Origin of the sequence: Sinobacterium norvegicum (genome assembly GCF_923077115.1) — a bacterium.
Taxonomy (GTDB): domain Bacteria; phylum Pseudomonadota; class Gammaproteobacteria; order Pseudomonadales; family Sinobacteriaceae; genus Sinobacterium; species Sinobacterium norvegicum.
On sequence record NZ_CAKLPX010000001.1, the window covers coordinates 230,069 to 460,754 of the forward strand.

Genomic DNA, 230,686 nt, shown 5'->3' on the forward strand with positions numbered 1-230,686 from the left:
GTTAAGCGAGGAAGGGGTAGGCTACTTTTATATTCATACAGACAGTAAGTTAGAAATAGTGTTTTACGATGCCTCCAACAGCTATCAAAAATGCGCACCTTACACGGTTGAGTACGCCCCCGCCGGCACAGCTCCCTTTAGCAATACCGTTAGTCGCTGGCATAGAGAGCTAAATTATCGTCCAAAGAAATACCATATCAGTGATTACAATAGCTTTAGTTCAACAGCCGAAACGCTGAAGAAGTCGAATGTCTCGTCATCATCCATGGGGGGGGTGACCGCTGTTGAGCCGACAGTTGATGCTAGATTGCCCTCCAAGGCCAAGGAGGCATTACGCACTGAAACACCAGCCAAAGAGTTATCGAGCTATCTTGATCGTTGGTTAGAGAGCGAAGAGGCCCGCTTTGAGGTTGCCTACGGAGAGAGTGATTGTAGTTTTTTGAAACCTGGTTTTAAATTCAAGCTAAATCACCCGGTCGAATCAGAGGCCAAGGAATACCTGGTTATTGAGGTTGTCCACTCACTGCAGGATTCAAATAATACTGATACCACTTACAGCAACCGATTCAAGTGTATCTGTGCCGATCAAACATACCGGCCCAATCCTCGTCACAGCGAGCGGACACAGGTTAATTCACATATAGCCTTTGTTACACAGGTGGCAACCGAAAAACATAAAGACCCTTACAAACAGGTCAAAGTAACCTTCGCCTGGGACAATAATGCCGAAAGTGTCTGGTTGAGAAGTGTTCAACCCTTTGCCGGTAATGATTGGGGGGCAGTTTTCGTGCCTCGGGTGGGGCAGGAGGTTGTTATCAATTACATTGGCGGCAATGTTGAGCGTCCTGTTGTTTCCGGTGCAGTCTACAACCCCAGTAACCAGTTCCCAGCTTACACTCAGACCCAGAGTGGCTTTAAAACAAAAGACGAGGGGATGCATAACGAGTTGCGATTTGATGATAAAAAAGATGCAGAAGAAGTTTATTTTGAAGCAGGTAAAGACCATAACTTCTTAATCAATAATGATCAGAAAGGTGATATTAAGGGCCTGCAAACAGTGGCCATTGAAAAGGACCGAAACTATACCATCAAAGGTAATGACACATTATCCATTGAGGGTAATCAGGGTGAGTCGGTTAAGGGTAATCAACAGCTGACGATTAAAGGTAATCACGCCGTCAAGGTGTCTGGTAATGACAGCACAGACGTGACGGGCAGTATTAAAACCAGCAGTAAATCAACAATTAGCATACAGGCAGCCACCAGCATCGAACTGAAAGTGGGTGGCAGCAGTATTAAGCTCTCCAATGCCGGTATCGACATTAAGGCCATCAAGATCAGTGCCGCCGCCAATGCGATGGCTGAAATTAAGTCCAGCGGTATCTTAACGCTGAAAGGCTCTCTAACACAGATCAATTAGTAGGTAATCGTAATATGCAAGCGTCGATAAAAATCAAGGCAAAGCAGACTGCCGATATCATAGCTAATTGTGAGGTTGGCGAGGAGGCAGAGAAAATCATTCGCCCCGAGATGCCTCCTGCTGAGACTATAGGCCTGTTAAGTGATAACTGTTGTTTTTATGATGCGGTGAAGATTTTGGCCCATGGCCTGCCCAAAAGAGAGGCCGTTTGGTGGGCGTGTTTAGCGACACGGCAAGCGCATACACCGGAGACAAATGAAGACAATATTAATGCATTAACAGCAGCGGAAACCTGGGTGCAGAAGCCGACAGAAGAGCATCGGTTAGAGGCGTTTGATCGCGCTAATATGACCAAGTTTGAGACGCCGGCAAGCTGGGCTGCAACAGCAGCATATTGGAGTGCCGGCAGCATAGCGCCCCAGGGGCAGCCAGATGTAGCCCCACCAGAATTTTTATATGCACATGCCGTTGCCGGTTGTATCGCGTTGGCTGCGGTGGCCAAGGATGAGCAAGACCCCGACGCGTATTATAAGCAGTTTATTGCACAGGGGATGGATTTAGCCGCCGGTGGTCGCGGTAATATTTAGGAGTCATTATGGGTAAGCCTGCGTCAAGAATAACAGACATGCATGTCTGTCCAATGGTAACAGGTGTGGTGCCACATGTGGGAGGGCCTATTGTGGTACCGGGTGCTCCAACCGTGCTGATTGGTGGTTTGCCGGCAGCAGCGGTAGGCAGTATGTGTACCTGTGTGGGGCCGCCGGATTCGATTGCCATGGGTAGTGCCACGGTTTTAGTGGGTGGCAAGCCTGCGGCGAGAATGGGCGATTCCACATCCCATGGCGGCACCATTGTATTGGGCTTACCAACGGTATTGATTGGTGGCTGAGAATTGAATAAGCCACTGGCGCATTTTACGTCAGCGGCTTATTGACGGTTCTAGCTGATTACATAACCAAACTCACCATCCTCTGTGGTACTGATGTGAATGTTACTGATTGGCTCTTCCTGAGCGAGTTTTTGTAGGCATTCGCTGGCCAGTTGCGGCAGTATGGTTTTATTCAGAATATTTTCTATATTCCTCGCCCCGGTATCGGCCTCCTGACAACGGGCGACTATTTGTAGCAGGCTATCCTCGTCATAGCTAAACTCTGCGCCGTAATGACTTTTGACCCTGTTTTCAATCTTGCCCATATTGATCTTGGCAATCTCGATAAGATTTTCATCGTCCAGCGGGTAATAGGCGATGACATTGGCGCGACCTAGGAATGCTGGCTTGAAGCATTGCAGTAGGTACGGCCGAATATTGTCGACCAAGACATCGGGTTCTGGTTTCTCTTCTACCTGGTTAAAAATGGCCTTGATAGCGTCTTCGCCAGCGTTTGAGGTCATAATAATCAGGGTGTTTTTAAAGTCTATATCGCGCCCTTCGCCGTCTTTTATGGTGCCCTTATCGAATAAGTTATAGAAAATATCCTGTACACCTGGATGGGCCTTTTCCATTTCATCTAACAAAATCACAGAATAAGGCTTACGCCTGGCCGCTTCAGTCAGCACGCCGCCTTCTCCAAATCCGACATAGCCTGGTGGAGAACCGAGTAGCATCGATATTTTGTGCTCCTCTTTGAATTCAGACATATTGATGGTGGTAATATTATTTTCACCGCCGTAAAGCGTATCGGCTAATGCCAGTGCTGTCTCGGTTTTACCGACGCCACTGGTGCCGGCAAATAGAAACACGCCGACGGGCTTGCGGGGATCGGTGAGGCCGGCTCGGTTTGTTCTTACAGCCTGGGCCACGGCTTCTAACGCATGGGGCTGACCAATCACTCTATGGCCTAGTGTGTCTGCCAGTGTCTCAATAGCGGTAATCTCGTCACCAACCATCTTGCCGATGGGGATGCCGGTCCAGTTAGCAATAACATCGGCAATGGCCTGTTTATCTACATTGGCGTTGCTTAACGGGCGCTGCTGCTGAATGTCCTCTAGCTCGCTGTTCAGTTGTTGTAGTTGCTGCTGTAACTCAGGCATGGCATTGCCGAGGTCAAATTGTTGTTCTATCTCAGTCCGTAAACCATCAATTGAGTCAATGATGGCTCGCTCGCGGGATAATTGATCGGTTAATTCTGTGAATAATTGCTGGGCCGCTGAGATCTCGTCATCAAGCTCTGTCAGCTGTTCTTGATGCTCTGATGTCGCTGCATTTTCTCTGGCTAACCGTTGTTGTGTTCGCTCGGCGGTTTCTATCCGTCTTGTGGCGTCTTCAATCAATGCGGGGGTAGAATTTTGACTCAACGCAACTCGGGCGCAGGCGGTATCCAGTAGGCTGACAGATTTATCCGGTAACTGGCGAGCAGGGATGTAACGATGGGATAGCTGTACAGAGGCGACAATCGCTTCGTCGAGTATTCTAACGTTATGGTGTTGCTGCAAAGTCTCGGCTATACCACGCATCATATTGATTGCTTTTTCTTCATCGGGCTCTTCGACTTTTACCACCTGAAAGCGGCGTGTCAGCGCTGGGTCCCGTTCAAAGTATTTCTTATATTCAGCCCAGGTAGTCGCAGCAATCGTTCGCAGCTCACCCCTGGCAAGAGCGGGTTTTAATAAATTGGCGGCATCACCTTGTCCCTCTTTGCCGCCCGCTCCAATCATTGTGTGGGCTTCGTCGATGAATAAAATAATTGGTGTAGGTGAAGCCTTAACCTCATCAATAACGGATTTTAATCGGTTCTCGAACTCACCTTTAACCGAGGCCCCAGCCTGTAACAACCCTAAGTCCAGCGTTCTGAGCGCAACATTGCGCAGCGGAGGAGGCACATCACCCTGGCTGATTTTTAGAGCAAAACCCTCAACCACCGCCGTTTTACCAACACCTGCTTCACCGGTCATTATCGGGTTGTTCTGACGTCGCCGGGTGAGAATATCGATGCATTGACGGATTTCTTCATCGCGCCCTAATACCGGGTCGATTTCACCGTTGACTGCTTTTTCAGTCAGGTTGACAGTGTATTTATCCAGTGAGGGAGACTTGCTTGCCTTAGCCGTTTGCTTAGCCGGGTCGGTATCCGCTGACAGGGCAGGGCTTAGGTTTGCAGTCTCTGCTGTTTGGCCAAAAATAGCTCCGGCAGTGTTACGCAGGGACTCTGCTGCTAACTCTCGCAAGGCTGGACAGTTTTCACACAGCTGTCGGCGCTGTTGCTCGTCAAGTAATACGGCGGCGAGTAAATGGCCGCTGGTAATAATGTGTTGTTGGTACTCAACAGAGGTGAGCAGCCAGGCATTCTTGCTGGCGGTGACGACATCGGGAGAGAGTGCTGCAGGCCGAGATGAACCGGATTTAAAGCGACTGATCGCGGTGATCAGTTGCTTGTTAAGACGCTCAAGATTGATCTCATGTTTCTCGAGCAGTAAATATAGGTCAGAGTCTTGCTGCTCCAAAAGCTTAGCAACCCAGTGTTCAAGCTCGACGTTATATTGGGTTTGTGAGAGGCAAAGCCCGGCGGCGCCCTCGAGGCTTTGCCTAAGCGTTGGTGTCATTTTATCAACCAGCGACTTTAAATTTACACTCATCATATGATGCTAATCCTTTAGATATTGATTTATTGAGGGGAGATCAGAACGTTGGTAACTTTTTTGTTGCCGTCATCATGCTGGCTGAGGTGGGTGTTCCAGCCGAGAATAGGGCGGTATTTTTTGTCGATCAGCTGGGCAGACTGGATGGTTGTTTGATCAACAGTAATAGAGATGTCGAAATCTAAATCAACACCGGCTGCAAGTTTGATCATTGCGGTGAGTTGCTTCATCTCTGCGCTGCCCGGTGTCAGTTGCATTTGACGTTGATAATCTAATGGCTCGACATGTACTCTGAATCGATTCTGTAGCTGCCAGCTGTTTGAGCCAATGACGACATTCTTACCGAGTTGATTATTTAACCCGTTGACACAGTCAGCGGATGGCAGCCTTGTTTGAACGCGGGGGTCTATCGATTGCCACTGCCCAATAAACTGCTCAACGGAGACCGTCAGACCGAATTGATGTTTGATCATGGCTGCCAGGCTGTCGGCGGTCATTGTTGTTCTGGCAAGCAAACCGGAAACACCGGCAACACTGTCTGCTGACAACGGCCACAGGTGTTGTTGATTCTGATTAAAACCCGCCAGTGAGCACAAAATGTCACTATAAATATCAAGGCCTTTTTGATTGGCCAGGTGATGTCGCTCTACCGCAGCAGGAAGGCGGTGCTTCTGCCAGGACTTATATAACAGTGAGACATTTCTATGGTTGAAAATATCAAGATAATCCTTGAATGCACTGTCTTTCTCGCGCTGGCGAAGTTGGATGATTTCACTTAAATAATGTGGAAGAACGCCTTGGCTGCCAGCCAAACCGGTAAAATTAACCTCCATTGAGTACTGTTCTGGCCGAGACTTTGATGGCCCAATCTTTTGTATATCCGCAGCGTTAAAGGTCAACTGACTCCGGCTGCTAAAGCGAACAACCTCTTTAGACGGTGGCGCACCTTCGGCGACCAAACTAGTACCATTGTTAGCTGACATCCCCGCTCTTTCAAGTAGCCGAACCGCTTGGAAGAATTCAAATTTAAAGGGTTCTCTTGCAAGCCTCGCCATCAAAGCAGGGCTTTTTCTCCTGCGCGAGGTGGCCATTGTTTAAACTCCTTATTAGTATCGCTGAATTTCACAACGAGCTTAGAAAATGAATTAATCGAACAATATAGTGCTAAGAAGCGCTCTAGCACGGATGTAAAGATTAAAATACTGGTGCCCTGCAGCATTTGCTTATTGAGTGTCAGTGTTACCTCTGTGCCGCGGCACATGGCTGTTGTACCGTCGATGGTAATAGGTGCGGTATAGGGGCGCGTATACAGTGACACGATTGATTTAATAATATTGCGGGTGCTGGCACTGTCACTGAAATTGTAAAGGCTGAGTATTTCGCGCAGTGCCTCACCGGTCTTATCATTGAGAGACAGATGATTTAAATTTAAGTGTGAAAATAAGCGCCAATATCCGCGCTCTTGACGAGCGGGTCTATAAGTCGGTGTGAAGGTGGTGATGCACTGTATTGATTCAGCGGCGGCATCGATATCGACAAACTTGAAATGAGGCTGACCGGATGAGTTAGGCAGTTTTTTAACGGTATTACGATTAAAACAGGTGATTGTACTGCTCACTAGCTGATCGTTGCTGTGATGAGGGTTGAATGAAAGGTCAACAAAATTTAGCTCAATATCGGTGGCTTCCTCGTTGCCATGCTGGCCTTCAAATACATCGACTCGATTGGCATGCCAATAGGTTCGCTGCTCGCTTTGGAAATGCTTGGCGCTATAAAAGGGTAGATATTGTGTCGAATCACCAAGATGGTTGCTGGCGTGAACACTGTCAATGCTGAAAATCTCTAAGTGACTACGCTGACGGTTGTCTGCCGATAACGGGTAGTTAAAGCTCTGATGTTTTAAGCTGATAGGCTCTGCGCGTTGCTCAAACAGGTTAATGACAGGAGTACAATTGAGTGCCAGATTTTGATCAGAGAACTGATGCTCTAACTCAATGTCTGACTCTGTTAAATAAATATAGAGATTGATCGTATTGCGATAGTTCTTGGTCAATTTATCGGCAATGCCGTTCATCTCAAAGAACAAGAATCGATCCGGGAAGCAAAAATATTCTGTCAGTAGCCGATAACCGCTAAAGACATTATCGGGGTAGGGCAGGATATTATCAGCAATGTCGAGTCCGGCCTGTTGTAATATCTCGGCCTCTAAAATGATTGGCTCGTCATCGGTATTACTGTGTGCTATCACGACCTTAACGGCTTTGGTTAAGATTAAATCGTAGAGTTGATGACTTTGCTGGCTCTGCCCCTTGAGAAAAAATCTGAGCTGGTTATCCATTGCTTCGTAGAGATTACAATCACTGTTCAGAGTTTCTAACGAGATAGATAATACGCTGGAAGCACCGTAGATTTGGTCGCTGGCGGGCGCATGAAACGGACGTGATTGCAGGCTGGCATGACTGACTTTGTAGGGTGCAATAGTGCTGTTATAACCTGTTCTGAAGCGACAGCTGTTGCCATCGAACTCATGTGTTTCAACCTCGCTGCCCGCTGGCACGGTTTGTATTTCTTGTAAATCCTGTGGCGGCTGGTGCTGGATAATGGCCGAGGGGGGGATCGGGCGCTGATAATGAGGGTAAAGACTGCCCATTAAGGCATCGGCAACCTGGGGGAAATCATCACTGAGCTGCTGCTGTACTCTGGCATTCAAGTAGGCAACTCCGGAGAGCATTTTGGCCACTAACGGATCGTCTACAGTGTCGCTGTCCAGGGTCAGGCTGCTGGCAACTGTGGGGTGTCGTTTGGAGAAATCACCAGCGGTTTGCTGTATAAAAGCAAGTTCGCGTTCGTAGAATGGTAGTAGTTTGTCGCTCACTAAAACACCTCGTTAACAGCAACTAATTGAGTAACTGGATTTAGGCTCGAATCAAAGACAATGGTTTCCGGCGCGGGATTGGCAAAAAGCTTTGCCTCAACACGAAAGCGGATGGTTGGGTCGTCAGTGTCAATATTGCTTTCGGTGGTGACTTTGACGCGTCTAATCCGCGGGTCAAATTTCGTTATTGTTTGTTCTATTTGGCGACAAAAAGCATTGCGACCAAGATGATTGCTGAGGTTGATGGTGGAGAGATCCGGTAGGCCATAATTGATCAGAGATGACTGCAGATTGGTATGTTGTTGCCCGGCGGAGACACAGCGATAACGAGTGTTTAATAGACACTCGAGATCATAGCGAACACTTTCTCTCAATGTTTGCAGCAGCATATTAGATGATGGCATGCCATTATTTTCACCGGTTAGACGGCTTAATATTGGGCTGGTGATTTTCTTGTTTTGATGATTCATGATTAGCTACTTGTCGTCATGCCGAGGCTGTTAATCTCTGTGGTGAGTGTTAACTCTGAAACCAATTGGTCGACAATATAATGGGGCTTTAGATGGATGGCACATTGATAAACACCACTGCTGCCTGCTTTATCACTGACTCGGACACGGGCTTCGTTTAGCGGATATTTCGCCATTGTTTCCCATTTCAGGTTGTCGCCACCGGTGGCGTATTGGTTGAGCCAGGCTTGCAGTTGCCTCTCGCAATCATTGGCCGAGAAAAATGAGCCGACCTTGTCGCGTATCATGACCTTTATATAGTGAGCGAAGCGGCTGGCGCAGAGCAGTTGTTGTAGCATGGCACTGATTCGTTCATTAGCACTGGCCGATTTACTGCTGTATACCTTGGCCTTGTGTACGGTGGAGGCGCTATAAAACGCTGCAAAAGGTGTGTCATAGCAGCTGCAAAGTGGCAGGAAGCCAAGATTTGACAACTCTCTGTCCATGGCATCTGTTATCAGAGTCGATGTTAGAATCTTATTGGTTTTTATCGCCTCACTCTGATTGGCGGCAAATGCTGTTACCAACCCGCCGCCATACTGGTCACGGGGTACTCCCCTAATATGAGAAAACCAACCAACATCTTTGAACTCACGGATTAACACGGTCGCCAAGGCGAAGGCGCTGTTGCCCCAAAGATAATGCTCACTGTGGCTGGCCGAGACTGATTCCGAGAAATTAAGGCTGCTATTGGCTGTTTGATGAGCTGGCTGGCGGAGTAAAATATTTGGCAGTGTAATGGCCAAAAATTTTGAGTCAGCCTTATTCCTGAGTGATTGCCAACGTATATATTCTTTGCCCTGAAATACGCGCTCAAAATCAATCGATATATTGAGTTGTTCAAAATGATCGACACCGAACAGCGATGGATGGGCAGCACAGATAAAGGGGGCAAAAGATGCCGCCGCTACTTGAGCGATGCCGTTTAACGTGTGGACATCATCATAGGGATGGTCGGTACTACTGATATGGCTGACTTGGTAGTCGCCGATCAGTACACTGAACGGTTCGCCGCCAGCAATGCCAAATTCTGCACTATAAACAAGGGCGAATAGTGCGCTCAATTCTGCCTCAGAGGCTCGCTGTTGGTCTTTTGTGATGGTGCGCCAGCATGCGTCTAGAAAACGGATTTTAATTGATGGGTGCTTGCCGCTGCAGTCGGTCAAATACCAAAGGGACAGCCAACTGGCCTCCAGTTTTTGGAATTTTTTGTGGTGAATAATCGCATTGAGTTGGTCCTCAATGAGCTCATCGATAATGCTTATTTGTTGGCTAAGCCAGATGAATATATTGGTATCCTCAATGTATGCCTGACAAAACTGGTTATCAAGCCAAACACTGAGCGTCCTCTCTAAATCGGCAGTAAGCTCTGCGCGAGAGAAGAATAGGTTGTCGATACAATATTGGTCGTTATCTGTGCTGGCCTGAATGCAGCTCTGCTCAATCGTTTGTTCGTCGGTAGTGGCAAGCTTGGACATGCAATAATATTCTCATGGCAGGCAGGCTTATTACTGCTAATAAGCCCGCGCGACTAATTATCCCTGAGAAGGAATGTTAGCAACCATACGTAATGATGTTGTTAACTCTTCCATTTGTAACCACGGGCGCAAGTAGGCAATTGCACTGTATGAACCGGGGGCACCAGGGTTCTCTCTGACTTCTACGCGTGCTTCGGCAAGAGGATACTTGGCCTTCATCTCGGCGCTGGCTTCAGGGTTGGAGTTGGTGTAGTTCGATATCCACTTATTCAACCAACGTTCGGCGTCCTTTGCCTCCATGAACGAACCAATCTTGTCGCGCGCCATCACCTTGAGATAGTGGGCAATACGAGCAGTTGCCATGATATACGGTAGGCGTGCTGAAATACTGGCATTGGCTGTCGCATCTGGGTCGTCATAGATTGAGGGTGATTGCGAGGTTTGAGCACCAAAGAAAACGGAGTAATCAGTATTCTTATAGTGGCACAGAGGCAGAAAGCCTTCATTGCTTAATTCAGCCTCGCGACGGTCAGTAATGCCTATCTCGGTAGGGCATTTCTGATCGGTATCACCATCATCACTTTTAAAGATGTGGCTGGGCAGGCCTTCTACTTTACCGCCGCCTTCAGCACCACGTATGGCGGTACACCAGGAGTTTTCAGCGAAGGCCTTGGTCAGCGTGGTTCCCATAACATAGGCAGCATTCATCCAGCAGTAGTCATCATGTTCGACTGCCACAGACATGCCAGAGCCATCGAGGGGGAACTCTTCGTAATTAAATGCTTCAACCGGCTTGGTTTGCTCGCCGTAGGGTAGACGCGATAACACTCTCGGCATAGTCAGTGTGACAAAGCGTGAGTCATCGCTGTCTCTGAAGCTGCGCCATTTAATATACTCTTGTGATTCAAAAATCTGGCCTAGATCACGGGGTTTTGATAGCTCGGTGAATTCATCGAAACCGAAGAACTCGGGGCCAGCTGAGGAGATAAACGGACAAAAACCAGCGGCGGCAACATTGGACATATTGCTCAGCAGATCGATGTCTTCAGGGTGGTTGGTGAACTCGAAATCACCAATCATAGCGCCAAACGGTTCGCCACCAGCGATACCAAATTCTTCTTCGTAGACTTTCTTAAAGGTTTGGCTCTGGTCGAACTCAACCGCCTTATCCATATCTTTGAACAGCTCTTTCTTGCTGAGATTAAGCATACGAATCTTCAGCGTGGCACTGGTTTCACTGTTCATTACCAGGTGGTTGAGGCCGCGCCATGAGCCTTCTAACTTTTGGAATTTATCATTGTGCATGACAGCCGCAAGTTGCTTAGAAATAGCCTCGTCAATGGCATCAACTGCACTGCTAATAGTTTTGGTCAGGTTTCTATCCCAAGTGACTGTCCCTTTGAGAACCTGCTCGGTCAGGTTGTTGAGAAGATCTTGAGCATCTTCTCTTTTCGTTTGGCGGGTGGCGCCAATCGCTTGCTCAAGTAAGTTGACTGATTCTTCGGTCGCCGGTGCCGCTTCTGCTGCGACTTGATTTTCAAGTTCTGCACTCATTTTACTCGTCCCCACTTTCGCCATCGAGGCCTAGTTGTTGAGAAATCTCTGTCACTTTGTCAGTGTTCTTCAGGATGTCTTCAAGAAGTTCTTCAAGCTCTTCAGAGCGGTCTGCCTTACTCATCAAGTCGCGAAGTTTGTTGCGCGCATCCAACAGTTGCTTGAGAGGCTCTACCTGCTGCACGACGTTTTCAGGGGTGAAATCGTTCATGTTCTGAAAATCTAGGTCGACAGCCATCTCACTATTATCATCGGCCAGCGTATTCTCGACTTTCATTTCAAGCTTTGGGTTAACCTTGGCCATCGCATCATTGAAATTGTCGCGATCAATTTGAACGAACTTGCGGTCTTTCAATGATTTTTTGTTCGCCGTATTATCGCCGGAATAATCGCCCATGACGCCGACAACAAAAGGCAGTTCTTTTTTCACTTCCGCGCCATTGGTTTCTACGTCATAGGTAATGTGAACACGTGGCTTACGAACGCGCTTTAACTTGTCATGAATGCTTTCAGACATTTTAGTCTCCTTGTGGTTATTCCACGTTATTTAATGATAATCCTGATGCGGCTATTACCAGCCGCCACTGCTTTCGGTATCTGCTGCGGGTTCACCCCATGCAGTGTCGGCAGGCTCTGCTGGTGCGGGTTCGTCGGCAGCCGCTACGGCCTCCGGCGTTTCTTGCGGTGCTGCTGTAATATCTTTGTTGTAGGTAACATATTTGTCGGTTGCAGTACCATCGAGTTTTACGCCTGTCAACTGTGAGTACATAGCCCTGGCATTATCATCGGGCATGAGTTCCATCATCAACTGAGCTACAGGTAGGCGGCCCCACTTAATCGCTCTGTCTATGGTCGAGGCGATGGGTGTGTGTGGCTCATAAAGACGGAAAAAATCGGCGGCTTTCTTTAGCACAATTAATGCTTGCTCACGGGTTACGATGTCATCTGTCACAGATGGGTGTTTGGTAGAGCTGCTGGCTATTGTTGTTGCCTGCGAACTATCAGCCTCGGGGCTTGAGGGTTCTTCAGCGTCATCCTTGTTTTCATCTAGATGCGATAGTTTTTCTTTGGTGGCAAAACGTAGTGTACGTAACACCTCTTCGACAAGGTTTTTGATGTTGCTGCTGGGAGGTGTCTCGTGTTTGCAGTGCACTTTAAGTGTGGCATTGAGTTCGTTGAACTGGCTGAGGGCATTCTCAATGGCAGAGAGAAGCTTGACATAGAAGTCGTCCGGGCCGGCTTGAATCGCTTGTTCTATATCGTCCAGATGGTAGCCGAGGCTGTCGTAACGCTTTTGTTTGTCTTCCTCGTCAGTGATACGTGAGGCTTCTTTTGCTTGATGATATTGCCAAAAGGTATAGACAATATCGCTGTCATTGGGAACGATGGGGCAGTTTCTAATAGGCGTCAGGAGAGTGCCTTCGCCTCCGTCACCGTTGAGCCCTGTAATAGGAGCGACGGTGGTTTCAATGCCGTCTTCATCCGGCAGGGGATATATTCCGGCCCAAAATTGTTCGACAAGCTTGTTCAGTAATTGAAAGCCTTCGCTGAGACCATGATAACCATGGAAGCGTATCAGTGATTCTATATACCAGCAGCACACTTCAATATCTTTGCCTGCTGACGTCAGAATACTATTGGCTGTTGTTGATACGGGTTTCCACAGCTCAAGAATTTCAGCATTATCGCTGCTGTCGAAACGATTGGCTCTTTCTGCTGCTCGCGCGTTATTGCGTGCATCTTTGACGGAGTAATAAAAAGATGCGGGATCTCGGTCATCTCGAATGTCGATGCCGCAGGGTAATTCGCCATCAAATGGCTGTAATAAAGCATCAAAATCTAAAGCGGGCTCGCTCATTTATACCGTCGTCCATGTTGTTGTTTGCTTGGTGTCGATTATTCTAGCGCAGTTGATTGCTGTTTTAATTAATTTTTTTTTTATTGTTTTTGGCATATTTAAATAATCATTTTAGAAAACGTTGATCCACATGGTAGTCCATCATAAATGAATGATTTTTCTGGCTTTTCTTTATTGTGCCAAATGGATTGAGAGGATTTTATATTTGACGACCGATATAATAAAGAGGTGGTTAAATCCGAAATATTATTGTCTTGGTTTAGTCTGTGTTCTTTGTTGTCTGAAACTAAATCAAATCTTTTGTTTAGCGATTGTGATTGGCTGATCAATTTTTGCTCTATTTGCTGAATAGAACTTTTTGGATCCAGTGCCGATATAGCGATGGCTTCAATGGCATCGAACCAGCCCGATTGATTGATTGCGCTATATATATTGTTGCTGACCAGCTGTTGAGCAATGGCGAAGGGGAAATAACGACCCACAGAATCGACACTGGGAATGATGACGCCAGCCCAGGCATTTTGGTCAAGCACACCCTCTGATAGCGCAAAGCGCCAGCTATGACTGTTGAGATAATGGTTCAGCCATTGCTCTTGTAGCTCTTCACGGCTTACGGTTAACACATGTTGCAGCCATTGACACCAATTGTTGCGAAACTCAACGGGCAGGTTTCTATCAACAAAATCCCCGTGTGATGGCAGCTTGCCAAAAATACCTGCATTCATAACGGTTACAACCTTTCCGGGCAACGATAGCGGTTGAAAGTTGATCTGTTAAATGGGTTTTTTGCGCTGATGGCGGTGAGTTTGAAGTCGGCCTTTCGTCCGTCCTTGTTAAAGGTGATCGCAAAGTAATTACGTGTCGCACCAGGGCGGATGTTCGCCGCATCCAGCATTCTAAATAGAGCCCAATCACCTTGGTATTGTTCGTTTCTGCCCGTATTGTTGAGGTCTTCAAAGTGAATGCGTGCACCCATATCGATACCACCTTGCCAGTCAAATCGAGTGGCGATTCGAGGGCCATGAGAATACTGCAAAGAGCTGTTGCCAATCGAGACCTCAAATTGGCGAACCGATGAATCGAGCTTTGTCGGCTCTAACTTAAACCCTACACTGGCTTCATCACCTTTTTGGTATAGCGAATTTCGTATTTCTGTGGCATTTTTGAACTGTTTCAAACTGGCGGTTGCGATATTAAGGCTGCGCCCATCAATCACCTTGTTTTGCCATTTTTGTGTGTTAATAAAGGCGGATAGGTTTTCTGTTACAAATGTCTTCTCGATGCCGCTGGGTGAGAAATAGCTATTGAAATCATCAATGGGGATTTCATTACTGGAATTGGACAGCGGGTAGCGATTGCTTAAATAGCGTTGGTAGTTAGTAAAAACCTGCCGTTTCCAGAGTTGATTAATATGGCTTTTTGCATCCGCTAGAATAATCTTCCAACTGTCATCTGCAATTTGTTTTAACCATGATTTAACCGGCTGTGGAGCTGTTCTCGCTTCGATCATCAGTTTGTTGAGCGGCGTCTTCTGGCCGCTATATCGCGCCTTTGCCGCCTCAAAAGAGGCGAGCTGTCTATCGGGTGCGCTGTCTATCTCTGCCAGATACATCTGTACATTGCCGATGACTGTTAAGTAGTGTGAAATCTTGGCCGGTTGATTACGCTGGCTGACAGTCAGTTGTTGTAACTTACTAAAGTTATTGTCGACCGGTGTTGGCTGAATTTTACTATTGACTAACTCTGTCAGTTTATCCGCGGCCTTCATCTTACCCTCAAGCGGGTTGTTAACGGCCGGCTGAAGCTGTGTGTTGGCGGTCGCTGTTTCGAGGCTGGTGAGCAGTGGTGAATATATGGGGTCGGCAAGCACATTCAGCGCTTCAACAGCCTGTGACATATTGCGCAATCGCTGAAGTTGAAGAGCGTCCAGATATTGGCCCCATGTATTATTGTAATCGGAGAAATAGAGCTTCTTGAGTTCATCCGATAGCCGCTGTTTATCTGCATCGGTAAAGTCATCGATATTTTCGTCGCCGTATATCCATCTATCCGCCGACATATTGTTGATGAGGTCTGAGTCGGCGGAAAGATCCAGTTCTTTATAACCCTGCTTGGTGAACAGGTAAGAGGGGTTTAGGGGCTTGCTCTGTTGATTAAGGCTGAAGGCAAGCTGGGTATCAGGGCCAATCTTTGAATACAGCTCGGTATTAATATCACGATATTGGCTTTTTAAATTGCTATACAGCCGTTGTGAGGCAGGGGTGGTCTTAAGTTTACGGCGGGCGCTGGCAATGACACGCGGGTTGCCGCCATATCTCAGGCTAGGCTGAGCTAATAAGTTGCTCAAGTGTCCTTGTAGCTGGTCTATCTCGCTGGCTTTTCCACTGAGGGTCGACTGCCAGTGGTTAACCAGCCATTGCTGAACACTGTCATTGGCGCCAGGCTTGTTTTCAACAAAGCCAAGATAGGTTTTAAACAGATCTAAAAGTTCATCTTCTTTAGCCGTTAAACTGAGTAGTTGCGCCTCCATCGCATGATTAATGCGGGGCAGCAGCAGTTGCCTCAGTTGTTGTTGGTAGAGTCGATTGGTTGACTCCTTTAGGCTGTTGTCATAGAGGCCAAAGTTGGCAATGATAGGGTGGTTCTGTTGGTTGTAAATATCGGCTGCTGCGCGATAACTATTGAGGGCATTGAGTGTTGATAGGGCTGTTTTATCGCCAGTCTGCGGTAAGTGGTTCTGTGCCGTGGCGATGTGTTCGTCGACAGTAATAATTTGTGATTTGTTTAAGCCAATGCTGCCAAACCAGATGACTACTGCGGCGGTAAAAACAACCGCTATTGAGGCAAAGCTCAGATACCTTAGGCTGCTGATCGTACGCTCGACCTTTTTGTCGGCGCCAACTATCTCGGCCTCATGAAATACAACCCGTTGTAACAGCGTTGATAGAAAAAAGCTTTTTCCGGCGGCAGCCAGTTGCCTGGGGGCTTCTCGATCGAGACCAAAACTGGCGCTGACAGAGGACATCATGCGGTCAATAGGGTGTCCCTGCTGTGTCGCGCTGGTGAAATATACCCCGCGAAGCCGTGTTGTCTGGCTATAGTTGTTGGTTGCAACTATTTGCGCAAGAAACTCATTTAAAACCCCGGATAAGTCTTCCATTCTGGCGGGAAAGTTGAGTAAAAGGCTGCGTTTTTCGATGTCGCGCTCTGCATGTGTCTTATTAATCAGCTGGCTGTTAAGCCGGGTGAGAATTTCACTGTATTGCTGTTCAAACTGCTGCTCAATAGCTGTGTTTTGTTGGTCGTCAAAGGTGACGCCAAGTACCTGCTCGCGCTGCTGCTGATTAAGATCGCTAAAATACTCACTGAAGCCGGCAATGAGGTCACATTTTGTAAAGCAGAGGTAACAGGGGTAGTCGATACCCAGTTTTGTCTGTAACTCTTCCAGCCGAGCTTTGATTGCTTGGGCTGTTTGGGCTCTCTGGCTGGCTGTTTGTACCATCAAGTCTTGGATACTGATTGCGATAATAGCGCCATTAATAGGGCGTCTTCGGCGATATTTTTTCAGCAGGGCTAAGAAACTATGCCAACCTGTGTTGTCGATGGCTCGATGGCTGTCCTGAGTGGTAAACCGCCCAGCAGTATCAATCAGCACGGCCTCATTGCTAAACCACCAATCACAGTCTTTTGTGCCACCCACACCGGATAATGGCTTAATGCCGCCGTCGGCCATGGGGAACTGTAAGCCTGAATTAATCAGTGCCGTTGTTTTGCCTGCCCCTGGCGGTCCAATAATGATATACCAGGGTAGTTGGTAGATGCTTTTACCCTTGGCATTACTGCTTAATTTTCTCTTTTTAAGGGTGTTGAGGGCGTCAGAGAAACGTTGGTTAATATTATTTCGCTCTTCAGTTGAGCGGTTATCATCATTTGATGTATTGTCGGCCTGAATCTCTTCGGTAAATGCTTTGTTAGATTTTCTTTCGAGCAGATAGGTAGAGAGCTGCCAGACAAACCAAGTCAGTGTGACAACACCGATAATGAGCAAGCGAGTGCTGGACGCAAGAGTTGTATTGTTCTCACCAAATTTAATGAAATCACTGCCAAACCCTATGACGCAAGCAAAGGCCATCAGCCCGATGATGCCCAGGGTCCATTTATGTGTGAAAAAGTTGATTATCTTTTGACGCATAGATTGTCTTAATGCTCGCTGTTATCAGTAGGCGTGATGAGAAAGGATTCAATATGTTGTTTCGATTGTGCAGTGTCTTGGTGTAGCCAATATTGGAAGCCGGAAAAGCTGAGCACTAAGAGGGCGCCGGCAATGCAGCCGATCACCCAGATTGGTGTTCGGGTGAGCAGACTATTTTTGCTCTTATAGCTCGATTGCCATTGCCCCGATAATTCCTCGGCCGATGGTGGGCGTTGGTTGTCTATGGTTTGTCGTAGGTTGTCTCGAATCAGTTGCAGTTGTTCTGCGCCCCGTTGTTCGATTCGATATTTACCTTCAAAGCCCAGGCTGAGGGTGTAGTAAAACAGCTCCAGTAGGTCGACGTTTTGACTCGGGGTAACAATCACTTGTTTAAGAATGGAGAAATACTTTTCTCCACCAAAGGTTTCGTTATGAAATATGCTCAGTAAGGAATGGTTTGCCCAGCCACAAGTTGCCCCCCAGGGTGTTTTGAGTACAGCTTCATCGAGGGTTGAGCACAGTATGTATTGGGCGCTTAATACTTGCCGCTGCTCAATGCCTTGTTGGTTGGCCTTGTTGGAAAAGGCCTTGATTTCATCACATAGGCTACGGTGTAACGATTTGAAATCGTTGTGATTGACTGTTGTGCGAAGTTTTATGATCACTGTCAGCAGGTTTGACGCGGTGTTTACCAGCGGGCTAAGACCCCCGTGGACCGATACCGGTTGAAAATTATGATCAGCCACCTTGTTACTCTGTGCTGCCTGTGCGCCATGACTTTGCGCACCGCCTGGTGTGGGTATAATCAGTGTTTTATCACTGTCTCCACCGGGGAAGTTGTTATTCATGGTTAATCCCTGATTGCCCAAAGTTCAATGGATAGCTCGGGGTATTCACCACTTAAGTGAACGGCAACGCCTCCTGAGTTATGGAGGGACTTAAAATGCTCGTTGCTGCGGTCTAGCTCAAAGTAATTAAATCCTGCGTGATATGGGACTTGTCGAGGTGCAACAGGCAGTGGCCTGATGTTGATGCCCGGTAATTGAGTGGTGATTAACTCTCTTATTCGTTCTACCGCAGCAATTTTACACTGTGCAGGCAATGTATTTCTGATTGCCTCTGTGGGCAGTGCCGTTTTTATCGCAAGTACAAAACTGGCCGTCTTGACCAGGCTTGGATCAGTGATTGGGGCGACATAAATACCGTATTTCCTCTCGGCGAGGTTGAGGGATATTGCCGATTGCTCAAGTACCATTGACAGCTGTTGGCGCAGGTGGCTAAAGCATTGATGAAAGGTCTGTTGCAGCGAGTCATGGTGGTAGGTTTGTAAGACAGGGCTTCTTTTAGAGGGTGTGGTAAACGTGGCTAGTTCACCGGTCATCTGTACTAATTCGGTATAAAAATCGATCGGGTGGAGGGAGTCCAGTGAGTGTAAATGACTAACCAGTGGCTCAAGCCTGTTGATCAATTGCAGTAGCATATAGTCAGCCACTTCCGCAGAGCCGGCTCTACCGCTATCGCTAAGTCGGTGGCCAAGTGCTTCACCGCGTTGATTAAACATGCCTTTTAGTTCTTCAAAATAAGCAGAGAAGATAGCTGATGCCTTGCAGTTGATCAGGGGTGGAATAAAGCTCTTGTCCAGTTTTACAGGGTTATCGACGGTTTTCTCTATGATGCGGGTAATCGCAATAGAGGCATAACCACTGCGGTCTTGTGAGCCAAGTTTGAGGGCTAGACGTAGCTGTCCAATTTGTATTTCAGTCTTGTCTGCTGTTTCTGATGTCGAATTTCTGGCGTCAAACTGCTTGGAGCGATACCGCGCCAGGCCATTGTCGTCATTAATGCTGGTGTCAACAGCTCCGTTTCTTCGCAGCGGAATACACAGGTAAATTGTCTCTTCGCCAAGTCCATCTGGGATGTCGAGAACCGGCGGGAGGGTTTCATAGTCCGGAGCGCTAAAGGGCGTGCCGTCGGGGAATATACCTGAGATTTCAGTAATGGAAACCTTGCCAAGTTTGAGCGGTTCTTTATCGATGACGAGTTGAGATATGCCCCAGTAATAGTTACCCAGCCCCTCGAGTCGCCCCGCAACATAGCGCTCCATATAGCGGTCTTGTTGCTGAAAATGCTGCGGGCGAAGAAACATTCCCTCGCTCCATATGACTTTGTTACCAACAGACATTGATAATACCTTTAACTTTTAAGTGGAGTTATCGCTCTGCTGTGACAGCAAACTCATTGAGAGTGATATGCAGCGAATTCTTCTTGTGCGGGATGATGGGCAATATCAACATGGTGTCTGCTTTCTGATACTGCGAGTACTCAGCCAGAATGCCGATATAATTGACGTCAGCGGTTAGCTCCAGTGTTTCTTCACGACTCTCACCAGGAATAAATTCTTTAAGTAATGTTGTATCGATGAGATCTTTCCCCAAGTTTTGCTCAGCATGTTGGTATAGGCTGATGAATTCTTCACGCGAGAATTGGCGGTTATCCGCCAGTTGGTATACCCGAACAATAATCGGTGAGGGGCGATTATCCTGGTCAGGATTGACCTCATTGCTGGCACTTATATTTAATATCGCGGATGTATCGAGATTGAGTATTTCTCGGGTACTGCTGCAGCCGGCGACTAAAATGAGGGCAGCGATGAAAATGGTTGAGAGCAATGATTTCACAATTTAATTCCTAATGTGTTGGTGTTGGGTGATTGAGCGTGTGGCTTTCAAGTCTGCCAATTGTTGTTCGTAAGCATTGGCAAAGGTTTCACCAAAGATAGTGTTATAGGTTTGTTCTTTGTCTTGCTGTAGTTGCCGGTAGTGATGTTCAAACCCCTGCCAGTTTTGGGCGTCTTTACTGGATAAAATACCGCCACGTTTTTGTCTGTGTAAATTTTTAATGCGTTCTGGTGAAAACTGCTCGAGCATAAACTCATAGGCCGCTTTCATCCCACTCATGACGGCGACTTGATGATCGGAGATATCATTGAAACCATCGGCCACGGCAAGGTGAGGGGGCATAAATGATTGGGCCTGTGCGCTGAACATGACGGCAAGGGCATCCTCAGCTGCGACAGAGAACTTGAGGGGGTTGTTGTTGTTGTTTTCTATCATCGTGCGATCGACACGAAGCTCATTTTTGATGCTGCTTCTGGCGCGTAACAAGTCAATGAGCCGATTCAATGTTTCTTTAACAATCAGGGCAAGTTCCGGCGATAACTGTTCAAGCTGTTCGTCTGATAAGGACTGCAATCCCAGGTCTCGTGCGATGTCTGTATTGTTGGAACTGGCAGTAGGTGGTGATGAAAACTGGCCAGGGGTATGTGTCGCATCGTTAGTGATTGAAGCCGGTGCCGGCGAGAACAGATCGGGAGTCTGCGTTGGTTGGGGGGTTACTGTGAGGGCCTGTACCGGTGCCTGTTGTTGAATTGCTTGCACTGGTATTTGTGGTTGAATTGTTGGCGGTGCTTGAAATTCGGGGGTGGTATTTTGAGCGGGCCAATCGGCAGTGCTCGGGGCATTTAATTGCGTGTCTGGCACTTCTATCGCCTGTGCCAGTGGGTCAGAGTTATCGGGCTCAGATGTCCACCAATCGTCATTGCCAGTACTGGCTGGCTGGTCAAAAGCTGAGGGTGACGAGGCCAGAATGTCGTTTGTGGCTATCGGCGCCATCGGGTCGCTGGAACCCACTGGCATTTGAAATAGAGCATCATCTACCATGGCGCCACTGGAACCCCAGTCGTTAGAACTCGCTGAGCTGCTATTGCTGATCGGTTGTTGTGGTATGTCAGCGGCGCTTGCCTGTTGCGGTGATAGCCAGTCGTCAAAGGCGTCGCTGTCTGATTCTTGAGCCAATGCGCCTGGGTTAAATTGCGTTTTATCAGACTGATCCAGGAAATCAACGCTTTCTAGCCCGTTAGCCAGTGCCGGCGAATTTTCAGCAAACGCCACGCTGAGTTCGAAATCGCCAGCACAGATGGTGTCGCCATGGCTTAGGGTGTGTTTGTTGTTGGCACCTAATGCTTGTTCACTGCCATTGATGAAGGTGCCGTTGGTGCTTAAATCTACCAGCAGGAATTTGTCGCCCTGCTGTTGAATTTTTGCATGTGTCGATGAAACCACTCTATCGATATCGGGTAGCATCCAATCATTATCAGGCGAGCGGCCAAAGCTGCCGCCGGCCTGGCTGAATGTTTTGGTATGGTCTTCCATGTTGGCGGCGCTAGGCCCACTAATCACTGTTAGTACTAAGTCCATTTTATTCAACTTGCATAATGTGTTTTAAATAGTCGCTAGTCATATAAAAAGTATTTTTTAAAACTACAATAATTTTTTTATAAAAAATATTTATTTATGTGAGATGTCGCCAATCCTATATTGTTTGATTTTGATTTACCATTTAAAATTAAGCACTATTTTCATCTTAAGGAAAAAGATGTGATGTTAATTTTAATGGATTTTGTTTATGCCGGATGACCTAAATAAAAGTGAAGATAGAACGATTGTTGTTGGAGGTTTTGATTCCGACAATGTAGCGGGTGTGTCGCATGTTGGTGATGCGACGGTGCTTGTCTCGTCGCTGGCCAGTGACCCCGCGCCTGTTGCAGCTTCATCGGTTGCCGCCGTGGACGAGGAGCCTACGCTGGCATTGTTGCAGAATCGCTTTGAGTTAAAGCAATTGCTCGGTGCTGGCGGCATGGGTGCGGTGTACCGAGCGCTGGATAGGCGCAAGGTTGAGGCGAGTGATAGAGAGCCCATGGTGGCGATCAAGGTATTAAACAGCGACTTTAAAGACCATCCCCAGGCCATTGTTTCGCTGCAGCGGGAGGCGCGAAAATCACAGCAGCTGGCACACCCCAATATTGTTAACGTCTATGACTTCGACCGGGACGATGATGTTGTCTATATGACCATGGAGTATATGGACGGTGCGCCCTTGGATGAGTTGATTCGCGAAAAGTCGGGCATCGGCTTTGAGCTTGAGGCGGCCAAGACGATACTGAGTAATATCAGTAGTGCATTAGACTATGCGCATAAGAAGAATATCATCCACTCTGATTTTAAACCGGGTAATATTTTTGTATTAAAAGACGGCTCGGCCAAGGTCTTTGATTTTGGCATAGCGCGAGCGGTATCGAGTCAAAATGTGGTTCAGGGTACGGGTGTTACCACCTTATTTGATGCGGCTTCGCTAGGTGCGCTGACGCCAGCCTACGCTAGTTATGAGATGCTCTCAGGTGGTGAGCCTTCTCCCTCTGATGATATTTATGCTCTGGCCTGTGTTGCCTATGAATTATTTTCTGGGCGTCATCCCTTTAATAAGGTAGCAGCGGATAAGGCGAAAGAGCAGGGGTTAAAGCCTGACCGGTTGAAGAACCTCAGTCGTCGTGAGTGGAAGGTGTTGGCGAAAGGGCTGAGTTTTCAGCACGGTGATCGCTATCACTCGGTGGCGGACTTTTCGGATAGTTTTTATGGGCGGGGGCGATGGCAGGTGGTGGCCGTTGTTTCTGCGATTGTTTTGTCGTTGTCGTTGTCGGCGTCGGGGTATTATCAATATGTGAATACAGTCGATGAGGAGGTGTTGCGTGAAGATATAGCGGCGGATATGAGCCTTAAATTTGAGCGGGATCGGGTCAGTAAGGAGTTGCGAGACCTGATTAAAAGTAATCTTTTAACGGATGCCTGGGACAGTGAGATAAAGCAATTGCTGGCCGAGTATGGAGAGTTGGCGCCATTAGATACAGCGCTGGCACTGGAAATCCAGTCTGCTTTGGCCGCCGCATATCTGGTCGAGGCCAATGGGTTAATTGATCGCGGTAGTTTAATGACAGCCGAGCGTTATATCTCCAAGGCAGAATCCTGGGGGGATACTGTGAATGCCCATGCGATCAGAAACCAGCTCGACGAATTACAATCAGCAGAGGTCATCAGAGTTGCAGAGCAACAAAGGATTGCCCAACAAAATATGCTGGAGGCCGAGTTGATTAAACAGAAAAAAGAGGAGCAGGCGAGGGTCAGGGCGGCTCGCGATCAGCAGATTGCGCAACAGAAAGCAGCGGCAATGGAGCGAAAGAAAACGATTGCTGCCGCTGGTCAATCATTGACCTGCAATGGTCTCGATATCCAGAATAATGCCTCCACTAAAATTACGTTACTTAAGCAGCGGTACCCTGATGCTTACAAGTCGGCTGAGGCTGGCTTTATCGAAAAAATACTCGACTGTGTCGACAAGCAACAAGTCACCAGGCCCAGCGAGGCCGAGATGGTCAAGCGTCAGGCTATGGCGCTGTTCCCAATGTCGACAGCATTGGCGAAGCAGACCATCGATTACTGCCTTCGTTTAAAGCCGGGCAGTGGTGGTCGTAGTAATCGTAATATCTGCAAGGATCGTATTACATCGTCGCTTTACTCTCCTGTTATGGTCAGTGTTGCTGAAAACGATCGACGATTTGCTATTGGTAAGTATGAGGTCTCAGAGAGAGAGTTCAGCATTTACTGTCGGGATACCGGTTGTGGTCATTCGGCGAGTAGTAACAAGCCTGTTACTAATATATCGATCGAAGAGGCTCGCGGGTATCTGGGCTGGTTATCGCGTAAAACAGGCTTTAGCTATCGCCTGCCAAATTATGCCGATTGGTATTTATCTGCGTCAGCTGCAAACAGTAAGATCGATGCAGATAGAAACTGTTATTTAAGGTATGCCGGTATTGAAAAAGGTAATGTTTTAGTCGACGTGAGCACTGGCAAAAAGAACCGCTTTGGTTTGGTGAATGCTGTTGGTAATGCTCAGGAGTGGGTGATGGATGGTGACTCAGTGGTGGCGGCAGGCGGCAATAGGCGGGATGCAATGAGTGAGTGTTTGGTGACTACTATGCGCCCGCACAGCGGCCAGGCTGATTCGCTGACGGGGTTTCGCTTTATTCGTGATATTTAATATAGTTCGCTGGTCAGGGCTTGCGGGGCATGGCTGATTTCGGCAATGCCCACGCTGATGTTGTCCTTGCCGCCTGCATTATTGGCATCATTGATGAATCGATAGCAGCATTCAAGCGCAGGCCTATAATTGGCAAGCAATTGTTCTATGCTGGCGTCGGTGACATATTCTGTTAGGCCGTCAGAGCACAGCATTAAAATGCAGTCATGGTTGATGCTGAAAAGGTTGAGTGTGGGAGTGACGCTGTGGTCGACACCCAGTGCCTTGGTCAGTTGATTTCTCACCTTGCAAGTGCGTGCGGTCTCTTCTGTTAAGCTGCCGCTGTCGATCATTTGTTGCACGACTGAGTCGTCACGAGTGAGGCGCCGTAGACCGGTTTTATCCCACAAATACGCTCTTGAATCACCAATGTGGCCAATCAGTAAGTGTTGTTGCCAAATTACCGCGCAGACAACGGTGGTGCCCATATGTTGGAATTCAGGGTTGATTTTTTTCTTTTCTAGGATGGCACTATTGGCGGCAACAATGGCTTGATTAAGTTTGGTTTGTAAAATCATTGCCTGCTGATCTGGAGAACAATGAAAGAAGGTGGTCGATACCAGGTTGATCAGTTCTGCTTCTATTACTGAAATCGCCGTTTGGCTGGCGAGTGCCCCGCCATTGTAACCGCCCATACCGTCGGCAATAACTAAAAATGAAAAGGGTAGACTAGGGTGTTTATACCAATTGATGCTGTCTTCGTTTTCATTTCTGACCTGGCCGATGTCAGAGCGGCCATTGATGGCGGTATGCGTACGATGCAGCATTAGCAATAAATTCCATTTTATTATTCATTTGTTTTTTGATTTTATAATAAACTAGGGAAATTCTAAACCATTGTGATGTATTTGGTTCATCTTCTACTTCACGTATTCTTTCTTTACTGTGAATATTTATGTCTCTCCCTATTAAAGCAATACTTCCAGAGGTATTCGAAAGCCTTCTGGTGAGTAATAAACTGGTCGTTATCGCTGAGCCGGGCGCGGGTAAAACAACGGGTCTGCCGTTGGCACTGTTGACGCAGCCGTGGCTAGGCGATAAAAAAATATTGGTGATACAGCCCCGGAGGTTGTCCGCTCAAACTGCAGCAGAAAGAATGGCGCAATCACTTGGTGAGAGCGTTGGGCATACGGTGGGTTATCGCACAGGTACCAAAAGTCAGTGTCGCTCATCCACTGTTATTGAAGTTGTCACCGAAGGTGTCTACATCAGAATGTTGCAATCGGACCCATCGATGGAGGGTTGGGGCGCGGTATTATTTGATGAGTTCCACGAGCGCAATGCCAATTCAGATTTATCATTGGCCTTGACTTTAGAAGCTGTCTCGCTCTTTTATGAAGATAAAACTTCACCAAAATTAATCGTCATGTCGGCAACGATGGAGGCGGAGCCTATCACTGAGCTCGTGGGCGGCTGCGAGGTGATTAGAAGCAAGGGTCGACAGTTTCCTGTATCGGTTCGCTACATGCCGTCGCCTTCAAGGGCGAGCTATTTCCAGCGCATGGAATTTATGGCTGAGGTGGTTGTTCAGGCATTGGCAGATTACAGCGGCGATGTTTTGGTCTTCGTGGCCGGGGTTGGCGAGATAAGTTGGCTGCTGAATGCGTTGTCCTCTGTAGATGCCGATGTCTATCCGCTGCATGCCAGCCTAGCAATAGAACAGCAACGGCGAGCTATCGATCCCTCGGCAAGACGTAAAGTTATTATCGCCACCAATATTGCCGAGACCGGCGTCACCATCGATGGTGTTGAAGTTGTCGTGGACAGTGGTTTTGAAAAAGTGGCAGAGTTCGATCTCAATACGTCGATGACCCGGTTAGAGCAAGTGGCAATATCGCGGGCTTCTGCTGATCAGCGCAAGGGTCGCGCAGGGCGGACAGCCGCGGGCTATTGTATTCGCTGCTGGTCGCAAGAAAAAACCTTGTTGGCTGCAAGGCCGGCAGAACTGATGCGTATCGATTGTTCTTCCACGATGCTTGAATTGGCAGCCTGGGGAGACAGTGATTTCAGCGCCTATCGATGGTTACAGCAGCCCAGTTCGGCCGCGGTTGCGGTTGCCGAGCATTCATTGCTCTCTATAGGTGCCATTGACGGCGAGACTGCGGTGACGGCATTGGGGGAGCGTATTACCCGTTATGGTGTTGAACCGAGAATTGCGGTCATGTTGGATTACGCTCAGCGTCAAGATGGTGGAGAGGTTGTACAGCAGGCGCTGACGCTTTGCGCAATATTGAGCGAGGCTGATATTATCGATCAGCAGCAGGCTGGGTCGGGTAGTCTGTTGGCTCGACTTGAGGTTGTTGCCTTCGGAGCGGGGCCGTTGAAAATACATCACAATCGCCTGGCTCGGGTGAAGCACCTGGCTAAGCAGTTGGCCAGAAAAGTGGGCGTGACGTGGCAGTACACTCATGTTGAGCCAGCTATTATTGCAGAGCTGTTGTTGCAAGCTTGGCCGGGACGCTTGGCTCGCCAGCGCTCTAAAGGGGAGGGCGAGTATTTGCTGGCCAGTGGTCAAGGCGCGATGTTGTCGGATAATGAAAAAGCACAATGGCTGTTTGCCCCTGTCATCATCAGTAGTCGCGGCATCAATCGTATAGGGCAGTTCTTGACGCTTTCAGATGATTTTATTAGCGAGCATATAAGGCCGCGAGCGACGGTAGCAACACGCTTCGAATTTGATCGCCAGTCAGAGTCTGTACGGGCCCGCCGAGTCACGCATTTTAATGCCATTGAACTGAGCTCAAGCTCTGAGGTTGATGTCGATAAAGATGCGCTGAGTCAGTGGTGGCAAAATTATATCGAGCAGGTGGGGGTCGAGTGTTTGCAGTTGTCACGACTGCAGGATTATCAGCAGCTAGTGGCAAAATTGGCAATATATCGCCAATATCATGACGATTTACCGTTGTTAGACTCGTCTTGGTTGATTGCACATTTAGACGATTGGTTTGTGCCGTATATCTCGGGGGTGAAGTCTCTGGCGCAGCTGCGAGCTGTACCCTGGTCTAGGCATATTCAGTCGTCATTAAGCTGGCAACAAATGAACATCTTGGAGAACCTGATGCCGGCCTCTTTTTTATTGCCCAGTGGGGAGCCGGCAAAAATTGACTATATTAATGAGGCTGGGCCCATTGTGCGGGGGCGAATACAACAGTTTTTTGGTCTCGACCGCTCCCCTTCATTGTTCAATGGCAGGCTGGCATTGATTGTCGATTTGTTGTCGCCGGCTAGGCGCTCACTTCAGATTACCTCCGACCTTAAGGGTTTTTGGCAGGGTAGTTATGAGTCGATAAAAAAGGAAATGAAGGGGCGTTATCCTCGGCATTATTGGCCAGACAACCCTCTAGAGGCGGAGCCAACCAATAGAACAAAGAAATCTGATGATCAACGGCGAAAGAAGCGATGATGGCCTTTCATTTGATTTCATGATCTAAATCGCTTCGCTCAATTAATTAAAGCTGGTATAACCTGTTCGTTTACAAAAACTTGTCTTGGAAAATGACTATGAGCGATGAATGTTTGAATACTCCGTTGTCACAACTGCATATTGAGCTCGGTGCCAAAATGGTGCCATTTGCCGGTTACAACATGCCGGTGCAATACCCTCTGGGTGTAAAGAAAGAGCATTTGCATACTCGCCAACAGGCGGGTTTGTTCGACGTATCGCACATGGGTCAGATCAAATTAACCGGCAGTGGCGCCGCCGCCGCTTTGGAAACCATTGTCCCGGTCGATATTATCGGCCTTAAACCGGGGCAGCAGCGTTATGCCTTTTTTACCAATGAGCAGGGCGGCATATTGGATGATTTGATGGTTTGCGCCGTCAATGATGGCTTGCTGGTCGTTGTTAATGCGGCTTGTAAGCATCAGGATTTAGCATTGATTACGGCAGCCATGCCAGACAGTGTCAAAGTCGATGTGGTAGATCGGGCTCTGATCGCCCTGCAGGGCCCCAAGGCTGTTGAGGTTTTGAGTCGATTCAATCCGGCCATCAGCGATATGGTCTTTATGGATGGCGGCTACTTCGAGTTGATGGGGGAGCAGTGCTTTGTTACTCGCTCTGGCTATACCGGGGAAGATGGCTGCGAAATCTCTGTCTCCAATGAGTTGATCGTAGCCTTTGCCAAGGCGCTGTTAGCTGAGGAGGAGGTTGAGGCAATTGGCCTCGGTGCGCGAGACTCGCTGCGTTTAGAGGCGGGCCTGTGTCTCTATGGGCACGACCTAAATGCCGAGACGACTCCGGTTGAAGGCGCTCTGTTGTGGGGTATCTCTAAAAATCGCCGTAAAGATGGCGAGCGCGCTGGCGGTTTCCCCGGTGCTAATGTTATATTTTCACAAATAGAACAGGGTGTTACCCGCAAGCGGGTTGGTCTTTTGCCAACGGGTAAGGCGCCAATTCGTGAAGGTGTTGAGCTGTATGATGGCCATGATGTGTTGATTGGTAAAGTCACCTCTGGCGGATTTGGTGCCAGCCTTGGTAAGGCTGTCGCGATGGGGTTTGTCACCTTTGATAATGCAGCCATAGGAACTGAAGTGTTTGCCCTCCTGCGCGGTAAGAAAGTCCCTGTTATCGTCAGCAAAACGCCCTTTGTGCCTCAGCGTTATTATCGAGGCTAATGAAAAAGCTTCACGGAGCCCCAGTAATGGAAGGAAAGCTAACCGGGATTATTGAGGGCTTCTATGGCAGGGAATGGCCATGGCACTGGCGAAGCCAGTATGCCGAATTTTTAAAACAGCAGGGTTTCAATAGCTATATCTATGCGCCAAAGAGTGATATTTGGCTGCGAAAATCATGGCGGCAACCGTGGCCAGCGGAGCGCTTTGATGCGCTGCTGATGCTGCGTAATGAATACCGACGACAGGGGGTCAATTTCGGCTTGGGGTTCTCCCCGTTTGAGCTGTATCTCGACTTCAATGCTGAGTCGAGGTTACAACTCGACAAAAAAATTAAGCAAATCAATTTATTATCTCCCGATATTTTTTGTGTCTTGTTTGATGATATGCGGGGTGATCTGCCTAATCTAGCGACCACGCAATTAGCTATTATCGATTACATCGCCAGTCGAATAACGGCGACTCGGTTGGTTGTTTGCCCCACTTACTATTCATTTGACCCGGTGTTGATCGACGTGTTTGGGGCAATGCCCGACGGTTATTTGCAGCAACTGTCTGCCGGACTTGGTGACAATGTTGATATTTTTTGGACGGGAGAGCGCGTCTGCTCGGTGAGCTATACCGTTGAACACCTCAACGAGGTTGCTTCACTATTGGGTCGCAAGCCACTGATCTGGGATAATTATCCCGTCAATGATGGGCGCAAGACGAGTCGATTTCTTCACCTTGCCAGTCCTCAGCGCGGTCAAGTGTTGGCCCGCTCAAGTGGCTTGTTCGCTAATCCAATGAATCAGCCTGCTTTATCATCGCTGCCGCTGGCAGGATTATCGCTCAGTTTAAATGCTGCCATTTCTGTCAGTTATAATGACAATAGTTTTGTTAGTCATGACTTTAAGCGGTGGTTGTTAGACCATAAAGAAAGATTTGAGGAAGTTGGTCTTGATGGCTTGGATAAAGGGCTGTCGGCATCTATGCTAAAAAATCTTGAGGGATTTGATGAGCCCGCAGCGACTGAGGTATCTGAGTGGCTGAGGGAGAAGTATCGATTTGATCCCAGCTGTTTGACAGAATAAGTGCTTGTAATATGTGTTGTCGCTGTTAACATTCTGTTCAGCTTGCGATCTCAGGTCTGCAAGAATAAATATATTAAGTACGTGTGCCGCTAAAATAGTTGGGATGTTGAACTATTTTGTGGTGAAAAATCCAGCGCCCCTGCGAGAGGTGTTTTTTATGAGTTATCAGGGTAAGGCCATCACGCTTTCTGCGTTAGAAAATGGCATTTATGAGTTATGTTTCGACCTACAGGGAGAGAGCGTTAATAAGTTCAATGCGCTCACTCTTAATGAATTTGGCGACGTTGTTGAGCAGTTGCAAGCAACCGCCGATGCAAAAGGCCTTATTGTAACCAGTGGCAAGGGCTTGTTTATTGCCGGTGCCGACATCACTGAATTCGCCGTTATGTTTGCCGGTTCAGAAGATGATTTGAAGGCTGGCAATTTAAAGATTAACAGTATCTTCAATGCATTCGAAGATCTGCCTTTCCCCACCGTTTGTGCAATCAATGGTATTGCCTTGGGTGGCGGTCTAGAAATGGCTCTGGCCTGTGACTACCGCGTGATGAGTGCATCAGCCAAGGTCGGTCTGCCGGAAGTTAAGTTAGGTATCAACCCGGGTTTTGGTGGTACTGTCCGTCTGCCGCGTGTTATCGGTGCCGATAACGCCATCGAATGGGTGTGCACCGGTAGCGAATACCGTGCAGACAGAGCGCTAAAAGATGGCGCTGTCGATGCTGTTGTTGCTCACGAAAGTGTCCGCGAAGCTGCGCTGGATCTACTTGCTGATGTCCTTGCGGGTGATTTCGATTATGTTGCCAAGCGCCAAGAAAAACTTGAGCCGCTTAAACTCAACGATATCGAGCGTATGATGGTATTTACCTCGGCCAAGGGTGTTGTTATCCCGCAGGCGGGTAAGTTCCCAGCGCCAAAGCTGGCGTTAAAATCGATGGAGCGTAGTGCTAACCTCGATCGTGCCGGAGCTCTTGATGTTGAGGCTGATTTCTTTGTGCAGTTGGCGAAATCTGAAATTTCCAGCGCATTAATCCAGTTATTTCTTAATAATCAGGTTGTCGACAAAGTTGCTAAGGGTTTTGTTGGTGATTCTAAGTCTGTCGAGCAAGCGGCTGTTTTGGGTGCTGGCATCATGGGTGGTGGCATTGCTTATCAGTCCGCTGTTAAAGGCACGCCGGTATTGATGAAAGATATCAACGAAGCTGGTATTAAGCTTGGCCTCGATGAGGCGAAGAACTTGCTGGCCAAGCGTGTTAACCGCGGCCGCATGAAGGCTGAGAAAATGGCCGATGTGCTCAATGCTATTCGCCCAACGCTGAACTACGAAGATTTTGGCGGTGTCGATGTTGTTGTCGAGGCTGTAGTTGAAAACGAAAAAGTTAAGAAGGCAGTTTTGGCCGAGTGTGAGACACACCTTGCCGAAGATGCAGTTTTAACCTCAAACACCTCAACCATTTCTATCACGCGTCTTGCTGAAGACTTGAAACGTCCAGAAAACTTCTGTGGCATGCACTTCTTCAACCCTGTACACGCAATGCCTTTGGTTGAAGTAATTCGTGGTGAGAAGAGCTCGGAAGAAACCATCGCACGCACGGTTGCCTTTGCTCTGAAGATGGGTAAAACACCGATTGTTGTTAACGATTGCCCAGGTTTCTTTGTTAACCGCGTGTTGTTCCCATATTTTGCAGGCTTTAACATCTTGGTTGCTCAAGGTGCAGATTTCCATAAAGTCGATAAGGTAATGGAAAACTTCGGCTGGCCAATGGGTCCTGCTTACTTGCTGGATGTTGTCGGTATTGATACGGCAGATCACGCTGGTAGCGTCATGGCGAATGCCTTCCCTGATCGTTTGAAGTTCGATCTGGATCAGCAAAGTGCTGTGGATGTGATGTATCAGGCCAAGCGTTTCGGGCAGAAGAACGACAAGGGTTTCTATGCCTATGAGCTAGATCGCCGTGGTCGCAGCAAGAAAGTAGTTTGTGAAGAGGCAAACGCTCTGGTTAAGAGTGTCGGCGGTTTCACTGCTGAGTTCTCTGATGAAGAGATTATTGCTCGCACTATGGTGCCAATGGTTAATGAGGTCATGCGTTGTATGGATGAGGGCATTGTGGCCTCGGCAGCAGAAGCAGATATGGCTTTGATCATGGGTATTGGTTTCCCAATGTTCCGCGGCGGTGCACTGAAGTACGTCGATGCTATGGGTGCTAAAGCGTTTGTAGAAATGGCCGATAAATATGCTCACCTAGGCGCGTTGTATCAGCCTACCGATTCGCTGCGTAACATGGCGGCAAACGGTGAGACTTTCTATCAGGCAGGCGAGTAATAGAGCGGGGATATTAAAGTGACTATTTTAGATAATGATGTTGTCATCGTTGACGGCGTACGTACACCGATGGGTCGTTCTAAGAACGGTGTTTTTAGAAATGTTCGAGCGGAAAATCTGTCGGCTGATTTGGTAAACGCGTTGATGGCTCGTAACCCGGGCGTCGATCCTGCGTTAGTAGAAGATGTAATTTGGGGCTGTGTTAACCAGACCGAAGAGCAGGGGTGGAACATCGCCCGTATGATGTCGGTGATGACGGTTATCCCTCATACCTCGGCAGCTCAAACTGTCAGCCGTCTGTGTGGTTCTTCTATGTCTGCGCTGCATATTGCTGCTCAGTCTATCGCTGCTGGCTATGGCGATGTATTTGTCATCGGTGGTGTTGAGCACATGGGCCACCTGCCGATGAATAAAGGTGTCAGTCCTAACCCGGCTGCTAGTAAGTCTGTGGCCAAGGCTGCGGGTATGATGGGTTTGACTGCCGAAGCCCTTGCTATGTTGCATGGCATCGGTCGTGAGCAGCAGGACGAGCTTGCAGCGCGTTCGCACCGTCTTGCCCATGCGGCGACCCTCGGTGGTGGTTTTGCTAATGAAATCGTGCCTATTGAAGGTCACGACGAGAGCGGTCTGCGCAAGTTGATTAAAGTCGATACAACGATTCGTCCAGAAACCACGGTGGAAAGCTTGTCGCAGTTGCGCCCAGTTTTCGACCCGCGTAATGGTACCGTGACTGCCGGTAGTTCTTCACAGATTGCCGATGGAGCCAGCGCCATGCTGATCGTTTCAGGTAAACGCTGTAAAGAGCTTGGCTTGAAGCCACGTGCTCGAATCAAAGGTATGGCTGTTGCCGGTGTTGATCCATCAATCATGGGTTATGGTCCTGTACCATCGACGCACAAGGCTTTGGCTCGTGCCGGTTTGACCATGGCTGATATGGATTTTGTTGAGCTTAACGAGGCGTTTGCAGCGCAGGCAATCCCTGTTCTGAAGGACCTCGAGTTGCTTGATAAAGTTGATGATAAGGTCAACTTGCATGGCGGTGCTATCGCACTAGGTCATCCGTTCGGCTGTTCAGGTGCTCGTATCACTACGACACTCATGAATGTGATGGAGCAAAACGATGGCCAATTTGGCCTGTCGACGATGTGTATTGGTCTCGGTCAGGGTATCAGTACAGTGATTGAGCGCCTATAGCGCTCAAGCTGATGAAAAGGCGGCGTAAGCCGCCTTTTTTGTGCCAAAATTTCAGTGCTATAGCACGGCATTTTGCTATCATAGCGGCGAAGAAGATTTTGGATTAGGTAATGACTGTTAAACCGCAGCTGATAGATGTTGATAATGTAGAAGTATTTATTGCTGAGCATAGAAACCGTCATGGTCTCTATTGTCTCGAGCAAAAGATTGTCTGCGAATGGTTGACCGAAACCCCTGAGGTTCGTGTTGTCGCAATTGTGGCGATTGCTCAAGACCAGGTTAGAGTGGCTGTGGTTGAAAAGAGCGTCGAATTTATTTTGCCCGCTGAGGGTGATTTTGTCAGTCTTGTTGCGGCAGTTGGTGCTGTCTGTATTGATTTGTCGAAGCCGCTACAATTATCGCCGTTGTTTATTCCCAAGCCTTGGGGGCAGGAGATTTGGTATACCGGTGTTGAGCAGCGCGGTGTTTGTGCCTTTACTCAGCGAGGCGGTAGTGTCGCAATCCCCTATCTGCTGGCGTTGTTTCCGTCCGCCTTCAATGAATGTAGGCAATTGGTTTTGTTGAAAATCCTTGATCCGCTAGCGGAAGAGGTGTTTGGCGACTTGTATTTTGAATTGCATACGAAAAAGCAAGAGGTTTATGTCGTTACTCATATTGATAAAGAGAGCTGGCCAGCCGGCCAGGGCGCCATTCGCTTCGGCTTTAATCAGCAAAAACTGGCCCAGTATGCCTCCGAGGACGCCTTTAGATCTGGCTATGCTGATGCGGTAAAACAGTACCGTCAGGTCAGGGTTGAGGTCGATCGCCATATTGATAGCATGCGTGATGCTGATGGCATTGCTCTAGATGAGCCGGTGAGTGCTGAACAGTTGAAGGTGTGGATGCGCTCTATACCGGCCGAATTGATGGCTAAAGAGCTATCAGAGCGCCGTCAAATGGATGCCTTTACGCAGTTAAAGCCTCTGGCGGTTGGGGATGTGGTGAAAGTCCCTTGTTACACCCCCCATGCATTGCAGCATGGCGTCCGAACGATTGAATTTCAAACGCCGGTCTACGAGCGGTTAATCCTCTCTTTTGCACAGAAAGTGCTTACTCAGCAGCATTGGGATAGCGAGCGTGCTATCGAGATGATGGATATTGCTGTGACCAATACAGAGCGGTTTGAAGGTTATGACTTCGTCAGTGATCACTGTGGTGAGGTGATTGTCGATTACGATGATTTCTATGTCGTCAGAGTGGTTCTTGGTGCAGAACAGACGCTGCGAATTGATAATCTTGGTGATTACATTATTGTGATGTCAGTCGATCAAAAAGTCTGTGTTAATCAGGCAGAGTTGGCGTCTGAGCAAGCCGTCTTGTTGTCGGCTTTGGTCGATGCGGTACAGGTGGACGCAGGCCACAATGACGCCACAATGCTTATTTGCTTCCCTAAGTAGTGCTTGTAGTAGAGACAGCGGTTGAACCGCTGCCTTTGTTGTGGCACTATGCCGACCGATTTTATTGATCCTGCGGCTGTTGTAAATTGTCAGTATGCAGGATTTATTTATTTGCCGCCTCGTTTGACGATGGCGCGCAATTGCTGAATTACAGCAAGGTTCTGTCTTCCACGATGAAAGCGCAGAAGTAATTAATACTATAGATATTCAGCCGATAGTGAATGATTATTGGCCGATGAGGAATTTTCATGCAAGTTTCTATTGAGACGACTTCTGGACTTGAGCGCCGTATGACTGTTGGCGTACCTGCTGAGCGCGTAGAAGTTGAAATCGAAAACCGTCTTAAAAAAGTTGCCAAGCAAGTTAAGATCGACGGCTTCCGCCCTGGCAAAGTCCCGTTTAAGGTTGTTAAGCAGCGTTACGGTGCCGGTGTTCGTCAGGAAGTTGTCGGTGAGGTAATGAGCCAGACTTTCTATGAAGCTGTCACTCAGGAAAAAGTTCAGCCAGCTGGTCAGCCAAGTGTTGAGCCCAAGCAGCTAGAAGCCGGTAAGGATCTTGAGTACATCGCGACCTTCGAGGTTTATCCTGCCGTTGAACTAGCGGATTTTTCTTCCATTGAAATCAGCAAGCCGGTTGCGGAAGTGACTGAGGCTGACGTTGTTAAGATGATCGATATCTTCCGTAAGCAACAGGGCACTTGGGATGCTGTTGAGCGTGCTGCCGCTGAAGGTGATCAGGTTAACATTAACTATGCTGGCACCAAAGATGGCGAAGCCTTCGACGGTGGTACCGCTGAGAACTCTGACCTTGAACTTGGTTCTAAGAGTATGATCCCTGGCTTTGAAGACGGTATTGTAGGTCTCAGCGCCGGTGACGAGAAGACGCTTGAATTGAGCTTCCCTGAAGATTATCACAACGAAGACTTGAAAGGCGCTGCGGTTCAATTCGCCGTTAAGGTTAACGCGGTTAATGAGCGTACAGAAGCTGAATTGAACGAAGAGTTCTTCGCTAAGTACGGCGTGAGCGACAATGGTGAAGAAGGCTTCCGTGAAGAAGTTAAGGCCAATATGGAGCGTGAGCTTGCTAACGCCACCAGCAACAAAGTTAAGACTCAGGTAATGGATGCTGTTCTTGCTGCCAACGAAGTTGATGTTCCTAAGTCGCTGGTCGCCGGTGAGATTGAAACGTTGCGCAACCAGATGTTCCAGCAATTCGGTGCCGGTGCTGAAGGTCTTGATAAGTCAATCCTTCCGGATGATATGTTTACTGAGCAAGCTGAACGTCGCGTACGTTTAGGCCTGTTGTTGGGTGAAGTTATCAAGGCTGAGAAAATTTCTCCAGATGCTGACAAGGTTCGCGCTAAGGTTGAAGAAATTGCTTCAACTTATCAGGAGCCAGAACAGGTTGTTGAATACTACTACGGTAACCAAGAGCAGCTTCAGGCAGTTGAGTCAGCAGTTCTTGAAGACCAAGTTGTCGAGACCATCCTAGCGAAGGCGACGGTAACCGACAGCGAAGAGAGCTATGAAGACGTGATCGCACAGCAGCAACCAGCCGCTTAATCACCCTTTTATATCTCAACAAAATTAAAGCAAGCGGCTACACTGCAAGGGGTAGTCGCTTGCTTTTTTTGTGGCTGTAGAATACTTTACTTATAACTTCTTGTGTTAGATAGGAATAACAAATAGTCATGTCTAGTTATAAAACCGGTACACCTTTTGATCACACTGTAAATAGCGTCGGTTTAGTCCCCATGGTTGTTGAGCAAACAGCCCGTGGAGAGCGCTCTTTTGATATATACTCACGACTGTTAAAAGAACGCGTTATTTTCTGTGTAGGCCCTGTCGATGATTATATGGCTAATTTGATCGTTGCTCAGTTGCTGTTCTTAGAGTCAGAAAACCCTGACAAAGATATTCATTTGTACATTAACTCGCCCGGCGGCTCCGTCACTGCGGGTTTGTCGATTTACGACACCATGCAGTTCATTAAGCCAGATGTTAGCACGATGTGCCTTGGTCAGGCCTGTAGCATGGGAGCGTTTTTGCTCTCCGGTGGTGCAAAGGGTAAGCGCCATGCCTTGCCTAACTCTCGGGTTATGATTCATCAGCCTAGCGGTGGTGCTCAGGGACAGGCGACGGATATCAACATCCAAGCTCAGGAAATCCTGATTATCCGTGAAAAGCTTAATGCCTTGATGGCTGAACATACGGGGCAGACCATCGAAACTATTGAGCGTGACACCGAGCGTGATAATTTTATGAGTGCTGAGGCCTCTGTCGAATACGGATTGATTGATTCGGTGGTCGGTCAGCGCGATTTAGCGAAATAACATCGTGTAGACCCTTGTATTATGAGCTTAGTGGCCTTATCTCTAAGTTCATAAACGTTTATAAAGAATTTATGAGGTATTAGATGACCGACGAGACTAACGGCAAAGGCGAAGATGGCGGCAAGCTACTTTACTGTTCCTTTTGTGGTAAAAGTCAGCATGAGGTGAGGAAATTAATCGCCGGACCGTCTGTCTTCATCTGTGATGAGTGTGTCGATCTGTGTAACGACATCATCCGTGAAGAAGTACAGGAGACTGCGCCGTCTGATGATCAAGAAAAACTGCCTTCTCCCCGTGAAATCAGCGAAACCCTTGATGACTATGTGATAGGTCAAACCCGTGCCAAGAAAGTATTGGCCGTTGCTGTTTACAATCACTATAAACGCCTCCGCTACAGTGGTTTAACCAAGAAAGATGAGGTTGAGCTAGGCAAGAGTAATATCCTGTTGGTTGGCCCGACAGGTAGTGGTAAAACACTATTGGCCGAGACATTGGCTCGTCTGTTGAATGTACCGTTTACCATTGCTGATGCCACAACGCTGACGGAAGCTGGTTATGTCGGCGAAGATGTCGAAAACATCATTCAGAAGTTGTTGCAGAAATGTGATTACGATGTCGATCGTGCCCAGCGGGGCATCGTGTATATCGATGAAATCGATAAAATTTCACGCAAGTCTGATAACCCCAGCATCACCCGCGACGTTTCGGGTGAGGGTGTACAACAGGCACTGTTGAAACTGATTGAGGGTACCGTAGCTTCTGTGCCTCCTCAGGGTGGTCGTAAACACCCGCAGCAGGAGTTTTTGCAGGTTGATACCTCCAATATTCTGTTTATCTGTGGCGGTGCGTTTGCCGGCCTAGATAAGGTTATTCGCGACCGTTCTGAAAAGGGTGGTATTGGTTTCGGCGCTGAGGTCAAGAGTAAGGATGAAACCAGTAATGTTGGTGAATTGCTGAAAGATCTCGAACCCGAAGACCTAATTCGCTTTGGCTTGATTCCAGAGTTTGTTGGTCGTCTTCCGATGATTGCAACACTAGAGGAACTCGACGAAGATGCCTTGATTCGCATACTTACTGAGCCGAAGAACTCGTTGACCAAGCAGTATGACAAGTTGTTTGAGATGGAAGGTGTTGAGGTTGATTTTAGAGAAGATGCCTTGCTTGAAATAGCCAATAAGGCTGTGGAGCGTAAGACGGGGGCGCGAGGCCTGCGATCTATTCTCGAAGCGGTATTGCTGGATACGATGTACAAGGTTCCCTCTGAGGGGGCTGTCAGTAAGGTTGTTATTGATGGCAGTGTGATCAAAGGCGAGTCAGAGCCATTGATTGTTTATGAAGCCAGCGAGCAGCAAAGCAAAGCACTACCTAAAGAGTAAAGCTCTCTTAAGCGCCCTTGCCATGCAAGGGCGTTGTCATTTTAAGCCCTGCTGGGCGATGCTCAAATTAATGACAATTATCAAAATAATGATGCGGTCGACTTCTGTTGCGCCGCAAATGAGGTAATGACAATGTCAGAAATTAACAATATTCCTCTCTTGCCGTTGCGTGATGTTGTTGTTTATCCGCAGATGGTTATCCCTCTTTTTGTCGGCCGTGAAAAATCTATTGCAGCGCTAGAGCAGGCAATGGAAGGTGATAAGGAAGTGTTGCTGGTCGCACAGAAAAACGCCTCTGAAGATGATCCCGGAGCCGCAGATATTTTTGAAATCGGTACCGTATCGACCATTGTACAGCTGTTAAAATTGCCAGATGGCACTGTCAAAGTGTTGGTTGAAGGCGGTCAGCGTGCTGCTGTCAGCAATGTTGTCGAGGCCGATGGTTTCTATAGTGCGACTGCGAATGTTATTGCGTTACCGGACTTGGCTGAGAAAGAGGCTGAGTTACTGGTTAAAACAACGATGAGTCAGTTTGATCAGTATGTTAATACCAGTAAGAAAGTGCCCTCTGAAGTGATGAGTTCGCTCAATGGCATCGATGAGCCGGGTAAGTTGGCCGATACAATCGCTGCGCATTTGTCGTTAGATGTGGCGCAGAAGCAAGAAATACTAGAGCTGGCTGATGTGCATTCGAGGATTGAATTCATCATGGGGCTGATGAGCTCTGAGATTGATTTGTTCAATGTCGAAAAGCGTATCCGTGGGCGCGTTAAAAAGCAGATGGAAAAAAGTCAGCGTGAGTATTATTTGAATGAGCAGATGAAGGCCATTCAAAAAGAGTTGGGCGATCTTGATGATGTACCTAATGAAACTGAAGATCTCAAGGCCAAAATCGATGCCGCGGGCATGCCCAAAGAGGTGAAGGATAAGACATTAGCTGAGCTCAATAAGCTTAAGATGATGTCGCCTATGTCGGCTGAGGCTTCTGTCGTACGCGGCTATATTGACTGGATGGTGGGCGTGCCGTGGAAGAAACGTTCAAAGGTTCGTCATGATATCGCCAAGGCCGACAAAGTACTTAATGATGATCACTACGGCTTGGAAGAGGTTAAAGATCGTATTTTAGAGTATTTGGCGGTCCAACAGCGTGTTAAAAAGTTGAATGGCCCAGTACTTTGTTTGGTTGGCCCCCCGGGCGTCGGTAAAACCTCACTGGGAGAGTCGATTGCCAAGGCAACCAACCGAAAATTTGTTCGCATGGCCCTAGGCGGTGTGCGTGACGAGTCTGAGATCAGAGGTCATCGACGAACCTATATCGGTTCAATGCCGGGTAAGATCGTCCAAAAAATGTCTAAGGTAGGGGTTAAAAATCCGCTGTTTTTGCTCGATGAAATCGATAAAATGGGCATGGATAATCGTGGTGATCCGGCCTCTGCTTTGCTGGAAGTGTTAGATCCAGAACAGAACAGTACCTTCAATGATCATTATCTCGAGGTTGATTATGACCTGTCCGAGGTCATGTTCGTGTGTACGTCGAACTCGATGAATATCCCGGGTCCATTATTGGATCGCATGGAAGTGATTCGGATTCCCGGTTACACCGAAGACGAGAAAGTGAATATTGCCGATCGATATTTACTGCCTAAGCAGATTAAGAAAAACGGCTTGGCAAATGCCGAGTTGGATTTAGGTGAGAGCGTCATCCGTGATGTTATTCGTCATTATACCCGCGAAGCCGGTGTTCGAGGCCTTGAGCGTGAGATCGCCAAGGTTTGTCGCAAGGTTGTTAAGAAGGCGCTGATTGATAAGGCTGAGTCAACTGAGGTCGTTTCCGAAAATCTTGAAGACTTCTTAGGCGTACAAAAGTTTAACTATGGTAAGGCGGAGGCAGAAAACCAAATTGGTCAGGTTGTCGGTTTGGCGTGGACCTCTGTCGGAGGCGAAATTTTAACCATTGAGTCGGCGGCGGTCGTCGGTCGCGGTAGACAGGTTAAAACGGGTAAGTTGGGCGATGTCATGCAGGAATCCATCCAAGCGGCGACCACCGTCGTGAGGGGGCGTTCACAATCGCTGGGTATTCCAGCCAACTTCCATGAAAAATATGATATCCATATTCACGTGCCTGAGGGAGCGACGCCTAAAGACGGCCCAAGCGCTGGTGTCGGCATGTGTACTGCACTGGTCTCGGTTTTAACTAAGATACCGGTTAAATCAAATGTGGCGATGACTGGAGAGATCACTCTGAGAGGGGAGGTCCTCGCTATCGGAGGCTTGAAAGAGAAGCTTCTAGCAGCCCATCGCGGCGGTATAGATACCGTGGTCATTCCCCATGAGAATGAGCGAGATCTAAAGGAAATTCCTGACAACATCAAAGCGGCGTTAGATATTCGTCCAGTAAAATGGATAGATGAGGTGTTGGAAATTGCTTTGGAGAGGGTTCCTGAGCCGATTTCTGATGAAGAATATATGGCTGGTTGGGATAAACCGGTCAGTGAAAACACCAAATCGACTACAGACGGCAGAATTAGTACGCATTGAGGGTGCTCTGTGGCTTGACCGCTATTCTAGCACTTGGTATAAAGTGTTCTGTGCAAGTGATTCAAGTCCGGTGCTGTTGTTTGTAGCCTGGAATTTTTAATTATATTTGTAAGTAAAGTAAATAGTCTTTTTTAAGGGGAATAATGTGAATAAATCTGAGCTAATTGATGCAATTGCTGCTCAAGCAGACCTACCTAAAGCTGCCGCTGGTCGTGCACTAGACGCTATGATCGACAGCGTATCTGAAGAATTAACAAAAGGTGAGCAGGTTGTTCTAGTTGGTTTCGGTACCTTCAGTGTTAAAGAACGTGCTGCACGTACTGGCCGTAACCCACGCACGGGTGAGCCAATTGAGATCGCAGCAGCGACTATCCCAAGCTTTAAGCCTGGTAAAGCTCTTAAGGACGCTGTAAACAGCTAATCGCCTTAATATCTTTTATGAAAAGCGTATCTAACGGGTGCGCTTTTTTTTTATCTGTATAGTTCCATACCCTAGGTGTAGGAGGGGTTTCATGATTCAGAATATCCGGGATAATTCCCAAGGATTGATCGCCAAAATTATAATAGGCATTATGATTGTCCCTTTGGCTTTTTTTGGTGTTGATGCACTGTTTAACTCAGCGCCAAGCTCAGATGTTGCCACTGTCAATGGCGAGGCGATTTCAGAAAATGAGTTGAGTCGTGAAGTTAACCAACAGATGCAGCGACTAGCCTCTCAAATGGGCGAAGGCTTCGATATTAACAGTATCGATAGCGCTATTGTGCGAAAGCCTGCGCTTGACCAGCTGGTAGAAAACAAGCTGCTGTTACAAAAGGCATCGGAAGAAAAGTTCCGAGTATCTGACAATTTCATCGACCAAATTATTCTGCAAGATAGCACTTTCCATGAAGAGGGAGTATTTTCGCGTACTCGCTTCGATGCTATTTTGCGTCAGGCCGGCCTAACCACCGGCGGCTACAAGGCGTTATTGTTTAAGCAAGTGTTGATGTCTCAGTACGCCAGCGGTGTTGCCTACAGTGATTTTGCCACCAGTGCAGAGTTGGCTGCTGCTGCGCAATTGTTAAAGCAAAAGCGTGGTGGTGAATATGTAGTGCTGTCGGCTGAGCAGGTAAGGCAGCAAGTAAATGTTAGCGAAGAAGAGGCGCAAACTTACTACCAGGAAAATGCTGCGCAGTTTATGACCGATGAAGCTGTATCGGTGAATTACATTCAGCTATCTGTCGAGGACCTCTTTAAGCCTATTGACGAAAAGGTACTACGCGACAGTTATAGCGAACAGGTTGCTTTGTTTAATGCGGGTACTGAGCGTCATGTTGCCCACATTCTTATCGAGGTGAACGATACGCTGAACCAGCAGCAAGCCATCGACAAAGTTGGCCAAATCAAGGCCCGCATTGAGGCCGGCGAGGACTTTGCAGTTGTTGCTGAAGAGTTATCTGAGGATATTGGCTCTGCTAGCATGGGCGGCGACCTCGGTGTCACCGATGGAACAGCCTTCCCCGAGGCCTTTGAGCAGGCTGCTGCTGAGCTCGATGTTGATCAGCTGTCAGATGCTGTCGTCACAGATGCCGGTGTTCACTTGATTAAGTTATTGGCCGTCGACAAGATTGAACCACCAACATTTGAGCAAAGCCGCGCGGAAATAGAACTGACCATTCAGCAGCAGAACTCTCAAACAGAATACATTCAGCTGTTAGAAAGCCTGAAAGATTACACCTTTAATGCAGAGGATCTTGCCGGTCCTGCGAAAGATTTAGACTTGACCGTAGCGACCAGTGAAGCTTTTACTCGCCAGGGTGGTAATGGCATTTTTAGCAATGCAGCAGTCATTAAGGCGGCGTTTAGTGCTGATGTTCTCACCGGAGGTAATAACTCTGATGTTGTCGAGTTGGATGACTCGACAGCCGTAGTCATGCATTTGTCCAAGCATGACAAGGCTGAGCAGATTGCCTTTGCAGAGATCCGCGCAGATATCGTCCAAATACTCACTGATCAGAAAGTTGCCGAAGAACTCGATACACTGTCACAACAATTGTTGTCTGGTAACGCCGACAATCTACAGCAGGTAGCAGATGATAACGCCCTAGCACTGACTGTTATTGAGCCTGTTTCTCGCGAGGCCTCTGCCTCGTTATTGCCTGCTATTGCTCAGGCTTTGTTTACCCTGCCTCCTGCTGATGGTTTATCGGCTCAGAAGGTCAATTTACCCGGTGGCGATGTTGCTATAGTGGCAGTGACGTCAATTGCCGAGGGTAGTGTTGGCGATGTCAGTGAGCAGGAGAAGGCCTATTTCGCCGAGTATGTTGCACGTAATAGCGGTGAGTCTGCTTTTGCCTTGGTGCAATCTGCACTGAAGGCATCGGCAGAGATAGAGATTAAATAGCGCTACTGTTAGCGTTTAAAGCAACCCGCTTCGGCGGGTTTTTTTATGCCTAAAAATTTTCATTGGATGCTATTTCAGCGAAAGGCTGGTTAAATAGAGGCAATAATAAAAATGAAATAATGGACTAGAAATACAATGAAAACTATACGCACCTATAATCAAATCTCAGTCAAAGGGTTAGACCGCTTACTCGCTGCCGGCTATGAGGTGGCAGAGAAGACGGAGCAGCCAGATGCTTTGATGCTGCGCTCGTACAAGATGCAGGTCGAGGATATCTTGCCAACGGTAAAGGCCATCGGTAGAGCTGGCGCTGGGGTGAATAATATTCCGCTTGAGGCCTGTACTGGTCGAGGTATTCCCGTTTTTAATGCACCTGGAGCCAATGCCAATGCGGTGAAAGAATTAGTTTTAGCCGGAATGCTGCTGTCTTCCAGAGGCATTTTACAGGGTATAGACTATGTCTCTACCCTTGATAGATCGTTAGATGAAAAAGCAATGAATGTTTTGCTTGAGGCTGAAAAAAAGCGCTTCAAGGGCAATGAGTTGGCAGGTAAGACAATTGGTATTATTGGTTTGGGGGCGATCGGTTCTAAGATTGCGGACATGGCATTATCGTTAGGAATGAGTGTGCTTGGTTACGACCCGGCTATTTCAGTCGAGGCGGCTTGGCGTTTGCCCAGCGAGGTTGAGCGTATTGAATCTATTTCGTCGGTGCTTGCCCGCGCCGATTTTGTCACGCTGCACCTACCTGTTTTGGATGCCACCAGAAATTTAATTAATCGTGATACCTTGGCCGCCTGCCGCCCAGAGACAGTTTTACTTAACTTCTCACGCAAGGAAATAGTCGATTCCGCAGCGGTCGCCGAGGCGCTGAATAATAAGGTTTTTGCTCAATACGTCGCCGACTTTCCCGTCCCCGAATTAATCGGGTTGCCCGGTTGTTTATTAATGCCGCACATTGGCGCCAGCACCGATGAGGCCGAGGATAACTGTGCCATCATGGTGGCTGAGCAGCTGAAGGATTTTCTGGAGCACGGCAATGTTGTTAATGCTGTTAACTTTCCGGCCTTAAAAATGCCCCGTGACAACGGTGCCTTTCGAATGACGATTACTAACCATAACGTCCCTACGATGTTAGGTAGTATTACCACCGTACTGGCGCAGGCGAATCTGAACGTGATTGATTTGCTCAATAAAAGTCGGGGCGAGATTGCCTATAACATTATCGATTTAGCTGACAAGCCATCGGCTCAGGTAGTGGCAGATTTACAGGCCATCGACGGCGTTATCAATATTCGCTTGTTATAATAGCTATTTCCCAGCCCGCTCATCGCGGGCTGGGACTCTATTGTGTTATTGGTACTGTGCTTTTACCGCCGGCTTCAGGATTTTATTGAGGGTGTTTCGAGGCAGCGCTTGCTCGCTGAAATACACCTTGGTGGGCACCTTGTAGTTTGCCAGATGCTGTTTGATATACATCTGAACACCTTCTGCCGAGAGATCACTGCCTGGTTTGGCAACGACTACCATGGCTAATTCTTCGCCCCAGGTGTCGTGTGGCAGGCCGAATGAGCAGCATTCTAGAATCTCGTCATGGGCTAGCAATACGGCCTCAACCTCGGCGCAGTAGATGTTTTCACCGCCTCGAATAATCATATCTTTCTTGCGATCGACAATGTGCAGTAAGCCTTTATCGCAGAACTGACCGATATCACCACTGGCATACCAGCCGTCAACAAGCACCTTTTGGGTGGCTTCAGGGCGACCATAATATTCAGTCATCAACATTGGGCCGCGGACAAAAATTTCGCCGCGTTCACCGTCGCCAACGACTTCACCATTGTCATCCCGTAATTCGAGATCGACAATCGGCAGACTGTAGCCACAGCTGGTTGGATTGCAGAGGTAGGTGTTACCGGCAACAGAACAAATAGTCGAATTGGCCTCTGTCATGCCATAGCCCGCACCGATCATGCCGTTGGGTACGCGATCTTTAACCTTCTGCGTTAGATGGGCAGGCTGAGCCTGACCACCACTGGCGAGAGAGAATAGGTGGTCAAGGCTTTTGTTTTGTGCCTCGGCTTCATCGAGGAAGTTTTCCACCACCATGGGCGCGCCGCTGACCGACTGCAGATTGTGCTCATCGATTAGTTTCAGTGCCTCTTTTGCATCCCATTTGTACATCATGACCACTTTACTGCCACGGCGAAGAGCGGGCAGGGTGCAGGCATGAAGGCCGCTGACATGAAACAACGGTACGGTCAATAAAGCGCCGCTTTGATGGGGGTTGTTCATAATTTTCTCAAGTACTTCCGGATGTTGCATGGCGACAATAGCACCGGACATCTCGACGTTCATCAAGCCGCTGAGTACGGCTTTATTGGAGGATACAGCTCCCTTAGGTTGGCCGGTGGTGCCCGAGGTATACATTATTAAAGCGGGGGCGGAATCGTCGGCAATGGTCTGAGCAGGAAACTCTGTTTCGTTACGCTGTTGCATAATATCCTGCCATTGAACATAGCTTGCGTTCACCTCTGATCGGCAGCAGATGGCGAGGATATCGGTAAGCGCCTCAAGCTCAGTCAGGCGGTCAAGTCTATCGCTGTCACCGATAATGGCCTTGGATTGAGAGTCTTTGACGCCGTAATTCAATTCTTCACCGCTGCCCCAGCTATTCAGTGCCACGGCAACACCACCAATGGCCGTAATGGCGATGAAACTGGTCATCCACTCAGGGTAGTTACGCATGGCAATGGCGACGCGGTCACCTTGGCCTATACCATTGTCAGCGAGATAGTGACCCAGTTTGGCAGCTCGCTCCAGGGTTTGACTAAAGGTCCACTGCTCATCGTCATAGGCCATATAGCAGGCGTCGCCATGGTCCTTGGCCGCTTCATATATAGCTCGCAGTGATTCGGGTTGAGCGAGGTAGGTTTTTTCTCCAGTCTTTTCACAGGTGTCGATGGCAAAGGGCATGCCTTCGAGGGTGAGGGTGTCAATCGCCTGGCGCAGTTGTTCAGTCATGGAGAATACCGTGTTTGTTATTGGTCAAATTATGGATTGTGTGTGAGTCTATCGTGACGCTAAAGATGACGAAATGCAGCAATTGGAAACGCTGCAATGACAATAGCGCACAGGCGGATGAGTATGGGGCAAGAACGAAGGCTGCCGGTGAGTTTCGTTGTATTTATACTCAGCGTTGTCACGTTTTACTTACCTTACCGTAATGCTGGCAGGAGCTACTTCACGGAATAGATGAGGGCTCAACAATGGTGCTTACTGAGAAGAGAGGTCGTTGAGCTTGATGGCTGCGTCGATGGTAATCAAGCTATCTATGGGCATGCTAAATGCGTTGTACATTTGCATCTGAAAACTGACAGATTGGTTGTTGCTATTAACGACGTGGGTAGATATTTCGTCAGGGTCCTCGGCGTTGGAGAAGTAGTTTCCCTCTGGGGAGGCGAGGGTGTTGGAAAGATTGTTCAGAGAGGGCTCCAACGGGCTGGTGCTGTTGAATGTGCGGACTTGATATTCTGTGTTGCCAATATAATAAGCAGCTATGGCTAGGGTTAGCTCGCTGCTGTCGAGTTCTCTGACATTGACCTGTAGCTCTTGGAAGCAGCGCCCGTTGAAAGCGGTGTTTGTGCCGTTGCCGTCCGCCCCACGAAAATCAATATCAGCGGTGGCGAAAGAGACCTGCTGGTCTTGGCTTAACTTGTGCAACTCAGCGTTGCCGAGAAAAGTACCCTCAGCATTATAAATAGTGCCCTGTAAATTACCGGTGGTATTGATGTTAAAGGTATAGGTGTTTAGCTGGCTGTCACTGAGGGTGATGTTATTGCCGGTGACATCAATCGGTGTACTAGCATTTTGCAAGGCAATAAAGTCAGAATAACAAAATGCATGGTCGTCAGTCAGCGAGATGGTTTGAGCGTCGTGGTGACTGATCGTAATAGCATAGCGGAGCCCGACGGTGAGTATTTCATTGTTGTCGAAGTCCTCGCTGATGAGGTTTGCCGTCAGCAACCAAAAGCCGGCAAGATCCGTACTATCAATCAATTTTAAATCGAAGGTATTGCCAGGTAACTCAGCCTGGCCGGCATCGTCGCTACCGCTGCCACCACCACAGGCTGTTAAAAACAAGGACGAGGCAATAAGCGCCAGTGCTATGGTGCGAAAAAAAGACATAATCAACCTAACTATTCTTATTATTGTTGGGTCGCATTGCTCGTCCGCCAAGTATTGTCGACGAGCTCAAGCGTTAGCTGATTAAATCATATTTAAGAAAATATAGGCTGTAATAATGTTCGACGCTACAGTGGCTGTTTGATCAACTTGGCCAATTCATCTCTGTTCTCATCGAGGGTTAAATACCACAGTGATTTATCCCAATCACCGAGTACGATACGTTGTTTGTCGTCAGCCTGTTTGTGGGTGTTGGGGCGGTGGGTGTGACCGTGAATCATCAGGTCAGCTTGGTGTTTGGCCAACAGACGATCAACCTCGCTTACCGTGACATCCATAATGTCGGCGGATTTAGTGCTCATTGCATCCTGACTGTCGTTGCGCATTTGCTCTGCAATAGCGATACGTTCGGGGATGCTCTTGGATAATATTTGTTGCTGCCAGGCCGGGTTTCGAGCCATCTTGCGGAATTCGAGGTAATCAACGTCTTCTAGGCAGAGGTTGTCACCGTGCATCAATAGGATTCGCTGACCGCCATATTCGAGCATGGTTGGGTCGTCGAGTAGAGTGGCGCCGATATCGTTGCAGAAATCCTGACCGACTAAAAAATCGCGGTTGCCATGCATAAAATACACCGCAACGCCGCTATCGCTAACGGCGCGCAGAGCCGATTTAATTTGATCGACGAAGGGCATACTAAAGTCATCACCTATCCAAGCCTCAAAAATGTCGCCTAATAAGTACAGCGATTCGCACTCGCGTGCCGTGGTGGCGAGAAAGTGATCGAAGGCTTTGGCAATATCAAGGCGCTTCGGGTCGAGGTGGATATCGGAGGTAAGAAGTATGCTCATTGTCAAATCGGCCTTTAATTACTCAGCAACAGTGGTGCTGTTGATGGTAATGGGCTCAAGAGGAACATCGCCGTGATGGCCTTTGTTGCCGGTGGCCACGTCTTCGATCTGATGAACAATGTCCATACCCTCAACAACCTTGCCGAAAACTGCATAGCCCCAGCCTTGAGGTGTTGGGCTGCTGTGGTTAAGAAAGCTGTTGTTAGTGACGTTGATGAAGAACTGGGCAGAAGCCGAGTGAGGGTCGTTGGTACGAGCCATGGCCAGGGTGCCAAGGTCATTGGTCAGGCCGTTGTCTGCCTCGTTTTTGATGCTGGCATTGGTCGCCTTCTCAGACATGTCGGCATTCATGCCGCCGCCCTGAACCATAAAGCCTTTGATCACACGGTGGAAGATTATACCGTCGTAAAAGCCAGACTTGGCATACTCAAGGAAGTTGGCCGCGGTAACAGGGGCTTTTTCTGTGTTTAGTTCAATGACGATATCGCCCTTGCTGGTGTGTAGCGTAACTTGTGACATGCGATTTGCCTTCTTTAGCGGTGTGGCCGGTATATTTCTACCGGTACGAGTATTGTGTTGGCGATTATACGGATGCATTCGGGCATGAGTAAAGGGCTGAATCTTATCCGATAGCTGCAGATGTATTGACCAAATGCTGTGTTTTCTTCATTATTCGGCCAATAATTGTAGTGGGTAAGAACGGAGCAAAATAATGGATACTGAGGCGGTGCTTAGACAGCGGAAAATCATGCAGGGTTTGGCAGGCAATGAATCGATGCTATTGGCTGACCTGATTCGTGCCTCGGGGTTGGGGCGGGTGCAATTTACTCCGGCGCTGCGCCAGTTGCTCAACCAGAAGAGGTTGTCGGTAAGAGTGGTGTCAGGTCAGGGCAGTTCCATCTCGCAGCGGGTCGATGGCCACATCGGCAAAAAACTGTTTATCGTCCCCTTTAATGGAGCGCCTGTTGTTGCCACAGAAGATGCTGTTGATGATGGCGGCGAAGAGATGCAGCAACTGAAAGCAGAGAATAGTGCGCTGAATCAACAGATAAAGGAACTGGAGCAGCGTTGCGAAAGCTTTGGTCGGCTATACAGTGAGGCTGAACTACGTCAGATAGTGGCATATTTACAGCAGTAAATTATTTCCCCACTGATTTACTCTGCCGATGGCGAATCAGAACTGATAATTCGCTGATTGAGGGCGACAAAGCCCTGTTGGGCGGTTTAATCATCGGCGCTGTGCCGTTATACTAGCCGTTTGTTTGGCTCTTGAGACGCCACTTTGTCGAAGAGCCGCGGCACCCTGCTTTTTAGCCTAATTTGAGAACGCATCAATGAGCGACAGTACTGTAAGCGCGAATAATTTTTTACACGCGATTATCGAGCAAGATCTTGCCTCGGGTAAGCACAGCGAAATCGTGACCCGTTTCCCGCCAGAGCCCAATGGCTTTCTGCATCTGGGGCATGCCCACTCGATGTGTATCAACTTCGGCTTGGCGCAAAAATATAACGGCCGCTGTCATCTGCGTTTCGATGACACCAACCCGGAAAAAGAAAGCCAAGAGTATATCGACGCTATACAGCAAGACGTCAAATGGCTGGGCTTTGACTGGGATGGTGAAATCAAGTTTTCCTCAGACTACTTCGACACGCTGTATGACTACGCCATCAATCTGATTGAGTCTGGCGATGCCTATGTCTGCGATTTGAACGCAGAACAGGCCCGTGAGTATCGTGGCAACCTGAAGCAGCCAGGTAAGAACAGCCCGTTCCGCGACCGCAGTGTCGAGGAAAACCTGGCCCTGTTTGAGCAGATGCGTAATGGCGAGTTCGATGAGGGCGCCTGTGCCTTGCGTGCCAAGATCGACATGGCCTCGCCGAATATGAATATGCGTGACCCAATCATCTACCGCATTCGCAAAATACCGCACCACCAGACCGGTGAAAAATGGTGTATTTATCCCATTTATGATTTCACCCACGGTCAGTCTGATGCCCTAGAGAGCGTGACGCACTCGATCTGTACCCTCGAGTTTGAAGATCATCGTCCGCTGTATGAGTGGTTTATTAATCACCTGCCGGTGCCCAGCAAGCCACAGCAATACGAGTTCTCACGGTTGAACATCAACTACACCGTGACCAGCAAGCGCAAGCTCAAGGCACTGGTCGATGACGGTGTCGTCGGTGGCTGGGATGACCCAAGAATGCCAACGATCTCAGGTATGCGTCGCCGTGGCTACAGCGCTCAGGCGATTCGTAACTTCTCTGACATGGTTGGCGTCAATCGCTCCAGCGGTATTGTCGACATGTCGATGTTGGAGCATGCTATCCGCACCGACCTCAACGATAATGCCCCACGTGCGATGTGCGTGATGAACGCGGTCAAGGTCAGCTTTACTAACTTTGAGGCCGCTAATGCCGAGGGTGGTATTGCCTGGATGACTCAGCCGGTACACCCGAACAAGCCGGAGATGGGCGAGCGTAAACTGCCGTTTACCGACAGTGTCTATATCGACCGCGCCGACTTCACCGAGGACACCACGTTGTCCCGCAAGAAGTTCAAGCGTCTGGTGCTGGGTGAATATGTTCGCCTGCGTGGCTCGTTTGTCATCAAGGCCGAAGAGGCGATCAAAGATGCCGACGGCAATATTACAGAGATCAAGGCCTCGATTGTGCCGGATACCGTGGGTAACAACCCACCAGAGGGGATGAAGCCCCGGGGTGTTATTCACTGGGTGTCTTGCAGTGAGGGTGTGCAGGCCGAGGTGCGAGTTTATGAGCGTCTGTTTGATCACGAGGCGCCAGACTTCGGTGGCCGCGATCACATGGAGCACATCAACCAGGACTCGCTGCAGGTGATTGAGAGCTGTTGGTGTGAGCCGTCGCTGGCCGAGACCACGCCAGAGCAGGGTTTCCAGTTTGAGCGTGAGGGCTACTATGTTGCCGACCGCTATGATTACACGGCAGACAAGCCGGTGTTCAACAAGACCATCAGCCTGTCTGAATCAAAGGGCAAGTAACAACCACAGCGGCCATTTGCGGTCGCTGGATTATTCCCAATACACAATAAGGTTTTGTCATGGCGTTAACGATTTACAGCACGCTGACTAATAGCAAACAAGAATTCATCCCCCAGGAAGCCGGCAAGATCAGCATGTATGTCTGCGGCATGACGGTTTACGATTATTGTCACCTCGGTCATGCCCGTGTGCTGGTGGCCTTCGATGTGATTACCAAATACCTACGCAGCAGTGGTTTCGACGTTAACTACGTGCGCAATATCACCGATATTGACGATAAGATCATCAATCGTGCCAATGAAAATGGTGAGAAGTTCAATGCATTGACCGAGCGTTTTATCGGTCATATGCACGAGGATGAAAAAGCCCTCGGTGTCGCCCGCCCTGATATGGAGCCCCGTGCCACCAATCATATTGGCGATATCATTGCGATGACTGAGGTGCTGATTGAAAAAGGCTATGCCTATGCCTGTGACAACGGTGATGTTTACTATCGCGTGGCGAAGTTTGAAGGCTATGGCAAGTTATCGAACAAGAATCCCGATGAGTTACTGGCCGGTGCCCGCATCGAAACCGGTGACATCAAAGAAGACCCCCGTGACTTCGCGCTGTGGAAGTCGGCCAAGGCCGATGATGTCAGCTGGCCGTCGCCCTGGGGCCCTGGCCGCCCGGGCTGGCATATCGAATGCTCGGCGATGACCAAGTGCTGTGTCGGCGATACCTTCGATATTCACGGCGGTGGCCCCGACTTACCGTTTCCTCACCATGAGAACGAAATTGCCCAATCCGAGGCGGCCAACGACAAAGAGTTTGCCCGCTATTGGATGCATGCTGGTGCGGTTCGCGTCGATGGCGAGAAGATGTCCAAGTCACTGGGCAACTTCTTTACCATCCGCGAGATTCTCGACAAGTATCACCGCGAGGTGGTGCGCTATGTGTTGGTACGGAGCCATTATCGCAGTGCCATCAATTACTCGGAGGAAAACCTCAAGACCGCCAAGGTGGAACTGGACCGTCTCTACACCGGCCTACGGGGCTACGATGACGTCGAAGTGTTAGCGCTGGATCAGCTGCCGCAGGGCAACCGTTATGTCAAAGCCTTTACCGAGGCGATGGACGATGACTTCAACACCGCGCTGGCAATCTCGGTATTATTCGAATCGGTGCGTGAACTTAATAGCGCCACGGCGAACAAGGCGGCTGATGCCTCTGAGCAGGCGCAGATTCTCAAGAGTCTGGGCAGTGTATTGGGTCTGTTAGCTGAAAATGTCGAGGACTATATGCAGGCAGGTTTGAGTGATGCAGGACTATCAGCCGATGCGATCGAGGCGTTGATTGCCGAGCGTATTCAATCTAAGAAGGATAAAAACTTCCAACGTGCCGATGAGATCCGCGATGAGCTCAAAGAGCAGGGCGTGGTACTCGAAGACGGTGCTGGTGGCACCACCTGGCGCCGTGATTAAAGCGAAGCCTGATTGAAAAATACCCGCTATTGCCGGTTGCATAGCGGGTATTTTTTTGGGCTGAATTTACTGTTGACGCAGTTGTTGTACCATCCAGTCAATAAACAGCGCCTCGGTCAGGGCCGAGAGTTTAATCTTTTCGAAGGCAAAGCGCGGGTCTTCAGAGCCGCGGCCAAATTCAACGTCGACGGTGTCGGGTTGGTCATCGTGTAGCACCAACAGGATTCGTCTGTCGGTTGCCTTGTTTTCGATGGTCAGCATGTCGGCGTCAAAACCAGCTTCTCGCAGTCGGTGACTGATGCCGATGACGGGGTCGATACCGATGTTTTGCTGCTGAACCGCAGCCTGGGCGAGGGCGGCAATATCGCTGAGCGGGTAGACTCTGGCGTCTTTAATTTTCATAGCTTGAGCTTCGTTGGACAAAATAATGGCTTGAATAATAAACCATTAAAAGTGGCTTGGACATCGACTAAATCGATACTGTAGTATGGTGGGTTATTGTTTCCGTTGTCGCAGGCTTTTGTCGAGGTCTGCGGCCAATATCATCAGCAAAGGTTTATTCAATGTCCAAGAGTTTTGAAGTTCAGGGTGAAGTCCATTCCATCGGTCAGACCACCGAATACGGTAACAACGGTTTTACCAAACGTGAGTTTGTCATCAAGCTGACGGGCGAGGGCGAAAATGCAGCCTACCCCAATTACGTTGCCCTCGAATTAATCAAAGACAAGTGCGCGTTGATGGATCAATACAAGATTGGTGATGAGCTGGTTGCCCATTTCAATCTGTCCGGCCGCCTATGGGCCGGTAATGGCAATGGTGAAAGGTGCTTTACCAGCTTGCAGGCATGGCGTATCGAGTCGGCCAATAACAACGCTGCGGCCGATGCCGGTTACGGCGGTCAAGCAATGCCGGATTACGATAGCTTCGATCAGACCCCGCCAAGCGCACCGCAGCCACAGGTTCAGCAAACTAATGCCAGCACCGCCGCCTACGATGATGATATTCCATTTTAATCATCGATTGATGTCAGCGTTGTCATTGCGCGTACAAAGCCTAGGTATACCCTAGGCTTTTTGGTTTTACAGCGACACAAAGGCAGCAACGATGGCGGGCAGGGGGCGATATTCTATTTAACGTAGACCTTACCAATAATTAAATGGCGTAGATTTTTCTGCATGTTAGCGTAACACCCACTCAAACATAAAAATAAACAGAGGGAAGTTATGCAGGATTTTACCGGCAAGATTGCCGTCGTCACCGGTGGTGCCAGCGGCATCGGTCGTTCCATTGTCTTGGCCTTGTTGGCCGAGGGTGCCAAGGTGGTGGTTGCGGATGTCGAGCAAAAAGCACTCGATAAGGCCATTGCAGAATTTGCCGCCCACGGCGAAGTCTCTGGTATTGCCACCGATGTTTCCTCGCAGGACTCTGTCGAGGCCTTGTCAGCTGCCGTGTTTGAAAAATACGGTGCCTGTCATCTACTGTTTAACAATGCCGGTGTTGCCGCGCCCTCATGTAATGTATGGGAAACCACACCCAACGATTGGGCCTGGGTCCACGGGGTTAACGTCATGGGCGTGGTCCACGGCATTCAGTCCTTCGTCCCCAAAATGATAGCCTCCGGTGAAGAGGGTCATGTGATCAACACCTCATCGGGCGATGGCGGCATCTCACCGCTGCCGTATCAGTCGGTTTACGCCTCCAGTAAGGCGGCGGTGTCGACCATTACTGAGTGTCTGGGTGCACAGTTGCAGAGCGAGGGCACCAAGCTCAATGCCTCAATCTTCTACCCATCGGGTGGCCTGCTCGATACCGGTATCTGGACCACAGACAGAAACCGCCCAGAGGAACTCACCCGGGAAGTCGACTACGAGCCCATTCCATCAATCGAAGACTTTAAGGATGCCGCCAGTGCCGCCGGCATGGAGCTTAACTTCCAGGACCTCGATGAGCTTGCCCGTTACTGTCTCGATGGCATCAAGGCAAACCGCTTCATCATTATGATCAACGTCGAAGAAGCCGAGGCGACGCTGAACGAACGCGCCAAACGTTACGGCGGTGCAGAACTGCCAATCAATCTGGCGGAGATTCCGCAGTTGTAGTCATCGGTTAGTTTAAGATATTGAAAAAAGCCGAAGCTGTTTGATCAGCCTCGGCTTTTTTATGTCTGCTTGGTTTTACAGGCCGGCTTTCTTCTCGCCAGCTTGTAAGGTTTGCAGGATCAGCGTGTTGATGGTCATCGGGCCGACGCCGCCGGGTACCGGGGTGTAGGCGCTGGCCTTGTCGGTGATGGCTGACAGCTCGATATCGCCGACGCCACCCTTGTCGGTGTTGTGGTAGCCGGCATCGACGACGACGGCACCTTCTTTAATCCACTCGCCCTTGATCAGCTCGGGAACACCGACGGCACCGACGACGATGTCGGCCAGGCGGATGTGGCTTTCCAAGTCCTGGGTGCGAGAGTGGCAGACAGAAACAGTGCAGTTGGCGTTGAGTAGCATCAGTGCCATCGGCTTGCCGAGGATGGGGCTGCGACCGACGACGACGGCGTGCTTGCCAGAGAGCTCGATATCGTAGCCCTCGAGGATGCGCATAATACCGGCGGGGGTGGCTGAGCCGTAGGCGGCTTCGCCCATGGCCATGCGGCCAAAGCCTAGGCAGGTAACGCCGTCGACGTCTTTGGTCAGCTCAATGGCGTCGAAGCAGGCGCGCTCGTCGATCTGCTCGGGTACTGGGTGCTGTAGCAGAATGCCGTGAACATTTTCGTCCTTATTGAGCTCATCGATCTTGGCCAGCAACTGCTCGGTGGTCGTCTCGGTGGGCAGTTCGATCTTCAGTGACTCCATGCCGACACGACGACAGGCGTTGCCCTTCATTTTTACGTAGGTGGCAGAGGAGGGGTCGTCACCGACTAAAATAGTGGCGAGTACCGGCGTCTGATTGCCGTTTTTGGCCTTCAGCGCTTCTACGCGCAATTTTAGTTGTTCTTCAGTCTGTTGAGAGAGGGTTTTTCCGTCGAGGACAAGCGCTGGCATGGTAAATCCTGTAAGTAGAAGAGTGGCTGTTTGGTTGGCCTGATGGCCAAACTTGAAGCGGGCGCAATTATCGCACTGCCTTTATCACTATGCAAAACCTGATCATTCGGTTTGCATTTGTCAGGCGCTGTTTTAACGGTTGTTTATTTGTTGTGCAACGAGTTGAAAACTAATCACATAGGCTAGGGGGAAAGGCAAAATAAATGCAGATAGAGATTGACGCAGCAGGGGTGAATCATTAATATTCACGCCGCTATCACTGGTCAACGATCAGGAAGTAGCTCACTGAATAAAATCAGTACGGGATATAGCGCAGTCTGGTAGCGCGCCTGCTTTGGGAGCAGGATGTCGGGAGTTCGAATCTCTCTATCCCGACCACTTTTTTTAGGTGTAGGGCGCCTATAGCTCAGCTGGATAGAGCAACGGCCTTCTAAGCCGTAGGTCGCAGGTTCGAATCCTGCTGGGCGCGCCATTAAAGAAAGTAATACCTACCGTGGTGGATGTAGCTCAGTCGGTAGAGCCCCGGATTGTGATTCCGGTGGTCGCGGGTTCGATCCCCGTCATCCACCCCATTTATTCAGTTGTCAGTCATACAGTATCGGGATATAGCGCAGTCTGGTAGCGCGCCTGCTTTGGGAGCAGGATGTCGGGAGTTCGAATCTCTCTATCCCGACCATTTTACGTATGACATTTATCGGGATATAGCGCAGTCTGGTAGCGCGCCTGCTTTGGGAGCAGGATGTCGGGAGTTCGAATCTCTCTATCCCGACCATTTTTCCTCTGTTGCCACCTTCACTCGCTCCATTTCTTGCCGAATACCTTCGTCCTTTTGCTAGCACTGCCTTATTAGCGGTTAATACTTGTCGTCTGCACAAAGTCGGCTGGCGCTGCCTGGGGGCGCAATGATGGCTCTTTTTACCGGTAAAGCTGACTATTAAGTGAGCGATTTAAGCTCTATCTCAGAGAAGCGAAATAAAGTGTTGACCTGCGGTGAGAAATCATTAATATGCACGCCGCTAGCCCAGCTTCATCAGCAAGCTGTTTTAGCAATCGTACGGGATATAGCGCAGTCTGGTAGCGCGCCTGCTTTGGGAGCAGGATGTCGGGAGTTCGAATCTCTCTATCCCGACCACTTTTTACAGTATTAACTGTCAACAGTGGTTCGATGACAGGGTCGGTAGTGCAACACTACATTGCGACCAGTCAATCGTTATGGTGGATGTAGCTCAGTCGGTAGAGCCCCGGATTGTGATTCCGGTGGTCGCGGGTTCGATCCCCGTCATCCACCCCATTTTTATCTCCTGTCATTTATCTCCTTGTTTAGCATCATTATTGCCATTGTTTTTGATTAAATTAGTTTAATGCACTTTCGCTTTGCCACTACTTTTGCGACACTCAGTCGGGCTGCTAATGTTGCTAGGGATTACTTGGTGACATTCTAATAAAATGTATAAAACGACAGGACGATATTATGGTTGAGTTTACTCTGAACGGTGAGCATCAATCTCTCGATATAGAGGCTGACACACCATTACTGTGGGTGTTGCGTGATGAATTGAGAATGACAGGGACTAAATTTGGCTGTGGTATGGGGCTCTGTGGCGCCTGTACAGTGCATATCGACGGTGTCGCCTCCCGTAGCTGCATTATGCCGGTCAGCTTTATTGCCGGTAAAAACATTACCACCATCGAAGGTCTCAGCAGCGATAATAATCACCCTTTACAGCAGGCCTGGGTAGCGCATAACGTACCGCAGTGTGGTTATTGTCAGTCCGGCCAGATTATGTCGGCGGCGGCGTTGCTGGCCAGCAATGGCAGCCCCGACGATGAGGCCATCGACAGTGCTATGTCGGGCAACATCTGCCGCTGTGGTACCTACCCCAGAATCAAGGCCGCCATTAAGCAGGCAGCGACCTTTTATAATGCAGCTGATGATGTGGAGGTGGCACAATGAAACTTTCTCGCCGTGGACTGCTCAAACTATCTGCCACCGCCACCGGTGGCCTAGCGCTGGGTTTCAGCCTATCCGGCTGTAAAGAGGGGGAGTATCAACACGGCAGCGCCGAAGATTTCCGTCCCAATGCCTTCCTAGCAATCAGCGAAGATAATACCGTCACCCTGCAAATACACCGGGCCGAGATGGGCCAGGGCGTGATGACCGGTATTACCCAAATAGTTGCCGAAGAATTTGATCTGGCTCCCAGTGAGTTTGTCACCGAACTCAGCGGTCTGGTCAACAGCGAATTAGCCAGCCCGGATACCTTTTTACAGATTACCGGAGGCAGCCAAACGATTGCCTCCTCATACCAATCATTGCGAGAGGTTGGTGCCGCTGCCAGAGCCATGTTGCTGAATGCCGCGGCAGAGGTGCTGCAAGTTCCTGTCGGCGGTTTAACCACCGATAATGGCCATATTGTCAGCGACGGTAAAAAACATCCCTATGGTCGTTTTGTTAAGGTTGCCAGCAAATTACCGGTTCCCGAGCAGTTGACGTTAAAAGACGCCGCTGACTTTCAGTATATTGGCCAGTCAGAACAGCGCCTTGACAGCCAGGCCAAGGTGTCGGGGCAGGCCGAGTTCGGCATCGATATCTATCCTGAAGACTTCGTGACTGCGGTGATGCTACGCAGCCCATCGTTTGGTGGTCAGTTGATTGATTTTGATGCCGCAGAGGCGCTCAAGGTCAAAGGCGTTATCGATGTCATCGCGGTGAACAATGCGGTTACCGTGGTGGCCAAGAGTTATTGGCCGGCCCGCAAGGCGGCGGGATTAATCACTGTTAATTGGGACAGCAGCGCCACTGCAAATCTATCGTCGGCGTCTATTTTGGCCGAGCAGCAGCGTTTGGCCGCCAGTGAACAGGGTGAGAATATCACCGCAGCGGGCTCGTTTACCGCCGCCGATGGCGATAAGACCCTCAGTGTCAGCTATGAGGCGCCGTATTTGGCCCATGCGACGATGGAGCCAATGAATGCCGTGGCGGATTACCACGACGGCAAGGTAAGCCTGTGGGGCGGCCATCAAGGCGCCGATATCACCGCCGATATGGTGGCCAGGGCGCTGGGTATTTCCCGTCATGATGTCACCGTACACAGCTGCTTTCTTGGTGGTGGCTTTGGTCGACGTATCGTGCCGGATTATATGGCTGAGGCGGCCATGGTATCGCGTCAAGTCGGTCAGCCGGTAAAGCTTATTTGGAGCCGTGAAGATGATATGGCCCACGATTATTATCGCCCCAGTCACTACAGCGAGCTGTCGGCGTCCATCTCTGCCGACAACAAGGTCAGTTGGCATCATAAGCTGGTCGGCCCCAGCCTGCTGCGGGATTTTATGCCAGACTCGCTGAAGACGATATTCCCTGAGTGGGTGCCAGGTAGTGTGGCCACCACCGTGGGTAAGTTTGTCGCCTCGACCGATGGCAGTTCGGTGGAGGGCGCGGCAGAGCTACCCTATGGCTTTGCTGAGGTGAATGTCGACTATGTCGAGTACACACCGCCAGTCCCGATCGGTTTTTGGCGATCGGTGGGGCATTCGCAGAATGCCTTTGTGGTCGAGGCCTTTGTTGACGAGGTGGCCGAGCAAGTTGGCAGCGACCCGCTGGCCTTTAGATTAGCCAATCTGTCGGCGGACAGTGCCGAGGCCAAGGTACTGCAACAGGTTAAGGTGCTATCCAACTGGGGAGCGCAGGTCGAGGGCCGCTTCCAGGGTGTTGCCGTTCATCACAGTTTCGGCAGTACAGTGGCGGAGGTGGTTGAGATTTCGATGGTCGACGGCAAGCCTAAGGTTGAAACCGTCTACTGTGTCGCCGACTGCGGCCAGGTGATCAACCCTGATTTGGTGGTGACCCAGATGCAGAGCGCGATCATCTTCGCTTTAACCGCGGCCCTTTACGGCGAGATCACCATCGAGGCGGGTGCGGTGGTGCAGTCTAATTTCCATAATTATCCGATGTTGAGAATCAACGAGACGCCGGATATCGTCGTCGAACTGATTGAATCGTCGCTGCCGCCCACCGGTGTCGGTGAGCCTGGGGTGCCGCCGTTGGCGCCAGCGCTTGCTAATGCGCTCTATGCGGCCAGCGCAGTTCGTCATCGCTCCCTTCCAATTAAAGTATAGTTAAAACAATTGCATATAAGACTTTGTTGTAGTGACGTATAAGGTTGTTGCCGACACTGAGGCGTTTATTCTGGTGGATAAGCAAGCCGGTGTCTCGGTCCATAAGGATGAGCAGCTGGGTCAGCCCGGCCTGTTCAACCAGCTCAAGCAAGACTTTGCTCAACCGCTGTATCCAGCTCATCGCCTCGATGTGATGACCTCGGGGCTGTTGTTGCTGGCAAAGACGTCGGAGGTGGCTGCTGAATTGGGTAGGTTGTTCGAGGCGAGGGCGGTGGAGAAGTACTATTTGGCCATCGCCAGCGGTAAGCCTCGCAAGAAGCAGGGCCTGATTGTCGGTGATATGACCAAGTCCCGAGGTGGTAGTTATAAGCTGTTGCGCAGTACTAATAACCCGGCCAAGACTCGCTTCGTCTCCCAGCAGCATGCGCTGGGTTTACGTGCCTATTTGCTCAAGCCGTACAGCGGTAAGACTCATCAGCTGCGAGTGATGATGAAGAGTATCGGTGTTGCCATTCTCGGTGACGAGCGTTACGGCGGTGCTATAGGCGGTGACCAAGCCGCTGACCGCGGTTATCTGCACGCCTATGCGTTGCGCTTTACTCTCAACGGTGTCGAATACCGGTATCGCTGCCCGCCCAGCAGCGGCCAGTGGTTCGAGCCGCCTTATACCGACTCATTGATCGAGCACTGGCAAGAACCTTGGGCGTTACCCTGGGGTAAGTAAGCGGCGATCAATTGACTGTTGCCAGCTAAAACGTGCGATTAACTGATTAAACGTGGCATCCAAGGGTGCCAGGCATTCTATCGTCTCAGCGCTGTAGGGATGTTTAAAGGTCAGTGACACGGCGGCCAACAGTAATCTGTCAGCCTTTAAATGCTCAGCAAAAAAGTGGTTATGGCTGCTCTTGCCATGTTTCGCATCGCCGATAATCGGGCAGTTAATATGCTTGCTGTGGCGTCGCAGTTGGTGTTTCCTACCGGTTTTGGGTTTGAACTCGACCAGTGAATACCGACTCTGCGGGTAACGGTCGACACAGACTGGTAGCTCGATAGTGGCGAGCCGGCGAAAGTGTGTGACAGCCTCTTGTGCAGGCTTGTCTGGCCGGGCCTGTCTGTCGCTGAGTTTGTCGAGTTTCTCCCGCAGCGGGTGATCAATAATACCTGCTTCTGGGCTATAGCCTCTGACGATGGAGACATAGGTTTTTTCAATGTCATGACGCTCAAACAGCGCAGCCGCCCTACGTGCGGCCTCAGGCGACAGCGCAAACATCAGTACGCCGGAGGTGGGACGATCCAGACGATGTACCGGGTAGACATATTGGCCAAGCTGATCCCGAACCAGCTGTAGGGCAAATTCAGTGGCATGGGGGTCTATCCAGCTGCGGTGTACCAGCAAGCCGCTGGGTTTGTTGACGATGCAGTAATACGCATCCAGATAGAGGATGTCGAGATGAGTTTTTGCCGGGGCAGGGTTGGAATCACTGTCGCACATAACACTATTCAGAATCATAAAACGGCTATATTAACGTAAAAGCCTTAACTTGCTGTATTCAATATGGCCAATTTGTGTAAAAGTGGCTGGCATAATAACAGATTGATGATATGAGTAGTTCTATGAGAGAGATAACCGCGCCATTTCAGACCCCGCCTGTACCGGGTCACGTAATTGAAGTGGCTGAGGGGGTATTGTGGTGTCGTATGCCACTACCGCTGGCATTAGACCATATCAACGTCTATCTGATTGATATCGGTACCGGTTGGCTGATTGTCGACACCGGCATGAAGGGGGATAAAACACAGACGCTGTGGCTGCAAATAATCGAACAGCATCTTGGCGGTCGGCCTGTGGTGGCGGTGCTATGTACCCATATGCACCCGGATCATATCGGACAGGCTGGCTGGCTGGTCAATCAATTCAAAGTGCCTTTTTATATGTCGCAGGGCGAATACCTCCATGCCAGAACATTTACTGCGACGGAGCGGGGCAAGCCGACCAGTTGGCGCACCCAGGATTATTTTAGCCAAGCTGGCTTGTCCGAGCAGCAGGTTACCGCGATTACGGCTGGCTTTGGTGGTTTCAGCAAGTTGGTTGAACCTATTCCAAGCAATTATATTCGCCTGCGCGATGGCCAAACCTTCGACTGGGGTAAGCACCAGTGGCAGGTTGTCGTCGGCCGCGGTCATTCGCCAGAGCATGCCTGTCTGTATTGCCCAGCGTTGAATATACTGCTGGCCGGTGATCAGGTGATTGAGGGAATCTCGTCCAATGTCAGCGTGCTGGCTATTGAGCCGGATGCAGAGCCGTTGGCGGATTGGTTGGCCTCTATCGAACGATTTAAGCTGTTGCCGGATGATTTGCTGATTTTACCCGCTCATCGTCTACCATTTTATGGTTTGCATCGTCGTCTTGAGCAATTAGCCGAGCACCACGAAGAACATTTGCAGGCGCTGTTGGTGGCCTGTCAGCAGCCGCATACGGCGGTTGAGTTGCTGCCGGTGCTGTTCAAACGTGATATTACCAGCGCAGTCATGACGCTGGCTCTTGGCGAATGTCTGGCACATTTGCACGAATTGCTGTCCCGTGGTCAATTGCGGCGGGATTTGGTCGCCGGTGTGCATCAATTTACAGCCACTGTTGTGGCTGAGGCCGATAAAGGTTATCAACCCGGTGAGCAACTTACGGTATAATTTGACGATCGACCGCCAGCGTGCGGTCAATTGTTGCCGTTAACCAATACAACGAGGATTAGGATTTTGCAGTTAACCCATATAGACGCCGCCGGCGATGCTCAGATGGTCGATGTCACCGCCAAACAAGTGACTCACCGCATTGCCGTGGCAGAATCTTATATCGAGATGAAGCCTGAGACCTTGCAGTTGATTGTTGAAGGCGGTCATAAGAAGGGGGATGTGTTGGCAGTGGCCCGTATCGCCGGTATTCAGGCGGCCAAGCGCTGTTCTGATTTGATCCCCCTGTGTCATCCGTTGATGCTAACCTCGGTCAAGGTACACCTGCAGCCCCAGCTAGAGTTCAATCGGGTGCTGGTGACGGCGACCTGCAAGCTTGGCGGCCAAACCGGTGTAGAGATGGAGGCGTTAACAGCGGCCTCAGTCGCAGCACTGACAATTTACGATATGTGTAAAGCTGTCGATAAGGATATGGTCATCGGTGGTGTTCGCGTGTTGGAAAAGTCGGGTGGAAAATCGGGTCATTACATTGCTGATCAACAAGCTTGATGGGCTTCTGATTCGCGCACAAAAGGAGGTTATGTGGTTACCGTATTATTCTTTGCCAAGGTAAGAGAGGATCTCGATTGCCGTCAACTGCAGTGGCCGCTGGCCGAAAGTTGCAGTGTTGCACAGTTAAAGCAGCAACTGGTCGACCAGCATGGCGGGCGCTGGTCGGCGGTTTTAGGCGCGGATAATATTATCTGTGCCGTCAATCAGCAGGTGGTTGATCACCATCATCCCGTGCTACAGGGTGATGAAGTGGCTTTCTACCCACCGGTAACAGGCGGTTAACAATGACGATGATTCCGATAAACGTGGTTGTTGAGGAAGATGATTTTGATGTGCAGCAGCAGCAAAACTGGTTAACAGCAGTGGGTCCCCATGTTGGTGCCGTGGTGAGTTTTGTCGGTTTGGTCCGTGACATCAATAATAATCAGGGTGTCTCAGCCATGACGTTAGAGCATTACCCGGGCATGACTGAACAGACCATTACCGCCATTTGTCAGCAGGCTGCTGAGCGCTGGACGCTGCACAGCATCAGCGTTATTCACCGGGTGGGCGATTTGCTGCCCAGCGATCAAATTGTCTATGTCGGCGTCAGTTCTCGGCATCGCGGCATGGCGTTTGAGGCCTGTGAATTTATCATGGATTTCTTGAAAACGGATGCGCCGTTTTGGAAAAAAGAGCAGACCAGCGATGGCGCCAGTTGGGTCGATGCCCGGGAATCAGATCGCAGTGCCAGCGAACGGTGGGCATCGGATAAATAGCCGGTGTTATGACCTTACGTAGTCTATTTGAGTGACAGCCATGTCAATGGTGTCTTGTTAAAATATCGCTAACTTGCATCGGCGCGGAGAGCTAGCTAACTTGCCCGCTGATAAATTTTACGAAGAGAGAAACTCTTCGCCATACCAATAATGAAAGGTTGTTTCTATGCGTCTTGATAGCCGTGAATTCCGTAACGCACTGGGTCGTTTCCCCACCGGTGTCTGTGTTATTACAACAACCCCTGAAGGCGGTAAGCCAATGGGTATGACGGTTAACTCGTTTGCAGCCTTGTCGTTAGACCCCGCCTTGATTCTTTGGAGCATTCAAAAGAACTCTGAGTGTTGGTCTGTTTTTGAGAACGCCAAGGGCTTTACCGTCAACGTACTGGCCAGCGACCAAATTGATGTCTCTAACGCCTACGCTAAGAAGGGTGAGCACGATTTGCCCGAGGGTAGTTTCCGTATCGGTAAATCGGGCAACCCCGTATTGAAAGGTTGTATTACCACCTTTGAGTGCAATATGAATGCCCAGCACGATGGCGGTGATCATATTATTCTAGTGGGCGAAGTGACCGAGATGGATAACAGTCCTACGGGCGAGCCGCTGGTATTCCACGGTGGTCAATACGCTGAGCTTCGCTAATCGATTTCGAGTACACAAAAAAAGGCGTGTAGACGTCTTTTTTTTCGCCTTTTAAAAAGCCATGACTGCACTGCAGTGCAAGTTACTGCAATAATAGCTATGGTTACTCTCTTCTGATTTGATGGCTTCGACAATGTTTAAGATTAATTATTGCAACCAGTGTGGCGGCAAGACAGCGTTTAGAATCGCCGAGGGTGAAGACCGAAAGCGTGATGTTTGTCATGACTGCGGCTTTATTCAATACCTCAATCCTCGGATTATTGTTGGCACACTGCCGACATATCAGGGCAAAGTGTTGCTGTGTCGGCGTGCCATCGAGCCGAGAAAAGGCTATTGGACTCTGCCGGCTGGTTTTATGGAGTGCGGTGAAACCGCGGCCGACGGCGCGCGGCGAGAAACGATGGAAGAGGCGGGAGCTCAGCTGACCGATCTTCACCTTTATGCGCTCTATGATGTGCCGATGATCGATCAGTTTTATATGTTTTACCGCGCCGAAATGCTGAGCGGGGACTTCAGTGCAGGGGTTGAAAGTTTGGAGGTAGAGCTGTTTGCCCTGACAGACATTCCCTGGGGCGAGATGGCGTTCCCGACAATTACCAAGGTTTTGCGGCAGTATATTGATGATTTGCCCAGCGGCCATTTTAATCTGGTTGAGGCGAGAATAGGCTAGGGTAAAAAAACGACGGCGGGAGCCGTCATTTTTTTTATCGACGCTTAACCGGCAACCGTCATTTGACGAATGATTTCGCGAATCTTGGCGTATTCGGCGGCGGCATCGGGGAAGAAAACCAACTTGTAAAAATAGCGCTCGTTGACGGTGTGTTCAGAGGGTAGGCCAATGTTCTCTCGGTGAGTGGAGTGGGTATAGCTCATCTCGAGGTGTATAACAGTGCTGTCCTGGGGTACCAATAAGTCTTTGCCGTCCAGTGTCAGACGCTGTTTGCTGTCTTTGAGGGTGTACATCGATACTTCGGCAACAAGGTCGAGGTTGATGCGCAGGGTACTGCTGATCGGCGCCAGGTATTTAGGCCCCATTGCCTTGTGTTGAATATAGACTTGAGGTGCTTTGCGAACTTCTAAAAACATAGGACGGTTCTCGTGGTTATGATTAAAGGGCTATGACAAAAGGGTGATAAACCTAGGGTGTCAATTATCGGTATATCAGCAGAGGCGTAATAGCATTATAGGTACCCATGGTATTGGCGTGGTAGCTGATTTAAAATTTTAGAGCCTCCAGACTTGATGGCATTCGATATATGCTCTTTCGCCTGTGGCTGCTGATCAAGCTCGAAATAACACTGAGCCAACATCAAGTGAATAATAGGGTTGTCAGTGGCCAGGTGACAGCATATTGCTGACCGTAATGCCTCTGCGGCAGAATTATACTCTTCTTTGGCAATATAGGTATCGCCAATTGCCGTCAATACCCAGCCACTTTCCTGGTAGAGGTTTTGCGGTTTGGGGATTAAGCGCCAGGCCTGAAAAAACTGTTGTAGGGCCGATTGATACTGTTGTTGGTCAAACTGAGCGTAGGCTGACTGGCACAGTGTTTTAATCTGCTGATGGAGGGCAGAGTCGAGCATGTTTTTTTCCATAACCTTATCTTTACCGGCTGTGATGGTACGGCAATGGTGTATCCATTGGCCTCGATCACTATATAATGGTTTTGTGACAAAGAATATCTACTAATACGCGTAAATACTACGATGCTAATTATTGTTATTATTAGCTTTAAATCAATCTTTTAAGAGATAGTAACCGATGAGTTTTCCGAAAATTGGCAGCAAGCCACCGGGTTTTACCCTGCAAGACCAAAGCGGTAACAATGTATCGTTGAGTGATTTTAGCGGTAAGAATGTGGTGTTGTATTTTTACCCGCGGGCCAATACGCCAGGCTGTACCATCCAGGCCGAGGGGATACGTGATCATCAGGCAGAATTCGACGCCTTGAATACCGTCGTCCTCGGTGTCAGCCCCGATACAGTGAAAAAAGTGTCTAACTTTGTCGATAAGAAGTCGCTTAACTTTACCCTGTTGGCTGATACTGATCACGCCGTGGCTGAGTCCTATGGGGTCTGGCAGTTAAAGAAGTTTATGGGCAATGAGTCGATGGGGGTGGTGAGAACCACGTTTATCCTTGATGGCGCCGGCGTCTTGCAGGGCATTATAGAAGTTAATGGCCGCAAGACCGGGAGTAAGACCAAGACCCATCACGCCGATGTGCTGGCCTGGTTGGCTGACAACCTCTGATAGCTGAGGGTGAACGCTGCCTATTGATGGGTGGCTTTGACCCAATCTGCTGTTCTATCTCGCTATTATCCACTGCCTATTGAACGAGTTATTCTCTTGCGTAAAGATACAACCGCCACTCGAAAACGCATTATTGATACCGCCGAAATATTGTTCGCTGAAAAAGGTGTCGAAGCGACCAGCCTGCTCGATATTACTCGCGCCGCGAAGCAAAAAAACCGCAGCGCCTTGCAGTATCATTTTAAGAACAAAGAAGGGCTGTTGCATGCGGTGCTGGATAAACACGCCCTGCCTATTGCCAAACTTCGCACCGCCAAACTCGATGCGCTCGAGGCAGCGGCTGATTACAGCCTTTACCAGTTGGTTGAGGCGTTAGTGGAACCGATGGCCTCGTTGTTGGACAATAATAATGGGGGCAGTGAGTTTATTAAAATCCACAGCGAGTTGATGAGCTCGGAGCAATTTAGGCAATTTCGTCAGGCGCGGGATAAGGATCACGCTGATGTTCAACGCATGCAGGCGATGGCATTACCGTTTGTCGACGCCAGTAATGCCGATGCTTTACGGTCGCGCGGTTTGTTGATTGGTTGTTTGTTAATTCATGGCTTGGCAGCTTACCTGCCGCAGCAGGATTCACTACCACGGGCGGTTTTCTTACACAGCCTGATTCAGGGCATTACCGATCTGTTTCAACAGTCTGGCGCGCCATAATATATTAGTTATAGAGCCGCTGTGGAAGTCTAAGTCAGCCCCATCCGTTTATCAGTGACTGCATGTTTAACCTGCTGAAGTCCATCAGCAGGTTGTCGCTGTGGCAGATAACGTGAGTGTTTTACTGTTGTCTGTGTCGTGGTGGTTTAGGCATATTGTGCCTGTGGTGGTGACTGGCTTTGTTGCGGCTTAATGCCATCGTGGATGGTATCTAAGATGTCGCCAATATTGTCCCAGTCAATTCGGTCCGAACCCTCAAGACCAAAGATATTGCGATCGCTGAGTTCTGAGATGGCGAGATAATGTATGGCAGAACCGAGTACGAGATAGAATGAACGTGCATCGATCTTGTTTTCTGCATCCTGCTCGAACGGGATCATGCTATATATTTCTAAACTTTGCTTAGCCCTCATCTCGGCCAAAATCTTAGTCAGCGCATTGGCTTCGACTAATTCCCAAGCTAACAACGCCAAGGTATGGGGTCGCTTACGCATCGCCAACAATGAGTTCTTGGTAACAGCCTTGCGCATTGCCAGTGGGTCAAGCTTGGAAAATTCCTGCTTTTCCATGCCCAGCATCTCTTCCAGCGGTGGCCAGCATTGCTCGGTTTCGGCATAGCACTTAAGAGCGCCTTCAAAGCCACCGAAATAGCGGTAGATTAATACCTTGTCGACGCCTGCCTCCTTGGCAATACGATTGATGCCCAGGCCGGCATAACCTTTACTGACTAATAATTGATGGATGGCGGTCAGAATACGTTGTTTGGTTAACGTCTTGTCCTTTATTTTGCTCATCGATAGTCTCTTCTTATCATTATTGATGGGGCAGTATTGCGTCTGTTTTTTTCAATATATCGGAGTCAGCAAGCATCGACTACCACAGCTGGTGACAAGATTTCCGACAGGGAAAGTGCTGTCTATTTTCTTTACAAATCGCTGTAATCACGATTGCAGTAAAAGGTCCTGGCTTTGGTTTAGATCTCTAACGAAATCGGCGTGCTCTAAAGCCAGAGCCTGTATTACTCTACAGGTATATTTGATTGCCAGTGGCGGCTCTAATTAAAGGCGGGATCAATCGAAGTTACTCGGTCATTAGAGATAGGAGTGAAACAAACTATTAATCCGTAGGTATTAAATTGTCGGAAGTTTTTACAGTTGGCTAGTGCCTGGATATGCCATCAGTGGTCACGCGCAAATATGACAAAACCGTTAGTCTGGCTACAACCGAGCTGTAAATAAACAACCCGGTATTGTTTGGTGATAGCATGTTGGCATTGAAAATCAGCGCAGGAAAATAATAATGACGATGCCAAAAGATATAAAAATTGTGGATTTGATGTTGAGTGTCCCCGGTGAGGATAACAGCCAGTGGTACGATTATATGAAGCCGTTGCTGCTGGATGAGCAGAGTCGACAGATGTTTAAAATGCCTGCGCAGTATATGTTTAAAGACATTCCGGAGGCCGGTGAACAAACAGACTATATTGCCTATACCATCAAAAAAATGGATAAGCACAACATTGAAATCGCGATGCTGGGTATCGATGACAATAACCTGGTGGCGCAAGAAGCGGTCAGGCGGTATCCCGATCGTTTTATTTGTTCCTACGAAGCCAATCCTAACTTCGGTATGGATGAGGTGCGCAAAATCCGGCGGTTAAAGCAGCAATATGATATTAAGGCGGTGACAGGCTTTCCCTCGGGACTGTGCCCACAGGTGCCACTGGATGATAAAAAGTGGTATCCAATCTATGCCTGCCTGGTTGACTTGGATATACCGTTTTGCCCCTGTGTCGGGGTGCCGGGGCCGCGTTTACCGATGGCACCGCAAAAAGTAGAGTTATTAGATGAGGTCTGTTGGTTCTTTCCCGAGTTAAAGGTGGTGATGCGCCATGGCGCCGAGCCATGGACAGAGCTTGCGTGGAAGTTGATGCTGAAATACCCCAATCTGTATTACATGACCAGCGCCTTTGCGCCTAAGTATTACCCCGAGGATATTGTCGAATACGCCAATACCCGTGGCAGCGACAAAATTATGTATGCCGGTTACTTCCCCATGGCACTGACGTTAGAGCGAATATTTGAAGAGATGCCGACGGTGCCTTTTAAAGACCATGTGTGGCCGAAGTTTCTGCGTGAGAATGCCGCCCGTGTGTTCAAGCTCGATTTAGAATCATCAGGAGAATAAGCATGCTATCGCTACAAGAGATGAGTGACCGGTTAGAGCTACAGGCCCTGGTTGTCGATTATGCCACGGCGATTGATGAGCAGGACTTCGATGCTCTCGATGAAATTTTTACCGAGGATGCTTCGATAGATTACACAGCGATGGGCGGCATTGCAGGCAATTTGACCGAGATTAAGCAATTTCTAACCCAGGCAATGCCATTTTTTACCGCCTTTCAGCATCTTAATGGCAACCACAAACTGGAGGTCACAGGGGATACCGCCACCGGTAAGGTGATGTGCTTAAACCCCATGGTCGTGCCGGTAGAGGAGGGGGAGCAGGTGATGTTTCTCGGCCTTTGGTATATCGATAAATATCGCCGTACCAAGGATGGCTGGCGGATCAGTGAACGCCGAGAAGAGAAGAGCTTTGCCCACAACACCCCAGCCTTTATGCTGCCGAAATAAATCGAGACAACGAGATGGATAAAATGAAGCAGTTTAACAACAAGATTGCCCTTGTCAGCGGAGCTGCCAGTGGAATTGGTTTGGCGGTGGCGAAGAAATTTGCTGAGCAGGGCGCTGACCTGTTTATCATCGACATTAATGCTGAGGCCCTGGCAAAAGCGGCGGCGGGATTGAATGACGCAGGTACCCGAGTTGAGTATCAGGTTGTCGATGTCAGCGATGGTTTGCAGTGTCAGCAGGTGATTGAGGACTGTATTGCCAGCCTCGGCGGCATTGATATTCTGTGTAATATCGCCGGTTACGCCAAAAGTGAAAACTTTACCATGTTGACGCAGCAGGATTGGCTGGCCATGGTGGGTGTTAATCTTAACAGTGTGTTTTTTCTCTGCCATGCAGCGATGCCCAGCTTGTTAGAGCGCGGCGGGAATATAGTGAACATGTCGTCAACAGCCGGCCTGGAGGGACAGGCATATAACAGCATGTACAGTGCCACAAAAGGTGCGGTTATCAGCTTAACCAAGTCTCTGGCGATGGAGTTTGCTGGCAAAGGCGTGCGGGTGAATGCGATTTGCCCCGGTGCGGTGAACACCCCCTTGGCCAGTAAGTTCACCTTTCCTGAGGGCGCCGATATGGCCTTGTTTGCTCGCATGTTTCCGCTGATGGATGCGGCTGAGGCAGAAGAGATCGCCGAGGCGGTGAGTTTTGTCGCCAGTGATAAGGCTCGTTATATGACCGGCGTGGCACTGCCCCTCGACGGCGGTTCCTCTGTCGGTTAACCGTCGCTGACTGTGACGGTGCGCCTTTATAGTTGTTGGCAACCGCTTTATAGTAGGGCCAACAAGCTAACACAGAGGTTGCTATGGACGCCTATTCACAATTAATTGCCACGCTGGCGCTGACCATGGGGGTTTCCTGGGCCAGCGGTATTAACTTATACGCAGCGCTGTTAGTGCTCGGCATTGGCGGTAGTACCGGTAATATCGACCTGCCGGCTGAGCTGAATGTATTACAAGACCCGATGGTGATTGCCGCGGCCGGGTTGATGTATTTTGTCGAATTTTTCGCCGACAAAACTCCTGGGGTCGATACGGTTTGGGACACTCTTCATACCTTTATTCGTATTCCCGCCGGAGCGATGCTGGCCGCCCATGCAGTCGGTGATGTCACCCCCGCTCTGGAGGTGACCGCGGGTATTCTCGGAGGGACTGTTGCCGCTGCGGCGCACGCGACAAAGGCGGGCACCCGGTTGTTGGTCAATACCTCCCCAGAACCCTTTTCTAACTGGGGGCTGTCGATATTAGAAGATTTTGCCGTTATTGGGGGTCTTTTTGCGGCGCTTTATCACCCGGGGCTGTTTCTTGTTCTGTTTATTATTTTTATCGTGTTACTGATTTGGCTGTTGCCGAAGCTTTGGCGGGCTATTCGTCTGTTACTGGGCAAGATAAAATCATGGTTTAGCGGTTCGACTTCCCCGCCAGCATCGGGTCCATCGCCATTCTCCTCACTGCAGCTGGCTGAAGCGTCTATCGATACCATGAGCGACCAGCAGTTGGCGGCAGAGCTCGATGATATCGAACGTCAATATCAACAAGGGCGTTTGACGAAAGAGCAATATATTGCGGCTAAACGACGACTATTAGGTTTATAACTTGATCAATGTGATCAACATATATAAAGGACAAAGCGTGCGAATAATTTCAGCAAATACCAATGGCATCAGGGCTGCGGCCAAGAAGGGTTTTTTCGAGTGGATGGTGGCGCAGGCCCCCGATGTGGTCTGTATACAGGAAACCAAGGCTCAGGAGGAGCAACTCGGTGACGCAGTGTTTAACCCTGAGGGCTTTCATCGCACGGTTTTTGACGCGCAAAAGAAAGGTTATAGCGGCACGGCGATTTACAGTAAACAGCCGCCGATATCGGTGCAGAAAGGTTTGGGTTGGTCGTTGTGTGACGACGAGGGGCGCTATATCTTGGCGGAATACAGCAATACCTATGTGGCCTCACTCTATTTACCCTCGGGCACTACTGGTACCGTCAGACAGGACGCTAAGTATGATTTTATGGACCAATTCTTGGCGCATATGCGCGAACTCAAGGCCAAGGGTAAAGAGGTTATCATCTGCGGCGATTGGAATATTGCCCATACGGTAAACGACATTAAAAACGCCACAGGCAACAAGAAGAACTCTGGCTTCCTGCCCGAGGAGCGGGCCTGGATGGATCGGTTGTTCGGTGAAGAGGGCTGGGTAGACGCCTTCCGCTGCCTGGAGCAAGAGCCCCATACCTATACCTTTTGGTCGAACCGTGGCCAGGCCTGGGCCAATAATACCGGCTGGCGTATCGACTACCAGGTGGTCACCCCAGGCTTGGCTGAGCGGGTCGGGGCCAGTGATGTTTATAAAGAGGTTCGGTTCAGTGATCATTCACCGCTGACCATCGATTATCAGGGTGAACTGTAGTTAATTTCCCCTTATTGATAACGTCGCTTAAAAACGGTATGTTACAGGGCTAAATTTGCCGATCGGCAGTGGTTTAATTGTAAAGGCTAGGATTTATGAGTTTTTTTATTGCTTCGGCTCACGCCCAAGATGCAGCGGCTCCCGCGGCAGGTTTTGACCCCATTCAGCTAGTATTTATGCTGGGTTTGTTCGTGGTTTTTTATTTTATTGCTATTCGTCCGCAGCGTAAGCGTCAGAAAGAGCATACCTCGATGATGAACGAGTTGGCCAAGGGTGATGAGGTCATGACAACGGGCGGTATGCTGGGCAAGGTTGTCAGCTTGGATGAGGGCTATGTGGTATTGAAGGTCAGCGACAACGTTGAACTTAAATTCCAAAAGGCGTCGGTTCACGCCGTATTGCCAAAGGGTACACTTAAAAAGATCTAACGCTTTTTAAGTTGAAGAAAACCTGTTGTTATAGGCTATTAATTAAGTCTGGCAACAGGTTTTTTTTGCCTGTCGAAAAGAGGTGAAGGTTTATGGATACGATAAATTATCCCGCGCGCTTGCCACTGGCTCAGGAGTCGACCCCGTTACAGTATTTAAAACACTGCTCAGAGCAGAGTGATGGCCCGCGAATTTGGGTTAAACGTGATGATTTAACCGGTTCGGTATTATCGGGTAATAAGGTGCGCAAGCTGTCCTTTAGCCTGGCCGAGGCATTGGCCCAGGGCTGTGACACGGTGATTACCTGCGGCGGTGTTCAGTCCAACCACTGCCGGGCGACGGCAATTGCCTGCGCCCAGTTAGGGCTGCGTTGTCACTTAATTCTGCGTGGCGAGGAGTCGGGGGTGGCTGATGGCAATGTGCTGCTCGGTCAACTGGCGGGCGCAAGTATCAGTTACTACCCCGCAAAAGTATATTTCTCGCAACTCGAGCAGCTGTTTGCCGACTGGCAGCATCACTATGCAGAGCAGGGTGGCAAGGCCTTTGCCATTCCCACCGGTGCCAGCGATGGTATCGGTATTTGGGGTTATATTCAGTGTGCCGAGGAACTGGCGTCCGATTTCGCCGCGCACCAGATTGAGCCGGGGCACATTCTCTGCGCCTCGGGCTCCGGCGGTACGCAGGCTGGGCTGACTGTCGGGGCAGAGTTGTTTAATCTCAACGCCCTAGTACACGGCGTTAATGTCTGTGATGATGCCGCTTGGTTTAATCGTAAGGTGGCCGATGATATCGCCGAATGGCTGAGCCACTATCCGCAGGCGTCGGCCTATCAAGGCCCGCCTCAAGTCAGCACCATTGATGGCTATGTTGGCCCCGGCTATGCCAAGGCCACATCGGCGGTGTATGCCACTATTCAATCGGCTGCACGGCTCGACGGTCTGATTCTCGACCCTGTTTACACCGGCAAAGCCTTTATGGGCATGTTGGCAGAGCGTAATCAGGGGCGATTTAACGACAGTGAGGATATTGTTTTTATTCATACTGGCGGTGTATTTGGTCTGTATCCGTATAAAGAACAGCTGTTTGACGACAAATAAGTACAACTCTCGACAAGACACAGGCAGGTTTTGGCGTTAAAATCCGCCGATTGTTCTGCCCGTGTTACCAAGAGGATGTTGATTGTGTTTAAACCAGAGCTGCTTTCCCCCGCCGGATCGTTAAAGAATATGCGCTATGCCTATGGCTATGGTGCCGATGCGGTCTACGCCGGTCAGCCACGTTACAGCCTGCGGGTGCGCAACAACGAATTTAACCTCGCTAATTTAGAGGTGGGCATTAACGAGGCCCATGCGCAAAACAAACAGTTTTACGTGGTCAGCAATATCGCACCGCATAATGCCAAGCTGAAGACCTTTCTCAAAGATATTGAGCCGGTGATTGAATTACAGCCAGATGCCTTAATCATGTCAGACCCTGGCTTGATTATGATGGTGCGAGAGAAGTGGCCGGAGGTAAATATCCACCTGTCGGTACAGGCCAATGCGGTCAACTGGGCCAGTGTGAAGTTCTGGCAGCAGATGGGGCTGACCCGTACCATCTTATCCCGTGAGCTATCCCTCGATGAAATTGGCCAGATGCGCCAAGAAGTGCCAGAAATGGAACTCGAAGTGTTTGTTCACGGTGCCTTGTGCATGGCTTATTCGGGTCGCTGCCTGCTATCGGGTTATATGAATAAGCGCGACCCTAACCAGGGCAGCTGTACCAATGCCTGTCGCTGGAAATACGACGCCCATGAGGCGGTAGAAACCGCCAGTGGTAATGTTATTCCTGCCACCGCCGTTGATACCTGGACGCCGGAGCAGGGTATTGAGCCGACTCTCGGTGAGGGTGGGCCGACCGATCAGATGTATTTATTGCAGGAGTCGGGTCGCCCCAACGATTATATGCCGGCCTTCGAAGATGAACACGGCACCTACATTATGAACTCCAAAGATCTTCGTGCACTGCATCATGTGCCCAGGCTGACCGAAATGGGTGTGCACTCGCTGAAAATAGAGGGTCGTACCAAGTCGCATTACTATGTGGCGAGAACGGCACAAGCCTACCGCAAGGCCATCGACGACGCGGTTGCAGGCAAGGACTTCGATAAGTCGGGCATGGACGTGCTCGAGGGCTTGGCCAACCGAGGTTATACCGAGGGGTTTTATCGTCGCCATGTACACGATGAGTATCAAAATTATGACCGGGGCAATTCGTTGCCCACCTCCCAGCAGTTTGTCGGTGAGGTGATTGATCAGGACGACCAGCGCAATACCCTGACTATCGAAGTTAAAAATCGCTTTGAGGTCGGTGACAGTGTTGAACTGATGACCTCGACCGGTAATGTGCGCTATCAGCTCGACAGCATTGAGAACAAGAAAGGCGAGTCGATCGACGTTGCCCCGGGCAGTGGTCACTTTGTCACCATACCCAAGCCTGTGGAAGGTGATGTTAAGTTGGGTCTGCTGGTCAGGGATTTGTAAGCGGACTAACAAGATAGTTTTTCTATATTTATCAATAAAAAAGCGACGTTTAAGTCGCTTTTTTTTGATCTGTATTAAGTGAATCCGCAGGCGGTAAAAAAATGTGCTCAATTATTTAAAAGTTACTTTCTCGCGTCTAATGTTTACGTCACTATATCGCCAGTGAGGTCGAGTTATCGGCCTTAAGACTATAAAAAATGGTAGTTTTCAGTTTTAGCGTTACCCTTAATAACACTAATAATGAAGCTTAACAGTCGAGGTTGTTATGGAAATGATTGAATCATTAGTCGGAACGATTAATGGCATAGTATGGGGAGTGCCCATGCTGGCACTGATTCTGGGTGTCGGCTTATTCTTGTCCTTCGGCATTCGCTTTATGACGCTGACCAAATTGGGCATGGGTTTTAAGCTGTTATTTGGTGGTCGCAAAGGCGACGATAAAGAGGGGGAAATCAGCCCTTTTAACGCCTTGATGACCTCGCTTTCGGCGACCATCGGTACCGGTAATATTGCTGGTGTGGCAACGGCTATCGCTCTCGGTGGCCCCGGTGCGTTATTTTGGATGTGGTGTACCGCCTTGGTCGGTATGGCAACCAAGTACGCAGAGGCAGTCTGTGCCGTTAACTTTCGTGAGGTCGACGAGCAGGGCAACTATCGCGGCGGCCCGATGTATTATATCAAAAATGGCCTAGGCAGCAAATGGGCCTGGTTGGCGACGGCCTTTGCCATCTTCGGCATGTTGGCCGGCTTCGGTATCGGAAACTCGGTACAGTCGAATTCTGTAGCGTCTGCATTAACCGCCAACTTTGGTGTCGATCCCTGGGTTACCGGTATCATATTAATGGTGTTGACGGCGGCGGTTATTCTCGGTGGTGTTAAGCGTATTGCCAATGTCGCCGGTGTCTTGGTGCCCTTTATGGCGGTGGCTTATCTGGCGCTGGGTATCTTTGTCCTTGTGTTGAATATTGATCAAATCCCCAGCGCTTTCGCATTAATCTTAAACTCTGCCTTTACTGGTCATGCCGCCGAGGGTGGTTTTGCCGGTGCTGCGGTGTGGATGGCGATTCGTTTCGGTGTGGCGCGCGGTGTGTTCTCTAATGAGGCCGGCCTGGGTAGCGCCCCTATTGCCCATGCGGCGGCACAGACCAACAGCCCTGTTCGTCAGGGTATGATTGCCATGTTGGGCACGTTTATCGATACCATTATCGTCTGTTCGATTACCGGCTTGGCCATTATTGTTACCGGCGTCTGGACCAGCGGTGAGACCGGTGCTGCGCTGTCATCGATGGCCTTCCAGTCGACCATGCCGATCGGCGGTGTGGTGATTGCGGTGGCCTTGAGTGTCTTCGCCTTTACCACAATCTTGGGCTGGTCGTTCTACTGTGAGCGCTGTGTGCAATATCTGTTCGGCAATAAGGCGGTCAAGCCGTTTCGTGTGCTGTGGGTGTTGGTGGTGCCGTTAGGCGCTGTGGCTAATCTTGAGTTTGTCTGGTTACTGGCCGATACGCTCAATGGCTTGATGGCCGTACCTAACTTAATTGCACTGGCGCTGTTAAGCCCGGTGGTCTTTAAGTTGACCAAAGAGTACTGGGCCAAGCAGCAGGCTGCTGAGTCTGCCTAGCTGTAATTGTTAGAAAAAAAGGCCGCGCTATTGTTACGATAGCGCGGTTTTTTTTTGTTTGTCGTGACGCATAATCTAGCTCGCCGCTATTCCTTATCGAGAGAGGATATCAGTGGCTGTCGGAACAATGGTCTCGCTATCCTGACAAGGTACGAGGTTATGTTGCTCTGTGCCAGCGACAGGTGAAGGGAGTGATGTGCAGTAACAGGCGCTGAGGCCGTATATTGCGGGCACAAAAAAGCCGAGGGGTTAACCTCGGCCTAAAGGGGTAAATCTAATTTACTATCGCTTAGTAGCGGTATGTCACATCCATGCCGAAGCTACGCGGATCACCGAAGATAACTGCGTTACCACCGCCACCAACTGCGGGGTCACCGAAGTTGATGCCGTGAACGTAGTATTCTTCGTTGGTTAAGTTCTTACCCCAGGCGGCCACCTGAAGTTCTCCTTCGCTGATGCCAGCAATTTCCGACAGTATGACGCGGCCATTAACTAGAGCGTAAGAACCCTGTGTCAAACCACTCGTGGTCGGTGCGGCAATGTTAGCGTTGAAGTAGGTTTCATCCTGCCAGCTAACATCAGCGAAGGCGCGAAGCTGACCGATACCAAGATCGGCGATATAGTAATCGGCACTAGCACTGGCGGTGTGTTTCGGGTTGGTTGTCATACCAGCGGTGCTGGAAATATCGACGCCGTTAACAATATATTCCTTGTAGTCGATATCGGTAAAGCCGTAGGTAGCGTTAACTGTCAAATCTTGAGTGACAGCTGCACTAAGCTCGATTTCACCACCGTAGAGAACGGCTTCGCCGGCGTTGGTGATAACACCTCCCATGACACCGATAGCGGCATTGTACTCACTGTTGACAACCTGCATATTGGTGTAGTCGTTATAGAAGATGGCGGCGTTCATGCGAATACGTCTGTCCATCCAGTCAGACTTCATACCCAACTCATAGGATGTCATTTCTTCCGGCTCAAATGAGGTCTGGAATTCTTCGACAGTCGATGAGCGAGTATTAAAACCACCGCTGCGGAAACCTTGAGCGATCTTGGCATAGGTGTTCAGCGTATCAGTCCAAGCGTAATCAACAGTGATAGTTGGTGTGGTCTTGGTGAAGGTTTCGGTCGCATTGGTCATTGGCATGATGGCATCTTGGATAAAGACATTGTCCATGTCGATGCCGAGATACTGGTCTTTCTCATCACGGGTATAGCGTAACCCCAATGTTACACGCATGCGGTCTTCAAGAAAATCCGGTGTGTAGGTTGCCTGACCATAGGCTGCATAAGAGGTGTTATCCATGCCATACAACGATGTTGTGCTGCTCCATGATGGCGACGGGTAGCCAATATTCGCACTGATGTCGCGGGTTTGTGGGTTCCAAACATCGCCCTGTTCATTGAAATAGTACAGGCCTACGGCATAATCTAGACGATCATCCATAGTGGTACCGACAGCCTGTAGTTCTTGGCTGAGTTGTTTAACATCGGTAGTCGAATCGGAGTAGAAAGTACCGTCACTTGAGTAATCTCCACCCTCGGCCTGGCTCTGTTCGCGGTAGCCGGTGATGGCCTTGAAGGTAACATCGCCAAGAATACCCATATCATAGAAATCGCTGGCGATATCCATAGAGTAGCCATTGACTTTAAGCGTGCTTTCTTTGGTGTGGAAACCTGTTACTTCATCGGGACGTTCAATTTTCTTGTCGCCATTGGTATCAAAAATTAACGGGTTACCGATGTTTTTACGATCGTTGTAGTCGGCGCTGAAATTAACACGGGTGTCGTCGGTCAATTCCCACAATAGTGCGGCACGAACAGCCTGTGAATCGAGGTTGTCGAATTCGCTGACGTTAGATTCTGGCGTGCCATCCATATAGCCATCGCGCGTCTGGTAGTTATAGGAAACTTTAGCGCTAAGCTTGCCTAAACCTTCACCAGTCTCGCCAACAGAGGGCAGGTCGACACTGGTGCGTGATTCAAATAAACCGTAGTCACCGGCAGTAAAGGTCTGCTTAAGGCCGAATTCGCCCGTCGGTTTGGCCGTTACAAAGTTAACCGCACCACCGATGGTGTTCTTACCGTATAGGGTGCCCTGTGGACCACGTAATACTTCGACACGCTCTAAGTCGACAATGTCGAAGGCGGCGCCGGCTGAACGGCCGATGAAGACGCCGTCAAGGTACATACCAACGGTTAAATCACGGGTAATTGCAGGATCAACCTCAGAAACACCACGGATGTTTAATAGAACATTACCACCGCTACCACCGCCAGATTTACTGAAGCGCACGTTAGGCGTCGTGTTAGAGATGTCTTGAACTTCTTTGATATCGTAGTTTTCGAGATCAGATTCGGTGAAAGCAGAAATCGAAATCGGTGTATCTTGTAGTGACTCGGCACGTTTCTGCGCGGTGACGACTACTTCTTCAAGAGTAATGGACTCTGCCTGAGCAAAGCTGCTGGTGCCGATCAGTGTTGCAGTTGCTAACTTGATCGCTGTCGCCAATTGGCTTCTATTGTTTTTCATCTGTCGTGCTCCCCATCCGGCTCTTTATGAGCGGGTAATTATAATTTTACGGGGTCAGACTAATTGAGATAATACCGTTGTCATATAGCTGTAACTATCGCTCGCTATTGGCGATATCTATCACTAGTGACTTAGTGGTGAGCGAGAATGACATGTGTCACGGTACTGAGCAGGGCTAACCCCTGACCACTTCTTGAATGCACGGTGAAAGGTGCTGACATCGGAGTAATTTAATTGACTGGCAATTTCTTTAATCGCGGTATTACCACCTTGTAACATTGTGATGGCGGCGTCATATCGGCACTGATCTTTGATGTTTTGATAGCTTGTATTTTCTTTTTGCAGGCGACGGTGGAGAGTGGCGACGGCAATATTGCATCGTTTTGCAACGGTTTCGGCGTCGGGCATGGCACGGCTCAGATCACTACCAATCAGTGATTTAATTTGTTCCGCCAGTGTTTTTGGCTGTTCTTCGATCAACATCAGCTCGAGGGGGAATTTGCTTAACAGTGTGTCTGTGGTCTGCTGATTTTGTACGATCTCATGTTTTAGAAAACGTTTTTCAAATTCTATGCTGCAATAATCTTGGTCAAATAATAATGTGCCGTTAAACATTTTATTGAGCTCGGCATGTTGCTTATCGCTGGCGCTGAGGTTGACACGTGCTTGTTGTAGCGGGATGTATTCGCCAATTAACCAGCAGCACAATCGGTGCCATATCCATAGGCTGATAGAAATGCCGCGAGTGCCTGGCAGCCAATTGAGTCGGTCCATCGAGAACATCTCTGGCGACCACACGTTTTCCTTCAGCAAATCATCGCTGTACGTAATGCGCAAAATAGCAGTGTTATTCGATAGGATTAATTTGGCAGCACTGCCTTCGGGGCCTAATCGACGAAAGAAGGCAGTGAAATTATTGAGCGCCTCCTTCAGTGTTGTTGCTTGAACCATCGACATGAGTAGCAACCGATAATTACTGACCCTGGACAAATCGTCTGCATCTTCCCCGTGTAAGTAATGCTGCAGCCGTTTCACGATGCCGATAAAAATATCGCAATAGATTTCTGCGCTGACAGTTTCTTCACTATCAAGCATGGCAAAGCTGCAATTGGCGTCTGCTAACACGGTTGCTTTCTCAGTGTCGTCGGGTAACAGACGAAGAAGAGAGACGGCATATCTGCTGGGTACAATGCTCGGCAAGGGAGCCTCCGGTGCAAAAAATCTATGCTTTATTAAGACTGTCTATTTTATTCACTTTTGCGCTGCGATTAAACCAATATGCGTTCAATGATTGATCTATATAGTGAAAAATAGTGTTTCTATATCAGTCCATAGAGAAGGTTAATTAATTGTTTTTAATTAGGAACTATGTAGTTTCTGTGTCCTTGTTATCGTTCAATTATTGTTTTATTGGTTAGTCAAAGACGCCGTCATGATGGTGTCTTTGCTGTCGATAAAAACACGGAGTGCGAACAGGTCCTGTTTTTATAGCTTTAGTTACAAAAAAACCTGTGTTTAATTGCCTTTATTACGAAATATGGTCTATTTTTTGTTGTGTTGATTCATTAAGTTATTAAAGTGACGTATTTTCAGTCGATATAATTATATAAACCGCCCGTTGGAGAGTTTATGAAACTGCAGCAACTTCGTTATATTTGGGAGGTCGCCCACCATGACCTCAATGTGTCCGCAACTGCGCAGAGCCTTTATACTTCCCAGCCCGGAATCAGCAAACAAATCAGACTGTTAGAAGACGAGCTTGGGGTTGAGGTTTTTGCTCGTAGTGGCAAACATTTAACCCGTGTGACACCTGCAGGGGAGACTATTCTAAAAACTGCCGGCGAAATACTGCGAAAAGTTGAGAGTATTAAACAGGTGGCCCAGGAGTTCAGTAACGAACAGAAAGGCAGTTTGTCAGTTGCGACGACCCATACTCAAGCGCGTTATGTCTTACCCAATACCATTGCTGGCTTTATCGATAAATTCCCCGATGTGTCGCTGCATATGCATCAGGGCACACCAATGCAAATTGCTGAGTTGGCGGCCGATGGCACTGTTGACTTTGCCATTGCAACTGAGGCGTTAGAATTATTTGCTGACCTGGTGATGATGCCCTGCTACCGCTGGAACCGTTGTGTTTTAGTGCCCAAGGATCACCCACTGGCGAAAATTGAAAAAATCAGTTTAGAAGATATAGCTGCGCATCCCATTGTTACCTACGTTTTCGGCTTTACCGGACGATCAAAGCTTGATGAGGCCTTTCTTGACAAGGGGTTGTCACCAAAGGTGGTGTTTACCGCTGCCGATGCCGATGTGATCAAAACCTATGTACGCCTTGGTCTCGGTATTGGTATTGTCGCCACCATGGCCTTTGATGAGGTGCAGGATGATGACCTGGTGGCGCTGGATGCCAGTCATTTATTTACTCCCAGTGTGACGAAAATTGGTTTTCGCCGCGGTACTTTTTTACGAGGGTTTATGTACGAGTTTATTGAGCGATTTGCTCCGCATCTCGGACGTGAATTAGTCGAAGAGGCGTATCAATGTCACACCAAGCAAGAGCTTGATGAGTTGTTTAAGGATATCGAGCTGCCGGTATTTTAATATAAGCACCATAAAAACTATGGCTACGAGCAATCCAAGCGTATAATTATCGCTTATGACAACGGCAGGATGATATCCTGCCGTTTTTGGTTGTCTGCACTTTTTTCTATAGGTTTTTCCCCGTGACTGAATCATTTAAAACACTGCCTCTTCCCCCGTCGATGATCGAGACGTTAGACAACCTTGGTTATCACTCTATGACAGAGATTCAGTCAAAGAGCTTGCCGTTTGTATTGCAGGGTCGAGATGTTGTCGCCAAGGCAAAAACAGGCAGCGGTAAAACGGCTGCCTTTGCCCTGGGTATGCTGGAGCGTATTCAGGCCTCTAGCTTTGCCGTTCAGGGGTTAGTGTTGTGTCCAACTCGTGAGCTGTGTACACAGGTGGCGACCGAGATTCGCAAGCTGGCGCGGTACAAAGGCAACATCAAGGTGTTGCTACTTTGTGGCGGTCAGTCTATTGGCCCGCAAATAGGTTCGTTAGAGCACGGTGCACATATTGTGGTGGGAACGCCAGGCCGGATTCAAGACCATTTGCGTAAACAGACGTTAACACTGAGTAAGGTGGCAACGGTTGTGCTCGATGAGGCCGATAGAATGTTGGATATGGGGTTTAGCGATGCTGTTCAGCAAATTGTCAATCAAACCCCTTCAACGCGACAGACTTTGCTGTTCTCTGCCACGTACCCCAGCGGTATCGAAAAGCTGACAAAAAGCATTATGAAAGACCCTGAGGTCATCAGTGTTGAAGCCGTACACAGCGAGAGTAATATTGAACAATTGTTTGTTCAGGCCAGCCGTAACAAAAAGGATGATTTACTACTCAAGCTCTTTCAGCACTATCAGCCGGCTTCTACTGTTGTTTTTTGTAACACCAAACAACAATGCAAAGAGGTATGCCGGATGATAAAAGAGCATGGCGGCAGTGCCGATGCCTTACACGGTGACTTGGAACAACGCGATCGTGACAAGGTGTTGGTGCGGTTTTCACAGTCGAGCTGCTCGGTATTAGTGGCGACAGATGTGGCCGCCCGTGGAATTGATATTGCCGATTTAGCCATGGTGGTCAACTACGATGTGCCGCGAGACCCTGAGATTTATATTCACCGTGTCGGTCGCACCGGCCGCGCTGGTAAGTCTGGCTTGGCTTTAAGTATCTACAGCGAAAGTGAGACTTATAAAGTCGAACTCATCGAGGACTACCGTAAGCAGCCGACTGTTTATTTAGACCCTGATACCTTAAACGGCGACAAGCCGCTGCCGTTACCTGAATGGGTCAGTATTGAGGTCGCCGGTGGACGAAAAGATAAGATTCGCCCGGGTGATTTGCTGGGTGCGCTAACGGCCAATCAGCTGTTAACCGGCAAGGCCGTTGGTAATATTACCATCTTCGATCGTGTCAGTTACGTGGCGGTGGCTGAAGCCGATGCTAAGTTGGCGTTAAAGCAATTGACGGCGGGTAAGGTAAAGGGGCGCAAGGTCTTGGCTAGAATTGCCAAGTAATCACCCCGCGGGTAAGTAGTTTGTTGCTATTGAATTTCTAACAAGGTAGATTTGGCGCAACATAATTAGCTATAACAATTGTTGGGAGTTTGCCGTGGAAATCGCATGTTTAGACCTTGAAGGTGTTTTGGTCCCTGAGATCTGGATTAAGTTTGCTGAAAAGACAGGTATTGAGGAGTTGAAGGCGACGACTCGTGATATTCCTGATTATGATGTGTTGATGAAGCAGCGCCTCGATATATTGGCGAAACACGGTCTGGGCTTAAACGAAATTCAAGAAGTTATTGCCACGCTTGCACCGTTAGAGGGCGCACGCGAGTTTATCGACTGGTTGCGAGAGCGTTTCCAGGTAGTGATTCTATCGGATACATTCTATGAGTTTTCTCAGCCCTTAATGGCACAGCTTGGTTTCCCGACATTGTTGTGTCATCGGCTAGAAACTGACGAATCAGGTAAGGTGGTTAACTATCACTTGCGTCAAAAAGACCCCAAACGTCAGTCCGTTATAGCTTTTCACAGCCTATATTATCGTGTTATTGCCGCTGGCGATTCTTACAATGACACCACGATGTTGGCAGAGGCTGATGCGGGTATTCTGTTCCACTCGCCGCAGAACGTGATCGATGAATTCCCACAGTTTCCGGCTGTGCAGACCTTCGAGGATTTAAAGAAAGAGTTTATTAAGGCCAGTAACCGCGACTTGGCTTTATAATATTCGCCTAGGCGAGAGAGAAAACCCGCTGATAGCGGGTTTTTTTATGTCTTATTGTTGCGGATTTACAAATTTTCTAGGGTGGTCATTAACAACTGCACCTTGGTCAGTGACTCTTGGTACTCCTCGTCGAGATCGGAGTCCATGACGATGCCGCCGCCGCCCCAGCAGTGAATGTGTTGGCCGTCGGCCACCATGGTTCTGATAGCAATATTGCTGTCGGCGTATCCGTTAAAGCTAACATAACCGATTGAGCCACAGTAGGCTGAGCGACCAATCTGTTCCAGCTCTGCGATGATTTCCATTGAACGTTTTTTCGGGGCGCCAGTGATGGAGCCGCCAGGAAATGCACGACTGAGTAGTTCGATTTGACTGCAGTCTTCGGCTAGCTCAGCGGTGATGGTGCTGACCAGGTGATGAACGTTGGCAAAACTTTCGACCTCAAACAGTTTGGGAACGCGGACGGATCCATGCTTGGCACTCTTGCTGATGTCGTTGCGAAGCAGGTCGACAATCATCAAGTTCTCAGCTCGATCTTTGCCGGATTGTTGTAACTCTTTTACCAGTTGTTGATCTTCGCTGCTGCTGTGGCCTCGTCGACGCGTGCCTTTAATCGGCTTGGTTTCGATCTTACCGTTTTCGACCTGAATAAAGCGTTCGGGTGACAGGCTCAAGATTTGGTGGTCACCGGTATTGAAGTAAGCAGAATAAGGTGAGGGCAGTGCCGACTTGAGTGCCTTATATGCCTGCCAGCTATTGCCTTGGTAGCCCGCCTGAAAGTGCTGGCTAAAATTGACCTGATAACAATCGCCTGCGACGATGTAGCGCTTTATTTGCTCGAACCTGTGCTGGTACTGTTGCCTGCTCATCGATGGCGAAAAAGCCTCGGTGATAGTAAACGATGACAGCGGTGTTGCCCGTTGTTGATAATAGGTTTGTTTATATTGTTCGAGCTGTTCGCGTCCCTGGTCAGAAACACTGATTAGGGTGGTGGTTTTTTGGTGATGGTCGTTGCAGATGCACCAGTGATAAATGCCGGCATTGAGCATGGCAAGGTCGTCGGCACTGGCGTTGCTATCGATGCCCAGCATCTTGGCACCGAGTTCATAGCTGCTTTGAAAAATTAGCCCACCGATAAAATTAAACGAGCTGTTTTTATTCGTCGTTTTGAATACGTTGAGCAGTGGTTTAATACGGGCGATGGCCTGTTCTAATGTAGCAGCCGATGAAGAGTTGTTAATCTTCAGTGTATGGCCATCGTAACGAATGCGTTGTTGCGGGAAGGCCGTTATTATATCAGTCGCCCCGTGTGCAGAGTGGTAGTTACCACTGTCGAGAAAGACTGCGCCAGGCTGTTGGTGGATGGGCTCAAACAGCAAATTGCTATCGGCTTGGTACTCGATGGCCTCGCTGTAGAGGTTGATGCTGATAGTCACTGGCTGTCGCTCATTGTTAACGCAGGGGAGGGGATGCAGTGGTTTGCCCCCAATCGGCGTGGATTTTAACGCTTTGAATGGGTTCAATACTAGCCTCAATGAGCTTAATTGTCTGTATCGATGAGCGTTTAATACATTGACATTGCGTACTTAAAATCATATTTTAATGCTGATTTTTATGGCAACAGGGCTAAAACGCAGCAGTATGCGTAGCAAAACAGTCAATAATAATGATAAATTTAGCTAATTAAGGCTATGTGTTAGTCGCCGATTTTATTAAAATGGGCAATAAATAAATATGCCGTAAGTGGCAGTAAGTACCTAATAAGGTGCAGTGCGCGGGCAGTTGTCGCACATTGCATCGATAGTATCGAGATTTGCCCACAAGGCCAAGACGCTATTTTCTTAGGTTTCAATACGTTGAGTTGAGAATAACTTATGACAAAAACAACAAAGCAGACTCCATCTTTGGCAAATCCATTTGCAGAGGAAAAAGAAGTTGAGTTTACCATTCCTGGTCAGATCTCCTACGAGCCCGGCCTTTATGAAGAAAGCTTAAAGTCTGGCTATGATCTTATTCAGCGTCCTAAGAAGGCCGCCGGTGTTGCCAGTGTGACCAAGCAACACCAGAAAAAACGTATGACCATCTGGGAGCGTATTCAAGTTCTCACCGATAAAGAACCAACCATCCTCTACCAAAACTGGGGTAAAAACCTCGATGGCGCTTCGCTTGTCACCGCTATTGTCAATATCAATGGCCGTGACGTTGCTCTTTATGGTCATGATTTCACCGTTCGCGCCGGTTCAATGGATGCGACTAACGGTAAGAAACTGGCCAAACTTTTTGAGCTGGCCGGTAAGCGTAAGATTCCATTGATAGGCTTAAATGACTCTGCGGGTGCTTTTATACCTGCCGGTGTTGGTGGTCTTGATGGTTATGCAGAAGCCTTTACCGCACTGCGTAAAATCAACGGTGTCGTTCCTTCGGTTATGTGTATGTTTGGTTTTAACGCAGGTGGCGGCTCCTATCTACCGCGTCAGGGCTCGTTCCTGATACAACCGAATGAAACCTTCTTCGGTTTAACCGGCCCTGGTGTTGTTAAGTCTGTCCTCGGTGAAGACGTAACCCCTGATGAGTTGGGCGGCCCTGGCGTTCACTCGCAAAGCGGTGTGACTGATTTTGTTGTTGAAGATGAGGTGGCGGCACTTCAAAAGGTGAAAGAGTTACTCAACTACCTGCCTTCAAGTAATGCAGAGCTGGCACCATTTCAGCCAACCTCAGACCCTGTCGATCGTAAGACCTGGGATATCGATATCCTATTGAAGAAGGCTTTCAACTCGCCTACAGGCTTCAATACACCGCTTGATATTTCTATTATTATCCAGCAGATCTGTGATCACGGCGATTATACCGAAATCCAGCCCGAACGTGCTCGTAACACCATTACGGCACTGGGCCGTCTCGGCGGTAATGTGGTTGGTTTTGTCGCCAATAACTCGGCGGTGTCATCGGGACAAATCGATATTGCTGCAGCCTATAAGAATGCGCGTTTTATCCGCTTCTGTAACGTCTATAACATTCCCGTTATTTTCCTTGAAGATACCACTGGCTTCCTGCCGGGTTCTGAGCAAGAAGCCGGTGGTATTGTACAGGCTGGCCGTGCCATGCTGGATGCGATTATCGATCTTCGTACGCCAAGATTCTTGATGATTATTCGCAACGCCTTTGGTGGTGCCTACGCGTCATACAACAACTACCCAACAGGTGCTGACTTTGTTTGTGCTCTGCCGACTACCCGAGCTGCGGTAATGGGGCCTGCCGGTGTTGAGTATGTCTATAAGAAAGAGTTGCGTGATATTCGCGGCAGTGTTGCTCAGCGTGTGGCGGCAGCGACCGCAGAGCAGGTAGCTAACGGTCTTACTCAGGAAGAAGGGAAGGCGGCGGCAGAAGCCGATGTTCAAGCCTGGGTTGCTGCCGAAGAGGCACTGCTTGTTACACGTTATGAAAAAGAGCTGATGAACCCGAACGAAGCATTGAGCTTAGGTTCTATCTCGCAAATCGTTATGCCTTCTGACCTTCGTAAACTGATGGCAGAACAGCTGGCATTCCACATGCGCCATTACAAGCCAGAACCGATGGCTGATGTGCAGCGTGAATTCCACTAATAGGCAAGATTGAGAAAGATTAAGAGGTTTATCCAATGACAAGTAATAACCATTATTTGAACAACCCTAAAATCCACGCTGATCGTAGCCTGGCTAACAGCAGCAGTGAGTGGGTTAAAAGCTTTGCCTGTAACGACTTAAAGCCGTTAATTATTTGCCGTGGTCCTATCCGCAAGGAAGCGATGGATGTTTTCGACGAAATGGGCATTAATAACTACGGCATTTTGCTTTCCGAAAAAGATTCCATTACCTATGCCAATGCTTTGGCGCCAGAATTACGTAAGCTGACGGACCCCAGCCGTGTACACCGTGTACCTGATTACACCGGTGCAGATAAGGAAGAGCGTCAGCAGCGTATTCGTCAAATCATTGCCATTGCTCACGATAACGGCTACAACTCTATCTTTACTGGCTACGGTTTTATGGCCGAAGATGAAGAGATGGTTCGCTCGATGGAAAACGCGGGCCTAAACTTTATTGGCCCCTGCGCTAATACCGTGCGTGATGCTGGCTTGAAGGATGAAGCCAAACGTACCGCATTGAGTAACGGTGTATCGGTGACGCCGGGTATCGATAATGCCAGTACCCTAACGGTATTGAAAAAGCATAAAGATTTAGACGGCCTTAAAAAGCTGGTGGCAGATCAAGACCTGGCTGTTGATGCGACAGTGCTCGACAGCGATGTGTTGTCACTGGAAGAGAAAACCAATGCGATTTTGACCGCCTCGTTCGAAAAAGGCATTGATCTTTTCACCGTCGAAGAACTGGGTGAGCAGTTAATTGTTGCTGTGACCAAGATGTTTGAACAGTATCCTGAAAACCGTGTTCGCATGAAGGCTATTTCTGGCGGCGGCGGCAAGGGACAGCGTATTCTACCTGCGCCAAACAGCTATCAGGGTACACTGGAAGAGCGCATTGTTTTGGCCTCAGCCCGGGCACCAGAGCTTGCACTGGAAATCCTCAACGAGGTGAAATGTAACGGCGTCGGCGATAACAAGAATATTCTTGCAGAACTGAATATTGAAACCACACGTCACCAAGAGATTCAAGTTGTCGGTAACGGCGACTGGTGTATTACCATGGGTGGTCGTGATTGTTCGTTGCAGATGCATGAACAAAAGCTATTAGAAGTTAGCGTGACGGTTGAAGAGCTTAAATTAACCATCAGCGATGCAGAGCAACGCAAGGCGCCAGCGGCTGAAATAGCAACGCTGAAGCAAGACCTGGTTGTGTTGGAGAAAATGGAAAACGAAGCCGCCAAGTTTGGTGGTGCCGTTGGTCTGGATAGTGTCTCAACCTTCGAATGTATCGTCGATGGCTCCAGTCACTTCTTTATGGAAATGAACACCCGTATTCAGGTAGAGCACCGCGTTACTGAGCTTTGCTATGGATTAAAGTTCACCAACCCTGACAACAGCGCTGAAAGCTTTGTCGTTAACTCGCTGGTTGAGGCGATGGTATTAATCGCACGTCACAGCACCCGCTTACCAAAACCTGTGCGTATTGCTCGTGATAACAGCTCTGTCGAGGCACGATTAAATGCCACCAACCAGGCGTTACAGCCACATGCTGGTGGTATTATCGACAATTGGTCTAATGCCGTTGAAGGCGAGATCCGTGATGATCAGGGCATTAGCATGCACAACCCTGATACTGACGTTTTCATGAAGTATCACTTGGCTGGCGCCTATGATTCAAACATCGCCCTGCTGTTGACCACAGGTAGTACTCGTCGTGACACCTATGAAGCGATGAGCGAAGTGATACGCCAGACGACCATATCGGGTAAGAATCTGTGTACCAACCTTGAGTTTCACTACGGCTTGGTTAATTGGTTTATTGGTCAGGGCATCAATGCTAGGCCAACGACCCGCTTTATCGTTCCTTACCTGACAGCTGTTGGCCAACTTAAAGAACAGGCTAACAATATTGATGTGGCTTATGCATTCCAGCAATTCAAAAAGGCCTATGTGAAGTCAGCGGCTAATGACGATATCGCCAAGGCTATTTCTGTTGCTGTTGATCGTAAGTCGACACTACTGACGCGTCCGGTTGAATTCCTGTTGGCCGAACCACATATTTTGTCCGGTTGGTTAAGCCTCAACCACAGCAATTACACTGTTAACAACGGCGAAGTGACCTGGTCTAAGAACCCGATTGAGGTATTGTCTGAGCTCTATCACTTCCTCAATATGGATTATGTTGAAGGCGCCGCTGCACTTTACCAAATCTGGGATCATGACCATGCATTGCTGTCAGAGGCATTGTCTTTCTACCGCGACTTAGAACAGCGCTTAGATATCAGCGATTGGGATAGCCTTTGTCAGTTATTGACTGGCGATGCGCCAGCCGGTTTTGATGCTGAGCTTTGGGATGCGGTATTGAATGCACATGTTGGTTTCCAGGCCGGTGTCGATTTATTGTCACTCTTGCCTTACCTTGCCGCTCAAACGGATTTCTTCTCGTTAAAGATTAACGATGATCTCAGCATTGATATCCCCGATGTTTTGACGGATGAAGATCTGCAAGAACGTATGGCCAAGGTACTCGTGCCGCCACCGGTAGCAAAGTCTGATGAGATTGTGGCTGAGTCCGGCGGTATGTTTTACCCCCGCGAAGCACCAGGCATGGATGAGTTTGTTGTTGAGGGCAGTCACTTCAATGCCGGTGATCCGCTGTATATTGTTGAAGTCATGAAGATGTTCAACAAGGTCTACGCACCTTTCTCAGGCACCATTGAGAAAGTGTTGGTGGAAGGCGATGCTGTCATTATCTCTAAGGGGCAACCACTGTTTAAGATAACGCCGGATGAAGTCGCGGTGTTCGAAAGCGATGAAGATATTCTTGCGCGTAAGCGTAAAGCAACGGGATTATTCTTGGCCGCGAATGCTTAGATGTAAATAAGAAGGCACTTCGGTGCCTTTTTTATTGATTGAATACTGTATACGTTTGTTTTTTGTTCGGTTGTTTTCCGAGCAATGCGAGGAGTAAAAATGATTACATCGCTAGACCACATTGCCATTGCGGTACCCGATCTCGACCGTGCTATTAAGCGTTTTATGGACGATTTTGGCATTGAGTTTAAGGGAACTGAAGACGTTGAACGCGCCAAGACAACAACGGCTTTTTTCCCCATCGCCGGCACCCAAATTGAGCTGGTTCATCCCATTCGCGAAGGCGAGGGGCCGGTGGCTAAGTATCTGGAAAAGAAGGGTGGAGGTTTGCACCACATCTGTTTCAGTACCGATGACATCCTCGGCGACGTGGCTATGTTGAAAGAGAAGGGCTATGTGTTCTTGTCCGACGAGCCCAGTATTGGCGCCCATGACTGCCAGGTGATTTTCATTCACCCAAAGAGCAGTGATGGGGTGTTGATTGAGTTGAGCCAGCCTCCTGCTGGTCATTGAGAACTCGTTAGAAAGAAACGACAGTAATTTGGGGTGGCGAGCCACCCTTACAGAAATAGATGAAGTAAAAGGTTGGTTGATATGTCAGATAACAAATACAATCCAGAGCAAATGACAGTAGAGCAGTGGCAGGACCTTGCCAATAAGCAGCTATCTCGTAGTGGCAAAACGTTAGACGATTTGGTTTGGAAAACACCAGAAGGCATTGACGTAAAACCACTTTACACTGCAGAAGATATTGCTGATTTAGAATATACCAATACCATGCCCGGCATGGAGCCGTTTATTCGCGGCCCACAACCGACTATGTATGCAGGCCGTCCTTGGACAATCCGTCAGTATGCAGGTTTCTCTACGGCGGAAGAATCTAACGCTTTTTATCGAAAGGCGCTGGCGGCAGGTGGTCAGGGCGTTTCAGTTGCCTTTGATTTAGCTACTCACCGTGGCTATGATTCTGATCACCCTCGTGTAACAGGTGATGTTGGTAAAGCGGGTGTTGCCATCGATTCGGTTGAAGACATGAAGGTTTTATTCGACGGTATTCCGCTCGATAAAGTCTCAGTGTCGATGACAATGAACGGTGCAGTACTGCCTATTCTGGCAGGCTATGTTGTCGCCGCTGAAGAGCAGGGTGTCAGCCAAGAGAAGTTGGCAGGTACTATCCAGAATGACATCTTAAAAGAGTTCATGGTACGTAATACTTATATCTATCCGCCTGAACCATCGATGCGCGTGATCGGCGATATTATCTCATACGCCACAGATAATATGCCCAAGTTTAATACCATTTCAATTTCTGGCTACCATATTCAAGAAGCTGGTGCGGATGCAGCACTCGAATTGGCCTATACCTTGGCCGATGGTAAACAGTACATTCGTGCTGCCCTCGATGCAGGCTTGGATATCGATCAGTTTGCAGGCCGTCTATCGTTCTTCTGGGGCATTGGCATGAATTTCTATATGGAAATTGCCAAGATGCGTGCCGCACGTCTGTTATGGGCAAAAATTGTTGAAGAGTTTAAGCCGAAGAATGCTCGCTCTAAGATGCTGCGTACGCACTCTCAGACATCAGGCTGGTCATTAACCGAGCAGGACCCGTATAACAATATCGTTCGTACCACGATTGAAGCGATGGCGTCGGTCTTCGGTGGAACTCAGTCACTGCATACTAACGCGTTGGATGAGGCTATTGCCTTACCGACTGAATTTTCTTCACGCATTGCCCGCAATACCCAGTTGATTATTCAGGAAGAGACCGGCATTACCAATGTGGTTGATCCTTGGGGTGGTTCTTACATGATGGAGAGCCTGACCAAGGACATCATGGACAAGGCATGGGCACTGATTGAAGAAGTGGAAGAGAAGGGTGGCATGGCCAAGGCCATCGAAACCGGTTTACCGAAGCTGAAAATTGAAGAGTCGGCGGCTAAGAAGCAAGCTCGTATTGACCGCGGTGATGATGTTATCGTCGGCGTTAATAAGTACAAGTTGGACAAAGAGGATGACGTTGAAATTCTCGACGTCGACAACGTTGCAGTCCGTGAATCACAGATTAAACGCCTGGAAGAGTTGCGTGCCAACCGTGATGAAGAAGCGGTAGAGGCAGCATTAGAAGCCTTGTATCAAGCGGCTGAAACCGGTGAGGGTAATGTCTTCGACCTGGCTATTAAGGCGACTCGTCTTCGTGCCAGCCTCGGTGAAGTATCCTTTGCACTGGAGCGTTCATGGGGCCGTTTTAATGCCCAGGCGCAGACTGTTTCGGGTGTGTACGGCAGTGCTTACCAAGGTGATAGTGAGTGGGAAGGTATTCAATCCGATATCGATGGCTTTGTTGCACAGCACGGCCGTCGTCCACGTATGCTGGTGTGTAAAATGGGACAGGACGGCCATGACCGTGGAGCAAAAGTTATTGCTACGGCCTTTGCCGATGTTGGTTTCGATATCGACCTCTCGCCGATGTTCTCAACGCCGGAAGAGGTTGCCAAGCAGGCAGTTGAAAACGACGTTCACGTTGTTGGCGTGAGCTCACAGGCTGCGGGCCATAAAACGTTGGTACCTGCGTTAATTGGTGAACTCAAAAAGCTTGGTGCAGATGATATTATCGTGGTTGCCGGTGGTGTTATTCCTCGCCAAGACTACGACACGTTATATGCATCCGGCGTGAAGGGTATTTTTGGTCCAGGTACTCAAATCCCTCTGGCAGCACGTGATGTATTGACGGCCATTAACGAGGCGTCAGCCGGTTAATGTTAAGCGAGAGCTGGTGCAGTGACTGACGATTAATCACTTCACCGGCACATAAAAAGCCAGCCTAGCCTATGCTATGCTGGTTTTTTTATCGCCAGTGTTTCATTTTATATCTGTCAAATTGTGTTTATTTTTTGTTGGTGAATTATGTCTGTAATCAATATTGATCTGCTCTGTAGCGGTAATCGTCGTGCCTTAGCCAAGGCCATTACCCTGGTTGAGAGCAAATTGGATTCACATCGTCAACAGGCGCAGGAAGTGCTACAGCAGGTGTTGCCGAAGACGGGCAAGAGTATTCGTATAGGTATCAGTGGTATTCCTGGGGTTGGTAAGTCGACCTTTATCGAGGCTTTTGGGCTTCACCTGATTGAGCAAGGCTATAAAACAGCTGTGTTGGCCGTCGACCCGAGTTCACCGGTTCATGGCGGTTCGATTCTTGGTGATAAAACCAGAATGGAGATGTTGTCTCGCAAGGATGATGCCTTTATTCGACCGTCACCTTCTGATGGTGCACTTGGCGGTGTGGCACAGAAAACACGGGAAACCATGCTGTTATGTGAGGCGGCAGGTTATGAGGTGGTGATTGTTGAAACTGTTGGTGTTGGGCAATCAGAGTACGAAGTGGCCGCCATGGTTGATTTCTTTTTGGTATTAATGATCCCTAACGCAGGAGACGAGCTGCAAGGGATTAAGAAGGGCATTATCGAACTGGCCGATGCTTTGGTGATTAATAAGGCCGATGGCGAGAGTATTAACCTTGCTAAGCAAACGCAGCGGCACTATCAAAATGCCTTCCACTTATTAGGCAGTAATACGTTTTGGACGCCTCAGGTGCTTACTTGCTCGGCATTAAGGCACGATAACATTGATGCGGTTTGGGGCATGATTTCTAACTATAAGATTGATGCCATTAATAATGACGTGTTTTATCAGCAACGTAATAAGCAAAATATTGATTGGATGCAAAAGCTGATTGCCGAGATGTTGGAATTAAAACTGAAGCAAAACCCCGAGGTTGTCAGTGCCTTGCCGCAACAAAAACAGCAGGTAGCCAGTGGTCAAACCACGCCCTATGCGGCGGCAAAACACATTATATCGATGCTATAGCTGTGGCGGTGTACCGCTGCCGCGATAAAATTTTATGGCGGCGTCAATGGCCATAATAGACAGTGCACAGCCGATAAGCAGATAGCTGAACAGGTTTTCTGACGGTATTTGTTCGCCCACTATTATGATGCCGACCAGCAATATTAGCGGGGGTTCGAGATAGCTCAGCAAGCCAAATAATGCCAGTGGTAACCTGCGGTTGGCGGACAAATAGCACAGCATTCCCGCCGCACCTAACAGGCCGAGCCCGGCGAACAACAAGAGCTTATCCACGGTGTAGTCAAAGGGATGATTGACCCCTTCAAAGTGTCCGCAGGCCCACCATGCCACTGGTAGTAGAAGTATATTTTCGATCAGAAAGGCGCTGACGATGGGCAGCGACTGTTTTCTGCGCAGCATAAAATAGAGCGGATAGCCCAATGCCACAATCATGGCTGTCAGTGACAGACTGCCATTGATAATAATCATGTAGATGACACTGCTCACCGCCACTGCGGTGGCTAACCACTGGGCAGTGCTGAGGTTTTCGTGATAGTAAAAGCGGCCAATAAGTACCAGCGATATTGGCAATAAAGAGTAACCTAGAGCAAGACCAACGGTGTCTCCCATCATGGGCGCCCAGACAAATACGCCCCATTGTACGCCGACTAATAGCGCGCCGGTTAGCAACCCCGGCCAAGCCTGCACGGATAGTAGTGGCTTCAGTGCCTGACGCAGGCGACCGGCGGCAGCCAGTGCGGTGGCAATCAGTAGAGTGGTCCAAATGATACGTTGACCGATGGCAGCGTAGCCGTTGGTGTTTTGCAATAGCATCAAGTAGGCGGGAATGGCCGCGAAGATAATCGCCGAACATATAGAGAAGATGACACCCTGACTGGTCGTCGATATCTTGGCAGTGTTAGTGGTCATATTCACGTTTATTCGATACCGGTTGAATTATATGTAGGCGATTTATGGTTAGTATGTGGTGATATTTCACGTAAACATGTTAGGAACCAGATTTAATCTCCACAGCATACTGTAATTTTATCGAGCCCATGATAATGTTTTTATTACGAAACTAATAAAAACAATCAATATCATGGAATGTGTTGTTAAGTATCTGATTATAATTTGTTTCTCTGTTTTTTTTCAGGCCGCCTTTGGCACTGAAAAAACCCTGTATATCGATCATAGTGGCCAACAGTTAATCCTGCCTTATGTTGATTATGCCATTGAGCCTGATCAGCCTGTCACGGCTGCAGCATTATTTGATAACGATGCCGTACTCGACTTTCAGCCGGCCCGTCATTTTCAACTTCAGGATCATCAAGCCACATGGTTTCGGTTAATAGTCAATAACCCCAGTGATCAGCCGGCAGAATTAGTGCTTAATATGAACGATGTTTTGTTCGATAGTATTGAGTTGAGCTATTTTCGAGATGCCGAGTTAATCACGCTCAAGGCAGGTCTTGATATTGCACACAGTCAATGGCCGGTGGATTATCGCTTGATTGTATTACCGTTAAGCATTGACGCGCACAGTGAGCAGCGTATTTATTTTAGAGTGTATTCTTCTCAGGTAGGGCTGTTTCAGCCAAGACTTAGCACTCTGCTGCATTTTTCTTCTACCAGTAGTATGTCAAATACAATCAATCTGTTATTTATTGGTATCGGCTTGGGTATCTGCCTCTTTATGGCGTTCTTTATGCCGATGGTGATGCCGGGTCGAATAGCATTAGGATTTGTCCTGTATTTGACGCTATCGATCATGGTACTGGCCTCTGTCTCAGGCCTGTTTATTTATCTGATGCCAGATCATCCTGATTTACACAAGTTTGTCCTCGTGGCGCTGTTGGTGATTAACTGCATCTCTGTATTGGCGCTGTTCAATTTGTTTTACGAGGTGCACCGCTGCAATCCCCGCCTGCATAAACTGTATGTTGCTGAGGGTGTACTAATTCTGCTTATGCTGGCGGTATACCCTGTGCTTGGTGGTTATGAGGGGCTGATTCAACCCGTGATTGTCTGTGTGTTTTTAATGTATATTCTGCTGTTTTATACTGCAGCGATTAAATTTCATGAGGGGTTTACCGGCTCCGGGCTGTTTCTAATTGGGCTTGGGGTGTATTTAGCCACGTGTTTCTATGCCGTCTTTGCCGCCAGAGGCTACCTACCTTTCAATGCCTTTATCCGTCACAGTGTGGGTTTTGGTATAATTTTTCAGGCGGCTATCGTCTGCTGGGCCATAGCGCAAAAGGGCAAGGCGGCCCAGCGAGCCAGCGATTTACTCAGTAAGGATGTCGCCATTGCGCAGTCGGCTAATCGCCATAAGAGTGAATTTTTAGCCACAATGAGCCACGAGATACGGACGCCGGTTCATGGCGTATTGGGCATGGCCCAAATGTTACAGGCCTCAGAGCAAACCGAACAACAGGCCGAGCACACGCATGTCATTATACATTCGGCCAACATGCTGTTAGCAGTCATTAATGACATCTTAGATTTTTCAAAAATCGAGGCCGGAAAAATGGAGCTCGATCATACACCCTTTAATTTGGCTGAGTTAGCGCAGTACTCTCGTGCATTATTTGCCCCGCAGGCAGCGGAAAAAAATCTAACCTTCACGATAAACGTCGATGAGGCTTGCCCGCTGTGGTTCAAAGGTGATGCGATTCGCCTGCAGCAGATTATTAATAATCTGTTGAGTAATGCGTTTAAGTTTACCGAGCAGGGTGTGGTTGCCATGTCTATTTGTAGTGAGAGGATAAACGACAGAGCAGCGGTTTTGTTGTTTTCAATAGTCGACAGCGGTATAGGCATTGCCCGTAATAAGCGCCAGCAATTGTTTAGCGCCTTTACCCAGGTCGATAAATCTACCACGCGCAATTATGGTGGCACGGGGCTAGGCCTTTCGATCAGCCAGCAATTAGTGCATCTGATGGGCGGCGAAATTGATGTTAATAGTATAGAGGGCCGGGGTGCAGAATTTTGGTTTAGCATTGAATTAGAGCGATGTACTGATCAACCCTGTACTAAAGAAATAGACTCGACACAGCACAGTGCGAGTTTGCACACTGAACCTTCGGTCAGGTTTTTGGTGGCGGAAGACAATATCGTCAATCAGCAAGTGGTCACAGCCATGCTGCTCAAGTGTGATATCGAAGCGGTTATTGCCAACAATGGCAGTGAGGTTATTGACATTTATCGCCGTCAGAGCAGTCGTTACAGTGCCGTTTTAATGGACTTAGAAATGCCGAGAACCGATGGTTACACGGCGACGAAGGCGATCAGAGAGTTTGAACAACGACACTCCTTGGCAGCCATCCCTATTATTGCGCTCACTGCACATGCCCTGGAGGATAATATCGACTGTTGTTATAGCGTCGGCATGGATGCCGTACTAACAAAACCACTACACTTTGACGCTCTGGTTAAAATGCTGGAAAACCATCAGCTTATGCCCCAATTGCAGTAGTTGAAACCTCTCTGTCGCCCTAAGGGCTTAATTATTGTGTTAGCAGTGGTGATTATAACCGGTCGTTAATGTTATGGTGGCCGTCATATCTGCTGTTTGGATCAGCAATCAAAATAACAATGTGTTGAGGTTGTAATGGATAGTCAAAAATTACATAACACCGGCAAGGGGCTGGTTAAGTTTGCCTGGGGCGTTGAAATACTGGCGGTATTGATCGGGTTGTTAATTTCATTAATGGTGTCGATATCTGTTTATCGTGAAATCAGTGTCTCTGACCGTGGTTTTGAATTTGCTGATTTATCGGCCATTCTTGTTGCCGGTTTACCGTTTATGTTGGTGGCCGTGGTGGAGTTATGCAAGATTCCGTTGGCCACTGCCATGATGTTTGCCAAACACTTTGTCTGGCGCATAGGTTTCTTAGTCGCCGTGCTTCTGCTGTCGTTGATTACTTTCGAGACGATGTTGAATGGTTTCGAGCGTAATTTTTCTAATCTAACGCTTTCTATCGACGAACAGAAAGACAAGGGCAAGCGGGTCAATCGTACAATTGATAATATCAATGGTAAAAAAGACGAACTGCTTTATTTTACTCGCGATGATGTCGACTCTGAGTTTGAACAGCTGTTAGGTGTGAATAATGCCAATTACAATCGAGAGCTTGAACATCAGCGTGGGTTTATTACCAAACAATTAAGCCGTATCGATACCAGCCATATTGCAGAAACCGAAGCTAAAATTTCACAGCTACACACCCGTCAGCAGCAAGTGTATGATCAGTGGGATGTGGAGCGCAACGAGATCCAACAGCGTATACGTGGATTGCTCAATAATAACATCGGTAATGTGCTGGGCGATAAGCAAAAGCTCAGTGACGAACTCGATGAGTTAAAACTTGAGATGAAACAGGCGATGGCCGATGCGACCTTTTTGACTCGAGACAGTGTAGAGCGAAAATATCGCGCGCTGGTCAAGGCTAAAGAACAGCGTTTATATCAGGTGACAGACTACTCGGCAGGCCAACAGGCGCTAAGCCAGCAGACCGGTAGCGAAGATATGCTGCAGCAACAGTTATCTGCGGTGTCGGCAAAGTATCAAGGCCGTATTGATGATCTTGAGGCTCGAATAGAGCGCTTGCGTAGCCGTATGAATCAGCAAATAGCGGAGGATCAAGGCCTACGTAAACGCTATCAAACGCAGTACGCTAACTTTGCCAATAAGGCACGTTCTGTGCGAGATACTAATAACGGCAAGGCTGAGGGTGAGCGTGATGTTAAGATGGTTGAGTTGGATCAAATCATGTTAAAGGTGAAGGTTCTGGACGATGAACTGTATCAGCTCAATGAACAGTTGATTGATATTCACTTTCAGATCAACCGTCTAGTGAGCCGTAATCAGATATATCGTATTGCAGCCTATATTACTAACAATGAAAACGCTGTCGATGTGCCTAAGTCGATTGTAGGTCTGGTGGCATTGGTCTGGTTTGCCTCGTTATCATTTATCTGTGCAGTCACCGGTGTTTTCCTCGCCATAGCCGGTATGTATCTGATGAAGGTATACCCTGAAAGGGACGAGGCTATGCCGAATGAGTTTATATTCAACGCTAAAGAGACTGAATTTGAACCTTCGTCAGCAGAGCTAGAGCGACAGACAGATCGGCCGAAACAGCGTGATTTAGAGCCGGCTTGATAACGGTGGTCATCAGAAAAAAAGCGCTTATGGCGCTTTTTTATTGTCGGTTAGTTGTGAGGTGAGGGCGGTGATGAGCAAGGGTAGGGTGATTTCTAACTGATCAGGTAGGCCGGATAATCGCTGCTGGCTTGGATTGTTGTTCATTGCGGCCTGTAAGCAGGCGGCGCCGATAGCGGTTTGAATCACACTGAAATAACCGTTCAGTGCTTGTTGCCGCGTAAAGCCTGCAGCGGCGAGTTTTTCGACGAAGGCGTTGGTGACGAGGGTGGCCTGGCTGCCTAGGCGAAGTGACCCCAGCAGTGGTATCCAACTGCTTTGCTCGACCAGTGAACAATACATGCCCCGTGCCACTTGGTCGACCCACTCCTGCCAAGATAACTCAGCAGCGGGAAATACGTCGGCACGCCGGATCACTTCATCAAGAGTTGCAGCTAACAATTGCTCTTTGTTGGGAAAGTGTTTATACATGGCCATCGCACTGACACCAAGCTCAGACGCTACTTTTCGCATTGTCAATTTATCGATGCCAACCTGGGCAATCACACTGAAGGTGGCATCGATAAATAATTGGCGGCTGAGGGCGGGTTTAGTCACAATGTTATCCTAGGTTGATATGCCGAGCAGTATACTGTGCCTATATGAGTTTTTCACCCGCCGGGGTTGTATTGGCCGGCTCGAATACTACCGGTAGCGTGATTAAAGTACGGGCAAACATGGAGGCTAAAAACGGTGCCTCGCCATCGATACGCATATGACGCGTGCGAAGTAAAAACTCTTTCAATACGATACGGATTTCAGTTCGGGCAAGTTCTCTGCCGATGCAGGCGTGAATACCGTGACCGAAGGTCAGATGTTTCTTACCATTGTGGCGTTGTAGATCTATTTTTTCGGGGTTGTCGAAGACCCGCTCGTCCCGATTGCCTGAGGCCCACATTAAGAAGATACGACTATTTTTGGGCAGCTTCACCCCGTGTAGTTCGCAGTCGTTTTTTGTCCAGCGAAAATGCCCTTGAAACGCCGCCTCTAAGCGAAAGACCTCCTCAATAAACGGCGGTAAGTTACCGTCGATATCGCTGCGTATTTCTTCGGCAATATTGGGGTTGTCTATGAGCATTTTCAGGGCATTGCCCATGCTGGTGGCTGATGAGTCACTGCCGGCTAATAGCAATTGCATAATGCCACTGACGGCAACGGCATCGGTCATTGGGTTTTGTGGGTCGGTGGCAGCATCGACGAAGATACGGCTGAGATCACTGCGGGGTTTTTTCTTGGCCAGTAGGTACTGCTGCCAACAGTAACGCATAAATACCATCATCTGTGAGCGACTGTACATCAGTTCCGAGGTTGTCGAAATGCCGCTCTGTGTTGAGATGCCGTGAACACACCAGCCCTTGATATCTTCAAAGTCCTCTTCTGGAAAGCCGAGTAGCTTAATGATTAATACCATCGGCAGCTTCCAACCAAACTGCTGCATGAATTCAACACGGCCACTATCGATAAACTCATCCATCATGGTCTTGCAAAGCGTCTCGACTTCGCTTTCTAGGCCTTTGACGAATCGGGCGTTCAGGCCCTTGTGTCCAACCTTGCGTTCGCTGGTATGCTTCGGAGGATCTGACAGCGCCAATACATCGCTGGGAATGACACCCATCTCGGCAATCTTTTCCATTTTGGCGCCGGCCTTTTCGACACTGGCGCCACTGCGTAAACCGGCGATAATACCCTGATGGGAGGAAGAGTAGTTATCAGTATCGCGGCTAACGGATACGATGTCTTCGAAGCGGGAGATACAGAAGATACCGTTGGGTAGCTGATAGACTGGGTGCTCGTCGCGAATCACCCGATAAAAATCAAATGGATTTTGAAAACACTCGGCCTGCAGTGGGCGAAAGTCCTCTGGTGTTTGGGGGTTGGCAACGGCAGGCAGCTGTATCTTGGGCGGAGATTTTGACTGCCTGCGAGCTATCTGCCAAGCGCTATAGCGCAACAGAGCCTGCAAACTGTAAGACAGTGCCTTGCGACGGCTGTGATAAAGAAAATCCTGCATGGTAATCCTTTAGTTGTTTTCTTCAACTATAAGGCTGTAGGTTTACAATGTAAACCTGCAATGAAAAAACATACAGATACAAAAAAGGCACCCGAAGATGCCTTTGCTGATATGGAAAAAGCGATACTGTTTATTTGTTTTTCTTGCAGTAGGCGGCAATGATGACCATGCCGACACCATCGGCCTTGCCCTGGATGTTCAGTGGGTCCTCTGTGAGGCCGATATTGCGTACGGCGGTGCCGCGTTTGATAATCATACTCGACCCCTTGACCGGCAGGTCTTTGATAATGGTGACGTTGTCGCCGGCTTGTAATTCGGTGCCGTTGCTGTCTAAACAGGGAGGGCGTTCTGGTTCTGGCAGCCCTGATTTAGCCCACTCGAGATGGTCGTCTTCAAGATACATCATGTCGAGTAGGTCGGTTGCCCAAGATTGCTGTTGTGCCATTAAGGTCAGCGCGCGCCAAGACATGACTTGCACCGGTAGCTCTGGGTTCCACATACTGTCATTGAGACCCCGCCAATGATTAGAATCCATGGTTTTAGGGTTGGCCAGCTGTGTATCACAAGTAGGGCACATGAGAATACAGCTGCCAGCACTGGGGCTGACTACCGGTGGCATTTCATAGACAAACAAGTCGTCGCTACTACCACACAGCTCACACTTGTTACCGCTGCGCTGTTCTAGGGCTTTTTCCGTACTCATGACAATCTCCTAAAATTTGCGACATCTTAAGTGAAGCGTGCAAGGGCTACAATAGAGACAGACCAAAAAGCATTATAGTTTATTTAATCATCCTACATTTTCCAAAATATACCCCAGGCACCGGTGGCGGTATAAGTATGGCTGGACTGCTCGAATTCTTTACTGGTAATGGAGAGGCTGATATTCGTGCCCCAGCGTTGACGGTAGTAGACTAAGCCGGCAACGGCGGTAGCCTGCAAGACTTCGGCGTTGGTGCTGACCTCGCCCGGTCGGTCGCCATCAACCGTAATATCGTAGGGACGGTATCTGCCCTCGGCGCCAGCGTAGGCAAAGTAGCCTGTGGAACCATCTGCAGCATACTGGGGGGTTTCATTAAACTTACCGGGAGTGAAACCAATACCGCCGAAACTCTGATCGAGGTTTTTCCCAAACCGCGTGATCAAGCCTGTCGCCATTTCCGTCTGATAATTACCAAGGCTGGCTCTGCCCTTGGCGGATATATCGTACTGCCAGCGGGAGAAAAAACTGTCACGATGGATCAGTCTATCGGTTTCAAACCCTGCATTGAGTACCCATTGATCGTCAATTTGATAGGCCCAGCCCATCGGCTCATTGACATCAATACTGCGGTGAATATATTTCTGAAAATGATCCCCCTGAGCCTGCTCACCAACAGCGCCAATCATCAGCCGATAGTTGTCGACTCTGCTGGCACTGAACTGTTTAACCGAGGTTTCGACAAACATCAGGGCGGCATAGGGGCGTTGATCCGGTTCGGGTTCAGTCAGGGCGATGTCTTCTGGCGTCCATAATTGATGTCCGAATCGATAGCCAACCTTATTGAGCATCTCTTGGCGATCAGACAGCCAAGGTAATTTTGACAATGAAAACCAAGGCAGGTCATCGGTGTGTTGTTTAGCCGCCGAGTTATAGTCAAGAAACAGACCATTGGTATAGTTTTGGTCGGTATGCACCATGGTGTCGTTTTCAAAGGTAAAGGCATAGGTAGCCATACTGGCATGGGCGCCAGCAGGGATTGCGAAAGCGGTAAATGAAGAGACACAAAAAGCGGGTAAACATCGGGCAGTAAGCATAGTGGTTTCTACCTATCAGTGACTAGCTGAGTTTATATCATGCTGATGATGACTTTCCGCTTTAACTATTGGTAAGTTGGCGATCGATGTCGAGTAGATCAATAATTGCACTGCGCGGTTCGGATTGAACAGGGAAGTAATGTAGAGATCATCGTCGAATTGACTGCCGTCATAGCCCTGTTCTTTGTTGAGTAGGCACTTTCAGCTCGCTATCCAGAATCCCTGATGATGACAGAGGCATTAAATGACGCTGGTATTGCGGTGTTGTTAGGGCAGAATTCGTTGAAGCAGTGGGATTTTTGCTAGCAGCATAGTGATGAATAAGGCGGCCACCAGTGTGAAGATGCTAATCAAGCCAATGGCCAGCCAATCACTGCCAAACCAGCTGTAGACACCGTTGTCGAGCTGGCGAACAGGGATTAATAGAATCGGATGAATCAAATAAATGCCCAGGCTGTACTTGCCGATGGTGTTGACTGTGGTTGCGTAGCGTTGTTCAAGCCTGGGGGCAAAGTGTTGGCCCAGCACAAAAATCATACCGCCAATAATCACGGTGTTAATCGTCTTATAATCCATGAAAAAACCACTGTATTGACCGGTTTGCAGAGCAATGCCCCAAGTACCTAGAATATTGATTGTCATGCAGGCCAAGCCAGCGGCGACCCAGTATTGGAGTTGCTGGCTGTTGTCGCGGTTATGAAGATACCAGCCGAGTATCAGATAGCCGGTGTAGAGCACGACATCTTGGGTAATCGCTGTCTGTACCTCTAATAAAAAAATCGAGGTCATAAACAGCCAGGTGGCGATCAGCAGTTTGATCTGTTCTGCAGTCATCACTTTTAGAATAGGGATCAGCAGCGGAATGACAAAATAGAGTGGAATGAAATCATAGAAAAACCACAGATGGTACCAGGCCGGTGTGTTGTTAGCGGCGGCCAGGGTGCTGACGGCGCTGGTGCTGCTCCAGCCATCGGGGCCGAAGCCGACGATCAAACTATAAATAATTGTCCAAGCGGCGAACGGGATGAGTACCTTCATCAGTCGTCGCGAGAGATAATGGTCGCATTCAAATGGCCGCTTATCCGACAGCAATAACGCACCGGTTATCATCATAAAAACCGGTACAGCCCAGCGGGTAACACTGTTATAGCTGACGGTGGCCAGCCACTCGCCAACGGGTATCTGGCCATAGAGCTCCCGCATTGGGCCGAGCACATGAATAATAATAACAGCGATGGTAGCGACACAGCGCAGTAAATTAAGATAGAAATAAGAGGGTTTGGCTTGTGTCATATCAACTACTTAGGTGACTTTTCGTTAATGTATAGGACTGATTGTAGAACAATAAGTTCGAATGCTTTTTACTAGAGTGACTGCGATGGATCAAAAAAACAATACGTCACCGCTGCGTCAGTGGCGAGAATAATAATCAAGATTAACCATTTGTTAAGTTGTTGTGTTAAAACATTAGGGTTATTTTACAGGTGTAAAGCAAAATAAATGACAGCACAGGCTATGAAAATAACAACAAAACGAACCAGCACATTGCTAGCACTATTGCCGCTATTGGTGTTGGGGTGTGGCCAGACTAGTGAGGACAAGGTTGCAGCATATCAGCCGCTACTGGCAAAGCAGGTATACAGCGACAAACCCATGGATACCTCGCCATACTGTGATCGTTACAGCGCTGAACGCATCCCCCTGTTTGGCGATCTGCATGTGCACACCAAGTATTCTCTCGATGCCAGCACCCAGGATACTCGCACCTCGCCGTCACAGGCATACCAGTTTGCCAAGGGTGAAGAGCTGGGCATCGCGCCGTGGCGTGAAGATGGTACGGCGATGCGCAGTGTGCGTTTAGAGCGTCCCCTCGATTTTGCCGCAGTGACTGATCATGCCGAGTTATTTGGTGAGGTTGAAATCTGTAACAGCCCTGAATTAGAGGGTTATGACAGCTGGCAGTGTGGTATGTATCGCCGTGTGCCCAAGGCGGCGTATTTTGTCTTTAATTACTTTTCCGCGGTGAATGCTGAGCGAATGGGTTTTTGCGACCGTGACGACGTCGATTGTAAGGCGGCGGGTCTCAAGCCTTGGCAGGATATGTTGGCAGCAGCGGAACAGCATTACGACCGCAGCCGCAACTGTGATTTCACTACCTTTGTTGCCTACGAATGGACCGGGGTTTCTCCTGAAACCGGCAACCTGCATCGCAATGTTATTTTTCATGATGAACATGTACCAGCGCTGCCACAAAGCTATGTTGACTCCCCTAGCATCGAGGGGCTGATGGATAGCCTCGATGCCACCTGTGACCCGGTCAACGATCATTGCGATGTGGTTGTCATCCCTCATAACTCTAATCTCAGTGCCGGTATGATGTTCAAACCTTTGCAGATGGAAGACAAGGCGTTAAAGGCCCAGCTATATCAGCGACGAGCACACTATGAACGCTTGGTTGAGATTATGCAGCACAAGGGCGCCTCGGAGTGTTACTTTGACCCGCTGACCACCAGTGATGAATTATGCGCCTTCGAGCCGCTGCCCTATGACCGTTTCTCTGGTCAACAGTACGGCGGTGACGAGGTCAAACAAAAAGCCGATACCGGCTTTGTACGCGACAGTCTAAAAGATGGCATTGTCGAGCAGATTGCCAGCGGTGAAAACCCATACAAGTGGGGGTTTATCGGCAGTACCGATACTCACTTAGGGGCGCCGGGTTTGGTCGATGAAAAGGCTTATCCTGGCCACGGCGGCGCCGGGGGTGGGGCGACAGAGGCAGGCCTGACCGATACTGTGGAGTATAACCCCGGTGGTTTGGCCGTCGTCTGGGCGGAACAGAATAATCGCGATGCAATTTTTGCCGCGATGAAGCGCCGTGAAGCCTATGCCACCAGTGGCCCGCGCATGACAGTGCGCTTCTTCGGCGGCGACCTGCCTGAAGATATCTGCCAATCGACAGAGTTGGCAAAGCAGGGATACAGCAACGGCGTGCCCATGGGCGGCGATATCACCGCCTTGGCCGAGGGTCAGGCCCCACGCTTCGTGGTCAGCGCCAGTCAGGATGTCGGCACCTTGACGACACCGGCCAACCCGCTGCAGAAGATTCAAATCATCAAGGGTTGGGTTGATGCAGAGGGCAATAAACAGGAACAGATAGTGCACTTAGTCGGAGATGAACAGAGCCGGGGCACTGTTGATACCAATAGCTGTGCAGTCGGTGGCGGCGGCCATGCGGCACTGTGTGGTAGTTGGCAGGACCCCAGCTTCGATGCCCAGCAACATGCTTATTATTATGCTCGAGTCATTGAAAACCCCAGCTGTCGCTGGAGTCAATACAGCTGTGTTGAGGCTCAGGTCAGCTGTGATGACACCTCATCTGTCGGTGAAGGCCTTGAACACTGCTGCGATACTAGCATCCCCAAAACACAACATGAGCGCGCGTGGACTTCGCCGATTTGGTTCAGCCCCACCGCTACAACCCCTGTCGATCAACAGTTGAGTGTGACGCTGTAGTCGATGTTTGAAACAGGAAAAATTATGTCTAGCAAGTTGCAATCACCGGTACAGTTTGGCCGTTTATCGCTGAAAAACCGTATCATCATGGCCCCGATGACGCGATCACGTGGTGGTGCCGATGGCACTGCCACGCCGTTGATGGCACAGTATTATGGCCAGCGCGCCAGTGCCGGCATGATTATTAGCGAGGGCGTTCAACCGAGTGCCGACGGCAAGGGCTATATGGCAACACCGGGTATCTATACCGAGGCGCAGATTGCCAGTTGGCAGCCGGTTACCGAGGCTGTGCACGCCAAGGGCGGCACCATGGTGATGCAAATCATGCACTGCGGCCGTGTCGGTCACCCGGATAACAAAGACCCCGGTGCTGAGACTGTGGCACCGTCGGCAATCAAGGCTGAGGGTGAGATTTTCACCCCGAATGGCATGAAGGATTTTATCGAGCCGAGAGCACTGACACTAAGCGAGATCGACGTCGTTATAGCGCAATATCGTCAGGCCACCGAAAATGCCTATGCCGCCGGTTTTGACGGCGTTGAATTGCACTGTACCAGTGGCTATTTACCGGCACAGTTTCTCGCCACCGGCAGCAACCAGCGCCAGGACCAATACGGTGGCAGTGTCGAAAATCGCAGTCGTTTCGTGGTCGAGGTATTAGCGGCCATGGCCAGTGTCGATGGTGCCGACCGCGTCGGTCTACGCATCTGTCCAGGCCATCCGTTTAATGGTCTGTTCGATGCCAAGCCGCTCGAGACTTTTCAGTATTTCCTCAGCGCCATCAGTAACATGGGATTGGCCTATTTACACGCCATCAAGTCTCCTATTGAAGAGATTGACGTGATCGAGTTGGCCACCAACTATTTCAAGGGGCCGTTGATTATTAATGATGGATTTGATCAGGATTCGGCTGAAAATATAATTACAGAACAGCAAGTTGATGCGGTTTCTTTTGGTCGTTTCTATATTAGCAATCCAGACCTGGTCAAGCGTTTTGAATGCGACCTGCCACTGGCGGAGATGGATTTTGACACTATTTATGGTGGCGAGGCCAAGGGCTACAGCGATTATCCGGAAGCAGTCTAATGAGCAACATGGGGTTATCGACCCTACTAAATAGTCATCTTTTCGGCGCTGGCTTTTTGCTAGCATGTCAGGATAACAAACATGAGGAGTTAGGATGTTAGATTTAGAAGCCATCGAATTGATCAGGCAGCTTAAGGCACGTTATTTTCGATTTTTAGACACCGGTGATCTGGCCGGTATGAAGACAGTCTTCGCCGACGATGGCGGTATTCATTATCGCAGCCCAAGCTACGAGTATAAGAAACAAGGCTGGGATGAACTCGAAGCGTTCTTTGTTGCCTCGTTCAGTAAGACCAAGTTTGGCATGCACACCGGCCATCACCCTGAAATTACCGTCGATGGCGATACCGCCACCGGTATCTGGTATCTGCGCGACACCTTTGTCAGCCTCGATGACAACATTACCTTCGAGGGCAGTGCCATCTATAAGGATCAGTACATTAAAGTCGATGGCGAGTGGAAGATACTGCAATCGGAGTACGATCGACTGTTTGAACAGATTACCAAGCGTAACGACGATATGTTTATCACCTCCTGCCCGATTAAATAATCATCAGCAGGTAGCTAAAACGGCGTTTACGCCGTTTTTTTTCGTCTCGGCTTTGAGAATAGGGTGATTATCGGTTGTCTCCCTTACTCGCTGTGTTATATATTTGACGGCGTCAATTATATTAATAAAAGGGTTTCCTATGAGCACGCAATCCATCGTCGATATTAATGAGCAGGCGGTCACATCAATCAGCTACCATGCAGATGAACACAAGCGAGTAGAGGGCAACCCAAAGCAGACCCTGTGGGATATCTACAACGACCCATCTGAACAGTTTGGTACTGGCATTTGGCAGGCCGAGAAGGGTTGCTGGAAAGTCAGCTACAGTGAATTTGAATACTGTCATATTCTCGAGGGGCACTCGGTGATCATCGATGGCGACGGCAGCGAAAAACACATCAAGGCTGGCGATCACTTTGTTATTCCCGCCGGCTTTGAGGGCCAGTGGCAGGTGATTGAGCCAACCAAGAAGATTTACGTGATTTATGATCAAAAATAAAAGCGCTTGAGAGCCTAGCCTCTGTGGTGATTTGAGGTACAATGCGCCGTCAAATTGAAGGGGTTGTTATGTTTTTGTTCTCAGCAAGTGCCAAGGTAAAGAAAGCGCAGGATGGTTATCACGTCGGCGATGATGTTGAATTTATTGCCTACATCGATTTCAAAGACCAACTCGGTGCCGTGCAGTTGTGTAAGTTTTACATGGCCAATGCCGGTTTTGGCACCGTTGTCATCGATAAGATGAAAGAGGCCAATGCCGATTTTATCAAGAACAGCGTCAACAGTACCCACCGTGGCCGCATTGAAGAGGCACAAAAACAGGGTTATTCGATTCAATTGTTCGAGAAATAGTCTCGCCCCAGACTTCACGCCGTCTACTCGGACGGCGGATGTCTAGTTTTACCCGCCATACTCAGTCGATGGCCAAATCTGTTGCTGATTTCTCAGCCCAATCTTGACTCAACCCTAGCAATCATTCGATAGTATTGAAAAAGCCTGTGCTGTTCTCAGACGAGAGCGCTGGCTGATCAATTTTCAGGATGAAACATTTGATGACAAACTCCCGTGCCAGGCTGTGGCTGCTGATCTGTACGCTGATGATTGTATTATCCGGTTGTACGACGAAGTTTACCTACCGCTTTCTCGACTGGATGGTGGCCTGGTCTGTCGATGACTATATTGACTGGGATAAGTCTCAGCAGCGGCAGTTCGATGCCATGGTTGACCGGCAGCTGCTCTGGCATCAGCGCACACAACTACCTCGCTATGGTCAGTTGTTGCGTCAGTTGCAGCAGGATAACCAGCAGCCATTGAACAGAGAGGATGCCGAGCAGCGCCTGCTGCAAATGGGCGTCATGGTAAAGGACTTATTGCTGCACATTTCCCCCGATGCCGCCATTCTGCTGGCCAGTCTCAGCGATCAACAAGTGACCGAGTTGTTGGCCAATATCGATGCTAAAACAGCAGAATCGGAGGCGAAATACAGTCACTCCACAAAAAAACAACTGGACCAGGAACGTGTCAAGGAGGCTAATAAGGCGGCAAAGCGGCTAATGGGCCGTTTGAGTGAGCCACAGCGTGCGTTAATTGATCGTTGGAATCAGCAGTTACAGCCAACTTGGAGTGAATGGATTGCCTCGAGAACATATTGGCGCGATCAATTTGCTGTGGTGTTGAAGCAGCGGCAGCAACCGGGCTTTGAGCAAAAAATTCTGCGGCTGTTTACCCAGTCACAAGATGACTGGAGTGCCGAGTACGCGGCGATAATAGAGGCTAATACCAACGCCGGCATCGACCTAATTATTGCCCTGCAAGCCAGTGCCTCAGACAAACAGCTTAAGCATATCGATCGTCAACTAGGGGCCTGGGCCAAGGCCTTCGAAGAGCTGGCAGCCAGTGCCGCCGATGACGGGTAAGCAACGATTAGGCCCGGTCATCCTTGCACGATTCCATGACGATATAGGTGGTAATAGACCGTACCCTTGGCAGTGAGCCAATAACATCACTGTGCAGTGTTTTGTAGGTGGCCAAATCCTGCGTTTCAACCCGCAATAAATATTCGAAGGCGCCGCTGACGTTGTGACACTCACGTATCTGGTCGATGGCTTTAATCCCCTGTTCAAATTCCAACTGGGCCACCTTGGTGTGATCCGATAAACCGACGGCAATATAGGCGGTGCAGCCAATATTCATCTTGGCCGGGTTTAGCACAGCGCGGTAGCCGGTGATAACACCGCTGCGTTCGAGTTCCTGCACTCTTCTTAAGCAGGCTGAGGCCGATAAGCCGACTCTGTCGGCGAGGTCGACATTGCTGATGCGGGCATCAGATTTAAGTTCGCGCAATATTCTTTCGTTAATTTTATCCATAGGTTGATTTTATTGTGTAAAAATATTTTTACAAGCATTAATAGCACGATAATTCGACCGCATCTTCCCTATAATTTCAGCCACATAATCAATAGGCAAAAGGCCGGCACCATGAATACCTCCGCATTATTAGCACTGACAGGTTTTGCCCTGATCTCTATTGCCACCCCGGGCCCGAACAATTTGATGTTAATGGCCTCCGGTGCCAACTTTGGTTATAAACGCACGGTGGCACATATTTTTGGTATCAGCACCGGCTTGATGGTGATGTTGCTGCTGACCGGCATGGGTATCGCGCAATTATTTGATAAGTTTCCAGAGAGTTATCAAGTGCTTAAGGTTTTGAGTGTGTCGTACATGCTATATCTGGCCTATAAAATTGTCATTATTGCTGATTTGTCAGCTGGTGAAACAGCAACTAAGCCAATGAGTTTCTTACAGGCTGCGGCTTTCCAATGGGTCAACCCCAAGACTTGGGCAATGGGATTGACGGCAATCAGCGTCTACATACCCAATACCAATTTTTCATCAATTGTCATCCTGGCGGTGGTGTTTGGCCTGGTCTGTATCCCGTCTAATTTGGTGTGGGCGCTGTTGGGGCAAAATATTAAAAGGCTGCTAACGAACATCAACCGTCTACGGATTTTTAACTATTCAATGGCGTCGCTGTTATTGGCATCACTGTATCCAACGCTACAGTTATGAGTAAGCTAGTGCTTGAACATGCTGGCAAAATGCCATTATGCTGATCTATTCCGCACTGTGCAGGGAGGCGTTGTTGGCCGTCTGTTCAACTGTGTTGAATTATAGTGGTGCTGCCATGATCACAGTATGGGCTGAATGTAGAATAACACTTTAAACGGACTGATTGATTATGACGATTATGCGATTCATCCCCTGGCTCATGTTAAGTACCCTGGTAAATGCGCAGAATGCTGATCAATTCTTGCAGCAGGCTATTCAGAATCCGGCGCGCACAGAGGCTGAGATGGTCCGTGATAAAAATCGACAACCGATTAAAACCCTGGTTTTCTTTGGCTTGCAACCGACGATGACTGTGGTCGAAATCATGCCCGGTGGTGGCTGGTACAGTAAGATACTCAATGCTGCCGTGGTGAAGCAAGGCCATTACTATGCCGCCGTCAGCACAGAGAGACTACCAGACTATCTGTCGTCCAAGGCCATAGGCAAGCACGGTGAATTTGTTCGTCAAGATCAGGCCGGCTATGTCTTTGAGGTCGACCAGTTTGACCTAGGCGTTAGTAATGTCGATATGGTACTGACTTTTCGCAATGCCCATAACCTCACTCCAGCGACACGGCAACGGTTAAATGAGGCCATATTTGAGGCCTTAAAACCCGGTGGTGTCTATGGTGTTGTCGATCACAGCAAGCGGCATATGGAGGCTCCGACCGATTGGACGTGGCGCCGCTTAGACCCGGTCATGGTGATTCAAGAGGTGGTGCAGGCGGGCTTTATTTTTGAGGGTTTCAGCGATATCCATGCCCGCGCCGAGGATGAGCTTAAATACGACACTAAGCACGACTCGTTGGTGCGTGAGACCGACCGATTTACGTTGAAGTTTCGCAAGCCGGAATGATTGATCTGTCTTCGAAGGTGCTCGGTGGCTTTACTGCCTGCTCAGTCACAGCGCTGTAACCGGTGTTCTGACGTTAAGGGCTGACCACCAGTGGCTGCAGATACTGCCAAACGTTGATCAACATCTGTTTCTGACCCTCGGCATTGGGGTGGAGACCGTCGGGTAGCAGCAGGTCTTGGTTGGTGGCAATGTCTTCGAGTATAAAAGGGATTAGTACGGTGTCGTAATCATCGCTGAGGCTGATATAACTCTGATGAAAACCTTGAGTGTAGCGCTTACCGTAGTTAGAGGGGATATGCATGCCGGCCAACACCACCTGCGCGTCGATGGCCTGTGATTTCTCAATCATTTGTTGCAAATTGTTGCGCATGTTTTTTAAGGATTGCCCTCTGAGCCCATCATTAGCACCGAGTTCTAGGATGACGATATCAGGCTGGTATTGGCTCAGGGCATCGTCGATGCGCAGCATGCCACCGTCGGTGGTTTCACCGCTGATGCTGACATTGGTGATCTGCCAGGGCAGGTCTTGCGTATCAATCTTCTGCTGTAGTAGGTGTGGCCAGCCTAATTCTACCTGCAGGCCGTAGGCGGCGCTGAGACTGTCACCGAATACCAAAATAGTTTTATTGGCCGCTGAACTGAGAGCAGGAGCAAGGAATAAGACAATGAATAAGAACGAGATTTTTTTCATAAATTATGATTAAGTCGCTTAACGTTGGGCAGCGGTTACACTGAGTTAACTCTACCAATAATAAACATTTTTGCACAGATCAATAACAGGGATTGCATGATAAAGCTCAATGGCGTCAGTCATCATATCGCCACTGCCGATGACCACCTGACCATACTACACGATATAAATCTCAGCATTGAGGCGGGGGAGTCGGTGGCGATCACCGGCAGCTCCGGTTCGGGAAAAACCACGCTACTGGGCATGTTGGCCGGCTTGGACACGCCGACCGGCGGCGAGATTATTGTCGATGAGGCGGTCTTAACCTCGATGAATGAGGACCAGCGCGCCTTGTTTCGCGCCAAAAATGTCGGCTTTATCTTTCAATCGTTTCATTTGCTCGACGGCTTAACGGCGTTGGAGAACGTGCTACTACCGCTGGAACTCGCCGGTGCCGAAGCGTCAGAGGCCGAGGCCGCTCAGTATCTTGATCAGGTAGGGCTGTCTCACCGACTGACCCATTATCCGTCGCAGCTGTCGGGGGGTGAACAGCAGCGGGTGGCTATTGCCCGTGCCTTTGCCGCCAAGCCCCGCTATCTATTTGCCGACGAGCCGACCGGCAATTTGGATCAAAACACGGGTGCCACTATTATCGAGCTGTTGTTTGAGATGAACCGTCAGCTCAATACCACGCTGATACTGGTCACTCACGAGGCCCGTTTGGCAGGCTTCTGCCAGCGTCATTGTCAGATAGAGAACGGTTGTTTGACCGAGATTACCAGCGGTATCGATGCGGGTGTGGTTGCCGATGCCTAATACCTTGAAAATGGCTTGGCGATTTCTGCGCATCGATTGGCGCAGTGGCGAGTTGCAGCTACTGTTTTTATCGCTGTTGCTGGCCGTGACCATCGTCGCTGGTTTAACCGGCTTTGTTGGTCGGTTGGAGTTAATGCTGGCCGGTGAGAGCAGCCAGTTTCTGGCCGCCGACAGACAGTTACAATCCCCCCGTGTGGTGTCGGATAACTGGTTACAACAGGCCGATAATTTAGGGTTAGAGCAGGCTCGATTGGTTAATTTCCAATCGATGCTATACGCCGATGATGAGCCATTGTTAGTCAGCGTAAAGGCGGCCTCCAATGGCTACCCGCTGATTGGCAAGGTCAATATTCGCGATCAACTGTACAGCCAAGATTATCCGGTCGCTGGTGGGCCACCACCGGGTGAAATATGGGCCGAGCGGCGGTTGTTACAGCAGCTCGATATCAGCCCGGGCAGCGAGGTGTATATCGGTGAAGCGGCGCTGACCCTGACCAAGGTGTTGGTGTCAGAGCCCGACCGCGGCGCCGGCTTCATCAGCATGGGGCCACGCGTATTGATGCACTATAAGGATGTGGCGGCCACCGAGGTGATTACCGAGGGCAGCCGTATTACCTATGCCTGGTTGTTTGCCGGAGAGGCGGGGGCTATTCAGCAATATGAGCAATGGCTGGAGCCACAACTGGCCGACAGCGATCGCTGGCTTAATCTTGAAGATAACCAGCCATCGGTGGCGATAGCATTAGAGCGCGCCAAGACGTTTTTCTTACTGGCCAGTAGTATTGTCATCGTATTAGCGGTGATTGCCGTTGCCATGACCAGTCAGCGTTATTGCCAGCGCCATGTTAAACACATCGCCGTGTTGAAAACGCTGGGGGCAACCTCGGGTTATATTCGAAACCTGTACACGGGCTTGTTGTTGTTATTGTTTGTCGCGGTATCGCTGCTTGGCTGTCTGTTAGCCTATGGCTTACAGCAGGGTCTACTGACCCAGGTGGCGACGGAGCTGGAGGTGGCGCTGCCGCCAACGACGACGCAGCCTTTTATTCTGGGCATGGTGACCGCTTTAATTAGCTTGCTGGCCTTTACGCTGCCAGCCCTGGCACGGCTTAAAGCGATTCCAGCGGTGGCAATATTTCGCCAGTCGATGCGGGCGGATCTGGGCTTTGGCCGGGGCAGTGTGATTGCAGGCTTTGTCGGCTTACTACTGCTGCTTTTACTGTATACACAGCAATTGTTACTCAGTGCGGTGTTAATGACGGCATTGTTGTTGGTGCTGGTCATCATCGCCTTGCCGGCACGATTGATGTTAAAAAACCTGCCCAGTACCGGTGCCAGGGCGAATAGCTGGTGGGCTATGGCGCTGGCCAATCTGCGTCGCCGCTTGGCGGCCAATGCGCTGCAGCTTGGTCTGTTTGCGATCAGTTTGATGTTACTGCTGGTATTGCTGGGCGTCCGTGACAGCTTATTTAATCAATGGCAGTCTCAATTGCCCGCCGATACCCCCAATTTCTTTTTGGTCAATATCCAGCCCCATGAAGTGACGACTGTGGCGCGGTGGTTGAGTGATGTCGGCGTGAAAACCGAAGCCATTTACCCGATGATTCGTGGCCGCCTGGTCGAGATTAACAACGTACCGGTGCGAGAGCGAGTCAGTAAGGAGGGCTTCAAACGATCCGGTGCTGACCGTGAATTGAACTTATCCTGGGCGGAGCAGCTGCCACCGGATAACAAAATTCTAGCCGGTGAGTGGAACGCCGGTGATGCGACGAGCGGGCAGGGTGCCGATACGGTGTCGGTCGAGTCGGAGTTGGCCGAAAAATTAAACATTGGGCTCGGTGATCAGCTGACCTTCCGCATTGCGGCGGTAGAAGTTGAGGCAGTGGTTGGCAGTATTCGTGAGGTCGATTGGGAGCGGATGCGGCCCAATTTTTATATGTTGCTGCCCAAGGCCAGTCTGCAAAACCTACCGCAGACTTCGATGACCAGCTTTTACCTGCCCGATGAGCTGCACCCACAAATTGCCGAGTTATTAAAGGCGATACCGACGGCGATAGTGATTGAAGTCGATACCATCATCAAACAGATACGCAGTATTATTCACCATGTGTCGTTGGCCCTGCAGTTAGTGCTGGTGTTCGTGATGCTGGGTTCTGTCTTGGTGATGGTGGCGACGGTGCAGCATTCACTCGACAGTCGCAAAAAAGAAAACACGGTAATCCGCGCCCTTGGCGGCAGCAAACGCTTAATCGTCGGTAGCCTGATCGGTGAATTCGTCATTATTGGCTTTATCGCAGGCGTATTGGCCACCGTCGGTGCCGAGTTAATCCTACTAGCGTTACAGCAGTGGCTGATGAAATTGCCGTTGGAGCTACACCCAGAACTGTGGTATCTGGCGCCACTATTGGGTACGGCCATCGTAGGTTTTGCCGGATATATCGCGGCAAGACGAGTTACGCGTGTCGCGCCAATGCAGCTACTGAGGGAGAACTAATGCTGTGGCGGCGGTTAAAAGCATTATCATAATGCCTATTTTGCAGTGGTCATCTGTTTAACGAATAGCCTTGCCTGCCATTTCCTGCTGTAAAAGATACAGCCGGGTATCAAATTCGAGCTGATGGTAGTCGGGCAGCATATGTTGGCACAGCCGGTAAAACGCCTTGTTGTGGTCTTGCTCACGCAGGTGGGCCAGTTCATGCACACAGATCATCTGCAGCAGTGGTTCAGGGCACTGTTTAAACAGGGTGCTGATGCGTATCTCACGCTTATTCTTTAACTTGCCTCCCTGCACCCGGGAGACTGAGCTGTGCATGCCAAGGGCGTTGTCGACTACGTGCATTCTGCGATCAAAGACAACCTTGCTCAACGGTGGCGACTTCTTCAGATACTGATCTTTTAGCTGCTGGACGTAATCACGAAGCAGACTGTCGTTATTGATGCCGTGCTCAGTCGGGTAACGCTGGCGAAGATGATGGCCGAGTTGATGGCTGTCAATTAACTGCTGTACCTGAGCCTGAAGTTCAGCGGGGTAGTGACCGATTAATGGGTGGATTGCCATGAATCTCTAATGCCGTATCTGTGGGGATGATTTAATGCCGCCATGCTAGCGCCTTTGGTAGCTAACTACTATTACTATCGCGTTCTGGCAAAGCAACTCAGGCTGGCTGTCACCGCTATTTTAATACTTGCTATTGCTTATTAGATTGCTAACTATCTACTTATCTTACTAATAGTATTGATTTATTTAACAGCTACTCTAAAGTGGTGTATATATTTAACGGGCGTTAATTTATATTGACGCTCTGCCTGTTACGACTGCCAATTATGTCTTGCTGCGGCAACTACTTATTCAAATACGGCACAATGCTGGTATAAGGCATAGTATTAATTGATGTATGACCTAGATAATGAGAATCGACGATGACTTTGCCTGATAATGCGAAAATAATGTCTCCGCAACAACTCCGACAACGGATTAGAACTGGCCAGCACACCGGTAATACCTCAGGTTATTCAGAGGGCTACGTACAGTGCAACATGGTGATATTGCCGAAGGACTGGGCCAACGATTTTTTGCAGTTCTGTCAGGCCAATCCTAAGCCTTGCCCATTAATCGCTATGGGTCAGCCCGGTGAGTTTAATTTAGCTGACCTCGGCATCGATATTGATGTGCGTAGCGATATTCCCAGTTACAGAATTTTTCGTGATGGTGAATTCAGCGAAGAGGTGACGGATATCAGCGACCACTGGCAGGACGATTTGGTGGTGTTTATGCTGGGCTGTTCGTTCTCCTTCGAAGAGGCGTTGCAGGCCGATGGCTTGGAGGTGAGAAATGTCACCGAGGGCTGTAATGTGCCGATGTACCGTACCAATATAGATTGTAAGCCTGCTGGCCGTTTCAGTGGCACCACGGTCGTCAGCATGCGTCCCTTTAAGGCGGCCGACGCCATCCGTGCGGTGCAAATTTGTACTCGTTTCCCGTCGGTACACGGCGCCCCGATTCACCTGGGTGATCCCAGCCAAATTGGCATCAGTGATATCAATACAACCGACTTTGGCGATGCAGTGACTATTAACGAGGGTGAGTTACCCGTCTTTTGGGCCTGTGGTGTGACGCCTCAGGTAGCGCTTGAACAAGCTAAACCGCCGTTTTGTATCACTCATAGCCCTGGTTGCATGTTGGTGACTGATTTGCCCAATAGCCGTTTGGCGGTAATGTAGAGATGAAACCAATGAAATTGAATTGTGATTTAGGTGAAAGCTTCGGTTCCTGGACCATGGGCCTCGATGCCCAGGCCATGCCACAAATTGACATGGCCAATATAGCCTGCGGCTTTCACGCTGGAGACCCGTTGGTGATGGCAAAAACGGTGGCTATGGCAAAGCAATTTAATGTTGCTGTTGGTGCGCACCCAGGTTATCCGGATCTGGTCGGCTTTGGCCGCCGCTCGCTCAATTGTAGCCGCGATGAAATTATTGCCCTGGTGATTTATCAAATAGCCGCTCTTGACGGTGTCGCCAAGAGCCAGGGGGTTAAGGTGTCCTACGTCAAACCCCATGGTGCGCTCTATAATGACATGATGGCTAAGCTAGATGTTCGCTCGGCAATTATGCAGGCAGTGTCTGACTTTCACGGCGACATAAAATTGATGCTGCAGGCAACGCCTGACTGGCAACAACACCAGCAAGAAGCGGATACATTTGGCCTATCCTTATTGTTTGAAGCCTTTGCTGACCGTTGTTACGACGATAACGGCAGTCTGTTATCACGTAATAAACCTGGCGCGGTTCATGATCACGACAAGATGCTGGCCCAGGTGGTTGAACTTGCCGAGCAGGGTACGATTACTACGGTTAATGGCAAGGTGCTTAAATTGCGTGTCGACAGTCTCTGTGTACACGGTGATAACCTTACCGCAGTCAATGCCATCGGTGATATTCGTCGAGTGATAGGACAGTAGTTAATGGCTGAATTTAGCATTGAAATTGCTGGCGACAGCGCCTTAATTCTCTATTTTTCAGATCAGCCCAGTGCGGCGGTATCGAAAACAATACAACAGACCCAACAGCGGTTATTGGCGGCAATGGGCGGTGAGATCGTCGATACCGTCGCCTCTTATGGTTCGCTGCTGGTGGTATTTGACCCACTGAAGACCGATTACTGGCTGCTTAAACAACAGTTGGCGAATATCTCCAGTAGTCAGACTGATGCCGCCAGCGATGATGGCCGTATTGTCACTTTGCCGGTCTATTATGGTGAAGAGGTCGGTCTCGATCTTGCCGATATGGCAGTCTCGACTGGTTTGACCACCGAGCAGATTATCGACATCCATCAGCAGCAGACTTACCGCGTCTATGCCATTGGCTTTGCGCCAGGCTTTGCCTATCTTGGTGAAGTCGATGAGCGAATTGCCGCTCCCCGTTTAGCCACTCCGCGCTTGAAGGTTCCCCGCGGAGCTGTCGCCATTGCCGACCGTCAAACAGCTGTTTACCCAGCCCAGTCCCCCGGCGGCTGGAATATTATTGGGCGCTGCCCACAGCGTATGTTTGATCCCAGCGCCGAGCCCTCGATGCCCGTTACGGCTGGTGATAGTGTGCAATTCAAAGCCATCAGCCGTGATGAGTTTATTCAATTAGGCGGTGAGTTATGAGTATTGTGATTGAATCTCCAGGCATGTTGAGCCTGATTCAAGACTCTGGCCGTTTTGGTCAACACAGTGTCGGCCTTACCACCGGTGGTCCGATGGATGACGAGGCCTACTATTGGGCTAATCGGATTCTTAATAATGACGCCAATGCGGCGATGATCGAGACCACGGTAGGTGGTTTGGTGGTCGAAATAGATGTCGATACGATTATTGCCATCACCGGTGCCACCGTTGATGCCACCCTGGACGGCGACGCTGTGCCTCAGTGGCAGGGCATCCGTGTTAATAAAGGGCAGAAGCTCAGTCTTGGCTTTGCTACGGCCGGCTGTAGAATTTACCTGGCCTTTGCCGGCGGCTTCGATATTGCGCCACAATTTGGTAGCTGCTCCACAGTAATGCGCGAATCAATGGGCGGTATCGATGGTGATAAGCTTGCTGCCGGCCAGCGTCTGCAGCTTAATAACGTAACGCCGCCAAGCTTACAGCAGTTAGCTGAGAGTGAGCGTCCAGCCTATACTGATGAAGTGGAACTGGACGTGGTATTGGGTTATCAGCAGCAACATTTCAGCGAGGTGCAAAAGGCGTTGTTCTTCAGTAGTGACTATCGTGTCACTGACAGTTGTGACCGCATGGGCTACCGCTTGGATGGCGCGTCGATACCGTCGGCTATCGAGGGCATGCTGTCCGAGGGCATTTGTCTCGGCGCTATTCAGGTGCCAGCCGACGGACAGCCTATTGTGCTGATTAATGACCGACAAACCATTGGCGGCTACCCCAAAATTGGCGCCGTGGTCAGGACCGATTTGGCCAAGCTGACGCAGTTGATGGCGGGGGCAACTATCCGCTTCAACCCTGTTTCTATTGAACAGGCCCACAATAAGATCCATTTACAGCAAAGCCGCCGTCAACGTACGCAGCTAATAAACCTTAGGTCGTAGAAATGACAAATATATCGCCAGCACTTTCTGACACCGATATGGCCTTGAGCCGGCAGGTCGAAGACTTACTTGTCGCCCGAAATCTGCGCGGCATGAAAGATGTTCAGCCCGCATTATTGCCGGGCTATTATGCCCGCGCCAGTCGGTTAATCGACCAGGCACGCGGTACCGTATTGATAGGTACCGGCTTTCCCGTCTTGGATACCTTTGAAACCGATGGCCCGGTTGGCGCTATTGCTCTCTATAACGTGATTAAGCACCTGGGTGCCAAGCCAGTATTAGTCTGTGGTGCGCCGTTGTCACAGGCCTTGGCTGAGGACTACGAGGTGTTTGAAATCGCTGTTGATGCTTTGGCTAATCGCCAGTCTGAAGCCGCTGCTGCGCTGCAAACATTGCAACCTGAGTTGATCATCTCTATCGAGCGCCCTGGTTTGTCAGAGCAGGGCGGTTACTTCAACATGCGCGGTGAAGATATCAGCCCGCGCTGTGCCAGCTTCGACGAGTTTTTGTCCCAGGCCAGCTGCCCCACCATTGCCATCGGTGATGGCGGTAATGAAATTGGCATGGGCAATATCAAGCAGGCCATAGAGCAGCTCGATATTACACCGGCAGCGACCACCTGTGATGAGCTGTTAATTGCCGACGTATCAAATTGGGCAGCCCATGGTGTTATTGCGCTGTTGTCCCACTGGCATCAGCAAGACTTATTTGCCCTGACAGATCCACTATCGGTGTTGAAATACATTTCTGCCCGCGGCAGCGTCGATGGTGTCACCCGTGAAAATACCCTAACAGAAGACAGCTTGCCGTCGACGGCGGGCGATCAATTGGTTGAACAGTTAAAAGCCGTCATCCAACTAAATTAAACAACAATGCCTGAGGCCAGGCTTTTTGAGAGTAATCAATATGAGCACAGTATATTTAAACGGCGAATACATGCCGATGTCTGAAGCGAAAATTTCACCCATGGACCGTGGTTTTCTGTTCGGTGACGGTATTTATGAAGTTGTCCCCAGCTATAATGGCCGCCTGGTCGGTTTTGCCCCGCATTTCGATCGCATGAACGATGGCATGAAGTCTATCGGCATCGAATTGGACATGAGTCATGACGAGTGGCGTGAAATCTCTGAGAAGCTCAGTGAGGCCAATGGCGCCGGTAACCTCGGTATTTATTATCATGTCAGTCGTGGTACCGATACCAAGCGAACTCATAATTATCCCGCCGGCGTCAAGCCGACTGTTTTTGCCTTTGCCTTTGAAATTCCAGCCGAGCCTGTCGCCGACAAGACCAAGGCGAAGAGTTATAGCGTCTCTACCAGTGACGACTTACGCTGGAAGCGTTGTAATATTAAATCGACGGCATTGTTGGGTAATGTACTGCACTACCAGCAGGGTATCGATGACGGCAACCAGGAATGTATTTTGTTCAATGCCGAGGGCTTTATGACAGAGGGCAGCTCTACCAATGCCTACATTGTGAAAGATGGCGTGGTTATCACCCCTGCCTTGAGTACTCAATTGTTGCCGGGTATTACCCGTCTGATGTTATTGGACATTCTGCGTAAGGACGGCTCAATTCAGGTTGAAGAGCGGCCAGTCAGCCGTGCTGAATTTGATGCCGCGGATGAAGTATGGCTGAGTAGCTCCTCGAAAGAGGTCGCCGCAGTGGTCAGTGTTGATGGTAAGCCTGTTGGTAATGGTCAGATTGGCGATGTGTGGGAAAAAGCCCAGGCTTTATTCAGTGCCGGAAAATACAACTACTAATATAAACCGTTAGAGCCATGACCGATATCGAAGGGTCATGGTGATTACGATAATCAATGACAAAACAATAATCACTTTGACGAGAATGCAGTAATGGCTCGCCCAACAAAAGCACTGATAAATATTAGCGCCTTACAACATAATTACCGCTTAGCGCAGACGCTGTCGGGCGCTGGCCAGGCCATGCCTATCATCAAGGCTAATGCCTACGGTCATGGTGCCGTATTGGTTGCCCGGGCTTTGTCAAAGCTTGCACCGGCTTTTGGCGTTGCCTGTATCGAAGAGGCACTGGAGCTGCGTCAGGCGGGGATTAAACAGCCTATTCTTCTGTTAGAAGGTTGTTTTACCGCCGATGAGATCGCTGTCGCTGTCGAACACAACTTCTGGTTGATGATTGATAATCAGCTACAACTTGACAGCATTTTAACCTGCAATATTGCTACACCGGTGACTGTTTGGTTAAAAGTTGATACTGGCATGCACCGTTTGGGCTTTGACGCCGATGAGGTTGAGTCGGTCTACCGACAGGCTTGCTCCAGCAATAATGTTGCAGAAGATATTATTGTTGCGACACATTTTGCCTGTGCAGACGACTTATCCAGTGAAGCAACCGTTGAGCAAATTGCTGTGTTTAATAGCGCAACGGCAAACATTACTGCTGCTAAAAGTTTGGCAAACTCACCGGGGTTGTTAGGCTGGCCAGAGGCCAGGGCAGAGTGGAATCGTAGCGGTTTTATGCTGTACGGTAATTCACCCTTTAGCCAGCCCCAGGTTAATGGCGACCAGCTCAAGCCTGTGATGTCGCTGCAGTCTGCAATCATTTCTTTACGTACAGTCGATAGCGGCGAGAGTGTGGGTTATGCGGCCAGTTGGACAGCACAACGCCAGAGCAGGGTGGCAACGATTGCTATCGGTTACGGTGACGGTTATCCACGTAAGGCCCCCAGCGGTACGCCGGTTTATATCAACGGTCAGCGCGTGCCACTGATTGGCCGGGTGTCGATGGATATGATTACCGTAGATGTTACCGATTTGGCAGAGGTCGCCATTGGCGATACGGTTGAGCTATGGGGTGAGCACATCAGTGCTAATGAGGTGGCTGGCTTTGCCGACACCATCGGCTATGAGGTGATGACCAGAATGCCTTTGAGAGTCCCTCGAATCGGTGTAGAATAATCGCCGAAAACATCAAAAGCACTGTTAGACAGTGCTTTTTTTTGACTAAAATTTATCATTAAAGTTATTGTTAGTTGGAAATTACTGTGGAAAATATTGGACAGCGCTTAACAAACTTCCTCGCCCAAAGCGTGCCACTCGCTTCGAATCTAGGTCTGGAACTGACTCATTTTGATGGTGAAAACCTTCATTTAACCGCGCCGTTAGCCCCAAACATCAACGATAAAATGACTGCCTTTGGCGGCAGTTTATACTGCGTCGCTGTGATGAGTTGCTGGGGTATGGTGTATCTGCAGACCGAGCTTGCCGAACTTAATTGTAACCTGGTGGTCAGTCACGCTGAGATCGATTATCTCAGGCCGGTAGGCAGTGAGAGTTTTACCGCGATTTGTCATGCGGATAAGCAACACTTCGAACAGTTCATCACCGACTTTAAAAGCAAAGGAAAGGCTAAGATCACACTGACTTCAACCATTACTGTCGACGGTAAGGTCGCTGTCAGTTTTACTGGCCAATATGCCATTTTGCCGCCGATCAGTGCTTAAACAAAGATCTTAAGGTCCTTCTCATTCGCTGGAAAGTTCTTCAGGTTTGGAAATATTTTGTTAAGGGCGTCAGCATTAACACCCAGCCAACTAGTTAGAGTTGCGCCATAACTATCAATAGATGTCGTTGGTATAATTCGTCCATCTGAATAATCATCGTCTCCGCCGATGGTTAAATCCGGCATCTTGCCAACAATTTTACCGCCGTCAACTGCGCCACCCATGACTAAATGATGGTTCCCCCAGCCATGGTCAGTGCCGTCACCATTGGTAGTCAGCGTTCTACCGAATTCAGAGGCGGTAAACGTAGTCACTGAGTCCTGAAGTCCCATTGCCGTGGTCGCATCATAAAAAGCCTGTAATGACTGACTGAGCTCAGTCAATAGTTGTTGATGACTTTCAAGTTGGTTGCCGTGGGTGTCCCAGCCTCCAAAAGTTATGTAAAAAATCTGTCTGTTTTGCTCAGCAAGTGATGTTTTGGCTTCTATTAATTGAGCCACAGTCTTCAGTGCAGCAGATACCTTATTATCTGGCCAATTGATATTAATGTTGTTGTTAAGGGCCAATGCAGTATCAACCTTCTCACTGAGTACATTAGAAATTTTCTGAGTGTCAGCGTAATGTTGCATCAGTGGGTCAGTATATTCTTTGGATAATAGTGAGTTAAACACAGCTGAGCGCTGTTGAATTGTCGGGTCACTGGATTCCGCATCTATGTCATCGAGGGTGATGGCGCCTGCGCTAGACATAGTATATGGCACTGAATTGCTACCCGATTGCCACAAATTATTGCCGGACAGAGAAAAATTAATGGGTAGGCTGTCATCAACCGCGGCGTAATTTTTTTCCTCTAATCTACCAGCCCAGCCCGTTTGATATTGGCCTGTAGGGTCAAGACTATGCCAGAATTGCTCCTGGTCTCTATGGGAAAACAATTGAATCGGCGTTACAACTGTCTTGCTATTTATATCATCTAATGTTGTTGGCTCAATCAGGGCGCCAGTGTTGGCAACAATAACAAGGTTGTTATTATTAAACAGAGACTGCACCTCTGGCATGCCTGGGTGGAAGCCATATTCAACATTGTTGACTGGTAGAATGTTGGCTAAGGGGATGGCCATGGTTTGTCGAGAAGAGCTATAAGTATTGTATTCAGCCTCGCTGGTTGGCATAAACATATTAAAACCGTCGTTGCCGCCAGCGAGAAAAATACAAACTAAAGCCTTGTAATCAGATACTCCAGCAGCATTAACATTGGCAATATTGAGCTGTAAGCCGAGGCTTGATAGAGCAACTGATGAAACAGCGGTCGCTTTTAGAAACTCTCTACGACTCTTATTTATTGATGACATGATATTACCTTTGCACTGCAAACTCAGGTGAAGAAATTACTAAAAAGACCAGCTCTTTAGCTCGTGTTTCGCCATTGTCGATATTGGATAGTTGGTCGATGTACGTTATTAAGATATCGTTCATTTCTTGACTCATTAGCCCAGCCATCAATGTCGAGTTGGCATATTTGACCATTGCCTGTGGGTCTTCGGACAGTGCCTCAAGCGGATCTAACGTTAATGAAATATTCTCTCTGTAGCGTTTATCATTATCAAAAACATCCTCAGCCTGTGCGTATTCAAATAGTGTGTTTGTAGTTTTGATAATCGAGCTGTAGTTGATGATTTGAGAGACTGGCTCTTCGATTCCGGAAGCTTTGAGTGCTCCAGGTGGTAGATAGTTTGGCGAGTAGAAATTAAAAACTGAATTAGCACCGAGTGGTTTTTGCTCAAAATATTGATCAGTATTGACGAAGCGAAGTCGATCATATTCACCAGTTGCATTGTATAAACGCCATAATGCTGAAAGTTTGAGGATAGGCTCCTTTAATTTGCCAAAGGTGATGGCATTGTCTAAATGTCCGTATATTGCTTCCTCATCTAACAATATAGCCTTGATAACGCTTTTCATATCGCCGCGAACGTTATCTTTATTGGCATTGAATACTGAGCTCACGCGGTCAACATAAGCAGAAGAGGGGTTACTTGTGACCAGTTGTTTGATGATGAGTGTGCTGATAAATGGAGCTGTATTTTGATGCTGGAATAGGTTGGATATAGCAGCTTCCAAATCCATATTCCCGGTTGCAAACTCCTCTGTCTCTACACTGTTAAGTAATGTTTTGGCAGCGTTATCATGATGGGCATTGTAGGCAATCATGGGTAAGATTTCTGAGTCTATGGTGCGAACATGTGACCTGAAGAGAACTGAATCACCGAAATTCCAGCCTGTGTAGATGCGTGCAAAATTACTGATGTCTTGCTGGTTGTATGTTGATACCTTGGCACCATCACCATTCTTTTTATAGGAACCGTCACTGTTAAGCTCGAATAAGCCAATCGAAAACAGCTGCATCGCCTCTCTTGCAAAATTTTCATCTGGGCGGATATTAAGTTCTGGAATAGCCTTGCTATTGCGAATGCTGGACAGGTACTCGCCCATTACCGGGTGCTTCGAGACGTTAAGCATAACATTCTCGTAATTATCAAAGCCATCATCAAGTAAGCCGTCGTAATAGCTGGCAAGACCACGTGGAAGACAGATCAACGCGGAGTTCTTCTCGGACGCAACCAGTATTTGACTCAGTGCATAAGCAATTCGTTGGCGAAGTTGGTCTTTGCCGTAAATACTATGTTGCCACCAGACATCCATTCGATGCTTGTTTCGCTCTTGATAATTTGTACATTCATGGCCACTGATAAGCCCAAGACTCTCGAGCGTCTCTGTTAGCATAGGTGCATGATAACTTGCAGGTCTTTGAAATTGATCGTCAATCCATGCTTCATAACCCTGTTGCACTAAGAAATCCACATCTTCTTGAACAGGGCCGAAGGTGGCTCGTGTTAAGAATTGCCTGGCCTGATTTTCATTGGGTAGGGGATAGTCATAGACGACCCCTTGATCCGTAATGTCAGGTGGTGGTGTTGTAGGCGGTGTGTTGGGTTGGGTGATCGGTGTGCTATCTGCCGTAGGATTATTTCCGCCACCGCCACCGCAAGCTGAGATAGTCAGGGCGCAGAAAACAGCAATAAGAGAATGTTTCAATAAGGGACGAGACACGACTGTTACCTTTTATTTATTATTTTTTTAGCGGTATAAAAGACGCTTTTATCCGTTATAGCATAATAAATATCAATCGATGCAGTGGTGTCGAAACATTTAACGGTGACATTGATAGGGTGCTAATAAAATGCACTGTTCTGTCTATCTGTTCAACTTTTACAAGTTAGCCAGCTCTTTAATATGACTGGTTACACAGCGCGAAAGTGAGGATAGGTCGTATCCACCCTCCAGCAGTGACACCACTTTTCCATTGCAGAATAATTTGGCCGCGGCGTTAATTTTTTCTATCAGCCAGAGATAGTCATTGTCGGTTAAGCGCATCTGAGACATCTCGTCTTCAACATGTCCATCAAAACCTGCCGAGATAATGATCAGTTGCGGTCGATATTTGTACAGCCAGGGCATCAGGCTTTGCATAATAATTTCCCGATATTCTTCTCCACTGCAGCCAGCCGCTATTGGTTCTAGACGGATGTTGCGACGACTGCGCTTACGGGTGTCGGTATGGGGAAATAAATCACTTTGAAAACTAGACCAGTAGCGCATGCGAAAGCTGCCAGAGACGATATCCTGGGTGCCATTACCGTGATGGACATCGAAATCAATAATGGCGACTTTTTTGACGCGGTGCTGTTTCACCGCATGGCAGGCGGCAATGGCTGCATTGTTGAAAAAACAAAACCCCATGGCCTGATTTTTTTCCGCATGGTGGCCGGGTGGGCGGGTGGCACAGAACGCGTTATTGAATTCGCCGCTGACCACGCCGTCGACAGCACGGATGGCGGCGCCGGCACTATACAGTGCAGCCTCTAGCGTGTGCGGGTTCATTGCGGTGTCATCGTCAACTTGAAACAAGCCTGTTTGCGGCGATTGATCAAACAATTGCTGTATATACTGCCTGCCGTGAGCTAGTTGCAGCTGGTGCATCTCGGCCTTGGGAGCATCGATATGGCGCAGATAATCATAGATACCTGAGGCGATGAGTCGGTCATTGATGGCACTGAGCCTGCGAGGGCTCTCTGGGTGCTCATCGCCCATATTATGCTGGGCACAAACTGGATGGGTGATGTAAGCTGTAGTCATTGTGATGGCTCTTTATCGCAGGTATTTCAATATCATAATCTATTCGCTGCGGATTCTACATTAATTATGAAACGTACCACGCTAGATCACTTGTTAAACCCCCAGTCAGTTGCCTTGTTTGGCGCCAGTAATAGGCCAAATACTATCGGCACCGTCGTACTCAGCAGTATTATGCAGGCGCAACCTAATTTTCCGGTTTACCCCATTAATCCCCGTCATGAATTTCTACACGGACTACCGTGTTATTACGACTTAAAGTCGGTTAAAGGCTCGGTAGAGCTTGCCATTGTGGCGACCAGTATCAAGAATGTGCCCGATATTTTGAAGGTCTGTGGTAAGGCCGGTATTAAAGCCGTAATGGTGCTGTCACCCACGGCGTACAAGCACCGTTCCGATAAATCATCTACCTTCGATAAAATCCGAAGGTTGGTTAAGCAGTACGATATCAAGTTATTGGGGCCGGGCTGTTTTGGTGTACAGCGTCCACAGAATAATTTCAGCGCCTGGCTGGGTGTCGATCAGGCAAAACCCGGCAAGTTGGCTCTGGTTAGTGAGTCAGGTGGCGTCTGCTCTTCTCTCATCGATTGGGCAACGCAGCAGGACATTGGCTTCTCCCAGGTGATAGCACTGGGGCATGCAGCCGACCTAGACATTGGTGATATTCTCGATTACCTGATTAACGACCCCAGTACCCATAGCATTTTACTTTATTTAGAGCATATGACACCGGCGCGCAAACTATTAAGCAGTTTGCGCGCGGCGGCGAGTATCAAGCCCGTTATCTTGCTGACCGCCCAGACCGAGGTAGAGTATTTACACGATGCGACGCTGACCGCCGCCTTACAACGTGCTGGTGTTATTCGTGCCTATCGACTCAATGATCTGATTGCAGCGGCACAGGTTTTGATGATGGGGAAAAAATTACGCAGCGATGGCCTGGGCATTATCGGTAATGGTAGAGGCATTAATTCATTGGCAGTGCAACGCGCGCGGCGATTAAAAATTGAACTATACCAACCTGCAGAGCCCTGTTTGAAAGCGCTGGCGGCGACACTGCCAAAGACTTCTAAGATTGGTAACCCGGTTAATATATATAATGATGTCGACGAGGCTCATATCATTGCTGCCGCAGAAACACTGTTGGCGGACAAAACCTGTTCGGCGGTATTGATCTTGATCGCACCGACCTCGGTGAATAATGCGACAAAGCTGGCGCATGCGCTGATCGACCTGTATCGGCGACAGCGTAAACCGGTACTGGTGTGTTTACTTGGCGGCGATTCGGTGGAGAAGGCGCGGAGGATGATTGATGATGTGGGTATGGCCTGCTTTAAGACGCCGGAAAGCGCTATTGAAGGCTATAGTTTTCTACTCAGTTTCTATCGAAACCAGCAATTGCTGTTGCAAACTCCGGGCAGCTCCGCTTTTGAGACCAGCACTGATCTGCAGCAGGCCAGTCAACAGCTAGACCACAAGATTAAGCAGGGGGGTAGTTTAACCAACCCACAATTTAAAACCCTGTTGGCGAATTTCCATATCGATATTGATACTATTGCCTCGTCGCTGGTATTTAGAGGGCTGCCGTTGCAGCTTGAAATGCGGCCTGATTCAGAGTTTGGCCCCGCCATTCATGTATTTATTGCCGGTACCCAAATCCGTGCCGCGACAATGCTGCCGCCACTGAACCCAAGGTTGCTACAAAGTTTCTTCGCCAAGTTACAGTTACCTATTAACAGTAGTAACGATCATCTGCCGCTGCAGCAGTTGCTGCTACAAATCAGCGATATGGTTTGTGAGTTACCGCAGATAGAGCGACTGTTGCTGTCTCATCAAACCGATGCCAACAGCGCCAGCGAGGCAGTGGTTTTAAAACGCTCTGCTACCAGTGCCGAGCGCTATCAACATCTAGCCATTCATCCTTATCCGAATCAGTTGCGTTCTCATTTTACCACTCGCTCGGGTGATGAAATTTACGTTCGGCCGATGCGTGCTGAAGATGCCGATATGGAGCAATCCTTTGTTGCGCAATTATCAGAGGAGACACGTTACCTGCGGTTTATGCAAAACTTGAAGGTGCTGCCGCCACTGTGGCTGGCACGCTTTACTCAAATTGATTACCAGCGAGAAATGGCCCTGATTGCGTTGTTGCGCGATGGTGACGAGGTGACAGAAGTTGGGGTGGTTCGCTATACCAATAGCAGTGATGGTTACAGCTGTGAATTTGCCATTGTGGTGGCGGATAAGTGGCAGGGGCAGGGTGTTGCACGTTATTTAATGAATCAAATCATCGCCATTGCTCGTGACAGAGGCTTCAAAGAAATGGTGGGGGTTGTGCTGAGAGAAAACCATAAAATGAAGAAATTTTGTAAGAGTTTCGGGTTTGTCATCGGGCCGGACCCCGATGATGAAACCTTGGTCATGGCCAGGCTGCAGCTTTCAGGCTAAACCGATTCATGGAGTGCTGGCGTTAGGCGGCAGTTTACTGCTGTTCGAATGCCGTCTTAGCTCCTCAATCTGCCTCGTAAGTTGTCGATTTTCGTTATTTAATAGGCTGTTCTGTTGTTTAAAATCTGCCACTCTGTCGCTCAGGCTGGCGGCATGGGCAAGATGATTGTCCTTCAGGTCGTCCAGCCTCTGTCGATGATCATTCTTTAGCTCTGATACTAATTTTGTTTGATCTTCATTGAGGCCATCGATGACTATTTGATGTTGACTAGCATTTTGATGCAGTTCATCCGTCGTGTGTTTGAGCTTGGTATGGCACTCGGTCAGTGCGCTATTGAGGCTGCCAATTTCGCTGCTCAGCGTGACAGTACGCTCAGCCAATAACAGGCTTTTATTCAGCTCATCGCTGATGCGCTGTTCTTTGGCATGGCATTGGCGTTGTAGTTCATCGGCTTTCATTTGCTCAGATTGCAGCGAATCACGGTGTTGCTTGTTGAGCTGTTCAAGTTGTTGGCGTTGATCGTCTCTGCTGTCTTTTAATCGTCGCTCGGCTTCGTTGATGCGCTGTAAGAGTTGTCGCTGTTCGGCTGCCAGCACCTCTGCGCGTTGATGACTTTGCTGTTGTTGTTCTTCGGTTGTTTGTTGCCGCTGTGTTGCCGCTGCAAGCTGTTCGCTCAATGTTTCAATTTGGCATTGCTGCTGAGCATTACAGCTACTGAGTTCAGTATTCTGAACGCTCAACTGACGATTTTTATCCTGTTCTATATTTAGTTGCTCGCGGTGTTGCTGGCTGAGCGAGGTCAGCCTGTCCTTATTTTGTCGCGTCAGCTCCTGTGCCAATGGGCGAACCATCTCGGCCAAAGATTTGCTCAGCCTATCCTCTGACTGCTGTTCGTTGTCGGTTGTTAGCGACAGTGCTCTCAGGTATTTCTCAATAGTATCGTACGAACCGCGACCAATCAGCTGTCTTATCTGATAAGGATTTACCGTCACACCTTGAGAGAGTAGTGCATGCTTGGCTTTTTCGACGTCGGCAATGCCGATAGCAGGGGCGCGGGCCATATTTCTTACCTAACAATAGTAGAATTGAATTTGTATTACTTATGAAACGTTATTCTAATTCAATTCTATGATTTTTACTATTATGGCTGTTAAAACTAAGAGCGAATAATGTATGATTATCACTTCTTAGAATGGGTTTTGATGCGAAATGAGATATTCTTCCGATAACTTGGTGGCTGAGCTTCTGCTGGCGGCAGTTAATGACAATACCGAGCAGGCAATTGAGCAGGCACGTTTTCATTATGAGGTCGTCTATGGTGGTAAGCTGCCCTGCAGTGCCGATCAGCTTCATGCCTATCTTGCTTTTTATGGTGGGAAGTTATCAGTGGCAACGCTTGAGCAGCGTAAGGCTTTGCTGGCTAAGTGGCATCGCCGGCATCATCACATAGACCCGACAAAGACAGATGCGGAAACAACCCGTGAGTTGATGCGGGGGATTCGCAAGCGCTATAACAAGCCACCAAAGCAGGCTAAGTCATTAAGTATTAATACCTTGTCATTGGTGGTTGATCATTTAGAGGGCATAGTGGCACTGCCTGTAGAGTCTGTTTCTGAACGGGCTATGCAGCTTCAAGCCCTGCGCAATAGGGCGCTGTTGTTGATTGGCTTTTGGTTTGGTTTGCGGGCGTCTTCACTGGTCAGGCTTAAGGCTGAACAACTACAGATTGATTTCGACCGACAGCCACCAACGCTGACAATATACCTGGCTGACAGTAAGACCGATCGAGAGGCGCGCGGTGAACAGAAAAGTCTCAAGATGCTGCAGCGACTTTGCCCGGTAGCGGCGTTGATTGATTGGTTGGCCGCCAGTCAAATCGAGCAAGGCTATGTCTTTAGTAAAGTCACGCGATGGGGTTGTGTTGAGTCAGCGGCGCTGCTGCCCAACTCTCTTAATAAGCTAATCCGTACCGTATTTCGCGCTGCTGGCATAGATGGGGTTGGTGAGTATAGCTCCCACTCATTGCGCCGAGGGGCGGCTAATTGGATTGCTGAAAATGGCGGGGACTTGCATGCCATGATGGATTGGATTGGCTGGAAGGATGTGAAGTCGGCGATGCGTTATCGGGATCAGGTAAGCAGCCTGCCGAACAAACTGATCGAGACGAGAATGGCCTTGGCCAAAGATGAGGTTCAGGGAATTAGTGGTTAGCTGGCTGCTCATTAAGGGGGGTAAAGTAGCCGTATTGTAAGTAGTTAATAGTCTGTTTGATGACGGTTTTATTGCTCATCATAAAGGTGTGGGTCGTCGGTAATTGTATGTGGTCATTCATGCCTTGCAGCTTGGTGCTGCTGACCGACACTTTGCCGTCGTCGGCTCCTGGAATAAGTCCTGACAGTATAAAGTTGATGGTTTTGTCGCCGGCGATAATGCCGACATCGAAGTTTGCCGGCCCCAGCGTATTGGGTGGGCTGGCTGCATCGGTGCCAAGCTGCAGGCCGGCACAACCGTTTAACCATTTAAAGCCGGGCACGCCTGCCAGTTTGTCGACAGTCTCGCTGCCCTGATTGGGCGGGCCAAGCATTACCACGCGTTTGAGTTGGGGCAGTGTGTTAGCGGAGAGGTATTGCCTCACAAGAATACCGCCCAGGGAGTGGGTGACAAAGTAAATGTCGCTATTCGATGGGCATTTTTTCAGTGCAGGCTCTATCGCCAACGGTGCTAAAATTTCAATCGGGTAATCACGGGACGGGTAGCCAATATTGACGGTGTCATAGCCTGTCTGCTGCAACGCCTGCTCAAGTGTAGACATCGAGTCCTCGGTGCGTGCCAAGCCATGCAGCAATATGACACAGGAGGCATGGGCACTAAACGATGTCAGCGTTAGTAAGGCCAGTACTGTTGCTGTTGGCCAGCGTGGCTGCGCTCTATTGATGGCGGCGCTCGATGCCGGTGGCGGCCAGAATCCGGGTGGATATCTCTTCGACAGATTGGCTGGAGGTATCAATGACTGGTATTTTGAAGCGACTGTATATGGATTTGGCCTGGCGCAGCTCGTCCTCGCACTGTGTGATTGAGGCGTAGCGGCTGTTCGCCTTGCGTTCATGCCTTATTGCCGACAGTCTCTCGGCATCGATGGTCAGGGCATAGAGTTTATGACGGTATTGCTGCAGTGCAGGCGGTATTTTGTTGCTTTCTAGGTCTTCTTCGGTAATGGGGTAGTTGGCAGCAAAGACGCCAAACTGCATCGCCATGTATAAGCTGGTCGGAGTCTTACCGGTGCGTGAGACACCGATCAAAATGATATCGGCCCTATCATAGTGGTGTAATTTGGCGCCGTCATCGGCATCGAGGGCGTAGTGAACGGCTTCAATCCGGTTGATATAAGCGGGGTTGTCTGTTGCCGGTTGTGAGCGGCCAACGCTATAGGAGGAGTGGCTTTCTAGGGTTTCCTCCAAGGGTTGTAGAAAGGTTGAAAAGATATCGGTAATAATGCCATTGCTTTTAGCGATGACGGCGCGCACCTCTTGCTTAATAATGGTGTCGAAGACTAGGGCGGGGTGGCCGTCTCGCTCGCTGGCGGAGTTTATCCTTTCAGCCACTTGCTCGGCTTTTTCTATCGTGTCGATATAGGGCAGGGTCAGGCGTTCAAACTCTGTGTCAGGAAATTGTGCTAATAAGCTGTGGCCTAATGCCTCAGCCGTTAAGCCGGTGCCATCTGAAATGCAAAAAACTGTTCTCTTCACGAGTAACCCCACCCTGTTGAATCTCAATATAAGCTTGTTGTTTTACTAGCTAAATAACTGTTGTTTGGTAACCAAATTACAGTTGATTCACGTATTATCTTTCGAACTTATTACAGATACAACATTCTTTATCCGATATGGGAGAGATAGTTTTGAACGATTACGTAGTGTGGTTTGACCAGTGTGGCATGGATGATGTTGATCGAGTTGGCGGTAAAAACGCCTCTCTCGGTGAGATGATCAGCAACCTTTCCGGTGCTGGAGTCAGTGTGCCTAATGGCTTTGCCACAACGGCTCAAGCCTTTCGTGACTTTATCGATCAAAACAAGCTTGAGCAAAAAATCAATGACGAGCTCAATTCGCTGGATGTCGACGATGTTAATGCGCTAGCAGTGGTTGGCGCCAAGATACGTCAATGGGTTATTGATGCCCCATTTACAGGCGAGCTCAAAGAGAGTATTGAACAGGCCTACATTAGCTTACAGGCGGGTAACGATAACCTGGCTGTGGCCGTTCGCTCATCTGCCACCGCTGAGGATTTGCCCGATGCCTCGTTTGCAGGTCAGCAGGAAACCTTTCTCAATATCATTGGCCTTGATAATATATTTATCGCCATCAAAGAGGTGTTTGCCTCGCTGTATAATGACCGTGCTATCTCTTATCGCGTGCATCAGGGCTTTGAGCATTCCGAGGTTGCCTTGTCGGCAGGTATTCAGCGTATGGTGCGCAGTGAGACCGGTGTGGCCGGCGTCATGTTTACCCTCGATACTGAAACAGGCTTTAATGATGTGGTCTTTGTTACCTCGTCTTATGGTCTGGGTGAGACGGTTGTTCAAGGCTCGGTTAATCCCGATGAATTTTATGTCCATAAAGAGATTCTGAAACAGAAGCGTCCTGCCGTCGTCCGCCGCAATTTAGGCAGTAAAGCGATTAAAATGATCTATGGAGAGGCCGCCGAGGCTGGTCGTAGCGTCAAAACTGTCGATGTCGATGTCGCCGAGCGTAACCAATTCTCATTAACCAATGGTGAGGTTGAAGCCCTGGCTCAGCAGGCAATGATTATTGAGCAGCACTACGGTCGCCCGATGGATATCGAATGGGCAAAGGACGGCGATGATCAACAGCTTTACATAGTCCAGGCTCGCCCTGAAACCGTTAAGAGTCGAGACAGCGCCACCAAGATGGAGCGCTACTTGATGAAGGGCAAAAGTAAGGTTGTCTGTGAGGGGCGCTCCATTGGCCATCGTATTGGTAGCGGTGTCGTCAAGGTAATAAACGATATCTCTCAGATGGATCGTGTTGAGGCTGGCGATGTACTGGTTACCGATATGACCGACCCCGATTGGGAGCCTGTAATGAAGCGTGCGTCGGCAATCGTCACCAATCGTGGTGGTCGTACCTGTCATGCGGCCATTATTGCCCGTGAGCTGGGTATCCCAGCTGTTGTCGGTTGCGGTAATGCGACTGAATTGATTGGTGAAGGGCAGCAGGTTACGGTCTCCTGCGCAGAGGGTGATACGGGTTTTGTTTATAATGGCTTGATCGACTTCGATATTAATACTTCTGATATTGAAGAGATGCCAGAGCTACCGTTTAAGTTGATGATGAACGTTGGTAACCCCGATCGCGCCTTTGATTTTCAGGCCTATCCTAATGATGGTGTTGGTTTGGCCCGTCTCGAATTTATCATTAACCGGATGATAGGTGTTCACCCGAAGGCTTTGCTCAACTACGACACGCTGACCAGCGATGTAAAGGCCTCTGTCGATCGTCGAATGGCTGGTTACGAATCGCCCCGTGAGTTCTATATTCAGAAGATTGTAGAGGGTGTGGCGACCATTGCCGGTGCCTTTTACGGCAAAAAAGTCATCGTAAGAATGTCCGACTTCAAATCAAATGAATATGCTCACCTGGTCGGTGGCGAAGTCTATGAGCCGGCAGAAGAAAACCCCATGCTGGGTTTCCGAGGTGCTGGACGATATATCTCAGATTCATTCCGCGAGTGTTTTGAGCTTGAGTGCGAGGCCATTAAGCGTGTCCGCAATGTCATGGGCTTGACCAATGTTGAAGTAATGATCCCATTTGTGCGCACGGTGTCTGAGGCCAAGCAGGTCAGTGAGATTCTTACGGCTAACGGTCTCAGCCGTGGCGAAAATGGTCTGCGTGTGATTATGATGTGTGAGCTGCCTGCCAACGCTCTATTGGCGGATCAGTTCCTGCAGTACTTTGACGGTTTCTCTATCGGCTCCAACGACCTTACCCAGTTGACTCTAGGTCTTGATCGGGATTCAGGCCTGGTAGCACATTTATTTGACGAGCGTAACGATGCGGTTAAGGCGCTGCTGTCGATGGCTATCAAGGCCTGTCGTGATGCTGGTAAGTATGTTGGTATTTGTGGGCAGGGGCCGTCAGATCATCCTGATTTGGCGCTGTGGTTGATGGAGCAGGGTATTGAGAGCGTCTCTCTCAACCCGGATTCTGTACTTGATACGTGGATGTATCTGGGTAGTGAGTTGGCGCAATAATGGGTTGATGATCGCCGGCCTATTCAGAGATAGGCTGGTGACTTAATAAATCAGAGCACAAAAAAGCCCCGCAATATGCGGGGCTTTTTTGTGGCACTTTTACTAACTATTACATGTTTGGATAGTTAGGGCCGCCGCCGCCTTCAGGTGCAACCCAGGTGATGTTTTGCGACGGATCTTTGATGTCGCAGGTCTTGCAGTGGACGCAGTTTTGGCTGTTGATTTGGAAGCGCTGGCTGCCATCGGCATCGTCAACAATCTCATAAACCCCAGCAGGGCAATAACGCTGTGCGGGTTCATTCCACTCGCTGAGGTTGCGGCCAAGGGGTAGGCTGCTGTCGGCAAGTTGAAGGTGAACGACCTGATCTTCTTCGTGGTTGGTAAACGAGAAGGAGACTGAGGTCAGGCGATCAAAGGTAATGACGCCATCGGGCTTGGGGTAGTCAATCTTTTTGCACTCTGCAGCTGGCTTCATTGTGGCGTAATCAGGTGTGGTATCACGCAGTGTCCACGGTAGGCCGCCATTAAAAATGTTGATATCAACAAAGGCATAAGCTGAACCAAGTAGATTGCCCCACTTATGCTGTGCAGGGCCAAAGTTACGTTGAGCATGTAGCTCTTTGTAGGCCCAGCTCGCCTCGAATGCTGGCGTGTATTCGGTCAGCTCATCGTTACCGCGCTCAGCAATAACGGCATTGAAGGCGGTTTCAGCAGCAACCATGCCTGATTTCATGGCGGTGTGGCTGCCCTTAATCTTGGCGAAGTTGAGGGTGCCGGCGTCGCAACCAATGAGCAGGCCGCCAGGAAAGGTCATCTTAGGCAGCGATTGAATACCACCCTTGGTGATGGCGCGGGCGCCATAGCTAATGCGTTCGCCACCTTCGAGGTATTGTTTGATCTGTGGATGGGTCTTGTAGCGCTGGAATTCTTCAAATGGGCTGACGTGTGGGTTGTCATAACCCAGGTCGGTGATCAGTCCAATAGCCACGTGGTTGTCTTCGAGATGGTATAAAAAGGAGCCACCAGCAGATCCGGATTCGCTAAGCGGCCAGCCGGCAGTATGAATAACAAGACCTTGCTGGTGTTTGGCGGGGTCAATTTTCCACAATTCTTTGATGCCGATACCGTAATGCTGAGGGTCTTTGCCCGCATCAAGCTCAAACTTACTGATCAGCTCTTTGCCGAGCTGGCCGCGACAACCTTCGGCGAAAAAGGTGTACTTAGCGTGTAGCTCCATGCCCTGCATGTAGCCGTCTTTGTGTGAGCCATCTTCAGCAACACCCATGTCGCCAGTGGCGATGCCTTTGACGCTGCCGTCGTCGTTGTAAAGTATTTCTGCAGCGGCGAACATCGGGTAGATTTCTGCGCCAAGTTCTTCTGCTCGCTCACCAAGCCAGCGACAAACATTGCCCAGGCTGACGATATAGTTGCCCTCATTGTGCATGGTCTTGGGTGAGAACATGTTAGGTACTTTGATGGCTTTCTCGGCGCTGGGCATAAAGTAAATATCATCACCGGATACCGCGGTGTTGAGTGGTGCGCCTTTTTCTTTCCAGTCAGGAAATAGCTCGTTCATGGCTGTTGGTTCTAAAACAGCGCCTGATAAAATATGCGCTCCAACTTCTGAGCCTTTCTCTACCACACAAACGCTGACTTCTTTGCCCGTTTCTATGCTGAGTTGTCTGATACGGCATGCTGCAGCCAAACCTGAAGGGCCTGCACCGACAATAACAACGTCGAACTCCATTGATTCACGTTCCACGGCCTTATTCCTCTATTCTAGCTTTAATAACTAAGACTGGTTTGATGCGTCTTGTGGTTTCACGCGCAAATTCGCAGCTTATATGAATAGATAGCTAATATTAGCTATCCGTAAAAGCCGCAGATTATACCGCTAACCCTCAAATTATTCTACTAACAGAGCATTTAGAGCGACTTATCGCTGACATCACCACTATTTATAGTGACTAATTAATATTGACTACCTTGAAATAGGTAGTTTTACGGGGAATTAACCCCTCTAAGTGCGCAAAACTATTGACGACCTTGGGGTAAGCGGGCAAACTGAGCGCCGATTAAATATGAACAGTAGCCTGTTTTAGGGTGTGTGATTTATAACTGCATGCGTTGATTCAGCCTCGTAATATATAACGGTACATTCATGAAAGTTCTTGTCGCAGTCAAAAGAGTAGTTGACTATAACGTGAAGGTTCGTCCTAAGTCTGACGGAACCGGCGTTGATCTAGCCAATGTAAAAATGGCTATTAACCCATTCTGCGAAATCGCTGTTGAAGAAGCGGTTCGCTTGAAAGAAAAAGGCATTGCCTCTGAAGTCATTGTCGTCTCTATGGGCGAAAAGGCTTGCCAGGAGCAGATTCGTACCGCATTGGCACTGGGTGCTGACCGCGGCATTCTGGTTGAGACCAGTGACGAATTGCAGCCACTTTCAATTGCCAAGCTATTGAAAGCTATCGTTGAAAAGGAACAGCCCGAACTGTTAATCCTCGGTAAGCAATCCATCGATGGCGATAACAACCAGACCGGTCAAATGGTCGCCGCTCTTAGCGGTATGGCGCAGGGTACTTTTGCTAACGAACTTACTGTTGCCGATGGTAAAGCCGTTGTTTCTCGTGAAATCGATGGTGGTCTACAAACAGTTGAGCTTTCATTGCCCGCTGTTGTGACCACAGATTTGCGTCTCAATGAGCCTCGTTATGCTTCTTTGCCAAACATTATGAAGGCAAAGAAGAAGCCGCTGGAGGTTGTTGCTCCTGCAGACCTTGGTGTTGAGGTTGTTGCATCTGTTAAGACCTTAAGTGTTGAGCCACCTGCAGAGCGTCAGGCTGGTATTAAGGTTGAGACTGTTGCTGAACTTGTTGAAAAACTAAAAACTGAAGCGAAGGTGATCTAATATGAGCATCCTAGTAATTGCAGAACACGATAATAACAGTCTTAAGGCTGCTACGCTGAACGTTGTAACCGCGGCGCTTCAGCTTGGTAGTGATGTTGAAGTTCTTGTAGCTGGTGCCGGTTGTGGTGCTGCTGCTGAAGAAGCTGCTAAAGTTGCTGGCGTTACCAAGGTATTGGTTGCCGATAATGCTGCTTACGCTCATCAGCTTGCTGAAAATGTCAGCCTTTTGGTTGCCGAGCTTGGCAAGGGTTACAGCCACATCTTAGCGCCATCTACATCAAACGGTAAAAACACACTTCCACGTGTTTCAGCCCTTCTTGATGTTGCTCAGATCTCTGACATTATCTCTGTAGAGAGTGCCGATACCTTTAAGCGTCCAATTTATGCTGGTAACGTTATCGCTACCGTTCAGTCTGAAGATGCGATCAAAGTTATTACCGTACGTGGTACTGCCTTTGATCCTGCTGCTGCCGAGGGTGGTTCTGCTGCTGTTGAAGCGGTTGCAACCGCCTCTGATGCTGCACTATCGACCTTCGTTAGTGAGGAAATTGCAAAGTCTGATCGTCCTGAGCTGACCAGTGCTGGTATTGTTATCTCTGGTGGTCGCGGCATGCAGAATGGCGACAACTTCGAATTGCTATACACCGTTGCAGACAAGCTCGGCGCAGCCGTTGGCGCGTCACGTGCCGCTGTTGATGCGGGCTTTGTTCCCAACGATATGCAGGTTGGTCAAACCGGCAAGATTGTTGCTCCTGATTTGTATGTTGCAGTTGGTATCTCCGGTGCCATTCAGCACTTGGCGGGTATGAAAGACTCTAAGGTCATCGTTGCTATCAACAAAGACGAGGATGCACCTATCTTCCAGGTAGCGGACTACGGTCTTGTTGCCGACTTGTTCGACGCACTGCCTGAGTTATCTGCTGCGCTTTAATTAGCAAAGTAGTATAAGAAAAACCGGCCTAGGCCGGTTTTTTTATGCCTGAGATTTAGTCGCGCCGTAGGCGATCAGTGATGGCAATTGGGTTGGGGTAGTTGAGAATCACGATATAGCTTGAGATGACAAAAGTGGCAATAGCGGTGGCTTGTATCAGTAGAGATGTATCGCCTGATATAAGGTGTTTTTCAACGGCTAGAAAAGCGATCAGTAGTGAAAATTCGCTGATTTGTCCGAGGCGAAAGCCCACATCCCAGGCCAGTGAATCATTATCTGAAAATTGCTTTAATAGTACTTTGAATAGGATGGGTTTGAGTATTAGCATTGTGGCCGATAGTGCGATGACGGCAGGTATTAAATTGATCAGCGCGATTAAATCGATGCCGGCGCCAAGTGAAAAGAAAAACAATATCAGAAAAAAATCACGCAGGGGTTTAAGGCTGGATGCAATGTATTGAGCAATCGGAGAAGTTGCCAGCGTGATACCAGCCACAAATGCACCAATCTCTGCAGATAGGCCAATATAATGGGCCAGTTCAGCGCAGCCCATACACCAGCCAATCGCTAATAAGAATATATACTCATGAAAGCGGTCAAAGCGTTGGACCAGTGGCAAAATGGCACATTTGACCATTAAAAAGATGGCGGCAATCAGCACGGGTAGTGCGGCAAAGGCTTTTAATAATGGGGTCATTTCAAACTGACCATTGACACTGGTCATAATGGCCAAGAGTATTAATACTGCAACCATATCTTGCACCAATAAAATGCCGACGATAAGCTCACCCGTACGCCGGTGATGCAGCACGGTAGTGGGTAATAATTTTATGCCAATAATAGTGCTTGAAAAAATACAGCAAGCACCAACAATACTGGCCTCAACTACGCTAAAGCCAAAACCATAGGTGATAAAAAAACCGGCGGCACCAAAGACCGCGCCACTGATCAGTGTTGAAACCACACCAACTTTTAGTGTTTTCATCAGTCGTTGGGGTTGCATATCGAGGCCCAATAAGAAAAGCAAAAAAACAATACCTATCTTTGAGATATCGCTGATGGTGTCAACGTCAGCGATCAGGGCGTAGCCGTGTGGGCCAAGAATGGCGCCAATGACGATATAGGCAATCAAAAGGGGTTGTCGGGTATACAGTGCAACTGTGGCGACAATTGCAGAGCCAGTGAATATTAAGAAAAAAGTGTGTGTAAAGAAAAGGCTTTCATCCATAAGCGGTCTGTCATTGTGGCGATTGATAGACTAAATATAGTGGCTGCGCGTCCCTGCGTCAGCCAAAGTGAGCTATCGGCGTAAAAAAACAGGCTCTTGTAGGCTGTTAGATACTTGATAGGCATCACTGAAATCATTGAGGTGGGCAACAGCCTCTTCGATATTCAGGTCTTCTCTCAGTGCATAGCTATCGAAGCCAACACGCTTATAAAAATAGAGTTGATCCTTTAGTACATCGCCTATGGCGCGGAGCTCACCGCTATAACCGAAGCGGCGAAGCACCTCGGCATAGGAGTAACCGCGGCCGTCAGAAAAGACCGGGAAGTTGATCGCGACATGCTTAAGGCTTTCAACATCTTGCTCAAGATCGTTGGCCGGTTGATCGCAGTCTAGCCATACACCGAAATCGCCACGGGCAAGAAGAGCTGATTTGTTTTCGAGCCAGGTTGTCAGTGGAACAAAAAAATTGCCGCTGGCTGGTACATCGCTGATGCTGCTGTCTTTGGCGAGAACGCCCCAATTGTCATCGACAACGGCATTGTTCTTAATAATCTTAGGCATAAACTCGCTCCTTGAACGGCTTGATACCAACACGGCGGTAGGTGTCAATAAAGTGTTCTTCTTCGGTACGGATTTCGGTATAGGTGTTGAGAATGATTTCCATCACGTCAGAGATCTGCTCAGCTTTGAATGATGGGCCCAATACTTTGGCGAGACTGGTATCAAGGCCAGCGTTGCCGCCGAGCATGATTTGATAAAATTCTTCCCCCTTCTTATCAACACCCAGGATGCCGATATGACCAACATGGTGGTGACCACAGGCATTCATACAGCCTGAGATGTTGAGGTCGATCGGGCCTAGATCGTGTTGGTAATCTATATCTTCAAAGCGGCGTTGAATCGCTTCGGCCACAGGGATTGACTTGGCGTTGGCAAGGGCGCAGTAATCGCCACCGGGGCAGCAAATCATATCGGTTAAGAAGCCAATATTGGGTGTTGCCAGGCCAACGACCTTGGCTTTTTGCCAAAGGTTGTAGAGTTCACCTACTTCAACATCGGCCAAGACACAGTTTTGGCTGTGAGTGGTGCGCATCTCAGAAAATGAGAATTCATCGGCCAAGTCGGCCAGCGCTTCAAGCTGTTTGTCGGTCACGTCGCCGGGGGCAACACCGGTAGGCTTGGTTGATAGGGTGACAGAGGCGTAGCCGGGCATTTTATGGCTGCGAACACTGCGTTGAACCCATTTGTCAAAGGCAACGTTGTCGGCTTGTTGGTTCTCAAGTGCTGCTTGGGCGGCGGCACTGTCGAAGTTCTTGTAGGCTGGGTCAGTAAAAAAGGCCTGCTTGCGAGTAATGTCACTGTCGCGAAGAGTGGAGGGGCCATTTTTCAGCAGCGCCCACTCTTTGTCGACGAGCTCAGAAAAGGCTTCTACGCCCATGGCACGGACAAGAATTTTGATACGTGCCTTGTACTTGTTGTCACGACGACCCTGCTGATTATAGACACGTAGCACAGCTTCTAAGTAGCTGAGCAGATGTTTGCGGGGCAAAAATTCTTTGATGACGGGGGCAACAACAGGGGTGCGACCAAGGCCGCCACCGACAAGCATGCGGAAGCCAACTTCGCCGTCATCGTTCTTAACGATTTCAATGGCGATATCGTGCACGCGTATAGCGGCGCGATCGTCAGTTGAGCCACAGACAGCCATCTTGAACTTACGGGGTAAGAAGGCAAATTCTGGGTGGAAGGTTGACCACTGGCGGATTATCTCGCAATAGGGGCGAGGGTCTTCATATTCGTCTGGGCTGACACCGGCAAATTGGTCGGTGGTAGTGTTGCGAATGCAGTTACCGCTGGTTTGAATAGCGTGCATCTCGACTTCAGCCAGCTCAGCAAGTAGCTCTGGTACATCTTCCAGCGCCGGCCAGTTGAACTGGACGTTCTGGCGGGTAGAAAAGTGAACATACCCCTTGTCGTATTTGCGTGAAAGCTCAGCAAGCTTGCGAATTTGTACGGTGTTAAGCATGCCATAGGGTACGCAGACACGCAGCATCGGTGCTAATCGCTGAACATAGAGGCCGTTTTGCAGGCGCAGTGGTAAGAACTCGGTTTCTGAGAGTTCACCCTTAAGATAGCGATCAGTCTGACCGCGATACTGTGTTACTCGATCGTTAAGTATTTGACGATCGTAGTCATCGTAGATATACATCTGATTTTATACCTGTAACTGTCCAAGATCTTGCTTACGAGTTTTTTTGCAAGGTGCAAAATTATAGCAAATCACCTTTACTATGGCGAGCCTTTGATGGCGTGGCAGTGAATAAACCGGAGTTGTACAGCGCTGTTTTTATAGGCATACTTTTACAGTGGTATACGCTTAAAACGATAATAACTAAGGGTGTTTGCATGGAAGATGTAGAGAAAAAGCAATATAACGATTCGGCTGTTGATGCAACCGCAGCTGTCGCGCTGATTGCTATCGTCATGGTGACGGCGATTTTTTGGTTGTCTCACCTTTAAGTTGCGACAGTTTGATGGCGGCTGGTTGGTCCAGCCGCAAATCAACCTAGGGTAAGATGTAGCTTACTAGTAGGTAGATGCCGCCTAATACGGCAAAGGTAACCGCAAAACCGACGGCGACAAAGACGCTAAAGTTACCGTTATTAAAATCCCGCTCCCTATTTTTGCTGCTTTGCACACCGAAAAAGGCGGCCAAAACACTGCCAACCACCTGTAGTAGTGTCACTTCTTTCTTTTGTTTTTCCATGCTGTTCCTGCGCCGTGTATTGGTTTTATTTTACAGCTTATGGTGTTGCCATTTTTTACTACGCCAGCGTTTGGTATAGACAATGGTGGCGATAATACGCTCGATGATCTGCACTGACCATATGCCTATCAACCCTAAATTAAATACAAATGCCGCGGCGAGCGCAAGCGGTAGGCCTACCAACCATTGTAAGGCGATGCTGTAAAGCATCACTCTTTTGCTGTCACCAGCGCCGTTAAGTGATTGTGGTAGTGTCAGTGTAAATGCCTGCAGAAAGGCAAAGGCTCCGGAAATCTGCAGTGGTAATGTTCCCAGTGCTATCAGTGCTGGGTCCGACGGCAGGAATATGGATAAAATCCATTCAGGGGCAAGTATCAGTGGTAGGCCGAGTACCGCCAAAATAGGAGCGGTCACTGCAACGGTGTCCCAGCCCCAGCGGTAAGCATCGCTGACATCTTGTTTGCCCAAGGCGCTGCCTACCAGAGTGGTTGCCGCAATCCCCATGCCTGTTCCGGGAAGGATGATGAACAGTGTGATGTTGATGATGGCATGTGCAACGGCCAGTTGATCGACGCCAATTTGGCCGATAATCCAATAGAGTATGGACACTCCCAGGGCAACGGTTAGCTGTTGCAGTGAGTTGGGTGTGGCCAGTTTGACGATGGAGCGCAGGGTTGATGTTGTCGGCAGACGTCGGAACAGTACGGCAGAATCGGCACGGATAAATGTGGTGATAGCGAATAGTACAGTACCGATATAGAGTGCCACGGTGGTACCGAGACCGGAACCGGGCGCTCCCATGGGGGCTATGCCCAGGCCGCCAAAAATAAATACATAGCTGAGTGCAAAATTGCAGAGGTGAATAACAAGCAATATCTTCATATAAGTCATTGATTGCTTGATGCCATTCCAGTAACCACGAAAGGCGAAATTTATCCCAACGGCGATAATACCAAGAATTCGGAAATCGTAGTAAGGGTTGGCGATGGCTTGAACCCCTTTATCGCTGTTAAAGGTGGTAATAATGGTATCGGAAAAGTAGTAAAAAAGCAGAGTTAACAGCAGGCCTGCCAGTAACGCCATCAGCAGGCCACCGTTGAGCACTTCTACCGTGGCGCGGTGCTGGTTGGCACCGGCTCTTCTGGCAACGATCGCCTGAACACCAACGGCAATGCCAATAATCAGCGATACCGCTAAAAAGCTGGCATAGCTGCCAATACCAACAGCAGCCAGTGCATTGGCATCATTAAGACGTGCCACCATGCTGATGTCTACCAGGCTTAATAGGCTCTGTGACAGCATGCCGGCAGAAATGGGCAGGCCTAGGGCGAGTAGTTGTTGTTGTCGAGTTGCTTGCAAGAATACCTCGGTGAATGAGCTGGCAAGAGGGGCCTGCCAAGCCTGGTTGGCTTGGCAGTGCAACCGTTATCGTGGCTCGTAATCGAGGTTTGGGCTTAGCCAGCGTTCCATTTCGACGGTTGCCATATCCTTACGCTGTGCAATGCTGTCGACTTGCTCGCGGCTGAGTTTGGCAACAGCAAAATATTGGCTTTCAGGGTGCGAAAAATACCAGCCGGAAACCGATGATGCGGGATTCATGGCATAGTGTTCGGTCAGTTCAACGCAGCTATTATTGGCGGCATCAAGCAGTCTGAACAGTGTGGCTTTCTCGGTATGGTCTGGGCAGGCAGGGTAGCCTGGTGCCGGGCGAATGCCGCGATAGCGTTCCTTGATCAAGTCGTTATTGCTGAGTGCTTCGTCTGCATCGTAGCCCCAAAGCTGCTTGCGAACCCTGAGGTGCATATGCTCGGCAAACGCCTCGGCCAAACGATCGGCTAATGCCTTGACCATGATTTTATTGTAGTCATCCATTTCGCCATCATAAATGGCAGCAATCTTGTCGGCCTCAAAACCTGAAGTAACAATAAAGCCACCGATATAATCCTCTATGCCGGTAGATGAGGGGGCGATGAAATCACTTAAGCAATAATTAGGCTTGTTCGAAGGCTTGTCAGTCTGCTGGCGCAGGTGGTGCAGGGTGGCAAGTTCTTCGCTCCGGCTTTCATCGGTATAGACGACAATGTCATCCTGTTGGCTCGCCGCCGGCCAAAAGCCAATAACGGCACTGGCAGTAAACTGTTTATTACTAACAATATCGCTAAGCATTGCCTTGGCATCTTTGAATAGGTTGCTGGCCGCCTCGCCAACAACCTCGTCAGTTAAGATGTCTGGGTATTTACCGCTAAGCTCCCACGTCAAGAAAAATGGTGTCCAGTCAATGGCATCAATAATGTCGGTTAAAGGGTAATTATCGAAGGTTTTTAGGCCGGTGAAGCTGGGTTTGGGGGGCTGATAACCCTGCCACTCTATCTTAGGTGCGCGGTTGCGCGCCTCCGTTAATTTGAGCAGTGGCGCCTTATTCTTGCGGCTGGCAATACGTTCGCGTACCGCCTGATACTCTTCTTGTCGCTCTGCTTTATAATTGGCGCCGGCTTCGGTTACCAGTGCAGAGGCGACGGCAACAGCGCGAGAGGCGTCAGGGACATAAACAACCTGGTTGATGTTGAAACCGGGGTCAATTTTGACGGCGGTGTGAGCTCGTGAGGTCGTGGCGCCACCAATCATCAGCGGCTTGTTACATCCAGTGCGCTCCATTTCGCGGGCAACATGGACCATTTCGTCCAGTGAAGGGGTGATTAATCCGCTGAGGCCAATAATATCAACATCATGTTCTTCTGCTGCGCGGAGAATTGCATCACAGCTGACCATTACGCCCATATCGATAACTTCGAAGTTGTTGCATTGCAATACAACGCCAACAATGTTTTTGCCAATGTCGTGTACATCACCCTTGACCGTGGCCATCAGAATTTTACCGTTGGACTGCTGTCCCTCAGATTTCTCTGCCTCAATGAAAGGCTGTAGATAGGCAACGGCTTGCTTCATCACTCGGGCAGACTTGACCACCTGGGGTAGAAACATTTTACCGGCACCGAATAAATCGCCGACAACATTCATGCCGCTCATCAGCGGGCCTTCGATGACCTCGATAGGCTTGTCGTATCCAATGCGAGCCTCTTCGGTATCCTCGATGATATAGGTAGTAATGCCTTTAACCAGAGCATGACTGATGCGGTCGGCAACAGGCTGCTCTCGCCAGCTCAAATCTTCGGCCTGTACCTGGGCATTACTGCCTGCACCGCGGTATTTCTCGGCAACATCGAGCAGTCTATCGGTAGAGTCGTCACGACGGTTTAGAATGACGTCTTCGACCAGTTCACGCAGCTCTTGCGGCAGATCATCATAGACGGCTAACTGGCTGGCATTAACGATGCCCATATCCATGCCAGCTTTGATAGCATGGTAAAGAAAGACCGAGTGAATAGCCTCCCGAACTGGGTTGTTACCGCGAAACGAAAACGAAACGTTAGAGACGCCACCAGAGACCATGGCTCCTGGTAGATTCTGCTTAATATAGGCCGTTGCATTAATGAAGTCGACGGCATAGTTGTTGTGCTCTTCTATACCTGTGGCCACCGCAAAAATATTGGGATCGAATATGATGTCGTTAGTATTGAAGCCCATTGCCACCAGAATATCGTAGGAGCGCTGACAGATTTCAATTTTACGTTCGTAAGTATCCGCCTGGCCAGTTTCATCGAAGGCCATAACCACAATAGCAGCGCCGTGACGCATACAAATACGGGCCTTGTCGATAAACTCCTGCTCGCCTTCTTTTAGACTGATCGAGTTTACGATTGCCTTGCCTTGTACGCACTTCAGTCCCGCCTCGATAACATCCCACTTGGATGAGTCGACCATGATGGGTACTTTAGATATGTCAGGCTCACTGGCAATAAGGTTTAAGAAGGTGGTCATCGCCTCGATGGCGTCAAGCATCCCCTCATCCATGTTGATGTCGATGACCGGAGCGCCGTTTTCAACTTGCTGACGGGCAACAACCAGTGCTGTGTCGTACTCTTCTTCTAAAATTAGGCGCTTAAAGTGCGCCGAACCGGTGACATTACAGCGCTCGCCAACGTTTACAAACAGCGACTCAGGGAAGATATTGAAGGCCTCGAGACCGCTTAAGCGACAGGCGGGCTTGATCTCAGGAATAGTACGTGGAGCGACCCCTTCGACAGCGTTGGCAATGGCTCGGATGTGGTCTGGAGAGGTGCCGCAGCAGCCGCCAACCATATTCAAGAAGCCACGTTCGGCAAGGTTTTTTAATTGATCGTGCATGTCCTCTGGTGACTCGTCGTACTCACCAAATTCATTGGGTAGGCCGGCGTTGAAATGGCCGCTGAAGTAACAGTCAGCGGCGTTGGCCAGATCTTCGACAAATGGTCGGATTTCTGCAATACGACGCCCGCAGTTGGTGCCGACGATCAGTGGCTTGGCATGGGCAACAGAGTTCCAAAAGGCCTCGGCGCTCTGACCCGATAATACACGGCCGCTGATGTCGGGGAAGGTCACCGAGATCATAATCGGTAGCTCAATACCGTGGTCATCGAAATAGCGTTTGACCGCATAGATAGCGGCCTTGGCATTGAGTGTGTCGAAGATGGTTTCGATCAGAATGATATCTGACCCGCCATCAATCAAGCCACGGGTGGCGGCATAGTAATCTTGTTCAAGCTGGTCGAAGGTAATATTACGCTTGGCCGGGTCGTTGACGTCTGGCGATATAGAGGCCGTTTTCGGCGTGGGGCCCAGTACGCCGGCGACATAGCGTGGCTTGTCGGGGTTTTCTGCCGTGGCTTCATCCGCAGCGATGCGCGCAAGATGGGCTCCCTCACGGCTGAGCTCTTCGGCCAAATAGCCTAGGCTGTAGTCTTCTTGGGCTATATTGGTCGAGTTAAAGGTGTTTGTTTCAATAACATCAGCGCCCGAGCGAAGGTATTCCGTGTGGATAGCCTTAATAACGTCGGGACGCGTAAGGGACAGTAGATCGTTGTTGCCTTTTAAATCGGATGGGTAATCAGCAAAGCGTTCGCCGCGGTAATCCGCCTCGGTCAAGTTATAACCTTGAATCATCGTACCCATTGCGCCATCAATGACTAAGATACGATCTTTTAAGGCCTTTTTAAGTTGTTCTGTACGGCTTTGACCACTGCTCATTATATTTCCTGCTACACATCTGAGGATAAAACGCGACATTTTACCAGAATATATCCTCGATAGGGACAACATTTCGGTGGCCTATAACGCTAATTTATAGTTAAATTGCGTTATTCGAGACACAGGAAATGAAATAGATGTTAAAACTAACAATAACCGAATCTGCGCAGGGTTATTTAGCAGAGCTTCTCGCCAAACAAGAAGGTGAGGTACTGGGTATCCGCATGTTTGTTAGTAGCCCTGGCACACCCAAGGCTGAAACCTGTATTGCCTATTGCCGTCCTGATGATTTTAAAGACGACGATATCGTGATGGAATATGAGGGTTTCAAGGGGTATTTTGAAGGCCGTAGCGCTGTCTTTCTAGAAGACGCCTTTGTCGATTATAACTCCGACAAATTTGGCGGTCAGTTAACCATCAAAGCGCCGAACTCTAAAATGCCACAGGTTAATGCCGATAGTCCGTTGGAAGATCGTGTTAACTATGTTTTGTACAACGAGGTCAATCCGTCACTGGCCTCACATGGCGGTGAAGTGAGCTTGGTCAGCATTACTGAAGAAAAGGTGGCTGTCTTAAAATTCGGTGGTGGCTGTCAGGGCTGTTCAATGGTCGATGAGACATTGAAACACGGTGTTGAGAGAACACTGCTTGAAAAGGTGCCCGAACTCAGCGCCGTGAAGGATGAAACTGACCACAGTGATACCACTACCGCCTATTTCAAAGGCTGATCAGCTTCATCAGGCCGCCGAAGTCCTCGGCGGTTTATTACCTCTCGTTATTATCCCTCCTGGTTTTGCTTACCTATTCTTAATTCTTGACCGCTAGGTTATCTCCCACGAAAGGGGTATATTCAGCTCTTAAATAATAACCTGATTAATCATATGTTGGATGTTGTGACAGGTTATCTCTTGAGTAACCCCCGCCAAGGATTGTCGTTTGCGTTATCTCTGTTTTTTATTTCTCTAGCGAGAGGAGTCGATAATGGCGCGACCATTAGAGTTCGATAAAACCGTCGCATTAAACGCCGCGACCAATCAGTTTTGGTCTGAAGGATTTGAGGCGAGCTCTATCCAAAAACTATTGGATACCATGGGAATTAACCGCGGTAGTCTCTATGCTTCTTTTGGTGATAAGGAAACGCTATTTAAAAAAGCCTTAGAGCATTACGAGGCGGAGTTGTCAGAGTATATCGATACAACGTTGCTGGCCGAGAGCAACCCTGTTGACGCCATAGAAGCTTTTTTTATCGGTAAATATGCCGCGGCGAGTAAACGAAAACTGTCGATGGGTTGCATGTTAATCAACACCGTCAGCGAACTGAATAACGTCAATAAAAAATTGGCTACATTGGCCTCTAAAAAGCAACAGAAAATTATTGAAAAAGCGTTGCAGTCTCGGTTAATAGAAGCGAAGGAAAAGGGCTTGATCGATGGAGATGTGCCGGAACTAACCGAATACTTGATCACCCTGTATGCCGGTTTGGAGTTACGTGGCAAGCTGCATAAGAACAAGACGCTGTTATCTGCTACGGTGAAGATGGCGCTGCATAAGCTATAGAGATTGAGTGGTTAATTAGTCGATAAAAAAAGCCATCTTAATGATGGCTTTTTTCGTTGAGCATGTAACGATGAAGCTTAGTTGCGTCTGTTGCCAATTACCGGTGATATCTTGGCCGCCATATCGCGTAGGCTTTGCTCTGTGGTTGCCCAGTCGATGCAAGCATCGGTAACGGATACGCCGTATTCGAGTAGGTCGAGATCAGCATTCAAAGCCTGGTTACCAGCACCGATATTACTTTCAACCATGATACCTACAATAGACTCATTGCCTTCGACAATCTGATTGGCAATGTTTTCCAGCACCAAAGGCTGGATATTGTGGTCCTTGCTGGAGTTGGCGTGACTGCAGTCTATCATGATGTTGGAGGGTAGCTTGTTCTTTTCCAGTGCTTCTTCGCACAGGCGAACATGCACTGAGTCATAATTAGGACCGTTGCTACCACCACGTAAGACGATGTGTGAATAGGGGTTACCCTTGGTATGAATAACGGCGACTTGGCCGGACTCATTGATACCGAGGAATCGGTGTGGCTGTGATGCTGACTTCAATGCATTGGTGGCCACATCCAGGCCACCGTCGGTGCCGTTTTTGAAACCAACGGCGCAGGAAAGGCCTGAAGACATTTCGCGGTGCGTTTGTGACTCTGTGGTTCGGGCACCAATTGCCGACCAACTGATTAAATCCTGCATGTATTGAGGTGAGATGGGGTCTAACGCTTCTGTTGAGGTCGGCAATCCCATTTCGGTGACATCGAGTAACAACTTACGGCCAAGATGAAGACCATCTTGGATTTTGAAGGTATCGTTCAAGTAGGGGTCGTTGATTAAACCTTTCCAACCGACCGTGGTACGGGGCTTTTCGAAGTAGACGCGCATCACAAGATAGAGGCTGTCTTTGAGCTCGTCGGCAAGCACTTTGAGGCGTTTAGCGTAATCGATGGCCGCCGTGGTATCGTGAATAGAGCAGGGGCCGACAACAACAAAAACACGCTTGTCTTTGCCCTCAAGAATATTGCGAATAATTTCCCGGCTCTCGGTTACTGTATCAATGGCTGCCTGGGTGAGGGGTAGCTCAGCTTTCAATTGTTCCGGGGTGATTAAAATCTCTGCTGATTCAACATTTACATTGTCGACCGCTGCGTTTGACATCGAGTTTGTCCTGTTTTGTGGCGCTAAGTTGTTAGTCTTCAGATAATTTTACGGTGATTGAAAGAGGACGATGGCAAGTTACGACTGCGCGAGGGCGGTGTATTTTATTACTTGTTGTCTGTAATACTCGTTAAACAATCAATTATACTGGTAGGCTGATTCTCAGTGGCGGGCGCGCTAATGTCAATCGCTGACCGGCTATTTTCCCTGTTGACTCACTTATTTGGATAGAAAAATGCTCAATGCCTTATTTGATATCGACGCTTTATTGCCTTCAATTGCCGTCGCGCATCAAATATTAACGCCGAACAGACGTTTAGCCGCCAAAATTACAGAGGCATATAATCAGTATCAATTGAGCCTGGGCTTACAAAGCTGGCCAGAGCCGGCCATTGCCAGTCTAGAGGATGTACTACAGCAGTATTGGCAGCAGCTGATGCGGGCAGGGAGTGTTGAACCCGGCTGGCAACTGTCACCCCATCAGAGCCAACTACTCTGGGAGCAATGCATTAAAGATCATCTCGATGATTTTTATGTCTCCCGCCCCGCTGCGACAGCCAAGGTTGCCGCCGACGCCTATGACAATCTTGGTCGTTGGTTATTGGCCAGCGATGAGCTTGACCGCTATGAACAGACGATCGATGTTCAGGCTTTTAATGCCTGGCGATATAGTTTTGAACAGCGCTGTCAGCAGTTAGGCGCTCTGACCAGTGTCAGTCTGGCAGACAGGGTGTTGAGCGCATTGAAGCAACAGCGGCAACCACGGCAAAAAACTCAGGCTGTATTGGTTGGCTTCGATGTGATGACACCACTGCAGCTGGCATTATTACAACAGTTCTATGCTGATTACACTCAAGCTGAGGTTGCCGACAAGGCAGGTGCAGTCACGGCACTTAACTGTGACAGCCAGCAAGCTCAATGGCTTGCTTGTGCGCAGTACTTTAAGCAACGTCTGCGTGCAGAGCCGAGTTTACGGCTGGGTTTGATCGTGCCCACACTTAACCAGCATAAGAGTCAGGTAGAGCGCTGCTTTATGTCGGTGTTTGAGGGCCAATATTTAAATATTGATTACCCAAGGGCCAGTCTACCTTTTAACTTCTCAGCCGGACAACCGCTACGCAGTGCGCCGCTGGTCAATACAGCGATCGATTTGCTGAAGTTATCGCAATTGGAGATTGAAGTCAGTGTACTCCTACGTTTATTGCACTCACCGTTTTGGTTATCAAGCCGCCACAGCCAGCAGCGATATCGACTGACAGAGACTGTTGAGCGGATGAGCACCGCTGCTGTGGACCAGTCGGCTGTTAAGCAGATGGCACAGACGTTTGCCGACGCCGAGGCGATGATGGTTATCAGCGAGATAAACGTTTCGCCGTTAGGGCAGCCGCAATATCAAAGACCCTCTCAATGGCTGACATTATTTCAGCAATGGTTGACGCTGTCTTGCTGGCCGGGAGTACGCCCACTCGACAGTGTCGAGGTGCAACAATACGATGCCCTTAAATCACAGTTCGAGCAGTTCAGAAAACTGGATGATGTCAGTGGTGATATCGGCATTAATCGCGCCATTGAATTGTTTGAGGCGCAATTACGATTGACTGTCTTTCAGGAGCAGAGTAAAGACAGCCCAATTCAAATCCTGGGAACGCTGGAAGGTGCCGGCCTTAGATTTGACAGTCTTTGGCTCAGTTCGATGGATGATCAACAGTGGCCTGCCGCCGCCGCGCCAAACCCGTATTTACCCATTGCGCTACAGACTCAGCACGCCATGCCTCGCTCCAGCGCCAGCAAGGAACTGGATGTGGCACAGCAGCTGAGTCGACGTTACCTGGCTGCCAGCCGCGATGTGATTGTCAGTATCGGCAGTGGCGAGCAGGGGTGTCGGTTGTCGAGAATATTTGAGCCTGTGCTGACGCATCCCCTGACTGACCTGGCCGACAGTTCTTTCGCCGTGCCACAGGACACCGCGTTGCACGGCCGTGTTGGCTGTGATGAATTTGAGCAATTGGAGGATAACAAAGCCCCCGCTGTGGCGCAGCTGGACAGTGTCAAAGGTGGTGCTGCAATCTTTAAGAATCAGGCAGCCTGTCCCTTCAAAGCCTTTGCCAATCACCGCCTTAACCTGTCTACCAAAATAGAGGCCAACGAGGGGTTTAATGTGTTGGAGCGGGGCAACAGTCTCCATCGAGCGCTGGAGTTAATTTGGACTGAAATACCGTCACTGGCGGCGCTCAATAGCTGTCAAGCTGATCTACTTCAGCAGCAAATTGGCCGAAGTATTACCACTGCGGTACAGGAAACACTGGCGCAGCAAGGGCATCAGACTCCGCAGGCGATTGTTGAACTGGAAATAAAGCGCTTACAACGGGTGGTCGAACAGTGGTTAGAGATAGAGCGGCAACGTAGTGATTTTGCCATCGAATCCTTGGAGCAAACCCTGAACACTGAGTTCGCCGGACTGCCATTAACACTGCGCATGGATAGAGTCGACCGCCTCGGTGACGATGAGCTGGCCATTATTGATTATAAGTCGGGCTCAGTGACCATCAACAATTGGCTGGATGAACGACCAAAAGAGCCACAGCTGCCACTGTATGTCTGTCTGATGAAGGCGCAAACACCAAGGGTATCGACGGTGATGTTCGGGCAACTAAAACTGGGGGCTTTGAGTTACCAAGGCTTAAGTGAGCACGATAGTATGGCTGGCATCGATTTGAATACCAAGAATAGAAAGTTGCAACTGCAGGCTGAGGATTGGTCAAGCTTAGTGGCGAGTTGGGAGAGAAATCTAACGGCGTTGGCCAATGATTTCATCAACGGTATTGCCACTGTCGATCCTAAAACCGTGGCCGACAGTTGCAGCTACTGCGATTTTAATCGCCTCTGCCGAATTTCAGCGGAGGCAAAATAATGTCACTCCCCGCCGATCATCAGCAGCGCCAACAGGCCCTCGATATTACCAACAGTTATTGTGTTAGTGCGCCTGCGGGCTCGGGTAAGACAGAGTTACTCAGTCAGCGCATATTAAAGTTACTGGCAAACAGTGAAAAACCTGAAGAAGTTTTGGCAATTACTTTTACCCGTAAGGCCGCCAGTGAAATGCGCAGCCGCATCGTGATGGCACTGGAGCAAGCCGCCGCAAAAACGCCAGTCAGTGGCCATCAGCAGCTTACTCGGCAGTTAGCTGAAGCTGTTTTACAGCAAGACCGTCAACTGGGCTGGCAGTTATTGGATAATCCTTCGCGTCTGCGGGTACAGACTATCGATGGCCTCTGCGGCTCACTGGCTCGCCAAATGCCGTTGATGACCCGGTTTGGTACCAGCCCAACAATCACAGATGATGCTGAACCCAGTTATAGGCAGGCGATTACTCGTTTGTTAAACAGCCAAATTGACGCTGAGGAGGATGTATCCAAGGCCATGCGGGCTCTGCTTTGGCATCTCGATAACAAGGTCGACCGATATTATGATTTATTGCTCGGCCTGTTGGCTCGCCGAGACCAATGGCTGGGTGTTGTCAGTCAGTCAATGTCTGTTGATGGCAATATTGTGCAGCTCAACGGGTTCTTAGCCCTGTGGGTAAACAATCAATTGGCACAGCTGACAAAAAAACTGCAACCGTTTGCCAGTGACCTGGCGCAGATGGCCGACTATGCCGCCAGCCAACTCGCCGATCAATCATCGATTAGCGCGCTGTTGGGAATCGATCAGTTGCCGGGGGTTGAACTCGGCGATGTCGAGCAGTGGCAGGCGATTGCTCAGTTGCTTTTAACCGGTGAGAAATTCCGTAAGAAGCTTGATAAGCGACTAGGATTCCCGGCCAAGGATAAGAGTCTCGGCGATGAAATTAACGGCCTGCGGGTAGAGCGCAAGCAACAAATGACCGAGTTGATCTGCGCGATTGCAGAGCAGGGTGATGTTTTGCCTTTGTTAGTAGGCCTGCGGTACCTGCCCGGCCAGGGTTTTGCTCAGCAACAAGGTGAAATTCTGCAGGCCATTAGCACGGTATTGATTCATCTGAGTGCCCACCTAGATATTGTTTTCTCCGAGCAGGGCGAGGTTGATTACACGGCCATTTCTATGGCGGCCAGTCGCGCACTGGGCAGCTTAGATGAACCCACTGATGTGGCGCTGTGCTGGGATTATACCACGCGCCATATCTTAATCGATGAGTTCCAAGACACCAGTAACAGCCAGTATGAGTTGTTGCAAAAATTGATCAACCAATGGCATGAGGAGAATCACATCAATCCTAATCGGCCAAAAACCTTGTTTTTGGTTGGCGATGGCATGCAATCAATCTATGCCTTCCGCGAGGCCAATGTTGGTCTCTTCCTACAGGCCAAGACCAGTGGTGTTGGTGACCTGCCCCTGATACCGCTGGAGCTAACCGTTAATTTCCGATCATCGGCCGGTATTGTTGAGTGGAATAACACCGTCTTTGATCAGTCATTTCCGCCGGTGGACAATATCTCCCAGGGGGCAGTGTGTTATAACCCATCAGTTGCATTTTCTGATCATAAAAATCCCGATGCCGGTCAGGTGTTTGGCTTTGTCGAGCAATCGGGAAGGGGGCAGGAAACCGCCAAGGTTGTCGACATATGCCGCCGGCAAACCAGCATTGATAATCATACTGTGGCAGTGTTGGTGCGTAATCGCAGCCACCTGGCCGAGATTATTCCGGCCTTACAGGCCGCCGGTATAGAGTGGCAGGCTACGGATATTCATCCGCTGGCCAAGCAGGGTCTTATTCAGGATTTACTATCGCTTACCCTGGCGCTGCACAATAGCGCCGATACCGTCTCTTGGTTGGCGCTGCTACGCTCGCCGCTATGCGGTTTGACCCTGGCCGAGCTACTGTTGATTGCAAACATTAAAAATGAAAATAAATGCTCTGTTTACAGGGCGTTGGAGATATTAGTTAATGAGGAATCTAGTGTAGAGAGTGAGGGGGCTGCTGCTCTTTATCAGCGATTGTTTACCGTTTTTGATGAGCTGAAACTCGCCCTCGATAATCGGCTAAGAAAACCCACCAGACTGTGGCTGGAAAGTGTCTGGATTGCATTGGGTGGTGTCGATGGTTTAGCTGACAGTCATCAATATAGCCAGGCGGAACGTTACTTGGATCTTGTCGAGATATTGGCTGCCAACGAATCGGGTCTCGATACTGACGTGTTGCAAGCGCAAGTCATCAAACTGTACGACCAGCCTCAGACCAGCCACCCCAATGCGGTGCAATTAATGACCATCCATAAATCAAAGGGCCTGGAGTTTGACACGGTGATTCTCCCCGGTCTTGATCGTCAGCCACGCAGTGATGATAGGCCATTATTCAGCTGGCAGCAGCGCATATTGGACAGCGGGGACTCGGGCTTGTTAGTGGCGCCCCTGGCGGCAGAGGGCGATGAGCAGGATGCCATTTATGCCATGCTGGCCTACGAGGCCAAGACAAAATTGAGCCTGGAAAAAACTCGCTTACTGTATGTCGCCACCACGCGGGCAGTGAGTCAGTTATTTGTACTTGCCAACATCAAGATGGATGACAAAACAGAGCGCCCCAAGCCGCCATCTTCCACGAGTTTATTGGCCTCGGTGTGGCAGGCGGTTGCTGGCACACTAGAATTATCATCCGTACTTGATTCAGCGATCACTGAGGATAGGCCACAACCAGGGGTACTCCTGAGACGACTGTCCTGCGGTTGGCAAAAGCCTAGGCTGTTACAGAATGATTTATTACAGGACTATCGTCAGGATCCAATGCGAGGCAAGCACGAGACGTCGGCTGAGTTAGAAGACAATAGTACGGCCAGACATAGCGGCACTGTTATCCATGAATATTTGGAAATTATTTGCCTTCAAGGCAGGCAACAATGGAGCTCGCAAAGGTTGAGCCAATGTCAGTCGGCGGTTGGTTGTCGGTTAAAAGAATTAGGTGTCAGAGCCGCTGATGTGGCGCTGGCCAGTACGCGTATCATCGAGCATTTATCAGCCTTGTTAAGTTCCGAACTGGGCCGCTGGGTATTGGATAATCACTATCAAGAAAACCACTGTGAATGGGCGTTACAGGTTGTTGAGGGTAATAAGTTCAGTAAGTTAATCATCGATAGGAGTTTTGTTGATGACGATGGTTGTCGTTGGATAATCGACTACAAGTCTGCTGCCCCAGCAACTGACCAGCGCATTGAGGCTTTTATCGAGGAGCAACAATCTCTGTACCGTCAACAGTTGCTGCGTTATCAAACCGCGGTCTCATCGTTGCAAAAACAATTAAAACAAAGTTTCCCGATTCGTATCGCATTATTTTTTATAACTATCAATCAACTAGTTACGTTCGATTAGCCGCGACCTTTTCGGGTGAGCGTTTTGTTCAAAACATCCCATCTCTGAGTCAGTCACCTATAGGTAGGACGGTTATTAAGTTTGCCGCCTTAGGGGCTACTCAAGCTCGCTCGGCTTTCTTAGAATAACGCTGTTGCAACACAATAGTGTGATTGTCTTACCGCAATATTTTTGCATTTTGGCAGTATTGTTCTCGCCCCAATAGTGTGGCGACTTAAGTTGAAGACAATAGTAATAATAAATATCAACTGAGCGTGGAGAGAGAGATGAAACTCGGATTACAAATGGGTTATTGGCAAAAAGGGCCAATCCCTAACATGGTGGGTTTGGCCCAGGAGGCAGAAGACCTCGGCTATGACTCTGTCTTTACGGGTGAAGCCTATGGTTCTGACGCATTGACACCGCTGACTTGGATTGGTGCCCACACCTCTAAGATTCGTCTCGGCACCAGTGTTATGCAGATCTCTGCCCGTACGCCGGCCTGTGCTGCAATGTCGGCGCTGACGCTTGATCATATGTCGAATGGCCGATTAACTCTGGGTATCGGTGTTTCCGGCCCTCAGGTAGTGGAGGGCTGGTATGGCCAGCCATTTAACCGTCCACTGGAGCGTACCCGTGAATGGATCGACATCTTCCGTCAGGTTATTGCCCGTGAGGGCCCGGTAACTCTGAATGGCAAGCAATATCAGCTGCCGCTCAAAGGCGGCATGAACCTCGGTAAGCCGCTGAAGAGTATTACCCATCCACTGCGCAGCCACATTCCAGTCTTTCTAGGCGCTGAGGGACCGAAGAACGTTGCCCTGGCCGCCGAACAGTTCGATGGCTGGTTACCGATGTTTGTCTCGCCTTACCGTATGGATATTTACGATGACTCGTTGAAAAACAAGCCAGAAGGCTTTGAGATCCCGGTGTCGATCAATATTCACCTCAATGACAACCTTGACGAGGCATTGTTGCCGACCAAGTGGATGCTGGCCTTATACCTCGGCGGAATGGGGGCGAAGAATGATAATTTCCATAAAAACCTGATGGGCCGTATGGGCTTTGGCGATGCCGCACAGGAAGTACAGGACATCTACATGTCTGGCGATATCGAGAAGGCTGTTAATGCCGTGCCCGATGCACTGGCGGACGAGATCTCCCTGTCAGGGCCCAAGGATCGCATCAAAGAGCGTATCCAAGACTGGAAGAAAACCGATGTCACCTCGCTGATTGTCGGCCGCAAAGAAACCGCCGAAGAAAGCCTCGATGTAGTACGTTTCATGGCAGAGGTTACGCTTTAACGCGTGACCTGCCATCCCATCCCCCCTCGTTAACAGTGGTGTTTAGCCACGGCTGTTAACGAGTGTTTTACCGTCTCTATTCGCTATTGATCACCATCATTCGTTATAATGCCGCTAAATCATCTGTCCGGCGTTCTGTTATGTCTCGTAATTTCTCCAACAACCCCCGTTTCTTTAAACCCAAAGCCAAAAAAGTCACCAAGGCCAGTGTGCTCGCTATCGATAGCATCGGTAGCGATGGGCGTGGTGTGGCACGAGTCGATGGTAAGGTTTGTTTTGTCGCCGGCGCGCTACCCGGTGAAACAGTCAAGGCGCGGTGGCTGCGTCACGGCGGCCGTTTCGATGAGGCGGTGGTGCAGGAAGTGATAGAGCCTGCCGAGGGCAGGGTGACAGTCAATTGCCAATATGCCGGCCAATGTGGTGGCTGTAGTTTGTTGCATGCCAGTGCACAAACCCAATTGCAGTTTAAAAACGAATCACTAAACAATCAGTTACGTCAGTTAATTGATGAAGACACCGAACTGTTGGCACCATTACAATCGGCCACTTTTGGTTATCGTAGCCGAGCTCGCCTGGCTATTTTTGCCGACCCCAAGAGCCAGGTATTTAAACTGGGCATGCGTCAGCAGGGCAGCAAAAACATCGTCAATATCGACAGCTGTTCGGTATTGGTGCCGGTTTTGGACAAATTATTACAGCCATTGGCAGCCGTATTACCGCGCTTAAAAGCGGTAAAACAACTCGGTCACGTCGAGTTGATTGAAGACGGTGGCCAGGCGGGGGTGGCTATTCGTGTTACCCGCAGCCTGGTCAACGCCGACAAAAAAGCATTGATCAAGTTTGGTGAACAGAATGACTGTAAAGTCGTCACCATCGAAGGCGGTGAGGAGACAGTCAGCCACTGTTTATATCCCGTCGATGGCGAGGCCAGTTTCAGCTATCAACTTGGTGATATCGATCTGCATTTCGGTGCCGGTGACTTCACCCAGGTTAACCAGCAAGTCAACACTGCCATGGTTGAGCAGGCATTGGGCTTATTGGCGTTGAACAAGCAGGATCATCTATTGGATTTGTACTGCGGGGTTGGTAACTTCAGTTTGCCCGCCAGTCAGCAGGTGGCAACCGTCACCGGTGTTGAGGGTGTACAGTCTATGGTCGATAAGGCCAGTCATAATGCGGCCGTTAACCATATCGATAATGCCTTCTTTGCCTGTAGCGATTTGGCGGTTGAAGGTGGCAGCGCCCTGGATTGGACACGCCGAGCCAAGTTTACCAAGATGCTGCTGGATCCGAGCCGTGAAGGCGCCCAACAAATTGTCGAGCGCCTGGATCGCTATCAACCTGAGCGAGTGGTCTATGTTTCCTGTAACCCGGCAACACTGGCCCGTGATGGTGAGGCGATTATTAACCAGGGTTATCGTTTGGCCAGTTACGGTTGCATGGATATGTTTCCCAATACCAGTCACAGCGAGGCGATGGCGCTGTTTATTCGCCAATAATTGTCGCCGCAGTGGCTGGCGTTTGCTAGCGCAGCGCCACCACCTTGAACTGGGTGTTTTTAGCAATCACTTCAATGGTCTTGAAGATTGACTCTGCCTTGGCTTCCAAGGGAATAAAGCTATTGACCACAAAAACCGCCACACCGTTACTGTTGAGATGCTGCTTCGCCTGCTGCAAAAACAGTGGCGTCAGGTCTTTATCGGTATCGAAACCGGTATGAAACGGCGGGTTGCACAGCACCAGATCAAAACGCTGTTCAATATTGTCGGCACAGTGGCTGGCCAAGGCCTGACCAGCAATGCCCCTTTGTTCGAGGTTGGCCTGGCAGCAGCTGACCGCGACCGCATTATTATCGGTGGCAGTAAAAGTAAAGCTGCCAAGTTTCGCCGCCTCTATCGATAAGTAGCCATAACCACAGCCCAGGTCTAATACACTGGCATCACTGGCAATACTGTTTGATGCCAAAATTTCAGCCAGGTTGTCGACTAAATATTTGCTACCCTGATCGATCTTGTTCCAGCCAAAGACACCAGGCTTACTAATCATATCGTCAGTGATGGTTTGCAGGCTGGTGTAGTGCTTGTCATCCAACGGCTTGCCCTTGGAAAAGAAGCGGATATGGCCGGTGTAGATAATGTTGTTCTTCTTGGCCTGGGCACTGGAATTAAAATATTTCTTGGCCTTGTCGATATAGGTCTTGGTGCCATCGCCTTTCTCGCCAACCAACGTCAGCAGGCCCTGCCTAACGAGGAGATCGGCCGAGCGGTTGATCAGATAGTGAACGATCGGCTTCTCTTTGGCGATACGAAAGAATATCTGCTCGTATTGCTGATCAATAGCCAGCGTGAAATCACCGAAACGGCTATTGAGCCCACAGGCCAGTGCCTGTTGATGTAGATCGTAGCGGTTGCTAATAATCGATAGGTTGTCACGGGGCTGTATGGATGACAGGCAATTGATGTCGGTGGCCTCGTCGACAAACCAGAGGCTGAGAGTGTCCGAGGCGGCATTAATAAGGGCGCTGAGTTGCTGACTGCTGTGATCTAACATAGTAAACCGTGACTGGATAAAAAGTAGGGCGAATATACGCTGCCACCGGTGTTTTGTATAGTCGCTGGCCACCAGTGTTATGGTCAATCGATGTCACCGGCAGCCGGTTTCAAACCACCCAATAATATGATTCCTGATCCATGGCTTGCCGATATACTGAGTAAAAATAAGAAGGAAGCTCGATGAAATTTGTACTCTCAACCTCATTCAATAAGATCGATGAAATCAAGCAGCTGGCTGTTGCTGCCGAACAGGCAGGCTTCGGCTCAATCTCGTTCAGTGATCATGTGGTCAACCCAGAGCAGCTGTCGACCCCATACCCTTACACCGATGATGGTGCCAGGCGCTGGCCGGAGTTCACCGAGTGGCCTGATATCTGGGTGATGATAGGCGCGCTAAGCTCGATTACCAGCACCCTCCGTTTCAGCCAAAATATCTTTGTATTGCCTGAACGCAACCCGTTCCTGGTTGCCAAGGCCATCTCTACCGCGGCGGTGTTATCGGATAATCGGGTCGATCTCAGCGTCGGTGTCGGTTGGTCTGCCGATGAATTCAAGCTGTTGCAGCAGGATTTCAAAACCCGAGGCAGGCGTACCGACGAGATGATTGCCGTCATGCGCAAGCTTTGGACGGGGGAGTATGTTGAACACCATGGCGAACACTATCAATTTGACCGCGTCGAGATGAACCCTGCGCCAACCGAGGCTATCCCACTGTGGATTGGCGGCATCTCAACGGCGGCACTTAAGCGTGTGGCCAGGCTCGATGCCGGCTGGTTGACTGACTTGCAAAGCAGTGCCGAGATTATCGACTCAATAGACCAGATCCATCAGTTTAGAGCGCAGCAGGGGCTGAGCGGCCCGTTTAGAGTAATGGCGACACCGAACGATGCCTATGAGCCCAATGGCTATGGTAGGTTGGCCGATAAAGGCGTCAGCCATATACTGACACAACCATGGATGATGTATTTCGGCCCCGATGCCACCATTGAGCAAAAGATAGAGTCGCTGTTTAAATTCGCCGACGATGTCATTCAGCCGATGTCGTAATACCGCCTGCCTAACAGCTACAGTTGATGCTCGGCTTTGATCTCTTGCAATAAGGTCTTACACGCTGCATCGATGCTGTCGATGACGCGGTAGAACTGATCTTGATCTGAGTTATAGGGGTCGGGCAGTTGATGATTGCCGCCATTGTTGGGGTGATACTCCATCAGCAGGCGAATCTGGCCTTGGTAATGCGGTGTTTTCCAGGCCGTTACATTCATCAGGTTTTGTCGATCCATGGCGATGATGTAGTGATTATTGTGGTAATCATCGTCATCAATCTGGCGGGCAACCAACGAACTGATATCAATACCGACCTTGTCACAGGCCAAAATAGCACGGGGGTCTGGCGATTTTCCGATATTAATGGCGGCGGTGCCGGTGGAGTCGACGCTGATTTTATCGCCGAGTCCGGCCTGCTCAACCATCGCCCTAAAGACTCCCTCAGCACTGGGCGAACGGCAGATATTGCCAAAACAGACAAACATGACACCGATGGTCATACCGTGACCTCCTTATTTTTTTTAACGTATGCCTGTGACTATAAACAAAAGGCTCAGTGGCCGAATCATCTGTGTGGGTGGCTAACGGCTCAGTATCGCTGGCGTCATGTTTTGACTGACTTAAAGACGACAAATTTATCGCTGCCGCCAACCTGATCACAATTGCCAAATAAACGTTGCAGTTTATTGTTGTAGTTGAGGTGACGATTACCGACTAACCACAGCTCGCCACCGGGCTTTAAGCTGTTTCTGGCCTGGTGCATCATATTCCAGGCGATATGATCGCCGATGGTTTGTTGTTGGTGAAAAGGCGGATTGCACAGCACCACATCGTAGCTGTTTTTGTCCTTATCGATTAAGCCATCGCTGCAGGTAAAGCTTGCTCGATCGATGGCACCGGGTAAATTTGTCATGACATTGGCTTTGGCAGAGGCCACGGCCTGATAGGATTCATCGATAAATTCGACGTTAATCGTGCTGTTTTTGCTCAGCGCGCATAAACCTAATTCGCCGCTGCCGCAGCCGAGGTCAGCCAATGTTTGTCTGCCATTGAAGTCCGGCAGCGCTGCGATTAACACCCGTGCCCCGACATCGAGATAGTCCTGACCATAAACATTAGACAGCTTGCCGATGGTCATTTCCAGTGGCTCGGCCCGATAGCTGCTGGTTTTAACAGCAGCTTGTTTTACTGGCAGCGCATCGGTGTTAGAGAGAATTAATCGTGCTTTTTTCCAGGTTAGAGAACATTCACTATGACCCAGACGGTCGGCAAAATACTGCGGCCATTTTTTAGTCCAGTACTTCGCCATGCCGGCACCAATGACGCGGCTATCGGGTTTCACCAGGGCGGTTAACTGCAATAAAATATCATCGAGATAGCGATTGGTGCCGGGTATTTTAATGATGACAGTATCGAACAAGCCCTTGGGTGTCTCGGTCGAGGGGACAAAACTATAGTTTTCAGGCAATCCATTGAGCCGGTAGTTTTTCTGGTAACTGAGTTCGGCGAGTTTGGAGTCAGACCACACGGTAATATCATGCTGATACAGTGCGGTGGTAAGCGCGCCAAAGGTGTCGTTGATAATGAGCACTCGGCCTAAAGAATCGATGTCGGCCAGATGATTGAGTAAATAATGGTCGCCTGCATCCCAGGCCTGAAGATTGACATCCTGGGTCTTGGGGTAGCGGTCGAGTGTATATTCACCAAAACTGGAGCTAAATATTTTCATCGTCAGTTGTCTATCGTCATGAGTAATGGCCGGATTATAGGCTGGCGTTGGGCAACAATAAAGCAGCGTCATCAAATGCTGCGAGTTTTCATCTGACGTGGTTTAATAGTGCGATAAATATAAGTCTTTGGAGTTGTTCCCAATGTTAAGCCGTCATCTTTCCCTCAACCGTCTGCTGTTACTGACGTCCCTATTATTTACCGCTGTTACACAGGCCGAAGAACTCATTGTTAAGGCAGGAGACACGCTTCGCCTCGATAATAAACAGGGCTATATCGCCGTCGAAAGGCTAACCATGGGTGATAACAGCACACTGCTTGTTGATGCCTCTGTTAAGCAGTTTGAACTGATCGCCAAACATGCCGTGATTGGTGATAATGTCACCATCGATGTCAGCGGTAAGCCGGGCACTGCCGGCGTCAATGGCGCCAGTTATACCGATGCCGTTGCCGACCGCTGTCAGTCAGGCAGAAATGGGGTGTTTGGCTCGGACGGTGGCAACGGTGAAAACGCTGCCAAGATCAACATCAATCTCGGCATCGATACCTTGGGGCAGTTAACCGTTATTGCCAGCGGTGGCAATGGCGGTAGCGGTGGTAACGGTGGTGATGGCGAGCAGGGCGGTGAGGTGAAGAAGTGCCTAGGCCCTAATGGCGGTAATGCAGGCGCTGGTGGTAACGGTGGTAACGGCGGCAATGCTGGCGATGTCAGTCTGCAGTATTTTGACGCCAATAACAGTGCCGCCGATCTTTCTGTTTATAAACCTCGGTTAATCGTCATCACAAATATGGGCACCAAAGGCTTGGCCGGGAGTGCAGGTGTGGCAGGCAAGGGTGCAGAGGGCGCATACAAACGGACACCTAACGGAAAAACATGGGTACGAGGCGGCAAAGAAGGTGGCGCCGCCAAAGCGGGAGTTGATGGTCTTGATGGTCTCGACTCCCGAGTCGCCATTGGCGAAAACCTGCAGCACAAGGTTGAGCTGTTAAGCGCCGCCAAGAAACAACCCAATACGGTCGCGGTAACTTCACAGGCCGAACAAAACCGACAACAGATTGTCGAGCTTCAATCAGAGGTGGCAAAGCTTAAGGCAATATTGAAAAAGCTTGAGGCCAAGCTACTTTAAGCAGCCTGTTACTGTGAAAAAAAAGCCGGCGGTTGCCGGCTTTTTTATGTCGACTGCTGCCAGTGATGGCAGGCAACCTGCTGTTGTTCCCCTTGTAGTATCGGCTCCTGGCTTTTGCACAGCGTGTCAGCGTGGGGGCAGCGTGTATGAAAGCTGCAGCCACTGGGCGGATTAATCGGTGAGGGCACATCGCCGGCCAGTGGCTGATGTTTGCTGCGTTGACGCGGGTCGGGTATTGGAATGGCGCTGATCAGCGCCTGGGTATAAGGGTGTCTGGGATTGCGATAGATATCGTCAGCGTTGGCAATCTCAACAATTTTACCCAAGTACATTACGGCAATGCGGTCAGATATGTGCCTGACCACAGACAAGTCGTGGGCGATAAACAGTAGTGCCAGGCCCATCTCCTGTTGTAATTCGAGTAATAGGTTGATGATTTGGGATTGTATAGACACATCGAGTGCCGACACCGGTTCGTCACAGACAATTAACTCCGGCGCTAATGCGATGGCGCGGGCGATACCAATTCGTTGACGTTGACCACCAGAAAACTCGTGCGGGAATTTATCGACGGCGGTGGCAGGCAGGCCGACTTTTTGCAGCAGAGCCAAAACGTTAAGCTTGCGCTCTGCTGCATCACCTCGACGGTGGATGATCAGTGGTTCTTCGATAATTTGACCAACTGTATGGCGGCTGTTCAGTGACTCGTAGGGATCTTGAAATATCACCTGTAGTTTTTGTCTGACTTTTTTAAGTTGGCTGGCGCTCAGTTGGTCTAGATGCTGACCGTCAAAGACAATCTCACCAGCGCTGGCGGTCTCTAATTGCAAAATAGTGCGGCCAAGAGTTGATTTGCCGCAGCCAGATTCGCCAACCAGCCCGAGGGTTTCACCTGCTGCAATGGTCAAACTAACACCATTAACGGCTTGAACATGGGCTACCGTCTTCTTAAATACACCGGCTTTTACCGGGTAAAATTTCACCAGATCGCAAACGCGTAACAGGGGCTCGGTCATAATATTTGCTCGGCTGTAATCGGGTGCCAACAGGCAAATTGATGGCTGTCACCAACAACGCAGGGCTGACTCTGGCATTGCTCACTGGCGAAGTCGCAACGATCAGCAAAGCGGCAGCCCTGTCCCAAATCGGCAATGGCCGGCACGATGCCCTCGATGGTATTGAGTTTGGTTTTAGGGGTGTCGGTCAGCCTCGGAAGCGCCTGCAATAAACCGTGGGTATAGGGGTGTTTGGGTTGCTCAAACAGGGTGTAAACGTCAGCACTTTCAACCATTCTGCCCGCATACATCACCATTACCCGGTCACACAACTGGGCAATAACGCCAAGGTCGTGGGTGATGAAGATGACGGATAACTGTCGCTGCTGTTGTAAGTCGGTAATCAAGGCGAGTATTTGCGCTTGTATGGTGACATCCAACGCCGTGGTTGGTTCGTCGGCGATGAGGATGTCCGGCTCACAGGCCAGTGCCATGGCAATCATGACTCGCTGGCGCATGCCGCCCGATAATTGATGGGGGTACTCGGTGAGCCGCTGTTGTGCCTCGGCGATGCCGACCTGACTTAAGATTTCACCGCTGGCCTGGATAATCTGCTGGCTGGTTTTTTCGGGGAAATGTAGCTGGTATATTTCAGCCAATTGTTTGCCAATGGTATAGACAGGGTTGAGCGCTGTCATTGGCTCTTGAAATATCATGGCGATCTTCTTGCCGCGATATTGCTTCAGCTGATCGAGTTGGCAGGCCCATAAATCGGTGCCGTTATAGCTCACCTGGCCGGATCGATAATGGGCGGCAGGCTGGGGTAGCAGTTTAAGCAGCGACATCGCGGTGACGCTCTTGCCGCAGCCAGACTCACCGACGATACCCAGTATTTCGCCCTTGTTAAGCGTGAAACTGAGCTGGTCGATGACATTGATGACCCCATCGTCGGTGTCGAAATCGATGCTAATATTGTCGACAGATAAAACAGTCATTTGGACACCTTGAAATCGTCGTTAACAATGGTTTCGGCAGGGTAGCTGACCCCCGATTTTTTCGACGCCACTACTTCAGCCTTTACCGTAGGGTCTATCCAATGCAAGCCGGCGCCAAATGAGAACAGCGCCGTCGTCTCCTTGGTACCCATCCACGGCGGCAGTTTCATCCAGCGCCAGTAGCCAGAACGGGTATAGGGCACAGCAAAAGTGGGAATGAAAATAGCCTTGTCGTAAATCATCTGTTCGAGTTGTTGCGCCAGTTTGATACGCTCATCGCGGTCAATTGAACGGCGATATTGCTCAATTTTTCCGTCCATTATCGGGTCGGCTGTGTTAGTGATGTTGTTTGTCTGTGGCTTATTAGCATTATCCGAGTGGTAATGTTGCCAAAAACGTGGAGCTATACCGCCTTCACCCCAGCCCATCCAGGCTATTTGGTGTTTCTTCTCTAACACCTGCTTAAAGCCGGTACTCATGTCTAAAAACTGTAGTTTCAAATCGATGCCAGCCTTGCGAGCAGACTCTCTCAATATCACCAATCGAGGCGTATGATCATCACTCATGTAGGTCACACGCAGTGAAAGTGGCTGGCCATTTTTAAGGCGAATACCGTTACTATCTTTCGTGTCCCAACCAGCCTGATCAAGTATGTGATTGGCCTTTGCTAAGTCGAACAAGCGGGGGCGAATGCTGGTATTACTGTAATCACCGTAGCCCTGATGATGGGTGTTAAGCCGTTCGTAGTCATTGCGCAGTACTGTGCTGATGACTTTGTCGACATTGACCGCATGGGCCAGCGCCTTGCGCACGGCAATATCCTGCAATATAGGGTCGGCGGAGTTTAGCCACATGCCAGAGGAGGGGACGGGTACATCGTTATAAAATTTTGCCTTGATGATATAACCGTTATCAAAGGGTTTTCCTTGAGCCTTGCCGTGCCAAAGTCTGGGCATGACCAAGGTAAAGGTATCTATTTCACCCTTAAGAAAATAGCGAAACGCCACATCGTCATTACGAATCACTTTTAATCGTAACGTGTCGGGGTTGAAGCGGTGGCGATAATACTTCTTGTCGTTGGCCCACCAATCCTCGTTACGATAAAAATCGATGTATTTTCCCTTTTTGAAGGCACCAATATTATAGGCGCCGGTAACCGGCGGTATTTTCCAGTTGTAATCACGCACCCAGTTGTCAGTCAATTTATAGAAGTGCTGCGGCTGGGGTGAAATGGCTGTGGCGAATAACAACTCATCCTGGGGTTTGGCATTACCACTTTCAACGGCAATGGTGTAGTCGTCGTATTTTGTAATGCCGACAATCTGCTCAGTGAAATAATTATTGTAAAAGGGCGCAATGATTTCCTTGGCACGCATAAAATCGATGGCATAGAGGTAGTCGTCGGCGGTGACAGGCTTACCATCCGACCAGCGTGCGTCAGGGTCCAGCCTGTAATAGACGGTCTTACCATCGGCACCAAAGGCCCAGTGCGTGGCCAGGCTCGGTAAGGGTTGCTGGCTGTTAGGGTGTTTGTCTAACAGACTGAGGTTTAGCGAACGTATGTAGCCGGCAAAGCCACCGTTTGAATCGGGGCCGACTGTTCTGAAGGTCATTGGAAAGGAGCCAATGTAGTCTCGCTGCATACCCCCTCGGATGGCCTCCTCGGCGGCAAAGACAGAGTCACTATTATTGGTTTGCCAATCAACAGCCTCTTTCAAAGTGGTGCTGGGGTATTGCACAATCTCGATGCCATCCAGGGGTTGCCAGGCGGTTAGATTGTCCTCAGATTGACTGCAGCCGACCATGGCAAGGCAGGCCAGCGGCAACGCTAGCTTGGCGAGACAGTGATAAAACTTACTTAAAATAGGCATATTTTTTCGGGTCAAAGGCTTCTCGAATGGCTTCGCCAATAAAGGTCACCATGGTTAATACCACCGTCATGGCAACGATGACAGAAAGAACGATCCATTCGTATTGTAAATTATTGGTTCCCTGTGCCAGCAAGTCACCCCAGCTGGGTGTGGTCTTGGGCAGGCCAAAGCCTAGATAATCGAGGGCGGTGAGTGAGGAGATGCCGGCGGCAATAGAGAACGGGATAAAAGTCACTAATAATGAAATCGTATTGGGTAGGATATGCCGGAACAGTATGCGGCTCTGACTGGCACCGATGGCTCTCGCCGCCATGACATATTCACGGCTGGCCTCGCGGTAGGTTACGGTTCGCATATACCAGGTAATGCCCATCCATCCGAACAACACCATTAACACCACCAGAGTCCAGAAACTAGGGACAATGATTGAGGCGATAATCATGATGACGTAGAGAAAGGGGACATTGGACCAAATCTCTATGATGCGCTGGCCAAATAAGTCGACCTTGCCACCTAAGAAGCCCATTAAACAGCCAATGCTGACACCGATGATATAGTTGCATATCAGCAGGATAAGGCTGAATGCCATGGCGGTACGAAAACCATAAACGAGGCGGGCAAGCACGTCGCGACCACTGGTATCGGTACCCAGCCAGTGTTGCAGAGAGGGGGGATAGGGAGGGAAATCGGTCAGGTTGAGATCAATCTCAGTGGGTGAATATGGCACGGGTGGCATAATCACCCAGCCCTCGCCACTGTCTTTGAGCGTCTGCTTTAGGTCACGATAGTCTGTTTCAAACGCGCGTTGTTGGCCAAAATTCTGGCCGTCAATCACCGCGCCGTAGGTAGGGAAATAGAATTCGCCCTGGTAGTTGACCACAAGGGCTCGATTGCTGATTAACAACTCGGCAAAACAGCTGAGCAGCAATAACCCGACTAATAACACGGCGGAATAATAGCCGCGCTTAATCGCCTTAAATCGCTGCCATTGTCGCTTGCCCTGAGGGCTGAGGGTAAACATACTCATTCGAATTTCACCCGTGGGTCGGCGAGCGCGACAAAGAAATCAGAGAGAATATTACCGAGAAGAAATAACAATGCAGAAATGGCCAAGATACCCATGACGACGGGGTAGTCACGCTCCAGCACCGATTCATAGCCCAGTAAGCCCATGCCGTCGATATTAAAGATTGCCTCGATTAAGAACGAACCACCCAATACCGCTGTTAGGCTGCTGCCAAAACCGGTGGCCAATGGTATGAGACTGTTACGCAGGGCGTGACCGAAGATTGCCTGTTTATAATCAAGCCCCTTGGCGACGGCTGTGCGTACATAATCGGCTGCGAGATTATCCATCAAGGTGTTTTTAACGATCAGTGTTAGCTGAGCAAAACTACCGGCCACATAAGCGGCGAGGGGAAGAACAGCATGATAGAGAATATCGAGTATTTTGTTACCCAGGCTGAGGCTGTCGTAATCATCGCTGCTGAAGCCACCGAGTGGAAAAACATCCCAGTGTGAGGCGAATAGGGTAATCAGTGAAATACCCACCACATAGCCAGGCACGGCGTAACCAATAAAGACTAAAATGGATGAGGTATTATCTATCACGGTTTGATGTTTAATGGCCTTGATAATCCCCAGGGGAATACAAATACCATAGGTAATAATCAACGTCGCAAAGGCATAGAATAACGACACCGGTAAGCGGTCTCTAATTAAGTGCCAGACGGGTTCGTGATAACGGGTTGATATGCCCAGATCAAATTGCACCAGTTTCGACAGCCAGATGCCATAGCTGATCAACACCGGCTTATCGAAGCCATAGTAGGCACGGAGTTCGTCTAACTGTTGGTCGGATAAACTACTGCCGCTGGTGGTATCACTGCTGGCGCTGGCCGCCTCCGAAGCAGCCATACTTTGCTGTTGGATTAGCCGTTCGATAGGCCCGCCAGGAACGGCGCGCGTAATCGCAAAAATAAGTAGCGTAATACCAATAAAGGTGGGCACGATCAGTAACAATCGTCGAATGAAATAACTGGTCATTGATAGCGGGTAATTCAATAGTGATGAATGTGGATCCAGCTTAATACGTTCATGCCATTATTGCATCGTAGATTGTTCATTTTATGCTAAAAATTAACAATCTACGTGCGATATTAATGACGCTTATCGGCGTCCACTGGTGACATCAACATACAGCGTCAGACGTTGACCGGGCTGCAAGTAATCCTGCGAGTCGAGGGTGTTCCATTTGACGATATCGCTGACTGCAACTTTGAAGTGACCGGCTATTCTGGCAAGTGAATCCCCGGAACGTACCTTATAGCCAAGCTTGCGGGTCGTTGCAGTGCGGTTGTTTTGGCTGATAGCGGTGGGCGATGGCTGCCAGATGACCAGTTTTTTACCAATGGATAGTGTGTCGCCTGGGGCCATTGAATTCCAGCTGGCTAACTGTCGGGTAGTGACATTGTTTTTGTTAGCAATCTGCCAAAATGAATCACCTGCACGAACGGTATACTCATTTTTGCGTAGATTTCCCTGTTTGTTTTTGGCTTTTATTTTATTGGCGCTGCGCTGATCGGCGCTGAGCGAATAGTGTTCGACGGGTTTACTGGACTTTGGAATCATCAACATCTGGCCGGTACGAATGGTGCTGCCCTTGATATTGTTTGAGTTTTGAATAACCGCCACAGTGGTTTTGTGGCGCTTGGCTATACTGCCGAGGTTGTCACCGCTCTGTATCTTATAACGCTGCCACGTGACGCGCTGATTGGGGTCAAGTTGCTGCAACGCAGTTGAGAAGACTTCTTTACTGGTTATTGGAATAACTAATTCATGACTGCCATTAGGATCTGTCGCCCACTGATTGTGGCCGGGGTTTAAACGGTATAAATCATCGGTGGCTATTTGGGCCATCTCGGCTGCCTGAGCAAGATCGATCTGCGAACTGACGTTGACCACCGTAAAGTAGGGCTGATTATCGATCATCGGCATAGGCATGTTGTACTTAGCCGGCTGTGAAATTAATTCGGCCAAGGCCAGCACTTTCGGTATATAGGCCTTGGTTTCGCGGGGCAGGTCGAGCGACCAATAATCAGTAGGCTTGCCCAGTTTTTTATTCTTTCTGATCGCCCGGTCTACGGTGCCAAGACCAGAGTTGTAGGCGGCCAGTGCTAACTCCCAGTCGCCGTCATAACGTTTAGCCAGTGTGGTGAAGTACGTTAATGCAGCATTGGTAGAGGCCACCACATCACGACGACCGTCATACCACCAGCTTTGATCTAAACCAAAACTCTTGCCTGTACTGGGAATGAATTGCCACATACCAGCTGCACGGCCATGCGAATAAGCAAAGGGGTCATAGGCCGACTCAACAATGGGCACCAGTGCTAATTCTACCGGGATGCCGCGCCGTTCGATTTCTTCTGTGATGTAGAACAAATAAGGAGTGGCGCGTTGACTGACCCGGTTCATATATTGAGGGTGTTTCTGGTACCAGTTGAGTTGCGCTTGTACCTGTGGTCGATGCAGCTCAGTAGAAAGACTGAAGTCATCGCGGATACGCTGCCATACATCGTCATAGTGGATATCGTGAAATTGCTCGGCCGGAATATTGTCCAGGCCAGGACTGCAGCGGCTTATTTGCTTCACAGTGATGTGGTTGTCAGGGTAGCTTGCAACAAAATCTGCTTCGCTATTCGGTTGTTCGGTAGCCGGAGTTTTGTTCAACAATGCACTGTTGCAGCCGGCCAACATGCCGGCGCTTAGCGAGAGAAATATAAGATGACGAGTTAACAAAACAATATGACTCCAAAAGCTGATGATCAACATAAACGGGGTTGCGATGACAATGCTAACACGATTGCTAAAAAGCGTCCTTCCATTGTCGTATGGCGGCAAATACTTGCTCAACATCTGAGGGGTTGATCTCATTTGTACTCAAAGCCGTAGCAGCGTCAATGACAGAGACTTGATTACAGCGTAGAAATGGATTGGTGGCCAGTTCTGTCCTAATAAATGTAGGAACGGTTGCAATGTTATTAGCCCTGTCGTTGTCAACCTTGATCACACGCTCGGCCAACACCGTGTTGTTGGGTTCAACGGCTTGTGCAAATAGCAGATTAGCTTGGGTGTATTCATGCGCACAATAGACGGCGGTTTCTCCCGGCAGCTCAGCAAGTAATGACAATGATTGATGCATCTGCGCGTAGGTGCCTTCGAAAACTCGGCCACAACCACCTGCGAATAAGGTGTCACCACAAAAAAGCGTGGGTCGATTATCACTGCCAAGATTGAAGTAGGCAATGTGGTCGAGGGTGTGGCCTGGTACACCAATAACCTGATAAATGTCGCCTAAAACATCGACATCATCACCTTGGCCAACACTGATATCCGCCTGTTTATAGGGGCTGTTATGGGGTGCGTAAACCGTTACGTCGGGGTAGGCCTTACGTAATTCTTCGATACCACCAACATGGTCGAGGTGGTGGTGAGTGATTAAAATAGTGGTGAGTTTAAGATTGAGATCTTGCAGTCGCTCAATGACAGGCTGCGCATCACCCGGGTCGACAACAGCAGCCAAGCCGGCGTTACTCAGCAACCAGATATAGTTATCATTAAACGCTTCAATTCTGTCAATGGATTGCATGTATTTCCGCCGTTAAGTCTCACAGATGTGGCGTATACTTTATGCTAATTAATCACAGAGTTCGATAGTTAATAGAGTCTATTCAGCTGCTGTTTTGTGTTCTATTATTGTGCTCAATAATCCCCAGTAGGTGCAGGTCATTGAGTAAGATGCGTTTTGGCTCACCAAGGCCAGTGTTAGAGGTCAGCAAAAAACCGTTGCAACAGTGGTTTACAACCAACTTTGGTCGACACCTTCTCTGCCAAGAGCAGGCCTTGGCCGGTGACCGGGTTCGAGGCTATTTTGGTCATAGCCTTATTCAGATGTCGAGCCTGGAGAACGCCGAGCTTTATTCCGAGTGCCGTATACACCAAAAGCTCAGCCTCAACTGTTTCCCCGATAGTACTCAAACTGAATATTGCATTACCACGGAGTTTGAGTCGCTGCCTATTGCCACGGAGTCAGTCGATGTGGTGATTCTTCACCATGTACTCGAATTCTCAAAAAATCCGCATCAGATGCTTCGTGAGGTACAGCGGGTATTGGTTCCACACGGGCGTGTTATTATTCTCGGTATTAATCCCTATAGCTTGCTTGGATTGAGCACCGTCATCAAAGGGGTAGGCCAAGCAGATCGCGTTAGGGCGCGCCCAATCGGTTTGCGCCGGCTCGATGATTGGCTCAATCTTCTCGGTTTTGGCAGCCCGGTACATCGTTTCGACTGTTATGAGCTGCCCACTAACATCAAGGCGGTTATATCGGCTTCGATGATTTACAGCCAAATTGCAGCTAGGTTTCAGCTACCAGGTGGTGGCATTTATGTGGCGGAAGCGATAAAAGAGGTACAGCGATTAACACCGTTGAAGCCTAAATTTATAAAGCTTCGAGGTGGCTTCGATATTCCAATATTTGGCGGTGTGGCAACAACAAAGATTGGCTCAGCCATAGACAAGCGTTAGACTGATCGTCAGACAAAACACTAAGGATAAACATTGAAAAAAGTTGTTATTTTCACCGATGGAGCCTGCAAGGGTAACCCCGGACCAGGTGGCTGGGGTGCCATGCTGCGCTATAACGAGCATCAAACGGAGCTCTGTGGTGGTGAAGCAGATACGACCAACAACCGTATGGAGTTAATGGCAGCTATTGAAGGCTTAAAAGCCTTGAAAGAGTCTTGTCAGGTTGTGCTGACCACAGACTCACAATATGTACGCAAGGGTATTACCGAGTGGATGGTTAATTGGAAAAAGAACGGTTGGAAAACTGCCGCTAAAAAACCGGTTAAGAATGCCGACCTTTGGCAGCAACTCGATGATCAGGTTAAACGTCATCAGGTTGAATGGAAATGGGTCAAAGGTCATAGCGGCCATCCCGACAACGAACTTGCTGACCAACTTGCCAATCGTGGCATCAGTAAAATAGCTAAATAATTAAGGTGTCTATGAGACAGGTATTTCTCGATACAGAAACGACGGGGCTAGAGCCAGAACTCGGCCACCGTATTATCGAAATTGGCTGCATAGAGATGATCGGTCGCCGATTTACGGGGCGTGAGTTTCATGTCTACATCAATCCGCGAAGAAAAGTCGACGAGGATGCCGCCAAAGTGCATGGTATCAGCGATGATTTTTTGCTCGACAAGCCATATTTTGAAGATATTGCTGATGACTTTATGGCATTTTTGGCCGGCACCGATGGCGCAGATAAAGCGGAATTGTTAGCCCACAATGCCCCCTTTGATATGAAGTTTATCAATCATGAACTTAAGCTAAACGGCTATCGCCACGCCCCCGTTGATGACAGCTGGAAGGTGACTAACACCTATGCCATGAGCGATATGGTCACTGGCATGAAAACGAATACCACGCTCGACCGTTTGGTCAAGCGTTATGCCGAATATCCTTTTGATTACAAAACATTGCACCTCAACCCCGGTGCCAATGGCCGTGGCCAGCCGCTGACTCTGCAAGAGTTGGCAACTGTTCGCTCGCCGGATAATCACGGCGCCTTGCTGGATACAGAAATGTTGGCCTATGTCTATCTGGCTATTACTGGCGGTCAGACTCAATTGGGCTTATCAGGTAAGGAGGGGGGGGATAGTCAAGTAACAGCAATAGAGCGGTTGGCTACGGCTGATGACCTGCTGATCGTGAAGCCAAGTAGCCGTGAGCTCGATGACCACGAGGCTTATCTGCAGAAGTTGGATAAAAAGAGCGGCGGTAACTGCGTCTGGTTGGGATAAAGCATTCGCTATAGATAAAAAAGGGTTGGCGCCGGCAGGTGCCAACCCTTTTTCTTAGAGTACGTTGATGACCATAACAGCACCCACCAGGCTCAAGACAATGGTATAAGGGAAGGCCATAATGACCATCTTGCCATAGGATAGGCGTAATAGCGGTGCAACGGCAGAGGTTAGCAAGAACAGGAATGCTGCCTGGCCATTAGGTGTCGCCACACTGGGAATATTAGTTCCTGTGTTAATCGCTATAGCGAGCTTCTCGAATTGGTCGCGAGAAATACTTCCCATGTCAAAGGCTTCTTTTACTTCATTGATATACACCGTGGCGACAAAAACATTGTCGCTGATGGCCGAAAGTGCGCCGTTAGCAGCAAAGAACATGATCGGTTGGATGTTACTGTCCAAACTTAATACATAATTAATAATAGGTTGGAACAGGTGTTGCTGGTGAATAACAGCAACAATGGCAAAGAAAACAATTAATAACGCTGTAAAAGGCAGGGCCTCTTCGAAGGCGTGGCCAATTTGATGCTCTTCAATAATGCCGTTAAAGGCAGTCAATAATACGATAACGCTTAAGCCGATCAGCCCCACTGGAGCCAGGTGCGTAGCCAAGCCAATAACCAGATATACAGCAACCAATGCCTGTACTATCAGCGCCGCTTTATCGCGGGATGTGCGGTTAGCGTTTTGTTCATCATCATAGGCAATAAGTACTTCGCGGACTGAGTCGGGGAGTTTGGCACCATAGCCAAAGGTCTTGGTAACTTCGAGTATCACCACCAATAACAAGCCTGCAGCCAGAACCGGCATTGTAATCGGTGCCATTTTGAGAAAAAATTCGATAAACGTCCAATCTGTTTTGGCTGCGATCAATAGGTTTTGCGGTTCGCCAACCAGGGTGCAGACACCACCTAATGCCGTACCAACGGCGCCATGCATTAACAGGCTTCGGAGAAATGAGCGAAATTGGTTCAGGTCGGCGCGGTAGGCATCTTTGACGTTTTGGTCGTCAGCTCGGTGCTCGCCTTCTGAGGAGGCAATCTTGTGGTAAACATTGTAAAAACCCAGCGCGACAGTAATCAACACGGCGGTGACGGTTAATGCATCTAAAAAGGCAGAGAGGACTGCGGCAACAATAGAAAAAAGCAAAGATATCATTACTTTAGAGCGTATTCCCAGGAGTATTTTGGTAAACACGAATAACAGCAGGCTTTGCATGAAGTAGATACCGGCCACCATAAACATCAACAACATAATGACTTCAAAGTTGCCGAGAGCCTCGTGGTAAACACTTTCAGGGGTTGCCATACCAATGGCAATCGCTTCAATAGCTAACAAACCACCCGGCTGTAACGGGTAACACTTCAACGCCATGGCTAGGGTAAAGATGAACTCGGCAATCAGCACCCAGCCGGTAATGAATGGTCCGGCAGTCATAAAGAGGATAGGGTTAATGATAAGCATGGCGATAATACTTAGCTTGTACCACTGAGGAGCTTGACCAAGAAAGTTTCGGCTCATTGCCTGTGATAGATTGTATTGCATAATGTTCTTTTCCAACAGCAGGGCCGAAGCCCAAAATTTTAGGTATAACGAGCGAATACTGGTTGATTTTCAATCAATTTATAGTGATTAAGTGTGATGTAGCTAACTTTTCTATTTCCAATATTGCCAAAAAACACGGCGGTTATTGCCATTAACTGGAAAGTGCGCAATTATGCCATGACTCAAGATTGTTAAGAAGTAGAAAAGTTACCAATAATTTAATAAAACTTAGGTAGCACCACTCCTTTATAGGTAATAAGAAAAGATACGTAATGGGAAATTTGGCCACATTAGCAGTACCCCTTAATATGAATTCGGTTGCTCTTGTCATTGACGAGACGAATCTCACCATTGGCAAGACCCTAGCCAGCCTTGAGCAGTATTTGTCAGACCTCAGTCGTGAAGAATTATTAGCTGACGTGCATAGTCAATTATCTCAGCTTAGCGGTACTTTTGAAATTTTGCAGTTTACCGGTGTGACAACACTGCTAGAGAACTTGTCTGTGGTTTTGCAGCGGCTGACCAGGGGTGAGATAAAATTATCCGAGGCAGTGATTAATGCTATCGGTAAAACACTGTTTGTACTTCCACGTTATGTTGATTATTGCATTAGTCAGCAGCATTGTTACCCGCTGCTGATCAATCAATTCAGTAACCAGCTCGCTCTGCCAGCAAAAAAATCGATCCAATACGAGTCAGAATTAACCGGTCTGGCTAAGTACTCATCCGATATGACCATCTCTGCCTTGACATTAGACGGTGATCGCGAGCGTTTAAAGCGCTTGCATCATATGTATCAAGTGGGCTTGCTCGGTTTGGTCAAAGGCAAGGATCAGCAACAATACGGCCGCCTGATGGCCCATGTCAGCAATAAGGTGCAGGTGTTTGAAGGATTTCCGACATCATTGTGGCGATTAATTGAAGTCGTTTTAACGGCAGTGTCTAGCAATAAGTTACAAATCAACTTCACACGTCTCCGCCTTTTGATGTCTATTGACAATAATCTTCGTCAACTTTCCCGCGGTAAGGAAACAGTTGTCACGGGGCAGGTAATCGATGAATTACTATTTTTAGTCTCTATTATTGATTCTTCAGCTGCACCGATAACCGCTATCCTGAACGAACATGAGGTATCGAAACTTAGTTGGACCGATAATGATTTCAAAGACCATTTCAACAATATTATTGGCCCTGGCAAGGATACTGTTGCGATAGTTTCAGCCGCTATTGTTGAAGAGTTATTACAGGCCAGGGATATTCTTGAACTTGTCAGCCAAACAGGGGTTACTGACGAGTGGCAATCGCTGTTGCAACTACTTGGAAAAACAGAATCTATACTGTCTTTTCTGTCACTGATGGATATCGCGCACACATTACAGCATTTGCGGTTGGAGCTAGAATTAGCCGTACGAGATGGTGTGGTCAATGATAAACAATGCCTACTCGATGCTGCCGGTACATTATTGTATATCGAGAGTGCGCTGTCCCTTCTGACGGCCTTACCGACTGAGGTCTCTGGCGATAAAGAATTACTGAGCCGGGACAAGCAAACTACCGTCATTGCTGACGTGATGTTAAATAAGGCGGCCAAAATTGTGATTGCCGAAGGCGTTTCGATGATGAATCTGGCCAAGCGCAGTATTGTTAATTATGCTGAAAATAATTTTGATTTCAGCCACATAGCTAACTTGAGCGCGACCTTGGCCAAGGTTGCTGGTTTTTTGGCCATTCTCGATTATCACCGCGCCCAACAAATCATTCTCAAGTGTAATCAATACATAGCCACCCTGGAGACTACTGTTCTTTCAAGCGAACAGCAGAGTGAACAAGTAGAGGCATTAGCCGACACCTTGGTCGGCATCGAATACTATATTAATGAACTCGCTTCAACAGCTAACTCTAATGACGACCTGCTTGGCATTGCCGAGCAGGGTATCAGTCAATTAATTGTTGGCTCTTCTGCTGAGTAAATAGGGTAATACTGTGTCTCAATATCTGCTCCCTGCCGTTTTACTGTCGCTGGCTGCCATTATTGCTTTTTTTGCCCTGCGTCTGTTGTGGTCTAAATCTTGGCTGCTCGGTACGTTAAGGGGGCTGGCAGGCCTCAGTCTATTAATGTCGGTTGCTGTTTTAGCCTTAAGCGCGAAAGATCTGTTAAGTTACCGTCATCTAAGTCAACAACAGACTATCGCTAATATCAGTTTCACCGGTAATTTAGATGGTAGCTATCAGGTTGAGATTACACCGACTGATGTTGAGAGCAGTGCGTCAACCTATAAGCTGTGGGGTGATCAGTGGCAAATTGATGCCCGGGTGATTCGATGGGTGGCTGAGATCCCCATGACACCTGTTTATCGGTTGGAGAGACTCAGTGGCCGATATTATAGTATTGAAGATGAGGCTACCGCGCCCCGCTCACTATACTCATTGGCTGATACTAACTATGGTGTCGATATTTGGCAGTGGATAAATTTTAATGCCCATTACCTGCCATATATAGACGCGGTCTATGGAAGTGCGACATACTTACCGGCTAAAGACGGTGCGCTGTTTGAATTAAAATTGAGCAACAGCGGCTTGTTTGCTAAACCATTAAACCAGCATGCCACAGAAGCCATACAAAATTGGCAGTAAGCCATCGGAGATAAAGTGTTAGATTTTTTTGTTCAATACGGCCTATTTTTACTGCAGGCCATTACCATTGTTGTTGCCATTGTTTTAACAGTAGTCGGTGTAATTGCCGCCTCCGCCAAATCCGATAAAGCAGAAACGGGGCAAGTCTCTATAAAATCTCTCAATGAAAAGTTTGAAGAGATGAAAGGTATTCTCGAAGAGAGTTTATTGACTGATGATGAATACAAAGAACAAGAGAAAGCTGACAAGAAAAAGAAAAAAGCTGACAAGAAATCAAAGCAAAAACCTGTAGAAAAGAATAGGGTGTTTGTGCTCGATTTTGATGGTGATATTAAAGCATCTGCGGTTGATAGTTTGCGAGAGGAAATAACTGCGCTGTTGCTGGTGGCTAAGCCTGAAGATGAAGTTGTAGTTAAAATCGAAAGCGGTGGCGGCATGGTGCATGCTTACGGTTTTGCAGCCTCGCAACTCCATCGCATCAAAAACCACGGTCTAAAATTAACTGTTTGTGTTGATATGGTTGCTGCCAGCGGTGGCTATATGATGGCCTGTATCGGTGATCGTATTTTAGCGGCGCCTTTTGCTGTCATGGGGTCGATTGGCGTTGTTGCCCAGCTGCCGAACTTTCACCGACTGCTAAAGAACAATAACGTCGATTACGAAACCTTTACCGCCGGTGAATTTAAGCGAACCGTCACAATGTTTGGTGAGAATACAGAGAAGGGCAAAGAAAAGTTTGTCGATGAACTGGAAGATACACACCTGCTGTTTAAACAGTTTGTCAGTGAAAACCGGAGTGTTGTTGATCTCGATGTCGTTGCCACAGGTGAGGCGTGGTTTGGCATTCGTGCTCTCGAGAACAAGCTTGTCGATGAGCTAATCACCAGTGATGAATATTTATTGGCATTGAGCAAGACCAGCAACGTCTACAGCATTGGCTTTGAAGAAAAGAAAACGTTGCCAGAAAAGCTTGGTCTTGCTGCACAGGCCGGCATTACTAATGCCTTTAACAGCATTATAACATCGACTAACAATAGCCGTTTCTTTCGTTAATTTGTTTTAGGTAATTCAAATGCAATACAACCGTATCAAACAGTCTGGTTTCTCGCTGATAGAAATCATGGTCGTCGTCGTTATCATCAGTGTTCTCGCGGGTCTTATTGCGCCGAATATCATCGGACGAGCCGATGACTCCAGGGTCACAGCAGCCGAGGTAGACCTCAAAAGAATTGCCCAGGCACTCGATGCCTACAAGCTCGACAACCACCGTTATCCCAGTACTGATCAAGGGTTGCAGGCATTGATCACTGAGCCGGAGGGCTTTCCGCCCGCCAAGAATTGGCGAAAGGGTGGCTATATTCAGACGCGTGAAGTACCTCAGGACCCATGGGGCACCGAATATCAATATCTGACACCAGGTACTGATGGGCCATACGATCTCTATTCGTTGGGCGCTGATGGCCGTGAAGGTGGCGAAGAATACGACACAGATATCTCTGTGTGGGACAAATAAGTATTTTTCAGTAGAGTCAGAAGAAGCCCTTAATTGGGCTTTTTACAAGACCTATAACTGCGCATAATGTATATTATGTTAAATCACATGCAAATAGTAATACGTTTCCGTCAGTGCATTGCGCTTGCTGGATCAATATTGAGTTATATCAAATTCTTGTATTTAGTTACTTTAAAATCATTAACGTAGACTATAATTCATAACCATATGACTCAGCTTCGCTAAGCGTTATTTCAATTTTTTTTTTGTCTCAATAACAATAAGTTAGAGAGGGTTACAGTGCTGAGTGATTAAGAATGGAATCTGGCGAAAAAATCAATTAGCCTAAACCTATATCAATAAAATGTTGTGGTGGCCGTGATGCAAGACGCAGAACAAATTATTTACCTGAGAATCGATGGTCAAATCTGGGCTTATTACCCCGATGGCCAATTAGCTTTGGTACAAAATCCGGCCTTGCTTGGTGAAAACATAGCCATTGTTGACGTACTTCCCGGTGATATCATTCAGCGAACAGATGGTAGCAGCTACCTCTCGGTGAATGGCCAGCAGCTTGAAATCAATCTCGATGCAGTGGCTGATCAACAACGCTACAATGTTGAACTCCGTGTTGATGATAACGAGCAGAACATTCAAAACGAAGGCCTGGAATATATTTACCAGGTTAAGCGCAGCAACAGTGAAACCATTGCCGAATCTGGTTTTGATACCCAGCCCCCTATTTATGAAGCCAGACAACCACATCAGGTGGAGGCATCAATAAGCAGTGATTGGAAGCACCGTGATGGTGCAACAATTACTGTGATTATTGAGGACAACGACTACCCCATTGGCCTCGAGGGTTATATCAACCAGTTTGAAGCCCCCTCAGTTCGCCTACATGGTACCGTATTTAATATTGATGACGAGCGTAACATTGTTGTCACTGTCACCGATAAACTTGGCCGTAGCCTAAGTTTTGACACCATTGTTTCTGCCGGGGCCTGGGATCTTGGCGCAGTAAGCCTGCAAGGTTTGGCCGAGGGCGATGTTATCGCCACAGCCAGCGTCACGGATAGTTTCGATGCGGTTGTTTCTGGCAATGATCAATCGATAAAAGATGTATTGGCCAGGGCTATCGACATAAGCATAACCTCCGGCAGCGACTTAATTATCGATGATACAGAGTCTCGAGACCTGCAACTCATCGGTAATTTCGAAAACGTACAAACTGGCGCCGTTGTTTATGTGTTATTTACCGATAGGCTGGGGAATACGCTCGAGTTCCTCACCAAAGTAGAAGAAAACGGCAGCTGGCTATTAACTTCTGCCGATATTCATACCCTGGTAGATGGCGAGGTTAACGCCATTGTGCGCACAGTCGACCAGGCGGGTAACCCCGCTGAAATTTCCGGTTCTGGCCTGTTGATTAAAAATCCTTATATTACGATTAACGCGATCGATAATGACGATGTGATCAACCAATATGAGTCCCCTACCCAATTGTTTCGTGGCATCGTCCTCAATGTCGAGTCTGGCCAGCAAATTACGGTGACAATCACAGACGATAATGGTGGTTTGGTCAGTCAATTGGTCACCGTTACGGGTAAAACCTGGTCTGCCAATATTGATGTTTCTACGTTGATTGATGGCAATTTATCAGCGGTTGCAGATGTGTTGAATATTTTCGGTGATTCAGCCACTGCAAATACTAATATTGAACTCGACCAGACGGCATTAATTGATGTTGCCTTTGCCGACCCGGATGTGATCAATGCCATGGAGGCATTGATGGCGGAATTATTAGGCGGCACCACTGATATTGAAGATAACCAAACGGTCAGTGTTAGCGTTGAAGACAGCCTGGGCAAACAGGTTGTAGGCACTGCTGCTGTTGTTGGCTCTGCCTGGCAGCTTGACGGCCTCGATTTGTCCACGTTAACCGACGGCACCCTAACAGTGACAGTCAGTGCCAAGGATGTAGCCGGTAATATCGCCACCGCCTCGAATACTGTGCAATATGACTCGACGGCTGCGATTACCGATATCATGGTCACCATTGGCAGTGATCAGATTATTAATGCCGCTGAAGATGAAGTCGCCACCTTTAGCGGTGTCACCAGTGGCATCGAAGAAAACCAAGATATCAGCATTGTCATCAGTGATATTAATGGCCTTTCCCTGCCCGCTGTTATTGTCAAAATTGGGGCCGATGGGCGTTTTAACTTTGACCAAGATGTTTCCTCGCTGGCTGATGGGCCGTTAACCTTCTCCGCCAGTAGTGAGGACCTTGCGGGCAACCTGGCCAACTACAGCGAAGATATTATCAAGGATACTCGGGCGCAGTTGACCATAGAGTTTGTTCAAGACGACGACTATATCAACCAGTTCGAGCAAAACTCTGTCGACTTGGCGGGTACAACTGTCGATGTTAACGATGGCGAAACAGTCACCGTTGTAATTTCGGATGGCAACAGTGCACGGGATATTACCGTCACAGCCTTAGTAGAGGGCAACGCATGGTCTATCACCGGTGTCGATGTCTCCAGCCTCGATGATACTGCGGTGTCTGGCAATAGAATCACAGCCACTGCCGATGTGACTGACAAGGCGGGCAACCCCGCAACAGCAGACACTTCTATCGAAAAAGATACCGTTGTTACTGCGGACATCATCACCCCTGTTGACGGTGACGATGATGGCAGCGGTGGCTTTATCATCAATAACGGTATTGATATTGTCGCGCTGAAAAACGGTGATGTTCTCTCATTGAGTGGCGCCTCCGATGCTGAAATTGGTCAGCCCGTGGTTATTTCGGTAATCAATACTATCGGTGAAACACAAACCTTTACCGGTAAGGTTGTTGATGGCAGTGGTAACTGGTTGGTTGAAGCTATTCAAGTGACTGATTTGCAAGAACGATTCACTTGGAGGTTGTCGGCAACTGTGACCGATATTGCCGGTAATATGGCTACCGATATTGTTCCTATCATCAAAATTCCAGAGTCGGCCAGCATTGGTGAGTACGGCATTGCCGCAGGTGCGATACCGACTGACACCATCAGGATTAATAGCAGTGGTTCAGATGCCGATGCCAGCGATGACTTCCGTTTCTCCAACACACAAACGGAGCTCGAAACCATTGTTTCATCGGGTGATGCAACACGTTTAGTCTATGTTTCTGACCTTAGAATTGAACTTAGAACAGTGCTTAATGATGAGCTGGTATTGGCTGCCGATATTAACAGCGTAGATGCTACGGTGACAATTTCACTGCATCGGAATGTTGACCAGCCTACCCGTGGTGGCAAGGAAACGGTTTTAGACTCAATCATTCTAATTGAAACAACGCAGACAGATGATGATGGAACAACGGAAACCATCTTGGCGCCGATTGATGTTGAATTAACCAATGCCCCCCCTACGCCGTTGGTCGACTACTTCGCCGATGCCTTGGAGGACGCTCGCATCAGTGGCAACCTACTGGAAGATAACGAATCCGTTACAGGTCCAGTGAGATTATTTCAGATCAACATTGACACAACCGGTGATGGACTACTCGATACAGTTATGACGATTGATAGGGGCTCCTCGATTACTGTTGATACCGTTAAGGGGCAGTTCACCTTTTACAGCAATGCCGACTGGGTGTTGGATGCCACCCGAAATCTTGACCATAATCTACCTCAGCAGGTGAAGCTTGAGCTGAGCGCATATGACGCCTTTGGTAACCCCGGCATCGGTGAAGCGCTATTTAACATACGTGATGGTGCTCAGGGCGACATAGATGATTCGAAATACACCGTCACAGAGGCCGATCTGGGCGGTAGCTCAAGCGATATTGCCACCTTTGTTGCTCATGCTGGCTCGGATGATGTGGTCTTTCAGACGGTCCGTTTTTCGCGTGAAGCTGTTTTTATCATCGATGGTCTAAACCTCAGCAGCAACGGGGTTGGCTTGACGGTTTTCCAGTCAGCCGATGGTGATCAGATAACAGCATATGTCGGCCCTGCTTCCAATCGTGATATCGCATTCCGCCTCTTAGCAGCGGCGGCGCCAGCCGATGCTGATGGTAATTCCAATGTCGATGTCACGGTGTCTTTGTTCGTTCCATTAGACCACAACACACTGAATAATATTATAGAATTTACTCTACCTATCATCGGCGATGACGCAGACGGTACTGATTTATTGACAGGATTGGCAACAGTAAATTTTGTTGATGGGAATGACCCCGACATTAACGTGACCACCCCGCTATCCATTGACGAGACGACAGTCGATCAAGCACCTATCATCGTCAGTGGTCAAATTAACGTGGATGTCGGCAGTGATGCTATCGCATCGGTTGGCTTTTTGTCTTTGGCGTCATTTCCTGAGTTGACCTCAAACGGTTACCCAGTTTTTTACCGCACCAATGATGATGGATCACGGTTGGAAGCCTATGTTGCTCAACCTACTGAAAAAATCGTTTTTGCCATTGATATCATAGGCACCCCCGAGTCTGATACAGCCTCGTCTGTTGACTATAATTTCACCCTTTTTGACTCGCTCGATCAAATTAATCAACTTTCGGATACCATTAATTTCAATATTCCGGTGTTTGTCTTGGATGCTGACGGCGATGCCACCCAGGGAGAGATCGCCCTGGCCGTCATCGATGGTGAGTTACCCGTCATCACTCTAGACCCTGAATTTGCCCCTGCCGGCATCATCTTATCGGAAACGCCTCAGAACCCGGTCACGGCTGACGTACCAGACAGCGGCAAGACCTCACTGGCTTTTACAGCGGGAGCAGACAGGCTGATATCGCAGCAATTTGATGTTACTTATGGCAGCCCAATCCCCGACGCCAATGGCAACCCTGTTACACAAAACGGTGTCGTACTAGAATTGAGAAAGGTCGACGAAGTCACCATTATTGCCGTTAATCCTGATACAGGGCTTCGGGTACTGACCTTTACTGTCCGGACACTGGACATAGATTTTAACGATGTTCCGGCCGGACAAACGCAGAATCTGGAAGTGACATTAACCGTCAACGGCTCTATCGATCACCTCGCCCCTGATGGATCAAAGCTGGATAAAATAGATTTTGATTTACCCTTGAAAGCGACAGACAGCGATGGCGATGTGGTCAAGATTGACTTCCCATTCTCAGTTATTGACGGTAAAGATCCCTCGATTATTTCTGCCAATCCACTGGTCGTCGATGAGGCCGGTGTCAATGATGACGATGATGATGGTGAAACGGGACAAACAACCATCAGTCTAGGGGTAAGCAGTGATGCCATTGCTGGTTTTAGTATCGATATTTCAGCGTTTAACGCGCTGGGCTTGAGGTCCCAAGGTGACCTGGTCAGCCTCACAACAACCCCCCCTAGCTATACGGCAGTGGCAAATGGTCGAGACATTTTTACCATTGCCATCAATGCGTCAGGCGTCGTCAAGATGACCTTACTTGACAGTCTTGACCATATTGCCCCCGATGACCTATCGCTGAGTTTCCCACTAAGCCTGACAGCGATTGATGTAGACAGCGATCAGTCACCGCCAGAGGCAATTACCATTACAGTGACCGATGGCGTGCCGACAGCAGAAGTTGATCTGGTTGCTGTCTATGAAGGCGAAACGGTAACTGGCAACGTGCTGGCCAATGATCATTTAGCGGCAGATGGAGGCACAATTACTAACTTGGCTTTTAATGGTAGTAACATCCCTGTTATACCTGGTCCAGACCGCTTTGTGTTTAATATAGTCGTCCCCGAACCTGGTACAGGGGTTTTGCAGAACGCCGGCACCTTTACACTCTATCCTAATGGTGACTATGAACTGGTTACCTTCGATTTCGAATCATTGGTGATTGAAGATATTTCGTTGCTAAAATATACCGTCGAAGACTTCGATGGCGACAGTGCTGAAAGCGAAATCATTATTGCAATCCAAGATAGCGGCTTTGTGATTACCCCGCCATCAGAGCTGGAAAACAATGAGGACACCGAGTTTTTACTCGATTTTACTTTCTTTGCTGCCGATGTTGAACCAACCGAGGTGGTCAGAGAGCTGGCAATATTAGCCGACAGCACAGATGGCGGTCGATTATTCTTTGAGCCCGCTGATGGCAGTGGCCGTATAGAATTGATGCAAGACAATGGTCGCTACCGATTAATCGACGACCAAATCGATTATGATACCGCCACAGGAGTGGCAAAGCCAAATGGCCGTTTGATTTATTTACCAGCGGAGGATGTATCCAATGCTAATGACACGATTTCTTCTATCAAGCCTGACGCCGATTTTAAATTAACGGCGCTCATTTCCACGCTAAGTCTGGGCGGGTTAAGGAGAGAGTTTACTGGAGAAATAGACCTCAGTGTCATCTCAGTGGCAGATACCCCCGAGTGGCAAGATAACATTATTGCAGTCATTGCCCCAGGCGGCGATATCGAGCGTTACATTGTGACGATCGACGAAGGTGATACGGCAGCAAACTTAAATCTCGTTGCCATTAGCGTCGATAATGATCTGTCAGAAGTAATCAGTTATACCATTGTCAGTATTGACTCAGGCATTACTCTTTCCAGTCAGGGTGTTGCAATAACAGCTGGCATGGTTATTAATCAACAGCAATTGACTGCTCTGAAGGTGACTGCCGACAGCGAAAGCCTGGCCGGCAGCTTTACCGTCAATATAACCGCGAACAGCACTGAACTCGATAATGCCGATGTCGCAACTAAAGATGTCGTCTTACAAATCGACTTCACCCCTGTCGCCGATAAACCGACGATAGCTGTCAAAGATATTTTCTCACTGGAAGATGAGTTTATCGATCTCAGCACTATTATTGATGGAGAATTAACTGATACCGATGGTTCCGAGACGCTCTCTTTTGAACTGATCATCCCCGATGGCTGGCAAATCTATGTTAATGGCAGTGCTGTTGCAGGTACCACTGTCATTGTCGATGGTATCGCCTTGCTAAGCGGTAACGTCACCCTGTTGCCCTATCAGGATATCAGCTCTTATCAAAATGATTTTAACTTATCTGTCACGCCAATATCGACTGAGTCTAGTCAAGGCGGTATTTCACCGGTACCCGTAACACAGCGTGGCGACACCAAGACAGTGGCGGTAACAATTAAGGGTGTGGTCGATACGCCTTCTACTGAAGTGGGGGATGGGTGGTTGCTCGATGGCTCGGGTGACATCTATACCTTGACCAATACCGCCGACAATTTAGCGATAGAAGACAGCGCTATTGCATTGGATTTTATTGTTTCCACCACCGACATCGATAATTCTGAATTCAGTAATCTTCTGTTGTCCGACCTACCGGATGGCAGTTATTTTGTCGATGCAAGCAATAATCGCGTCGATATACCGGTTATTGGATTTGATAGCTCTAACCAACCTATTTATCAATTAACAACAAACCAACTCTCCTCATTATCGTTGCAGCCCCCGCGTGATTTCTCAGGTATTTTAACCTTTTCGCTGCAGCAAGTTATTACTGAGCCTGACGGTGATAGCGAGAGCTTTACCATCGACGTGAACATCGAATTTACGCCGCTGGTAGAGGAGCCTCGTTTTATCCCCGAATTAGGTATTTCTGTGCCGGGTCTGATCCCCCCCGGAAACCAGCATTTTGAGGAAGACAAAACATCAACGCTTAAACTCAAACCAACACTACTCGATATCGACGGCTCAGAGCAGGTCACCGACGTGATCCTTTCGGGCTTGCCTGAAAATGGCATCATTGTTATTGACGGCAAGGCTGTGGTCGTTGACAGCAGTGGCAGTATTACGCTCAGCGATCACAGCAGTGATGTGACAGCAACACTGGATAACAACAGCGTGTCATTTTTACCGCCAGAAGATTTTGCTGGCCGCTATGAATGGAATATCCAATATCAGGTAACTGATACGGCGCCGGGTACAGGGAGAACTGATGTAAACACCATCGATACATTATTATTTCTCGATGTGCACCCCATAGTCGAAACTGACACTGAGTTAGTTGGTAGCGGTGACGTTATACAGAGTATTGATGGCAAGGTCGACCTGACGGGTACCGTGCAATTTAATGATGCCGATATCGACGGCAGTGAATGGCTCGACTCGATTACTGTTATTATGCCCAACAACGAGGACTTCTTTGTCACTCACCCCAATGGCGCCATTCACATGGGTAATGGTCAATGGCTGATTAATGCAGGCAACCTAACCAGTAGCTCAGTTCAAGACATGATGGTTGAGATCGTGGATGGATTGGTTATCAGTGCCAGCGTGCCAGGGGAATACATAATAGGCATTGATGTCCGTGTTATCGATCAGGCACCGAGTTGGCATATTGGTAGCAACCTCAACTTTAACACCCTGACCGATGGTAGGGTATTGTCGACAGATATTGATGTTATCTTTACCGAGGCTATTGATGACGGTGTTGCCTGTGACCCCAGTGATTTAGTGCCTGCAGGTGAAATCATTGACGGCGAAGAAGATGTTAGGTCGACGGATATAGGTTCACACCTCAATACCGATATTGCTGTCGACTGTGACGGCTTGGATAACGATGAAATATCCTTCAGGATTCTCGCCAGCAGCGTGCCACGCCCTGCATGGATTGGTGGGCCTGGCGTACAAGCAGAGTATGATGCCACCGGTGATGTATTAATCGCCTGGTATTTTAAAGAGAGTGCTGTCCCTACTCTCGAACTGAGGAATGTAGAGCAAGATTTTGCTGGCACGATTGATATACCTGTTTTAGTGATCGCCACTGATGCCAGCGGGGATACCAAATTTGATAACAGCCAAATCCTAAAAATCGAAATCGCTCCTATTGTCGACGCGTCAATAATCAGCATTGCTGGAAATATTGTGGTGCAAGAAGACAGCGATAGCGAACTAGGCCTTTATCTCGATACCGAGGATAGCAACCAAGCCAATGAGGGTATTGAAACAGTCGACCCCAGCATTCCTGTCACTCTGACACTGCTGGATGAAAGTCGAGGGGTTTTGACATTAGCACCGGAATACGACCAGTCACAGTTGGTTGATAATGGCAACGGTGTGTATACCCTGCTTGACCCTACTCTTTTAGCCAATATTCGTTTCCGTGCCCCCAAGCATATGGACGGTGAGTTCAGGCTATTAGTGGAAGGCGGTATTGTCGATGTTGCTGATGGCTACAGCGGTGATCAAATTGACAGGGGGACTTTCAGTTCTGAGGTTATTATTACCGTAGAGCCTGTAACCGACAATGTTATCATCCTACAAACACTGCCGTTAGTCGGCAACGAGGATGAATTCATTTCGCTGTCGGCGCTTTTAATTCGGGATAACGATAACAATGAAACTCATGAGATAAACCCTGAGTTTCTACCACCGGGTAGCTCAGAAATAGTCACCGTCACTCTTGAATCGGTGCCTGCGGATGCAACGATTTATTATGACAACGGAGATGGCACTTATAGCGCAGCCAATAACAATGGGCTGCAAGCTGATGGCACTTACAACTGGTCGATTGATTTTGATCGTATTGATCAGGTGGTGTTCAAGGCGCCAAAAGACTTCTCCGGTGATATTGATATCAACATCAAGATAATCTCCCATGAAAAAGGCACTGAAGATTATAAAATTACAGAAAAGGCGGTTACCATTGGCGTTCTCCCTATCGCCGATGGTAGTAATGCCTTTGCCAGTTTTCAGGACGTGACAGTCGATGAGGGTCAGTTTGCAGAAATTGACATCAACGCCTCAGTTATTGATAACGATACCGACGGAGATGAATCGGTGCTGGTCTATGTTGAAATTAATGCTGACTCAGACCCTTCTGCGACATATTTCATTGAGCGCGTTGAGGCTTCTGATGGCACAACGGCTAGCTTTATCGATCTTGGTATTGGTGCAGATCCCCGCTATGTTGCCACAATTGAAACCACCAGCGACAGCCTCGATTCCTTAAAAATAATCACCAATACCAACGCACAAGGTGTATTACATATAACGCTGGGTATTGGTTCAAGTGATAGTAATCGTGTGCTTGGCCAAAGCGTAGCCAATCAAGGTGGATTTATAACGCAAGACCTATTGATTACTATTGATCCTGAGCTAGATCCAGCGGTTATTTCTACGCAATATGATCGTCTGGTGGCTGTTGAAGGCGATGAGATACCGCTGTCATTGACGTTGTCGACAATCAATCCTGCCGACATGGAAACAACCGTCATTGAAATCAGCGGCCTACCTGCAGGCTATAGCATAACAGGTGGCAGTTTTGATAACGGCGTATGGACAGTCAATGAGGCCGATATCAGTGCTGCAGCAATTGTCGGAGCCGATGACTTGTTCGGTAACTTTGTACTCCAGGTGAAGCCTGTCAGTGAGCTTAACGGCGATAGTATTGATGGTAATGTGTTGACAGTCGGTGTGTCTGTTGCAGAGGTGCCCGATGCCGGCCTGACGGTGATGCAAGGCTCAGCGGGTAACGACCGCTTTTATGGCAATGATGATGCACAGAACATTATCGGCTCTACTGGCTCCGACCTCATTTCCACCGGAGGCGGCAACGACACTATTATTTTCAATAAGGGTGATGGTAGCAGCTTCACCACGACAATTGATACCGTGACTGATTTCGATACTGTCAGTAGCGTTTCTGATGTGAGTTTTGACACGATCAACTTAACCGATATGTTGAGTGATTTTGACACGACTACAATTGAAAAAATTGATGCGCTGATCGATATTGCTGACAATGGCAATGGTGGCACCACGATAAAAATAAACAATGAAAGCGCCATCGAAATACAAACCATAGAGCTTGAGAATGTCACGACAATGGAACTCAACGGCGGAACAGCCCCTGGTTCAGAGGCAGAATTGTTACAAAAAATGATTGATGATCAGACGCTGGTTGTAAATATCTAAGATGAAGTCACCGAATCTACTGCAGTGCTTACATTACTTGTGCGAACATTTTGGTTATCAGCAGCCAGTGAGTAAACTGGTTGAGGGCTTGCCGGTTGACGGTGAATACCTTACCGTTGACCTACTCGATCGTGCCTGTACCTTGGCCAATTTGGAATGCCTGTGTCTGCCAATATCCGCCTTAAATAAGGTTCGCCTACCAGTATTGACCAACCTTAAAGAGCAGGATGACAAAGCCATTATTATCTTGGCGATCACTGGTACAACCGTCACTATTGCAGAGCCTGCTAATCATTTTAATCAACAACAACTGTCTGTTGAGCAACTGCAGGATCGAACCAGTGGTTCACTGTATTCTATTACTCCGATTAATGTCAGTGATCGGCGTTCTGAAGAACTCCGCCCTGCGCAACCAAAGCACTGGTTAAGGGCGGCCTTTGAACAGGCAAAACCCTGGTACAGAGACCTGGCTATTGCCTCACTGGTGGTCAATTTGCTCGCCTTGGTGATCCCATTATTTACCATGAATGTATACGATCGCGTCGTGCCAAACCAAGCCTTTGCCTCTCTCTGGGTGCTGGCCATAGGCGCAGCTATTGCCGTTATTTTTGATTGGTTGTTAAAACAAGCGAGAACATCACTAACCGATATCGCGGGAAAAAGTATCGACAAAGATGTTTCGGCCAAGATATTTTCAAAGGTCATGGGCATGCAGTTGGAGAATAAGCCTCAGTCATTGGGTGCCTTTTCAAAACAAATTCAAGACTTCGACACAGTCCGTGAATTTATCACCTCAGCAACATTAATCACGGCCATTGATCTGCCCTTCACTCTTTTGTTTCTCATTATTATTGCCTGGCTGGGAGGCCCAATGGTACTGGTGCCAATAGCAGTGATTGTGAGTCTAGCCAGCCTCAGTCTATTGTTGCAACACCGGATGAAAAACAGTCTCGATGAAAGTTCTCGGCTGAGCAGTCATCGTCACGCTCAGTTAATCGAAAGCCTTAATGTGATTACCGAGGCCAAGCAAAATAACGCGCAGGGATTACTGCAAAGACGCTGGGAGCAGGCCACCGGGGCCCTAGCCGACTGGCAAAGCCAAACCAAGCAATTGACGAATACTTTAAGCCACACCTTAGTCGCCAGTCAGCAGTTCGTCACCGTCGCCTTAATCATATTTGGTGTTTATAGAATATCAGAAGGTTTATTGAGCATGGGTGGTCTGATTGCCATTGTTATGCTGAGTGGCCGAGCAGCGGCCTCAATCAACCAATTGGCGATGCTTGCCATGCGCTACCAACAGACTAAAACAGCGCTTGAGGGCGTTGAGGGTATCATGGCCTTGGCACAGGAGAACAGTGAAAACCGCCAGATTACACAACCACAATTTGAAGGTAATATAGCCTTAAAAAAATTATCATTTAGCTATCCAGAACAGAAAAAATCGGTACTGGACAATATCAACTTGACGATAAATGCGGGGGAACGAATTGCTCTAATGGGCCCCCCTGGCGCCGGAAAATCAACGCTATTAGCGCTGCTGTCCTACCAGTTTAGACCGACCGATGGTCAATTATATTATGATGGCATTGAGTCAAACCAGTGGCCCAGTCAAGCGATCCGTGAAGTGACTGGCTGGGTCGGGCAGCAGCCAGTATTACAATATGGCTCCATCCTCGAAAATATCGCCTTTGGACAAAATGAAATTGATAAAGAGTTGCTCAAACAAGCAATGATTCAGTCGGGGCTTATTCTATTTATTGACCAGTTAGAAAACGGTCTAGAAACCAATGTCGGCGAATCCGGTGCTGCAGTTTCGGGTGGTCAGCGTCAAACCATTGGTTTGGCCAGAGCTTTGTTAAGACAGCCCAAACTTTTACTGCTTGATGAACCTACCTCTTCAATTGATGAAAAAGGTGAGAGATACGTTATTCAACAGCTTCGTCAATTGCCCAAAGATACAACGATTATTATTGCCACCCACCGCCCCTCTATTGTCTCTATGTGTGACCGAGTAATAGCACTGGAGAAAGGCAGTATCATCGATGATAAAGCACTGAGGCGGGCTAATGTGACTCGCCACCCTGCCCGTCAAACAGCAAAAGTTGTCAATAAAAAGGAGGTGCAATGAGTAGCCAATTGCACTGGCAGCAGATAAAGCGTGCCTACCTTGCTAGAAAAGTGGTGTGGCTGATCTTTGGCCTTGTGATCTGTATTATCATTTGGGCATCTTTTTCAAAGCTAGATGAAGTTGTTATTGGCCAGGGTAAGGTCGTGCCCAGCAACTCTGTTCAACAAATACAAAGCTATGAAGGCGGCATTGTCGAACAAATTTTGGTTAATGGCGGCGAGGTTGTCAGCCAAGGTCAGATCTTGGTGATTTTAGATGACACACGTTTTCGCTCAAGTTTTCAAGAAGCCGAGCAGCAACGCATTAGTTTGCAGGTCAAAAAAGAACGACTGAAGGCAGAGTTAGAGTCAGTGATTGTAGGCAGCTACAACACTACTTGGCGTAACATTATTTCAGTAAAACATCAGAACCTGCAAACCGAAATAGAAGACAGAGATGCTGTATATCAAGCACAGGCCAGTTATAACGAGCGACTCAGACAACTTCAGGCTCAGCTTCAGCTTGGCGGACAGCGTATTGAGCAACAGGAAGAAGCGCTGAGTGAAAATCGCTCAATGATAGCAACTCTCGAACAGAGCTTGGCGCTGAATCAAAAAGAGCTTGAGTGGGTAACCGAGGCATTGAATACAGGCGCTATCGCTGAGATTGAATTACTGAAACTGCAACGTGAAGACGTTCGCATTCAGGGTGATATAAAAACAGCCTTACTGGTCACGCGAAAATTAACCGCTGCCAAGGCTCAGGCTATTATTGAACGTCGTAACTACGCACTCGATTTCCGTACACGTGCACAAATAGAACTCGATGACATTCGTTCACAACTGGCCCGATTGGCCGAAACTCAAACGGCTGTGGCCGAACAACTGGCCAGGACTACTATTCGCTCACCAATTGATGGCACAGTCAAAAATATTACTATTCGCTCTCTTGGCGGGGTATTAAAACCCGGCGAATCGATTATGGAGGTCGTACCAGCCGACGACAACCTGATCATCGAAGCCAAATTATCGCCAAAAGATATCGCCTTTGTGAAAAAGGGGCTATCTTCAATAGTAAAGTTTTCGGCCTATGACTTTGTTATCTATGGTGGTTTAATAGGAAGGGTTGAATATATTAGTGCAGATGCTCTGCAGGATGAAGAGGGGCAGCCCTATTACAGAGCACACATACTAACAGAGAGTAATCGTTTAAACGGCTACCCTATTATTCCGGGAATGCAGGCCGATGTGAATATTTTAACAGGCAAGAAAACAGTGATGAGTTACTGGTTAAAGCCTTTATTGAGAGCAAGAGCAGATGCTCTGAGAGAACAATAACAAAAGGAGTATGAATGCGTAGTGTATTCTTTATTGGCGGCCTGCTATTAGCAAGCCAATCACTCAATGCTATAACCTTGGAGGAATCGGTGGCGGCGGCTATCGATACCAACCCTACGGTTAGTCAGCAGTATGCATTGTTCCAAGCATCGGTCAGCAAGACCGACAGTGCAGGCTACCGCTACAAGCCACAAGTAACTCTTAATGCAGGGATTGGTTATGAAGAAACGTATTATCAAAACGGTGAAAAGCTAAGTCGCCGCAACGATGATCAGTTAGAAAATCCCAATCATGATCTAACACGTAAAGAGCTCAGTCTGACCGTCTCTCAAATGTTATTTGATGGTTTTGAGACCAGCTATAATGTTGATCGCTTATCTTCTGAGGCAGAGGCAGACCGCCTCTCTTTGATCGCCTCGGCTGAGAATATCGCCCTCGAAGTCACTGATCTTTATATCCAATTACTAAAGGCCAAGGCTGTTATTGAATTGGCTGATAAGAATGTTGCAGACCATGAGGCGGTATATAACGATATTGTTGTGCGTGCCAATAAGGGACTGAGCAGCCAATCTGACTTGGCTCAAATCAGTGCGCGGGTTGCGTCCTCTAAGGCTTCTTTGGTTGCCTCTAAGAATAATTATTTTGACCTTCGCGCGCAGTACTTCACACTTGTTGGTCAGCCAGCTGATGACCTTATTTCGCCAATGCCTGATCGCAATCTTATGCCCAGTAGTTTATCTGCAGCACTCACCGATGCTCGTAAGCAACACCCTCAGATACAATCAGCAATCTCAGATCTTGAAGCCGCTCAAAAACAGTTTAACGGTAGTAAAAGTGACTATTACCCCGAGGTTTCACTTGAGCTTACTGCTAATAAAAATGACGATATTTCAGGCATCCCCGGTCGTGATGAAGATGCCCGTATCATGCTAAACCTCAGTTACGATCTGTACGATGGCGGCCGGCGTGAAAATGATATCAAGGCTGCAGGCTGGTATTACGAACAAGCTTTTGGCATTAGGCAGAATACGGAAAGGCAGGTGATTGAAGGTATGAAGCTTGCCTGGTATGCCCGAGAAAATCTCATTTTACAACAACAACTACTTGAGCAAAATGTCGATGCTGCGAAAATTGCAGAGGCAGGATATCAACAACAATTCAGCATTGGTCGCCGAAGCTTACTCGATGTATTAGATGCCAAAATTGAAGTGTTTGTTGCCCGAAAAAACTATCTCTCAGCCTTTTATGATCGTACCTATGCTGAATATCGCATAGCCAATGCAATGGGCTTGTTAATCTATGCCCTACGGATTGAATACCCCGAACAATGGCAGACCGACGAGGAGTCAAACCGTGGCTAAATCACTGACCATTAAGGCTGTCACTATCGCTATTTTAACCAGCACCCTGCTTGTGATTGGTTGTCAGCATACACCAGAGAACAAGACTGACCGCTTACAATATGCAGACCTACGCGACAGCGATCAAGATGGTGTGGTGAACCAACGCGATATATGTAATAACAGCCCACGAATGTCTGAGGTCGACAATGAGGGGTGTTCTGATTATCAACGGGTGGCAACAGTCACCGACTATACCATCGAGTTTGGCTTCGACCGCTCTGACATACGCAGCGATCAATACAATGTATTGCAAGCCATTGTTCAAAAAATGTCTGCTGATACAAACACCAACGTTTTGTTGTTAGGCGACACCTCTGCTGAGGGGAGTTTAGAATACAATGATAAATTGGCGAGACGCCGAGCCCATACGATTACACAAGAATTGACCAACAACGGTATCGATCCAGATCGGGTAAAGGAATATTATTTTACTGAGAACGTTGAAATAGTAAAAGAAACACTTAAGACTCGTCAGCGACGCACGGTGGCTTTGGTTTACAGCAACAGTTTAGCCCCTGTGGATGCTTGGAATATTTACAGTACGGATAATAAAAACGAGGTCAAATAATGACATTTATTAGAACAGCGCTGTTATTGATTACCTCTGTCATCATCACCAGCTGCTCCTCTGTCGAACCGACTACTGATACCGAAACAGAGGATAGCTCGATAGTCTTTGCGGCAGATATCGGCTCTATCGCGCTGATGACAAAGCTTACCGAGGCGTATTTAAAGGATAAATCTCATTACAGCATTCTTGTAGTTGATGAAACAAATGTGCCGGCGGCTATGCTGAATGGAAGTGCACAGCTGGGTATTATGGATCGTCGCTGGAATGACGACGAGGTTGGTAAATTTACAGCAACTTATGGACGCAAACCGGTAGCCGCAATCGTTACAGCTTACGCCATGGCAATTTATGTCAACGAAGTCAACCCGATTGACGCCATCTCTGTCGAAGACTTTATTGCCATTTATGGCAAAGATCGTCCCTGCGGAATTGACGCCATCAGTCACTGGAGTCAACTCAATCCCAATGATGAATATGACAACGATACGATCGCTGCGATCAACTTTAGTTCTGACAAACGTATTTATTCCTATCTGCAAGAGCATGTCTTCTGTCGAGGCTCGTTTTCAGACCAACTGACTACTGTTGATGATTTTGATGCAATGCGAAGTGGTATTGAGAGCAACGATAATACATTGGGTTATGGCCGTATCAACGCTCAGTCGGATAGCTTGAAACGATTAAAAATAAATACTGAACTGGGCAAGGTGAAATTAACCCGCTCCTATGCCTTATCGGGACGCTACCCGCTGTCGCAAGTCTATTACATCTATCTTAATCTCGCCGACAGCAATCATAGTGCAGCAGATATGCGTAACCAAATTGCCTTTGTTAATTTTATTGTCTCAGAAGCTGGACAAGACATTGTGCACAATGAGGGCTTTGTCACCCTGCCACAATCGATTATCGATGAGACAAGAGTGACTCTGGGTCTACAACCGGCAACAGTAACCGGTGGCTATCGCTAGAGTTTATAACCGCGATAAAAACCGTTGAGTGCGGGGATCTTGTGGCTTGTCGAAAACGGCCTCAGGAGTCCCCTGTTCGACTATTTCGCCCCCTTCCATGTAGATAATTCGGCTGGCAATATCACGGGCAAAAGCCATTTCATGGGTGGTGATCAACATGGTTGTTTTTTGATCCGCCAGTTGCTTGATCAGAGCCATCACCTCCCCTGTTATCTCAGGGTCGAGCGCTGAGGTTGGCTCATCCATGACAATAATATCTGCATTTTGAGCCATCGCACGACCTATACCCACGCGTTGTTGCTGACCACCTGATAACTGAGACGGCCAGGCATCTGCCCGTTCGCTCAAGCCAATACTGTCAAGTGTCCGTCTAGCAATGATATCAGCCTGTTGCTGGCTCATTCCCTGAACATGTATTAAGCCTTCAGTTATATTTTGTAGGGCAGTCTTGTTGGCAAATAAACCGTAATTTTGAAACACAAATGCTATATGCTTGCGTAGGTTTACCAATTCCTTTTGCTTAACATTTTCAGCATTGACAGAGATATCGTTAACCGAAATAACACCACGTTCAGCCTGCTCAAGAAAATTAACACAGCGAAGTAATGTTGATTTACCGGTTCCAGAGCTGCCGATAACAACAACAACCTCACCAACCGCAATATCGAGATCGATATTATTTAAAACAGTTGTACCGTTAAAACTCTTGTGTAATCCACGAATATTAATCAACTCAGTAAGCCTCGTTGAGTTTTCGTTCAATAACCAGTTGTAACCGACCTAAAATGATAACGATAATCCAATAAAGACAAGCCACCAGCAAGAAACTCTCGAAGAATTTAAAGCTGCTTGCGGCCTCCATCTGTGCCTTGGCCATTATTTCAGCAACCCCTAGCGTAAAGGCTAAGGAGGTACTTTTTAGTAGATCGATAGTGTTATTCATTAATGGTGGTAAGGCACTGCGTGCGGCCTGGGGCAGAATGATTCGCGCCATTGCCTGATGCTTACTCATACCGATACTAATAGCAGCTTCCATCTGACTCTTATGGACGCTGATGATGGCACCACGCATGCTTTCCGCCATGTAGGCAGAGAAATGCAGGCTCAGGGCAATGGTTGCCGCTGAGAATGCATCAAGACCTTTTAAAACAGGGAAGAACTGTGGCAGGCCATAGTAGAGCAAAAACATTTGTACCAGCAATGGTGTGCCGCGGAAAAAAGACAGGAAGGCATCACTGACTGCGCTGAAGAAAGCCAGTTTGTAAACCTTAATCAGAGCTATGCTCAGCCCTATAATCAGTGCCGCGGCTGTTGCTATTGCCGCCATAGATAATGTTACCGGCAGGTATTTACTGACCACCGGCAACAACTGCCACAAGTAGGCAATATCAAAATCCATTATTGAGCGTCATCAGCCGTGGTAATATCAGTATGAAACCATTTCATTGACAGTGCCGTCAGTGTGCCGTTTTGTCGCAATACAGCAAGGGCCTTATTGACCTCATCACGGGTCTCTGCACCCTGCTCTGTCTTGGCAAATGGAAAGGCATTAGCGATAACCTCAAAGGGGCTTCCTGTTACCTTTAAAGGGTGACCCGATTCTTCGATTAACGCGACAGCTGATGTTCTATCCATGACAAAGGCATCGCTTCGTCCCAGGATAACATCCTGTTCAATACCAATATCGTAAGTAACAACATTGATACACTTTTCAGTATCTAGCGCCATCAGTAACTGGGCAAAATTTGAGCCGGCATTCACAGCGACCTTCTTGCCACAGAGATCGTCGACAGAATGAATATCATTATTATCCTTATGGACCACTAATTGAGCACCGGTGTAAACATAAGGTGTGGCAAAATAATACTGCTCTGTGCGTTCATCGGTAACCGTGATTTGGTTAGATATCGTGTCTATCTTGCCAGCTTGTAGCATGCCAAATAAACCAGAGAAATTGGTTTGTTTAAACTCTACTGTTTTACCCATCTCGCTGGCTAAGGCGCGCCACAGGTCTACTTCAAAACCTTGTAACTCATCATTTTTACTAAAGGTAAAAGGAAAATAAGTACCCGACATGCCTACGGAGATTACATTGCTATCAGCCGATTCTTTACTCTTTTCGGTACAGCCGGCAACCATTAATAAAGCAGCGACAAAGCCGCCTATAATGATATTTCTCATTACTACTTCTCCATAAACCAGTGTTATGTCATTGTTAAAAGGGCGCTAAATTTATAGCATTTCAATACGTTGATAAAGTATCAAAAACGAATATTGTTAGAACATTATTGTCTAAGTCTATACCCCCAGACAAAGATTGATTTACATCATTAGTTATCGCAATTTCAGTCACTTAAAAATACAGAGCAGCCGAATATGTCAGAACATTCCAACCTAATCAGTCTAGGCGATATTCAGCAGCTTGTGGGTAATGAGCAAACTTTTGTCCTTAATATTATCGCCGCCTGGTGCTCAGATTGTACAGAGCGGCAAGCACCACTTTTCAATGCCTTTACAGAACTGTTAGCTGAACAGGGTATTACGGTGTATCAATTATTAGCTCAACAGCAAAAGAATCAGTTTATTGATGATGAGATTGCCGCCTTTGTCGACTCTGTTGGCGGCCATGGTTTCCCCCGGACAGTCTATTTCAGTCGTGGCCTGTCAACGGCGCTGAATGAAATAGAGCTGATCACCAGCGATCTACTGCATGACTATTCGGATAAGATTGTCTCTGTCCATGAAAAAACTAACTGACTATATAGCGCAGCGGTGTCTGCTGCTTTTTTCCTGAAAACTGCGCCAATAGTAATTCGGCTGTGGCCAGTGCATCGATGCAGGCATTATGCTCAGTATAGCTGGGTAGATGATATCGTTGTCTGCAGCTAGCCAAAGTAAGCTGGTCAAATTTGATTAACTCATGCTGTTTCGATAATCGCAGTTTCTCAATCAGTAAGGTGTCGGCAACAGCGGCTATAAATGGCAGATCAAACAAATGATGAGATATATTATTTAAAAAGCCAAGGTCTAATGCCGCGTGATGGAAAACAATAACCCGCCCGGTCGCAGCAATCATCAAGGCTTGGTAAGCTTGTTCAATGGTTACCCCTGCCACAAGATCAATATCTCGTAGTTGATGAATGGTGGCGCTATTACCCACACCACGCGAGTTATTAATCAGGCAATGAAATGATTTATCGTGTTTGATAGCGCCTTTATCAACCATTACCCAACCGATGCTAATTATCTCTCCACTCACCTCTAACGAGGTCGTTTCAAGGTCTACGATAATAAAATTAGTTTGGCAGAATGACTGACTTAATGATAACGGTATTGCCTGAAGGTAGTTTTGTAAGAATGCTGTCTGTTTAACACGGGGGCGGGATAGGTATTTTCTTTGACGGTACCGAAGCAACCAATGTTTTAAAATCACTACGACAGCCCCCGTAGATAATTCAATCGGGCAGCCTCCTGGGACTGATTGACGATGCTAAATACATCTTTGAGATGCTTTCGATTGAGCTGTGACAACGATTTTGGCTGACAATAATTGTCGATGGCCTGGTTTTGCTGTAGATTTTCTATTTGACTCTCTAGCCGCAACTGTAGAATCAACGTATAAGCATCCATTAAGTTGCGACTGTCTGTAATAGTCATGTGTTTGTGTTGCTGCAACTGTCGTAACCGCTCTAGGGTATTTACAGCATCTTGCCCGTGGGCAAGACTGTGTAGTCTGACTATATCGGTAATAGGCATCATACCCCTGGCCTTTAAATCGAACGCATCAGTATGGTCACCATTGCGCTCGACAACAAAGCGCCGGAACATTCCAATAGGTGGAGACTCTGCCAGTGCACTTCTGGCCAGTGCCGCTTGATATATCGTCGATCTCTCAGTTAAGCCCAGCATCTTTTGTTGTAGTGATTGCGCCAGATCTAAGTCACCAAAAACAGGTTTTAGGTCGAAGAAGATCGCTGTTTTTAACACTGATTCCGGTGTTGGGCTTTTCACCCAGCGTTCAACCTTTAGTATCCACCCCTCTAACGTTAACGCTAATTCAGGGTTTGTTGCCATAATATTTCCCGGGCATAACGGATAGCCACAACGGTCTAGCCAACGGCACACCTGCTCTGCTAAACGAGCAAACCAAGGATAATCTTCGGGCCTGACCTCATTCGATATGATCAAACCATTGTCCTGGTCTGCGCCAAGCAATTGCTCCTGCCTGGCGATGGAGCCGAAATTGAGCCAACAAAATGCAACAGGTGCTGGGCCGATCTCTTCTATGGTAAGCACAATAATCCGCTGAGTAATCTTTTCACTCAATAAACTGAGCAATTGGGCTGCATGCGTCGCCGATAAATCGTTGGCCACCCACTGAACCACTTGTTGGGGGATGGAGGTAGCAACGGCAATGATTTGTTCTATATCTGTCAGGCGATTAATCCGCTGTACCAGGTGTATAGGGTCATTTTGTTTGGCCATTAGCAAATCAGAAGCGGTAATAATACCCAGCAGTTTTCCGTTTTGCTTTACCGGTAAGTGGTGGCAACTTAAACGCGACATTTCGATACTGACATCTAAGATGGTACTGTCAATGTCAACCCAATGTGGCTGCTTTGTCATCACCTCTGCAACCGGCGTCATCACGGTTAAATCATTAGCTACTACGCGACTGCGTATATCTTTGTCCGTCAAAATGCCGACAAGATCATCATGCTCAAGTACTAAAATTGAAGAAACATTTGACGCGGTCATAATAAGGCTGGCTTGGTGAATACTCTGCTCTGGGGATGTATAAACCAGCTCTCGACTCACAATCGTTGCTATGGAACTCAAAAATAACGATTTTTGTTGGCTGTCGAGGGTTAAACGCCGCAATCGCCGTTGTTTCTGATGATGAAAAAAACGATCGAAAACTCGGCTACCACTACGTAATTCCTGATAGCAAGCTTCAGTTAGCTGGAGAACGAGGCTATCTTCAAATATCTTGGCGTGAATACCGGGATGTTGGTCATTGAGACTGTGCAGGTTGAAACTATCACCCTCACCTAAGCGTTCAATTAGTTGATTGTTCTCACCGATGAGGTCGATGGCGCCCTTTTGAACAATGATTAAACCCAGCGAGGCGCTCGCTTGAATAATCGTATTTTTAAGAAAATAACGACTGCAGAGATTTTTTAAAACGCCGGTTATTTCTGACGGGTTTAAACAATTGAAAGGTACAAATTCAGCTAGGAATTCTGTTATGGGATAATGATTAATTGTATCGTGTTCTGCCATCAAAATACCCCCAATGCTATAAGAAACCTATAGTCGACTCACCATAATATATTGAACCCGATGCCGACAATACAATTCTCATGGAAGACTGTTCATCGATATTTTCCGGTTGATAAAACTCAAATGTAACGTCATCAATCCGTTGCATCGGTTGTGGCACAGACTGTGATGAAGATGGTGTAGCAGTGGCAAAATCAGCAGATTGTAACGGGAACTCGGAACGGAGGGTAAAGAGCTGTCCACCCTGCGGCGGTTGTTGTGCCGTGATTGTTATTGAAAAATTGCCATTTTTCATCGTGCAAATACCGCTGGCATATCGACATTTTGATTCAGCAATCAGCTGATATTGCTTGCCCGGCTCTGCTTTTGCCGCTTTTTCACCAACTATTTGGTCTGTTGCAAAGTAAGCTAATACCGCCAAAATCGGAGACACCAGCAGGGCAATAATAATGTGCTTATTCTTAAACATAGAAAATCTCGATAAAGGCCCCCTCCCGGGGGCCGTTACTATTAGTGGTCGTGTGCTTCCTGCACCCCCATCGGGATACGGATATGCTCAACCAAGTCCTGAACTTCCTGTGGCGGTGGTGCTGTGACAGTAGCGACAACATAGGCAACGCTAAAGTTAACAATGGCGCCAATCACACCAAAGGCATTGGGTTCAATACCAAGGAACCAATTTGCTGGCATATCACCCAAGAAGGAGGTGCTAGCCACAAACATAATGCCCTTATGCTGGAACACGTACAACAGCGTCACACCTAAGCCGGCAATCATACCTGCAGTGGCCCCTTGCGAGTTAATACGCTTGCTGAAAATACCCATCATTAATGCGGGGAAGATAGACGAAGCAGCCAAGCCAAAAGCAAGGGCTACTGTACCGGCAGCAAAATCGGGTGGATTAAAGCCCAGGTACCCTGCAAAGCCAATGGCGCCTGCCATAGCAACACGGCTGGCCAACAACTCGTTCTTCTCACTAATATCGGGTACAAAAACACCTTTTAATAAGTCGTGAGAAATAGCGGAAGATATTGCCAACAGTAAACCAGCGGCTGTTGACAGCGCCGCTGCCAAACCACCGGCAGCAACCAAGGCTATTACCCAGTTAGGTAAATTGGCTATTTCAGGATTGGCCAGTACGATAATATCGCGATCAACCTTAACCATTTCATTACTTGCTTTATCAGCAGTGTATTGAATGCGGCCATCACCATTCTTATCTTCAAACTTAAGAAGACCCGTTTTCTCCCAGTTTTTAAACCAATCAGGGCGATCATCATAGGCTAGGTTTTCAGTTGCATTTGGCGGCTGTATTGTCTCGACTAAATTCAATCGAGCCATCGCGGCAACAGCAGGAGCAGTAGTGTATAAAATGGCGATGAACAGTAATGCCCAACCCGCAGAGCTACGCGCATCTTTTACCTTCGGGACGGTAAAGAAACGAATAATTACGTGAGGCAAGCCAGCAGTACCAATCATAAGCGACATGGTATAAGCAAACATATTCACTGAACTCAGTCTGGCCGTGGTGGTGTACTCATTAAACCCCAGGTCCGTGACTACTTGGTCAAGTCGGTCGAGTAAAAAGGTATCCGTGCCACTGATGGTGCTGCCCAAACCTAATTGGGGGAATGGGTTGCCTGTCAGATTGAAAGAAATAAAGACTGCAGGCACGGTATAGGCAAAGATCAGTACACAAAACTGTGCAATCTGAGTGTAGGTGATGCCTTTCATGCCGCCTAAAACCGCGTAGAAGAATACAATTACCATGCCGATAATCAGACCAGTATCGTAGCCGACTTCTAGGAAACGAGAGAATGCGACGCCAATACCTTTCATCTGACCGATGACGTAGGTCACCGAGGCCACAATAAGACAAATCACCGCTACGATGCGGGCTGTTCTCGAATAGAAACGCTCGCCTATGAATTCCGGTACGGTGAATTTCCCATACTTTCTCAAATATGGCGCAAGTAACATGGCCAGCAATACAAAACCACCTGTCCAACCCATTAAGAAAACAGATCCGCCGTAACCGAGAAAGGCAATGAGACCAGCCATGGAGATAAACGAAGCCGCAGACATCCAATCAGCAGCAGTCGCCATACCATTTGCCACCGGGTGTATACCGCCTCCGGCCACATAAAACTCCTTGGTGCTTCCCGCTCTTGCCCAGATGGCAATGCCGATATAAAGCGCGAATGTAGCGCCAACAACCAGGTACGTTAAAGTTTGTAATTCCATTTCGTTTAATCCTCGTCATCCACGCCATATTTGCGATCGAGTTTTGCCATTCTTCGTGCATAGACGAAGATAAGAGCAACAAAACAATAAATTGAACCCTGCTGTGCAAACCAGAATCCCAGCTTATAACCACCGAGCGAGAAATGGTTTAATTGCTCAACAAACATGATGCCAAAGCCAAATGACACAATGAACCAGATCACTAATAACTGAATCATTATTTTGACGTTTTCTTGCCAGTACGCTTTCGCGTCCTCTTCACTTTTAAAAGCCATGGGTTATTTCCTCTTACTTTTATTAGATATCCCCAATTACATTAGCTCTATCAAGCGTTGTTGGGTATTAGACCAAGGTCTAATACCCAAAACACGGATGAACGCTAACAATAGCCTCACAAATTTTTAGCACTGTTTATGAGGAAATAACGATGACAGAACCCAGCAGCTACCCCGTTATGGATGTCTACCGTCAACGTGAAGCGACAGATCTTAGCCATTATCAGCAACAATACGATGAGTCGATTAATAACTCTGATGCGTTCTGGCGGCAAAAAGCGCAACGTATTGAGTGGACCAAGCCTTTTACTGAAGTCGAAAATAGCAGTTTTGACCGTGATAATTTGCACATCCGATGGTTTGAGGATGGTGAGCTTAATATCACCAGCAACTGCATCGATCGCCATTTAGATAAACACGGTGACAACACCGCTTTTATATTTGAGCCAAATAACCCAGATGACAGCAATCGTGTCATTAGCTACAAAGAGCTGTATCGCCATGTCTGCCAAATGGCCAATGCACTGAAGAGTAGAGGCGTTAAAAAAGGGGATGTTGTCACTTTATATATGCCGATGATTCCAGAGGCCATCTTCGCTATGCTTGCCTGCGCAAGAATTGGTGCTCCTCACTCCGTCGTATTTGGCGGCTTTTCACCTGAGGCACTGGCAGATCGTATCGATAACGGTCAATCAAAAGTGGTTATTACCGCCGATGAAGGTCGCCGCGGCAGCAAGACTATTCCCCTTAAGGATAATGTTGATGTTGCCATCCAACACTGCCATAGCACCCGGGTTGATACGGTTATTGTTGTGGCCAATACTGGGGCAGAAATCACTTGGGTCGACGGACGTGACGTTGACTACACAGAAATCACTGACGAGCAGGCCGTCGACTGTGAGCCCGTTAGCGTCAATGCCGAAGACCCGTTGTTCATCTTATATACCTCAGGTTCTACTGGTAAACCTAAAGGGGTTGTTCATACCACCGGTGGTTACAGTGTATATAACAGTCTGGCCTTCGAGGAAATATTCGATTATCACCGTGGCGAAACCTATTGGTGTACAGCGGATATTGGATGGATTACTGGCCACAGCTATGTGGTCTATGGCCCACTGCTCAATGGCGCCACGTCAGTTATTTATGAGGGCATGCCAAATTGGCCAACCGCTAACCGTGCTGCCACAATCGTCGATAAATACAATGTCGATATTCTCTATACAGCCCCTACTGCCATCCGAGCAATGATGGCCGATGGTGACAAATCAATTGAGAATTGTTCATTATCGAGCCTACGCCTACTGGGTACTGTCGGTGAACCAATCAACCCGGAAGCCTGGCGCTGGCTACACTCTGAGGTAGGAAAAAACAATTGTCCTATTGTCGATACCTGGTGGCAGACTGAAACCGGGGGGATTATGCTTACACCCCTACCCGGTGCTACCGCACTGAAACCTGGCTCTGCGACACTGCCATTCTTCGGCATTCAACCGGAGGTTCTCGATGCCGATGGTACGGTTTTAAACGGTCCCTGCAGTGGTGGCTTATGTATCGCCAAAAGCTGGCCGGCGCAGGCAAGAACAATTTTCGGTGATCATCAGCGTTTTATCGATACCTATTTCTCCAGTTATGACGGTTATTACTTCACCAGCGATGGTTGTAACAGAGATGAGGATGGCTATTACTGGATTACAGGTCGCGTTGATGATGTGCTCAATGTGGCTGGTCATCGAATGGGTACAGCTGAAATTGAAAGCGCGCTGGTTGCACACCATGCCGTTACTGAGGCAGCCGTTGTCGGCAAGCCCCACGCCATAAAAGGTGAGGCAATTTATGTTTATGTTTCGCTCAATAGTGATACTGAAGCAAGCCCAGCCTTAGAAAAAGAGCTTAAAAACTGGGTAAGACAGGAGATTGGGGCGATTGCATCACCCGATACGATTCAGTTTGCCAACGGCTTACCGAAGACACGTTCTGGCAAGATCATGCGTAGAATATTGCGCAAGATCGCCAGTGACGAATGCGATCAACTTGGGGATACATCAACATTGGCCGACCCAACCGTCGTCGACCAATTGATCGAACAACGACAGATGATCAAGGTCGCATAACGGGGCCTGGCAATACCGATGGTTTGTGCCATCGGTATTGCCAAAGACTAATGCCAATTGACGTAGCTGATACCGTCATCAAAGCACGTTTCTAGCTCATTGGCATCCTTCTCATCACAAAGATATGCCTCTAAATAATCGTCCTCTTCATCCTCGTCTCTCAAATGCATCGGTGGTAATACTGAGTCCTCGGCGATGGTAAATGGTTTCACATCGGTAAAGATTGCCGGGTCTAGTTGAACAAACTCATCGACGATATTATTGACCGCACTCTTAATGCCGGATGAAGACAAAATATCATTGATATTAGCAATCTTAATACCACGTGATGCCTCGCTTAATGCAGAGGATAAACCCAACATGACAGGGTTTACATACGTCACAGCGACAAAGGTTACATCATTATCTACATCGATTTGTATCGTCTGCCCAGTCACAGAGCCAATTTCCAGGAAGGCGGTAATTTCTGCATTTGCAGCAATAATATGTGCGTAGTCAGCAGCACTGTCGTCGGCATAAACAGACCCCGTGCTGCTGGTTAGCTTCACATCTCCCTCTGATGAACTGCCCGTGGATAACAAGCCAACGACCACATCGTGCTCCTCTACAATAGTAATGTCGCCGCCTCTGGTGAGGGCATTTAAGTAATCTATAGCCGTCGACAAATTGATAGTGTCAGCAATAAGGTTCAAACGCTCAACATTGGTATAACCGGAGGCTGCACCTTCAGTATCAACGTACAGCTCATTGGCGGTGAAATTATAAGTCATGTCACCGGTATCAATTTGTTGTCCACTGAATATGGCGTCACCGGTCGTGTAAAGGCTGGCCACTATGCTCTGATCATACAAGGTTGTGAAACCTGAGAATTCAATGTCGCCAATAGAGTCGCCACTGTTTGTTAATCGCCAAATCATAGAATCCGCTAACAGTGTTAATGAGCTCTGACTACCTTGCAGTTGATCAGCCTTATTAAATAACAGGCCAGCTGCGGTTATTGAGGCGTCAGAGTTAATAGTAAAATCAGCATCAACATTGCTGCCGTCAATATGCGTGCTCGTTGCACTGTCATTGACCTCCTCAACATTGGCGTATTGACTGACCTCATCACTGAGCGAACCGTCGGCTGAAATTGTCCAAGTACGACTGTCTGACACTGTGTTTTGATTGATAACATCATAGCCACCTGCACCATCAATAGCATCAATACTGCCAACAAACTCTATGCCGGCAGTTTTGAGTTGGTATTGGTTGGCAGCGATGTCGAAAACTTCATCAATCGACCGGCCAACCACCGACATGCCCTCTGCGATAACGGATTGAACATCGGTAAATGCTATGCCAGAAGTAGTGACTGCATTTTCATCGTTGATGTAATAGCTGGTATTTAAACCTGCTACTGTATTCGCACCACTGACTTTATTGATATTACTAAACCGCACATTGGAGGCCGACACACTGTTTCCTGATAGTAGCTGCCAAGTATTATCGTTGAGTGTGTTAACAATACCGTCCATGCTGTTGTCACCAACATAAGACGTCAGTCCATCAAACTGGGTATCAGCCACCGATAATTTTTGCGTGCCGACCAGGGTGGCCAGTAAGCTATTCCCAGTATCGTTAAGCACCCCGCCTTTGGTTAATATGTTTGCGGCATTAAAGACCGTAATAAATCCATCGCTAAAGTGCTTATTATTTATAATTGACCAATCATTATTTTGAGTGTCGGTGACTGATTCGGTGGTATTCAACACACTGACTTGGCTAAAAGTGCGTCCACCTGCTGCTTGCAGTTCATAATCTGCGACTATCGACCAATTTAAGCCTGCATTATCAACCACACTATCGCTATTATTGTTGCCTATATAGCCACCTGCGCCAATAAAATCGATGCCTGCTACTTCATGTTGCGTGCTAAATACATTAATTGTCTGTGCAGCGTTGGTATTATTGCTCACCACACCTGTGGTGGATACCGCAGAAAGGCCAGAAAACTCGATAAAGCCATCACTGGTATTTTTAGAGGCTATTAAGGACCAATTATTATTTTGGCTGTCAAACACTGAGCCTGCACCGGTAACCTTGTTGATATTGCTAAAACTGCGCCCCGTATCATCTAGCAGGTGGTAATTTGATGTGATCGACCAATCAACAGATCGCTCGGACACTATCTGATCGGATAATAGTCCTGCTATATATTCACTGATATTGCTGAATACAATATCTCTTAACACCAACGTGTTATCGGCAGATATTGTTAGCGACACAGCCTGATTTGTATCATTGATCAACGCCCCAGTGCTGCTGATTGATGAAATACCCTCAAAATAATAGTCACCATTATTTGCCTGTTCGAAATCAGTCACTGACCAGTCGCTATTGGTTTCATCGACAACGGATGCTTGGCTATTTATTTGGCTGGCACTTAAGAAATCAATACCACTACTATTGATTAAGTTTGCACTTTTTATAGTCCAATTATTAGCAGCGACATCCAATAAAGCTCCCGTTGACTCGAGGACATTAATATTGCTGTAGTTTCTGCCGCTGTCTGAAATCTGATTGAACCCGTTGATAGACCAGGCCCTGCCGTCAGCATCGACGACAGTATCAATCGTCGTTAGGCCGCCACTATAACTGCTGGGATTACTAAAGCTAATTCCAGCCAAGGTGAGGCTGTTGCCGTCTACATCAATCTGCTGATTAGTATTCGACGCATTAACAACATCGCCCAATGTGTCGACGTTACCGGTACCAATAAAGGTGATAAAGCCATTATCGAGTCTATTGGAAGATAATACATTCCAACTCGAGTCCATGGCAGGCAAGTCTACTACCTTACCTAACGATGCAATCGATGAAATCGAATTAAATAAAATCCCTGCTGAGCTTGCAGAGGTATCACTCTCTAACAACCAATCCCCATCGAGAGAATCGGTAACCCCACCTGTTGTCGTTACTTGATCAATTCCGGTGAAACTGCGAGTGCTAGTATCAGCGCCATTAGACTGCGTAACAGTCCAATCATCATTGCTCAGGTCAATCACGTTATCTGAACCTGAGCCAATATAACTACCGCCACCGATATAACTGATGCCTCCCATCTTCAGGGCCTCATCATTTGCTGCAATAGTCACGCTATTGTCAATCGTTACACTTGTGATGGAGCCATCTGTAATAATGCTGTCACTACTACTGAATGTAATGCCTGCTGCGGATGCTGTTGTTGTGCCAAGGTGTTGCCACTGATTGACAGAACCTTCCGACAACTCGCCACTGGTTGTCAGCGCATCAATACTACTGAAAACTCGGCCATCACTGTTATTCAAGCTGTTTGATTGGTCAGCCGTTATCTGCCAGTCTCGGCTCGCTATGCTATCGTCGATATCATCAAAACTCCCCGCCTTATTTAACCCGCTATAGCTACTCATCCCCTTGAACGTCATGCCAAGTTCAACAAGCTCTAATTCATCACTATTAGCATTGAGTTTGACGGTTATATTATCGCTGCTAACGTTGACGATGGCGTCATCGGTTTCAACACGAGTAATATTATAAAACTCTATACCACTGGAGGCTGCGTTGTTGGCCCCTTTGAGTAACCATGCAGTATCAGCCACATCATTATCAAAAATTGTTGTGGTGGTATCCAGGCTATCCACATCAGTAAATATCATTCCATTTGAGCTTAATGTGTTGTTGCCATCAACAGACCAGCCCAATGATGATAAAAATTCATCGGTAATATTGTCCAAACCAACCGCACTGCCCTCATAAGCAGTGGCGCCATTGAAGACAAAGCCAGAGACCTGTATCGCCCCGCTATCAGTCAAAACCACATCTATTGCACTACTACCGTCGGTGGTGTTTTTTATCGTACCATCGGTATTTATCACGCCGCCATTTTCAATCAAAAATGCATCCACACCGCTGATCGTGCTGCTGATTTGATCGGCACCGGTTAACAACCAAACATGATCCGAAATCGCATCACTGATAACGTCTTTAACAATCGATGAACCTATATAATGACTACTGCCATCAAATAAAATGCCAAGTAGTGAAATACTTAAATTTGCACCACTGGCCAACGTTACATCTGCAGCCTCTGTCATCAGTGAGCTATTTGTGACAGAACCTGATGTAGTCACCAGGCTGGTACCAACAAATCTTACACCCAGAGCCTCAACCTCATTGGTAGCCAAAACGCTCCAATTAGTTGTAGATGACTCTGTAATATTTCCGCTGCCAGTCACCTTGCTGATATTGCTAAATTGGCGGGCTGAGTTTTTAGTGGCCGTATGGCTGCCATCAATGTTCCAATGACTATTATCTGAATCCGTCACGGTATCGAAATTGGTCGCATCTCCGATGTAGTTACCGCTGCCGGTAAAATCGATGCCTGCCACTGTGATGACGCTGTTACTCGCGGTTACTGCCTGGCTTATACCGCTGACATTGGTGATCACGCCATTGGTGGTAATGTCATTGCTTCCATTGAAGGTAATGCCTAACGCCGAGGCGATGTTAGCTGCATTGAACGACCAGTTGTTGGTCGCCGTCTCGGTAATAGCGCCGGTGGTAGAAACCTGGGCGATATTATTAAACTGACGGGCCGATGCCTTGGTGGCCGTATTGGCGGCATCGATATTCCAGCCACTGTTGTCGCTATCGGTAATACTGTCGGTGTTACTGTTATGGCCGGTGTAGTCACCAGTACCAATAAATTGGATACCGGCGGCGGTCAAGGCCGTGTTCGAAGCGACAATCACCTCACCCGCCCCCTTGTCATTGGTCACAGTACCGTCGGTGGTAATCACACTGGTGCCATCAACGGTGATGCCGGCATCTGAGCTGGCCAGGTTTTCACCTATGAAACGCCAGTTATTGGTTGATGACTCGTCGATATTACCGGTGGTCGTGACCTGATCAATATTGCTGAACTGACGAGCCCCGTTCTTGGTCGCCACATTGGTGCCCGTAATCGTCCAAGCACTGTTGTCTGCATCAACTACAGCATCCTTGTTAGTGCTGTCACCGATGTAGTTACCGCTGCCGGTAAAATCGATGCCTGCCACTGTGATGACGCTGTTACTCGCGGTTACTGCCTGGCTTATACCGCTGGCATTGGTGATCACGCCATTGGTGGTAATGTCATTGCTTCCATCAAAGCTAATGCCTAACGCCGAGGCAATGTTAGCCGCACTGAACGACCAGTTATTGGTCGCCGTTTCAGTAATGACACCGGTGGTTGAGACCTGAGCGATATTATTAAACTGACGGCCCGATGCCTTGGTGGCCGTATTGGTGGCATCGAGGTTCCAGGCGCTGTTGTCGCTGTCGGTAATACTGTCGGTGTTACTGTTATGACCGGTGTAGTCGCCATTGCCGACAAATTGAATGCCAGCGGCGGTCAAGGCTGTGGACGAAGCGACAATCACCTCACCCGCCCCCTTGTCATTGGTCACCGTACCGTCGGTTGTAATCACACTGGTGCCATCAACGGTAATGCCGGCATCAGAACTGGCCAGGTTTTGACCTATGAAACGCCAGTGAGTGGTCGATGACTCGTCGATATTACCGGTGGTCGTTACCTGATCAATATTGCTGAACTGACGAGCCCCGTTCTTGGTCGCCACATTGGTGCCCGTAATCGTCCAAGCACTGTTGTCTGCATCAACCACAGCATCCTTGTTAGTGCTGTCACCGATGTAGTTGCCGGTACCGATAAAGTCGATATCAGCAACAGTGACTTGAGTATTTGATGCCACCACCGATTGACCGCTGCCCGTGTCATTGGTGATTAAGCCGTTGGAGGTCACTTGATCAATATTGCTGAATTGGCGGGCTGAATTTTTCGTTGCCGTATGACTGCTATTAACATCCCAGTTGTTATTATCTGAATCCGTCACGGTATCGGAGTTGGTCGCATCTCCGATGTAGTTACCGCTGCCGGTAAAATCGATGCCTGCCACTGTGATGACGCTGTTACTCGCGGTTACTGCCTGGCTTATACCGCTGGCATTGGTGATCACGCCATTGGTGGTAATGTCATTGCTTCCATTGAAGGTAATGCCTAACGCCGAGGCGATGTTAGCTGCACTGAACGACCAGTTGTTGGTCGCCGTCTCAGTAATGGCGCCGGTGGTTGAGACCTGAGCGATATTATTAAACTGACGGCCCGATGCCTTGGTGGCCGTATTGGTTGCCTCGAGATTCCAGGCACGGTTGTCGCTGTCGCTAATGCTGTCGGTGTTACTGTTATGACCGGTGTAGTCGCCATTGCCGACAAATTGAATGCCGGCGGCGGTCAAGGCTGTGGACGATGCCACAATCACCTCACCGGCCCCTTTGTCATTGGTCACCGCGCCACTAGTGGTTACCTTATTAATGTTAGAGAAACTACGAGCCAGATTCTTTGTCGCTGTATTAGCATCGGTGAATGTCCAATTGCTATTGTCACTATCATTTACATGATCAAAGTTTGTTGCGTCGCCGATGTAAGAACCATTACCCAAGATTTTAACGCTTGCTAACTCAAGGCTTGCATCGGTTGCGGTAACAGCTTGGCTATTGGCTGTCTTGTTGCTGACGGTGCCCGTCGTCGTCAATTGCTCAATTGATTGTGTGGTAAATGAAGTATCGCCAATTTCAGTTGTACCAGCACCGGTGATATTTACATTAGCCGCTAGGTTGTCAGCAATGACATCGGCCCCGGTATTACCAACCACAGACACTGTCGTGGCCGTAATTGCTCCAAGTGTATTATCGGAGTTGTTACCAGTACGGCCAACATTTAACGTCACTGCATCAGCGGAAATGGATCCAGCATTGTTAATATTAATTGAGCTTGTTGTTATATCACCCTGTGTGGTTAATATCGACTGACTGTTGGCAATTGTAATGTCATTGCCAGCCTCTAAATCAATGTGGTATTTCCCACCACCAATAGCCGATGTTGCGGTGATATTATTGTTGACCACAATGTCATTATCTGCCTGCAGACTGAAGGTCGCTGAGGCTGCAGCATCACTGGCGAAATCAGTGGCGCCATCTGTGACGATTACTATTGCAGCGTCAACTACAATATCCCCTGAGCCACCACCCGTTGAGTCTGTAGAAACCGTAACGCTGGTTCCATCGGCCATGGTTGAGGTAATTAAAGCAACATCAATAGTGCTGCTATCGGGATTTGTTTGATCTTGATAGACGAAGGGGTCGGTTGCAACATTAACAGGAACCGTTATATCACCGGCACCATTTTGTATGGTAATAGACGTTGGGTCTAGTAACCAATCACCGGCGTTACCATGATAAGATTTAGCTGAAATTATAGCCCCGTCATCAATGGCGAGGCTTTGTTTTGATGACGTTTCAATCAATCCACCGTCGCCACTTTGAGTGCCACCTTGTGCCCTTAAGGTTCCAGCAATAACTGTCTTGTGATCGGACCAAACAATTAACCGACCGCCAGAACCCGTTTCTTTAGCACTCGCATCAACGATTGCACCCTCGTGGATGACAACTGTTTCAGCATTCTTTATCGTTGGATTGTCGCCTTTATAGTCACCTCCGATCAGAATCTCGCCACCGCCCTGCCCTTTGGCAGAAATCAATGCGCTAGAGCCCAGAGCAATTTGATCGCCTAGTATGTTAATCGTCCCTGCTTGCCCAATATCTGAATCGGCTACCAGCGCACCAGTCACATGCACTTTTTTCGATTCTAAATAGATGCTGCCCGCATTATCGGGAGATGATACATTAAGCGTGCCCTGCTGTTTGACTAGACCATTATCGGATCGCAACCGGATAATGCCATTGGAACGGTCAATACCGGTAGCTGATATCATGTCCGTATTATTAACGGCGCTGTCGAAGAGCTTGGCCGTTACCTTGGCCTGTAGCAAGATATCTTGGCCGTTAATATGGCCATTATTAATAACAGCGCTATCAACACCGAGATCATTTTCAAGTATTTCCTTTGTTAATACGATACCTATCATATTGTCCTGATCAAAGGTAATCGTTGCAGCAGAGGCTGAGTTTAAGGAGACGATCTTGCCGTTAATCACCCCATTGTTTATTGCCTGATGGCCAATCAGGTGCACACCAGAAGCCGCATTGATTATGCCATTATTAATGACAACGCCCTCACCATCTGCTTGCAACATTAACTGATCAATGGTGTCTTTATTCACCTGCAATGTTGAGGCAACAATAGCATCGACGTTGATCCTAGACGTTTCTGTGAAGACTAAACCTCTGGGGTTGATAAGTACCACACGACCATTCGCCTCAACCAGGCCGCGGATCGTTGACGGGCTTTGATCGAGTATATTATTGACTGATACAGCACTACTGTTTGGCTGCTTAAACTTTACGGCCTCGTTAGTGTTCACATTAAAACTCTGCCAGTTAATATTAGAGTACTGGCTACTTTGATTAACTGTTGTGGTATTGTTTTTGACGCTTATAGTCGAATTTCCTGAGGTGACCACCCCGCCCTTGGGGCCTGAGATAGCCGAACTGCTGTAGCTCGCTGTTATGGCAATCTGAGTCGTGATTGCAATCGCTATCGGTAGGCGATTAAAGTTATTTCTTTTATTATTACCGTTGCGTTTTTTCATGCCAACACCTCATTATTACTAGCATTTAGCTAATAACATCATCCATGGTTTGATTATTTAAAATAAAATGTAAAGTCTGCAAATGTTCTATATTCCTGCTGATCGTCTCCAATACCCTCGATTGAAGAATCGATAAAACCAGGTTTTGATACGCTGATTTGAGAGTTAAAATAATCTTTGTATTGAAATTTAAACATCAGGCCATATCCGCCCATTTTCGCCCAACTATCGCTGAACGAATCGGTATAGCTATTTTGATTACCATAGGCAGCCTCCATAAACAGCCCAAGTTCAAACACATCACTCAAGCGGGTGTCATCGTAGATAGTGAAGTTGGTAAAGTCTGGCACATCAAAAAATAATTCAGTTGCAAGATATGCTGAACTATCAGCCGAAAATTCACTGACCGTAAAAGCCCTGACTGCACCTCCACCACCGAGAGAAGCCTGTTCATAGGCTGGTAACGCACTTTCGCTATACTGAGAGTTAGAACGAATGACCAGACGCGAGCTCTTATCCGATAAAGGGATTGGTAGGAAAAAAAGTGAATTTGTGTTCAATACAAACTTATAGAAATCACTGTCCCTGCCGTCTGCAACTTCCGATTGAATGCTGCCATAGGAAAACCCTACACTGGCCATATTCAACATAGGGAATGAACTTCCCATCAGATCGCCATCGATAATTAATTCACCACCAACCGCATGGTCCCCTTGCGCACCTTTGGCCGAGGTAACAAGAGAGTCCAGCTGAGTTTCCTTATCCGTCGCATTAGCAGTAACTGTGAGGTTTTTACTACGCGAGCGTATAAACTTATGGCTGACGCCGAAAACATAACTGCTGTTGACACCCTCAATTTCGTATAAATCACTCTCTTCTGATTCAACAGTAAATTCGTTGTAATCTGCCGACAAGTTTAAGCGTGTTCTCGTTCCCCAGATTGGATAGCTATAACTTAATTGACCCAAATCAGAGTTCAATGGATCGACAGATTTAAGATAACCTATCGATAATGAGTCGCCTTGACCGGTTAAATTCATAATATCGGCAATGGCAAACAGTCGTTGATTACCGGTGAATTTTGATCCGTGGTTATCACCTCTAATCGCCAGTTGCCATCGTTGCTCTTCCCTCACGTTAATATTGAGTCGTGTTTCACTTGGCTGGCTACCTGCACTAAAAGCACCATATAAACTAAGGCCGGGGTAATCATTTAACAGGTAAAATGACTCTTCTATATCCTTGTTATTTACCAAGCCGCCAACCTGATTGGCAAAGGGTCGGGATAGCCTCTCTGCGCTATAGCGCTTATTCCCTGATACCGCTACCTCTCCTAAGATGCCCTCTATAACCGTCAGTTTGACAACACCTTTCTCAACATCTTGTGCGGGTATGTAAGCTTTAGCCAAAAACAAACCATTGCTGCGATAAAATTGAGTCACTTGATCGGCAACATCCTCTATATCGTAATAGGACAATCCCCTAGCCTGCTGCTGTCGTTGCATCACTGCCACCAACTGTTGCAAATCTTCAGAGGTCAATGCCTGTACGCTTTTACCCTGCTGGACAGATTGCAAAACTTCAGCTATTTCCTCAAGCTCTTGCTGACTATAACCACTGGCAAATATCTGATCTTCCTTCATCAGTTCACGCCGCTTTGCCTCGACAAGTTCCTTCACAGCAAGGGCAGTTATTCCTGATTCTGGGAACTCAGGCAACCTGACAAACTCAAATTTCTCTACTCTGATACGTGGAAGGTCATCTCGATAGGCAGCGTTGGGAATCTCAATATCATTATCGGGTGAGGTTTGATTTGTTTTTCGCTCATTATAATTATTCTCAATACCTTTACTGTCTATATCTGGCGCAGAATTATCGATAATTCCCCGTAAGGCATTACCAGCATTATTGGTTTGAGCCTCGGTATCCACAGGCACTAGTGTTACAAAAAAAAGTAACCCTATGACACCGTAAAACCAAAACTTTTGCATATATTGAGAAAACACCTAGCATCCCTCCGTGGATAATTTTTTTCATTATCAAAGCCTACGCCTGACAATACTGCCCCCAAGATATGGGGGATTTATATCTATCGCGCTATTTCCCGGTACACTTATTCAATATATGCCGAGCCGCATAATTTATAGCACTAACATTTTAAGTGATTTTTATAAAAAACGCTATATATCAATAGCTTATGACGGTCGTCATAAATCAGGCTTGATTGTATGGTCAGCCTATTGTCACCGCTGCACGATACAAATATAATCAATTATCACTTCAAAAAATGAGATCACTGCGTGACTGAATCAGCCATATCTATTGTGATAGCCGACGACCATCCCTTGTTCAGGCAGGCACTCTCAAGCACTCTCGCTAACCATTACCCGGCATCTTGTATCTACGAAGCGCAAGATATTGCCTCACTTCAGCAACAACTCAGCCTGCTGAGCCAAGTAGACGTCGTACTGCTAGATCTCAATATGCCAGGGTGTATTGGTTTTGCCGGCCTGATTCACATCAATGCCAACTACCCACAGGTACCGGTTATCATGATTTCAGCCGATGATAGCCAAGCTATGATGGCAAAGGCTTTAACGAATGGTGCCGCTGGCTTTATTTCAAAAACATCGTCTGCTGAGACGATTTACAATGCCATTGATACCATAATGCTCGGTGACATTTGGGATCCTGATAAATTATTACAAAAGAACCTTGAGCCTAACGAAATCGATGAACAGAATGCACGCTTGATTGCCAGCTTAACCCCAATGCAATTTAAAGTGGCCAGTTTACTGATTAACGGGTTGTTAAATAAACAGATAGCGGCTGAGTTATCAGTTACAGAAGCCACGGTAAAAGCGCATATAACATCCATTTTCCGTAAACTTGATGTCAGTAGTAGAACACAGGCGGTCCTGGTACTTGATAAACTGGGTATTTGCGGCCAATAGCCTTACCGTAATAATTGCCGCAGAGTGTTTCTCAGTGCCGCAGGCTTGATCGGTTTGGTCAATACGTCCACATTGATTTTCTTTGCTCTATGTTTTACTGAGTCACTATTATCCGCCGTGGCCAAAATAGCAGGTATAGACGCTTTAAATTGCCGCCTTAACGCTTCTATACCCTCAATGCCTGTTTTGTCATGATCGAGGTGATAATCGAATATCATTATTGATGGTTGGTCTGACAAACTCTCTATAGCCTGAGCGGTATTTGAGGCGGTAATCACCTTATACCCCCACGATGATAATAAACTGCTCATCGCGACAAGAATTTTATCCTCGTTGTCGACACAAAGAATCGTTTTATTGGCATTTGTATTGCGGTTAATCCCCGCATTGCTTAGCGGCATATCATCCAGATCTACACCTAACACTCTGGGCACAGTCACGCTGAAGCAACTGCCCTTCGACAGCGTCGAATGCACACCAATATTGACTTTTAACAACCGTGCTGCACGCTTCACGATAGCCAGACCTAGACCAAGCCCCTGGTCATGCCCTTCGGCGTCGCCACGTTGAAACTCTCTAAAGATGATATCTATCGCGTGATCAGCTATACCTATGCCGGTATCCCACACTTGAATTGATACCGTATCCTGGTAACGGCGACAGCCAATCGTTACCCGACCGCGTTGGGTATAACTAATCGCATTGCCAACAATATTCTGAATAATTTGACGTAACAGCGTCCTATCACTACGAATAAAAATTCCGGATGACACAACCTTAAAACCAATTGATTTTTGCTCGGCCATAATAACAAATTCAGGTAATAGCTCTGCGATGAAGCTATCAAAGGCAATCACCTCCTCAACCACCATATATTTACCACTATCTAGTCTTGATATTTCCCTCAACGCACTGATTAACTGTTCGGCACTGTGAATAGACAAGTCCAGGTTGGTGATATCTTCTGATAAACGCTGATAATCTGCGTTGTCGAAATGTGATTTAGCCGCCGCGACAAACAACCTAGCCGCATTAATTGGTTGCAACAGGTCATGGCTGGTGGCGATGAGAAACTTACTCTTGTCCTCATGAGCTTGTTTGAGCTTAATTTCGGCCGTTGAGCGTAATTTATTTTCTACCGCGAGCGCCTCAACCATTTCTTGCAACTCTGAGGTTCGCTCAGAAACACGCTGCTCCAAGCCTTGCTTACTAAGCTGCAGGTCATGCTGAACTTCTTTATAATCACTAATATCACTGAAGGTTGTCACATAACCACCATCTGCCAGTGAACGGCCAACAACCTGCAATGTTTCTCCAGTCGGGATTTTTCGCTCATAGCGAATTGGTGCCCCAACTCGCAGCATCGCCAACCGCTTATCAACGGCAGCTTCTACATCCCCCTCTTTTACAATCAAATAACCACGTGCGGCATTGACACGATAAACCTCAGCGATGGGTGTGCCGATGAACAATATATTATCTGGGAATTGAAAAATTTCCTTGTAACGGTGGTTCCATGCCACCAGATTCAAATCCTTATCAACAACACAAATTCCCTGACTAATACTTTCAACGGTAACCTCAAGCAAGTCTCTATTGAACATCGATTGCTGACTAACATTAGTCACAATCTTAGCCATGTCGCCAACATCCCAACGCTGTTTTTGCTCTAATAAACTGATAGTTTCCTGGGCCGAAGCCGCACCAATAATGCCGGCTAGCTCAGATTGAACGGTACGGGTGACAAAAAACGGCGCCTTATCCAGCGACAATAATGGGTGTTGATATTTATTTTCTAGTTTTTGCCAAAAACGTTGCTGTCGCCCCTCACTCAAAAACGGATCTAATATATTTCTTAAATCTGCAACTAATAAGGTGGTCAACTCATAATCGTCCTGTTGAGGAGTATCAACAGGCGTATGATCGACAAAGCCCTCTGCCTGGCGCTGATCAACAGCCGACTGGCGAGATAACATTGAAATGATAATATAACAGGACACATTAAGGCTGAGGCTATAGCAAACAACTTGCGTTAAATCGGTTAGCTGCATAGAACCCAAAGGCGAATATCCCCGGCCAAATAGACCTTCAGAGAAATTAGATACAGTTTCTGCCGTCAAAAATGGCAATAGCATGTGATAAAACCACACCGTGAAGCCTAACAACAAGCCAATCAAGACGCCGTTTCTATGTCCCCTGCGCCAATAGAGACCGCCCACAATAGCCGGTGATAACTGAGCCAGCGCAGTAAAAGACATTAAGCCAATCTCAGACAATGCATAATGTTTACTCAAAACATGATTAAACACCCAAGCCATGATTAAAATAAAGATAATGCAAAAACGCCTGATACTTCTAATATCGGCACTCAGTTGGTGAGGCTGGAATACTGCAGCGGGATGCAATTTATGCTTTAACGGCAACAACAACTCGTTAGACAACATTATCGACAATGCAATTGTTGCCACAATTACCATGCCCGTTGCCGCGGATATACCACCAATAAAAGCCAAAACAACCAGCCAATCATTACCAAATAGCATGGGAATACTTAAGACATAAGCATCTGCAGGAATGCTGGGGTTGGGAGAAAAAGCTGAAAAGCCTAATTGGCTCACGGGAACGATTAAAACGGCAAACAGTAAAACATAAAGGGGGAACAGCCAGCGAGAAGTTTTGGTATCACTGTCACCTTGGTATTCGACTACGGCAACATGAAACTGGCGTGGTAGACAGAATATTGCAAAACCACTTAGTACTGTTACCGTAATAAAGTCTGCCGAAATGAAGTTATAACGCCAGCGATCGACATTGGCCGTTAACGAAATTTGATTACTATTGAGCAAGACATAAACACTCAATAACGCAATAATGGCAAATGCAGAGAATTTAATCACAGATTCAACAGCAACAGCAGCCATGATGCCACGATGACGTTCTCTTACATCCAATTGCCGTGTACCAAATAGCACGGTAAAAGCAGCCAAGGTCATCGCAATAACAAAGGAACCATCGAGAGGGATGAGCTCAGTAGCCTTGACATGATCAACTTGAGCGATATATTCCCAGGCCATCGAGATAGCCTGTAACTGTAATGATATATAGGGCAGTGAACCTACCACGGCGATAAAAGTAACCACTGCTGCCAGCAGTCTACTGCGCCCGTATCGGGACCCAATAAAGTCTGCCACCGTGGTCACGTGTTGTTTTCTACCCGTGAGCACCAGTTTTTGTAACATGGGCCAGGCAACGATAAAGGTTAAGGCTGGGCCTAAATAGATCGGCAGATAATCCCATGGGTTGGAGGCTGAACGACCAACAGCGCCAAAAAATGTCCAGGAACTACAGTAAACCGCAATAGACAATGCATAAACATAGCCGTGAAATCGCTTCATCTTTTGGCCATGTTTATTGGCATACCAGGCAACGGCAAATAATACGCAGGCATAAACCAATACCGCTAAAAATGCTTTCTCAACCAAACCTTCACCCCAGAACCGTAACGCCCAAAAGACAGATATGTCACCCTAAATAATGGTAACAGACTGCAAAGATAACAAAATGACTTTGTTTAAAGTACTAAAAACATTATGATTGTGGTTGATCATGCACCCAATAAAAACAATGAGGCTGAGATTTCAGGCACAGCTATGCAACTCTATCTTAGTCAAAGCTTATCCAATCAATTCGAATACCCAGTTAACAGCGCTAATGACGATCACGCGTTAGAGTCAACCCACCACTGGTATGCCTCTTCTTTTTTTATTGAGGAATACCTGTGCATTTCAGTTCAGCATCGAATAAGCGGATATGTGGTTGTTTTTACAGATGTTACCACAGAGGACCTGGCCAACTTCAAACAAATTTTTGTCATGCGGATTTTGTCTGAAATTGGTTTTATTTTCAATTTATCCTGTGACCAACAAAAAATGGTCGAATTTGCCATGAACAATTATCTGCCGCTACCTGATTTTATTGTCGATCATCACGCAGAGTCTGAACTTGCCATGCAACAGGTAAAGCAACAGGTTATTACACGCTACGAATTGACTCAGCAGTTACCGCAGGTATTTGAAGAGTTATTTGATGTCACTATTGCGTTGAATACAGAAATCAATAATCGCGCCAGCGCCATCGATTTGGTCCAGCAATATTTGACGAATATGCTGGACAATATCGGCATTGATTTACAGCTCACAGCGACACAAACATATTGCCAGCAACAGATTATGCCACTGCTGGAGAATAACGAAGACAACAGCAGCAAGCAGAGCAATATTATTCAGTTTCCCTTCAAGGCGACTAGTCGATAAAACTAATGACCTGATCCAATGGGAAACGGACCTTGGCCGCCTGTTCTGGTCGGTTGAAATCATCTTCTGCGCCATAGCCTAGTAAGGCAATAACCGTTGAGCTAAAACCCTGCTCCCTCAATTTTAGCGACTGATCTAAGGCATCACTGTCAAAGCCTTCAACCGGCGTGGCATCTAAGCCACATAATTTCGCCGATAAAAGAAATTGCCCCAAGGCCAAATACACTTGATGCTTAGTCCAGTGCGGAATACTGTCATCGCCTAACGAATCAACAAAGCCACTCATCATCGACAGTCGTTGCTCGTTTAATTCAACACCTCTTTGATTGGCTGCATACGCTTCAATGTCGCGACAGTCCTCACGATCAAAGCTTGTCTTAGCTGCAAAAACAATAACATGTGAGCAATCATTGATTTTCTGCTGATTGGCAGGCCAACTACAATCAGCAATCATCTGCTTAACTTCTGGGCTGGATACACAATAGAAATGCCAGGGCTGACTATTAATTGATGAGGGAGACAACCTCAAACTCTCCATAAGCAAGGACAACGTTTCTTGGTTGACACGTTTGCTACTATCGTAGACCTTTGTTGCATAACGTTGTTGCAGTGCTGAAAGTAAATCAGTCATGACAGAATTTCCAATCTATTAAAAAATAGCGCAAATGCTAGCGGAGTTCCTGCCATTTACCTAGCGCTTTCTCATTATCTTAGGCTGGTTTTTTTGGCAGCGCTAACACCAGGATAAAACACAGCACAAAACCCGCAATAAAAGGTTGCAGCATCGTGACATAGCTATTGGACTGGTCATAGATAACCCCGACCAGCGGCGGGATGACCGCAAACACAGGCATCATTAACAATGAGTTGACGCCGTAGACACGTGCAAAACGATGACTGCCAAATCTATCGGCAATTAAGGTAGCTTGCAGAGGTATAGAGCCTCCAAAAGCAAAACTATAAATGATAATACCGCCAAGTAACTCATAAAATCCTTGGCTTGTTATCATCACTGTCCAGCCTATGCCCAGCGCACTGACAATAATTAGCAGAACGACCTTGCTGCCCCAGTGCGTATTGAGCCAGCCAAAAAACAACTTGCCGAAAAAAGCGACACCTGCAATAGCCGAAACCAATAAGGCTCCATCCTCAGGGCTGATAGACAGCGAGCCAGCAAAGGCAATCATATTCATGGTAATCGTAGTCGAGCTTGTATAGATCAATGAAAAAATAGCAACGACAATCCAAAAAAAACGATCGCTAAAAACATCACCCAAGGCGTCTGATTGAGTAGGTACAGGCACATAATCAGGATTACCGTCAGGCTTTAATCCCATGTCTTGAGGATGCTTTACAACAAACTTTAGTATGATTGGTAATACCAAGATTAGTAATACAGCTGCAATAGCCACTAACGCCATTCGCCATCCAATAGAGTTTATCAACAACACTATAATAAAAGGAATACAAAAGCCTGCGAACGACATGCCTGTCTGACCAATACCCAGCGCTATCGATCGTTTCTTATCAAACCAATTATTTACCAACGCTGCCGATGGCATGGCACCGTACATTGCCAAGCCCGAACCACACAACAGCCAAAACCACAGCGCCATCATAAATAACGAGTCAGATAATGAAACCGCGACTAAACCGACACTGGCAATAATAACACCGCCTGCCATCACCGCCTTAACTGCTCCCTTATCAATGGCTTTGCTGAAAAAAATAGCCACTATTGAAACCAGCAGCATCAGCACAGACAACCCCATTGAGCTCTGACTTCGGCTGGCGCCAAATTCATTTTCTAAGATAGGAATGTAAAAGCTATAAGCACTGGAAAAAAGACCAAGCGACATACCTTGGCACAGCATGGCAACAAAGACGATTTTCCAGCCATAAAAAAACTTGCTGTCCTTGGCTGTCACAGCAGAAGAGCTCAAATTAACATCAGACATCGATAACCCGTTTATAATTATAGTTATGAGAGAGGTCTAGTAAGCTAATTTCTTTTATCTAAGGGTGCAATTGATAACATTGATCTTTACACAATAGTAACATTTAGCGGCAACTAAGCTTGTTGGTAAACATTCCAATCTATTTCTATGCCAAGGCGTGCCATCCGTCGTATTAAGTCACAATTCAACCCCGGTCCACCCTGGCCATCTGAATGCCAAAAGTTAATGATATTGACGGTAGATCCTGCCCCTAATAACAGCTCAACAAACGCAGTATTGGCCTCTAACAAGTTAAGTAAGTAGCTGATATGTGATGTCGTGTCTACCGAGTTAACAATCCCCTTGGTTGTAAGAAACCAGCCATCAAAAGGTTTACCTGATAATACTCGCCAAATTTTGGTGGGTTGAGTAGCCAGAGCTGTGGTGACCTCGTCGGCGGAAATCCCTTGAGGATAAATCCGTAACGTTGCGTAGGTTCTTAAACAATGTTTTCCTCGATCGATATTAGGAGGCTTTCGTACAGACACAATAATAACTCCGGCAAATAGTTCACAGCATTATAACTGCTGACTACATAACTGATAAGTCTGCTAGGCTTTATTAACAAAAAACGCTATGCTAACTAACAAACATAATGAATACAGAAAGATAATCTTAAATATCAGCATCTTACAATCATCCGCCGTCGTGATATTTGTCCTTTTATCAGCACCGAAGAAATAGTCTATTTATGAAATTATTGAAGACCACACTTGCTACAGCGCTATTCTCAACCCTTTTAACTATTGCTCCGCTGTCTCATAGTCAAACTGATAAGACTAATACCCTCACTCCCCTGCCTGTTCACGAGCAGGTTACCAGTGAAATATTAACCACCTTAAATCAGCGACATTATGAAAAACTTACCATCGATAACGGTTTGTCGGAACACCTATTCGACAACTACCTAAAGGCTTTAGACCCAGCGAAGAGCTATTTTTTGCAAGCTGATATCGACAACGTCAGTCAATACAGAGATGATCTCGACAATCAATTACGGGCCGCCAAGCTGGATGCAGGTTATGAGATATTCAGACTGTATAAAATGCGAGTTGAAGCCCGCCTCAACAGCGTTATCGACAACCTTCCCGAGACGATCAATAGCTTCGATTTTACCATCGATGAAAGCATCAATATTGATGATGAGAACCTGCAATGGCCTAAAGATGCTGCCGCTGCCGATGAGCTATGGCGAAAACGCATCAAAGCCAGTGTGCTCAACCTTCGCCTCGACGGTAAAGACTCAGAAGGAATCGAGAAGCTACTGCTTAAACGCTACCAAAACCAGCTAAAACGTATTAGCCAGCTTGAAACTGAAGATGTCTTCCAGTTATTTATCAATTCATACACTCAGCTCTACGACCCACATACCAATTATTTATCTCCCCGGACATCGGAAAACTTCAAGATCAATATGAGCCTGTCACTGGAAGGTATTGGGGCCGTTTTATCGAAGGAAGATGAATACGTCAAAATCGTACGCTTGATCCACAGTGGTCC

General features: G+C 48.3%; 177 protein-coding genes and 7 tRNA genes (2 of these 184 cut by a window edge). 108 read left to right on the forward strand and 76 right to left on the reverse strand.

From position 1 onward, the window contains the following. The 3 genes in view from L9P87_RS01070 to L9P87_RS01080 are tightly spaced (at most 14 nt apart) and all read left to right on the forward strand, a layout consistent with a single transcriptional unit that may run on beyond the window. Positions 1-1,420: the 3' portion of a type VI secretion system Vgr family protein gene (locus L9P87_RS01070; RefSeq protein ID WP_237442824.1), read on the forward strand. 494 nt of this gene lie to the left of the window's left edge; 1,420 of the gene's 1,914 nt are visible here — the last part of the coding sequence; its start codon lies beyond the left edge, outside the window; the stop codon is at positions 1,418-1,420. 14 nt (positions 1,421-1,434) lie between these two features. Further along, positions 1,435-2,007 (forward strand): DUF6931 family protein, encoded by a 573-nt coding sequence (locus tag L9P87_RS01075; protein WP_237442825.1) that lies wholly within the window; start codon positions 1,435-1,437, stop codon positions 2,005-2,007. Between the two features lie 8 nt (positions 2,008-2,015). After that, complete coding sequence (locus tag L9P87_RS01080; RefSeq protein ID WP_237442826.1) at positions 2,016-2,309, forward strand: PAAR domain-containing protein; 294 nt, start codon at positions 2,016-2,018, stop codon at positions 2,307-2,309. A 50-nt stretch (positions 2,310-2,359) separates the two neighbouring features. Here L9P87_RS01080 and tssH read toward each other — a convergent pair whose 3' ends face one another. The 14 genes from tssH to tagH form a co-directional block, all read right to left on the reverse strand. Next, complete coding sequence (tssH, locus tag L9P87_RS01085) at positions 2,360-4,996, reverse strand: type VI secretion system ATPase TssH (RefSeq protein WP_237442827.1); 2,637 nt, start codon at positions 4,994-4,996, stop codon at positions 2,360-2,362. A gap of 26 nt (positions 4,997-5,022) precedes the next feature. Then, the gene (gene tssG, locus L9P87_RS01090) at positions 5,023-6,087 is read right to left on the reverse strand and encodes a type VI secretion system baseplate subunit TssG (RefSeq protein ID WP_354001872.1); all 1,065 of its coding nucleotides are present in this window, start codon (positions 6,085-6,087) and stop codon (positions 5,023-5,025) included. Then, complete coding sequence (gene tssF / locus L9P87_RS01095) at positions 6,051-7,871, reverse strand: type VI secretion system baseplate subunit TssF (protein WP_237442829.1); 1,821 nt, start codon at positions 7,869-7,871, stop codon at positions 6,051-6,053. The genes tssG and tssF overlap by 37 nt, the downstream gene beginning before the upstream one ends. Beyond that, the gene (tssE, locus tag L9P87_RS01100) at positions 7,871-8,341 is read right to left on the reverse strand and encodes a type VI secretion system baseplate subunit TssE (protein ID WP_237442830.1); all 471 of its coding nucleotides are present in this window, start codon (positions 8,339-8,341) and stop codon (positions 7,871-7,873) included. The genes tssF and tssE overlap by 1 nt, the downstream gene beginning before the upstream one ends. A gap of 2 nt (positions 8,342-8,343) precedes the next feature. Beyond that, a complete protein-coding gene (gene tssC, locus L9P87_RS01105) occupies positions 8,344-9,858 on the reverse strand; it encodes a type VI secretion system contractile sheath large subunit (RefSeq protein ID WP_237442831.1) in 1,515 nt (504 codons plus the stop codon). Positions 9,859-9,915: 57 nt separating this feature from the next. Then, on the reverse strand, positions 9,916-11,412 hold the full coding sequence (tssC, locus tag L9P87_RS01110) for a type VI secretion system contractile sheath large subunit (RefSeq protein ID WP_237442832.1): 1,497 nt from the start codon (positions 11,410-11,412) through the stop codon (positions 9,916-9,918). A 1-nt stretch (position 11,413) separates the two neighbouring features. Further along, entirely contained in the window at positions 11,414-11,929 is a 516-nt protein-coding gene (gene tssB / locus L9P87_RS01115; RefSeq protein ID WP_237442833.1) for a type VI secretion system contractile sheath small subunit, read from the reverse strand. 54 nt (positions 11,930-11,983) lie between these two features. Further along, positions 11,984-13,270, reverse strand: a complete 1,287-nt coding sequence (gene tssA, locus L9P87_RS01120; RefSeq protein WP_237442834.1) for a type VI secretion system protein TssA — start codon at positions 13,268-13,270, stop codon at positions 11,984-11,986. Positions 13,271-13,368: 98 nt separating this feature from the next. Next, on the reverse strand, positions 13,369-13,995 hold the full coding sequence (gene tagF / locus L9P87_RS01125; protein ID WP_237442835.1) for a type VI secretion system-associated protein TagF: 627 nt from the start codon (positions 13,993-13,995) through the stop codon (positions 13,369-13,371). A gap of 5 nt (positions 13,996-14,000) precedes the next feature. Next, on the reverse strand, positions 14,001-17,462 hold the full coding sequence (gene tssM / locus L9P87_RS01130; protein WP_237442836.1) for a type VI secretion system membrane subunit TssM: 3,462 nt from the start codon (positions 17,460-17,462) through the stop codon (positions 14,001-14,003). 8 nt (positions 17,463-17,470) lie between these two features. Then, positions 17,471-18,310 carry a type IVB secretion system protein IcmH/DotU gene (gene icmH / locus L9P87_RS01135; RefSeq protein WP_237442837.1) on the reverse strand — a complete coding sequence of 280 codons (840 nt, stop codon included), beginning with the start codon at positions 18,308-18,310 and terminating at the stop codon, positions 17,471-17,473. A 2-nt stretch (positions 18,311-18,312) separates the two neighbouring features. Then, a complete protein-coding gene (tssK, locus tag L9P87_RS01140) occupies positions 18,313-19,644 on the reverse strand; it encodes a type VI secretion system baseplate subunit TssK (protein WP_237442838.1) in 1,332 nt (443 codons plus the stop codon). A 28-nt stretch (positions 19,645-19,672) separates the two neighbouring features. After that, complete coding sequence (gene tssJ / locus L9P87_RS01145; RefSeq protein ID WP_237442839.1) at positions 19,673-20,140, reverse strand: type VI secretion system lipoprotein TssJ; 468 nt, start codon at positions 20,138-20,140, stop codon at positions 19,673-19,675. A 3-nt stretch (positions 20,141-20,143) separates the two neighbouring features. Further along, positions 20,144-21,718 carry a type VI secretion system-associated FHA domain protein TagH gene (gene tagH, locus L9P87_RS01150; RefSeq protein WP_237442840.1) on the reverse strand — a complete coding sequence of 525 codons (1,575 nt, stop codon included), beginning with the start codon at positions 21,716-21,718 and terminating at the stop codon, positions 20,144-20,146. Positions 21,719-21,926: 208 nt separating this feature from the next. On the opposite strand from tagH, the gene L9P87_RS01155 reads away from it, so the two are divergent. Then, positions 21,927-24,395 carry a bifunctional serine/threonine-protein kinase/formylglycine-generating enzyme family protein gene (locus tag L9P87_RS01155; RefSeq protein WP_237442841.1) on the forward strand — a complete coding sequence of 823 codons (2,469 nt, stop codon included), beginning with the start codon at positions 21,927-21,929 and terminating at the stop codon, positions 24,393-24,395. Here L9P87_RS01155 and L9P87_RS01160 read toward each other — a convergent pair. Continuing rightward, positions 24,392-25,201, reverse strand: coding sequence for a Stp1/IreP family PP2C-type Ser/Thr phosphatase (locus tag L9P87_RS01160; RefSeq protein WP_237442842.1), 810 nt, complete (start codon positions 25,199-25,201; stop codon positions 24,392-24,394). The two genes, L9P87_RS01155 and L9P87_RS01160, sit on opposite strands and share 4 nt — an antisense overlap. 128 nt (positions 25,202-25,329) lie before the next feature. Between L9P87_RS01160 and hrpB the strand changes: the two genes are divergently transcribed. The 13 genes from hrpB to L9P87_RS01225 all read left to right on the forward strand — a co-directional run bounded on the left by hrpB (position 25,330) and on the right by L9P87_RS01225 (position 45,003). Then, positions 25,330-27,837, forward strand: a complete 2,508-nt coding sequence (gene hrpB, locus L9P87_RS01165; RefSeq protein ID WP_290368472.1) for an ATP-dependent helicase HrpB — start codon at positions 25,330-25,332, stop codon at positions 27,835-27,837. A gap of 98 nt (positions 27,838-27,935) precedes the next feature. After that, complete coding sequence (gene gcvT / locus L9P87_RS01170; protein WP_237442844.1) at positions 27,936-29,048, forward strand: glycine cleavage system aminomethyltransferase GcvT; 1,113 nt, start codon at positions 27,936-27,938, stop codon at positions 29,046-29,048. A 26-nt stretch (positions 29,049-29,074) separates the two neighbouring features. Then, complete coding sequence (locus L9P87_RS01175; RefSeq protein WP_237442845.1) at positions 29,075-30,118, forward strand: beta-N-acetylglucosaminidase domain-containing protein; 1,044 nt, start codon at positions 29,075-29,077, stop codon at positions 30,116-30,118. Positions 30,119-30,275: 157 nt separating this feature from the next. Then, complete coding sequence (fadB, locus tag L9P87_RS01180; protein WP_237442846.1) at positions 30,276-32,435, forward strand: fatty acid oxidation complex subunit alpha FadB; 2,160 nt, start codon at positions 30,276-30,278, stop codon at positions 32,433-32,435. Positions 32,436-32,453: 18 nt separating this feature from the next. Then, positions 32,454-33,629 carry an acetyl-CoA C-acyltransferase FadA gene (gene fadA / locus L9P87_RS01185; RefSeq protein WP_290368473.1) on the forward strand — a complete coding sequence of 392 codons (1,176 nt, stop codon included), beginning with the start codon at positions 32,454-32,456 and terminating at the stop codon, positions 33,627-33,629. A 110-nt stretch (positions 33,630-33,739) separates the two neighbouring features. Further along, entirely contained in the window at positions 33,740-35,065 is a 1,326-nt protein-coding gene (locus L9P87_RS01190) for a hypothetical protein (RefSeq protein WP_237442847.1), read from the forward strand. Positions 35,066-35,313: 248 nt separating this feature from the next. Next, entirely contained in the window at positions 35,314-36,627 is a 1,314-nt protein-coding gene (tig, locus tag L9P87_RS01195; RefSeq protein WP_237442848.1) for a trigger factor, read from the forward strand. A 128-nt stretch (positions 36,628-36,755) separates the two neighbouring features. After that, positions 36,756-37,397: an ATP-dependent Clp endopeptidase proteolytic subunit ClpP gene (gene clpP / locus L9P87_RS01200; protein ID WP_237442849.1), complete on the forward strand. Its 642-nt coding sequence runs from the start codon at positions 36,756-36,758 to the stop codon at positions 37,395-37,397. Positions 37,398-37,480: 83 nt separating this feature from the next. Then, complete coding sequence (gene clpX / locus L9P87_RS01205; RefSeq protein ID WP_237442850.1) at positions 37,481-38,773, forward strand: ATP-dependent Clp protease ATP-binding subunit ClpX; 1,293 nt, start codon at positions 37,481-37,483, stop codon at positions 38,771-38,773. A 126-nt stretch (positions 38,774-38,899) separates the two neighbouring features. Beyond that, on the forward strand, positions 38,900-41,311 hold the full coding sequence (gene lon, locus L9P87_RS01210; protein WP_237442851.1) for an endopeptidase La: 2,412 nt from the start codon (positions 38,900-38,902) through the stop codon (positions 41,309-41,311). Between the two features lie 145 nt (positions 41,312-41,456). Continuing rightward, on the forward strand, positions 41,457-41,732 hold the full coding sequence (locus L9P87_RS01215) for an HU family DNA-binding protein (RefSeq protein WP_237442852.1): 276 nt from the start codon (positions 41,457-41,459) through the stop codon (positions 41,730-41,732). A 91-nt stretch (positions 41,733-41,823) separates the two neighbouring features. Continuing rightward, on the forward strand, positions 41,824-43,695 hold the full coding sequence (locus L9P87_RS01220) for a SurA N-terminal domain-containing protein (protein ID WP_237442853.1): 1,872 nt from the start codon (positions 41,824-41,826) through the stop codon (positions 43,693-43,695). Positions 43,696-43,830: 135 nt separating this feature from the next. Continuing rightward, positions 43,831-45,003, forward strand: a complete 1,173-nt coding sequence (locus tag L9P87_RS01225; RefSeq protein WP_237442854.1) for a phosphoglycerate dehydrogenase — start codon at positions 43,831-43,833, stop codon at positions 45,001-45,003. A 45-nt stretch (positions 45,004-45,048) separates the two neighbouring features. Here L9P87_RS01225 and L9P87_RS01230 read toward each other — a convergent pair whose 3' ends face one another. The 4 genes from L9P87_RS01230 to L9P87_RS01245 all read right to left on the reverse strand — a co-directional run bounded on the left by L9P87_RS01230 (position 45,049) and on the right by L9P87_RS01245 (position 49,250). Further along, on the reverse strand, positions 45,049-46,719 hold the full coding sequence (locus L9P87_RS01230) for a class I adenylate-forming enzyme family protein (RefSeq protein WP_237442855.1): 1,671 nt from the start codon (positions 46,717-46,719) through the stop codon (positions 45,049-45,051). Positions 46,720-46,971: 252 nt separating this feature from the next. Further along, positions 46,972-47,883, reverse strand: coding sequence for a hypothetical protein (locus L9P87_RS01235; RefSeq protein ID WP_237442856.1), 912 nt, complete (start codon positions 47,881-47,883; stop codon positions 46,972-46,974). 125 nt (positions 47,884-48,008) lie between these two features. After that, entirely contained in the window at positions 48,009-48,731 is a 723-nt protein-coding gene (locus L9P87_RS01240; RefSeq protein WP_237442857.1) for a UDP-2,3-diacylglucosamine diphosphatase, read from the reverse strand. A gap of 18 nt (positions 48,732-48,749) precedes the next feature. Next, entirely contained in the window at positions 48,750-49,250 is a 501-nt protein-coding gene (locus tag L9P87_RS01245; RefSeq protein ID WP_237442858.1) for a peptidylprolyl isomerase, read from the reverse strand. Between the two features lie 193 nt (positions 49,251-49,443). On the opposite strand from L9P87_RS01245, the gene L9P87_RS01250 reads away from it, so the two are divergent. From L9P87_RS01250 to cysS, 3 genes are all read left to right on the forward strand, one after another. Beyond that, positions 49,444-49,869 carry a hypothetical protein gene (locus tag L9P87_RS01250; protein WP_237442859.1) on the forward strand — a complete coding sequence of 142 codons (426 nt, stop codon included), beginning with the start codon at positions 49,444-49,446 and terminating at the stop codon, positions 49,867-49,869. A gap of 196 nt (positions 49,870-50,065) precedes the next feature. After that, positions 50,066-51,751: a glutamine--tRNA ligase/YqeY domain fusion protein gene (locus tag L9P87_RS01255; protein WP_237442860.1), complete on the forward strand. Its 1,686-nt coding sequence runs from the start codon at positions 50,066-50,068 to the stop codon at positions 51,749-51,751. Between the two features lie 59 nt (positions 51,752-51,810). Continuing rightward, positions 51,811-53,214 (forward strand): cysteine--tRNA ligase, encoded by a 1,404-nt coding sequence (gene cysS / locus L9P87_RS01260; RefSeq protein WP_237442861.1) that lies wholly within the window; start codon positions 51,811-51,813, stop codon positions 53,212-53,214. 66 nt (positions 53,215-53,280) lie between these two features. Here cysS and L9P87_RS01265 read toward each other — a convergent pair whose 3' ends face one another. Next, complete coding sequence (locus tag L9P87_RS01265) at positions 53,281-53,616, reverse strand: hypothetical protein (RefSeq protein WP_237442862.1); 336 nt, start codon at positions 53,614-53,616, stop codon at positions 53,281-53,283. A gap of 161 nt (positions 53,617-53,777) precedes the next feature. Here L9P87_RS01265 and L9P87_RS01270 point away from each other — a divergent pair, with 161 nt between their 5' ends. Further along, entirely contained in the window at positions 53,778-54,227 is a 450-nt protein-coding gene (locus L9P87_RS01270; protein WP_237442863.1) for a DUF3127 domain-containing protein, read from the forward strand. 210 nt (positions 54,228-54,437) lie between these two features. Beyond that, a complete protein-coding gene (locus L9P87_RS01275) occupies positions 54,438-55,313 on the forward strand; it encodes an SDR family NAD(P)-dependent oxidoreductase (protein WP_237442864.1) in 876 nt (291 codons plus the stop codon). Between the two features lie 75 nt (positions 55,314-55,388). On the opposite strand, the gene folD is transcribed toward L9P87_RS01275, so the two are convergent. Beyond that, positions 55,389-56,246 (reverse strand): bifunctional methylenetetrahydrofolate dehydrogenase/methenyltetrahydrofolate cyclohydrolase FolD, encoded by an 858-nt coding sequence (folD, locus tag L9P87_RS01280; protein WP_237442865.1) that lies wholly within the window; start codon positions 56,244-56,246, stop codon positions 55,389-55,391. A 301-nt stretch (positions 56,247-56,547) separates the two neighbouring features. Between folD and L9P87_RS01285 the strand changes: the two genes are divergently transcribed. The 10 genes from L9P87_RS01285 to L9P87_RS01330 all read left to right on the forward strand — a co-directional run bounded on the left by L9P87_RS01285 (position 56,548) and on the right by L9P87_RS01330 (position 61,086). Then, positions 56,548-56,624, forward strand: a tRNA-Pro gene (locus L9P87_RS01285). Positions 56,625-56,641: 17 nt separating this feature from the next. Next, a tRNA-Arg gene (locus tag L9P87_RS01290) sits at positions 56,642-56,718 on the forward strand. Between the two features lie 24 nt (positions 56,719-56,742). Then, a tRNA-His gene (locus L9P87_RS01295) sits at positions 56,743-56,818 on the forward strand. 27 nt (positions 56,819-56,845) lie between these two features. Beyond that, positions 56,846-56,922, forward strand: a tRNA-Pro gene (locus tag L9P87_RS01300). A gap of 19 nt (positions 56,923-56,941) precedes the next feature. Next, positions 56,942-57,018: transfer RNA gene (locus tag L9P87_RS01305), tRNA-Pro, on the forward strand. A gap of 283 nt (positions 57,019-57,301) precedes the next feature. Continuing rightward, a tRNA-Pro gene (locus L9P87_RS01310) sits at positions 57,302-57,378 on the forward strand. Between the two features lie 83 nt (positions 57,379-57,461). Then, positions 57,462-57,537 (forward strand) — tRNA-His (locus L9P87_RS01315). Between the two features lie 180 nt (positions 57,538-57,717). Continuing rightward, positions 57,718-58,200, forward strand: a complete 483-nt coding sequence (locus L9P87_RS01320; RefSeq protein ID WP_237442866.1) for a (2Fe-2S)-binding protein — start codon at positions 57,718-57,720, stop codon at positions 58,198-58,200. After that, positions 58,197-60,362, forward strand: a complete 2,166-nt coding sequence (locus tag L9P87_RS01325) for a xanthine dehydrogenase family protein molybdopterin-binding subunit (protein ID WP_237442867.1) — start codon at positions 58,197-58,199, stop codon at positions 60,360-60,362. The genes L9P87_RS01320 and L9P87_RS01325 overlap by 4 nt, the downstream gene beginning before the upstream one ends. A gap of 31 nt (positions 60,363-60,393) precedes the next feature. Beyond that, complete coding sequence (locus L9P87_RS01330) at positions 60,394-61,086, forward strand: pseudouridine synthase (RefSeq protein WP_237442868.1); 693 nt, start codon at positions 60,394-60,396, stop codon at positions 61,084-61,086. Here L9P87_RS01330 and truC read toward each other — a convergent pair. After that, positions 61,069-61,872, reverse strand: a complete 804-nt coding sequence (gene truC, locus L9P87_RS01335; protein WP_237442869.1) for a tRNA pseudouridine(65) synthase TruC — start codon at positions 61,870-61,872, stop codon at positions 61,069-61,071. The two genes, L9P87_RS01330 and truC, sit on opposite strands and share 18 nt — an antisense overlap. 92 nt (positions 61,873-61,964) lie before the next feature. Between truC and L9P87_RS01340 the strand changes: the two genes are divergently transcribed. The 6 genes from L9P87_RS01340 (at position 61,965) to L9P87_RS01365 (ending at position 65,673) form a co-directional block, all read left to right on the forward strand. Then, a complete protein-coding gene (locus tag L9P87_RS01340; protein WP_237442870.1) occupies positions 61,965-63,050 on the forward strand; it encodes an MBL fold metallo-hydrolase in 1,086 nt (361 codons plus the stop codon). A 63-nt stretch (positions 63,051-63,113) separates the two neighbouring features. After that, a complete protein-coding gene (moaC, locus tag L9P87_RS01345) occupies positions 63,114-63,599 on the forward strand; it encodes a cyclic pyranopterin monophosphate synthase MoaC (protein WP_237444348.1) in 486 nt (161 codons plus the stop codon). A gap of 33 nt (positions 63,600-63,632) precedes the next feature. After that, positions 63,633-63,884, forward strand: coding sequence for a molybdopterin converting factor subunit 1 (moaD, locus tag L9P87_RS01350; protein WP_237442871.1), 252 nt, complete (start codon positions 63,633-63,635; stop codon positions 63,882-63,884). Between the two features lie 2 nt (positions 63,885-63,886). After that, positions 63,887-64,360 (forward strand): molybdopterin synthase catalytic subunit MoaE, encoded by a 474-nt coding sequence (gene moaE, locus L9P87_RS01355; protein ID WP_237442872.1) that lies wholly within the window; start codon positions 63,887-63,889, stop codon positions 64,358-64,360. A 166-nt stretch (positions 64,361-64,526) separates the two neighbouring features. Continuing rightward, positions 64,527-65,003 (forward strand): flavin reductase family protein, encoded by a 477-nt coding sequence (locus tag L9P87_RS01360; RefSeq protein ID WP_237442873.1) that lies wholly within the window; start codon positions 64,527-64,529, stop codon positions 65,001-65,003. 133 nt (positions 65,004-65,136) lie between these two features. Continuing rightward, positions 65,137-65,673, forward strand: a complete 537-nt coding sequence (locus L9P87_RS01365) for an NUDIX hydrolase (RefSeq protein ID WP_237442874.1) — start codon at positions 65,137-65,139, stop codon at positions 65,671-65,673. A 44-nt stretch (positions 65,674-65,717) separates the two neighbouring features. Here the strand turns inward: L9P87_RS01365 and L9P87_RS01370 are convergent, their stop codons facing one another. Next, positions 65,718-66,089, reverse strand: coding sequence for a hypothetical protein (locus L9P87_RS01370; RefSeq protein ID WP_237442875.1), 372 nt, complete (start codon positions 66,087-66,089; stop codon positions 65,718-65,720). A gap of 95 nt (positions 66,090-66,184) precedes the next feature. Then, the gene (locus L9P87_RS01375; RefSeq protein ID WP_237442876.1) at positions 66,185-66,598 is read right to left on the reverse strand and encodes a tetratricopeptide repeat protein; all 414 of its coding nucleotides are present in this window, start codon (positions 66,596-66,598) and stop codon (positions 66,185-66,187) included. A 166-nt stretch (positions 66,599-66,764) separates the two neighbouring features. Here L9P87_RS01375 and bcp point away from each other — a divergent pair, with 166 nt between their 5' ends. Both bcp and L9P87_RS01385 read left to right on the forward strand, forming a co-directional pair. Next, entirely contained in the window at positions 66,765-67,253 is a 489-nt protein-coding gene (bcp, locus tag L9P87_RS01380; protein ID WP_237442877.1) for a thioredoxin-dependent thiol peroxidase, read from the forward strand. A gap of 96 nt (positions 67,254-67,349) precedes the next feature. Continuing rightward, positions 67,350-67,964, forward strand: coding sequence for a TetR/AcrR family transcriptional regulator (locus L9P87_RS01385; RefSeq protein WP_237442878.1), 615 nt, complete (start codon positions 67,350-67,352; stop codon positions 67,962-67,964). A 146-nt stretch (positions 67,965-68,110) separates the two neighbouring features. Here L9P87_RS01385 and L9P87_RS01390 read toward each other — a convergent pair whose 3' ends face one another. Next, a complete protein-coding gene (locus tag L9P87_RS01390; protein WP_237442879.1) occupies positions 68,111-68,758 on the reverse strand; it encodes a TetR/AcrR family transcriptional regulator in 648 nt (215 codons plus the stop codon). A 505-nt stretch (positions 68,759-69,263) separates the two neighbouring features. Between L9P87_RS01390 and L9P87_RS01395 the strand changes: the two genes are divergently transcribed. The 9 genes from L9P87_RS01395 (at position 69,264) to L9P87_RS01435 (ending at position 77,627) form a co-directional block, all read left to right on the forward strand. Continuing rightward, positions 69,264-70,151, forward strand: coding sequence for an amidohydrolase family protein (locus tag L9P87_RS01395; RefSeq protein WP_237442880.1), 888 nt, complete (start codon positions 69,264-69,266; stop codon positions 70,149-70,151). Positions 70,152-70,153: 2 nt separating this feature from the next. After that, the gene (locus tag L9P87_RS01400) at positions 70,154-70,597 is read left to right on the forward strand and encodes a nuclear transport factor 2 family protein (RefSeq protein WP_237442881.1); all 444 of its coding nucleotides are present in this window, start codon (positions 70,154-70,156) and stop codon (positions 70,595-70,597) included. 14 nt (positions 70,598-70,611) lie between these two features. Then, positions 70,612-71,373 (forward strand): SDR family NAD(P)-dependent oxidoreductase, encoded by a 762-nt coding sequence (locus tag L9P87_RS01405; RefSeq protein ID WP_237442882.1) that lies wholly within the window; start codon positions 70,612-70,614, stop codon positions 71,371-71,373. Between the two features lie 83 nt (positions 71,374-71,456). Further along, positions 71,457-72,245, forward strand: a complete 789-nt coding sequence (locus tag L9P87_RS01410; RefSeq protein ID WP_237442883.1) for a DUF4126 domain-containing protein — start codon at positions 71,457-71,459, stop codon at positions 72,243-72,245. Positions 72,246-72,282: 37 nt separating this feature from the next. Further along, on the forward strand, positions 72,283-73,056 hold the full coding sequence (locus tag L9P87_RS01415) for an exodeoxyribonuclease III (RefSeq protein ID WP_237442884.1): 774 nt from the start codon (positions 72,283-72,285) through the stop codon (positions 73,054-73,056). A gap of 95 nt (positions 73,057-73,151) precedes the next feature. Further along, complete coding sequence (gene yajC, locus L9P87_RS01420) at positions 73,152-73,484, forward strand: preprotein translocase subunit YajC (RefSeq protein ID WP_237442885.1); 333 nt, start codon at positions 73,152-73,154, stop codon at positions 73,482-73,484. 92 nt (positions 73,485-73,576) lie between these two features. Next, positions 73,577-74,581: a 1-aminocyclopropane-1-carboxylate deaminase/D-cysteine desulfhydrase gene (locus L9P87_RS01425; RefSeq protein WP_237442886.1), complete on the forward strand. Its 1,005-nt coding sequence runs from the start codon at positions 73,577-73,579 to the stop codon at positions 74,579-74,581. Between the two features lie 129 nt (positions 74,582-74,710). Then, positions 74,711-76,006, forward strand: coding sequence for a prephenate-dependent tRNA uridine(34) hydroxylase TrhP (gene trhP, locus L9P87_RS01430; RefSeq protein WP_435531791.1), 1,296 nt, complete (start codon positions 74,711-74,713; stop codon positions 76,004-76,006). Between the two features lie 265 nt (positions 76,007-76,271). Then, entirely contained in the window at positions 76,272-77,627 is a 1,356-nt protein-coding gene (locus L9P87_RS01435) for an alanine/glycine:cation symporter family protein (protein WP_435531782.1), read from the forward strand. Between the two features lie 289 nt (positions 77,628-77,916). Here the strand turns inward: L9P87_RS01435 and L9P87_RS01440 are convergent, their stop codons facing one another. Both L9P87_RS01440 and L9P87_RS01445 read right to left on the reverse strand, forming a co-directional pair. Then, complete coding sequence (locus L9P87_RS01440) at positions 77,917-80,160, reverse strand: TonB-dependent receptor (protein WP_237442888.1); 2,244 nt, start codon at positions 80,158-80,160, stop codon at positions 77,917-77,919. Positions 80,161-80,283: 123 nt separating this feature from the next. After that, positions 80,284-81,360, reverse strand: a complete 1,077-nt coding sequence (locus L9P87_RS01445) for an AraC family transcriptional regulator (protein ID WP_237442889.1) — start codon at positions 81,358-81,360, stop codon at positions 80,284-80,286. Positions 81,361-81,789: 429 nt separating this feature from the next. On the opposite strand from L9P87_RS01445, the gene cysB reads away from it, so the two are divergent. The 3 genes from cysB (at position 81,790) to thrH (ending at position 84,975) form a co-directional block, all read left to right on the forward strand. Further along, positions 81,790-82,764 carry an HTH-type transcriptional regulator CysB gene (cysB, locus tag L9P87_RS01450; protein WP_237442890.1) on the forward strand — a complete coding sequence of 325 codons (975 nt, stop codon included), beginning with the start codon at positions 81,790-81,792 and terminating at the stop codon, positions 82,762-82,764. 122 nt (positions 82,765-82,886) lie between these two features. After that, complete coding sequence (dbpA, locus tag L9P87_RS01455; RefSeq protein WP_290368474.1) at positions 82,887-84,263, forward strand: ATP-dependent RNA helicase DbpA; 1,377 nt, start codon at positions 82,887-82,889, stop codon at positions 84,261-84,263. Positions 84,264-84,357: 94 nt separating this feature from the next. Then, positions 84,358-84,975 (forward strand): bifunctional phosphoserine phosphatase/homoserine phosphotransferase ThrH, encoded by a 618-nt coding sequence (gene thrH, locus L9P87_RS01460; protein WP_237442891.1) that lies wholly within the window; start codon positions 84,358-84,360, stop codon positions 84,973-84,975. 65 nt (positions 84,976-85,040) lie between these two features. On the opposite strand, the gene pabB is transcribed toward thrH, so the two are convergent. After that, entirely contained in the window at positions 85,041-86,498 is a 1,458-nt protein-coding gene (gene pabB, locus L9P87_RS01465; RefSeq protein ID WP_237442892.1) for an aminodeoxychorismate synthase component I, read from the reverse strand. A 351-nt stretch (positions 86,499-86,849) separates the two neighbouring features. Here pabB and L9P87_RS01470 point away from each other — a divergent pair, with 351 nt between their 5' ends. The 5 genes from L9P87_RS01470 (at position 86,850) to meaB (ending at position 95,338) form a co-directional block, all read left to right on the forward strand. After that, positions 86,850-88,577, forward strand: a complete 1,728-nt coding sequence (locus tag L9P87_RS01470) for an acyl-CoA carboxylase subunit beta (protein ID WP_237442893.1) — start codon at positions 86,850-86,852, stop codon at positions 88,575-88,577. Between the two features lie 35 nt (positions 88,578-88,612). After that, positions 88,613-91,471 (forward strand): ATP-binding protein, encoded by a 2,859-nt coding sequence (locus tag L9P87_RS01475; RefSeq protein ID WP_237442894.1) that lies wholly within the window; start codon positions 88,613-88,615, stop codon positions 91,469-91,471. Positions 91,472-91,570: 99 nt separating this feature from the next. Then, positions 91,571-91,984, forward strand: a complete 414-nt coding sequence (gene mce / locus L9P87_RS01480) for a methylmalonyl-CoA epimerase (protein ID WP_237442895.1) — start codon at positions 91,571-91,573, stop codon at positions 91,982-91,984. A gap of 81 nt (positions 91,985-92,065) precedes the next feature. Further along, positions 92,066-94,231: a methylmalonyl-CoA mutase gene (gene scpA / locus L9P87_RS01485; RefSeq protein ID WP_237442896.1), complete on the forward strand. Its 2,166-nt coding sequence runs from the start codon at positions 92,066-92,068 to the stop codon at positions 94,229-94,231. 147 nt (positions 94,232-94,378) lie between these two features. Further along, positions 94,379-95,338, forward strand: a complete 960-nt coding sequence (gene meaB / locus L9P87_RS01490; RefSeq protein WP_237442897.1) for a methylmalonyl Co-A mutase-associated GTPase MeaB — start codon at positions 94,379-94,381, stop codon at positions 95,336-95,338. Here meaB and rarD read toward each other — a convergent pair. Beyond that, positions 95,333-96,247: an EamA family transporter RarD gene (rarD, locus tag L9P87_RS01495; protein ID WP_237442898.1), complete on the reverse strand. Its 915-nt coding sequence runs from the start codon at positions 96,245-96,247 to the stop codon at positions 95,333-95,335. The two genes, meaB and rarD, sit on opposite strands and share 6 nt — an antisense overlap. Positions 96,248-96,419: 172 nt before the next feature. Here rarD and L9P87_RS01500 point away from each other — a divergent pair, with 172 nt between their 5' ends. Further along, positions 96,420-98,795, forward strand: coding sequence for a hybrid sensor histidine kinase/response regulator (locus tag L9P87_RS01500; RefSeq protein WP_237442899.1), 2,376 nt, complete (start codon positions 96,420-96,422; stop codon positions 98,793-98,795). A gap of 135 nt (positions 98,796-98,930) precedes the next feature. After that, positions 98,931-100,484 carry a coiled-coil domain-containing protein gene (locus tag L9P87_RS01505; protein WP_237442900.1) on the forward strand — a complete coding sequence of 518 codons (1,554 nt, stop codon included), beginning with the start codon at positions 98,931-98,933 and terminating at the stop codon, positions 100,482-100,484. A 27-nt stretch (positions 100,485-100,511) separates the two neighbouring features. On the opposite strand, the gene L9P87_RS01510 is transcribed toward L9P87_RS01505, so the two are convergent. From L9P87_RS01510 to L9P87_RS01530, 5 genes are all read right to left on the reverse strand, one after another. Then, the gene (locus tag L9P87_RS01510) at positions 100,512-101,081 is read right to left on the reverse strand and encodes a TetR/AcrR family transcriptional regulator (protein ID WP_237442901.1); all 570 of its coding nucleotides are present in this window, start codon (positions 101,079-101,081) and stop codon (positions 100,512-100,514) included. 40 nt (positions 101,082-101,121) lie between these two features. Continuing rightward, entirely contained in the window at positions 101,122-102,534 is a 1,413-nt protein-coding gene (locus L9P87_RS01515) for a cytochrome P450 (RefSeq protein WP_237442902.1), read from the reverse strand. Positions 102,535-102,664: 130 nt separating this feature from the next. Next, positions 102,665-103,237 (reverse strand): PhnA domain-containing protein, encoded by a 573-nt coding sequence (locus tag L9P87_RS01520; protein ID WP_237442903.1) that lies wholly within the window; start codon positions 103,235-103,237, stop codon positions 102,665-102,667. Between the two features lie 92 nt (positions 103,238-103,329). Further along, complete coding sequence (locus L9P87_RS01525) at positions 103,330-104,331, reverse strand: lipid A deacylase LpxR family protein (protein ID WP_237442904.1); 1,002 nt, start codon at positions 104,329-104,331, stop codon at positions 103,330-103,332. A gap of 267 nt (positions 104,332-104,598) precedes the next feature. Further along, positions 104,599-105,624: an acyltransferase gene (locus L9P87_RS01530; RefSeq protein WP_237442905.1), complete on the reverse strand. Its 1,026-nt coding sequence runs from the start codon at positions 105,622-105,624 to the stop codon at positions 104,599-104,601. Positions 105,625-105,846: 222 nt separating this feature from the next. On the opposite strand from L9P87_RS01530, the gene L9P87_RS01535 reads away from it, so the two are divergent. The 6 genes from L9P87_RS01535 to L9P87_RS01560 all read left to right on the forward strand — a co-directional run bounded on the left by L9P87_RS01535 (position 105,847) and on the right by L9P87_RS01560 (position 111,393). After that, entirely contained in the window at positions 105,847-107,844 is a 1,998-nt protein-coding gene (locus tag L9P87_RS01535) for a DUF3604 domain-containing protein (RefSeq protein WP_237442906.1), read from the forward strand. Between the two features lie 24 nt (positions 107,845-107,868). Continuing rightward, positions 107,869-108,930: an alkene reductase gene (locus L9P87_RS01540; RefSeq protein WP_237442907.1), complete on the forward strand. Its 1,062-nt coding sequence runs from the start codon at positions 107,869-107,871 to the stop codon at positions 108,928-108,930. Between the two features lie 94 nt (positions 108,931-109,024). Continuing rightward, entirely contained in the window at positions 109,025-109,480 is a 456-nt protein-coding gene (locus L9P87_RS01545; RefSeq protein WP_237442908.1) for a nuclear transport factor 2 family protein, read from the forward strand. Between the two features lie 139 nt (positions 109,481-109,619). Continuing rightward, positions 109,620-109,979 carry a cupin domain-containing protein gene (locus L9P87_RS01550; RefSeq protein ID WP_237442909.1) on the forward strand — a complete coding sequence of 120 codons (360 nt, stop codon included), beginning with the start codon at positions 109,620-109,622 and terminating at the stop codon, positions 109,977-109,979. 68 nt (positions 109,980-110,047) lie between these two features. Beyond that, complete coding sequence (locus tag L9P87_RS01555) at positions 110,048-110,329, forward strand: hypothetical protein (RefSeq protein ID WP_237442910.1); 282 nt, start codon at positions 110,048-110,050, stop codon at positions 110,327-110,329. A gap of 200 nt (positions 110,330-110,529) precedes the next feature. Beyond that, on the forward strand, positions 110,530-111,393 hold the full coding sequence (locus L9P87_RS01560; RefSeq protein WP_237442911.1) for a DUF6279 family lipoprotein: 864 nt from the start codon (positions 110,530-110,532) through the stop codon (positions 111,391-111,393). Between the two features lie 7 nt (positions 111,394-111,400). On the opposite strand, the gene L9P87_RS01565 is transcribed toward L9P87_RS01560, so the two are convergent. Next, positions 111,401-111,844: an Lrp/AsnC family transcriptional regulator gene (locus L9P87_RS01565; protein ID WP_237442912.1), complete on the reverse strand. Its 444-nt coding sequence runs from the start codon at positions 111,842-111,844 to the stop codon at positions 111,401-111,403. A 111-nt stretch (positions 111,845-111,955) separates the two neighbouring features. On the opposite strand from L9P87_RS01565, the gene L9P87_RS01570 reads away from it, so the two are divergent. Further along, positions 111,956-112,549, forward strand: a complete 594-nt coding sequence (locus L9P87_RS01570; protein WP_237442913.1) for a LysE family translocator — start codon at positions 111,956-111,958, stop codon at positions 112,547-112,549. Between the two features lie 169 nt (positions 112,550-112,718). Further along, positions 112,719-113,444, forward strand: a complete 726-nt coding sequence (locus L9P87_RS01575) for a class I SAM-dependent methyltransferase (RefSeq protein ID WP_237442914.1) — start codon at positions 112,719-112,721, stop codon at positions 113,442-113,444. Between the two features lie 73 nt (positions 113,445-113,517). On the opposite strand, the gene L9P87_RS01580 is transcribed toward L9P87_RS01575, so the two are convergent. Next, positions 113,518-114,135 carry an arylesterase gene (locus L9P87_RS01580; protein ID WP_237442915.1) on the reverse strand — a complete coding sequence of 206 codons (618 nt, stop codon included), beginning with the start codon at positions 114,133-114,135 and terminating at the stop codon, positions 113,518-113,520. Between the two features lie 96 nt (positions 114,136-114,231). Between L9P87_RS01580 and L9P87_RS01585 the strand changes: the two genes are divergently transcribed. Both L9P87_RS01585 and L9P87_RS01590 read left to right on the forward strand, forming a co-directional pair. Further along, entirely contained in the window at positions 114,232-114,930 is a 699-nt protein-coding gene (locus L9P87_RS01585; RefSeq protein WP_237442916.1) for an ABC transporter ATP-binding protein, read from the forward strand. Continuing rightward, positions 114,923-117,424, forward strand: a complete 2,502-nt coding sequence (locus L9P87_RS01590; RefSeq protein WP_237442917.1) for an ABC transporter permease — start codon at positions 114,923-114,925, stop codon at positions 117,422-117,424. The genes L9P87_RS01585 and L9P87_RS01590 overlap by 8 nt, the downstream gene beginning before the upstream one ends. 57 nt (positions 117,425-117,481) lie before the next feature. On the opposite strand, the gene L9P87_RS01595 is transcribed toward L9P87_RS01590, so the two are convergent. Further along, positions 117,482-117,988, reverse strand: coding sequence for a M48 metallopeptidase family protein (locus L9P87_RS01595; protein ID WP_237442918.1), 507 nt, complete (start codon positions 117,986-117,988; stop codon positions 117,482-117,484). A 362-nt stretch (positions 117,989-118,350) separates the two neighbouring features. On the opposite strand from L9P87_RS01595, the gene L9P87_RS01600 reads away from it, so the two are divergent. The 8 genes from L9P87_RS01600 to L9P87_RS01635 all read left to right on the forward strand — a co-directional run bounded on the left by L9P87_RS01600 (position 118,351) and on the right by L9P87_RS01635 (position 125,001). After that, positions 118,351-119,151 carry a putative hydro-lyase gene (locus tag L9P87_RS01600; RefSeq protein WP_237442919.1) on the forward strand — a complete coding sequence of 267 codons (801 nt, stop codon included), beginning with the start codon at positions 118,351-118,353 and terminating at the stop codon, positions 119,149-119,151. 11 nt (positions 119,152-119,162) lie between these two features. Beyond that, on the forward strand, positions 119,163-119,891 hold the full coding sequence (locus L9P87_RS01605) for a 5-oxoprolinase subunit PxpA (protein ID WP_237442920.1): 729 nt from the start codon (positions 119,163-119,165) through the stop codon (positions 119,889-119,891). Positions 119,892-119,894: 3 nt separating this feature from the next. Then, positions 119,895-120,581 carry a 5-oxoprolinase subunit PxpB gene (pxpB, locus tag L9P87_RS01610; RefSeq protein WP_237442921.1) on the forward strand — a complete coding sequence of 229 codons (687 nt, stop codon included), beginning with the start codon at positions 119,895-119,897 and terminating at the stop codon, positions 120,579-120,581. Beyond that, positions 120,578-121,516 carry a 5-oxoprolinase subunit C family protein gene (locus L9P87_RS01615; RefSeq protein WP_237442922.1) on the forward strand — a complete coding sequence of 313 codons (939 nt, stop codon included), beginning with the start codon at positions 120,578-120,580 and terminating at the stop codon, positions 121,514-121,516. The genes pxpB and L9P87_RS01615 overlap by 4 nt, the downstream gene beginning before the upstream one ends. Before the next feature lie 2 nt (positions 121,517-121,518). Further along, the gene (locus L9P87_RS01620) at positions 121,519-122,382 is read left to right on the forward strand and encodes a glutamate cyclase domain-containing protein (RefSeq protein ID WP_237442923.1); all 864 of its coding nucleotides are present in this window, start codon (positions 121,519-121,521) and stop codon (positions 122,380-122,382) included. A gap of 40 nt (positions 122,383-122,422) precedes the next feature. After that, positions 122,423-123,280 (forward strand): D-amino acid aminotransferase, encoded by an 858-nt coding sequence (locus L9P87_RS01625; protein ID WP_237442924.1) that lies wholly within the window; start codon positions 122,423-122,425, stop codon positions 123,278-123,280. Positions 123,281-123,373: 93 nt separating this feature from the next. Continuing rightward, positions 123,374-124,456, forward strand: a complete 1,083-nt coding sequence (gene alr, locus L9P87_RS01630; protein ID WP_237442925.1) for an alanine racemase — start codon at positions 123,374-123,376, stop codon at positions 124,454-124,456. Positions 124,457-124,542: 86 nt separating this feature from the next. Next, positions 124,543-125,001 (forward strand): YiiD C-terminal domain-containing protein, encoded by a 459-nt coding sequence (locus L9P87_RS01635; protein ID WP_237442926.1) that lies wholly within the window; start codon positions 124,543-124,545, stop codon positions 124,999-125,001. On the opposite strand, the gene L9P87_RS01640 is transcribed toward L9P87_RS01635, so the two are convergent. The 3 genes from L9P87_RS01640 to L9P87_RS01650 form a co-directional block, all read right to left on the reverse strand. Next, a complete protein-coding gene (locus L9P87_RS01640) occupies positions 124,998-126,353 on the reverse strand; it encodes a DUF1501 domain-containing protein (RefSeq protein ID WP_237442927.1) in 1,356 nt (451 codons plus the stop codon). The two genes, L9P87_RS01635 and L9P87_RS01640, sit on opposite strands and share 4 nt — an antisense overlap. Positions 126,354-126,357: 4 nt before the next feature. Next, a complete protein-coding gene (locus L9P87_RS01645; protein ID WP_237442928.1) occupies positions 126,358-128,112 on the reverse strand; it encodes a DUF1800 domain-containing protein in 1,755 nt (584 codons plus the stop codon). Between the two features lie 159 nt (positions 128,113-128,271). Then, positions 128,272-129,198: a histone deacetylase family protein gene (locus L9P87_RS01650; protein ID WP_237442929.1), complete on the reverse strand. Its 927-nt coding sequence runs from the start codon at positions 129,196-129,198 to the stop codon at positions 128,272-128,274. 66 nt (positions 129,199-129,264) lie between these two features. Here L9P87_RS01650 and L9P87_RS01655 point away from each other — a divergent pair, with 66 nt between their 5' ends. Beyond that, positions 129,265-131,643 (forward strand): bifunctional acetate--CoA ligase family protein/GNAT family N-acetyltransferase, encoded by a 2,379-nt coding sequence (locus L9P87_RS01655; protein WP_237442930.1) that lies wholly within the window; start codon positions 129,265-129,267, stop codon positions 131,641-131,643. Between the two features lie 6 nt (positions 131,644-131,649). Here the strand turns inward: L9P87_RS01655 and L9P87_RS01660 are convergent, their stop codons facing one another. Then, entirely contained in the window at positions 131,650-132,705 is a 1,056-nt protein-coding gene (locus L9P87_RS01660) for a DNA-binding protein (RefSeq protein ID WP_237442931.1), read from the reverse strand. Positions 132,706-132,853: 148 nt separating this feature from the next. On the opposite strand from L9P87_RS01660, the gene L9P87_RS01665 reads away from it, so the two are divergent. After that, positions 132,854-133,855: a site-specific integrase gene (locus L9P87_RS01665; protein WP_237442932.1), complete on the forward strand. Its 1,002-nt coding sequence runs from the start codon at positions 132,854-132,856 to the stop codon at positions 133,853-133,855. Here the strand turns inward: L9P87_RS01665 and L9P87_RS01670 are convergent. Further along, positions 133,845-134,456 carry an esterase/lipase family protein gene (locus L9P87_RS01670; RefSeq protein ID WP_237442933.1) on the reverse strand — a complete coding sequence of 204 codons (612 nt, stop codon included), beginning with the start codon at positions 134,454-134,456 and terminating at the stop codon, positions 133,845-133,847. The two genes, L9P87_RS01665 and L9P87_RS01670, sit on opposite strands and share 11 nt — an antisense overlap. A gap of 115 nt (positions 134,457-134,571) precedes the next feature. Beyond that, positions 134,572-135,390, reverse strand: a complete 819-nt coding sequence (gene ppsR, locus L9P87_RS01675) for a posphoenolpyruvate synthetase regulatory kinase/phosphorylase PpsR (protein WP_237442934.1) — start codon at positions 135,388-135,390, stop codon at positions 134,572-134,574. Positions 135,391-135,542: 152 nt separating this feature from the next. Between ppsR and ppsA the strand changes: the two genes are divergently transcribed. Beyond that, a complete protein-coding gene (ppsA, locus tag L9P87_RS01680) occupies positions 135,543-137,915 on the forward strand; it encodes a phosphoenolpyruvate synthase (protein ID WP_237442935.1) in 2,373 nt (790 codons plus the stop codon). A 109-nt stretch (positions 137,916-138,024) separates the two neighbouring features. Here the strand turns inward: ppsA and L9P87_RS01685 are convergent, their stop codons facing one another. Continuing rightward, complete coding sequence (locus L9P87_RS01685) at positions 138,025-139,677, reverse strand: electron transfer flavoprotein-ubiquinone oxidoreductase (protein WP_237442936.1); 1,653 nt, start codon at positions 139,675-139,677, stop codon at positions 138,025-138,027. 399 nt (positions 139,678-140,076) lie between these two features. Between L9P87_RS01685 and L9P87_RS01690 the strand changes: the two genes are divergently transcribed. Continuing rightward, complete coding sequence (locus tag L9P87_RS01690) at positions 140,077-140,826, forward strand: electron transfer flavoprotein subunit beta/FixA family protein (RefSeq protein WP_237442937.1); 750 nt, start codon at positions 140,077-140,079, stop codon at positions 140,824-140,826. A 1-nt stretch (position 140,827) separates the two neighbouring features. Beyond that, on the forward strand, positions 140,828-141,757 hold the full coding sequence (locus tag L9P87_RS01695) for an electron transfer flavoprotein subunit alpha/FixB family protein (RefSeq protein ID WP_237442938.1): 930 nt from the start codon (positions 140,828-140,830) through the stop codon (positions 141,755-141,757). Positions 141,758-141,812: 55 nt separating this feature from the next. Here L9P87_RS01695 and L9P87_RS01700 read toward each other — a convergent pair whose 3' ends face one another. The 6 genes from L9P87_RS01700 to metH form a co-directional block, all read right to left on the reverse strand. Beyond that, complete coding sequence (locus L9P87_RS01700; protein ID WP_237442939.1) at positions 141,813-142,985, reverse strand: cation:proton antiporter; 1,173 nt, start codon at positions 142,983-142,985, stop codon at positions 141,813-141,815. Positions 142,986-143,057: 72 nt separating this feature from the next. After that, entirely contained in the window at positions 143,058-143,546 is a 489-nt protein-coding gene (locus L9P87_RS01705; RefSeq protein WP_237442940.1) for a DUF934 domain-containing protein, read from the reverse strand. Next, positions 143,539-145,194: a nitrite/sulfite reductase gene (locus L9P87_RS01710; protein WP_237442941.1), complete on the reverse strand. Its 1,656-nt coding sequence runs from the start codon at positions 145,192-145,194 to the stop codon at positions 143,539-143,541. Before L9P87_RS01710 ends, L9P87_RS01705 begins: the two co-directional genes overlap by 8 nt. A gap of 357 nt (positions 145,195-145,551) precedes the next feature. Beyond that, the gene (locus L9P87_RS01715) at positions 145,552-145,752 is read right to left on the reverse strand and encodes a DUF2970 domain-containing protein (RefSeq protein WP_237442942.1); all 201 of its coding nucleotides are present in this window, start codon (positions 145,750-145,752) and stop codon (positions 145,552-145,554) included. A 30-nt stretch (positions 145,753-145,782) separates the two neighbouring features. Continuing rightward, positions 145,783-147,174: an MATE family efflux transporter gene (locus tag L9P87_RS01720; protein ID WP_237442943.1), complete on the reverse strand. Its 1,392-nt coding sequence runs from the start codon at positions 147,172-147,174 to the stop codon at positions 145,783-145,785. A 3-nt stretch (positions 147,175-147,177) separates the two neighbouring features. Beyond that, positions 147,178-150,876 (reverse strand): methionine synthase, encoded by a 3,699-nt coding sequence (gene metH, locus L9P87_RS01725; RefSeq protein ID WP_237442944.1) that lies wholly within the window; start codon positions 150,874-150,876, stop codon positions 147,178-147,180. A 137-nt stretch (positions 150,877-151,013) separates the two neighbouring features. Between metH and nfuA the strand changes: the two genes are divergently transcribed. Both nfuA and L9P87_RS01735 read left to right on the forward strand, forming a co-directional pair. Beyond that, entirely contained in the window at positions 151,014-151,604 is a 591-nt protein-coding gene (nfuA, locus tag L9P87_RS01730) for a Fe-S biogenesis protein NfuA (protein ID WP_237442945.1), read from the forward strand. A gap of 253 nt (positions 151,605-151,857) precedes the next feature. Further along, on the forward strand, positions 151,858-152,433 hold the full coding sequence (locus tag L9P87_RS01735) for a TetR/AcrR family transcriptional regulator (RefSeq protein WP_237442946.1): 576 nt from the start codon (positions 151,858-151,860) through the stop codon (positions 152,431-152,433). A 77-nt stretch (positions 152,434-152,510) separates the two neighbouring features. Here the strand turns inward: L9P87_RS01735 and L9P87_RS01740 are convergent, their stop codons facing one another. Next, positions 152,511-153,584 carry a 3-deoxy-7-phosphoheptulonate synthase gene (locus tag L9P87_RS01740; RefSeq protein ID WP_237442947.1) on the reverse strand — a complete coding sequence of 358 codons (1,074 nt, stop codon included), beginning with the start codon at positions 153,582-153,584 and terminating at the stop codon, positions 152,511-152,513. Positions 153,585-153,819: 235 nt separating this feature from the next. On the opposite strand from L9P87_RS01740, the gene L9P87_RS01745 reads away from it, so the two are divergent. The 4 genes from L9P87_RS01745 (at position 153,820) to rlmD (ending at position 162,705) form a co-directional block, all read left to right on the forward strand. Then, positions 153,820-156,495, forward strand: a complete 2,676-nt coding sequence (locus tag L9P87_RS01745; protein WP_237442948.1) for a PD-(D/E)XK nuclease family protein — start codon at positions 153,820-153,822, stop codon at positions 156,493-156,495. Beyond that, positions 156,495-159,923, forward strand: a complete 3,429-nt coding sequence (locus L9P87_RS01750; protein ID WP_237442949.1) for a UvrD-helicase domain-containing protein — start codon at positions 156,495-156,497, stop codon at positions 159,921-159,923. Before L9P87_RS01745 ends, L9P87_RS01750 begins: the two co-directional genes overlap by 1 nt. Positions 159,924-160,189: 266 nt before the next feature. Beyond that, positions 160,190-161,206: an LLM class F420-dependent oxidoreductase gene (locus tag L9P87_RS01755; protein WP_237442950.1), complete on the forward strand. Its 1,017-nt coding sequence runs from the start codon at positions 160,190-160,192 to the stop codon at positions 161,204-161,206. A gap of 140 nt (positions 161,207-161,346) precedes the next feature. After that, a complete protein-coding gene (gene rlmD, locus L9P87_RS01760) occupies positions 161,347-162,705 on the forward strand; it encodes a 23S rRNA (uracil(1939)-C(5))-methyltransferase RlmD (RefSeq protein ID WP_237442951.1) in 1,359 nt (452 codons plus the stop codon). Between the two features lie 25 nt (positions 162,706-162,730). Here the strand turns inward: rlmD and L9P87_RS01765 are convergent, their stop codons facing one another. After that, positions 162,731-163,756, reverse strand: a complete 1,026-nt coding sequence (locus tag L9P87_RS01765) for a class I SAM-dependent methyltransferase (protein WP_237442952.1) — start codon at positions 163,754-163,756, stop codon at positions 162,731-162,733. Positions 163,757-163,938: 182 nt separating this feature from the next. On the opposite strand from L9P87_RS01765, the gene L9P87_RS01770 reads away from it, so the two are divergent. Next, complete coding sequence (locus L9P87_RS01770; RefSeq protein ID WP_237442953.1) at positions 163,939-164,805, forward strand: TIGR03619 family F420-dependent LLM class oxidoreductase; 867 nt, start codon at positions 163,939-163,941, stop codon at positions 164,803-164,805. 17 nt (positions 164,806-164,822) lie between these two features. Here L9P87_RS01770 and L9P87_RS01775 read toward each other — a convergent pair whose 3' ends face one another. Both L9P87_RS01775 and L9P87_RS01780 read right to left on the reverse strand, forming a co-directional pair. Next, entirely contained in the window at positions 164,823-165,305 is a 483-nt protein-coding gene (locus tag L9P87_RS01775) for a low molecular weight protein-tyrosine-phosphatase (RefSeq protein ID WP_237442954.1), read from the reverse strand. 104 nt (positions 165,306-165,409) lie between these two features. After that, positions 165,410-166,534 (reverse strand): methyltransferase, encoded by a 1,125-nt coding sequence (locus L9P87_RS01780; RefSeq protein WP_237442955.1) that lies wholly within the window; start codon positions 166,532-166,534, stop codon positions 165,410-165,412. 142 nt (positions 166,535-166,676) lie between these two features. On the opposite strand from L9P87_RS01780, the gene L9P87_RS01785 reads away from it, so the two are divergent. Then, positions 166,677-167,660: a hypothetical protein gene (locus L9P87_RS01785; RefSeq protein ID WP_237444397.1), complete on the forward strand. Its 984-nt coding sequence runs from the start codon at positions 166,677-166,679 to the stop codon at positions 167,658-167,660. Positions 167,661-167,704: 44 nt separating this feature from the next. Here L9P87_RS01785 and L9P87_RS01790 read toward each other — a convergent pair whose 3' ends face one another. The 7 genes from L9P87_RS01790 to gloB all read right to left on the reverse strand — a co-directional run bounded on the left by L9P87_RS01790 (position 167,705) and on the right by gloB (position 176,172). After that, positions 167,705-168,676, reverse strand: a complete 972-nt coding sequence (locus L9P87_RS01790; RefSeq protein ID WP_237442956.1) for an ABC transporter ATP-binding protein — start codon at positions 168,674-168,676, stop codon at positions 167,705-167,707. Then, positions 168,673-169,650: an ABC transporter ATP-binding protein gene (locus tag L9P87_RS01795; protein WP_237442957.1), complete on the reverse strand. Its 978-nt coding sequence runs from the start codon at positions 169,648-169,650 to the stop codon at positions 168,673-168,675. Before L9P87_RS01795 ends, L9P87_RS01790 begins: the two co-directional genes overlap by 4 nt. After that, entirely contained in the window at positions 169,647-171,521 is a 1,875-nt protein-coding gene (locus L9P87_RS01800; RefSeq protein ID WP_237442958.1) for an extracellular solute-binding protein, read from the reverse strand. The genes L9P87_RS01795 and L9P87_RS01800 overlap by 4 nt, the downstream gene beginning before the upstream one ends. Next, positions 171,505-172,548, reverse strand: coding sequence for an ABC transporter permease (locus tag L9P87_RS01805; RefSeq protein WP_237442959.1), 1,044 nt, complete (start codon positions 172,546-172,548; stop codon positions 171,505-171,507). Before L9P87_RS01805 ends, L9P87_RS01800 begins: the two co-directional genes overlap by 17 nt. Beyond that, entirely contained in the window at positions 172,545-173,567 is a 1,023-nt protein-coding gene (locus L9P87_RS01810; RefSeq protein ID WP_237442960.1) for an ABC transporter permease subunit, read from the reverse strand. Before L9P87_RS01810 ends, L9P87_RS01805 begins: the two co-directional genes overlap by 4 nt. Before the next feature lie 123 nt (positions 173,568-173,690). Further along, positions 173,691-175,457: a LysM peptidoglycan-binding domain-containing protein gene (locus L9P87_RS01815; protein WP_237442961.1), complete on the reverse strand. Its 1,767-nt coding sequence runs from the start codon at positions 175,455-175,457 to the stop codon at positions 173,691-173,693. After that, a complete protein-coding gene (gene gloB, locus L9P87_RS01820; RefSeq protein ID WP_237442962.1) occupies positions 175,390-176,172 on the reverse strand; it encodes a hydroxyacylglutathione hydrolase in 783 nt (260 codons plus the stop codon). Before gloB ends, L9P87_RS01815 begins: the two co-directional genes overlap by 68 nt. Before the next feature lie 149 nt (positions 176,173-176,321). On the opposite strand from gloB, the gene L9P87_RS01825 reads away from it, so the two are divergent. Genes L9P87_RS01825 through L9P87_RS01835 form a run of 3 tightly spaced genes read left to right on the forward strand, consistent with a single transcriptional unit; the run spans position 176,322 to position 178,393 of the window. Beyond that, entirely contained in the window at positions 176,322-177,110 is a 789-nt protein-coding gene (locus L9P87_RS01825) for a class I SAM-dependent methyltransferase (protein ID WP_237444351.1), read from the forward strand. Between the two features lie 33 nt (positions 177,111-177,143). After that, a complete protein-coding gene (rnhA, locus tag L9P87_RS01830) occupies positions 177,144-177,581 on the forward strand; it encodes a ribonuclease HI (protein WP_237442963.1) in 438 nt (145 codons plus the stop codon). 11 nt (positions 177,582-177,592) lie between these two features. Further along, positions 177,593-178,393: an exonuclease domain-containing protein gene (locus tag L9P87_RS01835; protein WP_237442964.1), complete on the forward strand. Its 801-nt coding sequence runs from the start codon at positions 177,593-177,595 to the stop codon at positions 178,391-178,393. 54 nt (positions 178,394-178,447) lie between these two features. On the opposite strand, the gene nhaB is transcribed toward L9P87_RS01835, so the two are convergent. Beyond that, a complete protein-coding gene (gene nhaB / locus L9P87_RS01840; protein ID WP_237442965.1) occupies positions 178,448-179,938 on the reverse strand; it encodes a sodium/proton antiporter NhaB in 1,491 nt (496 codons plus the stop codon). Between the two features lie 272 nt (positions 179,939-180,210). Here nhaB and L9P87_RS01845 point away from each other — a divergent pair, with 272 nt between their 5' ends. The 10 genes from L9P87_RS01845 (at position 180,211) to L9P87_RS01890 (ending at position 201,382) form a co-directional block, all read left to right on the forward strand. Then, positions 180,211-181,908, forward strand: a complete 1,698-nt coding sequence (locus L9P87_RS01845; protein ID WP_237442966.1) for a FimL-related protein — start codon at positions 180,211-180,213, stop codon at positions 181,906-181,908. Between the two features lie 13 nt (positions 181,909-181,921). Beyond that, a complete protein-coding gene (locus L9P87_RS01850; protein WP_237442967.1) occupies positions 181,922-182,572 on the forward strand; it encodes a cation/multidrug efflux pump in 651 nt (216 codons plus the stop codon). 15 nt (positions 182,573-182,587) lie between these two features. Beyond that, positions 182,588-183,625 (forward strand): protease SohB, encoded by a 1,038-nt coding sequence (gene sohB / locus L9P87_RS01855; RefSeq protein WP_237442968.1) that lies wholly within the window; start codon positions 182,588-182,590, stop codon positions 183,623-183,625. 19 nt (positions 183,626-183,644) lie between these two features. Then, positions 183,645-184,085 carry a type II secretion system major pseudopilin GspG gene (gene gspG / locus L9P87_RS01860; protein ID WP_237442969.1) on the forward strand — a complete coding sequence of 147 codons (441 nt, stop codon included), beginning with the start codon at positions 183,645-183,647 and terminating at the stop codon, positions 184,083-184,085. Between the two features lie 360 nt (positions 184,086-184,445). Then, complete coding sequence (locus tag L9P87_RS01865; protein ID WP_237442970.1) at positions 184,446-194,993, forward strand: hypothetical protein; 10,548 nt, start codon at positions 184,446-184,448, stop codon at positions 194,991-194,993. A 1-nt stretch (position 194,994) separates the two neighbouring features. Continuing rightward, the gene (locus tag L9P87_RS01870; protein WP_237442971.1) at positions 194,995-197,124 is read left to right on the forward strand and encodes a type I secretion system permease/ATPase; all 2,130 of its coding nucleotides are present in this window, start codon (positions 194,995-194,997) and stop codon (positions 197,122-197,124) included. After that, positions 197,121-198,440: an HlyD family type I secretion periplasmic adaptor subunit gene (locus L9P87_RS01875; protein WP_237442972.1), complete on the forward strand. Its 1,320-nt coding sequence runs from the start codon at positions 197,121-197,123 to the stop codon at positions 198,438-198,440. Before L9P87_RS01870 ends, L9P87_RS01875 begins: the two co-directional genes overlap by 4 nt. A 14-nt stretch (positions 198,441-198,454) precedes the next feature. After that, entirely contained in the window at positions 198,455-199,801 is a 1,347-nt protein-coding gene (locus tag L9P87_RS01880; RefSeq protein ID WP_237442973.1) for a TolC family outer membrane protein, read from the forward strand. Beyond that, complete coding sequence (locus tag L9P87_RS01885) at positions 199,794-200,411, forward strand: OmpA family protein (RefSeq protein WP_237442974.1); 618 nt, start codon at positions 199,794-199,796, stop codon at positions 200,409-200,411. Before L9P87_RS01880 ends, L9P87_RS01885 begins: the two co-directional genes overlap by 8 nt. Then, on the forward strand, positions 200,411-201,382 hold the full coding sequence (locus L9P87_RS01890) for a PstS family phosphate ABC transporter substrate-binding protein (RefSeq protein ID WP_237442975.1): 972 nt from the start codon (positions 200,411-200,413) through the stop codon (positions 201,380-201,382). The genes L9P87_RS01885 and L9P87_RS01890 overlap by 1 nt, the downstream gene beginning before the upstream one ends. A gap of 3 nt (positions 201,383-201,385) precedes the next feature. Here L9P87_RS01890 and L9P87_RS01895 read toward each other — a convergent pair whose 3' ends face one another. The 3 genes from L9P87_RS01895 to L9P87_RS01905 are packed head-to-tail and all read right to left on the reverse strand — an operon-like array spanning position 201,386 to position 203,563. After that, complete coding sequence (locus L9P87_RS01895) at positions 201,386-202,114, reverse strand: amino acid ABC transporter ATP-binding protein (RefSeq protein WP_237442976.1); 729 nt, start codon at positions 202,112-202,114, stop codon at positions 201,386-201,388. A 1-nt stretch (position 202,115) separates the two neighbouring features. Next, positions 202,116-202,781, reverse strand: coding sequence for an amino acid ABC transporter permease (locus L9P87_RS01900; RefSeq protein ID WP_237442977.1), 666 nt, complete (start codon positions 202,779-202,781; stop codon positions 202,116-202,118). Continuing rightward, complete coding sequence (locus L9P87_RS01905) at positions 202,781-203,563, reverse strand: amino acid ABC transporter substrate-binding protein (protein WP_237442978.1); 783 nt, start codon at positions 203,561-203,563, stop codon at positions 202,781-202,783. The genes L9P87_RS01900 and L9P87_RS01905 overlap by 1 nt, the downstream gene beginning before the upstream one ends. A gap of 195 nt (positions 203,564-203,758) precedes the next feature. On the opposite strand from L9P87_RS01905, the gene L9P87_RS01910 reads away from it, so the two are divergent. Then, complete coding sequence (locus tag L9P87_RS01910) at positions 203,759-204,139, forward strand: hypothetical protein (RefSeq protein WP_237442979.1); 381 nt, start codon at positions 203,759-203,761, stop codon at positions 204,137-204,139. On the opposite strand, the gene L9P87_RS01915 is transcribed toward L9P87_RS01910, so the two are convergent. Genes L9P87_RS01915 through L9P87_RS01935 form a run of 5 tightly spaced genes read right to left on the reverse strand, consistent with a single transcriptional unit; the run spans position 204,132 to position 209,184 of the window. Beyond that, the gene (locus L9P87_RS01915; RefSeq protein ID WP_237442980.1) at positions 204,132-204,815 is read right to left on the reverse strand and encodes a 3'-5' exonuclease; all 684 of its coding nucleotides are present in this window, start codon (positions 204,813-204,815) and stop codon (positions 204,132-204,134) included. The two genes, L9P87_RS01910 and L9P87_RS01915, sit on opposite strands and share 8 nt — an antisense overlap. Further along, a complete protein-coding gene (locus L9P87_RS01920) occupies positions 204,815-206,665 on the reverse strand; it encodes a putative nucleotidyltransferase substrate binding domain-containing protein (protein WP_237442981.1) in 1,851 nt (616 codons plus the stop codon). The genes L9P87_RS01915 and L9P87_RS01920 overlap by 1 nt, the downstream gene beginning before the upstream one ends. 16 nt (positions 206,666-206,681) lie before the next feature. After that, positions 206,682-207,134, reverse strand: a complete 453-nt coding sequence (locus L9P87_RS01925) for a hypothetical protein (protein ID WP_237442982.1) — start codon at positions 207,132-207,134, stop codon at positions 206,682-206,684. Positions 207,135-207,175: 41 nt separating this feature from the next. After that, complete coding sequence (locus L9P87_RS01930) at positions 207,176-208,909, reverse strand: sodium:solute symporter family protein (protein WP_237442983.1); 1,734 nt, start codon at positions 208,907-208,909, stop codon at positions 207,176-207,178. A gap of 5 nt (positions 208,910-208,914) precedes the next feature. Continuing rightward, the gene (locus L9P87_RS01935) at positions 208,915-209,184 is read right to left on the reverse strand and encodes a DUF4212 domain-containing protein (protein ID WP_237442984.1); all 270 of its coding nucleotides are present in this window, start codon (positions 209,182-209,184) and stop codon (positions 208,915-208,917) included. Positions 209,185-209,336: 152 nt separating this feature from the next. On the opposite strand from L9P87_RS01935, the gene acs reads away from it, so the two are divergent. Then, entirely contained in the window at positions 209,337-211,295 is a 1,959-nt protein-coding gene (gene acs, locus L9P87_RS01940) for an acetate--CoA ligase (RefSeq protein ID WP_237442985.1), read from the forward strand. Between the two features lie 47 nt (positions 211,296-211,342). Here the strand turns inward: acs and L9P87_RS01945 are convergent, their stop codons facing one another. Then, positions 211,343-219,922: a filamentous hemagglutinin N-terminal domain-containing protein gene (locus L9P87_RS01945; RefSeq protein ID WP_237442986.1), complete on the reverse strand. Its 8,580-nt coding sequence runs from the start codon at positions 219,920-219,922 to the stop codon at positions 211,343-211,345. Between the two features lie 53 nt (positions 219,923-219,975). Continuing rightward, positions 219,976-221,928, reverse strand: coding sequence for a ShlB/FhaC/HecB family hemolysin secretion/activation protein (locus L9P87_RS01950; protein ID WP_237442987.1), 1,953 nt, complete (start codon positions 221,926-221,928; stop codon positions 219,976-219,978). A gap of 318 nt (positions 221,929-222,246) precedes the next feature. On the opposite strand from L9P87_RS01950, the gene L9P87_RS01955 reads away from it, so the two are divergent. Next, entirely contained in the window at positions 222,247-222,876 is a 630-nt protein-coding gene (locus L9P87_RS01955) for a response regulator transcription factor (RefSeq protein ID WP_237442988.1), read from the forward strand. Positions 222,877-222,878: 2 nt separating this feature from the next. On the opposite strand, the gene L9P87_RS01960 is transcribed toward L9P87_RS01955, so the two are convergent. Next, a complete protein-coding gene (locus tag L9P87_RS01960; protein ID WP_237442989.1) occupies positions 222,879-226,358 on the reverse strand; it encodes a PAS domain-containing hybrid sensor histidine kinase/response regulator in 3,480 nt (1,159 codons plus the stop codon). A gap of 168 nt (positions 226,359-226,526) precedes the next feature. On the opposite strand from L9P87_RS01960, the gene L9P87_RS01965 reads away from it, so the two are divergent. Continuing rightward, complete coding sequence (locus tag L9P87_RS01965) at positions 226,527-227,189, forward strand: DUF6933 domain-containing protein (protein WP_237442990.1); 663 nt, start codon at positions 226,527-226,529, stop codon at positions 227,187-227,189. Here the strand turns inward: L9P87_RS01965 and L9P87_RS01970 are convergent. The 3 genes from L9P87_RS01970 to L9P87_RS01980 form a co-directional block, all read right to left on the reverse strand. Next, entirely contained in the window at positions 227,179-227,820 is a 642-nt protein-coding gene (locus tag L9P87_RS01970) for a nitroreductase family protein (RefSeq protein WP_237442991.1), read from the reverse strand. The genes L9P87_RS01965 and L9P87_RS01970 overlap by 11 nt on opposite strands. A 79-nt stretch (positions 227,821-227,899) precedes the next feature. After that, a complete protein-coding gene (locus L9P87_RS01975; RefSeq protein WP_237442992.1) occupies positions 227,900-229,147 on the reverse strand; it encodes an MFS transporter in 1,248 nt (415 codons plus the stop codon). 113 nt (positions 229,148-229,260) lie between these two features. Then, on the reverse strand, positions 229,261-229,674 hold the full coding sequence (locus L9P87_RS01980; protein WP_237442993.1) for a DUF4279 domain-containing protein: 414 nt from the start codon (positions 229,672-229,674) through the stop codon (positions 229,261-229,263). A 203-nt stretch (positions 229,675-229,877) separates the two neighbouring features. On the opposite strand from L9P87_RS01980, the gene L9P87_RS01985 reads away from it, so the two are divergent. After that, positions 229,878-230,686: the beginning of a carboxy terminal-processing peptidase gene (locus L9P87_RS01985; protein ID WP_237442994.1), read on the forward strand. 1,288 nt of this gene lie beyond the right edge of the window; 809 of the gene's 2,097 nt are visible here — the first part of the coding sequence; the start codon lies at positions 229,878-229,880; its stop codon lies beyond the right edge, outside the window.

Excerpts from the sequence above, each read along its gene's own strand:
- L9P87_RS01520 (WP_237442903.1), bottom strand. The coding sequence starts at position 103,237 with ATGAGTACGGAAAAAGCCCTAGAACAGCGCAGCGGTAACAAGTGTGAG.
- L9P87_RS01425 (WP_237442886.1), top strand. The coding sequence starts at position 73,577 with ATGGATACGATAAATTATCCCGCGCGCTTGCCACTGGCTCAGGAGTCG.
- bcp (WP_237442877.1), top strand. The coding sequence starts at position 66,765 with ATGAGTTTTCCGAAAATTGGCAGCAAGCCACCGGGTTTTACCCTGCAA.
- L9P87_RS01605 (WP_237442920.1), top strand. The coding sequence starts at position 119,163 with ATGAAATTGAATTGTGATTTAGGTGAAAGCTTCGGTTCCTGGACCATG.
- L9P87_RS01590 (WP_237442917.1), top strand. The coding sequence starts at position 114,923 with ATGCCTAATACCTTGAAAATGGCTTGGCGATTTCTGCGCATCGATTGG.
- L9P87_RS01785 (WP_237444397.1), top strand. The coding sequence starts at position 166,677 with ATGTTAAGCCGTCATCTTTCCCTCAACCGTCTGCTGTTACTGACGTCC.
- moaE (WP_237442872.1), top strand. The coding sequence starts at position 63,887 with ATGACGATGATTCCGATAAACGTGGTTGTTGAGGAAGATGATTTTGAT.
- rlmD (WP_237442951.1), top strand. The coding sequence starts at position 161,347 with ATGTCTCGTAATTTCTCCAACAACCCCCGTTTCTTTAAACCCAAAGCC.
- tig (WP_237442848.1), top strand. The coding sequence starts at position 35,314 with ATGCAAGTTTCTATTGAGACGACTTCTGGACTTGAGCGCCGTATGACT.
- gloB (WP_237442962.1), bottom strand. The coding sequence starts at position 176,172 with ATGCAATCCATTGACAGAATTGAAGCGTTTAATGATAACTATATCTGG.
- L9P87_RS01735 (WP_237442946.1), top strand. The coding sequence starts at position 151,858 with ATGGCGCGACCATTAGAGTTCGATAAAACCGTCGCATTAAACGCCGCG.
- L9P87_RS01555 (WP_237442910.1), top strand. The coding sequence starts at position 110,048 with ATGTTTTTGTTCTCAGCAAGTGCCAAGGTAAAGAAAGCGCAGGATGGT.
- L9P87_RS01500 (WP_237442899.1), top strand. The coding sequence starts at position 96,420 with ATGGAATGTGTTGTTAAGTATCTGATTATAATTTGTTTCTCTGTTTTT.
- L9P87_RS01530 (WP_237442905.1), bottom strand. The coding sequence starts at position 105,624 with ATGACACAAGCCAAACCCTCTTATTTCTATCTTAATTTACTGCGCTGT.
- tssK (WP_237442838.1), bottom strand. The coding sequence starts at position 19,644 with ATGTCTGTTGGTAACAAAGTCATATGGAGCGAGGGAATGTTTCTTCGC.
- L9P87_RS01235 (WP_237442856.1), bottom strand. The coding sequence starts at position 47,883 with ATGTCTTTTTTTCGCACCATAGCACTGGCGCTTATTGCCTCGTCCTTG.
- L9P87_RS01340 (WP_237442870.1), top strand. The coding sequence starts at position 61,965 with ATGAGTAGTTCTATGAGAGAGATAACCGCGCCATTTCAGACCCCGCCT.
- L9P87_RS01650 (WP_237442929.1), bottom strand. The coding sequence starts at position 129,198 with ATGACTACAGCTTACATCACCCATCCAGTTTGTGCCCAGCATAATATG.
- L9P87_RS01585 (WP_237442916.1), top strand. The coding sequence starts at position 114,232 with ATGATAAAGCTCAATGGCGTCAGTCATCATATCGCCACTGCCGATGAC.
- L9P87_RS01325 (WP_237442867.1), top strand. The coding sequence starts at position 58,197 with ATGAAACTTTCTCGCCGTGGACTGCTCAAACTATCTGCCACCGCCACC.
- L9P87_RS01505 (WP_237442900.1), top strand. The coding sequence starts at position 98,931 with ATGGATAGTCAAAAATTACATAACACCGGCAAGGGGCTGGTTAAGTTT.
- tssB (WP_237442833.1), bottom strand. The coding sequence starts at position 11,929 with ATGTCTGAAAGCATTCATGACAAGTTAAAGCGCGTTCGTAAGCCACGT.
- L9P87_RS01745 (WP_237442948.1), top strand. The coding sequence starts at position 153,820 with ATGCTCAATGCCTTATTTGATATCGACGCTTTATTGCCTTCAATTGCC.
- L9P87_RS01580 (WP_237442915.1), bottom strand. The coding sequence starts at position 114,135 with ATGAAAAAAATCTCGTTCTTATTCATTGTCTTATTCCTTGCTCCTGCT.
- L9P87_RS01320 (WP_237442866.1), top strand. The coding sequence starts at position 57,718 with ATGGTTGAGTTTACTCTGAACGGTGAGCATCAATCTCTCGATATAGAG.
- L9P87_RS01920 (WP_237442981.1), bottom strand. The coding sequence starts at position 206,665 with ATGGCAGAACACGATACAATTAATCATTATCCCATAACAGAATTCCTA.
- L9P87_RS01160 (WP_237442842.1), bottom strand. The coding sequence starts at position 25,201 with ATGCTGCATCGTACGCATACCGCCATCAATGGCCGCTCTGACATCGGC.
- L9P87_RS01390 (WP_237442879.1), bottom strand. The coding sequence starts at position 68,758 with ATGAGCAAAATAAAGGACAAGACGTTAACCAAACAACGTATTCTGACC.
- L9P87_RS01190 (WP_237442847.1), top strand. The coding sequence starts at position 33,740 with ATGACTGTTAAACCGCAGCTGATAGATGTTGATAATGTAGAAGTATTT.
- clpX (WP_237442850.1), top strand. The coding sequence starts at position 37,481 with ATGACCGACGAGACTAACGGCAAAGGCGAAGATGGCGGCAAGCTACTT.
- L9P87_RS01800 (WP_237442958.1), bottom strand. The coding sequence starts at position 171,521 with ATGCCTATTTTAAGTAAGTTTTATCACTGTCTCGCCAAGCTAGCGTTG.
- L9P87_RS01705 (WP_237442940.1), bottom strand. The coding sequence starts at position 143,546 with ATGCCTAAGATTATTAAGAACAATGCCGTTGTCGATGACAATTGGGGC.
- L9P87_RS01545 (WP_237442908.1), top strand. The coding sequence starts at position 109,025 with ATGTTAGATTTAGAAGCCATCGAATTGATCAGGCAGCTTAAGGCACGT.
- L9P87_RS01275 (WP_237442864.1), top strand. The coding sequence starts at position 54,438 with ATGCAGGATTTTACCGGCAAGATTGCCGTCGTCACCGGTGGTGCCAGC.
- L9P87_RS01240 (WP_237442857.1), bottom strand. The coding sequence starts at position 48,731 with ATGAGCATACTTCTTACCTCCGATATCCACCTCGACCCGAAGCGCCTT.
- L9P87_RS01805 (WP_237442959.1), bottom strand. The coding sequence starts at position 172,548 with ATGAGTATGTTTACCCTCAGCCCTCAGGGCAAGCGACAATGGCAGCGA.
- alr (WP_237442925.1), top strand. The coding sequence starts at position 123,374 with ATGGCTCGCCCAACAAAAGCACTGATAAATATTAGCGCCTTACAACAT.
- L9P87_RS01360 (WP_237442873.1), top strand. The coding sequence starts at position 64,527 with ATGCGTCTTGATAGCCGTGAATTCCGTAACGCACTGGGTCGTTTCCCC.
- L9P87_RS01625 (WP_237442924.1), top strand. The coding sequence starts at position 122,423 with ATGAGCACAGTATATTTAAACGGCGAATACATGCCGATGTCTGAAGCG.
- L9P87_RS01440 (WP_237442888.1), bottom strand. The coding sequence starts at position 80,160 with ATGAAAAACAATAGAAGCCAATTGGCGACAGCGATCAAGTTAGCAACT.
- L9P87_RS01880 (WP_237442973.1), top strand. The coding sequence starts at position 198,455 with ATGCGTAGTGTATTCTTTATTGGCGGCCTGCTATTAGCAAGCCAATCA.
- L9P87_RS01665 (WP_237442932.1), top strand. The coding sequence starts at position 132,854 with ATGAGATATTCTTCCGATAACTTGGTGGCTGAGCTTCTGCTGGCGGCA.
- L9P87_RS01220 (WP_237442853.1), top strand. The coding sequence starts at position 41,824 with ATGATTCAGAATATCCGGGATAATTCCCAAGGATTGATCGCCAAAATT.
- L9P87_RS01265 (WP_237442862.1), bottom strand. The coding sequence starts at position 53,616 with ATGAAAATTAAAGACGCCAGAGTCTACCCGCTCAGCGATATTGCCGCC.
- L9P87_RS01250 (WP_237442859.1), top strand. The coding sequence starts at position 49,444 with ATGGATACTGAGGCGGTGCTTAGACAGCGGAAAATCATGCAGGGTTTG.
- L9P87_RS01770 (WP_237442953.1), top strand. The coding sequence starts at position 163,939 with ATGAAATTTGTACTCTCAACCTCATTCAATAAGATCGATGAAATCAAG.
- L9P87_RS01565 (WP_237442912.1), bottom strand. The coding sequence starts at position 111,844 with ATGGATAAAATTAACGAAAGAATATTGCGCGAACTTAAATCTGATGCC.
- tssM (WP_237442836.1), bottom strand. The coding sequence starts at position 17,462 with ATGCGTCAAAAGATAATCAACTTTTTCACACATAAATGGACCCTGGGC.
- L9P87_RS01255 (WP_237442860.1), top strand. The coding sequence starts at position 50,066 with ATGAGCGACAGTACTGTAAGCGCGAATAATTTTTTACACGCGATTATC.
- nhaB (WP_237442965.1), bottom strand. The coding sequence starts at position 179,938 with ATGCAATACAATCTATCACAGGCAATGAGCCGAAACTTTCTTGGTCAA.
- L9P87_RS01975 (WP_237442992.1), bottom strand. The coding sequence starts at position 229,147 with ATGTCTGATGTTAATTTGAGCTCTTCTGCTGTGACAGCCAAGGACAGC.
- L9P87_RS01595 (WP_237442918.1), bottom strand. The coding sequence starts at position 117,988 with ATGGCAATCCACCCATTAATCGGTCACTACCCCGCTGAACTTCAGGCT.
- L9P87_RS01655 (WP_237442930.1), top strand. The coding sequence starts at position 129,265 with ATGAAACGTACCACGCTAGATCACTTGTTAAACCCCCAGTCAGTTGCC.
- tssG (WP_354001872.1), bottom strand. The coding sequence starts at position 6,087 with ATGGCCACCTCGCGCAGGAGAAAAAGCCCTGCTTTGATGGCGAGGCTT.
- L9P87_RS01670 (WP_237442933.1), bottom strand. The coding sequence starts at position 134,456 with ATGTCTACACTTGAGCAGGCGTTGCAGCAGACAGGCTATGACACCGTC.
- L9P87_RS01765 (WP_237442952.1), bottom strand. The coding sequence starts at position 163,756 with ATGTTAGATCACAGCAGTCAGCAACTCAGCGCCCTTATTAATGCCGCC.
- meaB (WP_237442897.1), top strand. The coding sequence starts at position 94,379 with ATGTCTGTAATCAATATTGATCTGCTCTGTAGCGGTAATCGTCGTGCC.
- L9P87_RS01400 (WP_237442881.1), top strand. The coding sequence starts at position 70,154 with ATGCTATCGCTACAAGAGATGAGTGACCGGTTAGAGCTACAGGCCCTG.
- L9P87_RS01790 (WP_237442956.1), bottom strand. The coding sequence starts at position 168,676 with ATGACCGAGCCCCTGTTACGCGTTTGCGATCTGGTGAAATTTTACCCG.
- L9P87_RS01560 (WP_237442911.1), top strand. The coding sequence starts at position 110,530 with ATGACAAACTCCCGTGCCAGGCTGTGGCTGCTGATCTGTACGCTGATG.
- L9P87_RS01750 (WP_237442949.1), top strand. The coding sequence starts at position 156,495 with ATGTCACTCCCCGCCGATCATCAGCAGCGCCAACAGGCCCTCGATATT.
- tssE (WP_237442830.1), bottom strand. The coding sequence starts at position 8,341 with ATGAATCATCAAAACAAGAAAATCACCAGCCCAATATTAAGCCGTCTA.
- L9P87_RS01945 (WP_237442986.1), bottom strand. The coding sequence starts at position 219,922 with ATGAAAAAACGCAACGGTAATAATAAAAGAAATAACTTTAATCGCCTA.
- L9P87_RS01365 (WP_237442874.1), top strand. The coding sequence starts at position 65,137 with ATGTTTAAGATTAATTATTGCAACCAGTGTGGCGGCAAGACAGCGTTT.
- L9P87_RS01410 (WP_237442883.1), top strand. The coding sequence starts at position 71,457 with ATGGACGCCTATTCACAATTAATTGCCACGCTGGCGCTGACCATGGGG.
- L9P87_RS01435 (WP_435531782.1), top strand. The coding sequence starts at position 76,272 with ATGGAAATGATTGAATCATTAGTCGGAACGATTAATGGCATAGTATGG.
- nfuA (WP_237442945.1), top strand. The coding sequence starts at position 151,014 with ATGTTAAAACTAACAATAACCGAATCTGCGCAGGGTTATTTAGCAGAG.
- gcvT (WP_237442844.1), top strand. The coding sequence starts at position 27,936 with ATGAGCGATGAATGTTTGAATACTCCGTTGTCACAACTGCATATTGAG.
- L9P87_RS01935 (WP_237442984.1), bottom strand. The coding sequence starts at position 209,184 with ATGGCTTTTAAAAGTGAAGAGGACGCGAAAGCGTACTGGCAAGAAAAC.
- L9P87_RS01395 (WP_237442880.1), top strand. The coding sequence starts at position 69,264 with ATGACGATGCCAAAAGATATAAAAATTGTGGATTTGATGTTGAGTGTC.
- L9P87_RS01755 (WP_237442950.1), top strand. The coding sequence starts at position 160,190 with ATGAAACTCGGATTACAAATGGGTTATTGGCAAAAAGGGCCAATCCCT.
- scpA (WP_237442896.1), top strand. The coding sequence starts at position 92,066 with ATGTCAGATAACAAATACAATCCAGAGCAAATGACAGTAGAGCAGTGG.
- L9P87_RS01225 (WP_237442854.1), top strand. The coding sequence starts at position 43,831 with ATGAAAACTATACGCACCTATAATCAAATCTCAGTCAAAGGGTTAGAC.
- icmH (WP_237442837.1), bottom strand. The coding sequence starts at position 18,310 with ATGAATAACAACTTCCCCGGTGGAGACAGTGATAAAACACTGATTATA.
- gspG (WP_237442969.1), top strand. The coding sequence starts at position 183,645 with ATGCAATACAACCGTATCAAACAGTCTGGTTTCTCGCTGATAGAAATC.
- L9P87_RS01375 (WP_237442876.1), bottom strand. The coding sequence starts at position 66,598 with ATGGAAAAAAACATGCTCGACTCTGCCCTCCATCAGCAGATTAAAACA.
- L9P87_RS01270 (WP_237442863.1), top strand. The coding sequence starts at position 53,778 with ATGTCCAAGAGTTTTGAAGTTCAGGGTGAAGTCCATTCCATCGGTCAG.
- L9P87_RS01620 (WP_237442923.1), top strand. The coding sequence starts at position 121,519 with ATGACAAATATATCGCCAGCACTTTCTGACACCGATATGGCCTTGAGC.
- L9P87_RS01715 (WP_237442942.1), bottom strand. The coding sequence starts at position 145,752 with ATGGAAAAACAAAAGAAAGAAGTGACACTACTACAGGTGGTTGGCAGT.
- L9P87_RS01740 (WP_237442947.1), bottom strand. The coding sequence starts at position 153,584 with ATGTCAAACGCAGCGGTCGACAATGTAAATGTTGAATCAGCAGAGATT.
- L9P87_RS01570 (WP_237442913.1), top strand. The coding sequence starts at position 111,956 with ATGAATACCTCCGCATTATTAGCACTGACAGGTTTTGCCCTGATCTCT.
- L9P87_RS01710 (WP_237442941.1), bottom strand. The coding sequence starts at position 145,194 with ATGTATATCTACGATGACTACGATCGTCAAATACTTAACGATCGAGTA.
- L9P87_RS01525 (WP_237442904.1), bottom strand. The coding sequence starts at position 104,331 with ATGCTTACTGCCCGATGTTTACCCGCTTTTTGTGTCTCTTCATTTACC.
- metH (WP_237442944.1), bottom strand. The coding sequence starts at position 150,876 with ATGAGCAGTGGTCAAAGCCGTACAGAACAACTTAAAAAGGCCTTAAAA.
- L9P87_RS01775 (WP_237442954.1), bottom strand. The coding sequence starts at position 165,305 with ATGACCATCGGTGTCATGTTTGTCTGTTTTGGCAATATCTGCCGTTCG.
- tssC (WP_237442832.1), bottom strand. The coding sequence starts at position 11,412 with ATGAGTGCAGAACTTGAAAATCAAGTCGCAGCAGAAGCGGCACCGGCG.
- tagH (WP_237442840.1), bottom strand. The coding sequence starts at position 21,718 with ATGGACTTAGTACTAACAGTGATTAGTGGGCCTAGCGCCGCCAACATG.
- L9P87_RS01905 (WP_237442978.1), bottom strand. The coding sequence starts at position 203,563 with ATGAGAAATATCATTATAGGCGGCTTTGTCGCTGCTTTATTAATGGTT.
- L9P87_RS01865 (WP_237442970.1), top strand. The coding sequence starts at position 184,446 with ATGCAAGACGCAGAACAAATTATTTACCTGAGAATCGATGGTCAAATC.
- mce (WP_237442895.1), top strand. The coding sequence starts at position 91,571 with ATGATTACATCGCTAGACCACATTGCCATTGCGGTACCCGATCTCGAC.
- L9P87_RS01540 (WP_237442907.1), top strand. The coding sequence starts at position 107,869 with ATGTCTAGCAAGTTGCAATCACCGGTACAGTTTGGCCGTTTATCGCTG.
- L9P87_RS01695 (WP_237442938.1), top strand. The coding sequence starts at position 140,828 with ATGAGCATCCTAGTAATTGCAGAACACGATAATAACAGTCTTAAGGCT.
- L9P87_RS01155 (WP_237442841.1), top strand. The coding sequence starts at position 21,927 with ATGCCGGATGACCTAAATAAAAGTGAAGATAGAACGATTGTTGTTGGA.
- L9P87_RS01535 (WP_237442906.1), top strand. The coding sequence starts at position 105,847 with ATGAAAATAACAACAAAACGAACCAGCACATTGCTAGCACTATTGCCG.
- L9P87_RS01810 (WP_237442960.1), bottom strand. The coding sequence starts at position 173,567 with ATGACCAGTTATTTCATTCGACGATTGTTACTGATCGTGCCCACCTTT.
- cysB (WP_237442890.1), top strand. The coding sequence starts at position 81,790 with ATGAAACTGCAGCAACTTCGTTATATTTGGGAGGTCGCCCACCATGAC.
- L9P87_RS01870 (WP_237442971.1), top strand. The coding sequence starts at position 194,995 with ATGAAGTCACCGAATCTACTGCAGTGCTTACATTACTTGTGCGAACAT.
- L9P87_RS01075 (WP_237442825.1), top strand. The coding sequence starts at position 1,435 with ATGCAAGCGTCGATAAAAATCAAGGCAAAGCAGACTGCCGATATCATA.
- hrpB (WP_290368472.1), top strand. The coding sequence starts at position 25,330 with ATGTCTCTCCCTATTAAAGCAATACTTCCAGAGGTATTCGAAAGCCTT.
- L9P87_RS01175 (WP_237442845.1), top strand. The coding sequence starts at position 29,075 with ATGGAAGGAAAGCTAACCGGGATTATTGAGGGCTTCTATGGCAGGGAA.
- fadB (WP_237442846.1), top strand. The coding sequence starts at position 30,276 with ATGAGTTATCAGGGTAAGGCCATCACGCTTTCTGCGTTAGAAAATGGC.
- pxpB (WP_237442921.1), top strand. The coding sequence starts at position 119,895 with ATGGCTGAATTTAGCATTGAAATTGCTGGCGACAGCGCCTTAATTCTC.
- lon (WP_237442851.1), top strand. The coding sequence starts at position 38,900 with ATGACAATGTCAGAAATTAACAATATTCCTCTCTTGCCGTTGCGTGAT.
- cysS (WP_237442861.1), top strand. The coding sequence starts at position 51,811 with ATGGCGTTAACGATTTACAGCACGCTGACTAATAGCAAACAAGAATTC.
- acs (WP_237442985.1), top strand. The coding sequence starts at position 209,337 with ATGACAGAACCCAGCAGCTACCCCGTTATGGATGTCTACCGTCAACGT.
- L9P87_RS01475 (WP_237442894.1), top strand. The coding sequence starts at position 88,613 with ATGACAAGTAATAACCATTATTTGAACAACCCTAAAATCCACGCTGAT.
- clpP (WP_237442849.1), top strand. The coding sequence starts at position 36,756 with ATGTCTAGTTATAAAACCGGTACACCTTTTGATCACACTGTAAATAGC.
- L9P87_RS01600 (WP_237442919.1), top strand. The coding sequence starts at position 118,351 with ATGACTTTGCCTGATAATGCGAAAATAATGTCTCCGCAACAACTCCGA.
- L9P87_RS01815 (WP_237442961.1), bottom strand. The coding sequence starts at position 175,457 with ATGAGATCAACCCCTCAGATGTTGAGCAAGTATTTGCCGCCATACGAC.
- L9P87_RS01925 (WP_237442982.1), bottom strand. The coding sequence starts at position 207,134 with ATGTTTAAGAATAAGCACATTATTATTGCCCTGCTGGTGTCTCCGATT.
- L9P87_RS01370 (WP_237442875.1), bottom strand. The coding sequence starts at position 66,089 with ATGTTTTTAGAAGTTCGCAAAGCACCTCAAGTCTATATTCAACACAAG.
- L9P87_RS01615 (WP_237442922.1), top strand. The coding sequence starts at position 120,578 with ATGAGTATTGTGATTGAATCTCCAGGCATGTTGAGCCTGATTCAAGAC.
- rarD (WP_237442898.1), bottom strand. The coding sequence starts at position 96,247 with ATGACCACTAACACTGCCAAGATATCGACGACCAGTCAGGGTGTCATC.
- L9P87_RS01900 (WP_237442977.1), bottom strand. The coding sequence starts at position 202,781 with ATGGATTTTGATATTGCCTACTTGTGGCAGTTGTTGCCGGTGGTCAGT.
- L9P87_RS01230 (WP_237442855.1), bottom strand. The coding sequence starts at position 46,719 with ATGACTGAACAACTGCGCCAGGCGATTGACACCCTCACCCTCGAAGGC.
- L9P87_RS01875 (WP_237442972.1), top strand. The coding sequence starts at position 197,121 with ATGAGTAGCCAATTGCACTGGCAGCAGATAAAGCGTGCCTACCTTGCT.
- L9P87_RS01835 (WP_237442964.1), top strand. The coding sequence starts at position 177,593 with ATGAGACAGGTATTTCTCGATACAGAAACGACGGGGCTAGAGCCAGAA.
- L9P87_RS01890 (WP_237442975.1), top strand. The coding sequence starts at position 200,411 with ATGACATTTATTAGAACAGCGCTGTTATTGATTACCTCTGTCATCATC.
- trhP (WP_435531791.1), top strand. The coding sequence starts at position 74,711 with ATGCGCTATGCCTATGGCTATGGTGCCGATGCGGTCTACGCCGGTCAG.
- L9P87_RS01470 (WP_237442893.1), top strand. The coding sequence starts at position 86,850 with ATGACAAAAACAACAAAGCAGACTCCATCTTTGGCAAATCCATTTGCA.
- L9P87_RS01845 (WP_237442966.1), top strand. The coding sequence starts at position 180,211 with ATGGGAAATTTGGCCACATTAGCAGTACCCCTTAATATGAATTCGGTT.
- L9P87_RS01700 (WP_237442939.1), bottom strand. The coding sequence starts at position 142,985 with ATGGATGAAAGCCTTTTCTTTACACACACTTTTTTCTTAATATTCACT.
- L9P87_RS01970 (WP_237442991.1), bottom strand. The coding sequence starts at position 227,820 with ATGACTGATTTACTTTCAGCACTGCAACAACGTTATGCAACAAAGGTC.
- L9P87_RS01245 (WP_237442858.1), bottom strand. The coding sequence starts at position 49,250 with ATGTCACAAGTTACGCTACACACCAGCAAGGGCGATATCGTCATTGAA.
- yajC (WP_237442885.1), top strand. The coding sequence starts at position 73,152 with ATGAGTTTTTTTATTGCTTCGGCTCACGCCCAAGATGCAGCGGCTCCC.
- L9P87_RS01080 (WP_237442826.1), top strand. The coding sequence starts at position 2,016 with ATGGGTAAGCCTGCGTCAAGAATAACAGACATGCATGTCTGTCCAATG.
- tssC (WP_237442831.1), bottom strand. The coding sequence starts at position 9,858 with ATGTCCAAGCTTGCCACTACCGACGAACAAACGATTGAGCAGAGCTGC.
- L9P87_RS01405 (WP_237442882.1), top strand. The coding sequence starts at position 70,612 with ATGGATAAAATGAAGCAGTTTAACAACAAGATTGCCCTTGTCAGCGGA.
- folD (WP_237442865.1), bottom strand. The coding sequence starts at position 56,246 with ATGCCAGCGCTTGTCCTCGACGGAAAAACCCTCTCTCAACAGACTGAA.
- L9P87_RS01575 (WP_237442914.1), top strand. The coding sequence starts at position 112,719 with ATGACGATTATGCGATTCATCCCCTGGCTCATGTTAAGTACCCTGGTA.
- L9P87_RS01930 (WP_237442983.1), bottom strand. The coding sequence starts at position 208,909 with ATGGAATTACAAACTTTAACGTACCTGGTTGTTGGCGCTACATTCGCG.
- L9P87_RS01825 (WP_237444351.1), top strand. The coding sequence starts at position 176,322 with ATGCGTTTTGGCTCACCAAGGCCAGTGTTAGAGGTCAGCAAAAAACCG.
- truC (WP_237442869.1), bottom strand. The coding sequence starts at position 61,872 with ATGATTCTGAATAGTGTTATGTGCGACAGTGATTCCAACCCTGCCCCG.
- tagF (WP_237442835.1), bottom strand. The coding sequence starts at position 13,995 with ATGAATGCAGGTATTTTTGGCAAGCTGCCATCACACGGGGATTTTGTT.
- L9P87_RS01910 (WP_237442979.1), top strand. The coding sequence starts at position 203,759 with ATGTCAGAACATTCCAACCTAATCAGTCTAGGCGATATTCAGCAGCTT.
- L9P87_RS01660 (WP_237442931.1), bottom strand. The coding sequence starts at position 132,705 with ATGGCCCGCGCCCCTGCTATCGGCATTGCCGACGTCGAAAAAGCCAAG.
- L9P87_RS01795 (WP_237442957.1), bottom strand. The coding sequence starts at position 169,650 with ATGACTGTTTTATCTGTCGACAATATTAGCATCGATTTCGACACCGAC.
- tssH (WP_237442827.1), bottom strand. The coding sequence starts at position 4,996 with ATGATGAGTGTAAATTTAAAGTCGCTGGTTGATAAAATGACACCAACG.
- L9P87_RS01515 (WP_237442902.1), bottom strand. The coding sequence starts at position 102,534 with ATGCAGGATTTTCTTTATCACAGCCGTCGCAAGGCACTGTCTTACAGT.
- tssA (WP_237442834.1), bottom strand. The coding sequence starts at position 13,270 with ATGAGCGAGCCCGCTTTAGATTTTGATGCTTTATTACAGCCATTTGAT.
- L9P87_RS01780 (WP_237442955.1), bottom strand. The coding sequence starts at position 166,534 with ATGAAAATATTTAGCTCCAGTTTTGGTGAATATACACTCGACCGCTAC.
- L9P87_RS01965 (WP_237442990.1), top strand. The coding sequence starts at position 226,527 with ATGCAACTCTATCTTAGTCAAAGCTTATCCAATCAATTCGAATACCCA.
- L9P87_RS01640 (WP_237442927.1), bottom strand. The coding sequence starts at position 126,353 with ATGTCATCAATAAATAAGAGTCGTAGAGAGTTTCTAAAAGCGACCGCT.
- L9P87_RS01550 (WP_237442909.1), top strand. The coding sequence starts at position 109,620 with ATGAGCACGCAATCCATCGTCGATATTAATGAGCAGGCGGTCACATCA.
- L9P87_RS01690 (WP_237442937.1), top strand. The coding sequence starts at position 140,077 with ATGAAAGTTCTTGTCGCAGTCAAAAGAGTAGTTGACTATAACGTGAAG.